The following is a 207500-nucleotide window of genomic DNA, read 5'->3' on the forward strand; positions in this document are numbered from 1 at the left end:
ATCTGGGCGCGGGCACGGTGGAGTTCCTGTTGGACACCTCGGGCAAGTTCTATTTCCGGAAATGAATACCCGCCTTCAGGTGGAACATCCGGTGACCGAGATGATCACCGGTCTCGATCTGGTGGCGCTGCAAATCAGCATCGCACAGGGCGAACCCCTGCCGTTGGTCCAGGATGATGTGCAGTTGAATGGCCATGCGATCGAGGCGCGTCTTTATGCCGAAGACCCGGCGCAGGACTTCCTGCCGATGACGGGTCATGTGGACCTTTGGCAACCCCATCGCGGCGAAGGCATCAGGATCGACAGCGGCATCCAGACCGGTAGCGTCGTCTCGCCCTATTATGACCCGATGATCGCCAAGGTCATCGCCTGGGGCCGGACCGTGAAACCGCCACCGCGAGGCTGAGCGCGGCACTGGCCAAAACACGACTATTCGGCATCAAGACCAACAAGGGCTTCCTGTCGGCAATTCTAGACAAGGAAACCTTCGCCAAGGGCCAAGCTACCACTGCCTTCATCGCCGAGGAGTTCGGCGCAGAAGAAATGACGCCACCGGTGTTGTCCGAAACCGAAGCAATGATTGCGGCCGTTCTGCAGTACGACGACTCGCGCCACCGGAGTATGGCGGCCACGCTGGGTATCAACCCGGAACTGGCCAACTTCAGCTCAACTGGGCATCTGGAAACCGACTATCGTTATGTCAACGAAGGCAAGACCCGCGACGTAACGGTGACCGCCACTGAAAGCCGCTATCACGTGACCTGTGGTAAAACCCACGCCGCTATCACCATCGAGCGTCAAGAAGGCACCGAAGCCCGCTTGCGGGTGAACGGACGCATTGTCCCGGTCGGTATGCTTGTCACCGAACGTGGCCATATTCATCTGGACCATCAGGGCCGTACGTTCGCCCTGCGCAACGAGCTCGAATTTCCGGCTTTGGCCGAGGAGGCACGCGGCGGAGGCCGTGTGGCGGCACCGATGCATGGTGCTCTGCTGGAAATCAATGTGGTCGTGGGCGACACCGTCGCCAAGGGCGATCGTTTGGCGGTTCTGGAAGCGATGAAAATGCAGCACGCGATCGAAGCGGAAATCGACGGTACCGTGACCGAAGTTCAGGCCAGTGCCGGAGGACAGATTGCCGCCGATGAGGTGATCCTGATCATTGAACCCGCCGAGGAGGGAGAAGATGTTTGATCAACCGCAGGCCGTTCAGGTCGAGAGTCAGTCGCTTTACGATCTTCTGAAGGACCGGAGCGAGGAAGATCTGGCCCGCGCCACCCTGTTCAAGGGTTGGACCGCCAACCGGATCCTGGGCCATCTGCATGTCTGGAACATCGGTGCAGACCTGTCGCTGAGCAAACCCGAGGCTTTCGCGCCTTTCAACACTGACGCCATCGCCCACTTCAGCAGCGGTGATCTTGCCGGGTTTGAGGCGAAATACCTCGAGGGCTTATCGGGGCACGCGTTGCTGGATGAATGGATGTTCTACACCACTGGTATGTGCGACCGCTTTGCGCAGGCCGATCCCAAGGCTCGGGTGCCGTGGGTCGGGCCGGATATGTCCGTGCGATCGTCCATTTCTGCCCGGCTGATGGAAACCTGGTCGCACGCGCAGGCGCTTTACGATCTGTTCGGTGTCGCGCGGCAGGATCACGACTACATCAAGAATATCGTCGTTCTGGGTGTGAACACTTTTGGCTGGACCTACAAGAACCGCAGCTTGGATTTGCCCGGTACGATGCCCTATCTAAACCTGACCGCCCCTTCCGGTGAAGTCTGGGAATGGGGGGAACCCAATGAGGCCGGGCGGATCGAGGGCCGCGCCACAGAGTTTTGCCAGGTCGTCACCCAAACCCGTAATATCGCCGACACCGCCCTGCAAGTGACCGGCCCGGTTGCCACGGAATGGATGGGCATGGCGCAGTGTTTTGCGGGCCCCCCCGAAGTGCCCCCGGCCCCCGGCCAGCGCCATATGGCCCGAGGTCGTAAGAACACGTCTGGGTAAACCCCCCAAAAGTCGCCAGGTATGGCCGCGAACGTTTGGTGCGATCAGGCGACGCGCGACAGCATCTGGTGTCGGCCACGACCCTGATCGCAGACGGTATCCAACCTGTTGGTGTTTAGGTTCGAAAAACTAGCGTCCGGCACTTATTTCATTGGCTGCGAGCGGCCAATCGCCGAGCCTAATAACGAACACTACTCTATTGAGGCCAGCTAAAATCTCGGGCCGCACGGCGCCTCAATTGGCCGCAGAACGGGTCTTTTCCTGCTGGGGGCTACCCTGCGTCGCATGCTCTTGCCGTTCATTTTCTAGATTACACCATCACAAAGTAAGTAAGTTTTTGCTTTTCGATTTCAAAAATATTATGAATTGAAGCTGAATAGGATCCGCCTGCAATGAGTTCATGCATTTCAACCAACGGCCATCAAATCCCGAGAATGTGTGCAGCGAGCCTGATCCGTCTTGGCAACAGGTGCACAATCTCAAGTCTGCGGAAACCTGAAATGGCGGCTCGGGAGTTGGTAAATGGGCGATAGCGGCTTGAAAACATACGGCCCTTTCATCTCGGGTTCATTCCTGAACTGGCATGGTGAGACATTGCCGAGTGTTGACCCTGCGACGGGTCAGGAATGGTGTCGGTTTGCGTGTTGCGGGTCTGACGAGGTTGATCAGGCTGTTCGTGATGCGGACAAGGCGTTTCGAACCGGGCCTGGGCCAATGCAACATCTTCGCAGCGCGCGGATATCCTAGATGGTCTAGCGGATGGGCTGCAGAGTCGCTGGGAAGAGCTTGTCGAGCCCGAAATCCGTGACAACGGCAAACGCATCGCCGAAGTCCGTGGACAGTTTTCCGGCTTGCACGGCTGGTACAGGTATTTTGCCGATCAGGCACGCCAGCTTTCGCCCGCGCCGCAATCGAACGGGGTGTCTGGTGTGGAAAGCACCGGCCATTGGATGCCTTACGGGGTGGTCGCCGCGATCACACCGTGGAATTCACCGCTGATGATCTTGGCGTGGAAACTGGCCCCGCACTAGCCGCAGGGAATACGGTGGTGGTGAAACCATCCGAGATGGCGTCGGCCTCGACGCTGGAATTTGCGCGACTGGCGTGTGAATGCGGCTTGCCTTCTGGTGTATTGAACGTCGTGACAGGTCACGGGCATGAGGCTGGTGAGGCGCTGGTGCGCCACCCGCTGACCCGCAAAGTGACCTTCACCGGCTCTGATATCGGCGGGCGCAAGGTTGCCGAGGCGGCAGCGGCCGGAGTTGTTCCAACGACCCTGGAACTGGGTGGCAAGTCCCCGCAGGTCGTGTTTGCCGATGTCGACCTGGAAAATGCGGTCAACGGCGTCATGTCGGGAATCTTTCTGTCGAATGGTCAGACCTGTGTCGCCGGGTCCCGTCTGATTCTGGAGGAAACGGTTACCGCCGCCTTTACCAATCGCCTTCTGGAACGCGCCCGCATCCTTCGGCCTGGTGACCCGATGAAAACAGAGACGCAGATCGGACCGTTGGCGAACGAACCGCATTGGACCAAGGTTGCGGCCATGATCCGGCAGGCGAAGGCCGATGGCGCGATTTGCCTTCTTGATGGTACCGAGACAGGGGCCGGGTATCCCGGTTTTTATATCGGACCAACGATTTTCGCCGAAGTGACACCGGACATGCAGCTCTGGCGTGAGGAGGTTTTGGTCCGGTCCTTGCGATCACCACCTTCGCAACTGAAGACGAGGCCATCGAATTGGCCAACGACACCGACTACGGCCTGGCGGGCGGAGTCTGGACCTCTGATCCGGACAAGGGCGCGCGCGTTGCCGGCGCCATTCATGCAGGCACGGTTTACATCAACCATTATCGAAGCGTCGATCCGGTAAGTCCCATCGGCGGGTTCAAACTGTCGGGATATGGCCGGGAATTGGGGCCGGATGCCGTCAAGGACTTCCTGCAAAGCAAATCGATCTGGACCGGATCTTCCCCGGTTCCCGACCCCTTCCCGGAACCGACGGAAACAACCCTTTGTGACCCGGAAAGTATGGAGCAATGACATGAGCAATCCAGCCGACGACACCTTGTTCGCAGTTCCCGAGGGTGATTTCCGAGGTCATGACCAGCAACAGGTATGGTCACTTGAGCATGATCCGGAACTGACCGAAGTCGGCCCCGGCACACCTTGCGGCGAGTATCTGCGGCGGTTCTGGATGCCGGTCGCGATGACGGATCAGATTGGCGATCTGCCCTATCGACTGCGCATACTGGGCGAAGTTCTTGTCCTGTTCCGGGAAAAGAAGGAAGGCAAGCTGGGCCTGACTCATCTGCACTGCTGCCACCGCAACATGAGCCTGGAATTCGGTATCGTCGAAGAGGGTGGAATCCGATGTTCCTATCATGGCTGGAAATACGGTCTGGATGGCACGGTTCTGGAAACGCCCTGCGAACCCCCTGCCAGCCAGGTCAGGAAAAAGGCCTGTCTGGGGGCTTATCCGGTGATCGAATACAAGGGGCTTGCCTTTGCTTATCTGGGTCCAAAGAACGAAATGCCGCCATTCCCAGTCATGGACACGTTCGATGATGAAGGAGACGAGCTTGTTCCCTATCTGATCAAATCTCCGTGCAACTGGCTCCAGGTGATGGAGAATGCTTGGGATCCGTTCCATGTCGTGTACCTGCACACGCTGGCCGCCCGCGTGCAGTTCACCGAAGCGTTCGCGCATATGCCGATGATTGAGTTTCACGACTGCGCCACCGGTGATTTCTATACCAACGTGCGCCGGGACGGGGACTATATCTGGGTGCGCGTGCACGACCACATGCTGCCCAGTTTCACTCAGAATGGCGGGCATTTTCCGGTGCCGGACCGGTCGCGCTATTTCGGTCGCGGCGGGCTGACGCGCTGGATCACACCGATTGACGACACCAATACGATGGTCATCGCCTGGCGGCACTTTCGCGCCCCCGAGTTCAATGATGACCCGCGAGGGCTGACCAATCGTGACGAGGTCGGGTTCGGCAAGACGGATTTCTACGGACAGGGTCCCGACCGCCCATATGAAACGCGCCAACGCGATCCAGGCGACTACGACGCCTGGGTCAGTCAGGGCCCGATCAATATCCATGCCCGCGAAAACCTGTCGTTTACCGACCGTGGGGTCGCCAAGGCGCGGCGGATGGTACGCAATGCGATCCGGGCGCTGCAAAAAGGCGAGCGCCCCGCACAGCCGACCGACCATTTCACCGGCAGGGTGATCCCAACCTACGCCGGTGACACGGTGTTGAAGATCCCGCAGCAGGAAGGCCGCGACGACGGTGCCCTGCAGAAAGAAGTCAGCTTCAAGGTCGCCGAAATCCTGAAATCGGGCGATCACCTGACCGGCAAACAGAGACGCGACTTTATCGTGAAGGAACTGAAGGTTTACGAATCTGGCTGGACTTGACGGTTAAGGGCAAGGCGACAGGAAAAGGGGATTGGACATGACGCGCATACCGCACAATCCGGGGCAGGTCGAGTGGTCGGGGGAAAACCCGGGCATCTACCTGAAGCGGGATCCGGGTAAGGAGAGCTTTGACACTCTGGCGCTTTTCTTCCGCGTGGTTGTATCGCCGTACGGACGGGGTCATGCGGCCATCGTGCTAGGTGCGCCGGATGACGCACTCGGCTGGCCTAGGGTGCCCAACCTGATCATGACAGATAATCAGCGTATGATGCGTTGGATCGTTGATGGCTGGGTGACGAAAATGCCGACATTCGTAGGCAAGGCCGGGCTGTCCGCGATGACATGGCTGGACTGTGACAGCGTTGAAAAACGTCCCGGAGACCTGAAATCCCGGTATTCGGAGACCCTGCGCGGGTCTGGCGTGACACTCGAGATGATCTGGCGGGATATGGGCCCGCCGCTGCCGGTCGAGGTGACCAAAGAGAACTCGGCGACCAAGGAACACGAGATGTATTCCGTTTTCCTTGAGGCGGGCAAGGCGGAGATCAAGATCAACGGCACAACCCTGCCCGGCCAAGTGGCGGAACGTCAGTTCTTTGGCCGCAGGATGAGCACCGCCTTTCTGGCCTTTTCAGAAACCGGGTCACGCCGCAGGAGGATGCCTGATGCCACTGAATGAACCGATCACACCGGGCGTGGTTGACTGGACCGGGGAAAATCCCGGAATCCTGTTGAAAGATGACGACGGGAAATTTAGCGCGATGGCCCTGTTTTTCCGTGTTGCCTGGTCGCCTGTGGGACAGGGGCAGGTTCTGCTGCTGTACGGCACCCCGTCTCAGGTCGAAGGCACTTCGGATGCGCCGAATGTCATCCTCAGCGACAATCCCGATCTGACCGCTTTTCTGAAAAAGAACTTCATCAGCAAACTTGCAGCCTTTGCCAACGCGCCAGCTTTTGAAACCCTTCCGGAAATCGGCGCGCAGGTGGTTCGCAGCTCGGGTGACCCGATGAGCCATCGTTACTCTGAAACCATCGTGGGCGGAACCCTGACGGTTGAACTGGTCTGGGAGAAGCTTGAACCACCCCGCGCATTGGAGTTGTCCCCGCATGAGGTGGCATCGGGTGAACAGAACATGTTCTCGCTTCTGATCCCGGCGAAATTCGCGCAGATCATTGTAAATGGGCGTGCATTGCCGGGAAAATTGGGGACACGGGTTCAGGCCGGGTTCGAGACTACGACCGCGTTCCTCTATTTTTCGGAAACCTGGATCATCCCGCCGGAGGTCTCATGACTCAGCACCCCGCCGACCAGCTGGCGTTTGACCGGGCGATGGTGACGCAACCGGTCTGGAACCGTTTCAACACGGCCTCCGAAGCAGTCGGGTTGGCCGAAAACGTGTTGTTGCATGCTGGTCCGGCGTTCTCTGCGCCGGAACAAATCACTGTACCGATCCTGAATTCCGCCTGTGTCGCGGCAGTCTGGGAAGGGTTGGCCCGGGATTTCGATCAGGCCGAAGCGATGATCATGGCACAGGAAATCCTGTTGCAACCAGCGCAAGACCATGACGTGGTCACACCACTGGCTGCCGTTGTCTCCGCAAATATGCCCCTTCACACGATTTACGATGCGTGGCGGGGACAGACGCGGGTATTCACCCCGATCAACGGTGGCGCGCGCCCGTCCATGCGGCTGGGTCTCCGATCCCAGGCAGTGCTGGATCATATCCGCTGGCTGAACACGCGATTTCTGGACATCCTGCAAAACGGCATCGCCGAGGGCATTGCACTTGTGCCTCTGGCGGTCATTGGTCTGGTGGGTGGTGATGATTGTCACGGGCGAACCCCCGTCAGCACGGCTGCCCTTGTCGAGGAGTTGAAAGACCGCGGTCCGAAGGGCATTGATGACGCGGATGCGCTGGAATTCATGGCGACCTCACCGTCCTTGTTTCTGAACCTTTGGATGGCCGCAACCAAGATCATGATGAAGCTGGCCGAAGGGGTCGAAGGGTCCAGTTTTGTGACCGCGGCCGGCGGAAACGGGCGCGACGTCGGCATACAGGTATCTGGCCTGCCCGGGCGTTGGTTCACCATTCCGGCCGCTCCGCCATCAGGTAAGTTCGATGTCGATCTACCGGCCGAGCGTGCCCGGCGCCATCGGTGACAGCGCTGTGGTCGACGCGTTTGGGCTGGGCGCCATGGCCATCGAACACAGCCCTGAGCAGTTAAAGGGTTTGGGTGCCTTTTTGCCTGGCGATGCCAGGACCCGTACATCCGGCTTGTCCGTGGGCGCGCACCCGTATTTCAATGCTTTTGATATCCGTCTGGGCTCGACCGCCAGAGGGGCGGTTGCGCAAGGGGCAGGTCCGGTGGTCAGCCTTGGCATTCTGGATCGGCTGGGACAGGCTGGGCGCTTAGGCGGTGGGATTTATGACATGCCGGTCGATCCTTTTGCGGCTGCCTTGCGGGCGCTGTCTTCATGACAGAACTGAATGAGCTTGGGGCGTTTGAGCTTGCCGCGCTGATCCGGGCGGGCCAAGCCAAACCGTCCGAAGTAATGGCCGCCCATTTGCATCGCATGGCACGCAGAGAGCCTGAAATTGGCGCCTTCGAATACCTCGATGCTGAGCATGCCATGGAGCGGGCGATCCGAGCCGACGCTCTGCCTGTCAACGGGCCGCTGTTTGGGGTGCCTTTCGCGATTAAAGACATCATTGATACCGAAGACATGCCAACAGGATGGGGCAGTGACTTGTTTGCCGGGCGGCAGCCAACGCGTAATGCGGCCTGCGTTCAGACATTGATAGATGCGGGCGCGATTGCAGTCGGCAAGACGGTGACGACTGAGTTCGCCTATTTTCGCCCGGGCAAGACGGCAAACCCCCACAACACCTTGCATACACCCGGCGGATCTTCGTCAGGCTCAGCCGCAGCGGTGGCCGACTTCATGGTGCCGCTGGCCTTTGGTTCGCAAACGGCGGCTTCCCTGATCCGGCCAGCGGCCTATTGCGGGGTATATGGGTTTCGGCCAACTATCGGTGGCTATCCGCTGGACGGAGTCATGGGTTTGTCGCAAAGCCTGGATACCCTGGGCGTGCTGGCCCGAAACCCCGTGATCTTTTGTTGGCGGATTCTGTCTTGCGGGGAACCCATGTGCCGCCGCCGCCAGACTTCCAAGACAACCTGCCGCGTATCGGGCTGATGCGTGGCCCACACTGGATGGATGGCACGGTCGAAATGCGCGATACATGTACTCGTGCGCTGGCTGCAATTGCGGCGGCCGGAGCCGACACAGCAGAGGTCGCCTGCCCGCAGGTGTTTTCCGGACTTTCCGACGCCCAAAACACCGTCATGAGTTATGAGGCCGCCCGGTTGCGCGCTGTCGAATACAGCGCGGGCGAGTCCGCGATCAGCCCGCAATTCCATTCGCTGATCGAGAACGGCCTTGGGGTGCGTGATACGGACTACCGGCAGGCGCTGACAATCCGCGACAGCGCGTCTGTCGTTCTGAACCAGTTGTTCCGGGATATTGATGCCTTGCTGGTGCCATCGGCTCCGGGACCTGCACCTAAGGGGTTGGAAGCCACCGGCGATCCACTGTTTTCCCGAATGTGGAACCTGTTGCAGGTCCCGTCCTGCGCCGTACCGTTCGGGGCTGATCCAAGCGGCCTGCCGTTGGGATTTCAGTTGATCGCACCATGCGGTGCCGACGCGCGGTTGTTGGGCATTGCGCAATGGGTTCATGATATTCTGCAGGCTGAGCCATAAAATAATGGGCACGAATCCCGGTCCAAGTGGCGTGTAGGTTGCTGGCTATTTGGTTTTCAGTAGTCCTTTGCTGGGGCCACGGGGTCCGCTTCAAAACAAAATTCTGTCGCACGACTATCGGCCGAGCGAGCAAGTGCATGTCGCTAACGAGAACTTCTGTCGCAAATCGGCTTGTCGAAGCATTGGCGCGACGGCAAGATCAATCGCATGAGAGCGAGTCACATCTTGAACCCTCTGGACCGTCGCGCGACCGGTTGCGATCTGGTCGCGTCAGCCTGAAGCGCGGGCATCTGCCCGGGCTCATCTGCGCTGTGACGATCATATCCGGAAAACTTCATGACATTTCAAAGACTGCGTCTGGCCATCGATATTGGCGGCACATTTACCGATACGGTTCTGGTATCCGGTGAAGAGACGATACTGGCTTCGACAAAAACGCTGACCACGCACCAGAACCCGGCAGATGGCGCGATGGAGGGCGCGGTGCGCGTAATGGCACAGTCCGGGCACGACCTGAATGAAGTAACAGGGTTCATTCACGGGACCACCCTTGCAACCAATGCACTGATTGAGCGGCGCGGCGCTGTTGTGGCGACGGTGACGACCGAAGGGTTCCGGGACATCCTTGAGATCGCGTACGAGCGGCGGTACTCGCAATATGACATCAATCTGGAAAAGCCCGATCTGCTGGTGCCGCGCGAACGGGCGCTGACCGTTCGTGAAAGGATGGCGGCGGATGGCAGTGTGCTGATCCCTCTGGAGGATGACGCGATTGATGCATTGTTGGCCGATCTAGACGCCAGCGGTGCCGAGGCGGTCGCGATCTGCCTGATGCATGCTTATGCCAATCCCGACCATGAGCGGCGCCTGCGCGATGCGCTAGCCGAGAAACGCCCCGGTCTGACGGTTTCGATCTCGTCCGATGTCAGCCCCGAGGCGCGTGAATTCGACCGTCTCTGCACCACGGTTGCCAATGCATATATCCAGCCGCTGATGGAAAGCTATCTAAGGCGGTTCGTCGCCCGGTTCGAGGCCGAAGGCGTGACCTGCCCGATCCTGATGATGACTGCAGGGGGGCATGTGCACGGTACGAACCGCCGCCCGGTTTCCGATCCGACTGGTGGAAAGCGGACCAGCGGGCGGTGCCATCCTTGCCGCGCGCATCGCGGCGCGGGCTGGGATTTGCGATGTTCTGTCCTTTGATGTGGGCGGCACAACCGCCAAGCTGTGCCTGATTGATAACGCCCGGCCCCAAACCTCACGCCAGTTCGAAATCGCGCGCGCAGCACGGTTCATCAAGGGATCGGGTATGCCCGTGCGCATTCCGGTGATCGAAATGATCGAGATTGGCGCGGGCGGTGGTTCTATCGCCGGTGTCGATCGTCTGGGTCGGTTAACCGTTGGCCCGAAATCAGCAGGGTCGGAACCCGGTCCCGTAGCGTTTGGTCGGGGCGGCACAGAACCAACCGTAACCGACAGTGATATCACGCTGGGTTACATCGTGCCGGACACCTTTGCAGAAGGATATATCCAGCTCGATCCCGAAGCCTCAAAAGAGGCCCTGACCCGTGTGATCGGATCACGCCTGGACACTGATGCGACGGGATCGGCCGATGGGGTCAGCCGGATCGTCGATGAAAGCATGGCCAGCGCTGGCCGGATGCATGCCGTGGAATCGGGCAAAGACCTCGGTTCTCGCACCATGATCGCCTTTGGTGGTAACGGGCCGCTGCACGCCAGCCGTGTGGCGCGTTCGGCCGGGGTCAGCCGGATCGTGATCCCGCCCAATCCGGGCGTCGGCTCGGCGGTGGGTTTCCTGTTCGCACCAGTCAGTTTCGAAATCGTGCGCTCGCGTTATTCGCTGCTGGAAACGCTGGATTTTGATGGGATCAACACCCTGTTCGCCTACATGATTGCCGAGGCCAGCGGCGTTGTTGCACAAGGTGCAGGCGATGCGCTTACCGAGACGCAACGCACTGCCTTTATGCGCTACAACGGTCAGGGTCACGAGATCGAGATTCCCCTGCCCGACCGTGCCTTAACGGCGGATGATATCAGCCCGCTGATAACGGCGTTCGAAACGGAATACCGCAAGCAGTTCTCGCGCCCGGTGCCGGGGATGCAGATCGAGATTCTGAACTGGGCCGTGCGCGTTGCCACGCCGGATGCCGAGTTGCCGGATATTCCGACAACACCTGATCTGACCACGATCACACCTTCCGAGACGCGCCCCATCACCTGTGATGTTGACGGACAGAAAAAGCAGGCAAGCTTTGTCCCCCGCGACAGCCTGAGACCCGGCGACCGGATACATGGCCCGGCACTGATCATCGAACCGCAGACCACAACATTGGTCTCGGCTGATTTCTCGGCGCATGTGGACGCCATTGGAAACCTTGTCCTGATCCAGGACCAAAAAGGAGGCGCATGATGACTGCCGATCATTCTCCCGCCCGCCTGCAAGTGATGTGGAACCGTCTGCTGGCAGTGGTCGAGGAACAGGGCCAGACCCTGATCCGTGCAGCGTTCTCACCTATAGTACGGGAATGCGGCGACATTTCTGCCGGGATATTCGACGTTCATGGCCGGATGTTGGCGCAGGCCGTCACCGGCACACCGGGCCATATCAACACCATGGCCGAAGCGGTGATGCATCTGCGCGAACGTTTCCCGGTGCAGAATATGAAGCCCGGCGACATCTATATGACCAATGATCCCTGGCTCGCCTCGGGGCATCTGAACGATTTTCTGCTGATGATGCCTGCGTTCAAGAACGGCAAGGTCCTGGGCTTTACCTCGTGCACCTCGCATCTGGTCGATCTGGGTGGCCTCGGCATGGGGCCAGAGGGTTCGGACATCTATGACGAAGGTCTGCTGATCCCGCCCTGCAAACTGGTCGAAGAAGGCGTGCCGAACGCGCTGCTGCTCGACATCGTCCGCGCCAACAGCCGCGAGCCAATTGCAAATGAGGGTGACATCTACGCGCTGATCGCCTGCTGCGAGGCGGGTGTGACCCGGTTGGTCGACATGATGGACGAGTTCGGCATCGACGATCTGGACAGGCTGGGAAGCTACATCATCGACACCTCGCGCCGCGGTACGCTTGAGGCGATCGCCGAAGTGCCGGAAGGCGTCTACAGGAACGCGTTGAAGATGGACGGCTATGAGAACGAACTGGAACTGCACGCGACACTGACCGTAAGCAAATCGGGCATGCATGTTGATTTCACCGGCACCTCGGGTTGTTCGCGCAAGGGTATCAACGTGCCGCTCAACTATGCCACCGCCTATACAGTGTTCGCACTGCGTTGCATCGTCGGCTCTGACATCCCCAACAATGCCGGGTCGTTGGAACCGTTCACCGTGGACGGACCAAAGGGCTGTATCCTGAATGCACAGCGCCCGGTGCCGGTCGCCATGCGGCATACGCTGGGACAGGTGACGCCTGATCTGGTGCTGGGGTGTCTGCATCAGGCGCTTCCCACTGCAGTGCCGGCCGAAGGTGCCTCGTGCATGTTCGACCTGCCAATGCGCCATGCCCCCGAAGTGGCCCGTGACGGTGGGCGCGAGTTTGCGGTTGAACCGGTACATAATGGCGGCACCGGCGCTCGGCCACACGCGGATGGCCTGTCGGCCACTGCTTACCCTTCGGGCGTATTCGGATCACAGGTCGAGATCACTGAAAGCGTGGCGCCCGTCACCATCTGGCGGCGCGAACTTCGCCCCGATTCCGGCGGCGCAGGCACGTATCGCGGCGGATTGGGTCAACGGATCGAGATGACCTCGGCCAACGGTGCACCCTTCATCGTATTCCTCTCGGTCGAACGGCTGAAGTTCCCCGCCCTGGGGCGTATGGGCGGACGGCCAGGCGCACCCGGGCGCATCCGTTTCCGCGACGGAGAAGGCGACATTCCCGGCAAGGGCGAGTTGCGGGTCGAAGGCGGCGACTATCTGATTTTCGAAACCCCCGGCGGAGGTGGTTTCGGAGATCCCTCCAAACGCGACGCACAGGCACTTGCGCTGGATCTGAAACGCGGCCTGATCAGCGAGGACGGCGCCAAATCCTACGGCGTTGTGTCATGATCCGCCCGGTTTCCCATGTCGGCGCGATGGCGGCGTATGCGCTGGCCGATCTCGGCGGCGCGGACACCATCTCGCTGGCCCAGAACGAAAGTGCCTTTCCTGCAAGCCCCGCTGCCATCGCGGCGGGACAGGCTGCAATGAGTGATTTGCCACTCTACCCCGATCCGGAGTGGCCGGAACTGCGCGCCGCTATTGCCGATGTGCATCGGCTGGATCCGGCGCGAGTGTTATGCGGTGCCGGCTCGATGGAACTGATTGGTTGCCTGATCCGGGCCTATGCCGGACCTGGCGATCGGGTTCTCGGTACGGACTATGGATATGCGTTCGTCTCGTCCGCTGCGGCGCAGGTGCAGGCTGATTATGTCAAGGCCCGCGAAATTGACCTGACTGTATCCGTTGACGACATTCTGGCTGCGATGTCGTCCAAGACGCGGATCGTTTTTGTCTGCAACCCCGGCAACCCGACGGGCACCTTGATTCCGAACTCCGAGATCCTGCGCCTGCGGGACGGGTTGCCCGCAGATGTTCTGCTGGTCGTGGATCAGGCCTATGCCGAGTTCTCTGACGAAACCAATGACCCCGCCGGGATTTTTGCCCTGACTGACAGGGGCGATACCGTGGTCATGCGGACGTTTTCCAAGGTTTATGGTCTTGCGGGTGCTCGGGTGGGCTGGGGGTATTTCCCGCCGGCGATTGCGACTGAGATACGAAAGCTTCTGAATCCCAACAATATCTCGATCGCCTCGCAAGCCGCCGCAACCGCCGCGATGCGCGATCAGGCGCATATGCGGGACGTGATTGCCCGAACCGCCGGCATTCGCGACCGCTTCGCCGATCAATGCCGCGCCATGGGCCTGCGCGTCCCCGAAAGCCACACCAACTTCGTCCTGCTGCGTTTTGCCTCGGCCGAAGAAGCACAGCGTGCTGATGCGGCGCTGCGTGCTGAAAATCTGTTGATGCGCGGAATGGGCGGCTATGGGCTGAGCGACTGCCTGCGCGCCACCATATGCGAGGCACCGGTCATGGATCGATGCCTGGCGGTGCTAAAAAAGGTGATATCATGATTTGCGAAACGCGAAGACGAGCCAAAATCGGCGTCCTTGTGCCCTTCACCAATACCAATCTGGAGCCGGATATGGAATTGATGCGCCCGCCGGACACCACCGTCCATTTCCAGCGCATGGGTGGGTACGACGTGGACGAGATTCCGGGATCGGACCAGATGGCAGGACTTGGCGCCTCCGATATCAGTCACGACCTGCGAATGATCGCGGGCGTTCGGCCGGACGTGGTATTATACGGTTGCACTTCTGCCACGCTGACTCATGGCCCGTCATTTGACGCGGATCTTGCGCGGCAGATCAAATCCGGTTCGGGCGCGCTTTCTCTGACCGCCGCAGGGTCACTGATTGCGGCGATTACAGCGCTGGGAGCTGCCAAAGTCGGGTTTTCCTCGCCCTACCTGGGGGAAATCAATGCACAGGCGATTGATTTCATGTCTCAAAACGGCATCGAAACCGTTCGTTGCGCTGACATAGGCAGCGAACTGGGAAATTTTGGTCAGGGTGAACTGACTCCGGATGAGGTTTTTGATCTGGCCTGTCAGGCCGATCATCCCGACGCGCAGGCAATTGTTCTCAGCTGCACGGACATGCGATCCGTGGAAGCAATTGACCGGATCGAAGAAAAGCTGGGCAAACCAGTGGTGACGTCCAATCAGGCGATGATGTTCTGCCTTATGCGGGCCCTGAATCTTCCGCGTCACGATGCGTTGCCAGGCCAGTTGTTCGAGTGGCTTTGATCTTCGCCCGTATTCAAGTGCTGTTGGCAGCGTCGTAGATCAGTGCGCCAAGGTCCGAGAACTTTGATCCGGCTTGGTTGAGCCCGAGAACCGCGTCCCGAATGGCGACGGCCCGTTCTGTACCCAGCGACGGGCTGGCGAATTCCATGAACTTTCCGACAACCTCGTCCTGATCCATCGGTGCTTCGGGGCCGCCGCGCGTGTACGTCACCCGAGTTCAGCACCTGTCCGTCGGTCAGAGTTATGCTGACATCGGCAGTGCGGCTTTGCGGGAAGCGGTCAGAGTGGCGTGCGGTTTCCGCAACCGTGATGCGCTCGACAATGCTGGCCACCAGCGGGTCGGACAGACCTGCGCCGGTGATGTGCTCGACACCGATCCGGCCATGTGCCGCCATTGTGGCGACCGCAAAAGGCAGCGAGTATTGCGCCTTGGACGTATCATCCGGCATGCCCCGGAACAGGCAGGCGCTTTCCTTGAAGGTGTTCACGTGGATGGCCGCGATATCCTGATGGCTCAGGTTGTTTTCGCGCATCAATGCGCGGGTTGCGTCAATGGCAGCGTGAGCCCAGCGGCAAATCGGATAGGGTTTCACATACTGATGTTCCATCTGCCAGAACTGGCCCAGGTCCTGCCAATGCGCGGCGGCCTCTTTCGCCTCAATGGTGATGGCAGGCGCACCGGTAAAGCCCTTTTCTGCCAGAACCGCCGAGGAAATACCCACCAAAGCCCCCCAGCCCGAGCCGTCGTGCAACATGGTCGGGTTAGCGATCTCTCGCATCATCTGACTGCGCGGACCGTGATATTCGGCGATGCCCATTGCCTGCCGCATCTGTTCAGCGCTCAGGCCGCGAAGACGGGCTGCAACCGCCACCACGCCTAGTGCGTTCCAGGCGCCCGACGTATGATAGTCGCTGACCGTATCATGCAGAGCAATCCCGGCCCGTCCGGCAACTTCATACCCAATCGTCACGGCGGCCAGCGCTTGAGGCCCCGAGAAATCGGGCACCGTTTCCGCCAGTGCCGCCAGGGCGGGAACCACGACGACCCCGATATGGCCCTTTGTCGGGTTATACCCGTCATGACCGTCCAGATTGTCTGTTTGGGTCGCGGCTGCGTAAGCGGCTCCGGCCACGCTGACCCTGCGGCCATCGAACAACATGCGTGCGCTCAGCCCCTGTTCACCGGCACCGTATAGGGCTGCCGCGCAGTCTCTTGCGATTTGCCCGGCCTTCATGGGGCCAGCGCCGATGGCGATGCCCAAAGTGTCGAGCAGCATCAGAGCCGCCGCATTGAGAGTGGAGTCCGGAATGTCCTGCGGTTGGCGCCCCAGTGTGAAATCGGCAACGGCTTGAAAGGTGTCTGTCACGGTGTCCTGCGGGCGTTTTCTTTTGACTTCCCGAAAATTCTAGCAGGGTTTACGATTGGCAGAACGAAAACTATCGGGGGCATTGGCCCTTGATTTTTTGCGACACTTTCCAATCTTTGCGGGACCAAAAAGGACCGTTCAGGCGTCGCTGACGGACAAGAAGGTGCACAGTATGCGCTTCACTTTGGTTCTGCGTCCCATCTGAGATACCGTTGCCATGATGAATCTGCCCCACCTCACCTTCCTGCGCTCGTTCGAGGCGGCAGCGCGCCATCTGAGCTTTACCAGCGCGGCGCAGGAACTGAACTGCACGCAGTCGGCGGTCAGCAACCACGTGCGCTCGCTTGAGGAATTTTTGCATCGTCCGCTTTTTGTTCGCCATGCCCGGTCATTGACCCTGACAGATGTGGGTGAGGCCTATCTGCCATCCGTGCGCCATGCCCTGAACGAAATCGACGTGGCCACGCAATCCGTCATTCTGAACACGCACAAGCGGCGGGTCGTGGTGTCCTGCCCTGTCAGCCTGGCGGAAAACTGGTTGCCGGATGTAATCCGGGGCTTCAACGCCGTGCATCCGGATATCGATCTGACGGTCCATGGCACCGTCTGGACAGATGTCGGCGCAAATGTTTCTGATATTTCTCTGACGATCAATCATGCTGAAGACGTGGCGGAAGGTGCCAGATGTCTTTGGGTTGAAAAGCTGGCCGTGGTCTGTGCTCCTGATTTTTTGGTCGATGGAAGACCCCTGACCGTCCCCGCCCAATTGCAGGATGCGTCACTGATCCACATTCTGGGTCGCCCCGCCTATTGGGAGCGTATTGCGCAGCATTTCGGATTATCGGATCTGAACCAAAAGGACGGCTTGCGCACCAATATTTCGAACCTGGCAATGGAGATGGCGGTCAAGTCTCTGGGGTGCATAGCACTACCCCGTTCGCTTGCGCGACCCTATGTCGACAGGGGATTTTTGGTTGAACCCTTTAGCTTTGAGCTGGAAAGCCCATGGGCTTATTTCATACAGCTCAAAGAAAAATCGGCCTCGCCTCCGGTCAGGCTATTTCAGGACTGGCTTTTGAAGGCTGCCGCTGAATTGAATACCTGACCGGAACAAGCTGCACTGTTTGTTATGCGCCGACTTCTTCCACAACCGGGGCCGTGTCGCGTAGGCGGTGCCCTGCGGGGTCAAAGGGCGGCTCAGCCAGGATTTTGGCCTTGTGCGGTTTCCCAAGAATGAAGACATCGACCGTATCGCCGGGCTTGGCGACAGCGGGGTTGGCATAGCCGATGGCAAGGGATTTGCCGACTGAATAGCCGTAAGCGCCCGAGGTCACGCGACCGACTGGCGTGCCGTCCGGGGTAAAGATCGGCTCGCCGCCTGTCGCATCGGCATCGGTTACGTCGACCTCGAAGATCGACAGAATTTCGCGGGCGGCGTTATCCTTGATGGCCAGATAGGCGTCCTTGTGCAGGAAATCCTTGTCCAGCTTGATCAGGCCCGCCAGCCCGACCTCCTGCGGCCAATATTCCTGTGAATACTCGCGACCCCACGAGCCATAGCCCTTCTCGATCCGCAACGACCCAAGCGCACGGCCGCCCACCGGGCCGCCATTGCAATCCTTCGCCGCCTCAAGCAGCGCAGAGTAGAGCCTGATCTGGTCCTCTTCGGCGCAGTGCAACTCCCACCCCAGGTCACCGGTAAAGCTGACACGGATCGCGAGGCAGGACACGCCTGCCACCTCGATCGTGGCCGATCGCATGAAACGGAAGGACTCGTTCGACAGGTCCGCATTGGTCAACCGCTGCAGAAGGTCACGCGATTTGGGCCCTGCGACGTTGAAACCCGCGATCCGGTCTGTCGCCACCTCGAACGTGGTGCTCTCGGGCAGGTCGATCATGTTGAAGAAGCGCTGATGATAGCGTTCAGCCATGCCCGAGCCGATCATCATGTAATCGTCGTCAGCCACCTTGGTGATGGTAAAGTCTCCGGCCACACCGCCACGCACCGAGATCAGTGGTGTCAGGCAGGACCGGCCAACCTGGGTCGGCACCCGGTTGGCGACCAGCTTGTCCAGCCACGCATGGGCGCCTGGTCCCTTGATCACGTAGTTTGCAAAGTTCGAGATGTCGATGACCCCAACGCTCTCGCGCAGCATCTTCACCTCGCGGCCCACCGGTTCCCACCAGTTCTGTCGTGTGAAACCGTTGGCTTCGACCGCCCCGGGCTGATCTGCAAACCAAAGCGGGTGTTCCCAGCCGCAGTTCAGGCCAAAGACACAACCCATGTCCTTTTGCATCTCATAGGCCGGGCGCACGCGGGCCGGTCGCCCGGCACTGCGTTCCTCGTTCGGGAAATGGATGGCGAAGCGGTGGGTATATTGGTCCTCGACCCGCGCCTTGGTGAATTTCTTGTCCGCCCAGTCGCCGAACCGGGCCAGATCCCAGGCAAACATGTCGTATTGCGGCTCTCCCTCGATCATCCACTGAGCCGCAAGCAAGCCCAGACCGCCCGATTGCGAGAAGCCGGGGATAATGCCGGTGCAGCAGAAATAGTTCCGCAGCTCCGGGACCGGCCCCCAGATCGCGTTGCTGTCCGGGGACCAGATCATCGGTCCATTGATCACCCGCTTGACCCCGGCCGTGGCGGCCACCGGCACACGCTCGGTGGCGCGGATCACATTCTCCATGATCCGGTCCAGGTCATCGGGGAACAGGTCATGGGCAAAGTCCAGCGGCGTACCGTTTTCTGCCCAGAACTTCATGTCTTTTTCATAAGCTCCGATCAGCAGGCCGTTGCCTTCCTGGCGGAAGTAGTATTCGCCATCCCGGTCGGCGATCGAGGGCAGACGTCGGCCCAGGCTCGCGACCTCGCTAATCGCCTCGGTCACGAAATACTGGTGTTCGGTCGGCTGCAATGGCAGCTCGATCCCCGCCAACGCCGCGACTTCGCGTCCCCAGAGGCCCCCGGCATTGACCACCCATTGAGTATGGATGTCGCCTTTTTCGGTGCGCACGATCCACGAACCGTCGGGCTGTTGTTCCGTCCCGATGACCGGGCAAAACCGCTCGATCGATGCGCCCATTGCGCGGGCCCCTGCGGCATAGGCGTGGGTCACACCCGAAGGGTCAACATTGCCGCCGTCGGGTTCGTACATGATGCAACGGATGTCATCGAACTGCGCCAGTGGGTGCAACTCCTTGGCCTGCTCGCGGCTGATTTCGTGAAAGTTCAGCCCGTAGAACCGCGCTTTGGCCTCCTGCAGACGCAACTGGTGTTCACGGTTCTCGGTCTGCGCCAGATACAGCGAGCCCGGTTGGAACACGCCGCAACCCTGTCCAGTTTCCTTTTCCAGCTCTTTATACAGGTTCATTGTATAATGCTGGATGCGGGTGACGTTGTTGTTATCGTGCAGCCCGTGAATATTTGCCGCCGCATGCCAGGTCGATCCGCTGGTCAGTTCGTCCCGTTCCAGCAGGACAACGTCCCTCCAGCCCAGCTTGGCCAGGTGATACAGGATAGAGCAACCAACAAGGCCGCCTCCGATCACTACAGCCTGCGCGTGCGTCTTCATCGGTGTTCCTTCTCGAAATCAAAGACGTCAGATATTCTGAGTCATCATGGTTTTGGTCATCCGACCATTTCTCGTTCGTCGGATAACGGCACGATTCGTGACAAAACTAAACGATCACCTGTTGCTCGACCTGCAAAATATTGTGGGGCAAAGCCCCGGAGATTTTCCATGCATACTGATTGAGAATGAACATGCGGGACCAAAGCTATTGGATCATCACAAATTCGATGGGTTGAGGTGTCAAAAAGAAAATGCCCGGCAGATTCAGCAATTGGTATCAATAGGTTCGACATGTCCTGCGTAGGCCGTCATAGTGGCTTTCAAGAGGCAGTCGCTTTGACTCGCCAGTCATCCAGGGGGTTGCAATGACTTTGGTCAGAGGTTTTTTGCCGATCTTCGACACGGCGCATTTTATGCCCCGCGACAACGTTCTAAGATGCCGGACGCTGCAGACGGGATCGTCTGCGTACCGCAATAAGCAAAGGCTTGAACTGTGAACCCGGATTTCAGGATGTCTGCGTCCCCCAGACACGAGTTGCGCAATACCCGCAATCAGGGAACGACGTTCCTGGCACTCGCGTTTCTGTTCAGTGTTTTTGTCAATCTGCTGATGCTGACCGGGCCATTGTTCATGTTGCAGGTCTATGACCGGGTTTTGGGATCGCGCGCGGTCGAGACGCTGACGGCTCTGTTCCTGCTGGTTGCACTGCTTTATGTCCTGATGGCCATGCTGGATTATGCACGCGGCAGGATTGTCGCCCGGTTTGGGGCCCGGTTCCAATCCGCTTTGGACGAACGGGTGTTCGACGCCACGTTGCGGCGATCGCTTGATCCGAAAACAAGATCCGCACCGGCGACAGCGTTGCGGGATCTCGAAATCATCCAGAAACTCTGCGCGTCCCCCATTCTTCTGGCGGTGATGGACATCCCCTGGACGCCGGTGTTTCTGGCCGCGATCTTCCTGTTTCACCCCTTGCTTGGATGGCTGGCCGTTGGTGGCGGTTCGCTGCTGATATTCATTGCTCTGCTCAACCAGGTTCTGACCCGGAACAAAGTAGCGGAAGCACAGCGGGCATCGGCGCAGGCGAACTCGTTTTCCGAACATGCCAGGCAAGCCGCGGAAGTAGTCCGATCGCAAGGAATGCAGAGGGCTGTGACCCAGCGGTGGTTGCGGCAACGGTCGAGTGCATTGTCACAGACCATTTCCGCCAGCGACTGGACTGGAAGCTTTACTTCGCTGACCAAATCGCTGCGGCTGTTTTTGCAATCCGCGATGCTGGCGCTTGGGGCCTGGCTGGTGCTGCGCAATGAATTGTCGCCCGGTGCGATGATTGCTGGCTCGATCCTTTTGGGCCGGGCATTGGCGCCCGTGGAACAGGCGGTGGGCCAATGGGGGATGATCCAGCAGGCGCGGACGGCCTGGGTTTCGTTGAACCGATTTCTGGATACCACCCCGCCTGAGATGCCGCGCACCAAGTTGCCGGTGCCAAAAGCGAAATTGGAGGCCAAGCGCCTGACCGTCATTCCGCCGGGTGCCGATACACCGACACTGCGCAATGTCACGCTGCGCCTGGAACCGGGCAAGGCGTTGGGAGTTATCGGCAAAAGCGGGTCGGGTAAAACGACACTTGCCAAGGCCCTGCTGGGGTTGTGGCAACCGGCCGGCGGCGAAATAAGGTTGGGCGGTGCGACGCTGGATCAGTATGATCCGGACGATCTGGGGCAGCATATCGGCTATCTGCCGCAACAGGTTACCCTGTTCAACGGAACAGTGGCCGAGAACATCGCCCGGATGTCCGAAAACCCCGATCCCGAGGCAGTCGTTGATGCTGCGAAGAAAGCCAATGCGCATGACCTGATCCTGACACTGGAAAAAGGGTACGACACCTTTCTGGAAGGCAATGACAGCCAGCTTTCAGGTGGCCAAAAACAACGCATTGCCTTGGCACGCGCCCTATATGGGGACCCGGTCCTGTTGATTCTGGACGAACCGAACTCGGCCTTGGACGCAGACGGAACCGAGGCTTTGAATGCCGCCGTTCGTGGCCTGAAGGCCGAAGGTAAGGGGGCGATCATCATGACACATCGTCCGCAGGCAATCTCGGAATGCGATGATCTGGCCGTGGTCGAACGCGGTCAAGTTGTGAAGTTCGGCAGTCGGGACGAGATTTTGAGCGCGGCTGTGCAAAACGCCGAAGCCATCAAACGAAAATTCAATCAGGTAGGCAGCTGATGGCGGCGAATCTTGAACAACATCCACGTCCGGCGTGGCGCATTACGGTTCCGGCGCTTGTCGGTTTCTCTGCCTTGACCATCCTGGTCGGCGGACTGGGGCTCTGGTCGGTGCAGACAGAACTGGCGGGGGCAATCGTCTCGCAAGGGGTGATCGAAGTTCAAAGCAACCGCCAGGTCGTCGAACACCCCGACGGTGGTGTGGTCGGCGAGATCTTTGTGCGGGATGGCGATGTCGTCGCCGAGGGCGATTTACTCCTGCGGCTGGATGATACGTTTTTGTCCTCGGAAAAAAGCATTGTCGAATCTCAGCTTTTCGAACTTCTGGCGCGGAAATCGCGGCTGGAGGCGGAACGCGACGGAAGCAACGCAGACGGTTTGGCATCCAGTCTAAGCGCCCTTCAGCAACAGGAAAAAATCGATTCAGATCTGATTGATGGCCAGCAGCGGCTTTTTGAGGCGCGGATCGATACGATGGCCCAGCAGAAAGAGCAACTGGGCAAACAAATCACCCAGATCGAAAGTGAGATCGAAGGCACACAGGCCCAGTTGGTGTCGCTGCGCACTCAGGTCGATCTGATCCAGAATGAGTTGGAAGATCAGGAAAACCTGCTCAAGCGCGGTTTGACGCAGGCCAGCCGGGTGTCGGCCCTTCAACGTGAAAATGCCAGCCTGACCGGTGAAATTGGTCGTCTTGAAGCATCGGTGGCCCGTCTGAAAGGCCAGATTGCAGCAACGGAAATTCAGATCGTCGAGCTCACCGCCACACGGCGGGAGGAGGCGATCACCGCGTTACGTGAAGTGCAGGCTCAGGTGTCTGAACTGTCGGAGCGCAGGCTGGCCTTGACCGAGCGTTTGTCGCGTCTGGACATCCGTTCGCCGGTCTCGGGGTCAGTCTATGACAGTCAGGTTTTTGCGCTGCAATCGGTGATTCAGCCCGGTGAGCCGATGATGTATGTCGTGCCGCAGAACACACCGCTGCTGGTTGCCGCGCGTGTGGATGCGCTACATGTTGATCAATTGTATGTCGGACAAGAGGTCGCCCTGCGCTTCCCGGCGTTCAATCAGCGTGAGACACCTGAGATCAATGGTCATGTGATAAATGTATCTGCCGACACCTTCATGGACGAGAGTACTGGATTTACATTCTACCGGACTGAAGTTGCCCCAGACGACGGCGAAGTTGAACGACTGAACGGGCAAGCTCTGCTTCCCGGTATGCCGGTTGAGGCGATGATCAAGACGGATGAACGTACACCGCTGTCCTATCTGATCAAGCCGATGGCCGATTATTTCAATCGCGCGTTCCGCGAGTAACCAGGCGCATCATCGCGCCGGGTTTCAGGCCGCTTCCAGATTTCCGAGCAGGATCGAGGTCATGTCGCCCGAAAACTGTCCATCCACGGCGACAGCGTTTGTGCCCGTTGCATAGTTTACGTTGGTCGGGGTAATCCCGGAAAGATCCGCAGCGGAGTCCAGAAACACCCATTCAGCAGGATGTGTGGTCGGTAGACCAACAGCGACCTTCAATACCGCCAGCGCATCCAGAGCGTTTACCGTTCCGTCCTGTGTTATGTCGGCCGCGATCAGGTTTTTAGGCGTGGCGGGCCCCCAGGTCGGATCAAGCCCCACGGATATCCGCAGGACCTGCAGTGCATCCAGTGCGGTTATCTGGTCGCTGGCGGTCGAATAGCTTTTTACAACATCGAATTGACCAGGGAACGTGCCGGACGGCAGGCCCAGATCAAATTGCCCGTTCTCATCGGCAAAAACACTGATCGTGCCACCGCCGTTTAGAGTAAACCTGATTTCTGCGTCCGCCAGCGCAGGATTGGCCGTCTGTGTGTCGACTGTGATGTCCCCCAGCACGCCACCCGAGCCTTCAGGCACGAGCCCGCCGAAATTGCCGAAATTGACCGGGATATGGTCAGGCCCGCCAAACCCCGCTCCAAAGATGTCGGCGCTGGTCAACGGGCCACCAGTTGCGGAGTGAACCAGAATGGTTTCATTGATGTAGTCAATCTGCACGCCTTGCGCTGTCGCGGTGAAAGTCAGTTGCGATGGGGTTCGCATCAGCGGGTAGTCGAACAGATCCAGCCGGTCCAGACCCGGCTGGAAGTCAGTAATCGTGGTCGTGTCGCTGCCGTAGTTCATGACAAAGATATCGGCGCCGGAACCTCCGGTCATCGTTGTGGCGCCTGTGCCAGCGATCAGAATGTCGTCTCCCGCCCCACCCAGAAGGGTCGAGTTCAGGATGCTGCCGGTCAGCATATCGCCCAGAGCTGTTCCGTTGACGGTGCCCAGCCCTTCGTCGACCACCCCCAGATCGGCGATCGAAACAGTCAATTGCGTCAGGCCGGATTCCTGTTGCGAGGCAGCAAGGATCTGTAACTCGTCCCCGACCGGGCAACGCTGATCGTTTCGACGTTCTGCAAACCGCTTGCCAGAGTATCTGCGAAACTATCCAGATAGATCAGCTGGCCGTCGGGTGTCAGGGTAAACAGGGTAAGCCCGTCATCGCCACCTCCGGCCACAACAAAGGCCCGCCCGTTTGCTTCGACGACTGCCAGATCCTGAACCGTTTCAAACCGCGTGTTCAAGGAATCAAGAACATAGTCCGTCGGTGTCAAACGTCCGTCACCGCCCAACTTCATGACGCTGAGAGAGTTGCTGCCCGAACCCGCCACCAACACCCAGGATAGTCCGTACGCCTGCACCACTTCGATAGCTGTCGGAGTGGCAATGCCCAGTGTCGACAGAGAGGCGCTGTTATCCACCGTGGTCAGGATTCCGGTCGTATCGTCTATTTCGTAGGTGGAGATCACATTGCTGGCCGCATCCGCAGTGATCACGAAATGTCCGGATCCGGATTTCAGGCTTTGCATCGAATCGGCCTGTCCGGGGGTGATGCCTGCCAATGACAGCGATCCGTCCGTGCTCACATGATAGGTCGCAATACTGCCGCTGTCCTCGTGGGCAATTGCCAGAAATTCAACTGGCCCGACAGGGTGCCTGTTTCCCGCAAGGTTCCGATGGAGCCGTCAGCCAGCAGATCGTATCCAACCAGACCCTTTGCGGAATCGACGTCCAGAATCAGCCGGTCCTGCCCCCCAAGTGTCACCGGCATCCCGCTGCGCCCGACCTGAAACGTTATCGAGCCGCTGAAATATTGCGTGTCCTGAAGTTGAGGAATCGCGCCGTTTGCCAATGTCCAGACAGCAATACCGCCGCCGGGTCCGGTCACGCTGTACAGATACGTGGTCCCGTTAAACGTTTTTAAAGCCGTATCGCCGATACCTGAATCGAGCGCCGTGCTCGCCGTTTCTACCACGCCTTGGAAATTGAACTTCATATCTGATCACCCCACGCCGATGCCGGCTTTGACAACAGGGTGCTCTGACGCAAAGACCAAAACCAAAGCGCAATTGTGGTGAAAACGAGGAGTTCGGATTCAGATTAACTCAAATTTTCGGGTCCGACCACGTGAGTCATCAAAAGGAAAGACAGATGAACGGAACCTGGCCCAGGCCAAACGTCTTCCCGACGTAAGCGGCAACTGCTTGTGAGGACAAGATGACGAAGAATTCTGAACTCAACACTCCTGACACGGATCGCAAGAAGCATATTCGCCAATGGATCGATGCGAGGTTGCGCAAATGGGCAGGCCGGGGCGCCGCAGGGGGGCTCGGATCCGTGCTTATGGCGTTACCGGCATTGGGACAGGCCACCGTGGAAGAGCTTTATGCCTTTCAATTTGCGGAGACCATTCCGGGAGTGAAGTCGGCAAAGCTGTTGAAAAACGGCGATGTTTTGCTGAAACTCAACGATGGTCGTACCCTGATCGTGGCTGCCGAAAACGTTCAGGTTCTGGACAGCGGCGCAATCATGATCGCCGAGGAAGCCGTTGCCGAAATCGCTCAGTTCAGCCTTACGGCAGAGGCCGGTGGCGCAGCCGCAGGTGGAATGGGCAGCGCTGGCGCAATATTGGGCGGGATAGGTCTGGCTGGCGCCGCTGCTGCGGGCGCAGGTGGCGGTGGTGGCGGCGGCGGAGATGACAGCCCCGCAGTCGTGCCCACCCCGACCCCCAGTCCGACACCCAGCTACCCGACCCTCAACCTTGCGGGAGCCCAATCGACGACACTCAGCAGCTTCGGCACCGGAGTTTTGGCCTCGGCAGACGCGGACACTATTGAAGTGACCATCGGTTCGATCACGAAAACCATTGCACCGAATGCAGACGGAAGCTGGGTTATCTCGCTGACCGAAGCCGAAGCGGCCAGTCTGCCGCAAGGGGTAAATTCAGTCACTATTCGAAGCCTCGATGCGTCTGGCGCCGAGTTGTCAACTGAATCGGTTCAGTTCGAAATTGACACCATACCACCGACCCTTGCCATAACCGGGGTATCTGACGGGGCCGTGATGAACGCCATTGAACAGGCGACCGATCTGATCCTGAGCGGAACCACAGACGCTGAAAACGGCCAGCTTGTAACTGTTTCGTTCAACGGGCAGTCGTATACCGGCATCGTCGCCAACGGGGCGTGGAGCGTAACGGTCCCCGCCTCTGATCTGGCCGCGCTGCAGGATGGTGCGACAATCATAATACAGGCGGACGTGACCGACCAGGCAGGCAATCCGGCTGTTCCGGCCGCGGACAGTATCGACACGGATTTCACTGCTCCGACCATCACACTTGACCCGGTTTCGGGCGGTTCGATCGAACTGGTCGATCTGAACAGCGATCTGGCTCTGACCGGCACGACAACGGCAGCCGATGGCCAGAGTGTTTTGGTGACGTTCAACGGCCAAGTTTACACGGGCACAACATCTGGCGGCAGTTGGAGCGTTACCGTCCCCAGCGCCGATCTTGGGGGGCTGACTACCGGCACCCCGGTTTCGGTCAGTGCCACGGTCAGCGACACCTCGGGTAATTTCGCCACTCCGGCAACGGCAACCCTGCCCGTGGATCTCAGCGGGCCTTCCATTTCAATCTCCCCACTGCCCACCGGTTCCGTTCTGAACGCGGTCGAGGCCGGGTCGGATCTGACTGTCAGCGGTACAACGGGAAATGTTCCGGATGGACAGCAGGTAACGGTTAACCTGGGCGGTCAAACCTATCTGGGCGCTGTATCAGGAGATACATGGACAATTACGGTTCCCACGGTAGATTTGCAGGCGCTTGCGGACGGTTCGGGATTTACCATCACCGCTGACGTTTCCGACAATCACGGATTGGACGCGCCACAGGCCAGCAGCTCGGTCTCGACGGATTTCACCGCCCCAACGCTCAGCATCGACAGTTTTTCTTCTGGTGCCGTTCTGAATGCCTCGGAGCAAGCTACGGATCTGACCATAACTGGTGCGACGGATGCCGAAGACCGGCAAATGGTGACCGTTTCGATGAACGGGCAGACGTAGTCCGGCCAGGTCCAGAGTGGCAGTTGGAGTGTGACTGTACCGTCCTCAGATCTTTCGTTGTTGTCCGACAATGGTACTGTGACGGTTACCGCTGACATCTCGGACGCCGCAGGTAACCCCTCCGTTCAAGCGACGAGCAGCTTTGACACGGACTTTACGGCACCTTCAATCACGATCTCCGCCCTGTCAGACGGCGCGATCATGAATGCCGCCGAACAGAGCACGGATCTAACCGTGTCGGGCACATCAGATGCGCCGGACGGAACAACGGTCACAGTTCAGATCGCACGTGCTGACGGAACCGTTGATGTGAGCGGAACAGCGACTGTAACAGGTGGAGGGTGGAACTATACCGCCGCAAGCTTGGATTTAGCCGGGTTGCAGGACAATGAAAGCTACAGTGTCACCGCTTCGGTTGCGGATGCGGCAGGAAACAGCAGCTCCGCTTCAGACGGCTTCACAACGGACTTTAGCGCACCGTCAATCACGCTTGATCCGGTTCCGACCGGTGCAGTTCTGGATGTGATTGAAAGAAACAGCGATCTAGCAGTGTCGGGAACTACCACAGCTGAGGATGGCCAGACGGTTTCGGTAACGCTCGGCGGGCAGACCTTTACGGCCGTTGTTTCCTCGGGAACTTGGTCCGCTACCGTTCTTTCGGGCGATCTGGCGGCATTGGCGGATGGGACCGCCTTTACGCTGACGGCTATGGTGGATGATGCGGCTGGCAACAGTGCGCCCGCTGCAACGACAACGCTCACGACCGATTTCCGCCCGGTGTTGACCCTGAATGACGTCGGGACAAACGGTGCCGTTTCTCTCAGTGACGCGCAAAACTCGCGCCTGACCATAAGCGGTTCCTCGCACGGTCTAGCTGTCGAAAGCAGTCCTCATCTGGCAAAAAGCGATGCCAGGTTTGCGGCCGCAAATGCCGGTCAGGATGCCGCGAAGGGCGCGTTTCTGCCCCAGGTCTTCTTGGGTCTGAACGCGCGCTCCGAACGAGTTGTTTCGGATGCCGCTGATTTTTCACCGTATCTGCGTGTTTCGCAACTGGTATATGATGGTGGTGCGGCGGCGGGGGATTTGGCTGCGGCACGCGCCCGGATTTTTGAAAGTCAGGGGGACCGTCTGCAAACGGCCTCGGCAACGGCGCTGGCCGCGATTGAAACATATGTGACAGTTTTGGACCGCCGGAAGATTCAAGACCTGACCGCCAGGAATGTCGAGGTACACCAACAGCTTGTCCAGCAGATTTCGCAACGGGCGGCCAGCGGCGCAGGATCGAAGGGGGATGTTCTGACCGCGCGTTCCCGCATGGCTGACGCACAAACACGCTTTGCGGATGCAAAAACGCGCACGGCGCGCGCCGAGGCGCGATTTGTTGAAATCTACGGAACAGCGCCCGGAGTGTTGGCCCGGGCCATCCCCGCTCCGCTGCTGTCACGGAGTGACGCACAGATCGTGGAGGCAAGCCCTCAGATCCGCCGCGCAGATGCTGCTGTTGTGGCCGCGAAGGCAGAACTTTCTGCCGCTCTGGCCTGTCGCCAACCGGATGAAAGACTGGCCGCTTTTGCCAACAGGGACGATAGCCGAGATGCGAATTACGGTGTCGATCTGGCAGTTAACTACGAAATCGACAGTACGGGGACGCGCCGGGCGGCGATTGCGGTTGCGGAAGCGCAGGTCCGAGATGTCGAGTTTTCCCGGGAAAGCCTGAGCCGCGAAAAATCCCGGGAATTGGGGTTCATTCGTTCGGATCATAAAGCTGGCGCCGAACGCCTGCAGGCAGCGCGCCAGGCCGCCCAGGCAAACGCCGACAGCATCAAGGCAGCACAAGCACAGTTTTTCATCGGGCGACGCACTCTGATCGAGATTCTGGATGCACAAAGGGATTATGTGAACGCGCAAGAACGACTGATCCTGGCAGAGCAGAACTACTTTCTGACAAATTATGCGGCGCTCAGCCTAACCGGGGATATTCTTGATCTTCTTGGTGTCACTCTGAACAACAGGATTGGGCAACCATGATGCAGGCGCAATCGGTTACACGCCCCCACTCTTTGACGGCAATGGAGGTCTGCCTCCTGCACGTCGCCGCGCATCTCGACCGCCCACTGACATTGGCAGCGGTCCAGGCGACACAATCCAGCGAAGGTGAACTGACAATCCGGGATGTCATTACAGCCCTGAACAGAGCGGACATGCAGGCCGCGTATGGCAAACGGAAACTGGCTGCTTTCAACAATCATCTGGTACCGGCGATCCTTCTCTTGGAAAATGAGCGTGCAGTGGTCTTGCACGGGCGAGCATCCAACGGCGATTTACTGATCTTTGATCCGGAACTGGGCCGCGAAATCGGAGAGATACCAGAAGCCAGCCTTTCTGAAACATACACCGGATATGCAATTCTGGTGCGCGGTATCCATCAGGAGGAAATTGGTTCGATCAGCAACGATTGGAAAGGTCATTGGGTCTGGTCCGCCCTTGCCGCCAACCGCTGGTCATATATTCAGGTGGCGCTGGCAGCCGCCCTTGCCAATCTGCTTGGGCTGTCGACATCCGTGTTCATCATGGTCGTTTACGACCGGGTTCTGCCCAACGAGGCGACGGAGTCCCTGATCGCCTTGACCGCAGGCGTTTGCCTAGCTCTGATTTTCGACTTTGTGCTCAAACTGCTACGAGCCGGGTTTATTGATGCAGCGGGAAAGCAGGCTGATCTGTTCATGGGGCGGCGTGTATTTGACCACTTGCTGAACATTCGTATGAAGTCCCGGACCGGGTCATCTGGCGCCATGGCCAGCACCGTCCGGGAATTCGAAACACTCCGCGAGTTCTTTACATCGGCAACGCTGGTCGCGGTGGTGGATCTGCCATTCATTGGGCTGTTTGTTTTCGTCATTTATTTGGTCGGTGGCCCGCTGGCCCTGATCCCCGCACTTGCTGTGCCTGTCGTTCTGGTGACCGGGTTGATCGTTCAGCCTGTTTTGTCCCGTCTTGCGGAAAACAGTTTTGCTGATGGGCAATCCAAACAATCGGTTCTGGTCGAAGTTCTTTCCGGCCTTGAAACCATAAAGACAACCGGAGCGGCGCGGCAAATGCGGTCCCGTTGGGAACAGGCGATGGATCGTCAATCCGCGCACGGCATGCGCAGTCGTGCCGTCACGCAATTTGCGCTGAATTTGACCGGGTTTACCCAACAAGCCGCTCAGGTGTTGATAGTCTTCTACGGCGTTTTTCTGATCGCGGACGGTGAAGCGAGCATGGGGGCACTGGTTGCTTCGGTAATGCTGACAGGACGTGCGCTGGCTCCTCTGGGGCAGTTGGCGCAAACCCTGACGCGGATCAATCAGGCGCGCAGCGCATATCGCAATCTCGATTCTCTGATGCAGGCGGAAAGTGAGCGACCGCAAGGACGAAGCTGGATCAGTCGCAAAGGTTTCGAAGGTCGCTTTTCCTTCAACAACGTGCATTTTGCCTATCCTGACCAGACAAACGACTCTTTGGACGGCATTTCTTTTTCGGTTGCTCCGGGCGAAAAAGTAGCAATCCTTGGCCCGATCGGTTCGGGCAAGAGTACAATTGCGCGTCTTTTGCTGGGGTTATACGAACCCAAGACTGGTTCGGTTTCGTTGGATGGAGCGGATATTCGACAAATTGACCCCGGTGATCTGCGCCGAAACATTGGGTCTGTTCTGCAGGATGTTTGGTTGTTTTCCGGCACCGTTCGCGAAAATATCGCCAGTGGGTCGATCCGCCCCAACGATGAAGATCTGCTGAAGGCCGGACGGGTTGCGGGTGTCGAAGATTTTGTGGCGCGTCATCCCGGCGGCTACGATTTGAAACTGGCTGAACGCGGCGAAGGTTTGTCCGGCGGGCAACGGCAGGCGATTGCGCTGGCAAGGGCCTTGGTCGGTCGCCCGCCGGTCCTGCTGTTGGGCGAGCCAACCAGCGCCATGGATATCCGGACGGAAGCAGAAGTCATCAAGCGACTGAAGCAGGCAACTTGTGACAGCACAGTCGTTGTCATTACACATCGCACAAGCTTGCTGGACCTGGTTGACAGGGTGATCGTCCTCGAAAGCGGCAAGATTGTGGCTGATGGCTCAAAAGATCTGCTGACTCAATATGCAAACCGCAAGGGGAGGCATCTGAATGTCGCGGCATCCTGATCTTGCGAAACTGGCCCGTGAGATGCAGGGGCGTTCCCCGCTGCGGGGGTCTGCCTTGTTGCTTCTAATTTTGTCCTTTTTTGTTGCGGCAGGTTTCTGGGCGCATATGACCGAGCTTGACGATGTAACCCGCGTGGACGGTCGCATTGTCCCATCGGGCGATTTACAGGTGATCGAAGCTACTGAACCGGGTGTTCTGCGGTCCCTGAATGTTCAGGAAGGTCAGCTGGTAGACAAGGGAACCCTTCTGATGGAGTTCGATACCACTCAAATAGCCAGCCAATTGGGTCAGGAACAGCAGCGTGCCTTTGGTTTGATGGCGCGGACGCAGCGGCTGCAGGCGGAAATCGACGGCACCGAATTAGAGTTCAAGCCTGTGTTGTTGAAAGACGCGCCAGCGGTCATTCAATCTGAAACGGCGCTGTTTCAGGGGCGACAGTCTGAGTTGCAGGCGGAGATCGCCATCCTTGAACGCCAACGCCAGCAACGCCGTCGCGAGTACGAAGAAGGACTGGTGGATCAGTTTACGGCCGAGGAAACGCTCAAGGTGCTGGCCGAGGAACGGTTGATTATGGAACCATTGGTCGAGCAACAGATGGAGCCGGCGACGACGCTGCTTTCCTTGCGTCGCAGTGAGGCGGAATGGAACGGGCGCAAGGTCAGGGCCGAAGCGGTGACCAACAGGTTGAAATCCGGTCTCGACGAAATTGATGATCGCATCCGGGCGACACGCAGTCGGTTTCGCAGCAGTGCCCTTACCGATCTGGCGCTTGCGACAGCAGAGCTTGCCGCGCTGCAACCTGCCTTGCCTGCGTTGCGTGACCGCGCGGCACGGGCGCAGATCCGAGCCCCAGTGCGTGGTATTGTCAACCGGATACACCGGTCAACGGTTGGCGGGTTGGCCCGAAGCGGCGAAGAGTTGATCGAAATTGTCCCGCTGGACGACTCCTTGCTGGTCGAGGCCTATGTCCGCCCTGAAGACATTGCTTTTTTGCACGCCGGACAAAAAGTGAAAGTCAAGATAACGGCCTATGACTTTGCCCGCTACGGCGGACTGGACGGCGAAATCTTCCGCATCGGTGCGGATACAATCAATCGATCCGACCGAAACGACGAAGAGGTATTTGTGGTCGAGATTCGAACCGGTGGCACAATGCTGGACGGCAACGGTGCAGAAATAGAGATCATCCCCGGCATGGTTGCCGAAGTGGATATTCTCGCCGGTCGAAAGTCAGTCCTCGACTATCTCGTCCAGCCTGTGGTCAAAATCAAGGACAGGGCATTGCGGGAATAGCACCTACCGGCGCTTCCCGTTATTAGCCGCGCCGGATAACGCATGCTATAACCCGAACCCTAACTCCAAATCCCGGAGGCTTGACCTAAGTGGATCAGGAGGCAGGCTGCTTGAACTGCTGGTCAAACAAACGCCGGAATGCCCCGTTACGCTGCATTAGGTTGTCGAGATTACCCTGTTCGATCACCTCTCCGTCCTGAACAACCATAATCTTGTCGGCCTCCAAAACAGTCGACAGACGATGGGCGATCACGATCGTGGTGACATTTTTGGTCAGTTTGTCGAGCGCTTCTTTCACATAAGTTTCTGATTCCGCATCCAATGCGCTGGTTGCCTCGTCAAGCAACAGAATTTCTGCCTGGCGCAGGATTGCACGCGCAATTGCCAGTCTTTGCTTCTGCCCACCGGACAGAAATGCGCCATTTTCGCCAACCTGCGTGTCATATCCGTTTGCCAATTCGGTAATAAAGTCGTGGGCATGTGCCGCTCGGGCGGCTTCCATGACTTCTTCAACCGTTGCGTCGGGACGCGCGTATCGAAGGTTGTCCATTACGCTGGCCGAAAACAGGAACGTGTCTTGCCCGACGTAAGAGATTTTGCGCCGCAACGAAGCGAAGCTCACGTCCATGACATCTTGTCCGTCGATTTCGATGCGCCCCTGATCCGGATCATAAAAACGCATGATCAGGCCAAAGATGGTGGACTTGCCACCGCCAGACTGCCCAACCAGCGCAGTGGTTTTTCCCGCTTCAAAAGTCAGGTCCATATTCTTGAGAATAGGCAAGGAGCCCTGATAGCCAAAAGTGACGTCATGCAACCGAACCTCGCCGGGCCCCGGACGCAGCTGCACGGGTTCGATGCTTTCGCGCATCGGATCTTCCTGGTCCAACAACTCGAACATCATGCCGATTGGCACCAATGTCGTCTCGATGACCACGCGCATCTTGGAAAGTCGTTTGGCCGGTTCATAAGCCATCAGCAAAGCGGTGATGAAAGACATCAGTTGCCCCGGTGTGGTCGGCTCACTTCCTGCGATACCAATCGTGCTGATGATCAGAATGGCCGCGATCGCTATACCTGCCAGAAATTCCATCAATGGGCTGGCGATTGATTGCAGCCGCGAAATGGAGTTGGCGCGGTTTTCGACGGCCCTGATCGCGCGGTTCATGCGATCGGCCATGTGGTCTTCCAGCGCAAAAACCTTGATGATCTTGATGCCCCCCGAGGTTTCCTGAAGGACTTTCATGATCTCTGCCAGAGATTTCATTTCAGAACGCATGATCGAACGCACGCTCTTGAGCAGAACTCTGACGCCCAGCAGGGCGATTGGTCCGACAACGAAGAACAGCACGGACAACACCGGTTGTTGATAGACCATCACAAATACCAGACCAACAAGGGTCAGCGCATCGCGAACAAAACTCGTGACCACGACATCAACCAGGCGCCTTGCAGCCAGAGCACCCTGTGTCACGATCATCAAAAGATCAGAGGATTCCGTGTCGGCAAAGAATCCAACACCTCGTTTCAGCAGTTTCGCATATAGCTGTTCCTGCTGAACGGCGATGATCCGGTTGCCCGCGCGGGCCAGAAAAACAGACTGAATGTAGGATGCAGCTGCTTTGGCGAAAAACAGCCCCAAAATCGCCAGCGCGACGAGATAGACCTTTGAGCGCGCTTCCGGCGTCGTCATGGCGTTGACGATGTTTTCCATCATCCAGGCGGTGCCCGCAGTTGTCCCCGCAACAACAACCATGGCGGCCATGGCGATGCCGTAAAGCCAACCCTGGCTGCGCAAACTGCTGCCAACCAATCGGCCTATGTGGCCGGATCGCCATTTTTCCCAGAAATCTCTGACCATTCTACTCTCCAGGCCCTCAATTGCCTTCGACACCTGCTGCCGACGCGATACTTCGATAGGTCGGAAACGATCTCGTCGCCTGTCTTTTCAGGAAAGACGGGTTGGTGTTAGTTAAGCGGGACGGTTGCAAGAATCCATAGCTGGCCCAAAGATAATATTGGACATCCTCCAACTATCTGAAAAAGAGATGAAATTCGAAAATCTCAAGCAGACGCGGTTGGGAAGATCGTGTGCCGAACAAATCATTGCCAATCAACTTCCCCCAAAAAAATGTACCCGGCACCGTAAATTGTTTTGATAAGGCGCGGATTTTTTGGGTCTTCGCCCAGTTTGGTGCGCAAACGCGAAATTCGCACATCCATCGCCCTGTCGAAACTCTCACCCGCGGCACCGCCTAAAGTTTCCTGCATCTGCCCACGACTGATCAACCGTTTCGGGCTTTCCAGAAACAGGCGCAGAACCTCGCCTTCGGCATGGCTGAACGGAGTTTCCGAGCCGGTTCCGTCCACAAGAACATAGCGATCGAAATATGCGGTCCAGCCATTGAAATATGCCACTTCCGACTGCGGGGACTGGGTTCTTGGTGCGCGCAATCTTGCGCGGATTCGGGCGACAACTTCGGCAGGATCGAAAGGTTTGGTGATATAGTCGTCAGCCCCAAGTTCCAGCCCGGTGACGCGATCCTGTACCTGCACCCTGCCCGAAATGATAATTACGGCGGCCCCCTGTTCCAACGCCAGTCGGTGTACCAACGCCAGCCCGTCTGTATCCGGAAGCGACAGATCAACAAGGCAAACATCCGGAGTCACCCGTTTCAGTGAGGCTTCGAATTCGCGGGCGCGTGAAAAGCTTTGTGTGCGGAACCCGGCCTCTTCCAACGCATCCGTCAATATGCGCCGTATCTCGGGCTCGTCATCAAGGATGGTCACCAATGGTTGGTTCATCAGGCGGCCTCGGTTCGGATCAGTGCAGACAATTGTGCCCGGGAGAACGGTTTACGCAACACCGGCGCCAAAGCAAGCGCTTGTCGATGCAGAGGGTCGGAATAGGGCAAGGATGTCATCAGAATACAGGGAAGGCCAGGTTTCAGCCGCTCAAGCAGATCAATCCCGGTGGCCGGTCCATCAAGCCGGATATCGGACAGAACCAGCGCAATATCGTCAATATCCAAGATCAAACCGAGCGCTTCATCAACTGACGTGGCCTCGATCACAGAATAGCCGAGGTCAACAAGCAGATCGCGGAACTGGCAACGTAATTCGTCGTTATCCTCGACAAGTAGAACAAGACCGCCGCGGCCTGATGGTGCGGGCCTGTAGGGCAATCGCATGACAACGGATGCACCTGATTGCGTGTTGCGCAAATTCAGGTCTCCGCCAGCCAGTTTGACGGTATCGTAAACCATGGGAAGGCCTAACCCCGACCCGTCGCTGCCTTTGGTCGTGAAAAACGGGTTAAGAGCCTTTTCCAAAGCTTCGGGTGAAAACCCGGGTCCGGTGTCGGATACGGTGATTTCGGCCCATATTCTTCCGATCGCATGGGCGCTGATGGTGATCTGACCGGAATTGCCGCATGCGTCACGCGCGTTCAGGACAAGATTGAGCATTGCATCCTGAACCATACCCGGGTCGAGCATCAGCGCCTCGTCCGGCAATGTATTGACCACCGACAGCCCCACTCCCCGCGGCAACGATGGCGACGCAAGAATGCGAAGGTCTTCCAGCAGCCCTCGCATGTCGGTCGCCTTGGGTTGAGGTGTCCGGTTTCCCGTCATATCCGCGATCCGGTTCAGCAATTGCCCTCCACGGCGGGCTGTTTGTTGAGTGGCCGAAACAAGTTCCTGCGCCTCTTCGGGCAGGCCCATTTTGTTCAGCCGCGCCTGCATCCCCAGAATGATCGTCAGCAGGTTTGAAAAATCATGTGCCATGCCGCTGGTCATCTGCGCCGCCATTGCGCGGCGGCTCGCCTGTTGCAAGGCGACCCTGGCTTGCGTTTCTTCGGTCACGTCGACGGACATTATGTAGACGCCCCCTGCCCCGTCCGGGGTGAAAGAAACCCGTATCCGGCGAGAATCCTGATCCTCGGTAAACTCAAAAACTGAAGTTTCGCCGCCATAGGCGCGTTCCAGATAGGGTTCGACCCGTTCAAACGCTGAAGGACCTAGCGCCTCGGAGATGTGCAGACCTGCAATCTCAGACGGTCGGCCCGGCATGACGGAACTCAGGCGGCGGTTTGAATAGTCGTAGATACCGTCCTGTCTCAGATGAGCGATATGGGCCGGCATCATCTCCGTCGTCAAACGGGTGCGGGCCTCAATCTCGGTCAGTTGGCGCTTTGCCTCTTCCAGTGCCGAGTTGGTTGCGGCCAGCTTTCGGTTCGCGGCTGACAATTCCTCGGCATGGCTCAGCAACTGTCCGGACAGTTCCTCGGACCGTGCGCGCAACAGGTTCTCAGCCCGTTTTGTGCTGGTGATATCTGTATACACTGCGACCCAGCCGCCTTGTGGCAACGGTGCCCCCTCGATCGAGATAACCTGTCCGTTTGGTCGCGCCCGTTCCATGTAATGCGGTTCGAAATTCAGCGCCTGCTCGACGCGGGCCTTCACCATTTCGTCCACATTTCCGTCGTCGCCATATTCCCCTCGGCTGGCGAGGAACTGAATGGTGTCGTGAAACAGGGCGCCGGGGCGGACCAAGGTGTCGGGCAGATCGAACATTTCCTGAAAGCGGCGGTTGCTGACAACCAGCCGCAATTGGCTGTCGTAAATCGAAAGGGCCTGGCCGATCAGATTCAGACCGGCCATAGTCATTGCTTTCATATGCTGTTCGGTGGTGTCCAAGACAGTTCTCCCCACGGAACAGGCGTAACATCAGAACCCCCGCAGGTGTAGGGGGCAGAGATGCGACAAAAACAGGCCGGGCCTGCCTTGGGCTCATGGTCACGCTGCACTGCCCTAGTCTGGATAGCGCTCTTTCGATTTGGCACCCTCTGGGGTCAGAGAATAAAGGGAAAGCGTGTGGTCCGCATTGCGCATGCGGTGCCGTAGCATCTGACGCCCAAGCCGGCCCAGATCCGACGCGAATTCCGGATCGTTCGCGACATTCTCAAGCTCACCCTTGCCGGCATGGTCAAAAAGGATCGGAGGTAGATCGGCGGCGAACTCAACCAGCGTGAACCGGTCCTCCCGAAGAATGCTCAGATTCGATTCGCTGTTGCCGGTTCCCAATTGCTGCTGCCACAGAGTTGGCTTTTCAGGTTCTGAAAAATCAAGCTCACTGAACGAATACCTGCGCCAGTCGTCGGGAACATCACCCTTCAGCAGCGGCACAAGCGAGCGTCCGTCCATCGAGTTCGGAACTGATTTGCCCACCCAGTCGAGAATGGTTGGGGTGACGTCCACAGATTCCGTCGGCACATCGACAACCGAACCCGCGCGGGCTGAATTCCCCGGCATCCTGATAATCAGGGGCGTATGATAGGCGGCATCAAACACCGTCATTTTGCCCCAGGTATGCCGATCGCCCAGCATCTCGCCATGGTCGGCGGTGATCACCAGCAAAGTGTTCTCATATTGCCCGCTTTCCTTCAGGTACTGGATTACACGGCCGACGTGATGATCGACCTCGGTCGCAAGACCCAGATAGACGGAACGCAGGGTTTGAACGTTTTCCTGTGTCGGTTCAATTTCCCCCATGCCCTTTACAAAGCCGGTGGCCGTTTGGGATTGCATCGAAGGGGCAAAAAACGGGTGCAGCGCCGCTTCGGCCTGCTGGTCCGGGAACCCGGCAGGAAAAGGCAACTCGGCAGGATCGTACATGTCATTATACGGCGCAGGTGCAACAAGCGGCGGGTGCGGCCGGATATAGGTCAGATGGGCGAACCAGCTCTGTTTGTGGTACGCGGCGATACCATTCAGAAAAGCGTCCGTCAGAAAGGCCGTGTCACTGTCTTCGGCCCGGTACAACGCGGGGTCGTTCAGTTTCGGCGTGCTGCCAGTTGGTGATACGGGCTTGTAGACATCCCAGTAATCGTCGAATGAATAGCCCTTTTGCATCAGATGAGATTGCCAGGGAAAAGATTCCTCGAGCCGCATTTCGACCACCTCGTGAAACCCCTGCATCGGGTACTCATAAGACTTGAGCGACGGGTCGTTGGGATCAAACACGCGCGGATCGGCTGATGTGTCGGTATAACCGAACAACATGGGCAGATATCCGGCCTTGCGCATCTCGGTCGCGACATTGGGAATGTCGTGGCGCAGTGGCGTTCCGTTGCGGACAGAGCGGTGGTTCATCGCGTACTGACCGGTCAGTATTGAAGCCCGAGACGGGCCGCACGGGTTGGTCACCGAGAAGTGGCGCGTAAAGGTGACCGCATCGCTCATGAACGCGCGCAAATTGGGCAGATCCACATGGTTCGCCAATGCGCCGGTTAGGCAATCTGCACGCAGTTGGTCGATGATTATGAATAAGACGTTTCCTGCCTGTGACATATCCGCAATCCTGTTTAGCCACGCTTCTGTCTGGCGCGGACTTTGTCTTGGTTCCGACGCTCGTGCAACACGTTGACAGATTTATTCAGAGCGAAGCCCGTCAAAAACGAAGCCGAGAGAAAAAGGCCGCTTTTCAAGGGGCAGAGCGGACGCTATGGCTCAGACATGACGGATTTGATTTCGCTTTACGAGGCCCGCATTGCCGATGGCAGCCTGATCAGGGATGACGCGCAGGAGGCCGTTCTGCCACAGTTCGAGCGTATTCGCGCCACCCTAGCCGAACCTGTCAAACGCGGTTTCTTCCGCAAAGCCCCCCCTGCCCCCAAAGGCCTTTACCTTTGGGGTGGCGTCGGGCGCGGCAAGTCCATGCTGATGGACATGTTTGTGGATGCGCTGGAGGACATTCCTGCACGGCGCGTACACTTCCATGCTTTTATGCAGGAAATTCACGCGGGTATGCACAAGGCCCGAAAGGAAGGGGTCGAAGACGCTCTGGCACCCGTTGCCGAGGCAGTTGTCAAATCCGTCCGGTTGCTGGCCTTTGACGAAATGCAGATCACGGACATAACGGACGCAATGATCGTGGGCCGCCTGTTCGACCTTTTGCATGCAGGCGGGGTGGTCGTAATCACAACGTCGAACAGGCACCCGGATGAGCTGTACAAAAACGGGCTGAACCGGCAGCTGTTTCTGCCATTCATCGCGCATATCAAGGAACAGCTTGAAGTCTGGGAGCTGATCTCGCCCACCGATTATCGTCAGAACCGTCTGGCGGGTGAGCCGGTGTATTTTACGCCGATCGGGCCCGAGGCCCGGCAGAATATCCGGGCGGTTTGGAATGACCTTTCGGGAGGCGCGGCGGAGCCACTGGTGTTGAAGGTGAACGGCCGGGCCGTTGAACTTCCGGCCTTTCGCAACGGCGTAGCAAGGGCCAGCTTCTATGATTTGTGCGGACGTATGCTGGGCCCGGCAGACTATCTGGCCATTGCGGAGGCGGTGAAAGTGTTGGTTCTGGAAGACGTGCCGCGCCTGTCCCGCAACAACTTCAACGAAGCCAAGCGGTTTGTCACTTTGATTGACGCCCTTTACGAGGCCCGGGTCCGGCTGATCTGCTCGGCGGCGGCCGAGCCCGAGATGTTGTATGTCGAAGGTGAAGGAACGTTTGAATTCGAGCGCACCGCCTCACGCCTGCGGGAAATGCAGGATCAGGACTGGGGGAAATAGGAGGCTCTGCCCCCTCGCCCCAGCGCGCTCCGAGGTTTTCCAAACAGAAAAACAACTAGCCGTTTTCGCGCAGGATGTTGCCCGCCAGATAGAGCGAGCCACAGATCAGAACACGCGCTTGTGGATCTTTGTCCGTGATTGCTGTCAGGGCTGCCGCGACGTTTTCCGCTGTTGAAGCTGGCAGGCCGACCCTAGCGGCTGCAGCCGCAGTGTCGTCAGCGCTGAGCGTGTTGGCCTCGCCGGGAATGGATACGGCGGTCAGGCTTTCGGCCTGATCGGCAAGCGGCGCCAGATAACCAGTGACGTCCTTGGTGTTCAGCATGCCGCAGATCATGTGTGTCGGGCGTTTGGGCAGTTTCGCCAGAACGTCGGCCAACGCCACGCCAGCAGCAGCGTTGTGGCCCCCGTCGAGCCACAGTTCAGCGAGCGGAGCCTGTTCTGTCAGTGGCCCTGTTTTCAGGCGCTGCATGCGTGCTGGCCATTCGGCTTTGGTCGCGGCGGCCTCATAGGCGTCATCGCCCATTTGCAGATGGCGCAGAACCGCCAGCGCTGCGCCCGCGTTTTGAATTTGGTGCGCGCCCAGCAGATTGGGAAGCGGCAGATCGCGCAATCCTGTTTCGTCCTGATAGATCAGGCGTCCGTTTTCTTCGTTTACGTGCCAGTGTTGGCCATTAACAAGCAGTGGCGCACCCAGTCGCGAGGCGGTGTATTCAATGACCTCGAGCGCCTCGTCTTCTTGCGGGCCCACGATACAGGTCACTCCGGGCTTGATGATGCCGGCCTTTTCGGCTGCAATTTTGCCCAATGTGTCGCCAAGGAACTGTTCGTGGTCAATCGAAACCGGCGTGATGACTGTAACCGCAGGCTGTTCCACGACGTTGGTTGCATCCAGGCGGCCACCCAGCCCGACTTCAAGGAGCGTATAGTCAGCTTGCGTGCGGGCGAAAGCCAGCAGGGCCGCACAGGTGGTGATTTCGAAATAGGTGATATTCTCACCATTGTTTGCGGCGTAACACTCGTCCAGAACCGCCGTAAGGTCAGGCTCCGAGATCAGCTCTCCCGCCAGTCGGATTCGCTCGTGAAAGCGGGCCAGGTGGGGGGATGTGTATGCGTGAGCTGTCAGCCCGGCCCCTTCGATCCCTGCGCGGATCATGGCTTGCGTCGAACCTTTGCCGTTGGTTCCGGCAATATGGATGACCGGCGGCAATCGGTTTTGCGGGTGGTCCAGAGCTGCCAGCAAGCGCCACACACGATCCAGAGTCAGATCGATGATCTTGGGATGCAGCGCCATCATCCGATCAAGGATGACGTCGGATGTCGGGGTCGTCATTTCTCGCCTGCGCCCTCGGTCGAAGCTTCGACCGGTGCTTCTTCCGGCTCTGGTGCGGGAAGGTCGCCTTTGACGGCTGGCGGCAGGCCCATCAGCATTCGGGTGATGGTGATCAGTTCATCGCGCATTTCGGTGCGTTTTGTCACACGGTCAAGCATCCCGTGATCCAGCAGATATTCAGCGCGCTGGAATCCTTCGGGCAGTTTCTCGCGGATGGTCTGTTCGATCACGCGCGGTCCGGCAAAGCAGATCAGCGCATTCGGCTCCGAGATATGCACATCGCCCAGCATCGCATAAGACGCGGTAACGCCGCCGGTGGTCGGGTGGGTCAGCACCACGATATAGGGCAGGTTCGCCTCTTTCAGCATTTCCACCGCGACCGTGGTACGGGGCATCTGCATGAGGCTCAGGATGCCTTCCTGCATTCGCGCGCCACCGGCGGCCGAAAACAGGATCAGCGGGCGTTTGAGTTTCACGGCCTCCTGCGCGGCTGCGATGATGGCGTTGCCGACATACATGCCCATCGATCCGCCCATGAACGAAAAATCCTGCGCCGCAGCTACAACCGGTGTCCGGCCAATTTCACCGCTCACGACAAGCATCGCCTCTTTCTCGCCGGTCTTCTTCTGGGCCGCTTTCATGCGGTCGGGATATTTCTTTTGATCCCGGAAATGCAGTGGATCGTCCTTCGGCGCGGGGACTTCGACCTCGGTGAAAATACCGCCATCAAACAGATGCTTAAACCGCTCTCGCGGCGTGATTGCCATGTGGTGATCACATTGCGTGCAGACATTCTGGTTGTCGGCCAGTTCGCGGTGAAACAGCATGGTTCCGCACTCATCGCACTTGTGCCACAGGTTTTCGGGCACTTCCCTGCGCGAGAAGATCGAGTTGATCCGGGGGCGGACGTAGTTTGTGATCCAGTTCATGTCGGAACCTTGCTGATGCGGTTTTGACGTCAAATAAGGCGCTACGTCAGGAAATGCAATCAGCGCCTCAGCGCAAGCCGTGCGGTTAGCCAGCAAACAACCATCATCACGAAATCCACATACAGCCAGTGTCGTATCGCGTCTGTTTGGGACATGTCATAGGGCAGAAGGAACAAGGCAAGACCGCTGAGGTTGTCAGGTATCGAGAAAAACAGCAACGCCACAACGTTGTTGAAAAAGTGCAGCGCAATAGCAGGACCAAGGGTACCCGACCGCGCGGTGAGATCGGCATTGATCAGGCCAAAAGCGCCGGCCCAGATTGCGATCAGAAGGGCGTTCTCTCCGGATGTGGCCGGTGCGTAGTGACCGGCCGCGAACAACAAGGCAGGCAGACCCATCCAAATCAGGCGTGACCGAAACCGCGCAGCCAGTGATTGCTGAATGTAGCCGCGAAACAGGATTTCCTCGGCGCTGGTTTGTATCAAAACCGCAGTCAGAGACAGCGGCAACAGCAGCAGCCACGTTTCGAAAGCCAAATTGGGTTTGAACGGTGCGCCCAGATTGTATGGCGGCAGGATGAAGATCAACGCGGCCAGCAGCCCCAATGCCAGAAGTACGCGCCAGAACTGGCGAACGCCCAGACGGCGGGGACCCAGGATGGCGTGCAACGGGCGGTTTTGCATCGCCCCGGCAGCCAGTTTGACGCCCAATGTGATGAACCCGAAACTCGACAACAGAATCAACAAAGCAGACGGTGTTGCCCCCGCCTGAAAGCCAGAAACCCACCGCGCTGAGCCGAGACTGAAAATCACGGAAGACAGGGTGAGGTTCAGGAAAATTGCAACACCACCAACAATCACCAGCCCAACCGTCAGCCGCCACAGTTCCGGTCTGTCACGTGCGTCGCGGACAAGCATCTCATGGGCTGCGTATGCCGTATGTGTCGTGATTTTAGGTTCCACTGGAACTGCCGGAATCGGTGAATATGTCCTCTGGGGTTTGCGCGGCGGCAACACGATCGGACACTGTCATCAGGTAACCGGCAACGGTTTCAAGAAGTTGTACGGCGACATTAACGTCGCTCTCCACGACGGCGCGCAGCTCTCCGGCGCCGATCCTGAGAAAGGTACAATCCTGTGTTGCAACCAGATCGAATTGTCTGGCGTCTTTGGTGATAATCGAAAGGTCTCCGATCAATCGTCCCGGCTCGATGACCGAGATTACCCGCTTGAGACCCTTGCTGTCGTTCCATTCCAAATTGGCCTGACCGGAAATACACAGGTAGGCCGCGTCAGGTGCCTCGCCGCGGGCAAAGATGGTCTGCCCGGCTGCGGCCTCGTACCATTGTGCGGAAAACGCCAGCAAACGTTGGTTTCTGCCATCCAGCTTGGAGAACAACTCGGTCGAGGAGATGATCTTGAGCTTCCGGCTCAGGTCCGCCGTAGCGCCTTCTTCCGCTTCTGTTTGTGTTCTTGAAACACCGTCAATACGACCGTCCTTGATTTCGACGAACAGGTCATACGCTTCGGGATGGGCAAAATGATCTTCCATGAAGATCATGATTGAATCAGGCAGCAGCTCACGCAGTTTCAGGCGGGTGCGCAGTCGGCTTTCCGAATCGTGGCTGGCCAGCACCTTGTCCAGCACCAGAATGTCGGGGCGTTTGATGCCCGCCCGCGAAAACGCGGCACGCTCCTGAAAAACGGTCGGCAGGTTGTTTCCCCCCAATCCGGACGGCAGATCGTAAATGATCGCGGCGGCGCGTCGGCGCAGCCCGGCTTCGTTCATAACTTCGGCAACTACATCTTCGATCTCGTCTTTTTTGGCCCCGGCCATGATCGAAATGCGTCCGTAAAGCGCATTCTCGATCACGGTCAGACGCGGAATGTAGAGATCCGGCGACACTGGCAGGAACATCCCCTGCATCGATTCCCGGATTCTTTCTGCCTGCGTCTTTCGAATCGTCAAAATTCTGTTCTTGTACTCGTCCGGAAAATTCGGACCAATCTGCTCGGCCGTAAGAAGGAAGGGCACGGTCATCAGCAGGGCTTTTTCTTTCTGACTGATCGCGGCATCACCCTTGGCTTTGCGACGGTCTTCGATGTCCAGCAGGCTGTGGAACATGTCGCGAGACAGGCCAAGGCGCAAAAACAGAGGGTGATCCGTGCCATCCCGACCAAATGCCTGAGTCAGCGTTTCCAGCACGGCACTGGAAATGCTCATGGCGTCATCGTCCAGGGCGTTCGCGCTGAGCATTGCCTGGAATCGATCATCTTCGGCAAGCGTTTCCGGAGAGATATCCTGCGACGGAGACGCAAACAGCAGGTTGCCGCCCAAGGGAACGGCGGGGTTGAACTGTTCCGGGTCGAATCTGAAGACATATCGGTCCAACCCGCGATCGCGCAGACGCTCGGCGACGATCCCGCGCAGATCAACAACGTCTTTTGCCAAAGCCGGATGCTGTTCCGGGTCGAACCGGGAGCGTAAAGTACGGCGGAACATGAACTCGTCGATCCCCATAGCTTCGACAAGCTGGAACCACCAGTCGCGGATGTCGTCAGCACTATCCAGCCCAGCCAGGCTGGGGTCGACCCATTCATCCGACAGGGAATCGGGGGGGTTTCCGGCCCGCACGGCCTCGATCTGCCGACGCGAAGGGGCCTTTATCGCGTCCGACTGATGTTGCGGGCGGATCCGCAGGGGCATCAGCAGATTGTCCCCCAGTGTTCCATCGAACAGGTAGGGGCGTGAATAGGCATACCCAATTCGGGCGGCAATCACTGTTTGATGCAGCGAATTGAGATTGTGACCCGCCATAATCACGTCGCCTTGTACCGGCAGCAGCTCTCTTGTCAGCAGTTGAGCCAGCGCACCACGCTCGGCCGCTTGTGGCGACTGTATCGCCACCCGGGCACCCTTTGGGATTGTCAGGTCGATATCTTCAAGAATGGTCTTGCCGTCATCATCGCGGACCGTCACGTTCCGCAACTCGATGTCACCGGTCAGGTGCGGGATGGTTTCGGGTTCTCCGGAAAACAGTTCCTCGGGGATCATGTTGGCTGGGGCAAAACGCTCTATCACGATTTCCCAACGCAGCGACATGTCCTGCACCTGATTGTAGTAGGTCAGCAGATCCTTCCAAGGGCCACTCAGATCCTTGTAGGCCCCAAGTGCGGCGACCAGTGCGCCCACTGTCACCTCTCCCGTGATCGCAAGATAACCGCCGACAGAGTAGAACAGAAACGGCGTCATCTGTGTGATCAGGTTGTTGATAAACTTCATGAAAAATTTCTTGTTGTAGATCTTGAAGCGGATCTCGAACAAGATACCCAGCCGATGGCTGAACTGCGCCAGCCGATAACGCCAGCCGCCATTGGTGCGCAGATCACTGATGCCCGCCGCACTCTCACCGATTTCCGAGCTTAGATGTCGAACCTGTTGAATTCTGTCCTTGTTCAGCAGGTTGATCTGGCGTTGCAGTTTCGGGATCAGCCAGGCCTGCAATGGGATCAGCGCGACACTGGCCAATCCGAACCAGACGCTTTGCATGAACAGAAATGTGACGATTGTCATCATCTGCCCGAATTGAAACACCGGTTGGGCAATCGCGTCGCCCATCAGCCCGCCCATCGGTTCGGCCTCGGAGGTGATCATCGAAACCAATTCGCCCTGGCTGGTGGTGGCGAAATAGGACTTCGGGAACCGCATCGTTCGCTGGATCAGAGAAAAGCGAAGGCGGCGCAGCATACGCTCGGCCAGCACGCCCTTCATCGTGTTGATGCGCATCTTCATCAACCCGCTGGCAATCACCGTTGCCAGAAATGCAAAGCACAGGATCCAAAGGTATTGGATCTGCGTCACGGTATGGCCCCAGATCGTCACCGTGTCGGTGGGCGCCCCAATTGCATCGTTTATGATCTGTTTGGGTAACTCGAGCGAGGCATAGAGAAAGGGAAACGACAATACGGTCAGCAGCAACAATACAAGCTGCTGTTTCTTTGAATATTTCCAGATAAACGAAAACAGAGTGGGTTCCATGACCGCCCTTGTCCTGAGAAATTCGGATGTGCGCTGTTTGACGGATGTTCCACTGCGATCCGGTATCAGACGGTAAGCACTGCCCCGGTCTATTGCAAGAACGGGCGCGGCTTTGGCAGAAAGGTGCGGTTCTGTCCAGCCCGCCGCAGATCACATTTCCGGAAAATTAAGCGCTGAAATGCTGTAATTCGGGTTTAACCGCCACTTGGTCTTTGACTAAACAGGTACAACTTTGGACGATAGGATCATGGGCAGTTTTCTGGATCGCTATATGCATCGCAAGTCTCTGGGGCATTGGCGCCAAGCCGCAAAGGCTGCGACCGAAACGCCTGAGCCATTGCTGCGCAGGCAACGGGATGAGGCGCGCAAATTGCGGACACATCTTGACCTGTTGATCCAACAGGCCGACGGGCGGCTGGCCCGGCCACTGATTGGTTCGGTGCAGTTTCCCAAACCGCTTGGCACGGACTGGTCCTGGCGTCCGGATTTGTGGCGCGAGCCGCTGTCCAGGCACGGCGTCGCCTCGGCCCCGCGAAAAGCGCCGATGGACCGGCAGGTAACCCTGTTTCATGATTGCGAGCAGTCCGAAATCGGAATGCGCCAAATACGCAATCGCCGTGACAAGGACCTCGCCCCATTCAGCCTTGCGATCGAGGTGTTCGGGTTCACCGGTTCTTTCCTGTCCCTGTCGGTCGAGCTCCCACCGGACGCAGCGCAAGACCTGACGCGCCAACACCTGATGCGTGTCGACACGCTGATCGAATGCGAGCGGAACGCAGGCATTTTCGCACGTCTCAACATTCAGCACGGCCCAAATACGGAACAGGTGTTGCGCAAACTTGACGAAAGCCGAACCTCGAACGCAATGGACTTTGACCTTGCGCATCTGTCTTTGAACGAGAAACGTGTTGAAAAGATCTGGCTGGATCTGATCTTTGACGATCCTGGGATGAATCGGATCGTTTTGCGCGATTTGACGTTTTGCCGCCATTTCCGAGCTGACTTGTAAGGTGCTTGCCGCATGACCCTTCCCTCCCTCACATGCACACGGTTCGAAGACGGGCTTTGGCAAGGCCATCTGCAGGCCGAAACGGAACCCAAGATCGAAGTGCGCTATCTCGGTGAACCGCTGGAAAAGTTCAGCGTTTCACGCGCGGATGGCGGTTGGGATCTGAGTATTCAGTTGCCCATCTCTGCCCTTTCCGAAGGGGTGCACTGTTTTGTGATCGTCGACACCGCAACGACGAACAAACTGGGCGACATCACGGTGATCGCGGGCACTCCCGCTGCGGATAACCTGAGGGCTGAGGTGGAGCTTTTGCGCGCCGAACTGGACATGCTGAAACGCGCATTCCGACGGATCTGCGGCAACGCGGAATAGGCCGGGCGTTCAGCCTGTCGTACCGGCTGGACCGTTAAACTGCTGTTTTCCTATCTTTTTTGACCGGCTTGATGCATTATCGGGACATCCGGAGCAACCTGGGTTTCTCAATGGACCGCAGTAGTATCATCAAGGTCATCGCCCTTATGGTGACCGCATTTGGGATCGGAATTGATTTTACCGGCGCTTTGATGCTGATCCCGGCCATCGAAAACAGCTTTGATGCCGACATTACAAGCACCCAGTGGGTGCTCAACATCTACGCCCTGTTTTTCGCCATGACCATGGTCGCCGGCGGGCGGCTCGGCGACATGTACGGGCACCGAAAGATCATGATCATCGGTCTTTCGATCTTCCTGTTTTCTTCCATCCTATGCTTTGTCGCCCCCGGTCTGGACTACCTGATCGGAGCACGGGCCCTGCAAGGCATCGGAGCCGGATGTATCTGGCCCTGCACACTGGCCTTCGGCGCCACCAAAGTGTCAAAGCCCGAGCATCGGGCTCTGGTTATGGGGCTGATCCTTGCGGGTGTAACCAGCGGCAATGTCTTCGGTCCGATGATCAGCGGCTTTGCCGTCAACCTTGGTGACTGGCGATTGTTCTTTCTGGCCAACGTCGTGTTTTCTTGCATTTCGATGGCGACAGCCCTGTTCTTGATGGAACGTGAGACCAAACACAAACAAGGCGAACACATCGATTTTGCCGGGATGGGCATCCTGTCGTTCGCGGTCTTGCTGCTGCTGTACGCCCTGGATGTCGGTGCGGATTGGGGCTGGACTTCGGTTCCGCTGCTTCTTCTGTTCTTTGTCAGCGCAGTCCTGTTCCTGTTGTTCCCACGTGTCGAAAAACGCGTAAAGGAACCTTTGCTGCTGCCTCAGTTGATGCAGAATCGAGAGTTTTTGATCACGCTGGGCCTGAATATGTTCAATGTGTCTGCGGCCTTTGTGGGTTTGCTGTATTTCCCGCAATACATGCAGAAAGTTCTGGGCTGGAGCGTGTTTCAATCGGCGCTCGGGCTGGCGCCTCTGACTGTGTTGCTTGCCGTCGGATCCATTGTTTCGGGAACGCTGTACAACGATTTCGGACCAAAACGGCTGATGTTCTGGGGCTACCTGATCGCGACAATTGGCACAGTAACTGTTGTCGTCTTGCCGCAGGGTCTTGGCTATTTCCAAATTCTGCCAGGCATGGCCTTCATCGGATTGGGGGCGACGCTGACTGTCGGGCCGTCGGGAACGGCGGCAGTCTGCGCGGTAAAGCCCGAACGGGCGGGTCTCGTCGGCGGGCTGAGCTTCATGACCCACCTGGTCTACGGGGCCATTGCCGTCGCCTGCGCCACGGCAATCATGTATGTCACAAGCCTTGCCAGCCTGCGCGACAAACTGACAGCGGCCGGTGTCACACTGTCTGATGCTGAACTTCAGGCAATCAATGGCGGAACGCTGACCACCAAATCCGCACAGGCAGTCATGCAGAAGCTCGGCGAAAGTGAAGTTGCGACGGTCAAAACCGCGATAGCCGGAGCATTCGATACCGGCATGAACATGGCATTTGTCTTTGCAGCGATTTCCGTGTCCGTCGGGATCGTACTTGCGCTGATGCTGGATGAAAGCAAGCTGCACAAAATAGAAAGCTGATCGCAGCCGATGAAAGATCTGTTCCGGTAACGAGGGCCGCCGAAACCGGCGGCCCAATTTATTTGTTACTGCGAAGGCCCGTTGTTGGGGTTGAAGGCCGACAGGCCTTTCAGGATATCGATGGCGTAGGCCAACTGATAGTCCTTTTCCCGCAACTCGGCAGTCGCTTCGGCACGGGCCCGGTCTTCTTCGATCTGGCGAATTTCATCCTCGCTCAGGCTGTCGTTGTTCAGGCTGCCACGCAAGTCGGCCTCGGACCGGGTGCGTGCATTGCCCTCTTCCTCTTCGGGTTCTGGGGCTGGGCGCGGTTGCTCTACGATGATGTCGGGGCTGACGCCAAGCGCCTGAATCGAGCGGCCCGAAGGCGTATAATAGCGTGAAGTGGTCAGACGCATTGCGCCGTCGCCGCGCAATGGCATGACTGTCTGGACCGAGCCTTTGCCAAAGCTCTTGGTGCCAACAACAATCGCACGGCGATGATCCTGAAGCGCCCCCGCCACAATTTCCGAAGCCGAGGCTGACCCGCCGTTGATCAGAACCACGATCGGCTTGCCTTCGGTCAGATCGCCAGCAGTTGCATTGAACCTTTCGCCTTCGCCTGGATCGCGGCCGCGGGTCGAAACGATTTCGCCTTCATTCAAAAAGGCGTCCGACACCTTGATCGCCTGTGTCAGCAAGCCGCCCGGATTGTTCCGCAAATCCAGCACTACGCCATTGACCTTTTCGATCCCGCCGGCTTCTTCGATCTGCTCTTTCAATCCGGCTTCCAGATTGGGGTAGGTCTGATCATTGAATGTGGTCACACGCAGAACGACGCTGGTGCCTTCGGTCCGTGCTCGTACGGCGGTCAACTTGATGGTGTCGCGGATAATGGTGACGTCAAACGGTTCCTGCTCGCCTTCGCGCACCACCGTGATCACGATCTCCGAACCGACCGGCCCGCGCATCAGATCCACCGCCTTGTCCAGCGTCAGGCCCAGAATGCTTTCACCATCAACGTGGGTGATGAAGTCGCCGGCTTCGATTCCCGCCTCGTCCGCGGGGGTATCATCGATGGGTGAGACGACTTTGACGAAGCCTTCTTCTTGTGTGACCTCAATCCCCAGCCCGCCGAATTCACCGCGTGTCTGCACGCGCATCTGTTCGGCGTCGTCAGGCGACAGGTAGCTGGAATGCGGATCCAGTGAGGTCAGCATTCCGTCAATGGCTGCCTCGATCAGCTCCTCCGGCTCGACTTCTTCGACATATTGGGCGCGGATACGTTCGAAAATGTCCCCGAACAGATCCAATTGCTCATACACGCTGGCCTTGCTTTCGGCCTCTTGCGCCAGCAAAGGTCCTGCAATCTGAGTGGTTGCGATAATGCCTGCCACAGTTCCGGCCAGACCGGCCATCACAAATCTCTTCATGTTTGTTTATCCATCCTTGTTGGTCCGAAACCACGATTCCGGGTCCACCGGACTATTATCCTGTCTTACCTCTATATAGAGCGTTTCTGACCGGTCAGTTCCAGTGCCATCACTTGTAGTTGACAAAATAGCGCCGATTTCCGGCGTTTCACCAGGCATTAGCCCCACCGGCGTTCCTTCGGTGATCACTTCTCCGGGTGTACCGAAGACTTCTTGCAACCCGGAAAAGACAAAAAGCAATCCGGGCTGGGGTTCCAGGATCATCAGGTTGCCAAGGTCCAGCAGCGGCCCACGATACCGGATCGTCGCCGCGGTGGGTGTCGTGACCAGCGCGCGCGGCCGGGTGCCCAGCACGATACCGGGGCGCTTCACCCCGGCGGCGTCCGTTTCCCCTGAACTGTGCAGCAGAACACCCTGAACGGGCAAAGCAAGGTTTCCTTTTCTGTTCGAAATATCGGCGTCGGTTTCGGCAATACCGCCTTCCGATATTTCGGCCAGACCGCTGGCAAATCCATCCAGAGTTTCCGTCGAGGAAATCAGGATCGCCGTGCTGATGGGGTCTTCGACAAACCGGCGCGGCAGGTCCGTTCGATCGGCAATGGCCTCGCTAAGCTTGGTGCGCGCATTCTGCACTCCGGTCAGACCCTTGGTCAGGGTTTCGGCGGCGTTTTGCTGCAGCTGGCGTAGTGTCCGGACCTCGTGCAAGTCCTGAGCAAGCGCCCGCGCACGTGCATTCAGGCCGGGCGTGACTTCGGCCAGCATCATGCCGGTACGCGCGGCCCCCAAAGGACCGGACGGATGCAGGATCAGAACGGGCGGCGTCGTCGTTTCGATGGTTTGCAACACGCCTAGCAACTGCGCGATTTCTTTTTCCCGCGCGCGCAGTTCTTCTGTCAGCTGCACCTCTCGGGTGGCGGCCTTTCGCAAGCCGTCGCGCATGGCGCTTAGCCCGGCTTCATAAGCCTGCACCGTTTCGGTCAGGGCGCGCACCCGATCCCGGGCGCTGTCGGCTTCGGCCAGCGCAATCGAGGCCTCTTCCAGCATCTGCGCTGCGTCCAGCGCGGCTGCCGACGGGTCCGTTTGGGCGCAAACAGGCGAGGCCAGCAAGACCGAAAGAAGCGCGGCCCGTAAAGTCATGACAGAAGGCTCTGGCCGGTCATTTCCGGGGGTTGATCCAGTCCCATCAGCGCTAGAAGCGTTGGTGCCAGGTCCGACAGCCGGCCATTGCGCATTTTGGCACCTGCGGGTCCACCGACCAGCGCTACAGGCACCCGGTTCAATGTATGAGCGGTATGCGGTCCACCGGTTTCAGGGTCGACCATGACTTCGCAATTCCCGTGATCGGCTGTCACGATCATGGCTCCGCCTGCTTTGTACAGCGCGGCAACCACCTGCGCCAGACCTTGATCAACGGCTTCGCAGGCCTTTATCGCGGCGTTCAGATCGCCTGTGTGCCCGACCATATCCGGGTTGGCGTAATTGGTGACGATCAGATCATACCCGGCTTCGATGGCCTCGACGAATTTGGCCGTGACCTCGGCTGACGACATCTCGGGCTGAAGATCATAGGTTGCCACCTTGGGCGATTTCGGCATGAAACGGTCTTCGCCAACCTCGGGCGTTTCCTTGCCGCCGTTCAGAAAGAACGTCACATGAGGATATTTTTCGGTTTCCGCCAAGCGGAACTGCCGCAACCCCTGTTTGGCAACCCATTCCCCAAGCGTGTTGACGATGGCGCGTTTCGGGAAAACGGTGGTCATGTAGGCGTTGTGCCCGTCGGAGTATTCAACCATTCCCAGCAAAGCTGACAGGGCCGGGCGCGGTCCGGTGTCGAAATCGTCGAATCCCGGCTCGCCAATGGCGCGCAGTATTTCCCGCGCACGGTCGGCGCGGAAATTTAGACAGAAAATACCATCGCCATCGTGGACACCTGTGTAGCCGCTCAGAACCGTGGGTGTGATGAATTCATCCGTTTCGGATTGGTTATACGCATGGTCCACAGCACCATGTACGGTGGCGGCGGTACGCCCCTGCCCCTTAATGATCGCCTCATAGGCTTCTGCAACGCGTTCCCAGCGATTGTCGCGGTCCATGGCATAATACCGCCCGCTGACAGTCACGATCCGTGCCCCAACCGGCAGGCGCTCTTCCAGTTCGGCCAAGAACCCAGATGCGGATTTTGGCGCAACGTCCCGTCCGTCTGTGATGGCGTGCAACGCGACAGGTACACCTGCGTCTGTCACGGCCTTGGCCGCAGCAATGATGTGATCAAGATGGCCATGTACCCCGCCATCCGAAGCGATACCCATCAAGTGCGCCGTCCCGCCCGAGGCCTTTACCTTACTGATGAAGGCCTGAAGGGCATTGTTTTCAAAGAAACTGCCATCCTCGATCGACAGATCAATCTGTCCCAGATCCATGGCAACCACTCGCCCGGCCCCAATGTTCGTGTGCCCGACCTCAGAATTTCCCATCTGCCCGCAGGGCAGACCCACATCCGGCCCATGTGTAATCAACGTCGCATGGGGGCCGCGTTCCATGATCGCGTCAAAGGTCGGCGTTTTCGCCAGATAAGGTGCGTTGGCCTGCGTGTCTTCGGACAATCCCCAGCCATCTAGGATGCACAGGACAACGGGTTTGGGGGCGGCCATGAAGTTTCTCCGGAAAACTGCTTTGACAGTCTTCTACCCGCTGCCCATCCGGGCGTGAACCGTCTTTGCGGTGTGTGAAGCAGAATTAATCGGTCCCTTCGTCACTTTGGCGCGAAACCCGCGTATTCAGTCCTTCAGATAATCCTTGTAAGGATGTGCCTTGCGGTTGCGGTATTTGACCGTCAGTTCCAGCGGAGTGTCGTTTTCGTCGTAAATACCGATCATGATCCCTGTGCCCCCGCTTCGGCTGCGCATTCCGATCAACTGCTCTTCAGACCGGGTTGTGCGCTGTGACGGGCGACGCGCCCAGGCAAACAGGTGATCATACATCTGGGCGATGACGTCCGTGTGGTCCGCACTGTCACCCAAGTCGTCCAGTTCGTCGGGATCGTTTTCAAGATCGAACAGGATCGGCCTGTGCCCGCCTTCGCAATGGACAAGTTTCCATTTCTCGTTGGCGACCATGAACATCACGGCATCGCGTACAGACGCATTCAGTTTTTGCGCAATGGGAGAAGCGGAGTAGTCGTATTCGCAGACTGCGACACTGCGGGGCGTTTTGTCGGCTTGCCCGCGAAGGATAGGCAGCAGGGAATGCCCTTCCAGGATATGCCCGGCCTTTTCGCCGCCCGCCACCTCAAGAAAGGTCGGGGCCAGATCAATCGCCTCGACCAGCGCGTCGCATGTGGTGCCTCGCGTGGCGTCCGCCTGAGAGGAAGGGTCGTAGATGATCAGGGGCATCTTTGTCGAGGCGTCATGGAAGAAGGTCTTTTCCCCCATCCAGTGATCGCCCAGAAAATCCCCATGGTCCGAGGTCAGCACGATCATCGTGTCGTCCATCCGCCCGGTTTCCTCCATCCAGTCGAACAACCGTCCCATCTGGTCATCCGCCTGTTTGATCAGCCCCATATAGGCCGGGATCACGGCATCGCGGACCTCCTGACGCGAGAAGGCCTGCCCGACTTTCGTGTCCATAAAGGCCCGGAGCACTGGATGCGCATTTTCGCGCTCGGCCTCGGACCGGACCACAGGCAGCACATGTTCGGGTCCATACATCGAGGCATAAGGCTCCGGCACTACGTAAGGCCAGTGCGGCTTGATGTAGCTGAGGTGACAGCACCACGGCCCGTCATGACTTTCCATGAACTCAATGCCACGGGTGGTCAGGTATGGCGTTTCACTGTCTTCTTCCGCGATATTTGCCGGCTCGGATGAGTTTTTAAGGAACCAACCTGACAATACGTTGCCGTCGGCATCCAGGCCGGAATTGGCAAAGTCATGCCAGGGATTGTCGCTGTCGTATCCTTTGTCCCGGAGATATTTATTGTATTTCTTTGCCCCGTCCGGATCATAGAACCCGTCCGGTCCTTCAGCGCGCAACCCGTCATCGCGTTCGAAGACGTCAAATCCGCATTCCGCGACGCGAGCGCCAATGACGCTGTCGGGTTCCAGTCCCAGGCGCGCCATCCCTTCGGCATCGGCAGCCATATGTGTCTTGCCGACCAGCCAGCACCCCATCCCCGCTTTGCGCAGGTGATCGCCCAATGTGATTTCACCAACTTTCAGGGGAATGTTGTTCCATGAGGCACCATGGGAATGCACATAGCGCCCGGTATAGGTCGACATGCGCGAACTTCCGCAGATCGGGGACTGAATATAGGCGCGATCAAACCGGACACCGCGTGCGGCCAGTTTGTCGATATTCGGGGTATGCAGGTGTGGATGTCCGTAACAGCTGAGGTAATCCCAGCGCAGCTGATCGAACATGATGAACAGGATATTTTTGGCTTCGGCCAATGCAATGCCCCCCTTTGATCCGGGACCTGCTTAGCTATTTCCTGCCCAAGAGCGAAGTCCAAACTTCAATCAGGCTTGCCGTTCCATCTGTTCGAGCATTTTTTTGGCGCGTTTGCACTGCAACTGGTCCCGCAGCGGGCTGTTGGGGTCGACGTCTTTTTTGCACACAACGCATTTGTCCGCGCCCGAGATTGCATTCAGGCCGCCGCAGCTGCCTTTGATCGTCTTGCCCATCAGCATGACGCCAAGCGACATCCCGACCATGATGATCAGCAGTAATACGAAGGCCAGAATAAATGTGCTCATCTCAGGTCCTGCCTGTCAGTTGGTGCCCAAAGCGTCTTTGAACGCGGTACTGTGAACAGTAATAAAGGCATCTTCGCCGCCTGTCACATCCCGAGAGATGAAGAACACGGCAAGTTTATGCTTTTCGGCCAGTTCCAGCCCCTTCTCCTGCCCCAGCGCCAGCATTGCCGTCGCCCACGCATCCGCCATCATCGCATTTTCGGCCAGTACGGTGACCGAGGTGGTGCGATGTGTGATCGGTCGTCCGGTCGTGGGATCGATGATATGGGAATATCGCACACCGTCCTGTTCGAAGAAGTTCTTGTAATCGCCCGAGGTCGCCATGCCCAGATCGTTCAGTGATACGATCAGTTGCAGGTTTTGCCCGCCCGCTTCGGGTTTTTCGACCCCGATGCGCCAGACCTCACCCTTGTCATTTTCGCCTTTGGTTACAAGATCGCCACCGATCTCGACCATGTAGTTCTCGATCCCCGCTTCGCTTAGGGTTTCGGCCACCGCGTCGATCCCATAGCCTTTGGCGATAGCCGACAGGTTGATGCCCACTGCCGGATCGGATTTGGCCAGCGTTCCGGCGTCACGGTCCAAGGTCAGCAGCCGGGATTGCCCGACACCTTCCAGAGCGGCTTGAATCTCAGCATCCGACGGCACCGGGTCCTCGGGCTTGCGCGGGCCAAACCCCCACAATTCGATCAGCGGGCCCAGAGTCACGTCAAATGTTCCGCCGGATCTTTCATGCACATCGTCAGCGGCGGTCAAAACCAGAGCGAACTCGTCCGAGACCGGAACGGGCGAAGTGTCGGTCGAAGCTGAAAATGTCGAAACCTCTGAGTTGGGATCCCAGTTGGACATCTTGGCGTTCACTGCGGCCAGTGTTTCCTGCACGGCTGCGGCCAGTGCTTCCTCATCCACATCTTCGCCAATGGCGGTGATGTTGAATGTTGTTCCCATGGTTTCGCCCGACAGACGGACCACTTCGGGTTCCTTGTCAAACAAACAGCCGGAAACAAACAGAACTAAAGCCAGAACAGGCAGATGGCGCATCGGGGAACTCCCTGGAAAACCTAGCCGGGCATATGCCAGCGCCCCATTACAGAGTCAAATCGACATCACAGTTTCATCGGCAGAAAACCCAGCACCAGCAATCCGACCCCGGCAGGTACACCAAACAGCCAGGCCCGTTTTTGCCATCCCGCCTGCTGCTGTTTCCACGCCATTCGGAAATTGTGACCACACACCACGACGGCGAAAAAGATCAGCGCAGCCAGCGGCGGTGTCAGATAAAGGTCTGTCAACGGGTCGGGATTCCTTGTTTGTCAGCAATTTTCCGGGATCAGGGCATTTGCACCCTATACAGGTCGGTTCGCTGCGGTAAGGTGAAAAGACAGCCATCTCAGATAAAAAGAGGAGATTGCCCATGGCCCCAAGCTCTTATCAGCCCCCCACACGCGGCGACAAATCTGGTTCTGCGACCTATAGCCAGTCAGCGGATTCGAACCTGTCGCATACGCAAACGACCGTGGCCAAGCTGCTTGAGGGTAAAGGTGATGCGGTGTTTGCGGTGCGTCCCGCCGATACGATTCATTCGGTAGTGGAACTGCTGAAGGAAAAAAGAATCGGCGCAGTGGTCGTGACCGATCAGAACGGAACCCTGCAAGGCATTCTGTCAGAACGCGATATCGTACGGCGCATGGCGGATACCCCCGGTCAGACTCTGCCGCAGTCGGTCGAAGATCTTATGACCAAGGACGTCAAGACCTGTTCGCCCGAAGACCTGCTGAACGATGTTCTGAAGACAATGACCGATGGACGTTTCCGCCACATGCCGGTTCTGAGTGATGGCCACCTGCGCGGTGTCATCACGATTGGCGACGTTGTTCACTTCCGTCTCAAGGAACTGGAATACGAAGCGCTGCGCATGAAGCAGATGATCGTCGGTTGACCAATTGACCTTCCGGGTTGCGGGCCGCATTTTCACTGGCCCGCGTCCCGAGTTGCGCAGATCAGGTCGAAACAAAGCGAACGCCGCCTCTGTAAATTTCAGCTGCTGTCAGGCGGTTCGTTGCAAATGCCCCGGTATCGACCGAGACAACGCCATTGTTGACCCTTGGGCGGTCTATGATTGTGTGTCCGTGCACAACCCATTGGCCATCTGCCCTGCGTCGTCTTGGAAACATCGGGTGCCCCCACAAACAGACCTGTCGCTGCTGGTCATCCACCGTTAGGTCGGGATCCAGCGCGGCATGGACGACAGTTACGTTTCCGCTGGACCAGATTAGTGGTCTGTCCCGTAGCCATGACAGCAGGCCCGCGCCCATGACCTGCTTCAACTTGCCAGCAACCGCTTCGGCAATTTCATTTGTTGGGTGAAGGTCAAATTCGGTAATCCCGAATGAAGCCAGTGTCTGGAATCCGCCATTCCGGAACCAATGATGTGCATAGCGTCCGGGCTCGTCCAGAAATCGCAGCAGCATGTCTTCATGATTGCCCATGAGGCACACGACTGGCCTGTTTGCTGCTGTGTCGAAGTGCTGCAGATGTCGCAGGACCTGTGCACTGTAGTCACCCCGGTCAATGTAGTCCCCGACAAAGATCAAAGGGCAGTCGTCCTCAACCCTCATCAGCAGGGCCTGAAGCAGGTCCAGCCGGCCATGAATGTCGCCAACTACGACAAACCGTTCATCGGGAGCGATTCCGGGAACGGATGTTTCCCGACCGGGCCGTGCCCGGCCAATAAACCCTTTGATCCAGCTCGTAACCATGTTCTACGTTCCCTAACCCGACCCGTTGGCAACGACAATCCCGGGCCGCCCACTCAGTACTTGACCGTCGGTGCCGGGCATTTGATATGACAAGCTAAAGTTAGATCTGAGCCTGGCAGGTTCAAAGACGATCTTATCGCAGGCGGCCATGTGGTTTGAAAGGTATTTGGGGATTTCATGAAACGAGTTTTGGTAACGGGAACTGCCGGGTTTATCGGATTTCATCTGTCAAAACTCCTCTTGGCCGAAGGGTTCCGGGTGCATGGCTATGACGGCATGACCGACTACTACGACGTGGCGCTTAAACAGCGTCGCCATCAGATGTTGCTGCAAACGCCGGGCTTTTCGGTCACCGAAGACATGCTGGAAAACCACGAGCGCCTGATGCAGGTCGCAGACGACTTCAAACCCGAGGTCATCATCCACCTGGCTGGCCAGGCCGGCGTGCGCTACAGCCTTGAAGCGCCACGCAGCTATGTTGAATCCAACATCGTCGGGACATTCAATGTGATGGAGGTTGCCCGGATCCATCAGGTAGAGCACCTTCTAATGGCTTCGACGTCTTCAGTCTACGGAGCGAATGAGGACATGCCGTTCCGGGAAACCGACAAGGCCGACGGACAACTGACCATCTATTCCGCGACCAAGAAGGCCAATGAATCGATGGGTCATTCCTATGCCCATCTGTGGGGCCTGCCGACCACGATGTTCCGGTTCTTTACAGTTTACGGCACGTGGGGCCGCCCTGATCTGGCTTACTTCAAGTTCACCGATGCCATTCTGAACGACCGTCCCATCGACATTTACAACAACGGCGACATGTATCGCGACTTCACCTATGTCGAGGATCTGGTACGGGGCATTCGCCTGCTGATAGATGCCGCCCCTGTGCGGCCTGACAGCAAAGATGAGATCGCCGAGGGAGACAGCCTGTCACCGGTTGCGCCCTTCCGTGTCGTCAACATCGGCAACTCGGACAAAGTCCGTCTGATGGATTTCATCGAAGCTATCGAGGACGCGTTGGGTAAGAAAGCGATCCGGAACTACATGCCGATGCAAATGGGAGATGTTCCGGCGACCTGGGCCGACACCAGTTTGTTGCAAAACCTGACCGGTTACAAACCCCAGACCGATATTCGTACCGGTCTGGCCAAATTCGTTGAATGGTATCGGCAGTACTATAAAATTCCCGCCGACTGAAAATGCGGGACAAAAAAACCGGCGCTAATTGCGCCGGTTTCTTCTTAACCGCCGAAGTCGTCCAGCATGATGTCTTCGCGGTCTACTCCGAGATCCAGCAGCATGTTGATGACGGACTGGTTCATGATTGGCGGACCGCACATGTAGAACTCGCAGTCTTCCGGTGCCGGGTGGTTCTTGAGGTATTCCTCGAACAGGACGTTGTGGATGAAGCCGGTATAGCCTTTCCAATCGTCTTCGGGCTGCGCATCCGAAAGGGCCACATGCCATTCGAAATTGTCGAACTCCTTGGCCAATTGGTCGAAATCCTCGACAAAGAACATCTCTTTCTTGGAACGCGCACCGTACCAGAAGGTGATCTTGCGGTTGCGATTCTCAAGGCGCTTGAGCTGATCGAAGATATGGCTGCGCATAGGCGCCATACCGGCGCCACCGCCGATGAAGACCATCTCTTTCTCGGTTTCGCGGGCGAAGAATTCACCAAACGGACCCGAGATCGTGACCTTGTCACCCGGCTTCAGGTTGAAGATGTAAGACGACATCTGACCCGGTGGGATACCGTCGGACCCCGGAGGCGGTGAAGCGACACGGACGTTCAGCATTATCATGCCTTTTTCGTCCGGATAGTTGGCCATAGAATAGGCGCGCTCGATCGGTTCGTTCACGACGGATTTGTACTGCCACAGATTGAACTTGTCCCAATCTTCGCGGTACTCGTCCTGCACGTCGAAATCGGTATAGGCCAGTTGGTGCGCGGGGGCCTCGATCTGGATGTAGCCGCCAGCGCGGAAATTGACGTCCTCGCCTTCCGGCAAATCCAGAGTCAGCGCTTTGATAAAGGTGGCGACGTTGTCATTCGAACGAACGGTGCATTCCCACTTCTTGACGCCAAAGACCTCTTCCGGAACTTCGATGTCCATGTCCTGCTTGACCGCGACCTGACAGGACAGCCGGTCACCACAAGCAGCTTCACGCTTGGTGATATGGCTTTCTTCAGTCGGCAGGATCGAACCACCACCCGAATGCACCCGCACACGGCATTGCGCGCAGGTTCCGCCACCACCACAGGCGGAAGGAACGAACAATTTCTCGGCCGCAAGCGTCTGCAGCAGTTTGCCGCCCGCCGGAACCGAGATGGTTTTCTCGCCATTGATGGTGATGTTGACGTTGCCGGTGGACACCAACCGCGAGCGTGCCGCCATAATGATGGCGACAAGCGCCAGAACGATCATCGTGAAAAGGATTACGCCTAGGCTAAAAGTTTCCATTGCGCCCTCCTTACAGTTTCACGCCAGAGAAGGACATGAAGGCCATCGCCATCAGTCCCGCGGTGATGAAGGTGATGCCCAACCCCTGCAGACCGTCCGGAATATCCGAATATTTGAGCTTTTCACGAACGCCTGCCATCGCTGTGATCGCCAGCGCCCAACCAAAGCCGGAAGACAGACCATAGGTGGCGGCCTCAGCAAAGTTATAGTCACGCTCGACCATGAACAGCGAGCCACCGAGGATGGCACAGTTCACCGTGATCAGCGGCAGGAAGATCCCCAGCGCGTTGTAAAGCGGCGGGAAGTACTTATCCAGAATCATCTCGAGGATCTGAACCATCGCCGCAATCACGCCGATGTACGAGATCAGCCCAAGGAAGGTTAGGTCCACATCCGGGAACCCGGCCCAGGCCAAGGCGCCCGGTTTCAACAGATAGCTGAGCAACAGATTGTTTGTCGGCACGGTGATCGCCTGGACGACCATCACCGAAATACCCAAACCCAGCGCGGTCGAGATCTTCTTGGAAACGGCGATGAAGGTACACATGCCGAGGAAGAAACTAAGCGCGAGGTTTTCAACAAAGATAGCCTTTACGGCCAGAGAGATAAGCCCTTCCATCAGTGCGCCTCTACCTGCTGGATTTTGTATTCACGTTCTTCGACCTGGTTCGGCTTCCACGTGCGGAAGGCCCAGATAATCAGACCGATGATAAAGAACGCGGACGGCGGCAGCAGCAACATGCCGTTGGGCACATACCAGCCGCCATTGTTGACGGTCTCCAGAATGGTGACGCCAAACAGCGACCCATTCCCGAACAGTTCGCGGATGAAACCAACCAGCAGCAGGATCAGACCATAGCCCATTCCGTTGCCCATGCCGTCGATGAAGGACGCGACAGGCGGGTTTTTCATAGCGAACGCCTCGGCGCGGCCCATCACGATACAGTTGGTGATGATCAGACCGACGAAGACCGAAAGCGTTTTCGAAATCTCGAAGGCATAGGCCTTGAGAACCTGATCCACCAGGATCACCAGCGAGGCGATGATCACCATCTGAACAATGATCCGGATCGAGCCCGGGATCTGGTTGCGCAGGCACGAGATAAAGAAGGACGAGAACGAGGTCACGAACGTCACCGCCAGCGCCATCACGAAGGATACCTGCAGCGAAGAGGTCACCGCCAGCGCCGAACAGATGCCCAGCACCTGCAGGGTAATCGGGTTGTTGTCGACAAGCGGGTCGACCAGCATCTCTTTCTTGGTCTGAGACATCAGAACTCTCCTGCTTGCAGTTTGGCCAGGAACGGAGCGTAGCCCGCATCGCCCATCCAGAATTTCACCAGGTTATCGACGCCAACAGAGGTCAGCGTGGCACCGGCCAGCGCGTCGACATAAAAGTCCGGCCCGGCGGCAGGCTGAGATTTGGCGACGGTGATTTGCAGATCGCCCGCGTCATCGCGAAGTTTCTTGCCATTCCACAGCGCTTTCCAACGCGGGTTGTCCACTTCCGCGCCAAGGCCCGGAGTTTCGCCGTGCTGATAGAACTGCAGGCCGAAAATATCGTTGCCGTTGTTTTCCAGCGCGATAAAGCCATAGAGCGTGGACCACAGGCCATAGCCGTGCAGCGGCAGGATGACCTTATCCAGTTCACCAGCATCATCCCGCAGCAGGTAGATCACTCGGAACTTGGACTTCCGCCCAATTCCAGCAGGATCGTCATCCAGAGCAACACTCAATTCGGGATCGCTGGCGGCGGCAAGGTCATCAAACGTTGCTGGGTCAAACTGGTCATCGACGAATTCGCCGGTGGCCAGTTCCAGAACGTGCGGCTCAAACGCAGCGAAGGCCTCGGTCACGTTGATGCCGGGTTCGTAAACACCTGCCACCTGAAGAACGTTGACCTGCTTGTCCTTCAGTTTGTTCGCTTCCTGTGCCGGACGCAGACTGACGGCTGCAGCGGAAACGACCATCGAAGCTACCAGACAAACGGCGACGGCAACAAAGATCGTCTTGCCAACCGAGTCCGGCGAGGCCGCCAGGAACCGGGCAATTGCCCCCTTGGGTTCTTGGGGTTGCGTATCAGACATGGCGACGCGCCCTCCGTTTGATGTTGGCCTGAACGACGAAGTGATCGATCAGCGGTGCAAAGACGTTACCGAACAGGATGGCCAGCATCATGCCTTCGGGGAAAGCGGGGTTCACTACGCGGATCAAAACAACCATGACACCGATCAGCGCACCGTAGATATAGCGGCCCAGATTGGTGTGGCTTGCCGAAACGGGTTCGGTCACCATGAACGCCAGGCCAAAGGCGTATCCGCCCAGCACAACGTGCCAGTACCATGGCATCGCGAACATCGGGTTGGTGTCAGAACCGATCAGGTTCAACAGCCATGTAAACGCGATCGTCCCGGCCAAACAGCCCACGATCAGGCGATAATTGGCTATTTTGGTCATCAGCAGGAAGGCAAGGCCGATGATACAGGCCAACGTCGATGTCTCGCCAAAGCTGCCCTGGATGGTTCCGAGAAACGCGCTGGACCAGGTGATGCCCTCAGCCGCAAGGGCCTGAACGCCCTCAGCCGCTGTTACCCCCAACGCTGTTGCGCCCGAAAAGCCGTCGACCGGCGTCCACACCGCATCGCCCGACATCTGCGCCGGATAGGCGAAGTACAGGAAAGCACGGCCTACAAGCGCAGGGTTGAGGAAGTTCTTGCCAGTGCCGCCAAACACCTCTTTGCCGATCACGACACCGAAGATGATGCCCAAAGCCACTTGCCACAGGGGCGTGGTTGCCGGCATGATCAACGTGTAAAGCATTGAAGTGACAAGGAAACCTTCGTTCACCTCGTGGCCGCGCACGGTGGCAAAGATGACCTCGAAGATACCGCCTGCGACAAGTGTGACGATGTAGATCGGCAGGAAGTAAAGCAATCCGTGCATCACGTTGGCAAACAGGCTGGACGGGTCCAGTGAAATGCCAAACATCTGCAACAAGGCGATCCGCCAGCCCGTGGCTGAGTCCGGCCCAAGGGCCGCAATCGCGGAATTGGCCTGATAGCCCGTATTCCACATGCCCCACAGGATACAGGGGATCGTCGCGATCACGACATAAGTCATGATCCGCTTCATATCCACATAAGACCGCGCGTGGGGGGCGACGGAGGTGACTGTTTTCGGAGTGTAGATGAAGCTTTCGACCATCTCGTAGATGGGGAAAAGCTTCTCGTACTTGCCGCCCTTGGTAAAGTTCGGCTCGATCCGGTCAAAGAAGTTGCGCAAACCCATTCGGATCAGCCCTCCTTTTCAATCTTGGTCAGGCAGTCGCGCAGCGCCAGCCCATATTCATATTTCGCCGGACAGGCAAAGCCCACAAGGCCCAGATCCTCTTCGTCCAGCTCCAGCGCACCCAGCGCCTGTGCGGTGTCCGTATCCATCACCAGCAGAGCACGCAACAATTGGGTCGGCAGGTAATCCTGCGGCATCAACTCTTCGAACGTGCCGGTAGGAACCATGGCACGGCGACCGCCGTTCAGGTTCGACGTCAGCGCGTACAGCTTTTTGGCAAAGGCCGAGCCCAACACAGGCTGAACCGCGAATTTCGAAGGCATCGGTCGGATCCAGCCCATCGGGATCTGGTCCGCGTCTTCGCGAATGATTGAAATCTGACGCGCAAAGCGGCCCAGATAGGCGGTCGGACCCTCGGCGTGCTGACCGGACAGGATCGACCCGGAAATGATCCGGGCGCTGCCGTCAACATTGACCTCGTCACGGGTCAGATCATCGGTCGATGCGCCCATGACCGTGCGGATCAGGCGCGGTTGACGCGCCCCGGGACCTGACAGCGCAATTACAATATTCGGGTCCAAATGGCCGGTCTGCATCAGACGGCCAATGGCGATCACATCCTGATAGCCGATCGTCCAGACACGCTTGTCCCCTGCCAGCGGCTCGAGGAAATGGATATGCGTTCCGGCCAGGCCTGCGGGGTGCGGTCCGGAAAAACCCGCCGCTTCAACCCCGGGCAATTCGGTGCCGGGCAAGGTGTCACCATCCTTGTGGCACAGATAGGTTTTGCCGTCCGTCAGGTGTGAAATCGCGCCGAGCCCGGCGGCAAAGGCATCACCGGCATCGGCGATGATCAGTGCTGCATCCGCTGCCAGCGGATCACTGTCCATTGCGGTTACGAAAATCGCTGCGGGTCTGGTGCCCGGTTCAGGCATCTTCGAATACGGGCGGGTTCGGAATGCGGTCCAAAGACCTGCGGCGCAAAGCTTTGCCGCAACACCTTCGGCGCTGTCCGTGTTACCCGTGCCCGAGAAATCGATGCCGGTGTCGTTGACATCCGAAACCTCAATCACGACGCTTTGGAGCACGCGCCGGGCGCCGCGATTGATGGCAATGACCTTACCGCTGAGCGGTGCGACCATCATCGCATCAGGCGCATCCTTATGGCAAAACAGCGGCGCGCCGCGCTGTACTACTTCACCTTCCTGAACCAGCATCTTGGGCTTCAGCCCCACAAAGTCCCTGCCCAGAACGGCAACCGTCGAAAACTCGGGCCCCGGCTGAATCTTCTGTTCGGGCGCTCCCTCTATCGGCAGATCCAACCCTTTTTTAAGTTTGAAAGTTTGCATGTTGCTACGTTCTTCCAAGCCTCTTATTTGCGCCCGCTATCACCGACCTTAATCAGGTTGGCACAGGATAGCGCGGATATTCATACGATTATTGTCGCAAAAGCGCCAGAAACCGGTTGAATTCCGTAAGCATAACTTCGGTCCCGGTCCCTTTACGCGGGGAATACCACAAACGCAAACCTGTTACCGCCTAAATTAAAGTTCTCAGGTCACAATACCGAAACAAACCTGTGTTTTTTCGGAACAAGTCCAAAAAATAGGATATCGCCCTGCCCGTTCTTCCGGTGTAAGCAGCCGATATGAACACTTCCGACGATCTGGACATCTTTCTGGTTGCCACTCCGGGCCTTGAAGCGCCGCTTTGCGCCGAGGCGCTGGAACAGGGATTCGCAGACGCGCGCAAAGTGCCGGGCGGCGTCAGCTGCCGGGGCAACTGGGCCGAGGTATGGCGCGCCAATCTTGTCCTTCGAGGCGCCAATAAAGTTCTGGTGCGGATCGGCAGCTTCCCGGCCATCCACCTGGCGCAGCTCGACAAACGGGCCCGCAAATTTCCCTGGGCTGACGTCCTGCTGCCCGATCTCCCCGTCCGGGTTGAAGCTACCAGCCGAAAGTCACGCATTTATCATGCCGGAGCGGCCCGACAGCGCATCGAAAGAGCGATCTCGGAAACTCTTGGGGCTCCGATCTCCTCGGACGCGGACATACGTGTGTTGCTGCGGATCGAAAGGGACATTTGCACAATCTCGATCGACAGTTCAGGCGATCCGCTGCACAAGCGCGGCCACAAACCAGCGATTGCAAAGGCCCCCATGCGGGAAACCATGGCGGCCATGTTCCTGCGGGAATGCGGATTTGACGGGACAGAGCCCGTTTTGGACCCGATGTGCGGCTCAGGCACTTTTGTCATCGAAGCAGCAGAAATGGCCTTGGGATTGGCACCGGGTCGGTCGCGGCACTTTGCCTTTGAAAAGCTTGCGACTTTCCGCGCCGACGAATGGGAAAAGCTGCGCCAGCCCGCTCCTCCGCACGATTCTGTTCCGACGTTCCACGGATCAGATCGAAACGCCGGGGCGGTCGAGGCCGCATCCACCAACGCATCACGCGCGGGCGTCGCGCTGATTACGCGGTTTCAGCACCGCGCAATCAGCGTCATCAAAGCACCTGAAGGACCGTCGGGACTGGTCATAGTCAATCCGCCCTATGGCGGCAGGATCGGCGATGAAAAGCGGTTGCGGTCCCTTTATGGCAGCATGGGAAAAGTGCTGATGTCACGATTTGCCGGCTGGAGAGTCGGCATTGCAACCAGCAGCCAGTCGCTGGCCCGCGCAACCCGGCTGCCGCTGTTGCCACCGGGACCCATAGTGGACCATGGCGGAACAAAGATTCGCCTGTATCGCACGGATCCACTGACCTGATGCTATCTGTCCGACAGGTGAATTGTTCAGACGAAGTTTTTTACCGGTTTTTTCGAGTATTTTTCCGAACGACCACCTTAGAATCCCTCTTGCGCATCCAGTTCACCGGGTATAGATCACCCGCCACGGTCGGAGTGTAGCTCAGCCTGGTAGAGCACTGTCTTCGGGAGGCAGGGGTCGGAGGTTCGAATCCTCTCACTCCGACCAATAAAACAAGGCGCCCAAGGGCGCCTTTGTTGTTTTCTGCGGATCGGCCGCAACGATATCCGCAACGTTTCATTCGCTAGATGTGCGCAGTTCGTTCGCAACCGGCATCCACCAATTACCGCAGTTTTTTTCAGATCTTCCAGTCCATAATCTCCGTTGCGTTCTTCAGCGCATCTGGGCTGTACGACCTATAGACGTTTTCCAGGGTCTCGCGCGAGGTCGCAAAATAGGCCGTGGCGTCCTCCAGCGTCATGCCGCGCATGAACGCCCAGGTAACCGCTGTGTGCTTCAGGGTGTGCGGTGTCACGTCCTTAAGACCGGCTCGCTGGACGGCAGCACGGAATGCCTTGTCGATCCGATCTATCGGCACGCCCTTGAACGACACCACGTGGCTCCCCTCCTGCGTCCAGGTCTTCATCTCTGCGTGGAGCGTGCCAGGCATCTTGATCATTCCCTTGCGCTTCTTGGTCTCGGCCTCGGCCTTGCCAAGGAAATGGATCACCCCACTGTCGAGCTCGACCCAGCCGCTATCAAGGGAGGGCACCCACTTCAGCCGTGTGATCGCGGTCTTCCGACGCCCGGTGTATAGCGCTATCTTGATGAATCGCTGGACGTGAGAAGCAGAGGCCTCCAGCAAGCGCTGGACCTCCTCCTCGGTCAGCCAGCGGTCATTGGCGACTCCCTTCTCAGGCAGGGTAACAATCGGTGCATGGCTGATCCTGCGCGACGCCAAGGCGTATTTGACGGCGGCGTTCAGGGTGTTCATCTCGCGCCGGACGGTCCATGCGGCGCACCGTCTCCAAGCCGTGTAGCCGCGACACCTGTCGATGTCGATCTGGGACACCTTGAGGTCGCTCCAGTAGGGCGAAAGTGCCTGTATCGTGTAGAGCAGACGTTCCCTGTCGCGGACCACCTTTACCTTGGCCTCGCCGTAATGCACCAAGATTTCGCCGACGGTGATCTCGTTCGGGTCGCGGACGCGATCATCTTGCCGCTTTTTGCTGGCGATGTAATTGCTCAGGACTTCTTCCGCTGCCTCATGAAATCCATCACCAAAGCCTGTCCGGATCTGCTGTCCTCCGTCGAGGATGACCCATGCGCCATCGTCTTTGCGTTGGAAGAGCCGGGCCGGTTTGCGTTTACGTGGCATGTCGTTGTGAACCTCTTCAATTCCTCGCGGGTCATGTAGTATCGCTTGCCGAGGCGAACCGCATTGATCTCGCCCTGGTGGATCATGGTCCGAACCGTTCTGGGGGTGATCGTGCGATGTAAGGCGGCCGCGAATTCCTCGATTGTGAGGAGCGCTTCGTCACTACTCATTACGTGACCACCCGGAGGGTTGTATCCATAACCCAAATGTCAGGGTGGTGTTCAGCCATCGAAGTTTCGGACTCGGGTGCCGAATTCCTGATCTGCGTGCGCATTGCCGGGAGGCTCCTTTTTCGTGTGATCAAGAAGTCTATAGCAAGCACAACGTCGGATGCGCGTTGTAGATCGGAGAAAAATCATAAGCTATTAATATATTTCGAAAGAAAATTTTGGATGGTGCCGCGCCCCACCATTTTCGATAGTGATTTCGATAACCCAGGGACTGACTACAAGTTCAGGCTGCCGCTCCCTAGCGTGCTTCCCGCGCCGACTTCTGCGCCCAACTAAAACAAGGCTGCGTAACTAAGATGATCCTTTGGCTGAAGTGCCCGTCCACACTGCCTTGACTACGCGGCTACTGATCATCATCAACGATAGCTGTCCTGTTTTCTGCACACTCTTAGAGAACAAGTTCGATCCAGCGGTTGCCGGTAGTCGAAGCTCTCCTTTTTTAACCAAGCGCGGAGTAGATATGTCCACGCGATGTTGGCCGTCACGATTAACAAATCGGCACGGAAGGTCGGGCCGACTGAGTTGAAGAGGTGAACAGTAGCGATCATTACCTCATTATTATCAATTCAAGTAGAAGCGTATTCTTAGAACGCGGCAGAGAACCGTTTTGTAAGACAGATCACCCGCCACCGGATGTTCACTTCGGCATGTCACAAAGTTCAAGGTAAAAAAAATTTCACAAAAAGACGTAAGTCGACAGCCGCAGCGCTATAAAAAAATTGCGCGCTAAAAAGATCGCCCGCAAAAACCCACTGTTGAAAGGAATCCTATATGGACGCCGCACCCAACCGCCTTGGCGGAACAATAGATGTTGGTAAACTGAATGTTCCCACCATCGATCTCAAGAAGAATATCTCTGGAGAAAATCACGATTTCATCGACAAGGGCACAGTGTTTTTCTTGCTGAAGACGATGGCCGATGAGCTTAATGGCGACAAGGATGCTCCGAAGCTTGTCAGCTGCCTTCTGGGTATGACCAATGAATTGCTCCAGATGCTTGAACACCAGGAGTTAACTCATATAACGCCCACCAACATCGACGGAACAGGATCGGTTACCGAAACCCCGTTGTTTCCGCCGCAGATTCCGCCTTTGCCCCCGCTTACCGCACTGCGCCAGCTTTCTCGTGAAGATCAGGCTCGCTTTCTCGATAAGCGTGCCAGTGATCTCATGCGCGAAATCGAAGGTCTGCGTTTAGGTTACTATGAGGCACCGGATTACCGGCAGAGCTATCGGATGATCGAGCAGGCTCGTCGCCGATTTCGCAAGTTGCGCGACACCGCCATGAAGCTGGGTCACTGGACTGATGGACGCTGGAACGCAGGTTCAGAAGAAACCTACCTCGTCTGATCTGGCGCTAGCCACCTCCCACCCAACTCAAGCACAAAGACAAGACCGGGATTTCGACCGCAAGGTCGGTCCCGGCCCGAAGGAGATGTGTTAAATGATCAAACCTGCACACGACATCCGGCTGACCAAACTCAACCGCGTTCTGAACCTGATCCCTACGAGGTATCGCGCGCGCGAAGCTGAGCTGATGCCGAATAAATGGCCGGAGTATCGTTTTCTGACCCCCATGGATGCCACGAAACAGTTCCATCGTGCCTATATCGAAGCATACAAAGATTACTATCGTGAGAATATCGATGTGATCGCTGCATCCGATATCAAGATCGGCTTCAAATTGAGCCTTCACAAACGGAACGCTCATCTGACCCAGCTCTACATCGCTCGCCAGAAAGCAGACCAGATCGGCCTGCCTTATCCCGCTTACTTGGAGTTCGTTTTCAAGTTCGCGGCCGCTCGCCGTTACCGACATCCGCCACAACCAAATCAGCTTTGGCCTGGCGAGAAGAAACGCGATGCCTGGCTGACCAAGATAGTGGCGTTCTGGAGTGACGACCGCCATGGCCTTGAATTGAACCGGATGAAGGCCATACCCCAGTACGCATTTTTTTCCGACCGGGGCCTTCCGGCGCAGCGTCAATTTCGTAAAGAGATGCTCGATTTGGTGAGTCGCGGCGTATATTCAGTAGACGGGTTTGTTGCCAAGCACGTGGTCGAGCGCCAGTATTTCCGTGCCGTTGATTGTCACTTCCTTGGGGAAAAGGCCGTCGAATGTGCTGAACGCAAAGCACGAGAAGACGTTGCCAACGGCTTCCTTAGAACCGTTGAGCTCAAGACGCCTACAAGCAAGGAGTTCTACCAGAGTTGTTTTGGTGTGCCCGGAGTAGTCACGTCTGACAATCCTATTTGCTCGACATGTACACAGCGTGGAGATTGTGAACTGGCGCGCCAGACGGTCATCTCGAAAACCCTTTCAGAAACGGGCTTTGCCGATCCGATTGCCGAGGCCGATAGGCGGGCAAACCGGAGGCGTGTGAATGCATGTCGTACTCGCCAGAGTGCCTCGAGATTAGAGACCAACGCTGCACCGAAGGTGGAGGTGGCCGTGTAATGGCCCCCTTGTGTCAAATATAGTGTAAGAGAAAAGAAGTTAAATATTAGGGGAGCGTTACACCCTCCGGAGATCAAGAAACCCCTCCGGGCATGTAATGCCCCCCTAGTTAAATACTTTCTCCGGAACATCCCTCCTGAAGAGTAACCTGTCACAAGGGGGGCATTACACCTTCATTTCCATGAACGCAGAGCCGACCATCAATCGTCTGGTTGGTTCGTTCCTAGGACGCCCAAGATATGCTCGGCCACCCTCGCCCGTTGGCCAGAATTCTCAACCCCAAACCTGCAGAAGGCCTAACCGCATGAATGCTATCAATTTCACTATGTCCGGCCAACAGCTCTCAGCGCTTGACTGCGTTAGCTCCTGGCTGAAGAACGATGCCAAGACAAATAAGATCTTCCGGCTCTTCGGATATGCTGGCACCGGCAAGACGACAATCGCGCGACATCTGGCCAGCGGTTTGAATGGAGGGGTTGTTTACGCGGCCTTCACTGGCAAAGCGGCTATGATGATGCAGCGAAACGGCTGTGAAGGCGCTTCCACCATCCACAGTTTGATCTACAAGGCTGTTCAGGGATCGAATGGTAAATTCAGTTTCCACCTCGATCCGGATAGTGCAGCAGCGGATGCGGACTTGATTGTGATCGATGAGTGCTCAATGGTTGACTTAGACTTAGCGCGTGACCTGATGTCATTCGGAACTCCTGTCCTCGCACTTGGTGATCCTGCCCAGCTGCCGCCGGTGGCCGGCGAGGGTTATTTCACCAACGCCAAGCCTGACGCCATGCTGACCGAAATCCACCGTCAGGCCAAGGACAGCCCGGTCTTACAACTGGCGACAGACATTCGTGAAGGGAAACCGTTGAAGTATGGTGCCTATGGGAACAGCCGTGTGGTGCCGGACGGGAGTCTTGAGATCGATGAGATATTGGATGCGGACCAGCTCCTTGCCGGTAGGAACGTCACTCGTTCCCACTACAACGAAGAAATCCGCAGGGCCTTGGGACGCACCAGCGACCTGCCTGAGATTGGCGACCGCCTTGTGTGTCAGCACAATGACCATGGCCTTGGTATCGTCAATGGAGGCATGTTCACTGTCGTCTCAGAACCGAAGAATTCCCGGTTTTCGGGGACTTTGTCGTTGGAACTGAAATCGTGCGACTTCCCGGATCATGAAAACTACCGCGTACGGGTGCATCCGGAGTATTTTACTGACGACGAAGGGAGATTGGCGGACAAGGAACGAAAAAATTCTCAGCAGTTTAAATATGGCTACGCGTTGACGGTTCATAAAGCCCAAGGCAGCCAGTGGGGCCACGTGATTATAGAGGACGAAAGTCACATCTTCGACAAATATGCGAGGAATTGGCTCTATACCGCTGTTACACGGGCTTCTGAATGCGTGACCTTGGTTACACGCCTCTAGAAGCATTTCCACATTGAAGGCATCATTGGGCAGGCACTTTCTGCCCAATGAAGATGTTCCCTGACGCTATATCAATGGGAGCATTGAACCTCAAAGTCTTGTGGCAGCCAGAATGCATCCTATTCGTGTCCAGAGGCGACTTCTAGGACTTCGCCTTGACCAGACAAGGCTTGCTCAGATGTTTCCTGAAATAACGTTTCAGAAATCTGACGGAAGATTGCCAGAAGCAGAATGACAGCTTACGATCAGGGCAGCATATGGGCCGTTCGATACACGTCAGAGTTTGACAGAAACCGGACTTTCGTTGCGGTGCGAGCGCGTTATCGGCAACACGCGAAAGCAGACATTCGCTGCGCTTAGTGCCAATGACCGCATTGCGGACATAGCTGCCGTAGGCTCAACGGTTGCTGAGGACCGGTCTCAGCCCCAAAGCGGTCATGCTTGATCGGCACGTCGGGCGAAAAGCAGACCTTCGCTACTCTCGCGAAATAGCCATTCGCATTCTTGGTTAGCGGCCATTCGACAGCGGTTGCATGAATTGGCGTATTGGTCCGCTGGAGCGCGCCAACAGAGGAAACACCAGACGTTGTCGGCCTGGCTACTTATCAGGATGTTTGATTGCCGATTTCGCGGCTTTGCAACCCGCTTCGCAATTACGGCACAACTCTGTCGCGGCCTATCCAAGAGATTTCAACGATTTCGATAAGTGGGCGGCAACCTATTATGGTTTTGTTAAATATGTAAAATCCTTTTGGACGCCGTGTTCTCAGCGGGGTTGTGAATAATTATGCTGTCTAAATATACAAATTCTCCCCTTACTTTGCAGCGTTATGTTAGCGTTATCGCTTTGGGATTGACGCTTGTTATCACCGGTTAGCCGGCACCCAGCACAATTTACGAAGCATTTCGCGTTGCCGACCCAATTGCCCGGCAGCCAAGGAACATACACTGGAGGAAATATGTCCCTGTTGCAGACCATTACCCGTAGAGCCGCCTTGCTTTCTGTCGCCGCTGTCGCACTAACTGCCGGGACAGCGTATGCAGGCGATGTCAAAATTGGCTTTCTGCTGAAAACCATGCAGGAAGAGCGCTACAAGCGTGACCGCGCCGCGTTTACTGCGAAAGCCGAGGAACTGGGCGCCGAAGTCATCTTTGATTCAGCGAACAATGACGAGCTGACCCAGCTGGCGAAATTTGAAAATATGCTCGCCAAGGGTGCGAACGTCATCGTTTTGCAGCCTGTGAACACCGGTACCGCCGGTAGCATGGTCAGCATGGCAAACAGCGAAGGTGTGCGCGTTGTCGGGTATGACTCGATGCTCGTGGACGGGCCGCTGGATGCGATGGTGATGCAAGACAGCTGGGCCGTGGGCCGCCTGCAAGGCGAAGCCATGGTCGAATGGCTGCAGGAGAAGAACGGAGAGGTGTCCGGCAAGATCGCCCTGATTCAAGGTCAACCCGGCGACTCCAACGCGATTGCGATGAGCAGCGGTGTGTTGGAGATTGTCGAAGCGAACCCGGGGTTGGAACTGGTAACAAATCAGGCGCATGAAGGTTGGTCATCTGAGAAGGCCATGGCGACTGCGGAAAACACGCTGACCTCTAACAGCAACAGCATCGACGCGTTTATCGCCAACAACAGCGGCATGGCTCGTGGTGTTATCGCGGCACTGGAAGCACAGGGGCTGGCGTCATCGGACAAAGTGTTTGTAGCCGGATCTGATGCCGATCTGGCTAATATCCAATATGTTGCGCAAGGCAAGCAGGCTGTCGAAATCTGGAAGCAGATCGATCCTCTGGCTGAAACTGCAGCAGCGGTGGCGGTTGCCTTGGCTGCAGATCCGGAAACTGCGCCTGCCGATCTTGTCGAAGTGGACAAGGTTATCAACAACGGCTTCGCCGACGTACCGACAATCGTGACCCCCATCACGCTTGTGACGCAGGACAACATCGATGACACGATCATCGCTGGCGGTTTCTACTCTAAAGAAGAAGTCTACGGGAACTGATCCTCCGGACTGTTTCCTGAAGGAGGGCGTTTCGCCATCTGGCTAACTATGCGTGTACTCCCCGCGCGCGGCTTCATGGTGCCCTCCTTCCTTAAACCCCTCGCGGCAGGATTGCCGGTCAGGGTGGGGAATGTTCGAAATACCTTTCTGAATGTGATGGGAAAAAGCATGTCTGAAGTCGTCCTGAAAATGCAGGGTATCATCAAGGATTTTCCCGGTGTTCGCGCCCTGAACAATGTCAATTTCGAAGCCCGCTCGGGCGAACTCTTGGCGTTGATGGGAGAAAACGGAGCGGGCAAATCCACGCTCATGAAAGTGCTTAGCGGGGTTTGGCCCTATCCAACTTACGAGGGCGATATCTTTTTGCGCGGTGAAAGAGTCCGGTTCGCGAATACGAAAGAGGCCGAGGCAGCAGGCATTGGCATCATCTATCAGGAACTCAACCTGATCCCCGGTTTGTCGGTTGCCGAAAACATCTTTCTGGATCGCCAGTTCACTGACGCCAAGGGCCGGATCAACTGGAACCAGACATTTGCTGAAACACAAAAGCTGTTGACCGAACTGGGCATCAACGACATTCGCCCGACCGATCTGGTGCAGAATATCACCGTGGGCAAACAGCAGATGGTCGAGATTGCCAAAGCTCTGTCACTCAAGGCCGAGATACTGGTGCTGGACGAGCCGACGTCGGCGCTGACGGACAAAGAGGTCAAGGATCTCTTCCGCATCATTCGCAAACTGAAAGCCGATGGCGTCTGCATGTGCTACATCTCGCACAAGATGGAAGAGATCGAGCAGATCGCCGACCGGATTGCGGTTCTGCGCGATGGCCAGACCATCGGTGAAGTCACGCCTATCGCGGATATCACGCTTGATCAGATCATCGCCCGAATGGTCGGGCGCGACATCAAAGATATGTTCCCCAAGGTCGATTTCACACCGGGTGAGGTGACTTTGGAGGTCAACGATCTGTCCGTCACAAACCCCGACCTGCCTGGCAGCTATCTGGTCAAGAACGCTAGCTTCGTTGCCCGCAAAGGCGAGATATTGGGCATCTCCGGGCTAATGGGCGCTGGCCGGACCGAACTGGTTGGCGGTGTATTCGGTGCCTATCCGGACCAGACTACCGGTGAAGTGAAGCTGAACGGGCAAAAGCTGGACATCAAATCGCCGAAGGACGCAATTGATGCCGGCATCGCGCTGCTGACCGAAGATCGTAAGGCTTTGGGGCTGTTTCTGGACAAATCCATTTCCTTCAACACGACGATTTCCTCGCTTGAGACGATCAGTTCAAAGGTTCTGGGCATTATCAACACTCAGCAGGAGCGCAAAGTCGTTAAGGAATATGTCGACCAGCTTGGTGTCAAAACACCTTCGATTGACACAGTAATCGGTACGCTTAGCGGCGGTAACCAGCAGAAGGTCATTCTGGGTAAGTGGCTGAACTCGCGCCCAGATGTGTTCATTCTGGATGAACCTACGCGCGGGATCGATATCGGCGCCAAGGTCGAGATTTACAAACTGCTGAACGAACTGGTCCAGCAGGGTGTCACCGTCATCATGATTTCTTCCGAACTGCCCGAGGTTTTGGGCATGTGCGACCGGATTCTGGTGATGTGCGAAGGCGAGATCGTGTCGAACTTTGAACGGGACGAAGCGAAGAAAGAAGCAATCATGGCGTATGCCACCGGCAGCGCATAAGGGAGGAAGCAAATGAGTGCTGACAGCAACGTTGCAGGTGTTGGCGTCAATGGCGCCAAGGAAAACCACCTGATAAACTTCATAAAGGACAACGCGACGCTAATTGCGTTGATCGTGCTTGTCGTCGGGCTCAGCTTTGCCGACGACGCGTTTTTCACCGCGAGGAACCTTAGCAACCTGTCCCGTCAGGTTACCATCATCGGGATCATTGCCGTAGGCATGACTATGGTCATTCTGATTGCGGGTATTGACCTATCCGTTGGCTCTGTCGTCGGGTTATCAGCGGTCGTCTGTACGCTCATGATGCAATGGGGCGTGCCGACAATATTGGCGGTGCCTGCAACCCTTTTGATCGTGGGTGTCGGAATAGGTCTGTGGAACGGGTTCTGGATAGCCAAGTTCAACATACCACCATTCATCATAACCCTTGGAATGCTGACCATTGCACGCGGTTTGGCTCTGACCCTGACCAACGGCAGTTCTGTACCGGTAACGAGTAATGTGTTTCCATTGATTGGTGGTGCTTATATCCCGCCGATGATGTCCAGTATCGTGCTGATCTTGTGTGCTGCGCTTGCTGTTTATTCGATCTTCCGGGATGTTCAGCAAAGCAAGGCGCATGGCGTCGAAGTGAATATGCAGGAACTGTTGGTCAACGGGGCCGTAATGATCGGCGGGTTTGCTTTGGCCTTCCACGTGTTCACCAGCTACAAAGGGATCCCCGTTCCTGTTGCGATCTTTGCAGTCATTGCGTTTGCGGGGATCTATACGCTGAACAGCACCCGCTTTGGTCGCCGCCTCTATGCGCTTGGCGGAAACGAGGATGCGGCTCGCCTTTCCGGCATCAACGTCGTCCGCACCAAGATGATTGTCTATACGGTCATTTCGGTTCTGTCGGCGCTGGCTGGTATCATCCTGGCCTCTCGCCTTAACGGTGCCTCACCCAACCTTGGAACCATGTTTGAGCTTGATGCGATTGCAGCCGTTGTTATCGGCGGTACCAGTCTGGCGGGTGGTTCTGGCAAGGTGAGTGGAACCATCATCGGTGCCCTGCTGATCGGGGTCCTGAACAACGGCATGAGCCTGCTTGGTGTGGTCACGTTCTATCAGTTGATCATCAAGGGCCTGATCATCATCCTCGCCGTCTGGTTCGATGTGATGCAGAAAAAATAATGTTGCTGGCCTGCCCCCGGTCACACGCACCGGGGGCAAAGCCAAAATCCCCGAAAACTTGAATGACAGTTGGGAGGTAAGCGATGGTCCAGTCCATTTTAGCAACCTTACGCACAGACGGCCTCAGAGCTTTGGGTTTGGCCGGCCTTCTATCCGCATCGCTGCCAATGATCGCGGCAGCGCAGGACAACGCTACAATCGGGTTCCTGCTCAAGACCATGCAGGAAGCCAGATACCAGACTGACAAATCCCTATTTATTGCGCGCGCGGAATCCCAAGGCGCAGATGTGATCTTTGATAGCAGCGGCAATGATCCATTGCGTCAGTTGCAGCAGGTTGAGGAAATGCTGGAATCGGGGGTGGACGTTCTGGTCCTGCAACCCGTCAACACCGCAACCGCTGGTGCCCTTGTTGATTTGGCCCACGATCAAGGCGTCAAAGTGGTCGGGTACGACTCGATGCTGCAGGACGGGCCGCTTGACGTCATGGTCATGCAGGACAGTTGGGCTGTCGGGCAGCTTCAGGCCGAAGCGATGGTTGACTGGCTGAATGATACCCGCGGTGAGGTCAAAGGCCGGGTCGCCCTGATTCGCGGTCAGCCTGGTGATGCCAATGCCGAAGCGCTCAGCAGCGGTGTGCTGAAAGTGATTGCCGATCATCCTGGGCTCGAGCTTGTTGCGGATCGAAGCCATGTAGACTGGTCTCCCGATATGGCCAGAGACACTGCCGAGAACCTACTGGTCGAATATGACAACGACATCGATGCGTTCATCGCCAACAACAGCGGGCTTGCCTTTGGAGTCCTGGCAGCATTGTCGGATGAGGATCTGGCATCAGCTGATCAGGTCTTTGTTGCCGGGTCAGATGCTGATCTGAAGAATGTCCAAATGGTCGCCAATGACATACAGGCGCTGGAAATCTGGAAGCAAATCAAGCCTCTGGCCTATGAGGCGGCGGATATTGCCGTGAAAATAGCGCAGTCTCCGGATGCCGAAATCAGCGAACTGATCGGTGAGCATACGCTGATCGACAATGGTTTCGCGGAAATCCGGACGGTTATCACCCCTGTCTTCGCAGTGTCAAAAGATACGATCGACAGCACGGTGATCGACGGCGGGTTCTATACCAGCGAACAGATCTATCAGAACTGAAGCTGCTATAATCACGCATACGCCCGTCGACAATACAGCGAATAAAAGCAAGGGACCGAAATGTCTGACAAGATCAATGTCGCAGTCCTTGGCCCGATCCCAAGGGACAATATCACCAGCTATCAGGGTGAGAAATTCAATAAATTTGGCTGCGCGGTCTATACAGCGGTCTGTATGTCTTCGCTGGCCGGTCCGGGTTCGCGGATCAACGTCGTCAGCCATGTGCGCAGGTCGGACGTCGACAATGTTCGCAACTTGCTGTCTGAGTTTCCGTATCTGGATGTCAGCCATGTTACAGGCGACGCCGATCAGGGCGCGGTGATCGATCTGGTCTACGTCGATCAGAACCATCGCAACGAAAAGCAAACGGGTTTCATGAACCCGATCCTGCCCGACGACATCGAAGACCTGATGGATTGCGAGGCTTTCGTTTTCGTTCCGATCACGGATTTCGAGGTTCCGTTGGAAACGATCCGTTACATCAAGGCCAACAGCGATGGTCTGGTTGTATTTGATGCACATGGTCCCACCAGCGGGTGTTCAGCACATGGTGAACGGTATCATAAATTTTGGATCGACCGAGATCGCTGGCTTCCGCATATCGACCTTCTAAAGATGAATTTGGAGGAGGCTCAATGCAGTTGGTTCAAGGGAGAATACGGTTCTGACGAGTTGCAGGAAGTAAGCGAACTCACGATGGACCAGTTGCCCAAGTTCGCCCAACACTGCCTGGATCTGGGCGTCAAGGCGCTCTACGTCACGCTGGATCAACACGGCTGCGCCGTCTACCACAAGGATGCAACCGGCCGGATGCGGGAACATCTGGTTAAGCGAGTGCTTGTCGAGGATGTGGTCGACACCACGGGCTGCGGTGACAGCTTTGCTGGTGGCTTGGCTTTTGGCTACCTCAAGACTGGCGATTTCGTCAAAGCCTGCCAGTTCGGAAACTGTGCGGGAGCGCAGCGCTGCTCGAGCAGCGAGCTGGATGTCTACGGATCACTGCAAGAAACCGAACGTCAGATTGCCGAAACCTACGGCGACTGAATTATCCGAAATATCACCCGAATGGAGCCCTGACATGCAGACAATGCTGAGCAGTCGCGACTGGCTGATCGAAGAAACCCAATTCAATCTGGATGAAGCGAACTTCAAGGAGACCATTTTTACGGTCGGCAACGGCTATCAGGGCACACGTGGGTCGCTGGAAGAGGGCCACAAAGGAGAGCTGTCTGGCACCTATCTGGCCGGTGTTTACGATCACCATGACTCGACGGTGATCGATCAGGTCAATGTGCCTACCTGGCTGCCGCTTCGGGTCCGTGTCGAAGGTGAAATTCTGGATGTCCAAACGTGCAAAGTGGTCGAACACAAGCGCGTGTTGGATCTGCAGACCGGATTTCTCCACCGAGATACGGTGTTTGAAGATAGCAAAGGCCGTCGCACTCGCATCACCAGCATCCGCTTTGCCAGTTTTTCCGATCAGCATATTTGCGGCATTCGCCTAACCGTCACACCAGAAAACCACTCGTCCGAAATCACTGTCGAAAGCGCCCTGGATGCCCAACGGTACAATCTGGACCGCCTGCCAGCTTATCAGGGAAATCCCGTCTTCCACCCCGAAGTCAAATGGGAGAAGTGGGCCAAAAGCCGGCACTTGAAGGTCACTCAGTCACATGCAAGCAGCGATGCGTCCTATATCGAAGCTCTGACACTGGACACTGGCATTTCGATTGGCATGGCGTCTGCCTTGGATTGTCCTGCCTTCAGCGAGTTCAAAGTAGCAAACCGTGGCTATGAGCAGGTTTCACAAATCGTTTCTGTCGAGACGCTCAACGGGCAAAGTCTGACTTTCGAAAAGCTGGTGTCGATTTATACATCGCGAGATCTGAACGGCGCGGAATTGGCGGCCAAGTGCGAAGCCTCCCTTGAGACCGCGCATGCCAAGGGGTTTTCCGCCTGTCTGAGCGAAAGCGCCGCAGCCTGGCGCGAAAAATGGGACGCCTGTGATTGTGTGGTGACGGGTGATCCAGAAGCAACGCGCGCAATGCGTTTCAACATCTATCATCTGCTGATTGCCGCAAACGAAAACGACCCGCGCGCGAACATCGGCGCCAAGTCCATGTCAGGCGAGGGGTATAAAGGGCACGTTTTCTGGGATACCGAGATCTTCCTGCTGCCATTCTACATTTTCACGCAGCCGGAGACGGCCAAAGCCCTTCTGAAATACCGCTACAACACGTTGAACGGCGCACTTGAGAACGCCCGAATGAATGGGCTTAAGGGCGCGCAGTTCGCATGGGAATCTGCTGATACCGGAGTGGAGACAACGCCAAAATGGACAGCGGACGGTGCGAACCGTATCTGGACTGGAGAAGAAGAGATTCACGTCACCGCATGCGTGGCATATGGCATCCTCAGTTATGTTGCGGCGACCGGAGACAAGGATTTCCTTCGCGATTTCGGTGCCGAGGTTTTGTATCAAACCAGTCGGTTTTGGATCAGTCGGCTGGAATGGAACAAAGACAAGGACCGGTATGAGCTGACAAACGTTATTGGGCCGGACGAGTTTCACGAGCATGTCGACAACAACACGTTCACCAACCGAATGGCGAAATGGCATCTGGAGCAATCCGCACGTGTTTTTGCTGAACTCAGCGAAACCCCAACTCTGACCCACGAAGACCTTCTGAACCGGTTGGGTCTGACAGCGAACGAAGTAGAGCAGTGGGTTGAAGCCGCCGAAAAAATCTACGTTCCCTTTGACCCGTCTCGTAATCTAATCGAGCAGTTTGGAGGGTACTTTCAGCTTCAGGACATTCCCATCACGGAATGGGACAAAAACCGTATGCCGGTCTATCCCGAAGGGCATGATCACTTTTCGCTGAATGGTTCAATGTTGCTCAAACAACCGGATGTGATCATGTTGAACTATCTCTTACCTGATGAGTTCTCGGATGAGGTCAAAGCGGCAAACTACGCGTTTTACGAGGAACGTACGATGCACAAGTCTTCACTTAGCCCCGCCATTCATTCGATCATGGGGATTGAAGTCGGCGACATTTCTTCGGCGCATCGCTATTTCGAACGCTCTGCATTTGTTGATCTGGTCAACAATCAGGGTAACACGCAGGACGGGATGCATATCGCTTCGGCCGGTGGTACCTGGCAGTCGCTTGTTTGTGGATTTGGCGGGTTCCGGGTCAAGCACGGCAAGATGACGTTCAAACCTTGGCTGCCCGAGGCATGGTCCGGAATCCGGTTCAACCTGAAATGGAAAGGAAATGACGTCGTGGTCGCGATTTCCCACGACGAGTGCCGGTTTGAGCTCATCGCTCCGTCCGGCACTAAAGAAATTATCGAGGTAATGGGGCATCCCGTTACTTTGATTGCAGGAGAGAAAGTGGTCGTCGCGCCGCAGCCAGCGTGACGCCCAGGCAATTTTCGCAGGTATCGGTCAAGGTTTGCCGAGGTGATGCAGTCAGTCTTCAAGAGCCTCGGCAACGCGCGTGTGCAGTTGTTCCGCCGCCGCATGATCGATGAGCAATTCGTTAACAAGCCCTCGGGTGATCAGTTCGAATACCGTATCACCTCGCTCCTTCTGAATTGCGACGACCACAACACCACTTTGATCAGGATCGTCAAATGCCCGATCTGCGATGGCCTTGATATGTTCTGTTTTGATCCCGGTCCACAGCCCGTTCAGTTCGTCAATCAGATCCATCTTGGCCTGTGAAATCTCGGTTCTCGGGATCAAAATGCCGCCAAGGTCCCCGACAACCAATTGCCGAAGATCATCAGCCCTTAACCCGCCTGCCTGAACCAGCTCTTCAAAACTGCCCAGAACTGGAGTGCTTGAAGACCCAACGCTGGAAATCAGCATATCCATTTTATCAATTAGCGCGTCAGGCCCCGAAAACACGCGGTGAAATCCCGGGGTGTCAGAGATGTACTGCCAGATGGAACGGCGCATGGTCTCATCATAGTGACGGGGTATGTATGCTGGAAAACCAGTGAGCTGAGGGCTATCCTCCGGCTGTTCGTTAAATAACTCATCAAACGTTCCGGCAAGCCGGCTGGCCGAGTATCCATGCTGAGCCAGTGACATCAATTCTGCGCAAACCGCTGCAAACTCTGTCTTTTGCGACTTATCAATGGGTTGCCTTGAGGCTGCAATCCCTTCTGCCAGGGACTTGATTGTTCGACCCCACGCAACGCCGATGACGTTCGATTTCTCAATCAGTTCTATCAATCGCCCGGATGCGGTTCGTCCAAATCTGGTACGGCGCTGTGACAGCGCAGCCTCGGTGTTCCCCGGGCCGCTTTCAAACACCCCAAGCCGAGGCGGTCTGAGGTTGTTCCTGTTGCAATATCGTTTCAGATCAGAATTAAGCCCTGAAGGTGCCAGCAATTCGTCCATCTGGGCAATCCACTCGTCTGAGAATTGTTCTTTGACGAAGCGTTGTTCGATGACCAAGTAGTTTTGGCGTTCAGCGTGTTTCAGTAACCGCGATACATGCGGTTGAGACAGGCCACCAAGAATTGCCCCTATCTCTACCTGTGACATGTTGTGAGTTGCGCGCATATAGGCAGCGCACTGGGCGCGTTCTTCAAATGGAAGTTTTTTAACGTCAATCATTTGTTTCAACATTGTCCGGTAACGTAAGCTTGGCAGTGTGAATAATTATGCCAGATAAACATTCACATGCCAGCCGATTGAAGAAAATTCCTTACATGCTACGTGTTTCTTGCACAGGCTCGAACCAGGAGATTCAGCATGCCGATCAAAGGACTGATCTTTGACCTCGATGGTGTTTTGGTCGACACCGTACCGGCGCATTTTGCTGCTTGGAAACGCATGTTCGAAGAATACGGGTATGAGTTTGGAAGGGCGGAATACCGGCGGCTTGTCGATGGGCGCCCTCGTTATGACGGGGCGCGAGCGGTCATGACCCGGCATTCGGAAAATGAAGTCAGAACCGCCGCAGACAAAAAAAATGACTATTATGTTGAAATGATCGAGCGAGGCGAATTTCGTGTCTTCGATGCTGCTGTGCACCTCGTAAGACAATGCCAGTCGGAGGGTTACGGTCTGGCGGCCGCTTCCAGCAGCGCCAATGTCCGAGCCGTTCTTGAAAAAGCTGGTTTGTTGGATGCCTTTCCGGTTGTTATCGGAGGCGACGATGTCGAAAAAGGGAAACCCAACCCTGATATATTCCTCACCGCCGCCAGCGGGCTGGGGCTTAATGTGGATGAATGTATCGTGATCGAGGATTCCTCTTCCGGTGTCGAAGCGGCAAAGAATGGTGGTTTCTATTGCGTAGGTCTTCTTCATGAAGATCACGAGAGTGAACTAACGGCTGCGGATTGCGTTATTTCTTCGCTGGCCGAGGTTGACATTGAGCAGATAGACGAATCCAAGTCGGAATTGCCTGTCTAAATACTTTTTTGCGACACAGAACTGGATTTTTAGGGACAGATAACAGACTTCACCTAAAATTTAGTATCGTGTGCTCAACCTCTCACAACTCCCTGTGCCCGAGTTTGACTATTGGCCGCTTCGGTCAAGCTCCGATGCGGCGCTTGACTCTGCTGGGAAGGCACGGTTGGGACCGTTTGCGCACGTGTGAGGCGTTGGGCTGAAGGTCCAGAAAATCCGCGAACTGTTCGCTCGACTGATACCCTATATTGTACTGGTAGCGAACGGCAGGTTTGACGGGCCGCACCGCAGCATCGAAGGTGTCCGCTGGACGGCAGCACTGGGCCGGTCCTCAAACTTTGTAAAGGTCCCTATCCGCGCTTTGCTGTCATTGGGGCATCGTGCAGCATTGGTCCAAATGGGCTCGGTGCAGACGTTCGCCTGAGTATCGCGAGCGACCGCTATGCGGACAAACCAGACATTTGTGATTGGACAAGGCACGTCTGCTTAGCGCCTGTTCCCGACCTTGGCTTCAGGATGTATGAAAGCGCACTTGACCTGTTTTGCGCTCATGTTTCCCAAGGTGGTTTTGCCCCAATCTCTGCGATCAGAAAATCCATGAACACCCGCACTTTAGGGGATAATACATTGGACTTGGGATAGATAAGCCAAAGAACATTATCTTCTTTGGCCACAAAGTTAGGCAGAACTTGGGTTAACCGGCCTGATTTCAGGTGTTCATGCACACTCCACAGAGCGTTCAGAGAAATACCGGCCCCGGCCAGCGTTGCGCAGACCTGGCTTTGGCCGTCATCGATTATCAATTGACCCTTGGCGGATGCGGGATCGAAAACCGCATCCTTGCCGGCAGGTCCTGTAAGCGGGCGTGGTTGGCGATTTTGGAAAGCAATTAAGTGGTGGTTTGTTAGATCGCTGGGAGTTTTGGGGATGCCGTGTTTGTCGAGATAATCCGGCGCGGCACATATAACGCGCTGGTCATCTGCCAGTTTTCGACCTTTCAGGCTGGTGTCCACTAGCGGCGCGTTCCTCAGTGCTAAGTCATAACTCCCTTCGATAAGATCGAACTGAACATCTGACAGACGTAAATCGAGTGTGAGGTCGGGGTGTTGCTGAAGAAATTTAGGCAAGATCGGTGCGATGTATCGCTGTGCAAAAGTGCTAGGCGCAGCGAAGCGCAATGTGCCTCGGATGGCGGCTGTTTGCTTGCCCAAGGCCGTAAGCGCCGCCTCCTCCTGTGCGATGATCTCTCGGGCAAAAGGCAGGAAATCGGCACCTTCGACGGACAGTGACACTTTGCGCGTTGTGCGATGCAAAAGCTCGGAAGCCAGGTTCTGCTCCAACTTGGCGAGCTTTGCGCTCGAAACCGCTGGAGCCATACCCAGTGCGCGCCCAGCAGCGCTTATGTTCAGCATTTCCGCTGCTGCTACAAACAATCGCAGTGCATCTGTATCAAGTCCCATTATATCGAAAACCCGTATTATCAATCCATGAATTGGCAGTTTATATGCAAATAGATTGGCGTTAAATCCCTTTCATTGATGCAACAAAGCGTAGGAAGGAGGCGCAAATGACGCGGATAGCCACAGTCAACTACCACGTTCACAAGCCTTACCGGCAAGCCTTTGAACTAGATGCAGGCGGGATTGCCGGTAATCTGGTTGCCCCCGAACTGGCCTCCACAGCCGTTACGTTAGAAGATACCCGCGCTACGACCAACACAGTTAAATTTGCGTCCGATGCTGTCGAATTCATGCCGCTGAAAACGCAAGTCCAAGACTTTGCCAGGGATGCTTGGAAACCAACATACGATGCAGAACTGACAGCAATGCTATTGGACAGGCTGAGTGTGTGCGAAGTTGTGGTTTTTGATCATACCGTCCGCACAGATGATCCTGGTGCGACACGCAAACCCGCGCGCAACGTCCACAGTGACTATAGCAAGGACGGAGCCGAACAGCGGCTTGTCGACCTGTTGGGCGCCGAAACCGCAGCGGAATGGGCGCAAGGTCACTATGCTTTTGTCAATGTGTGGCGCCCTGTGGGTCATCCTATCAATTCAGCACCGCTTGGCTTTGTTCGCCCAACATCGGTTGATCCGTCTGACTGGATCCTGCTGGACCTGATCTACCCTGAACGCAAAGGGCAAATCATGGGGCTAGTGGGAAACCCCGAACATGAGTGGGTCTATCTATCCAAGATGACACCAGATGAAGTCGCGATTTTTAACATCTACGACAATCGCGGCCTTCCATCGATTGCGCATAGCGCGCTGGATATGGTCGAGGATCCAAATGTCACTACCATTCGCAAGAGCATCGAGAGCCGCACTTTGGTGCGCTATTAAAAGGGGGTCCTAACATGTTGGATGAAACGCAGCCGACTGAGTTTGCACAAATCAACGTGGCCTACAACCGGATGTTTCGCCCGGGGCGTCTAAGCGTAGGCCTTGTGTTACCGCTTGAAGCATACGCAGTCGGCGCAGAACCGACGCTGCGGGAACATCTGGAAGCGGCTCAGAGGGCAGAGAAACTTGGGTTTGCAGCACTGTGGCTGCGGGACGTGCCGTTTAATGTTCCAAGCTTTGGTGATCCCGGACAGGTCTTCGATCCCTTTGTTTATCTGGGTGCTCTTGCAACGGTGACAGACCGGATTGCGCTTGGAACGTCGAGTGTAATTCTACCATTGCGCCACCCGGCACATGTGGCCAAGGCAGCGGCGACCGCAGATGTGCTGTCGGGTGGACGGTTGTTGTTGGGTGTAGCTTCGGGCGACCGCCCCGAGGAGTACCCGGCGATGAACCAGAGCTATGATGACAGGGATGAACGTTTCCGCGACAGCGTTGACTACATCCGCGCGGTTGGATCGGACTATCCCAAGCATGAAAGCGCTCAGGGCACGCTGTCTGGTGGGATTGACCTATTGCCAAAACCGTATGGAGCCCGCCTGCCGATGCTCATTACCGGTGGTAGCCAGCAAACGCCCGATTGGGTGGCACAGAACGGCGACGGCTGGATGACCTATCCGCGCAACGCCGCAGCTCAGGGGCAGGTCATCGCGGATTACCGGCGACGGGTGAAGGCCGCGGGCCAATCAGACAAGCCGGTCATGCAATCGCTTTACGTCGATGTCGTTGCTGATCCAGCTGCCCCTCCTCGCCCGATCCATCTTGGGTTTCAATCTGGCACTGACTTCCTTCGCAGCTATCTGCGCGAGATTGAAATGCTCGGGGTCAATCACGTCGCACTGAACCTTAGGTTCAATCAAGCGCCCATCGAGGCGACCCTCGAACACTTGGCGGATACTTTGCTGCCTGACTTTTCTTAAAGGATCAGACCAATGACCAAGACTATTCTCATTACAGGTTCAACTGACGGCATTGGCTTGCTCACGGCAAAGAAGCTAGCAGCCGCCGGGCACAAATTGCTCTTGCATGGTCGTAGCGTATCTAAATTGGAGAGTGCTGCTGCCACAGTCGGCGGTGATGTCGAAACCTATGTCGCCGATCTAAGCGATCTGTCCGCGGTGCGAGATCTGGCCGAAAGCGTACGGGCCAAGCATGACAAACTGGATGTGTTGATCAACAACGCAGGTGTTTTGAAAGCCTCGAAATCCGTCCTTGAGAATGGGCAGGACATCCGTTTTGTCGTGAACACGCTCGCACCTTATCTGCTGACCGAATTGCTGCTGCCGATCATTACCGCTGACGGTCGCGTTGTGAACCTGTCATCGGCAGCGCAAGCCCCGGTAAACATCAAAGCCATGCAAGGCAATGTGCCGCTGGCGGATATGGAAGCTTATGCCCAAAGCAAATTGGCTATCACCATCTGGACCCAGGATTGGGCCAAGTCGCGAGCCGAAACACCGGTAATCGTTGCTGTAAATCCCGGATCACTTTTGGCCTCAAAGATGGTGAAAGAAGGCTTTGGCGTTTCCGGCAACGACATGAGCATTGGCGCCGATATCCTGATTGAAGCGGCGCTAGGCGAGAGGTTCGCCGATGCGTCAGGTGCCTATTTTGACAATGATATTGGTGCTTTCACAAATCCGCATGCCGCAGCGCGGGACAAAGATCACATTGCCGACGTCATGACCACGATCAGGGACTTGATTAGCCGGACTGGCTAACCCTCGCGTCGCGAAAGCGCCACACACTTCCACCTTTAACTCTTCGACACCCCTCACGCATGTCGCGTGGAGGCCCAAGAAAGGACTGCCTGATGAAATACGAGAACTTTCAGACCTTTGACGTAGACGTTGAAAACGGCCTCGCCACCGTGACATTCAACTTTGGTTCCGTGAACGTGCAAGGCCAGGAAATGCTGGCCGATCTCAACAGCCTGGCAATGCGGCTGGAGCGTGACCGCGAAACCAAGGTCGTAATCTTCCAATCCGCCAATCCGGAAATCTGGGTCTGCCACTACGACACCGAGCTTCTCAAGGATATGTCGACCGAGGCGGTATCTCGTGACGATGCACAGCTTTTGGACCTGCAATCGGTTTGCGAACGGATCAGCAAGGTGCCGCAGGCCACCATCGCAAAACTGGAAGGGTTTGCACGCGGTGGGGGACACGAATTGGCGTTGGCGCTCGACATGCGCTTTGCCGCGCGAGGAAAGTACAAGTTCATGCAGATGGAGGTCGGCATGGGCATCTTACCCTGCGGCGGTGGCGCCTCTCGCATGGCGCGCCAGACCGGTCTTGGCAAAGCACTTGAGATCATCCTGAGCGCGCAGGACTATGACGCGGATGATGCAGAGCGTTTGGGCACCATCAACAAGGCGTTGGAGCCGGATGAAATTGGCCCATATGTAACCGCACTGGCCGAACGGATTGCAAAATTCCCAGCTGAGTCGATCAATGCCTGCAAGAAGATGGTCTACGAATCAATCGACAAACCCATTGATGAGGCGCTGAAAGCCGAGGCTTATTGGCTCTATCAGGCCACCAGCAAAACCCCGGCGGTCAAACGTTTCACCATCGCGGATGAACAAGGGTTAGAGCACGACATCGAGAACCAGCGCAAATGGGGCGATCTGGTGATGCAGGTGCAGGACATCAACTGACTTTCTCCCCAAGACATCGGTCTCGTCAGGCGTGCGTTGTTGCAACGTGCCCCTGACACTACGTCACAAAAAGGATCAAACCAATGAAAGCAATGGTTCTAAACTCATACGGGCCAGATGCGCCGTTCGAGATTGTAGATATGCCCGACCCGGTCGCGACTTCTGGACAGGTGATCGTCAAAGTATCCGCTGCCAGCGTCAACACCGTCGACACAATGATCAGAAGCATGGGCGCTGACCTACCCCTTTCCCCCGCACTACCCGCGGTGCTCGGCATGGACTTTGCTGGCACAGTCGTCGCAATTGGCGAAGGTGTGACGGGTTTTGCCATGGGCGATGAGGTGTATGGCTGTGCCGGAGGCTTAATGGACTTGCCGGGCTCTTTGGCAGAGTACATTAATGCGGACGCCCGCCTGATTGCCCACAAACCCAAGACGCTGAGCATGCGAGAAGCCGCAGCGCTGCCTCTCGTTGGCATCACCGCATACGAAGGATTGACGCGCGCCGATGTTGGCCAAGGGCAAACCGTACTCGTCCAAGGCGGCGCCGGTGGTGTTGGTCATGTCGCCGTTCAGATCGCCCGACACCTCGGCGCCACCGTTTCGGCGACAGGTCGTGGCGCAGATCAGATGGCCCTGATCGAGAGTATCGGTGCACGTCCCTTGGACTTCACAACGCAAAAGGTTGAGGACTACGTGGCTGAGCACACCGATGGTGTAGGCTTCGACGTGGTGTTTGACAGCGTGGGTGGACCGAATATGACGAACTCGTTCGAAGCGGCGAAACTCAATGGCCAAGTCGCTTCAACGGTTGCGATGGTCGAGATTGATTTGACGCCCGCGCATTTCAAAGGTCTGTCTCTGCATGTCGTTTTCATGTTGATCCCGATGATGCACGATGTCGAACGGCAAACCCATGGGGACATCTTGCGGACACTAGCGGAACTGGCAGACGCCGGCGGGCTCAAACCGATTGTTGACGAACAGACGTTTGGGTGGACGAATGTCGGTGCCGCTTATGCGCACCTGACAAATGGAGCTGCAGTCGGAAAAGTCGTTGTGGAGATGTAATCAGATTTAGCTGGGAATGGTGCGCGTGCAATGACCTTGCGCACTATCTCAGTTTAAACTGCAATTGATGTCGGCTGTCGGTGCTTAGCTGGCCTTAGTGCTTATTGCAGCATTGGTCACTCTGGGCTCGATGCCCGATTAAACGTCTGCTTTGTAGTGCTTTAGAAACATCGCGACACAATCGTCCAATACGTCTTTCGGCGTTGGGTTCTCACCAAGGAAGAACTCTGGCCAGAAGAAGAAGTTCTTGACGAGCGCCAGAAGCTGGTTGGTCGCAAAAACCGGATCAGCCTTTCGGATCACACCTGCGTCCATGGCTTCGCTGATCAGCCTCGTTATCGGGTAGTCATGTGTCGCGGTTTCACTGAAGAATTGCCGGGACCGGTCAAGGTCACGGATCAATTCTGAGATGACCATTCGATTTAATCCGATGGCTGTTTCATCAGTGATCACCCCAATATAACGCCACAAGGCTTCTTTCAATTGTTCGACGAAATCGCGATCCGGGTCATAGGACACTGGCTCCATGCTCCGGTTCTGCTCCACCATGATCTGTGAGATGGCCTCGAAAAGGGCCTCCTTGCTCTCGAAGTGGTTGTAGAGCGTGCGACTCGATACGTTGGCCTTTTTGGCGATTGAAGTGGTCTTTGCCCCCAGAAACCCCTGCTCACGGAACTCATCGATGGCTGCATCGATGATATCTTTTCGTTTTTTTTCAGTGCGTTTCACGATTTTTGCCTCAAAAAGTAAAAAGGTATGTTTACAAACGCCATCTCTCCACCATAAGTAAACACAACGATTTACTTTAGCAAGACGCAAAGCTGCCTGACCCTGAAAGGACCAAGACTATGACAACCCAAAATCTCACAGCTGGCAAAAACGAAGTCACCTTCAAATCCTTTGGCGTGGATTTGGCGGGCGATCTCTACCTGCCTGAAGGCTTTGATGAGACCAAGACATACAAAGCAATCGTCGGGGCCAGCCCATTCCCGCAGGTCAAAGATCAGATTCCGGCCACTTACGGGCCGGAAATGGCCGCACGGGGTTTCATCTACCTCGGTTTCGACTACCTCGGCATGGGCTCGTCCCCAGCGCTGCCCGGGGAGCATAAGCAGTCCCGCTACATGTTCCGGCTGATTGAAAACACCTGGGACGCCGTGTCCTACCTGGGCACACTTCCGTTTGTTGACGAGATTTACGGTCTGGGCGTTTGCCAAGGTGGCTCGATCATCGCATCGGCAGCAGTCACCGATCACCGGATCAAGAAAATCGCCATGGTGTCGGGCATGATGGCGGCTGATGGTTTCCAATGGACCGACCGCGATATGGTCAACCAGCAGATCGCAGCCTCGAACGCATCGATGCAGAAGATGTATGAAACAGGCGAACCGGATTATGTCGCTCCCTTTGGCCTTGACGATGAACAATCCCGAGAGGACTTTGTCGGATCGGGCGTTAATCCGATGGCTGGTGAATCCTACGACTACTACGGTCGCGACGGTGTAAAAGGGCCGGTTGCGGTTCCAACCTATACCAACTTGCATATCGGCGATCAGGGCATGCAGTCTCTGATTTCTATCGGAGAAGCCTACGCCGACAAGATCGTGCAGCCGTCCCTGACCATCTATAGCAGTTCGGCTTTCACGGCCCCTTGCTCAACCCAATTTGTCGAGAAGCTGACAAACGAACACCAAGAACTGGCGTTTGATGAGTTCTCCCATGTGGACTTCTACTACAAGCCAGAGGCCGTGAAGGCGTCAACCGATGCTGTCGCTGAGTTCTTCAATAGATGAAGTGATGAGGCAGAGGTCATTCAATGGTTTCTGCCTCCTTGCCGACAAGCGGAAGTTGGCCCGAGGTTCAGCAATGGCCGCTACGGGCTCGATGCAGACGTTCAACCAAGTCGTCAGAAGGTCGGCTCTGCGGGACTTTGCAGACATCCGCACTTTTTCTCCAAAGGACCGCAGTCAGCCCCAAAGTGGACCTTCAATACTGGACTTTGCAACTTCCGGCATGCGGACAAAACTGCCGACCACCAGATGTACTCCAGTGTCTGCTTAGATATGGTCGCTTTAATCTCACCGCGAAAGCCGGCAAAGGAACAAACGCAACGTGTGGTCTTAAATGCGGCCGACGTCTGCGAAATATCTCGTAGGCGAACCAGCAAATATCTGCGGGCGACGAAAGTGAACCCGTTGCCTTCCTTCAGCGCGGTCAGGTCAAATTAGTCTGCGCCAAGCGTATGCAAAATCTCTGTAGCCGCGAAATTATCAGGCGTTTCAAAACCGGATGTGAATTTGCCTTGAACGTCAGACAAAAGGTTCAAGGCTTCTTCTGGCGCACCACGCGCAGCCAACAGCTTGGCTAAAGGAATGGCTGCACGACGTTCCCAACTGAGCGCCGACTGATTTTGCGCAACAACAATTGCTTCGCGATAACGCCGCTCTGCATTGCCAGCGTCGCCCAGGGCAAGTGCAAGCTCTGCCTGTACGCATCTTGTGTCGGCTTCATCCCACCGCTGACCGGTTTTTTCCATCATGGGATCGATTTCGTTCAGGGCGCTTTCCGCCTTGGCAATCGCGCCTAGACCGATGTACGCACGAGCCTCGGCACGCAGGACACAACCGATGAATAACCATGTGTTCGCATTTATCAGAGCAGATTTGCAGTCAGCGACGTCAGCCAGAGCCGCATCGTATTCGCCCTTTTCGGCATACATGGCCGCGCGTGGGATAAGGCCAATTCTGCGCCAGATATCAATTTTTGCCAAATCGCTGACGGCCAGTGTTTTGTTTGACCAATCAAGAGCATCCGGATCGCGGTTCAGATATTTCAGGTAAGTGAGATGGCCAAATAAATATGCTTTGCTCAAGGCGGGGTGATCAGGTGCGTTGGCGATCTCAGCCGCCGCTTCCGCGTGTTCGTAGGCACCTGCAATATTGCCAAGAAACCATTGCGTCAAAGCCATATATGCATTCGCGGCTGCTTTGGCATCTGTTCCGAACCGGCTGGCCTGATCTGCATCGCGCGCAGGATCATATTGGCTGAGAGCTTTGTTGTAGTACGGTAAACTTTCGCGAAACCTGCCCATCATCGTTTGAGAAGTCGCGACCATACGATGCGCAATGCTTTTAAAGTTATAGGGGTCTTCCTCAGGCATGTCCCTGAGCACCGATAGTCCTAATAATTCGGCCTCTGGCAGACTGGCACTCACATATCGACCAACCCATTCTCCGTATCGTACAACGGGCCATTCCGGCGCGTCTTCTAGGCCGACCAACAATCTGCTTGCCCGTTTGAACGCTTCAACAGTCGGCTTTGCAGAGTAGCCGTCTGCGCCGATCAAAGCTACGCCCCGCTTTGTCGCCACTGACAACATCTCGCGTGGACTATTGCCCTTCTGCTCAAGCAGACGTAACGCAGCCGAGTAGTGAGCTGCGCCCTCGCGGTAAGCCGGACGGCGGACCGCTAGGTCACCAGCATTGCGGTAATTAGAGATGGCTGTCTCGGCCATTCCGGCAGCCTCAGCATGACGTGCGACGATTTCGGGCGGTGCTACGTTTTCCAGCGCTGAGACCAGCCGCTCGTGAACTTTGCGCCGACGGGACAGAAGCAGGCTCTCGTAAGCCGCATCGCGGACCAGCGCGTGTTTAAAGACATACCGCTCGTTCTCGCCCACGCCGCGCCGGAAAACCAGTTCGGCCTTCGCAAGTCCCTCCAAACCCTGCTTCAGTTCGACTTCATCGCGTTCTGTGGCCATCATCAGAAGATCAAGGTCAAACTCACGACCAATACATGCCGCGGATTGCGCTATTTCCTTTATTTCCGGCGTGCGATCCAACCGGGCCATGAGTGAATCGTGCAGCGATGCCGGGATCGCTGTTTTTCCACCTTCAACAACCGCTTTGGTCAGCTCTTCGACAAACAATGGAACACCGTCCGAGCGTTGGATAATTGCCTCGACGGTTTCGGCCGTCAATTCTGCGCCACCCAGTCGCTCGACGATTGCGTCCACGCTGGCCCGACCCAGCCGGTTGAGCGCCAGCCGCGTCACATGCGGATGGGCTGCAAGGTCCGGCTGACTGTCCGGCCGTGACGTCAGAACCATCAACACTGGTGCGTCTGCCACCGCATCTATCGTCAACTCGAGCAACTCCAGCGTCGTCGGATCGATCCAATGTGCGTCTTCCAGAAAAAACGCGACGGGCTTGGCCTTTGCAAGAAATTGCACCTGTCGGGACAATACCTCTAGCGTTTGCGAACGCAGCAGTCCGGGCGCGAGACCATGCGCGCCATACCGGGCGCGTGCATCAAGACCCATTAGGTCCGCAATAATCGGCATGTCGGCACGGTCAAATACCGCCTCAAGCTTGGTCAAACGGATTTCATCGGTATCGTCGCGCGAAAACCCTGCTGCGCGCCGCAACTGTTGCGTCACCGGCCAGAAAGCACTGTCTCCATGGAATGGAGAGCACTGATAGAGAAGACGGGTATGTGGCTCTTCTGCGATTTTGCCTTCTAGAGCGCGCATGATGCGCGACTTTCCGATACCCGCTTCTCCCACCAGAAGCACCGCCTGTCCTTCTCCGCTGCATGCGTTTCGCCAGCGCTCCAACAGGAGGGCCAGTTCCTGATCTCTGCCCACAAGCGGGTGAGCCATGCCATCCGCGCGCAGCGCAAAGCGGCTTTCACGGGTGCGCTCACCCAGCACCTTAAATGCAGATACTGGCTCCTCAATGCCCTTGATGTTTAAAAGGCCTGTCGACTCTGTTCGGAAGGAAGGGGCAGCAAGTCTGTGTGTTGCCTCCGCAACGAAAATTTCTCCTGCACCCGCCGCTGCTTCCAGTCGCGCGGCTAGGTTGGGCGCATCGCCAACCACCGTTTGTTCAAGCGCAGTTCCATGGCCGACCAACTCACCGACTACCACGAGGCCTGTGGCAATACCGATCCGGCAGGCAAGGCTTTGCCCACCTGCCTCTAAATGCGCCACAGCCTGGACCACGGCAAGCCCCGCCCGCACCGCGCGTTCTGCTTCGTCCTCATGCGCCTGCGGCCAACCAAAATACGCAATGACGCCGTCACCCATAAATTTGGCCACATGTCCGTTCATACGCGTGATTTCGCCGGCGACAGCGTTCTGGTATGCTTTGATGCAAGCGGCCATTTCTTCCGCATCCAACCGGGCGGAAAGAGCTGTTGATCCGACGAGGTCGATAAACATTATGGTAAGTTGACGCCGCTCGCCTTCGGCGGATGAGCTGGACGCTATTTGCGCTTTCGAATTTTTCTCAGTGTCTTCAGTTGTTCTGGGTGGGTTGATCTCAATCCGCTGAATCGCAGCCCAGATTTTGCGCCGTGGGCCTAGCGGCAAACCTAGTTCAACGAGGTCCTCTTCTCGCAGGTTCGATATGGTATCGAAATCAATCTCCGCCTTCTGAAAATCTTGAGCATATTTATCCAGCCCGAGACCAGCTAGCCAGCTTGCAACCGTTGTCATTCATATCCTCCACCCTGAAGAAGTATCGAGTTTATGCTGATTGGCAAAGTGCTTTGGCCATTCTTCAGAATTTCAAAACACGAACAGCCTTGTGCAGAAGCTGACATTCAAGAGCATCCTCGTATTTGTCAAAAAGGGCTCGTCATCGACCTTCGCTGCCTCCCGTGTCTAGGACTGTTGACAGCCCTAAGCGGGCATTCGTAATAAGACTTTGCAATTCCCGCGATGCGGACTTTGCAGCCGTCCGCATTTTTAGTCCAAAGGACCGCAGTCAGCCCAAAGCGGACATTCAAAATCGAGCTTTGCATCAACTATGCCTTGAGACAAAGCAGGCGAACGCTTGGGGAAACCGCGCATACAGCCAGTATTCGGGGTTTTGAAAACCTTGTTATTCGGGCAATCCACCAGCAACCATCGCACCAAAATACCGGTCCTGGTCCTCAGTATGCATAAAGGGTGTGTTTCTGTGTGTAGAAACACGGAAGTCCGGCCGGATTTCGAGTAATTTCTTTGCTTCAACCTGAGCATCTTCCAGACGTCCCATTTCAGCAAGGGTTGCAACCAAGATTCGGCGCGGAGGAAGCGACTTTGGATAAGTTGAGACACCGGTTTTTGCCAGCAGAATTGCCTGTTCGTAATCTCTGACTAGGAATTGAGAAAGGGCCGCGTTAAAATTGTACCAGCCGGGATAACGTGGGTTGACCTTTTTTGCCTTGTTGTTCCACTCAATCGCTTCGGCTGGCTCACCCATAAGCGACCTTAAAAAGCCCATACCATATAGGACCTCAGGATCATTGGGGTTCTCCCTTATTGCCCGCTGAAATGCCTGGTACGCGAGTTGATGATCGTGGTCTGCAAACAAATGTAGCTGGCCCAAGCGGTGTTGAACGCGATAGTCCGATTGATCCAGTTCTAACGCACGCTGTGCGTGCCTGCGGGCTTTGTTCAGCGCGGTTTCTGGATCGTCCGACCCACCAAAGCGCCAAAGGCTAAGATAGCGACCGCTCAGTTCAATATGGGCAGAAAGGTAGTCTGGATCGAGCACTATTGCTCGTTCCAGAAGTTCTATTGCCTCTTTCCGACTCGCAGTATTCAGCAGCTTGCTTTTGGCGACAGCCCTCAGAAAAAGTTCATACGCTTCTAGATCATCGGTTGGCCGTTTCCTAAGCGACGCGATTTCTTCTTCCTCAACTACTATTTTCAGGGTGGATGCGATTTCCCGAATAAGGTCGGCCTGAGCGGAAAACAATTCTTCGACGCCAACGTCATATTGTTCCGACCATAGAGCGTGCCCCGACTCTGTCTCTATCAGTGTTGAGTTAATCGAAATATTCTCGCCAACGCTCTGAACGCTACCTGACAAAACATATCGCACACCGAGCTCTCGACCAATTTCTCGCGGTTTGACCAAGCTGTCCGCAAAGGTAATCGAAGTAGAACCAGCAATCACAAATAGCTGTGGAAACTTCGAAAGCTGCGTCGTGATTGCTGTTCCAAAACCTTCTGCCAGATAGCCGACCTCTTCAACTGTTGAGCGGTTCTCAAAGGGCAAAACGACGATGGACGGTTCGTCTGGGATGGCAAGCGCCAACTCCTCTTGTTCGGTCAGGGGTGCCACATCTCTGGATCGCCACCATATGACCGCAACCAGCACCAAACAGATGCATGCTGCACCGATTAGAGTTGGCGCCGACTTGGACATGTGTGGTTTCGTATGCACAACTGGCTCTGAAATAGCCAAAGCCTTGGCCTTGTCATCCAGAACGACTTCGAAGGCTCGGACTGGTCTCTCTATGTTCTTGACTTCGGTCTCACCCAGATCCTCGAAATTCAGATCCAGCTTGTCCTGCACCTGGTCCCTTACGCTGCGGTGAATGCAAATACCTCCGGGCTCAGCCAAGCCTTCAAGTCGAGCGGCGACATTGACGCCATCACCATAAATGTCTCCATCCTCGGCAATCACATCTCCGATATTGATGCCGATCCGAAACACAATTCGTTCGCTTTCTGGAACGTCCGAAATTCGAGAAAGCATTTCGTTTTGAACAGAAACGGCAAATTTCATTGCCTGTACGGTGCTTTCGAACTCCAGCAGCGCACCATCACCCATTAGCTTGATTGTCTTGCCGCCAAAACTCGCCGCAAAGGGGTCAATGAGTTCCAGCCGATGCGACTTTAGTGCAGCCAGCGTCGCTGCCTCATCGCGTTCCATCAGCCGCGAGTAACCCACGACGTCAATACTCAAGATAGTGGTAAGGCGGCGTTCCACTTCCGTTCTCCCCTACGCCGAAGATTATCCATCCTGATCTATTGAATCCATAGTTCTGCTATTCGCCCTATACCAAATCGCATATTTGTGGCGCCGGTCAGGCTTCGACAAAGTCAGATTTTTCATGACGGAGACCAAGCATGGTAACCAATAGACGCTGACACTGTGTGGGCGATGAGGTGGTGCGTGGCGGTGTGGAGTATTCGTCATGCAAGCTTTAAATCTACCCGTCATTCGAGTTGGCCGATCTGCGTGGAACAAAGGTCGGGTTATTGGCCAGAAGCGCCCGCTTTTGCCAAGGCATGTCTGGGCAATACGCGTTCGCTTAGAAATTTCAGAAGATTATAGGAACTTAGCACTCTTCAATTTAGCAATAGATAGTAAGCTCCGTGGTTGCGATCTTGTTCGCCTGAAAGTTGCAGACGTATTTGCCGCTGGACAAGTAAAGGAACGCGCGTCTGTCAACCAAAGCAAGACAAAGATACCCGTTCGTTTTGAAATTAGTAGTGGTACGAGAAACTCGCTTTTGAATTGGCTGAAACAACCTGCAATGAAAAGATCCGAGTACTTGTGGCCAGGGCGTTTTCAGCATCGGCTGCATATTTCTACTCGTCAGTACGCGAGGTTGGTTCAGTCATGGGTCGCTTCGGTTGGGCTTGATCCCAGTCAGTATGGGACCCATTCAATGCGACGCACAAAAGTGGCGCAGATTTATCGTAGAACAGGTAACTTGCGAGCCGTGCAGCTATTGCTTGGTCACACCAAGATGGACAGTACAGTGCGTTACCTGGGTGTAGACATCGAAGACGCACTCGCCATCGCGGAAGCCACCGAGGTTTAATCTATCAGGCCGCTTTCGAGCGGCCTTTTTTTGCGCGAACCCCGAGAGTAGAATTTTCAGCCCCAAAGCGGACATGGCGCAACTCAAGGCGAGGACAACTCGGCTGTTTGTCCTCCAAGCCTTTCGCGCAGACAAATGGCATAGTTCCCCAACGCTGAAACCGACTTCAAGCAAGGTCAGAAACCGACCCTGTTCATTTTCGCATGGTCTAAACACTTAGCGACCAGTATTAAACAGAAAGGAGGACAACACGTGGAGCGAAAGCTAGCGGCCATCCTGATTGCTGACCTTGTCGGCTTTACCGCTCGGATGGAGCGGGACGAGAAAGGCACGCTCGAAGTCCTTTCAGCGCACATTGACGATATTGCTGCTCCGCTTGTCGGTCGGTATTACGGTCGCATCGTCAAACAGATGGGTGACGGTCTGCTCGCCAGCTTCGACAGCGCAGTCGACGCCGTTTCCTGCGCGGTTGAATGGCAAAACGCATCAGCGGCAGGTAAGGACCCTCTCCAATTTCGTATTGGCGTTACTCTTGGGGATATAATCATGCGCGACGGAGATGTTTTTGGTTCCGGTGTGAACCTGGCGTCGAGACTGGAGCAGCTTGCCCCACCGGGCGGTGTGTTGGTGTCGGACGCCGTATATCGTGTGGTCGGAAATCGTATACCGGTTGCTTGGGAGGATGCTGGTCAGCACACAGTAAAGAACGTTGCCGAACCGGTACATGCTTGGCGCATTGGCGGGTCAAGCGCTGTATGCGCTAAACCGGATCGGCCTGAATCGTCAGGAACAGCCACTATTGCGGTCTTGCCACTGCACAACATGAGCGATGACCCCGAGCAGGCCTTCTTCAGCGACGGGATTGCGGAAGACATTATTGTGGGTTTATCGCGTTTTCGGACGCTTAAGGTTGTTTCCAGAAATGCGTCTTTCAGGTTCCGGACACAGGACACAGATCCGGCCAAAATCGCGGAGGCTCTCGGCGCTGATTACCTGGTTGAAGGCAGCGTGCGAAAGGTCGGCAGTCGCGTGAGAATCTCGGTACAGCTCGCTGACGCGGGTACGGGCACTCAACTCTGGTCGGATCGATATGACCACGAACTGGAAGACGTTCTGGCGGTTCAAGACGAAGTGGCTCGAAATATCGTCGCAGTGTTGCCGGGCAGGGTCCAGCACGATGTCGTCGACCGTTCGACACAGAAACCAACGGATCAGATGAAGGCCTATGAACTGATGCTCAAGGGCAAGGCGCTACGCGATGGTCTGAACGCACGAGATACGGCCAAGGCGAGAGCGTTGTTGGAACGAGCGGTCGCACTCGATCCGACCATCGCGCGATCTTATATGTATCTTTCAGATACATATGTCATAGATTTGTGGCTTGGGCTGGCGGACGCTGACGCACCGGCCCACACTTTGAAAATTGCCCGAAAGGGCGTGGCACTGGATAACCGGGACGTCTACATTCAGGACCAACTTGGTTTTTCCTATCTCTGTGCTGGCCTTTGGGATGAGGCAGAGGCACAATTCAACAAGACACTTTCCATGATAGAAAACGAGGCGGAGTCGATGGCATGGTGCGGCTACGCTTTCCTATTGCTCGGCTTGCACGAAAAGGCGCGCGAAGTAGTTTCGGAAGCGATGGCGCTGGACCCGCTACATCCGCCTGCCATCGACTGGATTATGGGGCAGGTCGAATTTTTCAACGGCAACTTTGAAGCAGCGCTTAGTTTTCTAATGGGAGCAGCGCGGCTTAACTCGTTGGCCACAGCATTTGTCGCCGCCTCCTACGCGCAGCTCAAACGGGAGCGAGACGCCTCTGACGCATTGCAAGAATTTGTTTCTGAACGTCACGATGAGTTCACAAGTCGAGGTATTGTGGTTGAGGATGATACGTTAGATAGCCTTACTCGCGGGTTTCGGTCTATGTGGCGGCGACCGGATGATTTTAAACTTCTCACCAATGGGCTACGGGCGGCAGGTATGACCGGCTGACGCCGACCTTTACTCTTTTGTCCTACCGCCGCGGCCTCAATTACGCGTTTCTCTGCGCCCTGTTTTTTCGGCCGATGGCAGCCCAAACCGGACATTCGCAACAAGACTTTGCAATTTCCGAGATCAGGACAAAGCGGTCGATGACGAGAAGCCTAGAGTTTTTAAATTCCAGTATCGAAAATCGAAGGGCGCACGGCATCCTCTTACCTTCGAACAATAAAGTTTTGGCGATGAACAACGTACACTGCTCAAATTGAATTCAAAAAACGCTCTATTTCCACTAGGGCTTTAGGCCAGGCAGGATCATACTCTGGCATCGTATTGTTTGCTGTCTCAAGGCCAATAAAGCGCGCCTTCTGGATGCCGGAGGCGAAAATCCTACCTTGTTCAACACTGTGCATCCTGTCTCGATTAGCGTGCATAACCAGAGCCGGACAGGTGATCCGCAGAAGTAGATCGGTTACGTCGACCCCTGCGACCAGTGGTCCAATCTTGAGCCAATCCTGATGGTCCATTGCCACTTTCATAAATTCTGCATAAGTGCGCTGGTCATGCGGACTTGCGGTTGGAGCAAATGATTGCGCCATCAAGTCTCTTGCAGAAGGGTATTCATCGTTCCAGCCTTCAAGACTCATATCCATCATTGCTTGCCCAAGCGCGGCAATTCCGGGCTGTGAACGCACCGCGAGTCCTTGTGCAAATCCACCGAGTAGAACCAACCCCGAAACACGGTCAGGATTATTTGCGGCAAAAGCCGCGGCAATGGTTGCCCCAAAAGAAATGCCAAACAGTGGAACTTTTTCGATCCCGGCTGCGTCCAGTACGGCCTCAACATCTTCGACGATCCGATTCAAAGACACATCCTGCACGCCCCTCTGGGACAAGCCATTGTTTCTACCATCAAACCGATAAAGGCAGTGATTTTCAGAAAGCAGCGGCAACCACCCGGCGATGGTGTTCATCGTCCAATCGTATTCCAGATGCCTAAGCCAGTTTGGTGTGACCAGTAACTTTCTACCACTTCCAGTGGATGTCCAGGCAAGCGTTGTACCGTCTTTTGATTTTGCAAAGCGGACGTCTTGAGAGCTAGCCAGCAGCTTGTTCTTTGCGCGTCTTTTGTCACCATCTAAATCAATAGAGTAGGCTTCAACTGGATTTGGAATTCCCTTCAACCGTATCGAGCTTTCTGGTCGCAAAGCAACCGCCAGCGAAGTTCCCGCAACTTCAGCAGCTGTCTTGCTGACGAGACAACTTCCAATATGCGCGCTGGACTGAAGGCGCGACGCAACATTCACGGCCTCTCCGAACAAGTCTGTGCCATTTGGCATTACGTCGCCAACGTGGAGACCTCCTCGAAGTGTTACGTCTTCATCTCTCATCTGATTGAAAATCTGGCTGGCAGCATTAATTGCGTCTGTGGCTGCAACAAACTCAACCAAAGCACCATCTCCCATCAGCTTGAATATTCGTCCTTTGTTTTCATGGACCAACGGTCTGATCACATCGTCCAAAATGCGTTGTAGAGTGTTCAGCGTGGTCTCAGCATCCTCTGACATGCGCTTGGTATAATCGACGACATCGAGGCTTAGGATCGCAGCAATTTTCCGCTTCATCAGTCGATGTGATCCTTTTAGCTAAACCAATTCCTCTGAACCAAAATTAACAGACGAATAGATTTTTGTGACCAAAACTTGTGCCTGGGTATTTTGCTAAGCCTGCAAGTTCCCAAAGTTGCGTTGAAACACACAGCCGAGCAAAATGTCTTATTGGCTGGCGAAACCTAGAATTAAGGTGAATGATTAACGCATTTCGCGTTGTTAACTAAGGTTCACTTCGAAATATCAATTCTAAAAGTGTCAGTCCGTAGCTCTTCTCATCTGTGACCGATGGCAGCCCGAAGCGGAACTTCGACTCTGAGCTTTGCAAAATCTAAAAAGCGGACGGCAGCTACCATTGGTGCGAAAGGCTTGAAGGTATCGAGCGCTTCGCCACGGCGACAATTTAAGAAAAAAGTCACTGCGAGAAACAAGGTGGCTGAAACTGCTCTCTGACAGGAAACAGGCGTCCCCGCACACTTTCGCGCAATTCGAGCTTAGCCCAAGGTGTTGCCGGTGATGAAGGTGTACGAGCTTTCTACCAGATCGATGACGACATCCAACTCTTCTGGTGTGGTCGGTGTATATATCATGACAAAGCCGCTCCACCCAGGACGTTGCTTGGCCCAAGGGTGAGCTACGGCCCAGCCAGCCTCAATTGCCCGTCGCGCCGTTGCCGGATGCAGCGACGCGTGCAAGCTGCCATCAGGATGCATATGCGCAAACTCAAACCCACCCACGATAGAGTTCGGTTGAGACAGCAGCATGTCGGGATCAAGCTGAAAACCAATCGCGCCAGGAAGCGATATGCGTGTCGGGCCAAGTGTGACCCCTGGGAGTTGCGCAACACGCTCCAGCAATAGCTTGGCCAAGTCGGTATCAATTTCGACACCAATCTGAGTATGCGGTACGCCGCTTGTCGTTTCAGGACGGGGTGAGGTGCGCTCCGGCAAGGAACGCTCTTGTGCGGATGCCAAGGGGCACGTCAATGCCACCGCCGTTGCAGCAACCGCCAATGCTCTCAGGATTTCATTCATCGTGTTGACCATCCGCCAAAATCAAGGAATGAGCGTTCAGCGCAGTATCGGCGCCCTTGCACACATCATTCAGCCTTTAACGCTTCGATATTGATCAAGAGCTCTATCTCGTCGCTCACCGCTGGCGCAAATGCCCCAAGTCCGAATTCAGACCGCACGATGGTCGCCGTGGCTGCCAGGCCCAGGGTCGGCGTGCCCTCTTTTGGGCCAAACGGGTATGGAGCTGACTTGTTAAGCGTTGTTTCCAAAACAACAGGTTTGGTGATGCCATTCATGGTCAGGTCGCCAGAAATATTCGCGGTATTGTCTCCGGTCACTTCAATGCTGGTCGAGGCGAATGTGACCACGTCACTGTCACTCGCGCTAAAAAAGTCATCGGACATGAAGTGTTGCAGACGGGCGTCCCAGCCCGTGATCATGGATTTTACAGGCATAGACACTAAGACAGATGATGATGACGGATCATCTTCGTTGAACTCTATCTCACCGCTAAAACCTGAGAACATTCCAAATGTTTCTGAAAAACCGATGTGGTCGTAGCTGAACAATACCTGGCTATGTCCAGGATCCAGCTCGTAGGTGCCACTCTCGGACAATGCGTTTGTCGCGCCCATCGATAAGAGTACCGCCAGCGGGGTTGCTGCCACTTTGAACATTGATACGCTCCCATTTTGACAAGACGTGTTCGCGGAATCGAGTATTGAGCTTTAGTTTTTAGCTGGCCATACTTATAGAACATAATGTTCTACAGCGCAACAAGATGTTCTATAGGAGGGGCGATTGAAAGAAGATCCTAGGCTGATCGCCACACGGCAGGCCGCGCTTGATGCTGCGCAAAAGATACTGATGGATGAAGGCGTGCTGCACGTAACTCATGGCGCAGTTTCAAAGGCAACAGGCATTTCGCGCAGTACACTTTACAGGCACTGGCCAGATGCGCGTAGTCTGCGTGATGCAGCATTCCGGCGCATCGCAACACCGCCGAACATACCGCCCAAAACCGATGGCCCGCTACGATCTGACCTGCGCTGGTTACTCGGTGTATTGATGGGGGCCTTGAATGACACACCATGGGGCCAAATCGCGCCTCAGGTGGTCGCCGCTGCGTCCACAGATGAAGAAGCACGGCTGGTGATCACGGAATTCATGAAAGACAGGTTCGCAAGTGTTGAAGCAGTATTTGCAGCCGCAATAGACCGCGGTGAGATTGCCGCGGATGTTCCGGTTGAACAGCTTATAGAACTAGCAGTCGCGGCACCTTATTTCCGCAAGCTCATACGTCACGAGGCCTTGGACGAAGAATGGTTAGATCGACATGTCGATCTGCTTTACAATATCGCGAAAACCAATTCCGGGCAGTGACCATCGCCTTTCTTCCCAATCAAAGCGACCAGCAACGGACGCGAGATTACATCAGAGCATCAAATCATGATCAATAGCATATCCAGCCAGTTCCTAATAGCGGCTGCTCCAAATGGTCTTAGCAAACGTTTGCTATGATCGTCCGCCGAGGTTTGCAAAGTCTGCTTTCTGCGCACAGCTGCCGTTGGTTGAGAGAGCGACGAATGGCAGCAGTCCGCCCATTCTGTTAAAAAACAACCTATTGCTGGCGCAGAATGCGATAATCTGAACACGGCGCAAACGCCTTTCTAATCAGGCTTTTCGTGTTTGCTGCGGTGCGGGAAGGCTTTGGCCGAGATATTGTTACCGGGCAGCGACCGTTCAAAAGTGCACTTCATCCGGACATGGGCAGTTGCACCCGCGCTTCAATGGGGACGACAAGAGGAAACCACCGAAGCGGTCGCATCTGTACTCCGGCAGCATTTCTGATTTCGCTGACAATGTGACACTCAGAGAGAGGTATCTTGATTTTTGTGATGTGAGCGAGGGAACCCAGACAACCAAAAAAAATTTGACGTAGCGTGTTTATGGGAGGATCCAACCACCGCGACGCGGCGGCGCCAGAACCCTTCCCCTTATTCATGCGTCGAGAAACCTAGGACTTCGACATTCTAGGGGTCTGACGAACGGTTTTGAGCGAGGCGCTGAGCCATTCCTCGCCCACTTGCGTGATTGGGCCCATTGTTTGCGACTCAAAGCCATCAAACAGATCCAGTTGTTGCTGGTCTCCATTTTTTCACACCCGAATTGTCCCTTCGACTCACGCTCTGGCCGACCACAACAGAGCCGATAACTATGGCTGCTCCGATAGACTGAGTGAGGCTAAGCGTTTGTCCCAAGTATACCCAGCCGAGCACGACAGCTGTTACAGGACTCATCATCCCAAGCATCGAGACTGCACTGGGCTCCAGACACGCTACACCCCGGAACCAAAGAGCATAAGTAGCTGCCGCACCAATCAACCCAAGCCAAATCAGCCCGGTGACACTTGTTGCGCTGAGCGCAGGTAGAGGCGGCTCAAGTAACAGTGCGACTGGCAGCAGTATCAAACCACCGGCTGTTAATTGCCACGCTGTGTAACTCAGCGCCGAGACCGGAGGTTGCCATTTCCGGCTGAGAACAGTGCCAGCAGCCATTGACGCGGCTCCTCCCAAACCCGCTGCTATACCGATCCAATCAAGTTGTGCTTCTGGTCCGATCAGCAGCAGAGACACACCCATCACGCCAGTCGCGGCGGCACCGAGTGCACCAATTCGTATTGGGGTTCCCAGCCATCCCCACGCCATCAAAATCACGATCATTGCTTGCAACGATCCTAGGGTGGCGGCCACACCACCAGGTAAACGATACGCAGCAACGAAGAGGAGCACCCAGAACAGAGCGAAATTGAGGCTGCCTAAGACGAAAGTTCGACCGAGCCATTCGCGTGGTGGAACGCAGCGCGTCACTGCAAGCAACAACAAGCCAGCTGGCAGAGCTCGTAACGCGGCCAGGGTAATCGGATAGCCAGCCGGGAGCGCTTCCGTAGTTACCAGATAAGTGCTTCCCCATATCGCTGGGGCGAGTGAAGTGAGAAGAATATCGGTTGAGCGTGACATTGTATGTCCCCCGGCTGAGGCGTTTGAGAATTTGAGTGAGACGTCAGAGACGCGCGGGTTACGCTGCTTCCGCTTGCAGGTTTGATCCAGCGAGGCACGCTGTAATCATTGCAACATGAGCGCCCTGGAACCGCGCTCCTGCCAGGTCAGTTTCGGTAGGCGTGCGGGAGCCATCAGCACCGGCGATCGTTCCGGCACCATATGGTGCGCCGCCAATGATTTCTTCTGATGTAGTCTGGCCAGCAAATGTGTAGGGCATTCCGGCAATCAGCATCCCAAAGTGTTGAAGCGGGACTTGCGTTGTCAGAAGGGTCGCCTCGTGCCCGCCATGTTGCGAACCCGTAGATGCAAAGACCGCCCCGACTTTACCAACCAGAGCATTCCTGGCCCAAAGCCCGCCAGCCTGATCGAGGAACGACTTCATTTGGCCGGCCATCATGCCAAATCGGGTCGGTGTTCCAATGATGACTGCATCATAGTTTTCCAGATCCGTCGGCAAGGCAGTAGGCGTATCATCGACGACATAGCCGGCCTGCTGACGGACTTCTTCAGGGACAGTTTCGGGCACACGTCGAACGTCAACTTCGGAGCCGGGAACACTTCTGGCGCCTTCAGCTTCGGCATCGGCCAATGCGCGGACGTGGCCATAGCTTGAATAGTAGAGAACGAGAATACGTGACATAGGATACCTCTCAGGGCTGCGACTTGTTCCCTGAGAGAATGGAATTTGTTGCGCCGCCAATTAAGTCGCGCTCTTTGACATCACTCTTTACCTGTATTGAATAATGTCACGACCTGAGAGCCAAGCGTAGATGATCAAGAAAGGCTGTGACCTTGGCGTCCATTCCCAAGCGAGATGCTGTAACGGCGAATACTTCTGGCGCGGGCAGTTCGTGGTCAGGAAGAACTCTCACCAAGGCCCCGCCGGCTTCAGGAGCATCAGAAACGAACTCGGGAAGAGTTCCAATACCCTGCCCCGCTATCAGCAGATCGCGCAAAACGAGGCTGTTGCCAACCCTTACACGCGGATCAAGTTCCAATGATGTGACGCCGTCGGCGGCCGAGAGCTTCCAACTCGTCAAATGATCAGCAAGCAAAAAGCCGATGATTGCGTGGTTTTTCAGATCCGCCGGCTGGGTCGGCGTCCCACATCGCTCCAAATAGTCAGGAGACGCAAATATTCTTTGCCGCATCACGCCGATCCGTCGGGCAACAAGTGCCGAATCCGGCATGGCAGCACGGATACGTATCGATAGATCGAACCCGCCCTCGACCATATCGATCACCTTGTCGTCCATCGAAAGAGTAAATCGCAGATCTGGATAAGTTTCCAAGAACTCTGGAAGCATCGGTGCGATAACGGTCTGGCCGAAGGAACTTGACGCATTCACCCGAAGGTGCCCACGCATCGCTTTGGAACCTTCCCTGATGGTCTGTTCCGTTTTTTCGACCGCGTCGAGAATTCCAATTGCATCTTGGTAATAGAGACTGCCGGTGTCGGTCAGTGACATGGATCGGGTCGTTCTGGTGAGGAGGACGGTTCCCAGACTTTCTTCTAGAAGCTTGATTTCTCTGCTGAGAAGCGCGGGAGAAACACCAAGGTCTTCCGCCGCACGGGCAAAGCTACCGCGTTCAACGATACGGCGAAAAGCTTGCATGACTGACAGTTTGTCCAACTCCAGGCCCCGATCAGTTTTTTTTGAGCCGCCCAGTTGGGCGTAACGAACTGCAAGATATACGACTGCGTCACTGGTGCGAAAGGGCGACGCGCCTGTGTTGCTGGCGTTGATCTCCGGTCGGTTGCTAGAAAACACTCATGGCTCTATTTTCGATGAGGCTAGGAGTTAGGGGCAATGGCAAAATCTAAGAATCCGCTTACACCGAAAAACGTTCCAAGCCGGTCGAACAATGAAGAGTCGGATCGCCCTGTCGAGAGCAGGCCCATACCGGTTAGCGACGCTGTTAATGAGCCAACTCGGCAGGAAAGACTTAAGGCGATTGCAGAAGATGCGGAACGACGCCTCAAGGGTTCAATGAAGCTACTCTCTTGAAGTCGTCATACGAACTTATAAAGGAAAAACAGCACATACAATCAAAGTGCAGCCTTCAATACGCTTCACCGCAAGTTACCAGCTTCCCAATGAGCACTTAGAAGCAACGGAGCATACAGAAGGTCTCCTAAACACAATCGCAAATTGGGTGCCGCCCCTGAGCACTCCTCCCTACGATTAGCCCTCTACACACTCTCACCTGTTCTCTCTAGGCACATGCGCTCTCAATAGAGGCATTCTCTCTCTAGAGTGCTCTTATGTGTGTCCGTTCTCTTAGGGTGTGTTCTCTCTAGGTGTAGCTATTTCCGTAGTATGAGCAATCGTCGGTTTCTTCTCTCCGGAGACGCTCGAAATACCGCCTGGCCTGCTTTAGTGTGTTTGCTCTCTACAAAGTTCTCTCTCAGGAGCTCTCTACGCTGGCCTGAGTAGCGTCCGTGTTTGTTTGTGTATCAGGTGTTAGATGCCTGTGTTTCGTCGCTGTGCGCGCTTTTCTGACCTGTCTTCGGATATGTGTTTCCCGAGAACCGTTGTTTTTATGGGTTTGTCTGGTTCAAAGGTTTACATTTTGGTCTGAAAAAGTGGATTTCGGGTGAAATCTGTCAACTTAATGTAAACTTAGTGTAAACCTTTGGCCTGATTTTGGGGTGTTTTTGAGGTCGAAAGGTTTACATTCCGTCGATCCCGGGAAGGCGAATGTAAACCTTTGTCAACCTTGTGTAACCTCGGTTCAATCTGCGAGGGACCCGGCGAGGCAGGGTTCACCAGCCATTCCTCGCCGAAATCTCGAAAACCCATTCCATTTTTCTTTGTGAGGTCGACAAAGGCGCCTCAATAGCTGCACTCGCCGTAAGGTAGGCTCAGGATCACTTCCGTTGCTAACGTCACGGAGGAACCGCAACCAGGCACGCTCATTTAATGTCAGGTCGTCTTTCCGGTCATACATTGCAGCTACCTCCCGAATATGGTCTTGATCGCCGTCTCTGACCGACTGGTCAGCCGAGGATCGGTGTTGTTCGAGGCCTTGCGTATTGCTTTCAGCCAGCCAAGTTCATTCGACGTGACAGGTTCTCCGAACACCTCGACAACTGCCTCGGCTGCAGTCAGGCCAATCGACTGCTCAATTGCGAGGCGCATAAGGTAGGCGGCGTCGCATTCCAAAGCTTTCGCCAAAGCCGGGACGCGATCCAATGCCACCTTGGAACTACCTTGCTTGATCATCGTGATCATGTTCGGGCTGACGTATCCCACCTGCGCCGCGATCTCGGCTTGGCTCTTGGTCGGTTTCAGTTCGAGCACCCTCCGTTCGACATACTTCGCCATCCGGGAATCTTCATATGGTTTTTTGGTCATCGCTATCCTCTCAGAAGTGATGCAGCACGCGCTACATGTCTTCGATATAGCGACGGTGAGAATGGGAATGTGTCGCAGGATTTGCTCGCAATGAAACCGCAACGTTATTGCAGCGCTATCTGCCACTTAAGTGCAATGACTGGCTTCCAATGCCTTTGTTTTGTTGACTTTCACCCAGGCAACTCGCCTTCGGGAGGCAGGGATCGGAGGTTCGAATCCTCTCACTCCGACAAATAAAATCAAACACTTGCGTTGATTTTGCGCCTCTCGAAAATCCAGAGTTTCTGTTACAAGTAACGAAAACCCCCGGATTCAGACAGCACACCCAAGAAGTTGCGAAATGAGAAAACCCGGCTAGGCTAATTGCATTATTAGGGGGGAAATTTCATGAAAATGATATTTGCGGCTGCCGCCGTGTGCCTTGCAAACGTGGCTAGTGCTTTAACCGTCACATTCGACCATAACCCGCCTTATCCAAGTGCGGGCGGAAGCAAAGCAACTTCAAACGGGTTCATCTATGATTACAGCACCGTTTACCTGACCGGAAATCATCTCGCCTTGCACGATGACAGCGGGATTCTATCGTCATCGATCAGCGCTCTTAACGGCGCGTCCTTTACGCCCAATCAGATTGACGTTCGCGGCTGGTCGCTGCTGAACAAGTCCGGCTCTGGACCTGCCCCTGTAGATGACTACCGAGCCCACACAGCCTGGGCTTATGCTGGCACAGCCCCACTTCCGTACCTAACATTTGACGGGATCAGAAACGGCGCGGTAGTGGCTACTCAGTCGGTCGGACCTACCCTGTGGAGCGTGTTGAATTTCACAAGCTCATTTGCGAACATTGACAGCCTGAAGCTGTCGCTGAACATTCCGAGCGCCCTTCGATTTACCGACTATGACCAAGTTGGGCCTGATACGGTCTGGTGTGAGGAATGGTGTTCTGAGTTCTGGGTAGACAATCTGAATGTCAGCTTATCCGCCGTACCCCTGCCCGCCAGCGGGTTGTTGCTGATCGGCGGGCTTATGGGGTTGTTGGGTTTTCGGCGCTTTAAGGCACAGTAACGGCTGCGGCAACCTATCCTACTGGAAGCGTGGGGGTTGAGACCGCACCTGTTTTGCCGCCCAGGTAGCTCGGGCGGGGGCGTCAAACAGGCTGCGCCCCAACCGTCTTCGCGCTGGCCGACGCGAGATCCGTGCATGGCGGTGCGACCTGCGGTGCCCGCCTTGATTTCGAAGTCATGATACTGATCGGTGAAAACCTGGTTGCCGAGGATCAGGCTATCGGTCGCCGCTGTTGCAGCCTGAACGTTGAAGTTGCGGGGTGTCTAAACTCAGGCGTCACTGTTGTACTTGTAAATTGGCTCGAGGCTTTCGATTGCTCCAGGGCTAACCTTCAAGTCTTTGATAAGCCCATCACCAACCGAATAAACCCATCCATGCAGCCGGGGGTACTCACCACCTTCCCGCGCCTTTTGAATGAATGACAGCTTTGCCAGATTCGAAACCTGTTCTTTGACGTTGAGTTCGGTGAAACGGTCCAAGCGTTCTTCTTCCGATTCAATCCCATCCAGAATAGGTCGATTGCGCGAATAGACATCCTTTAGATGCAAAAGCCAATTGTCCAAGTAACCATACGATTCATTGCTCATTGCTGCTTTGATTCCGCCGCATCCGTAGTGCCCGCAGACAATAATGTGTTTCACTTTCAGATAGTGAACCGCAAAATAGGCAACGCTCAGCAGGTTGGAGTCGGTGTGAACCACAAGATTTGCAATGTTGCGCTGAACAAAAATTGATCCGGGAAGAGAATTTGTAATCTCTGTAGCGGGCACTCTGCTGTCGGAACATCCGATCCACAAATATTCCGGTGACTGGCCTTCGGCCAATCGCTCAAAAAAGCCAGGGTCTTCATCTTTGATGCGATTCACCCAGTCTTTGTTGCCTTCAAGAAGTAGTTTGATTGACTCTGTCATGCTGGGTGTTCCCTTTTTGATCGCGCGTATGTGAAAGCCTAGTGAGTGGCGCTCGTCGAGTGTTGGTTTGGCCAAATAATGGATATTGCGTATCTGAACAAGTTAGTTTGCACCCATCATCCCGGCTCACATCTTATGCACCGGCCGAACTGTACGCAGGCAAACCCCGCAATTTCCGTTCAGCTTCCGAGCTTCACGGAAGGCACCTTCTTGGCAGGACAATTTGGCCCTACTCGACTGTAGTGTGATTGGCGGTCAACACTACGGCAAGCAGTACAGAAGCCCAAAGCCGCATACCTATTAAGGCGGTGTCTTAATCCGGGCCAACCGAACGCCGTGATCCGGCATGGCTGGCGCTGGGAAATCGGTCTTTTCCAAGCCTGCCAAAATCAGCCTTGGGGTGCATTTTTGGAGAAATCGACTTTGATGAAAGCATTATGAGCGGCAACGATATCTTCCAGTCGATCGGAAGTCTCGGCCCTGAAGGGTTCCAAGAATTGTCGACCGGCTGGAAATTCGCGGACGCGACCCGGTCTTTGTCAGAATGCGCGAAGCATATCTACAACACATCGACCTCGGGTTCTGTAAGACGTTGCTTGATCTTGGCTGCGGCACCGGGGTAGCCGCCCGCGCGTTGGCAGCACGTAAAGGGCTCGTCACTGAGATCACTGGAATAGATTACAGCCCGGAATTGGTCGAGGCTGCGACTTGCCTTGCCGCCGAAGAAGGCCTTGCAGGGCGGGTCAATTTCCGGAACGGCGGTTCCCATGCCGTGCCCGATCCTGATAACAGCTATGACGTGGTGCTCGCCCACACACTTGTCAGCCATGTCAGCGATCCGGATGCGGTGATCGCAGAAGCTGCCCGGGTTGTGCGCCCTGGCGGCGCGGTCGCTGTCTTCGACGGCGACTACGCCTACCTGACCTTCGGAGCCGGAAATGCGGCGCAATATTGAAGTCGTCAACATGATACTTAATGCCGTGGTTGCCAATCCTCTGGTCCTGCGCAGGATGCCCGCAGTCATTGCGCGGCATGGCTTGAAACTGACGCATTTCCTGTCCGAGGTTCTCGCTAAAGCCCGAAATGGTTCATTCTTTCTGAACCTGGCCGATAGCTATATTCCGCTGGTCGTGCGCAATGGAGATATGTGCGAAGGTGAGGCCGCCGACTGGTTGTCCGCGCAGCACCGGGCCAGTAACGAGGAGACATTCTTCGGAGCGTGCAACAACTATACCTATGTCGCCCAGAAAACCTGAGCTCTGACTGCACGGGTTGAACACCACAACTCCACGTCATGAGTTTGCCGAGGCATGTGATTTTGTGTTTGACCTTTCGGGCCAGAACCCAGGTGAACCGGGCTTGTGAACCGACGGAGTTCATCTTGGCGGGTTTGATCACGGTTTATGCGATGGTTTTGTTTTGGCCGCCGGCCTCGGATCCTGAAAACTTCCAGTTTTTGCGACCCAAGTTCTGAGCATTTGCGCGAGCGAATTTACCTCGGTAGCCAAATGCGTGTTGAGGCGGAGCAAATCAGCCGGATCGTCGAAGGCGCTCCCCCGGTCCTTCGGCAATGCCGCCTTTTATGCCCGCAACAATTTTGAGGGTAAATCCTGAAATCGCCGAGTTCCCAGACTGTGTTTTCTATCCGTGGCGAAGCGGATGCTAGGTCTTTTGCGCCATTCGCTATGTACAGCGAAAAAAAACGCGGTGACACAGAGCCCCACCAGAGCCAAAGGTGCCCGCATTCAAATCGGTAAATCTGGTTTTGGGCCTATCACAAGAAAACCGTTGCCGATAATCGATTCTAAGGGCGTGAACGACGCGGCCGGGCTAGCAATGCTGCGGCACCGACAATGGCACCTAATATCCCATGCTCAAAGATATTGCGCCAACAACCTGTAATTTAGTTCACTTTGGTAAACCAGCCACCATACGCCATTCAAAAACCGGCAGCGAGCTCCGCACGGCGCATATTCCCTATAAGAAGTTAGCACATAATATTTGCCAGCAGATATTATGCCTGCGTGCTGACATGTCACCCATGATACGAAAGAAAGACGATATTGTCGGGTCCATGTTTTCCAACATCGCTCATCTCATCCAACTCCGGATTGATGAGACACTGAAACCATATGACTTGACCCGCCTGAAATGGTTCGCGATCAGGATACTGTCTCAGAATGAAGGACTGACCCAGACGGGATTGGAAAAAAGGCTCGAACTATAGACAGCCGCAACTGGAAAGCTTGTTGATAGGCTGATCGAACGTCGCCCCGACCCCGGCGACCGGAGAGCGCACCGCCTCCTTGCGACCGACAAATTCTTTGCGCTTTTGCCTGAATTGAAATCGTCGGGCGAAAGCATTCGCGATTGTTTTCTGTCGGGGCTGGACGAGCAGGAAATAGGGGTGCTTGGAAATTTCCTAAAAAGGATCAAATCGAACCTGACACTGACACTCGCAGGAGGTGCGACTTATTTTGCCCCATCTCCAGCCATTCGCTTGAAAGCAAACCTGTGCAATCCCGATTAACAAAGGAAACGAGATACGCCGGTATGGGAGGAAAAAAGTTGGGGACTTCACAACAGACAAGGGACTGCCAAGCGCATGGAAGCTGCCATGTTTGCTCAACATAACCGTATTCGTGGTTGCGAAGCGCGTCTGCGTCGCGTTCCCCGACATCTGGTTGTCTCAAATCCGAAGCAATACCGTACGAAAGCCTGTCGAAAGCGGGCCGTAATTCTCAAGAGCACTCTGGGCAAGGCGGCAGACTGTGTCGGTCGTGGGATTTCGATCGCCCCTTGAAAAAACACTCAACACGAAAGCCCAGTACCGCATTCCACAAGGTAAAGGATCAAGCAGAAAGGAAGCCAAGTCGGTGATCAGTAGCAAGGAACTGCCGACTCGCGTTCACGAAAACGAAGACCGGAACTAGGCGTTTTGCGCGATCTTGCCCGCATTGGTCAGGCTACATTGGTCTAGGGAGGTTTCCAGAACCTTCCTGCAAATCCAAGGGTGTTGCTTGCCTCAATCAAGTACTCCGGTTTGATCGCCTTCCCAAAACTGATGACTGACAAATTCAGATGCACAGACTCACGTTATGAGCGGGGGACTGGTAAGGAGTCGTTCATCATTCTATCGACCAGCGACGGCAGAAACTGTATCGCGAATGTGCCTATTTGGCATGCCCTGCTCACTCAAGCCAGTAACGCCAGGTCATGGCCGGTGGTTTTTTTGCGCGTGGCCATGGACTTGGCGTCCTTGCCACCAATGGTCAGGGTGAGGTCTTTGAAAAACCCCTTACTGTCGAACCACCAGCGATGGGAATAGACTTTGGTTCGTTTTGGCTTCGGAACGTCGCGCTTGTATTGTTCATTGCAGTAAATGTCCCAATGGCCTTTGGTAGTGAGCGTTGGCATCCCAACATGGCCTGCGCGGTCGCGTCCGCCGTGGACTGGCCCGCCGGCCAGTGCCAACACCTTGTCCCGACCGCTGTAGTAATTCGTGAAGCGTTTACTGCGATTGCCAAGAACCAGCCCCCCCCACGCGCCTTTCTCCAGCCAGGCGGAATCCACATCGGCCGATGCAAACATGACCTGATCGACGCCCCAGTTGCCGCTTCCAGAACCCGCCGAGTCACCAAAATCAGAGAAGGCGCGCAAAACAACAAATGCCCCCATGGAATGCGCGATAAGATGAACTTTTGGGCGCGGCGACATGGCCAGCAACGGCAGTATTCCGTCGCCCACAAGATGAGGGGCCACTGCCTTGGCGTCGGAACGATCCTTGTCATAGCTGAGAACAGAACCGTCGCTTGGCCAGTCGAACGCAACGACCGCACCCTTGTATCCTTGTGATCTCACACCCTTTTCGATCTTGGCCAGCCGGTCCAGCATTTCCTTCTGGGACGTGTTGAAACCGTGAACGTAAATCAGGACGTCTTTGTCACCTCCTGCCTTCTGCACCATCTCAAGCCACTTCTTTTGCTTGATGATGCCTCCTTTCCGGATACGCCCGTCGGAACTTGTATGTGAGATCGAGACGTACCGGGTTTTCGCGGCAGGTTTTATCGTGAACTTCTTTTTTGAAGCGTTGTAAGTGCGCCGGGAGAAAAACAAAGCCATCCTGTGAACTCCTTTTAACCAATCCATAAAATCTGCCACAGAAAAGCGTTTCTGGCAAAATATTGGAGAACTTCTGATACTATGTAACCGTGCAACTGACCCGAAGCCTGCGAATTTCGGACAGCTGGCCGCAGAGTTGACACCAGGACCCGACTGCCCGGGAATAAGAGTATTCGAGAGGGATCTGTTCCAAAGAAATTTCTATCTAAATACCTTGGAGGGAATAATGACCGCGCGAGATATTTCATTTGCCAGTTTCAATTTGTTGAACCTTCACCTGCCTGGTCAGGCCATCTATGGCGACTCAGATGGATGGGATCAGGCCACCTATGAAAAGAAGATAGCGTTCACCGCGAAGGCGCTGAGCAGAATTGATGCGGACGTGGTCGGCGTGCAGGAGCTTTGGGCCGAGGACGCGCTGCAAGCGGCGCTGGACAACTCGTCCTTGACGGGAACCCATACACTGTTGGTGCCCGAGGATCACAATGACAAGAAGATCGTATGCGCCGCCGCTGTGCGTTCGGACATTCTGGTGGATCAACCAGAATGGATCGAAGATTTTCCCGAGGAATGCGTTTTGCAGTCGACAGGCGATGATCCGCAGCAACCTGATATTTCCGTGGCGCTGGATGGCTTTTCCCGCCCTGTCATGCATTTTCAGGTCCGCCCCGATCCTCGGACACCGGTTATTCATGTGTTCGTCTGTCATTTCAAATCCCGCCGCCCGGCCCAGATCTGGCGCGAGCGGGGTTGGTATGACAAGGACGTTCACGGCCCGCATATCACGTCACTGGGCTATGCTATCTCGACCGTGCGCAGAACCGCCGAAGCGGCCGCTTTGCGCGTGATCATAACCAACCTGACAAAGAAAACGGATACCCCTGTGGTTCTGATCGGCGACATGAATGACGGCAAGGAAAGCAACACGCTCAATATTCTGTCAGAACAGCCAACCTACCTGTCGCCTCTGTCTTCGGGAGGAGCCGACAACGCGCTTTATACCGCGCAAACCATGCAGGAATACCGTTCGACGCGCGACGTATATTACACGCATGTGTTCAAAGGACAGCGCGAAAGCTTGGACCACATCATGTTCAGTCAGGAGTTCTACGATAATTCGAAGAAACGCCTTTGGGCCTTTGACGAGATGCTTGTGCAGAATGACCACCTGAACCATGACGATCATAAAGAAAGCGGAACCACGGATCATGGGATTATTCGCGTGGGTTTTCAGTGGAAGCCTGCGCCCGGCCAAGGCAGTTGATATTGTTTGGTTTCCGGGTACTTCCTGACCATTTTTATGGCCATATGGGATCACGCCGGATTCGCCACCCGGCTACCTGGATGGCTTTTTTGGCACTTCCACAACCTGTGCCATTGAACGCGGACAACCATAGCGGCTTGAGACGGCATCGGTGTAATCGGGCGGAACGCTCCCCCTCAGGTTGCGTAATTGCAAGTTTTATGTTATGTTTTTAGATATTTAGTATGAACATTTGATCGGCGCAGCCGTTTTTTAGTTTTTTGTGGAGTAACTGATGCGGTATCTTGTTGTTATCATTTTGATATTGGTTGCCGCGAACGCGGTGATCAAAGAGTCTGCGGCCTACGCCAATACTTCCTGCAATCCCAAATATGAAAAATGCGGCTGGTAGTGCGGTTACGCGAAACTCTTTGATTGACGCAACAGAGTCGGGGAACCGAAAACATGGGCAACTATGCTGTTTGGGCCATCGGTCTGGGTGGGCTGATACTGCTGTTCGAGGCGTACAAGGAATACACAACCTCTGACGCCGTGGACAATCTGAAATCCAACAACCAGGCATCTCGTAAAGAGCTTGAAAACGTCCGAATGTCCGCACTGACCACCAAGGCCGAAAACCGCCGAGGTCTGGCGATATATATGGTGTTCTTTGTCGGCATCTACTTCGTGATGCTGATGTCGCCGGAACTGATCGCGACCTTTGTGATGGGCAGCAAGGAAGCGACGGCTGCGACAGGCGGGTCCAACGTTGTGGCCCGATCCATCGTTAACCCCGAGGCTGGTACGGGGCCTGCCGTTGATCCGCGTACTCTGCCGTTTTGGCTGGCCATCGCCATCACCTTTGGGGCCGCTTCGCCCACCTTTCAGGTTATCGAGCGCAAAATCCGCGCCATCGCCTATTTCTTTGCCGGTGTACCCAGAAACATTTTTCGGGTGCTGCAATCTCTCGAAGATCTGAATTACGGCAGCTATGGGGATGGCGAGACCCTGCCGCTGTGGAAAGCTTTTCGTGAGAAGATCGCGGCAAGCAAAGTTGACCCGATCATGGATGGAATGGTGCAAAGCATCGAAAGCTCGTTGCGCTGTATCGATTTGCTGCAACCGCCAATCATCGGGCCGCAAAGCTCGGCCTTCCGGCAATTGTTCAACGAAGATACCCCTCTGGCGCGGATCGACGACCTGCGATCACGGTACGCCAGCATTCTGGGCCGCATTGCTAACTTCAAGCTGGAAAAAGACACCTTGCAGAGCCTGCAGGATGAAACCGCAAAACTGGCGGACTCGATGCAGTGTCTGTTTGCGCTTTATTCGATCAGGTCGCGCAAAGTGCCCGAAGCGCTGATGAACACGCCAACGGCACAGATCATCGAAAAAGTGACTGGTGAAGACACCGCGCAATCCCTGCACGACATCACGCTTGCAAGTATTTTCGGGGCGGTTTTCAGCTATGTCCTGGTTGAACAGGTGGCCATGTTCAGCAGCAACGTAAGCGATGCGACCGAATTGCGCGAAATCTGCGCCGCCATGCTGATCCCCCTGATCCCGTCACTTATCCTGCTGGCGTTTCTTACCATACTGCTGCGGCATCTCAGGATGGATCAGGGCAGCTGGCCCCGCAGTGACGATATACAGATTCCGTTCTGGGACTATGCCAAGCTTGCTTTCTGGCCCGCCTTCCTGGCCACGGTTCTCTATGGTGCGATAACCTGCATCGGCGCGGATGGTGTCGTTCGACACGCGCTGGACGGTGACGGCAGCGCGATGATCACAACAGGCCTGAATTTCCTGAAGGATGAAATCGAACAGTTGCCGCGCATCTTTTTGCTGTCTTACGTGACGGCCTGCGCCCTGTTGTTCGTTGCGGATCAGCATGACCGGATGCGCTGGTTCGTGACAGTTGGTATCGCCCTGGTGGTATCGGCATTCCTTCTGATGGTGGCAAATCTGGCCGCAAGCCTGTTCAATATAGTCCCCCCGGCGACTGGCCTTGGCCTGCTGGACATCGCAATCATGGTAACGCTTCCCTATTCCATTTTCCTGGTCTTTTACGCAATTGCCGCCGAACTGGCTGAAACCGGGTCGATGAAGAAAATCCTGTCAGTTGTCGGCACCCGCATCCGCGAGCCCCAGAGATCGGATGGTCGCTCATGACACGCCCTGCTGTTTTGGCGTTCGCCTTGGCGGTTTTGGCCTGGCAAGGCACTGCCTCTTCTGTCACGGCCGAAGCGGACCTGATCGTTGGCGTGCGAACGGACGCCCCGCCTTTTTCGTATCTCGCGGTGCGTGATCGCGAAGGACGTTTGACCAGCGATACGCCGCCTCTTGCGTCGGGTGAGGTGTTCACCGGCTACATGGTCAATATCTGCGCCACGGTCCTTGAAGAACTGCAGAAGTCCCGCGATTTCACCGTTGAATGGAAGGCTGTCGAGGCGCGGGACCGGTTCACCGACCTACAAAGCGGCAAAATCAACATTCTCTGCGATCCGGCCACCATTACCCAAGAGCGTTTGTCCTATCCCGGCGTGCTTGTTTCCCCGCCGGTCTATCTGTCTGGTGTCGGAAGGGCGGAGACGACGCGTGACCAGTGGGCTGGTCACTGGCCCTGTATCGGCCCGGTCGCAGGGATCGTGGAAGGCACCACGGCACCGCGCTCTATTAGGCTGATTGCAGAAAAATACGGTTTCGGCGAGACATTCTCGGAAATCGTTAGAATGCATCCGGATGTAGACAAGGTTGTTCTCAGCGACGATGAGAAAAAACGCCTGACCGATTGCCCGGATGCCGTGGCTGGGTTGACGTGGGATGTGGGTTCGCTTGCTAAATATGTCGGCGCCGATGCGGCCGATACAGATCCTGACGCTGCCTATGTTGTCCGCAGTTACCCAAACCATGAAAAACTGGCGCAAGCGCTGTGCGACGGGCAAATCTATTACTCGGTTGGCGATCTTGAGATCGTGACGCTGGCATTGAAATCCTACATTGAAAGAAACCCGGATTGTCAGGCCCGTGCGGACGCTCAGGTCTATTCTGAAGAGCGCTATGGCATTTTCGTCCACTTGTCAGATCAGATGAACAGTTCGGACCAACTCACCTTGGCGTTTCTACAGCAGCTCACGATCGAGATCCACAAGGGTCACGATTCAATCCTTGTGCGAAGTTTTTCGGATAATTTTGACCGCAACAAGATTTCACGCTCCTTGGATCTGTTCCTGTGGAATCTGGTCGCCGGGGCCAACTGACGGCGGACGTGTCACCCAAGATAGTCTCGCAGCGCAGGCGGCGGGTTATCAAAAAGTGTGGATGTCTCGGTGACCGGGTGCGCCAGCCCATCCGCCACCAGAACCGAATGACTTGCGATTCGTCTTGCATCCTGTGGATCATGGCTGACCATCATCATTGTCGTTCCGGCCTCGGTCGTCAGGGCGGAGACAAGATCCAGCATTTCCGCCTTGAGCGCCGGCCCCAGAGCGGCAAACGGCTCGTCCAGCAAAAGCAAAGGCCGCTGTTGTACCAGCACGCGGGCAAGGGCAACACGGCTTTGTTGACCGCCCGACAATTGTGCCGGTCGCCGGTCCGCCATATCGGGCAAGCCAACACGATCCAACGCGGAATGCACCTGTGCCTGCTCATCGGCTGACAACCGGCCGTTCGGATGCAAACCCAGGGCGATGTTCTGGCCAGCGGTCAGATGAGGAAACAAGTTCCCATCCTGAAACAGCATCGCCAGCGGGCGCTGCCCCGGCGGTAATCCGGTAATATCGCCGCCGCGCCAGTAAATTTGCCCCGCGGCCAGATCGCGAAACCCAGCGATCGCTTCTAAAAGGGTCGACTTTCCCGCACCGGAAGGACCAATGATCGCAACCCGTGATCCGGTTTCGATTTGCAGGTTCGCGCATAATACGAAATCGCCATTTGAAATCGCACAGCCATCAAGCTTCAGCATGCCAGCGCCCTCCTCGATCCAAAAGCCAGAATGCCCCCATCGAAAGCGCCAGCAGCAACAGGGCGCCACCGGCCGCTGCCTCCATCTGATAGGCTCCCATCAGCCGGTAAATCTGAAGCGGAAGCGTAGCAATTTGTGCATCGGCAAATAGCGCGATGACCCCCAGATCCCCCGTGGACAGCGCCGCCGCCAGACCCGCGGCAAATCCTATTTGCGGTCGCAGGCGGGGCAGCAGAATGCGTGTCACAAAACTCCATCTGCTCATATCCAGTGACAGTGCCAGACGACCGTATTGCGCAACAACCTCGCGCGTCGATGGAACAAGTATCCTCAGGGCAAAGGGCAACGCCATGACGGCATTCACCAGAGCCGTTACAGGCAGGGCCAGAACAGTAGGGTTGGCAAGTGGGCGGATCAGGATGAACAGCCCGGTGCCGATGACCAGAGGTGACGCTGCCAATCCAAGAATACCGCAGAGTTCGACGATCCCGTATCGCCCGGTTGCAACCGTCATCGCCATCGGCAAGGCCAGAAGCAGCAGAACGACGGTGCTGGCTGCCGCGACCAAAACGGATATCAAGGCCGCCCGGTACACCAGCACCGATATCTCGAACACTCCCGAAAGTCCGGAGATCACGACCGAGGTCAACGGCAGCAGGAGAAAGACCGCCGCTGCGCTGATCCAGAAGGCATCAAACGCCCGCGTCCCTTCATCCCAGCGTCGGATGGAACGATCCAGCCCGGCACCAAACCCGTCACCCCTGGAGAACCTGAGCGCTGCCAGGGCCGCAGTCGCGGTCAGAACCAGCTGCACCCCGGACAGAAGCGCGGCGCGACCCAAGTTGAAATCATAGGTAAAGGCCTGGTAAATCGCGAGTTCTATCGTGGTCGCGCGTGGTCCACCACCCAAAGTCAGGGCAACTGCAAAACTAGTCAGGCAAATGGCAAAAACAACGGCCAGAACACCGGGCAGGATACGCGCCAGCATAGGCATTTCGATCAGCCGGAACATGGCCCATCCGTTGCAACCCAACTGGGCGGCCAATCGAAACCTTTCGGACGGAATCTCCTGCCACCCCTGCAAGATCAGACGCGTGGCCAAGGGGAGATTGAAAAAGACATGCGCCAGAACCACGCCATGCAGCCCGTAGATACGGATCGGCGGTAGCCCAAAAACCGCTAGAACGTCTGAAATCCAGCCCGCTCGGCCGAAAACTTGCAGCAAGCCGATGATGGCGACAATGACCGGCAAAATGAACGGCGCCCCCAGCAGCGCGATCAGAACCGCCCGCCCGCGAAAACGCCGCCGGGCCAGCGCGCGGGCGACAGGAACGGCAAGCCCTGCACTGAAAATGGCGGACAACACCGCCTGAACCAGCGTGAACCGAAGGGCTGACCAATCGGCCGGTCCGAACCCACTTGCGGAGTCGGCGCGCAGGGCAACTGCGGCGAGCGTACCAAGAATAAGCACGGCAATCAGTGTCGCCGCGCCAATACCCGGCGTCGGATTTACTGGCTGAGCGCGCCCAGCCATTCCGCCAACGCCTCGTCCCGCACGGCTGCCGCCTGATCAGAATCCAGCAGCAAAGATTTTTCCGGTACGGTCAGTGTATCAAACCCTTCGGGCAGGCCCGCCGCAGGCGTTACCGCCGGATACATCCAGTTGGTTGTCGGAATGATCTGCTGAAAAGCGTCCGAAACCATGAACTGCAAAAACTGGTCCGCCAGTTCAGGCTGATTGGTTCCGGCCAGTTTCCCGGCTACTTCGACCTGCATATAGTGACCTTCGTCAAATGCCGCCGCCGCCTTGCTTGCATCTTCTTCAGCGATCAGGTGATAGGCAGGTGATGTGGTGTAACTGAGAACCATGTCAGCCTCACCCTCAAGAAACAGTCCATACGCCTCGGACCAGCCCTTGGTTACGGTCACGATATTATCAGCCAGTCCTGCCCAGATTTCGGGGGCTTCGTCACCATAGGCGGCTTTGACCCACAGCAACAGGCCAAGCCCTGGTGTGGATGAACGCGGATCCTGAATGATGATTTTGGTATCACCGTCGGCCAGCTCACGGAAATTGGCCGGTGCTGCTGCGTCGGCATTATGGACAAACGCGAAATACCCCCAGTCGTAAGGCGCGAATACGTCATCGTTCCATTCTACGGGCAAAGTGTATTCGGCGCTGACCGAACTGGGCGCAAACAGGCCGGTTTCCTTTGCTGCCGCAATCAGGTTTGTGTCCAGACCCAAGACGACGTCTGCATCCGAGTTTTCACCTTCCAGACGGATGCGCGACAACAGGGCGGCACCGTCTTCCACTCCAACAAGGTTCAGTTCGCAGTCGCAGACCGCTTCGAATGCTTCCTTGACCTGCGGACCCGGACCCCAATCCGAGACGAAGCTGTCATAAGTAAAAACGGTCAGCTGAGGTTTGTCGGCGGCGATAGCCGAAGTCGCGCTCAGAATTCCCGCAGCAATCAGCAGATGTTTCATGTCATCCTCCATTGCGGCGAGAGGGCAAGGGTGGATGAAACCGTCACCTTTCCCTCCGCCGGTTCTAGCCGGTTCAGGTTCAACGGGTTCGCTATGGGCGTCTCAGCGCGGCATTCCGCGCACCCCGAGGTGAGGCCGTGATTAGGGTGATGTCGAAACAATTTCAACCAAATTCGCCCTTCACGCTTCACTGGCATGAAGGATGCTTCTCAACTGGCGGGATCAGGGCAGATCAGCCTGCGAGCCCAGGCTTTGAACCTGCAGCCATTCAATCGCGGCCCGGGTCTCGCGTCGCGATCGGCCAAGTCCTGTGCTCTCGACGAAGTAACCATGAGTGGGTGTTATTTTTTCATCAAACAGACGCACGACGCGACCTTCGGCCAGATCCTGATCGATCAAGGGCAGCCAGCCGACAATCGCGCCCTGCCCTTCTGCGGCACCCCGCAGCAGAACATTGGCATCTTCAAAGATCGGACCACGCAAAGGGCCATCAACCGGGACATTCATCGCCCGGAACCAGTCGAGCCAACCCCAGTGGTTCCTTTGATGCAACAGCGGACAGTGCAACAGGTCTTGGGGCTCATTCACCGGGCCGTGCTTCAGGACAAATGCCTCCGACGCTATGGCAACGGGGGCAAGCTCGATCAGCTTGATCGCATTTTCGGGCATCTCGGCCATTCGTTCCCAGCGGATCACGATGTCGATGTTTGCTCTGTTCAGCGTGCCGGGTTGATAAGAAGGAACCACCTCCAGCTCGATCTCGGGGTGGTCGTCCCAAAAATCACCGATCCGGGGCATCAGCCAGCGGGCGGTGAAAATCGGCCCCGCAGCAAGTCGGACCACTTTGCGGGAGCTGCGGCGAACCGAGCGCACCGCGTCATCCAGAATTTCAAATGCCTGAGCCGTTGCTGCCGCCAGACGCCTGCCATCTTCGGTCAACGCGACCTCGCGCCCGGCCCGTTCAAACAGCTTGACGCCCAGCTGCTCTTCCAGCCCTCGAATGTGATGGCTGATCGCCGTGGGTGTGACCGACAATTTCTCGGCCGCAATTCGAAAACTGCCCTGGCGGGCGGCTGCATCGAAGGCGCGAAGGGCGGGAAGAGAGGCGGTCACGAATTTCCCTAATGTAAGTTTTACTCATCAATTGCTGAGAAAACGGCTTTTGTAAACAAGCCCTATGGCTGTGTAGGCTGACTTTGAATGAAGCTGAGCTCATGATATTAGGCCCATGTCTACGCGCCGGCGCGGTCGCAAGGACCGTCTGACACAAGATAACAGCGACGAGGCCAGCCCTGCGGTATGGCCGGGTGTGGTTGGCGGGTGCCTGAAACCGCTGTCCCCGAATGAAGTCGCTCAGACCGAGGAAGCCGCATTGCTGCTGCTTGAGACCCTCGGACTAAGTCAGCCGACCCCATCCATGGTCGACAAGGTGACGGCAGCGGGCGGGACGCTGGGCGATGACGGACGATTGTTGTTTCCGCGCGCCCTTGTGCGCAAGTCGATCAAGCAGGCAAGGCGGAATTTCGTCCTTTGCGGGCAAGTTCCTGAAAACGATCTGCGGATCGAAGGCACGCGGGTCCATATGTCAACCGGCGGCGCCGCGCCGGGTGTCTTCGACATCGATACGGGCCACTACCGCCCTTCAACCCTGGCCGACCTGTATGATGCCGCCCGACTGGTCGACAGGATGGAGAACATCCATCATTTCAGCCGTCCGGTCGTTGCGCGCGACGTTGACCCTGCTGCGGCAATGGACCTCAACACTGCCTATGCCTGCCTGATGGGCACGTCCAAGCATGTTTCCGTCTCGATTACCGAACCCGAAAACGTCCCGGCCATTGCCCGCCTTTGTTACAGGATCGCAGGTGACGAAGCCGCCTTTCGCGCGCGACCGTTCCTGACTGTCATGGTCTGTCATGTTGTGCCGCCCATGCGCTTCGCAGAAGAGGCTTGTGAAGTGCTCGAGGCCGCTATTCTTGCGGGTTTTCCGGTACAATTGATCAGCGCGGGACAGGCCGGGGCCACAAGCCCGGCCACTTTGGCCGGGTCACTTGTACAGGCCGTGGCTGAAACGCTCGCCGGATTGGTTTTTGCCCGCCTGGTCGATCCGCAGGTTCGCGCGGTTTTTGCACCCAAACCTTTGGTCGCCGACCTGCGCACCGGGTCGATGTCTGGTGGCGGAGGGGAACAGGCGATCCTGATGGCCGGTGCGGCGCAGATGGGGCGGCATTTCAACTTGCCGACTTCGTCCATAGCCGGGATTACCGACGCCAAGACACTGGATTCCCAATACGGGGCTGAGAAATGCCTGGCAGTCGCCATGGCGGCACATGCGGGATCGAACATTGTCACGCAGGCCGCTGGCAGTCATGCCAGTCTTCTGGGCGTTTCATTGGAAGGCTATGTCAGCGACAACGACCTTTTGGGCAATGTGCTTCGAACAATCCGTGGGATCGAAGTTACGACCGACAACATTGCAGCGCAGGTGATCGCCGATGTGTGTCGGGGTCCGGGTCACTACCTGGGTGAGGTTCATACCTACGACCGAATGAAATCGGACTATTTCTATCCTCATGTTGGCGACAGGCGCACACCGGTTGACTGGCAGGAAGACGGCGCGCGTCCAGTCGGTGAAGTTGCGAAAGCCAAGGCGCGTGAGTTGCTTGCAAATCACTTCCCCTCACATGTTCCGGATGCGGTCGATCGCGATGTGCGACAGCAATTCGACATTCGACTGAGCCGCCGCCGGATCGGGAGAGAGCCATGACCGATCGCACTGACGGCGCTTTCAGCGCGCTCGAAACAAGAACAATCCATGGGGCTACTGCATGACTCTGCCCCACCATGCCCGCACCATCGTGATAGGCGGCGGCGTGATCGGGTGCTCGGTCGCCTACCATCTGGCCCGTGAGGGTCGCAAAGACATAATCGTGCTCGAACGTTCCAAACTGACCTCGGGCACCACATGGCATGCGGCGGGTCTGGTGCGTCGCTTGCGCCCGTCGGCCACTCTGACAAAGCTGATCAACTATTCGATTGACCTATATGGGGCGCTCGAACGTGAAACCGGGCAAGCGACGGGCTGGGTTCAAACCGGGTCGCTGACGCTGGCCACAAATGATGATCGCCTGATCAACATCAAACGTCAGGTTTCACTGGGCCGTGCGTTCGGGCTTGAGGCCGAAGTGGTCGATACGGCCCGCGCGCAGGACCTATGGCCTCTGATCAAAGTGGACGACGTCCTGGGGGCAGTCTGGTCACCCGCCGACGGCAGGGTCAATCCAACCGATGTAGCGCTGGCGTTGTCGAAAGGGGCCCGGGCGCGTGGTGTGCAAATATTCGAGGACACCAAGGTAACGGGTCTGCAAAAAAAAGCCGGTCGGATTGCAGCCGTCGAAGTCGGTGACCACCTGATCGAAGCTGAGGAGGTGGTGATCGCATGTGGACTGTGGTCCCGCGAAGTGGCGGCCATGGCCGGCGCGCATATGCCCCTTTACGCCTGCGAGCATTTCTACATGCTGACCAAGCCGCTGCCCGAAGTGCAGGCGCTTGGGCCGGGCGCACATCTGCCGACACTCAACGATCAGGATGCGTTCCTGTACGCCCGCGACGATGTCGAAGGGCTTCTGGTGGGTTCATTCGAACCCCATGCCAAGGGCCTGCCGCTGGATCGCCTGCCTGCTGATTTCAGCTTCGACCTGCTGGACGAAGACTGGGATCATTTCATGCCAATGATGGAAAACGCGCTGCGACGCATTCCCGCGCTGGAGCGTGCCGAAGTGCGGATGCTGCTGAACGGTCCTGAGAGTTTCACCCTCGACGGCCAGTTCATGTTGGGAGAAAGCTCGGATGTTCCTGGCCTGTTTCTGATCGGCGGGATGAACTCCACCGGTATCGCGCTGGCCGGGGGCGCGGGCATGGCAATGGCCGAATGGATCATTGCCGGCGAGCCGACGATGGAACTAAGCGAAGCCGATATCCGGCGGTTCAGCCCGGAGATGAACGTACTGGGCGCGCTGGAGGCACGCATTCCCGAAGTTCTGGGACGCCACTACGACAATCCGTACCCCGGGCGCTCGATGGAGACTGCGCGGGGGCAGCGTCGCTCGCCTGTTCACGAGGGGCTGGTGGCCGCAGGGGCACGATTTGAATCCCGCGGCGGATGGGAACGTGCAGTGCATTTCGGCGGTGAAGCCGCCCACTTGCCGCTGACCTTCGGAGTGCCCGCATGGCGCGAGCAGGTCGGCCGCGAAGTGGCCGCCTGCCGCCAGGGTGCCGCCATTCTGGACCAGAGTGCGTTCGGCAAGATCATGATCCAAGGCCCCGATGCCTGCGCCTTTCTGAACCGGCTGTGTGCGGCGCAGATAGATGTTGCCGAGGGTCGGATTGTGTACTCGCAAATCCTGAACAAACGTGGCGGAATCGAGAGCGACGTGACGGTTCAGCGGCACGGCCCGCAAACCTTCCTGATGATCACGGGTGCAAGTGAAGTTGTGCGTAACCTGAAAAGGATGCGTGAAACGCGGGGCGTATTTCGTGTTGAGTTTACTGATGTAACAAGCGGATATGCCATCCTGGGTCTCGCCGGACAAAGGGCCTGCGATGTTCTTCAAGCGACCACAAACACTCCCCTGCCCGATCTTAAGAGATTTCAATTCAGGCCCGCTGAAATCGGCCTCGCCGGTAGCTGGGTCGGCCGCCTGAGCTTTACCGGCGAAGAAGGGTTCGAACTCTATATCCCTGCCGAAATGGCGATGGCCGCGCATGAGGCGCTGGTGAGGGCCGGCGCGACCCATGCTGGTCTCTTTGCTAGTGGTTCTTTGCGGATTGAAAGCGGCTTTCGGGTCTTTGGCCACGAACTGACCCCCGGCACCACACCCGTCGAAGCCGGGCTTGCGGCCTTTTGCGCCTTTGGCTCTGGTTTTGTGGGTGAAAATGCGCTGCTCGAGCTGGAGCCGAAAAAACGGATCGTTTCGCTGCTGTTTGATGATCCGGCCGCGATACCGATCCACGATGAGCCGATCTATCTGAACGGGCGCGCCATCGGGCAGATAACGTCGTCGGCCTGGAGTTATCGGTTCAACCGATCTGTGGCCTTGGCAGTTGTGCACGATATCCAGCGGTCTTTCGAAGAGAAATCCTGGACTGCGGATGGCACGCTGCCTGTTGAAGTTGAAATCGCCTGTGTGCTGTTTTCGGCGCAGGCCACTTTGAAACCCGCGAAGGAAGCATTTTCGTGACGGACGTGACGCGCACCACCCGTGTCGCCATCATTGGCGGCGGTATCATGGGGGTCGCTGCGCAATTTCAGTTGGCCGAAAACGGCTGGACAGATACGATTCTGTTCGAGAAAGCGGAATTGACAAGTGGCTCGACCTGGCACGCCGCGGGGCAGATCGCTCACGCCTTGAGCAGCCGTATCGCGGGATGGATCAACAAGACCTCGATCGCAACCTACAAGCAGGTTGAAAAAGAGACGGGCCAAAGCATCGGCTGGCATGAAGTCGGCGGTTTTCGCATTGCCACAACCGATGATGAGGTTGACTGGATGAAATCCATCATGGGTGTGGGCAAGATGCTCGATCTGCCGATGGAACTGGTCGGGCCGGATGAGGTTGCAAAAGGCAATCCGTTTTATAAGGTCGACAACGTCAAGGCGGCAGTCCGGACGTTCGAAGACGGACATATCGACCCGTCCGGCGTGACCCAGGCGCTGGCAGCGGCTTCCCGCGCGCGTGGGGCCAAAATTGACCGCCGCAATCAGGTTCTGGGCGCAAGCCGACGAGGGGACATTTGGCTGCTGCGCACGGAAAATGGTGAAGTACTGGCCGAACACGTGGTGATCGCCGCAGGCAGCTATGCCAATCAGGTTGGCGAGTGGTTTGGTTTGAAAATCCCCTCGGTCTCGTGCCTGCATCACTATCTGGTCACTGATGCCGTGCCTGAATTCGAAAACCGCCCGGAACTGCCGGTTATGCGCGACAACGCCTTTGGCGGGTATATCAGACAGGAACAGAAGTCCGGCCTGATCGGAATATACGAAGGCCATGTTTGCCCGACCGTCTGGACAATGCCGCAGGGTGCGACCTGGAAGGCCGAAAATGAACTGTTCGAGGCCGATTACGACTCGATTGGCGACTTCTTGATGATCGCCTTTGAAAAAATGCCTGTCCTTGCTGATCTGGGCATCAAGCGAGTGGTTCGGGGTGCAATCACACACACACCCGACGGGGAGATGCTGGTTGGGCCCTCGGGTGCGCCGAATGTCTGGCTGTCCTGTGGGTCGTCTATCGGCCTCGCGTGGGGCGGCGGTGCGGGCAAGGTGCTGGCCGACTGGATGGTTCACGGCGAAACGCAGATCAACACAAGGACGATGGACCCGCGCCGTTACGGCGATTTTGCCAGTGACACCTTTATCGTCGAACGCACCAAAGATGAATTCATGCGTCGCCATGACACGCCCTGCCCTGGCAAGCAGTTCACGTCCCTTCGCCCGATCAAGCGACATCCGCTGTATGATCGGTTGGCCGCCAAAGGCGCGGTTTTCGGCGAGATCGCAGGGTGGGAACGCCCACGGTATTTTGGCATGCCGGGTGAAGTCGAGCAGGTAGGCTGGGGGCACCAGCCATGGCACACCAACGCGATGACCGAGGCGCAAGCAACCCGTGCGTCTGCTGGCGTAATTGATCTATGCGCATTTGCTCAGTTCGAAATTTCAGGCCCGGATGCCTGCAATCTGCTGGACAGGTTGTCTGCAAACACAATCCCCTCCCGCGACGGAGGCATAAGCCTGAACCACCTGTTAACGCCCAATGGACGGTTCGAAACCGAGATGACGATCTGGCGCATTGCCCGGGATCGGTATTTCACAGGCTCCGCAATAGCCCGCGCCAAACCGGACTTTGATTGGATCCGATCGCACATTCGGCCAGGCGAGGACGTGCGGATGATCAACCGAACTTCGGACTGGGGGATGCTGGCCCTGTCCGGTCCGAACTCGCGCAAAATCCTGCGTGAACTTACCGACGCGGATCTGTCGAATGCCGCCTTCCCCTGGTTGTCGGGGCAGGAAATCACCGTGGCGGATGTGCCAGTCTATGCCCTGCGAGTATCTTTTGTTGGAGAGTTGGGTTGGGAGATTCACGCGCCGCTGCACCGGATCGCGGAGATGTATGATGCGCTCCACGCGGCAGGTGCCGGGCACGGCCTGATTGATCTTGGCAGTTACGCCTTCAACGGCATGCGAATGGAGAAGGCCTATCGCGCGTCGGGCGAACTGACCACCGATGTCGGTCCGCTGGATGTCGGTTTGGACCGTTTCGTTCGTGCAGAAGGGCGCGATTTCATTGGGCGGAATGCCTTGTTGGCCCACGTACCGGAATGGGAACTGCTTTATTGCGAACTGCACTCAGATCGTTTCGACATTCATGGCGGAGAACCCGTCTTGCATAATGGCGTTGTTGTCGGCCTGACAACGTCGGGTGGATATGGTTACACGATCGGAAAATCTCTGGGCTGGCTGTTCGTGCGCAGGGGTACGGCGCGAAGTGGGCTTTCGGTGCAGATTCTGAATCAGGACATACCCGTTACAGTCCATGACGAAGCGCTTTTCGACCCAAAGAACCTGCGCTCCCGATCCGAGGAGTAAATGATGACCACGATCAATGGCGGTGAGGCCGTCTATCGCGTTTTGAAGGCCAACCGGATCGACACGGTATTCGGATTACTCGGCGGCTCGATGCTGGAACTTTACGACGCAATGTATCGCGGCGGCGATATCGCCTATGTCGGCGCCCGGGATGAACGCGCGGCTGGGCACATGGCAGATGCCTGGGCGCGCATGACGGGCAAACCCGGGGTCGTCCTCGGCGCGCAGGCCGGCCCCGGCGTGGTCAATATTGTAACTGCCGTAGCCGAAGCTCATCTGGCCTATTCACCGCTTGTCGTCATAGCGGGGGCGATCAGCCGGTCCGATCAGGCCAAGGATACGTTTCAGGAAGTCGACCAGGTCGCGTTGTTTGCTCCGATCTGCAAGCGTTCGGTGATGGTGACCGATCCCAGCCGACTGGCGCCAATGCTCGAAGATGCGATCCGACTTGCAAGTTCGGGTAGACGCGGGCCGGTGGTCTTGCATGTCCCACGCGATCTTTTCGCGGCCCAGGTTCCGCCCATTGCGCCGGAGCCCGTCAAAATAGCCCGTCCCGGCCCGCCTGCACCCGAGGATGTGACCGCGATAACCAGACTGCTGTCCGGCGCAAAGCGCCCAGTGATTTTCGCAGGTGCCGGGTTTAAGTGCACTGCCGAGGATGACACGCTGACAAGGCTTGCCGAAACGCTCGAGGTTCCGGTGGTCGCTTCAACCGGGCATGCGGATGTCATGCGGCATGGTCATCCCTGGTTCGCCGGACAGGCGGGGCCACGTGGCAATCGCGTCGCCTCGCGCCTGACCAAAGAGGCAGACGTTATGGTCGTTTTGGGCGCGCGGCTTGGGTTCAACTCGACCTTTCACAGCAATGACTATGTCGGGGCCGATACCCGAATTGCCCATGTCGATATCGAAGGGTCCGCCGTCGGTCGCTATTTTCCGGCTGAGATCGCAGTTCAGGCAGACGCCTGCCAAACGGCCGTCGCATTGACCGAAAAATGTTCAAAGCCCGCCGCTGATCCATGGCGTATTTCTTTTCAGGACGACATGAAAACCTTGCGTGCTGAACGCGATGAAGAGGCCAGGATCGCCACGCGGCCAATGCACCCCAGACGCGCCTTGGCGGAAATTCGGAAAGTACTGCCCGAGAATGCAATTGTAACGCTGGATACCGGCAACACGTGTCTTCAGGCAGCGGACCGGCTGGCCCACTATGCACCCAGGTCCCTGATCACACCGCTGGACTTCGGATTGGTCGGTTTTGGTCTTCCGGCGGCAATTGGCGCCAAGGCCGCCGCCCCGGATCGACCGGTCGTGGCAATCATGGGCGACGGCGCGATCGGATACACGATGATCGAAATTCAGACAGCAATCTCATATGGATTGCCGATAGTGATCGTGGTCCTGGATAACGAGGCATGGGGAGCGGAAAAAGCTTATCAACAGGAGTTTTTCGAAGGCCGTCTGCTTGGTGCCGAAATCGCCTCGCCCGGGTTCGACCGGTTCGCTGAGTTGTGTGGCGGCAAAGGAATCTGGATAGAGTCGCCGGAGGATCTGGGGCCAGCCCTGACCAGCGCATTTTCCAGCGGGGCAACAACTGTTATTCACGCCAAGATCGACGCCGAAGCCCTTACGACGTTGCGCAAGGATTTGTTTCAAAAGTGATTTGCAGAGGGTCGTTTGAAGCCAACCAATTTCCAGGGCTTAGCGAATTAATGGCACCAGTTTGGACCCATCTTGGTCTCGTGGCACTCCCATGACGGCGGGATCCAGACGCAAGGCTCTCGCGAGCCATTTGTTTGATCGTGTTGACTACGGTCGGGTTTGAACCTGCCTAAATTAAGGCATCGAGGCGGAGGATTCGTGCGCTTTGCGCGAACTCAATGCCCGGGTAGAAACCAACTCTATTTTACCATCAGTCACCCCTTGGGGCTACAACTTTCGAAGAGAGAAGTTCTTCTTGCGAACCAGGCCGTCGTTGAAATCATACCCGAAATTCTCAATGTCGCGGATGTAAACCTCACCAACCGCTTTACTGCTTTCATCGGAATAGTATTCCCGGTAATCTCGCCTTTTCGATTTCTTTCGATGCTTGAAGAACATACGCCTGCTGCCAATTTCCCGAAGCACGACTTTTAAGTCTTTATCGAGGGTTTCGAAGCGGCCCAGGAAATCCAACGGCATTTCACCGTCGTCATTTACGAGAAAACTGGATTGGGGTTTGAAGTAGGGTATGTCGAGGTACTTTGAAGGTTCTTCCGTGAATGAAGACAGGAAGCTCTCGAAATTGGGGTGACTGGCCACCAGTTCCAGTTCCTGACGCCGCGCGATGATATAGTGATAGGCCGAGACCAACCTGTCCCAAGGATTCCGAACAAAACTGAACTTGAAATAGTCTGCCGCCTCCGGCCCCAACTGCTCGAGATGCACAAATAAAGACGAGTGCTTGTCGATCGCAGGAGAAGGATCATGTTTCGTAAAATTCAGGAGGTTCGGGCGGCGCAAAATTGTTGAAACCGTCGATCCCGCAGTTTTTGGAATATGAATGAATACGGTCTTTAGCGTGGGATAGATTGGCACCGAATTGCTACGCCTCCTTGCAGACAACGCGTGGGGCGCAAGTGCTCCGAAGGACTCGCGCAACATGCGCAAGACCAATGGTACACTCCGACGGGTGGCAAGAAAAGCATATCGGTATCATGCAGATACCATGTGCCGCGCCTAACTAATGGGAAATCCACGCGACGCCCTTGCCGCGCTGCCCGGGCCGCATAATTGAATACGGGTCAGTGGCCTGTTCCGATTCAGAACCTGTAGTTCAAGGAAAACGAGAGTGTGGTTACACCCAAGTCTTTAAAGTCACGTTCAAAATCCGAGTACTCAGAATAGACCAACTCGGCGCCGAGCGTGACCTCCTCGCGGATGAAACGTTCATAACCAAGAGACACGAAATAACCATCGCCTTCGCCTGGATTGATATTGCCACTGGCGTGCGTGTCGAGCTCAGCATAACCGGCGCTGGCGTAGTACATGTTTAAGCCGCTGTCGATGCCGCCGCGCGCGCCAAAACGCTTGTACGAACCCAGTTCGAAACCAGGGTCAATGTCCAGATTCGTCCGGGTGTATTGCAGAAAATACCCGATTATGACCTTGCCGAAATCGTAGTCCCAGCCGAATTTCGCGCCGTAGATCGGACCGCTGGAGCCTTCCACGTCGGGGGCATAACCAAGTTCCAAACCAACGGAAAAACCTGTCCAGTCGACGCCTGATGCAGGGAGTACAGCTGGCTTTTGGAACGGCGCCATGACACGGGAAACTTCTGAATCACTCGCCATTGAAGCTGCCGGGTACATCGCAGCAAGGACAAGGGCGACGGCTTGGGTGCGAATAGTCATTTTGATCATATCCATAGCAACTGAATTAACACCTTACCTTAGCGCAGATGCCACGTAATGTTCCATGTGGGACCCTGAAATCCAGAAAATTTGCCATGGCTGTTGTGTCAATACGGCAATGGTCGCGAAACACAAAAGCCCCTGATGCGCTCTGCGTCCAAACGCTTACTCGAATGCCGTGTTGCCGCTGGGTCAGCAACCGTCATTCTTCAAAGAGTTGACCATTGTTCGGTTCTTTGCAGCCGCCTGGAAGTGAGCGGTTGTTTTCTTTGGCAGATCTTTAACGGACAAGACTTGGCAAGAAAACTGAAGCAGGCAAAACACTTACCTAGCCTAAAGTCGAGTTTAGGCTGAAAAGCGTCAAAGCGATTCAAACCCCTTCGAACCGCCGGAATGCCAGAGCAATCAGGCCCGCAATCGCCATATAAACCAGCGCCAGCAGCAGCAGTGGTTCGTAGACGATAAAGGTGTCCGCCCGGACCCGGGAAGAAACTGCATAGATTTCGACCACTGTTATGGTCGCCACCAGTGGGGTTGCCTTAAGTTGCAAAATTGTTTCGCCACCCAAAGTCGGCAACACGTTGCGGACTGCCTGCGGCAACCAGATTCGACGAAACATGGTGAAACGTGGCATGCCAAATGACTTTGCGGCTTCAAGCTGCCCTTTCGCCACCCCGGAAAATGCGCCGCGCATTACTTCGCCCTCATAGCCCGCGAATGACAAGGTCAGCGCGAGCACTGCATAGGGCCACGCCTGGCGCAGGTACGGCCATAGTTCCGATGCGCGGATCCAGGGAAACTGGGGAAACAGAGAGCCCAGCCCATAATACAGCAACCAAATCTGCAGCAGCAGCGGCGTGCCGCGAATTATGGTGCAGAATACCCGAGCTGGAGTGGCCAGATACCAAGGCCCGACCGCCTGCGCCAATCCAAGCGGCACAGCCAAAAGAAAGCCCAGAACAGTTGTAACAACCAGAAGCCAAACCGTGGTCCAAAGACCTTGCAGTGCCAAGGGCGCATATTTTGGGATCCAGTCCCAGCGCAGCGATAACGCGCACCAGATCACCAATGCCGCAAACAGAAGCATCATAACGATGCGGTGCGGTTGCATCAGGGCTTTGAATGTTGTCATGCGGCGTCCCCTTTCAGCGAAGGTTGACCGCGCCGTGCCCATTTCTCAATTCGGGCAAAAACCACACCCGAAAACAGGGTCACCATAAGATAGAGGAAGCCCGCCGCCAGAAAGAAAGTGAAATAGGCCCGGGTGCTGCTTGCCGCCTGCCTTGTTTCCAGGGTCAATTCACTAAATCCGACAACGGCCAGCAACGCCGTGTCCTTGGTCGCGATGAGCCACAAATTGGCAAGCCCCGGCACCGCAAACCCCATCATCGCGGGTATCGTTACCCGACGCATGATCATGAAAGCTGGCATTCCGTAAGACTTTGCCGCTTCGATCTGTCCCACCGGAACAGCCTTGATGGCACCGCGCAGAACTTCGGTGGCATAGGCCCCCTGCACCACGCCCAACACCCAGATGCCTGCCGCGATACCGTTGATTTCAACCCGGCCTCCGCCGACCGCCTCAGAAATCTTGTTGATGATATCACTGCCGACGTAATAGAGGATCAGGATCAGCACCAGCTCAGGTACCGCCCGGATCACAGTCGTGTAGATAGCGAGAAGGTCGCGTGTGACCTTCCCGCCGTATAGCTTTCCATAGGCTCCGAACAGCCCGATTACCAGCCCCATCCCAAATGCGCCGAAGGCGATCTGCAGCGAATTGGCAAGCCCGCGCAGCAGGTTGCCTCCCCAGCTTGACAGCGACAGCAACTCGGCGCTGGCGCCGAGGCCCAGTGTCTCGAACAGTCCGGTCACAACAGCGCCTTAGTAGATGCTGGTCGTGAAATAGCCCGCGGTGATTTTCTCGTGGGTTCCATCTGCCAGGATCGCCGCGATCCCTTTGTTGAGCGCCTCCAATAGCTCGGTATCGCCTTTGCGCACACCGGCACCAACACCACGGCCCAGGATCGCCGGGTCATCCGCAACGGCCCCCTTGATCTCGCAACAGCTGCCATTGTCCGAGTTCACGAAGTCGGCCATGGCAATGCTGTCCGCCTGGGTCGCGTCGATGCGGCCCGCGAACAGGTCCTGATTGGCCTCGTCCTGCGTTTGGTAGACCTTCAGCTCTGCGTCCTTGAAGTATTCCTGCGCGTAAGCCTGATGAATGGTCGAGGCCTGGATGCCGACAATCTTGCCCGCCAGCGACTCCGGGGTCGGTTCAATGTCCATCGACTTGTCCGCCACGATCACCGCCGGGGTGTTGTAGTAGGGGTCGCTGAAATCGATGGTTTTAAGGCGCTCTTCGGTGATCGACATCGAAGCCATGATGGCGTCGATCTGCTGGCCGGTCAGCGACGGGATGATGCCATCCCACGCAACAGGCGTGATCACGCAGTCCAGTTCCGCCGCAGCGCAGACGGCACCGATCACCTCAATTTCCCAGCCGACCCAATTGCCCGAACTGTCGGGTGAGGCAAACGGAGGATAAGGCTCGGCTGCGATGCCGATCTTGACCTGTTCAGCGGCAGCGGCGCCTGAAGTCAGAACGGCCACGGCAGAGGCCGCGGTCAGAAGTGCTTTGAGTTTCATAGGTTTCTCCCTGTTGATATTATTCGGTTTTTTGTGTGCTACCCGACAGAACTGAGGAACTGTTTCAGTCGTTCGGATTGCGGGTTTCCAAAGATCTCGGCAGGCTTCCCCTGCTCTTCAATACGGCCCTGATAAAGGTAGACGACATGGTTCGCGACTTCGCGCGCGAACTTCATTTCGTGAGTGACCAGCAGCATGGTGCGCCCTTCGGCGGCAAGGTCGCGGATCACTGTCAGAACTTCGCCCACAAGTTCAGGGTCCAGCGCTGATGTCGGTTCATCAAACAGCATGGCGGAAGGGTCCACCGCCAATGCCCGGGCAATTGCAGCCCTCTGCTGCTGCCCGCCAGAAAGGTAGGCGGGAAACGTGTCTTCCTTGCCGCCCAGCCCTACCCGACGCAACAATTCGTGTGCGCGTTCGATCGCCTCGGATTTCGGAACCTTCAGGACATGCACCGGCACCTCGATCACGTTTTCCAGAAGGGTTCGATGTGTCCACAGGTTGAACTGTTGAAACACCATCGCCAGCTTGGTTCGGATCCGTTCAATTTGCTTCTGGCTGGCCGGGCTGCCATCAGCCCGCATCGCCACTTCCTCACCGCCAATCACGATCTTGCCTGAGCTTGGCGTCTCAAGAAAATTGATACAGCGCAGCATGGTCGACTTGCCCGACCCCGAGCCGCCGATGATCGCCACGACGTCACCTTGATGCGCGGTCAGATCCACGCCTTTCAGCACCTCCAGATTTCCAAAGGACTTGTGCAAATCCTCGACCCGGACCGCCTCGCGGCGCGTGTCCGTCAGCTGAACTGATGCAGTGGCAGTGTCCATTTTCCGTGACCCCAAAATTCTGATTGCAGTAAGCCGTGAACCTAGTAATTATGCAAGTGTATAATTACAACCGCCAGAAAAAAGGAACTGTCGTGAGCGAAGAGCGCAAAAAATTCAGGCGGGAATCGGCTGAATCCCGGCAGGAGGCGCTGATTCTGGCCACGCTTGAGCTGGTGGCCGAACAAGGCGTGCGCGGGGCGACGGTGCGGGGAATCGCCGAGCGCGCAGATGTCACCCAGGGACTGATCCGGCATTACTTCAGTTCCAAAGAGGAACTGATCGTCGCCGCTTACGAGCACCACATGAACACAATGACGGATCAAACCTTTGCCCCGGCAAACGGCGCGGCGGCCAGCGCACGCGCCCGGTTGATTGCTTTTGTGACGGCGTCTTTGACAGCCCCGGTTGTCGACTCAAGGGCAATCGCGCTGTGGGCCAGCTTTCTGAACAAGGTGCAGCGCGACCCACAGATGAAGGCGACGCACGAACGCACATACGCCTATTTTCGCGACCAACTGGAGGGGCTGATCGCCGCTTCGATGAAAGAAGCGGGCCGCGCCCCCTCTCCCGCCCGCCTGCGTCAACTGGCCATCGCCTGCAACGCGGTTATTGACGGCCTCTGGCTTGAGGGCGGCGCGCTTCCCGATGCTTTTGCGCCGGGCGAACTGGTCGAAATCGGGCTGCAATCCGTTTCCGCCATCATTGATTTGGATCTAACGCAGGAGATTGAGCGCCAATGAGGCTGACAGCAATTACCGAACGGCTGGCCGGTTTGGGCGGCGGGAAATGGGAAGTGCATCTGAAAGCACGCGCTATGGTCGAGGCCGGGGCCGATATCGTGGAAATGACCATTGGCGAACCAGATGTTCCAACCCCAACTGAACTGTGCGACGCGGCAGCGGCCGCGCTGCAATCGGGTCGCACAGGGTATTCCAACGGACGCGGCGAAGCCGGACTTTGCGCAGCCCTGGCCGAGGCCTACACCGCAAGCCGCGGACGCCGGTTTCTGCCAGAGAACGTCCTTTGCTTTCCCGGCACCCAGACCGCCCTTTTCACTGTCATGCAGGGCGTCGCAGAAGTTGGCACCGAGGTTCTGGTGGGCGATCCAATGTATGCCACCTATGAGGGCGTGATCCGAGCGTCAGGTGCCGAGCCGGTGCCGGTGCCGCTACGCCCCGAAAACGGATTTCGGTTGCAGGCAGAAGACCTTGCCGCGCACATTACGCCCCACAGCAGCGCCATTCTTCTCACGACTCCGCACAACCCGACAGGCGCCATCCTGACGCCCGAGGACGTTCGGAAGATTGGTGAACTCGCAATAGAACACGATCTCTGGATAATCTCAGACGAAGTCTATGAGCATCTGATCTTTGAGGGTGCAGAGTTTGCATCTCCCCTCTCTGATACAGCGCTGGCGGACCGGGTCATTGCAGTCTCTTCGATCTCCAAATCACACGCCGCCCCCGGTTTTCGCAGCGGCTGGTGTGTGGGCCCGGCCGAGTTTTGCACCGCGCTGCTGCCAGTCTCGGAAACTATGCTATTTGGCAACCAGCCCTTCATTGCTGACATGACCGAAAAGGCCGTGCGCGAGGGGTCATCGGTGGCTGCCGGTATGGCTTCGCGCTTCGCGGCGCGTGCTGCACTGCTGGAAAGCCGTCTGCACACCGAAACCGGGCTGACCGTCCACCGGCCCGATGCCGGCATGTTTGCCTTGGTCAACGTCTCGGCCAGCGGATTGGACGGCGACGCCTATGCCTGGGACCTGCTGGAGCATGGTGTTTCGGTCATGCCCGGCTCTGCCTTTGGCGAAAGCCTCAGGGACTGGGTTCGGGTTGCTCTCACCATTGACGACGACAGTTTTGTCACCGCACTGGACCGCATCGTCGCCCACGCAAACCGCAAGAAACGGAGCGTTGCATGACCAACCAAACAGTCGGCGAAGCGCTGGTCGCCGAGTTGAAGCAAAGGGGTGTCTCCTGTGTTTTTGGCATTCCCGGCGTGCATACGGTCGAGCTTTATCGCGGTCTTGCAGCCTCTGGCATCCGTCACGTGACACCACGACACGAACAGGGCGCTGGCTTCATGGCTGACGGCTATGCGCGTGTCTCGGGGAAACCGGGCGTTGCCTTTGTGATCACGGGTCCTGGCCTGACAAACACGCTGACGCCAATGGCCCAGGCCCGGGCGGACTCAGTCCCAATGCTGGTGGTTTCAGGCGTTAACGAACGCAGCACCTTGAATCGGGGACTTGGCCATCTTCACGAACTGCCCGATCAGCACGCGCTGGCCAAAACTGTTGCGCTGGTTTCCGAGCATGTCGAGCAGGCTCACGACCTGGGCACCGCTCTGGACCGCACTTTTGCCCCCTACTCCACGGGTCGACCCGGCCCAACTCACATCCAGATCCCGCTGGATGTCGCAGGCCTCGCTGCGCAGAGCGCCGTGGCCCCGAGTGCCAAGGCCTGCCCGGCATTGGACCCAACTCGGATTCAAGACGCGGCAGACCAATTATCGGCGGCGAAGAAAGTGGTCATCCTTGCTGGCGGCGGAGCAAAATCGGCCGGATCGCAGTTGCAGGCTCTGGCAGAACGCCTCGATGCGCCGGTCGTGCAAACCGTGAATGCCCGCGGGTTGATGCATGGCCATCCTCTAACCGTACCGGCCAGCCCCAGCCTGAAGTCCGTCCAAGCACTGATCGAAGATGCCGATTGCGTCCTCGCTCTGGGGACCGAACTGGGCCCCACCGATTATGATATGTATGCAACTGGGAAAACGGCGGCCATGTCCCGGCTTATACGCGTTGACATTTGTCCGCACCAGTTGGCTCGCCACGATGTCGCGATTGCTATAGAAGGCCGAGCTGACGAAGCTATGACCGCGTTGTTGAAAGCCCTGCCTGGCAAATCAAACCAAAATGCAGGGGTGGCCAGCGCCGAAAAGACCCGCGCCGCCGCGTATGAAGAGATAGGTCCGAACTATCGTGCTCAGGTCCAAATTCTGAACGAAATGCGCAATGCAGTGCCGGGCGCGCTGATGATTGGAGATTCCACTCAGCCGATCTATGCGGGCAACCTCTACTACGACCACGACCGCCCCGGCGGCTGGTTTAATGCGGCCACCGGATATGGCGCGCTGGGTTATGGTATACCTGCTGCCATCGGCGCTGCGATCGCCGCCCCGGACGCCCATGTCCTTTGTATCGCTGGCGATGGCGGTGCTCAGTTTTCGCTGCCCGAGATCATGGCGGCAGTGGACGAAAACCTGCGCATCACCTTTGTTCTGTGGAACAATCATGGTTACAGCGAAATCGAGACCTCGATGGAAGCCGTGGATGTAAAGGTGATCGGGTGCGACCCGACCCCGCCTGAATTTTCCGCCGCGGCTGCCTCATTCGGCATACCCTACACACGCGTACCACCAGACCCGAGTGCCATTGCGACCGCTCTGACAGCGGCCAGCGCACAGAATTGCCCCTCCATTTTGGAAATTGACATTGCCGGACGCAATCCGGATCAGGAGTGACCAATGCGAAATCCGACCTTTGAGTTTACCCGGGCCATCACCCGTCGGCCCGCCTCGACCATTGCCGACGGTCTGCGCGCCGAGGACATCGGCAATCCCAGCCTTGACGGTATGCTGGCTGCCCATTCATCTTATGTCGAAGCCCTGCGCAGCACCGGGGCCGAGTTGATTGAGCTTGAGCCGCTCGACGCATTCCCGGATGCCCAGTTTGTCGAAGACACTGCGCTGTGCCTGCCGCAAGGTGCCATCCTGATGCGACCCGGCGCGCCGTCGCGGCTGGGTGAGGTGGCTGAAATGGCATCAACGATCCGTACCTGCTATGACGATGTCCGCGAAATCAAAGGCCCCGGTCACGTCGAAGGTGGCGATATTCTGGTGACCGGACAGGAAATCCTTGTCGGCCGCTCCGACCGCACAGATGCTGCAGGCGTGGCAGAACTGGCCGAGATCGCCAGTGAATGGGGCCACGTCCTGCGCGAAGTCTTCACGCCGGCCGGCGTCTTGCATTTCAAAACGGATTGTTCGTTGATGGATGCCGAGACGATCCTGTCGACCAGGCGCCTTGATGCGTCAGGCTGTTTCGAAGGCTACAGAGTCCTGCATGTGGCCGATGGTGAAGAAGCCGCCGCTAATGCTATCCGTTTCAACAACCTTGTTCTTATGGCCTCCGGTTTTCCTCGCACGGCAGAGATGTTGGACAAGGCGGGATATGAGGTTATCCAGATCGACAACACCGATTGTGCCAAGCTGGACGGCGGCATGTCGTGCCTGTCCCTGCGGTTTTGATCAGTCGGGCAACGCGTCAAGAATAGAGTCTCGGTCCAAGGCACCGTGCTGGCAATAGCACTGGCGGAACTTTCCGCCTGTGTCGGAGCCCTATCGAAACGGAGACTATACAGTCGGCGATGATAGCTTCACCATAGGCGACCTCGCGCTGAACCGTGTTTCAATTACCCTCACGAGTAATTAACGGGCGGGTTGTAACAGTCGTAAGGGAACTCAGTTTCTCGAAAAAACCGTCTACGCACAACAAAATTGCGAGCGAAAAGGACTACCTCAGGTTCTTTGTTTACAACCTGACAACAACATTAACTGAAAGTGAACAATGTATTCTCTATGTGTTCAACCGTTTTCGACCATAGTGGGTTCACTAAGTCGGGCGGAAAGAAATGCGTCCGGTTTTATGGAAGGGAACATGCATGGAAAAAACTACCACAGCGATTGCGATGCACACCCCCCCCGCGGCAAAGCAATCATCCAGCGCTGTCGTCTGCAGCGGCGTGTCGAAAAACAAAGATTCGAGCAGCGGTCGCTTCCCTCCTATTGAAAACGCACTCATCAATATTGTGAATAACAAGCGACTGATTGAGGCGATGAGGGACGTCTGAGTTACCGCAGACGATCTCTCGGTTCCCTTGGGTGTCGTCTTCCCCGGGAACAATACGAAGCTAAAGCCCGCTCTGCGCCAGAGCGGGCTTTTTCTTTGCATATTCAGATGTGATCCGAGTTATGTCTTGGCGTTCAGTAGGTGATGGGCCAGCCAAGGGGTTGGAAATGATTTGGCTGGCCCGACCTCTCGCGCCTCCGAATTCGGAAAAGCGCGAAACTCCTGATTTACAACCCCAGCAACGCCTTGACCGCCGCTTCGACTTCATCTGTGACCGGCTTGTTGGCCGCATTCTCCAACGCCTCACGTTCCCTAAGCGTCTGATCCTCCAGCTGGTCCTGTAGGTCCTCAACTTCAGAAACAGCGTCGTCGTAATTGCTGGCAGCTTCCTGTTCGGCTGCTAGCTCGGCAGCGGTGTCCCTGGACTCCTGCAGTTCGGCATTCGCCTCGTCCAACTGCGCTTCGATATGGGGGTCTGTACCCCCGGCGTCGGCAAGTTCCTGTTCCAATTCCGCCACGCGCTCTTCATCCGCGCGCACATCAGCTTCGGCCGCTTCGAGATCATCTTCGATTTCACCTATGGGACGTGAAGGCGGTTCCAGCCCGTCCAGAAGATCTTGGGCATCTTGCAGGTCGTCGCGCAGTTCGTCTCCTTCCAGAACCGTATCGCGGTATGTTGCAATACGACCGACACGCGAGTTGGGCGCGGCGTTTTTCAGAGCGGTCTCACTGGCGTGAGCAGCATTCAACGCACCCAGTTCAGAGGGGTGTGCGCCCAGAATTTCAGCCCATGATTCGTCTTTTTTGCGGGACAGAGGCCGAACGGATTTTGCAACCTGCACGGTAGACTCGGTGCTCCGCGCCACGCGCTGCGATTTCCGCTTGGTTTTTTCTGTTCGGTCGCTGGATTTCTTGCCCGTGAACAAATCTTTCAGAGAGAAATTGCTGCTCTTTGACGTGTTCGATTTCCCGCTTCCGGAAGCGGACTTTCTGCCACCTGTCTTCCCGGCGGACTTCTTGGTGCCGCCTTTGGAAGTCACTTTGCCTTTGGCGTCTTGACCCTTTCCGGCACCTTTGTTCCCCTTTCCGGCGCTGTCGTTGCCCTTGCCGCCACCTTTGCCGCCGTCGTTTCCGCCGCCTTTTCCTCCTCCTTTGCCGCCGCCATTTCCACCACCTTTTCCTTCTTTCGCATAAGCAATGTCGGGAAACGTGAACGTCGCGACGATCGCGGTTGACCCAATCAGGGAGATCGCGACTGCGGAGGCTTTCAGCAGACCGGAAAATTTGGTTTTCATAACGGACCTCACGGGCTCAGTGTTGCTTCAGGCGTCAACATTCTATGTTGGACGCAAATGTATTTGACCCCATTTGACCATATTATGGTTGAACTCACGCCTAACTGCTGGTTCATCACCAGTTCACATTGAAGCCGGTAGAGTTTGAGTATGTTTGTGCGGCTAAGACTTTCAGGATTGGGGAACCTGCTTGCAACTGCGGGATTGATTACCTGGTTTTTGACAGGTGATGGCAACGCTGCTGTGCGCGAGCTTAAACAATCCGAATTGCGGCACGCCACAACATCAGGTGGTGCCATTCGCCTGAAGAGGGTTATCAGAGGCGTTGAAAAGGTTTTCGGCGGAACCCCCGTCGACGCCCGCGCCTTTGAATCCGACAAGGTTTACTATCGTATCCTGGTCAAGAAACCTGACGGGAAGATCATCAGCGTCATCGTGGACGCCCAGACGGGTGTCGTCGTGTCCAACCGGTCTCGCGTCAGCCGCGAGATTACAAATGCAGCGCGGGCGAAACCCGGCAATTCGGCCAATTCCGGTAGCGGAAGCGTGCAGAATACCAATAGCAAAAGTGCCAACAGCGACAGCAGAGGTAATTCCGGCAACAATCGCGGCGGCAATGGAAACGCTGGTGGCAACGGGAATGGAAACGCCGGTGGCAACAGTGGCGGTAATGGCGGCGGCAACGGTGGCGGCAATGGCGGCGGTAATGGCGGCGGCAACGGCGGCGGCAACGGCGGCGGTAATGGCGGCGGTAATGGCGGCGGCAACGGCGGCGGTAATGGCGGCGGCAACGGCAATGGCGGTGGCAAGAAATAACTGATGATCCCTCATCAATTCGCCTGTAGTTTCAAATCATGAGAATCCTACTTGCAGAAGATGAACCGCGCCTGTGCGAGCAGATCAAAAAACTACTGAGCGCCGAAGGTCGGATCGTCGATGTAGTCCATGGCGGGGTTGATGCTCTGCATATGGGGTCGACTGAACCCTACGACATGATCATTTTGGACATCGGCCTTCCGGAACGTGACGGGATTTCCGTTTTGCGAGATTGGCGCAGTGCCGGAATAAGGACGCCTGTTCTGATCCTGACCGCCCGAGACGGCTGGAGCGAGCGGGTGGACGGTCTGGATGCAGGTGCGGATGACTATATGACCAAGCCTTTTCACATGCCCGAACTGGCGGCTCGCGTCCGTGCGATTTTACGGCGACAGAGCGGACAGCTGAACCCGGTCATCGAAATGGGAAGCGTCCTTTTGGACACAAGAAACGGGCGTGTCTCCGTGGACGGAATTCCGGTTGATCTGACCGCACAGGAAATCGCCGTCCTCACCTATCTGGCCCATAACCCCGGGCGCCTGATCTCGCGCACTGAATTGTCGGAACATATCTATGAGTATGACAAGGATCGGGATTCCAACACAATTGCCGTATTTATTACGCGCCTGCGCAAGAAGCTGGGACCGGACCTGATCACAACGGTTCGGGGTCGCGGATACATGATCGATTCTGCCTGATGCTTTCGCTGCGACAACGGGCATTGCTGGGCGGAATATTGTCCGGAGCGATGTCTGTGGGTGTGGGCACGCTGGCGGTTTTTTCCTACATCGATTCCCGGGTTTCCCAGCAGTTCGATACAACGCTTCGGGACCGGCACACACAACTGATCGTTGGACTGAGTGTCACCACCGACAATCCCGAAGCACTGCGTGATCTGATTTTCGATCCGGCATACAGTACGCCATATTCCGGGCGATACTGGCAGGTGACAAGCGAGGCAGGCGAAGTTTACTCCTCGGCTTCCCTTTTCGATGAAACCCTCGCCGAGCCGCAAGATGCACCCGACACAGTTATGCTGTGGAACACCGATGGGCCTGAGAATGAAGCGGTCCGCGGCATATATCAGAAGATCGCCTATGAAGATGGCACGATCTGGGGCATCAGCGTCGCTGAAAACCGCGACAAGCTCATCGCGGAACGCCGGGCCGCACAACGCAGCCTAATCCCGGTTTTTGGGCTGGTTGGCCTGATAGGCATCGCCGGTTCGCTGTTGCTGATGTCGGCCATTCTTGGGCCGCTTCGCAAACTGCGGTCAGATGTGGCCCAGCGTTGGGACATGGACGAAGACCTCAGACCGGAAGACTACCCCGAGGAAGTGTCGCCGCTTGTCCAGGACCTCAACCAGCTATTGCAACGCAACCGCGACATCGTCTCCGGGTCCCGCAGGCAGGCGGCTGATCTTGCACATGCGCTGAAGACACCGGCCGCGATTTTGCAGAATGAACTGGATAGTTTGTCCGAGGCCGGGGTGGACATCAAAACCGCACAGGAATCTCTGGATCGGATCGATGCGCAACTTGGCCGCTCTCTGGCGCGAATGCGCGCGATGAACACTGCGGAACTGACCCATTCCCGTACAGACCTGTCAAATTCCATCGACCGGCTTGCAAAGCTGTTTTCCCTGATGGCCGAGCGTGAACAGAAGACATTAAAGGTGGCGACCATTCCCGGCCTGTGGGTTCGAATGGACAAGCAGGACATCGAAGAGGTTCTAGGAAACCTTCTGGACAATTCAATGAAATGGTGCCGGCAGATTGTGCAGGTGACAACGACGCGGCAGGACAAGTTTATCGAAATTCGGATCGAAGACGACGGACCGGGAATTCCCGAAAATGACCGACGCGAAGCGCTTCGTTCCGGGGGGAGGCTCGACACCTCCGTCACCGGCAGCGGCTTGGGGCTGGCAATCGCAGTGGATCTGCTCACGGCATATGGTGCCAGTCTTGATCTGGGCAGGTCGGAAGAACTCGGTGGTCTGAGGTGCAGCATCGTGATCCCATTGGGTTCTCATGCTAGCGCCAGTTGAAGCATGGCGGTCCAGCTTACGGGAACGGGTAAAATTCGAATTTGCTTAGTTAGCCCTTGGTGCTTAGACCAGTTGCTTCAAGCTCGATTGGATGCAACTGCCGATCCGGTGGTGATGGAGTGATCCCTAAGAGCAGCATAGATTTCATGGGCATCTCGCAGTCGCGAAAGTTCCAAGTTATCGGTCCTGACCAGGTCGGGTTTTGAATGAAAATACTGTTCAAAGCTTTGGGCGGCGGGTGACAGCCCAAGCAAGTCATACAAGGTTTCCATGGTTGCCTGTGGGGCGCTGCGCAGGTCGTCCTGAAACAACAAAATGCACTGATCCTTATGCTTCAGAAGCGCCTTGAAGGCGCAGATCCAGTAGTCCAGCCAATAGTCCAGACTATGTGTGTCTTTGCCGACCGGATCGAAGTCCTTGAACAAGAAGGGTTTATGCAGATCCCCGAACTCGAAATGTCCGATATCGGCCATGTATCGGGTTACGAAACTGTCCCGAGCCTGAAGCTTGCTGAAATTGTTGTGCTGGCGAAGCAGAGACTCGGCATGGCATTCCGGTCGCCGAACCGGAACCACGATCCGGCAATCCGGGAAGGATTTGAGCAGATAGGGAATTCGGGCAATGTTCGCGTTATTCTTGGAGCAATAGCGCGTTTTCGGCACGTCATTTGGACCCGCCTGACAGTTCCGCGCTCTGATGATGCAGCTCATGTGCTGTCGCAAAAACTGGTCTGCCCGAGGGTCTGTGTCATCAACGTCCCAAAGTGGAATCGAAGTCCCCCGGTAGCGCTCTGGCCAGAACGCTTTCCAAAGCACTTCCTCGAACGCTTCCGGGCTATCAAGGTCGATCTCCATCCCGTCGCCGTGGGCGCGCTGCTGCCGCCGGACGCCGCGCTGCTGACCGCCGGCTATTTTGTTCCACATAACAGGAGCCGTAATAAATGGCATATCCCGGTACATGTGCGTAGCTACTTCGGGCGCATCGTGCAGTGCGTTAAGGACTGCCGTTGTGCCGCCACGAGCGAGAGAGGTTACGAATACCGGTCGCTGCCCATCAGAAGTGGAAGACCGCCTTACCAGACGATCTTCTAGCCGCGCGCCCAGTTTCAGCACCGCCGGGCCTGAAAATGCAAGATTATGCACAAACTGGTCGATCGACGAGTACTGACCCCCTTCAGTATCTTCCGAAGCATCGGCACGACGTAGCCAGCTGACAATCTTGACGCCCGCAAAGGCAACAACCGATACCACAACGATGTAATCCAGGCGAAGCATGAGCCCAAGTACCGCTTCACCTGCCACAACGCCCGCCCAATCCGCCGATGCAATCGGCAGACCCGCCGCAGCCAGGGCCAGCGCGATGCGCCATGTCAGATTCAGACCACCCGCCAACAGCTTCAACCCCGCCTGCCTTGCAGCTTTTTCCTTGGCGTCGTCCGAAAGCTGATTGTCAAACAGTGCAGTGACACCCGCCATGCAGGTGCTCACAACGTTTTGGGCCGTGCCTGCAATGTTTGTTAGCCACAGGGCCAGAATGAACCCTGCAACCGCCAAAAGAGAAACAGCTAACGCTGACGTCATGGTGCGGAGGCGTTTTCGGAACCGGCCCTTTTCTTCCGCCCCCCGACCCACCGCTTGAGCGGGAACCAGACCAGACCGACGATCAGAAAAATCACACCCAGAATGACAGCAACCGTAACGGCTATCGCGCCCAACCCTGCTCCGGGGCCGATATAGGCTTGTGCCGGGTTCGGCAGCAGTAATAAGACGGTGCAGATAATCAACATAGGCTGGGCGATGCGGCCTACGAGCGTGTGTTTGCTAAGCCGGTTCATTATGTGCATTCCTTCCAATCGACTTCAAAATAGTCCGGTGGATAGAGTTTCGAATTGGTGATCTCACCAACAAATTCGTCATCATATTCATTTACATATTCCCAGATCACCTTGCCTGTTCTGTCCACTTCCAGAACGCGCCCGGCGTCAAACTCGGTGATCAGTATACCGCCGTTTTCCAGAATTTCATGCTGCCCGCGTACGACCGACAACATCTCCTGCCCCGGTTTGCTTCCGAATACGACTTCCGTTTCGCGGCTTACCGGATCAATCGCCATGATATTGGTCTCGCGGGGCGCATCCAGCCGGGTTTTCTCGGTTGGCGTGTAGGACGTTAGGTAAGCGTTGTTGTTGAAGATCGAAATTTTCCCGTCCGAGCGGAACTCGGGATCGTGCTGCCGGACCCAGGGACCCGTCTGGTGCCACTTTACTTTCCGGGTGGTCGCATCAACCACCATCACAAGATTGAGACCCCGCATAGAGATCACCCAATCTCCTGCGCTGAACGATGGAAACTTGTCCGCCAATTCCAAAGGCAGCTCGTCAATTTTGTTGGCATGAACCAACTCATTACGCGCCACATGCGATGGCTTAATCTCCCGTCCGTTGGCAGTCAGCAACGCGGACAGCCCGCTGTCGATAATGATGCCTGGTATCGAAATGCGCTCAAGGACCTGACCCTGTTGATCGAGTCTCAGGATGGTGTCTTCCAGTATCGTCTCGTTTGTTGCGGGGGTCGAAAAGGGTGGAAAGCGATCAACGACTTCAGATGCCATCCATTCGTCCCGGCCAAGCGTCAGGTATCCTCCGTTTTCCGATGTAACTATCGAGTGGTGGGTTTTTTCGTTGAGTGTCCAGAGAACCCCGGAACATCGGTCCAGCTTGACAGCTCCGCAATACTCATAACTGAAGACAAGCTCGCCTTTCTCGGTCAGCAATGCGCCATGAACGTCCGTCATCAATGGGTTGTTGAGATGACCGCAAGGGCGTGTGTCGGCATCGGGAAAATGCTCAGTGTAATTCAACGACCACTTGCGGATGACGCTGCCGTCACGGTTCACAAGCCTGGCCTGGTTCTCACCGTCAAAGAAACCCATCAGCAGAATGGTGTCCTGACGGCCCGGCTGACGATTGATTACAACACCGCTGCCTTGTTTGCGCGTCGGCTGAAGATGTTTATGGTATGCCCGCGCCTCTCGTGTCAGCGATTTGTCCACGAACAGGACTTTGTAAACTGAGCGGAGCTGTGGAACAGGCGGCCAGCTCTTTCTTTGCGCGACTATCCCGAAAAGCACCGAAGAAAAAACAACGGTGATGAACAGACAAGCCCAGAACATCCGTTCGGGCAGCTTTTCGAACTTAGGTTTCTTATTGCCCACTTTACTCATTATCAACAAACTCAATACTCAAACATAGCACCGGACACGCGGCTCAGCCTCATAGCCCAACGTTCTGTTAGCCAGTTGAACTCGCTTCCATTGAGGCCCGGAGAAACTTCTGACGTTCAAACCTGTAGTTAGCCCCCTGGAAGTTCGAGACAGAGGTCGAAGACCGTATCTTACCAACAATCCAGCCTTCTTTGAACGTTTTGTTTCTCCCCTCAAAACACGTGCATTTCACTTAGCTTCACAGCCTCAAGGTGACTATGCTTGACCAGCTTTGAACGCACTGAAAACGCCCCGTTCATCTTCAGTTAATTTTACTGTTTGAAAGCAAACGGATACGCCTTTCTAGGAAGCTCATCCAAAACTAGCACTACTGAAGTCACATGGTGCTATCTTGTGGAGCTTTCCAGAGCTGCATCATTTTGGTTCGACAGGGCCCTCGTGCAACAAGTTCATCACACCAAAATATTCGATTTCGAACATGAGTGTAGATTTCTTGCGTCTCTGTGTGCTCTTTTTAACCGTTAAAGAGGGAGGGGACAGATAAATGAGACGACCACTCGGAGCCGGGCTTATTTGGCTATTCCTTTGGTTCGCAGCGATTTCAACTACGTTTCCTGCCAGCGCGCAAGAAACGACGGCCAAGCCGGAAACCGTTGAAGTTGAAGATAGTAATCTTCTGGATGAGGTCGTCGATCAGTCAATATCGGCGGATGACTTGGAAGTCCTGCTTGTCCCCTTGACCGCTGAGGAGCTTAGCGAGGTCGCAAACACTTGGCAGGGATATGTGCGCTCTCAACTCGAGGACATCGCTCAGGTTAATCTGAAACTCCGATCAGCAAGCGAAACTCAGGAGGATGGCTTGAGATCGCAGTTGTCATCCTTGAATGACACCGGATCCGAAATTTTGGACAACTATCGCGTGGTGCTCGAGGCATGGGCATTGAAAGGTGCGAAGGCCGAAGATCTGACGCCGCACAGCGACTATATTCTCGCTCTGAAAGCCGGCGCGCTAAAAACAACTGATCTTCAAACGCTTTTCCAGAACGCCTGGGCCTGGCTGATTTCCTGGGACGGGGGCATCGGTCTGCTGATGGCTGGTCTGGGCGTCTTGCTGGCCGTCTGGGCCATGATGTTCATCGCCCGAATGGTGCGACGCGTCACCGAGCGTGGGCTAAACAAAATTCCGACGATTTCGAGGATGCTGAAAAGGTTCGTGGCCACAACCGTTTATTGGGCTGTTTTTGTCCTTGGCATATTGGTCGTTTTGGCGCTGTTTGGCGTTAACGTTACACCCCTGTTTGCAATACTGGGCGGTTTGTCCTTCATCCTGGGCTTTGCGTTGCAAGAAACGTTGGGCAACCTGGCAAGCGGCCTGATGATCATGGTCCTCAAACCGTTCGACACTGGCGACTATATACAGGTCGGCGGTTCATCGGGCTTTGTGGACGAGATGTCCGTGGTTTCAACGAAAATCAGAACATTCGACAACCAGATTATCGTGGTTCCGAACAGCAAGATTTGGGGCGACGTGATAACCAACGTAAGCGCGTCGGAAGAACGTCGCGTCGATCTGGTTTTCGGCATCGCGTATTCGGACAACGCGGCCCGGGCAATTGAGGTTCTCAAAGATCTGGTGGCGCAGCACAAGCTATGTCTGAAGACGCCAGAACCCGAGGTTTTTGTAGGAGAGCTGGGAGACAGTTCGGTCAATATCTTCTGTCGCCCATGGTCCAAGTCCGAAGACTATTGGACAGTCTATTGGGACCTCACTGGGCAAGCGAAAGAGAAGTTCGACCAAGAGGGCATTTCGATCCCCTTCCCACAACGGGATGTACATCTGATACCCGCAGAGGGAGCAAAGTCATGAGAGCTGTATCGCTTTGGTTCGCGTCCCTTCTACTTGTGTGTGGTGTCGCATTTGCCCAGTCAGAAGAAGCACTTACCCCACAGGAAGAAAGAGAAGATCCTGAATTCGTAGCTCCGGTCGTTGTCGACGGTGAGGAGTTGTTCGTGGTTCGAGGCTCAAGCGCTTTGCCTGCCACGGAACGAGCCAGAAAAATCGAAGAACGGATAGCCCAGGTCGCCGATGCTTCCAACAAATCAACTGTCCAATTGCTGATTTCGGACGCTGAATTCGGGAAGCTGATCCGCGCCGACGGGCAGATGGTTACGATAACCACCCAAGCCGATGCCGAGCATGAACAGATGGCGATTGAAGTCCTGGCCGGGCTGCAAGCAGAGGCGATCGAGGCTGCGATCCTGCAATATCGGGATGCCAGGTCCAATGAGGGCAGAGTCGACAGCGCGATGGCTGCATTTGCCTGGACGGTGATCTTTGCCCTTGCGTCTTATGGGTTTTTTGCAAAGCGGCGAAAGCTGTTGAGATATATCAGAAATAACCTGAAGAAGAGAGCAGAAGGCGTCGAGGAAGCCACCAAGTCGATCTTGAGAAGCAGGGCAATTGCCTCGATCATCGTTTACTCGATCCACATATTGATGTGGGTCCTGTTTTTGTTCTTCTTTTACTATTACCTTTCATTGGTGCTGCTGTCTTTTGCGGAAACACAGGGCATCGCCCAGATCCTTTTGAAATACATCAGCGAGCCGCTCATCAGTGTCGTGTTGGCTATCGTGGGGTACATCCCAAACCTGATCATGCTTGTGATCATTGCCGCTGTGACGCGGATGGCAATTCGCGGCATCGACCTGTTTTTTGAAAACCTTGAGAGCGGCGTGTTCGAGCTCAAGGACTTTGAAGATCACTGGATTGCACCCACGAACATGTTGGTCAGGGCATTGATCATCGTGATCGCACTTGTGTTTGCGTACCCCTATATACCGGGATCTGACTCCCGTGCCTTTCAGGGTCTGACAATTCTGGCCGGCATCATGGTTTCGCTTGGCTCGAACACCGTTGTTTCAAACATGATGGCTGGTCTGTTCGTTATCTACAGGCGCAGTACAAACGTAGGTGATCGCATTAAGGTCGGCGACAAGATCGGGGACGTCACCGAAATAAAGCTGATGGAAACTCTCATCAAATCCATCAAAAACGAAATGATAAGTATTCCAAACGCGCAGCTTCTCAATTCCGAAGTCATAAATTACTCGCGAAAAGTGGATGGTCGCGGGATATTGGTGCATACGACGGTGGGAATTGGATACGAAGAGCCGCCAAAGAAGATCAAGGCGATGCTTGTGGAAGCAGCCCATCGCACGCAAGGATTGAAAAAGAACCCTGAACCATTTGTGCTTTGGACCCAGTTGGCCGACTACGCAATCAACTATGAAATCAATGCGTACACGTCTCGTGGATCGAGCCTGCCCAAGATACTGTCCGATCTTCATGAGAACATTGTCGACGTGTTCAATGAAAACGGAACGCAGATAATGACGCCGTCCTACATTGCCGACCCGCCAGAACCGAAAGTTCCGACAGAGGAATGGGACGGAAAGCTCGCGAGTACAGCCGAACAAACCAAGTGACCTTGCCCACTATTGGAGCAGTTGGATCGGGGCCGCGCAACAGGTAGAGTTACAGATGTAGTCTTCAGAACGATTTGAGGTTTCAGATGATCAAGTGGGCACTGTCCGCAGCTTTCGTGCTTAGTGGGAGCTTTGCTTTCGCTGCCGGTATGGAACAATGGGGTGAGTCCGGAGACTGGAAAATCCTGATTGATCCTGAGAAAGGCAACGGGTGTCTCGCCTGGAAACCCTTTGAAAACGATATGACGGTCGAAATAGGGGCCGCCCCCAAGCAGGGTGGTGGCTTTTTCGCAGCCTACAATCCGGCCTGGGTTCAGATCGAGGATGGGGCGACGGGGATTGTTAAGTTCGATTTCGGTGACGCGAAGTTCGAAGGCGAAGCGGTCGGTGTTTTCAAGAATGGCGTCCCCGGAGGTTACGCCTATTTCGATAACCCTGCATTTGTAGGTGAATTCGGAAAGCGCCAAAGCGTCACGATCATTGGTGAAAGCGGAGCCGAGGTAGAACTCGATTTGAGTGGGTCCGCAAAAGCCATCGAGGCCGTTCTGGCGTGTCAGGCCGAACAGCCGCAACGGCTAAACGAATAAGACCACGCCAAGCTATTCCAATTGGGAAATATCCGGAACGCAAGGTTGCCTGTCCGCCGGCATTTCGTCTGCACCATCAGGTGCTTCACTTCTTGATCCACCCACATCCAGTTTGAATTTTGGCGACGAAAGCTGACCGGTCACGTCGAACGGCCATGCGCTTCGGGACAAAGGTTTGCCAACCCGGCGCGGCTCCGCCCTGATCGCGATTGTATCGTTCAACCAGTCCACCTGCCCCCTGGCCACCAATTGGACCGAGCCCGTCTCAACCACTATGGAGTTCGAGCTTACCTGCCCGGCTTCAATGCGTACCGGTGCCACCACGCAGGTGATGTCGGTGTACCCTTGACGAAACTCCTCGGAGAACAGCCACGGGAAAATACCAAGCCCTGCCAGTTCCAGCAGGCTGGTGCTGACATAGCCTTGCGACATCGACAAAAAGGCGTCGCCGCGCATGGAATTGATGAAGGCTTTGCCAGACGCCGTACTGCCCGAAACGTTGAACTCGCCGCTCAAACGCCCATAGGCATCGATTCCGATACCCAGTTCATCAAGGATCTCACCGAATTCCCATCCTGACGTGGAACCGGACAGGGAAAGCCAATCAGGTGAGTCAATCAGGTCCATCACCGCCCGCAGGCTGAAGTTTCCACCACCATAGGCCATCTGGAGCGGGCCAAAATCGACCGTCCCTTCCTTTGCGGACAATTGGCTTGAAACAGATGTTACCCCTTGTTGGCCTACAATCTCTTTGAATTCGATCTGTACCTCAAGATCAGCCTCTTGCAGCACACTCTGCACATCCAGAAGATCAGCAGGCTTGCCTTTCTCCTTGGGCAAGACCAACGGCTGGACATCCGTTTCCTTCGGCAGAACCAGGGGCTGTACGTCGGTTTCAACTTCTTTCGCGGCCTCGCCTACCAGGCTCTTAAGTTGGTTCAGCGTCGCAGTCAGGTTCTTCAGGTCGCCAAGATCGAGCCTTTCGCTTGTAACGTTGCCACGAACGACAGAAGCGCCCTCGGGGAACTTTGCGCCCAATGCGGCCAGAAGGTGTGACGACCCGGCTTCAAACTCGATCGAGGCATCGAAATCGTCGCCCTGTTTCGATGTTTCTGCATCAATGGCGAGCGCTCCAACTGGGACAGGTTCCAGATTGAGCGCGGTCAGAAACTCGGCCCCGTCACCCACATCCAGTTCAACGTCGAAATCGAGACCTGCCAACCCTTTGATCTCGTTCACAGACAGCGCTAGATCGAGCGCCCAGAGATCTGTGCCGTAGGTGGTTGCGTTGAACCTGTCGAGAGAAACCGGCCCACCCTTGTTGGACAGGCTGAAGTCGGCGTTGATACCACCAAACTGGTCTACGAAATCTTCATCCAGATTTGGCAGAATCAATCTGGCAGGTCCGTTCAGGGTTCCCTCAAACGTCACATCCTGAAGCTGAAGCAGGTCGAGGATTTCACCTTCCGCCTTGAGAACCGGATCCTCGACTGGCCCGGCTTGCAAGGTAATGCCCAACATCGCAAGCCGACCATCTGGCATACGGCGAATGCGTTCGATGGAGGCTGGCCCGATAACGTCCAGTCCTTGGTCAAATGCGTTGGTTTGAAACAGAAGCTCTTCAAACTCGAATGACGCCAGCGATCCAACCATGTGCATTTCAAAGGCCGTGAACTTCAGTTCCCGGATACTTTTGGCTGCTTGCGGGGGCTGTCCTTCGGGATGAAGCCGCGCATCAAAAAGCAGATCGACGCCTTGGGCTGCGTAGAGATCTTCAATGGACCCCTCAGCCGAAAGCTGCTGTCCCTCCGCAAGGCTTATCGTGGTTGCGAAGCTCTCGATTTTCAGAGTGTCCTGCGACACAAGCTCGGCTTCAAGTTGGCCATTCCCCTCTAGAACGCGCTCCAGCCCGATGACTTCAAGAAAATCACCGAATTCACCAGTGTCCATCTGCAGAACAGCGCGATAGCCTCCGCCTGCGCTCTCCGACAATGGCTCGCCATCGTAGTTGACCGTCATCTCCCCGAAATTGGCGCGCGTTGTAAACGGCGCACCGTGCGGATAATCGCCCTCTATCTTGAAACTTTGGCCATTGACGGCACCTGCCCCTGAGACCTTTGTTCTTTGTCCGTCATCCACCTGCTCGAGGCCGAGCGACTGAAGGTCAAACACAAACGAAAAGCCCGAGACTTGGTCATCAATGGTCAGCCCTATCGAACTGAAACTCACGTTCTTGTCGCTGAGAAATGCGAGGATTCCGCTGCCTTCCGCGTCACTCTCGGCGGGCTCCTCGACTTCGGCCAAAGCGTCTTGATTGTCCTCTGACTGAGCGCTTGCGGGTTTTGGCTTTGGTGGCGTTCGACCCTTTTGCCAGCTTGTCGTGCCGTCAGACGATGTAAGAAAATTTGCCTGAAGGCCGTCCACCACGAGATTATCAAACTGAATTCGTCCGTTGGCCAAAGCCGCAATATCCAGTTCCAGTTCCAGGCGACTTAGCTCGGCAAGCGATGTATCCGCCATTGTCAGGCTGGGGATAACCACGCCGCCGACATAGATGTGCGTGATACGTCCAAGCGCGACGCTCACATCGTCGTTGACCAAAAGTGGTCGCCCGATCTGTTCCGAAAGAACTTGTTCGACAAGGCCGCGCCGCATGTCTGAAAACAACGGCGCAGCCAGCAACAACCAGACAAAGGCGATTGCTGCGAAAACGAGGAACACGACAATGCCGAATATTCTAAATAGCCAAGTCCTCATGCGTTCCCTTGTCGCCGCTCACACAGGCCAGTTTACCTCGAAAACGGAAATCTCCAACCATTCTGGCAGTTTGGCCCGAAAACAAGGTTTCCTTGTGCCGCGCTTTGCGCACTCAGCGGTCCAAAGCCGCAAGGATGCGCGCATCCCGTTCGTATGGGTCTTCGCGGAAGTGAACGACCCCGTCCTCAACCCACGCTGTCCAATAAGTCAGGAGAACCGGCATCGGCTCGGGCAGGTTGATGCGGGTTGTCTTTCCGCTATCCAGAATGGACTGCATTTTTTGTCGGCTCCAGTCCGGCTCCCCTTCCATCAGAAGGCTTGCGAATTCGAATGGATACTCAAGGCGAACGCATCCGGAACTGAGGTTTCTTTCGTTTCGGTCAAAAAGACTGGCGTCGTTGGTGTCATGCAAGTACACCGCGTACTTGTTGGGAAACATGAACTTGACCAAACCCAACGCATTGTCCGGGCCCGGTTGCTGAACCAGCGTGACGCCGGGGTTCTTTGCCCCCCAATTCACAGTATTGGCAGGAATTGTCTGCCCGTCTTTGTTCCGCACCACATAATTGTTACGCGACAGATAGGTCGGATCCTGGCGGATGCGAGACAACTTGTCTTTGCGAAAAATCGAAGCGGGAACGGTCCAGGTCGGGTTGAACTCCATGTATTCGATTTCATCCCGGAACACCGGGGTCTTTCTATAGGCTGACCCCGTAATCGACCTGGTGGTCCAAAGCGTACCATCCGATTTGACCATGTATGTGCGGGCGCCGGCAATGTTCACCAGCACGAACTCGTCGTCGATTTCCCGCATCAGCCAACGGCCTCGTTCCAGACTGAGACGCAGCTTGTTTACACGGTCTTCTACGGGTTTATTGAGTGAATTGAACGTCTTGCCGCCAATAACCCCGTCTGCTTCCAACCCGTGGCGACTTTGAAAGTTCTTGACCAACTCGACCAGGTTATCATCGTAAACCCAAGCCGGATCTTCACCATCTTGACTGGTTTTCGACGATGCGCCAGCTCCTGCATAACCCTCTGCCACAAGCCTTTCGCGTAGTTTTGCAACGGCCGGATCCACCATTTCCGGCTTCAAAACAGTGTCTTCGGGAACTTTGGTCCAGCCCCCTTGCGATGCGATGGATCTGTATTTGCTCAGCGCTTCAACAAGCATCGCATATTGGGCGTTGTCGATGTCGATGCGTTCAACTAATGCGCTAAAGCCTTCCCCTTGAAGAAACTGGTTCAACACCTTGGCTGGATCTTGTTGAATAACCGGCTTTGAGAAGTTCCAATCGTCGTCCAGTGCGTTTGGGTCAACTTTCCCAAACACCAGATGGTGCACAAGCTTCACGGCGGCATCGGTCGCCAGAATGTCGAAGTAAGCTTGATCCGAGGCATCCCTACTCTGTGAGGCTTTCAAAGCGGCTAGAAGTTCCTCTAGTTTGAAGTCATCGGGTCTGAACCCCTGATCAATGGCCCCATCCAACTCTTCAAAAAGTTCGTCAACCAGTTCATTGCGTGTCCATACCGGTGCAAAGCCCCGTTCTTCGTAAAAACGCGGCACTAGGATTTTCGCATTCAGGCTTTTGCTGTTGGGAAGTGCGCTACCAGCGTTGTCGCTTGACACCAGCAACGCTTCAATCCGTTTCGAGACTTGATTTGCAACACTCAGGTTAGGACACACCAACAGCATTGCAGTTAGCGTCGTTGCGAGCATCGACTTAAAATACTTCACCATCCCCTCCCGTGGCGCCCATCAATATTTGCCCATTGAGGAGAAGGATACTACAATATAATGTATATTCAAATTCCAATTCTTGGTTTTTCAACTCTGCTGCCCTCACGGAAGTGGCCCCCTGGACCAAGCCCTTGAGGTCTACGCAGTCCGTCGAATTATTGGATGGACTATGAAGCGCAGTCCTCAACCACCGCTTCGGTGAGGCTAACGAGCGACACGTAAAACGGTGCCGACAAATGATGCCCTTGGACCCTTGTCGAGAAGCCATTGTACCAGGGCAGTATGTCTTCAGCAGCAAATCGCGCGGCGTCTATTGCGCCGGGGCGTCCTTCCAAACACATCGCCAGATATTCGAGCATTATGGCCAGGTGATCGGCCGGTTCAGAGAAGCCATTGGCCACTTCTGTTCCGGCTTGCTTTAGCAATGATTGCATTCTGCAATGTGGGGCAGACATGAGGTTCCCCGACCCTTGCCAAGCAGAGGCATATAGTGGGGCGGCTTCCCTGCCACAGGCCAGAAATACGCTTCCGTAACTGATTGCGAGTTCTTTTTGGGTGGTCTGCGGGTCAAACCACTTTTTCATTTCCCGGATCAGTTGATCTGATCCAGCGACATCACTCAAAAGCTCGTCAGCGACCCCGCCATGGCATGCTTTGATGGTTGCCACGTCAAGTTCGCGCGCGAATCCCGTCGACAGAAAGCGCATCAGATCCGGAGAAACTTCCTTCATACGGTGATGGGTCCGCCAAAAGCTGTTACCGGTGGAACTTCTCCTTCAAACTTCTCCATCTCTACGATGCAGGTATTTGCAGATGTCGCTTGTGACAGTTTCGAGGCGCCCACATCCAAAGTGACCGTGTTTGGGTCGCCATACGTGTCGAGAGCGTTGGGTGTGGCATCGACCGGTCCATACCAGGCACCTTCATGAATGCGGATTACGCCTCTTGGATAGTCATCGCTCAGAACAGCGCCGGCCAACAATTGACCGCGATCATTGAAAACCCGCACGATATCGCCGTCTTCAATTCCTCGGTCGGCCGCGTCTTCGGGGTTTACATACACAGGCTCTCGATCCTTTACCGCATATGTTGCGCGGTACGGGTCGCTCTCGCACATTTGCGAATGGAGGCGCTGATCCGGGTGACAGGATTGCAGCCACAGCGGAAACTTGTCGGACCCCGGCCCACCATGAGACCGTTCGACTTTTTCCATCCACTTGGGGTGTTCTCCGCAATCGTCATAGCCATAGTTGCCGATTGTCCGGCTGGAGATTTCGATAAATCCTGAAGGCGTACCAAGCGCATTTATTTCAGGGTCTTCGCGGAAATCGGCGTGTCTGACCCAAGGTTCGCCCCGTTCAAATCGAACCATGCCCTTTTCCCAGAACTCTTCGAAAGGTGGCATCTCATAGCTACCTTCGTTTGCGCTTCGGGTCGTCTCATAAAGGCTCTCAACCCACTCCATTTCGTCCCAGCCGCGGGTGTATTCTTGCTCGCGACCGAAGCGTTGGCAGAACAGCGAAAAAATCTCAAAGTCGGTTTTGGAATGGAACAGCGGATCGACCAGCTTCTTCATGGCGATTACGCCGGAACGAGAATATGAGCCGTAGCTGTCTATGTCGTTCCGCTCAAATTGGGTGCAGGCAGGCAGGACCAAGTCGGCGTGTCTGCACGTAGCGGTCCACGCATAGTCAATCGCAACAATGGTCTCCAGCTTTTGGATAGCCACGCGCATCTTGTTGTGGTCCTGATGATGATGGAACGGATTGCATCCGGTGAAAATTGCCATTCGGATGTCCGGATACGTAACTGTGTGCCCGTTGTGTTCGACTGTTCCACTAGGGTTCATCAGGCAGTCGATCCATCTGGCGACAGGAATTGTACTGCTGGCACCCAGGAAATTGTCGTCGGACCGCACAGGATCAACGCCAATATCCAAATTCAGAGGAAAAGCCCCGGGCATGCTGGCGCCCGATGGCGCCACGCCAATACCGCTATAGTGATGAGAGTAGCTGATGCCGCCCCCGGGCAGTCCGATTTGGCCCAACATGGCCGCGATGATCGCACCCATCCAATACGGCTGTTCGCCATGCTGTTGCCGCTGCACGGACCAACCGAAGACGAGCTGCGTTCGGTCCGATGCAAGCAATCGGGCAAATTCTTTGATCGTATCAACCGGGACACCGCAAATCGGCGCTGCCCAATCGGGCGTCTTTTCGACACCATCTTCAGCCTCGCCCATGACGTAGGCCATGAATGGCTCGAACCCGAGCGTGTAGACATTCAGAAACTCTTCGTCGTGCAAACCTTCGGTATAGAGCGTGTGCGCCAATGCCAGCATGAAAGCCACATCTGTCATCGGGTTGATGTAGAGTTGCTCGGCCCCAATGTGCTTTTGGGTTTTGGTTCGCACCGGGTCCACGCTGATGGCCCGGATGTCGCCTGCCGCGATTTTGTCCCGCAACTGGTCAAAATACTCAAATGGTTCGTGTGTTTCGCAGGTCCAGCCGACTTGCAGGTTTTTCAGCGGGTCATTCGCCCAGAAAACGATGGTCTTGGCGTTATCCAGGATCAGTGGCCAACTGGTTCCCTGCGAATAAACTTCGGTGGACCCAAGCACGTAAGGAAGGATGGTTTGGCCTGCGCCAGTTGAATAGTCGCCCGCCTTTTTCACATAGCCGCCGTACATCGAAACGGCACGGTTCATGTGATTGATGCAGGAATGGAACTGGCCGGTCTGCCGCCAGCCCGTCGCCCCAGCGTAAAGCCCCGAAGGTCCGTGCGTAGTCTGAACACGCTCCATTTCCTCGAAGAACAGGTCCAAAGCCTCATCCCAGGTCAGACGAACAAAGCGGTTGTCGCCCCGTGTGGTCCGGTCCGCGTCCTTTCGGTTATCCAGCCATTCTGCACGGGCCATCGGGTAGCGGACGCGCGACGGCGAATAAATCAGGCCCTGGATGCCGTTCACCATATCGGTCGGGTGCGGATCGTCGGCAAGCGGGCGAACCTCGGTCACCTGACCACCTTTGACAAGGGCCTCGATCGCACCCCAGTGTGAGCCTGATGTTTTCCAGATACCGGCAGATGTCAGTTGCTCTGCACGAGCGGTCGCTGGTTGAAGCAGGCTGGGCCCCAATAGTGCGGACAACCCTGTTGCTCCTGTGCCTTTCAGAAAATCACGACGCGTTGACATGGTTTTCTCCTCAGTGAGAGCCGCCATAGTCAGCGGAATGTTTTTGCAGGTAGGTCAGCACCAAATTGGCCTGGGCTTCGTCCATGTTGGTAAACCCGACCATACCGTTAAACTGCGCAGGCCAGGAGTTGGTCCCGAAGTGATCCGGGTCCGGCTGTGCGTGGCAAGTGGAGCAGTTGGCGGTGTAGCTTTCCTCAGCCACCGTCCAAAGTTCGTCAATCTCATCCACATATCCCTGTTTGTCCGACCAAAGCGTTACCGTGACAGGCGCCCAGTCGAGCCCCGTCGCATCATCCGTCTGAGGTGCGGAAGCTTCGACCAGTTCGGCGTTCTGAGCCGTGTCCTTAGACAAAACGGCAACCCGAATATTGTGCCCGAATTCATCAAATATGACGCGCCCAAACCCCTTATCCTTGCGCCACGCCTTAAGTGCGACTTGAACACGGTCCCCGCTTTCATCCAAAACTTCGACGGCAGCACCGAGTGTCAAGTTACCCACCGGCTCCGAACCCTCGGCGCTGTCATAAACAGGGATGTCACGAATGGCGAAGTAGTCTTCGCCGACCGAGACGCTGCCTGAGTTGGCTTTGTTTTCAAGCTTGGCCATGGCCGGGCTGCCCACGGCCACATTGTCAGGCAGGTGATGAGCTATGCCCTTGTGACACTCGATACAGCCTGTATTCAGTGCGGCTGCCGGTTTCATATAGAACCGCGCTTCGGCCGACATCGCGTCCCAATCCATGCTGTCGTAATCATGACAGTTCCGACATTCGAGCGAGTTGTTTGCCTCCAGCCGGGCCCATTCGTGTCTTGCCAATTCCGCGCGGCGTGCCTCGAACTTTTCGCGGGTGTTTATGGTGCCGAATACAGCCGCCCAGACTTCCTTCGACGCTTGCATTTTTCTGGCAACCTTGTTGGTCCACTCATGCGGTACATGACAATCCGGACATGTGGCCCGGACCCCGGTTCGGTTTTCCCAATGGACCGTGGACTGAAGCTCTACATAGACATTGTCACGCATCTCGTGGCAGGAAACGCAGAACTTTTCCGTGTTGGTAAACTCCATCGCGGTATTGAAGCCGCCCCAGAAAATTATCCCGGTAATAAAGCCACCCAGACTGATTACGCCCAGACTGATCGTTGTGGCGGGTCGGGATACCGTATTCCAGAAGGATGACAATGTAGACTTCAGAGACATAAGAACGTGCTCCTCGGTTCATTTTCTGGGTTTAGAGAGATCCAGTTGGCGGGCCGTAAATGATTTGAAGTATCCATACGGTGAACCCGTAAGCCCCGACCCCCAGGACTGTAATTCCGGGCAGAAACACCAACGTAATAAACAAGAAGGACAGCCATTCACGCTTGGCTGCGTCTTTCGAGCTGCTGATGGATTGATCTGTCATATCTATCTCGCTCGCCTAAGATGAAAATGCTCACGGCAGTGTTACTACCATAGATATACCTGCTTGAATCAAAGGGCGCGGCGGAATGTCGCATTCAGAGACTGATCTAGAGCGCTGTATTCACGTCTTTTTCTTGCAAAATTTTCCGCTTTGGGTCCAACTTAATCATCTGAAAATGCAGAAAAGATGCCCCTTTTCCACCCAATGATGGGCAAGCCCAGGGTATGATCTAGCGCTCCGTAGCACGAGACGCGATGAAGGGGGCTTCGAGGCCTTCACTAAAAAGTTGCACGGTCAAAGCTGAGGCTCGTTTCGTTTGCCCAGCCTATATGGGTTTCGCCCCTAAGGCGATTTAAACTGGTGATCTAACCAATCCATTCAAATTGTGTTTCTCTGAAATCTAAGAATTGCCAGGTGTCTATGACGTTTGTGTCAGGTCAAGTTGTGCCGGTGTATCGACATGCCATCTCATGCCTAAATCCGAGAGATGCCTTTGAACCCGGCCCGGATAATCAGACACAATTGCGTCCACGCGCAGATCGATCATTCTGCTTATTTCTTCAGGGTCATTGACTGTCCACACAGCAACACAAAGGCCCAGTTCTTTCGCAAGTGACACATTTTCTGCGGTCACATCCGCAAAATAGGGGCACCAAAGCGCACCCCCGGCCTGTTTGACCAGTTTTGGAATTTCATCCCGACGGCCCCGAAAATCCGGGCAAACAGCTTTCGAGGAATCCTCACCGACATCGTCGGCATTTTCCGGGAGCTGAGTCAGGTAGGAAGACGGCAGATCAGGGGCCTGACGCTGACATTCTTCCAACAAGTTCCAATCGAAACTGTGCAAAACAGCCCGCGATGCCAAGCCTATGGTACGAAGCTCCTGCAGCACACGTTTTACGAATTTCCGCCGGTAAGATGAATCGTGGGCCAAATCCGGGTCAGATTTCAGTTCCAGCATAAGATTGGCATCACCGTATCTCGGTTCACCAACAAGTTTCAGCAAGTCCGAAAGCGTGGGAACGCGAATGCCGTCCAGTTGGGCCTGATCAGGGAACCGACGACCATAAGCCGATTGCCCGTTCAACCGTCCGACGTCGAATTGCTGGATCTGCTCGACAGTCAGCGAAGAAACCTTTGGCTCTTCTCCTACCAAGAAACGGCCACTGGCGTCCCTAAAAGTCGGCGCGTGAAGCCGGTGGTTATGTGTGATGACGGGGACATCGTCAGCCGTAAGAACGACATCAAACTCAAGAAGCGGGACGCCAATGGAAAGTGTGAAGTCAAAACCGATCATGCTGTTTTCAGGCAAAACGCCCCGCGCACCCCGATGACCTACGACCCGGATCAAATCCTTGCCGCCGCGAAATGCTTCGACCTGAGGGAACACCATTAGTTTTCCAGTCTTTTGCCCGTTGCGTGGTCAAACAAATGCATATTCTCTGGTGCAACCGAGAACCGCATATTCGGATGACGACCCTCGATCGGGTGAACACCCGGAAGGCTGATCGTGATCGTGTCGCCAGAACCCGTAAGGTGGCCGTGCAACAGCGTATTTGCCCCAAGCGGTTCCGCCATCTGAATCGCAGCTTCCAGCGGACTGCTTTCATCCAGCAGCAGGTGCTCTGGCCTTATGCCCAGCTTTACGGCGGCATCTGGACCTGTAGACGGGCCAACCGCGATGTCGCCGATCCGGATTGTCCCGTTTTCGCGCCGCGCTTCAAAAACATTCATCGCCGGGCTGCCGATGAATTGCGCCGCGAACAGCGTCTTAGGGGTCTCGTAGACCTCCAGCGGCGTTCCTATTTGCTCGGCGATGCCTCCATTCATTACGATCATTCTGTCCGCCATTGTCATGGCTTCGACCTGGTCATGTGTAACGTAAAGTGAGGTAATACCGAGTTTTTCCTGAAGTTCGCGGATTTCAAGACGCATCTGAACTCGAAGCTTGGCGTCAAGGTTCGAGAGCGGCTCATCAAACAGGAAAACCGCCGGCTCGCGGACGATGGCCCGCCCCATCGCCACCCTCTGACGCTGTCCGCCTGACAACTGTCTGGGCTTACGGTCCAGCAAGGGTTCCAACTGCAGCAGCTTTGCGGCGTCAGTCACTTTTTGATCGATCTGATCTTTGGGCAACCCGGCAATTTTCAGGCCATAACCCATGTTCTGACGCACCGACATATGCGGATAGAGCGCATAGTTCTGGAACACCATGGCAATGTCCCGATCCATAGGCTCTTTTTCGTTGGCCCGTTCATCACCGATCCGGATTTCTCCTGACGTGACAGTTTCCAGCCCCGCCACCATCCGCAACAGCGTGGATTTACCACAGCCAGAGGGGCCGACGATCACGATGAACTCACCATCGGCGATATCGACATCAATACCGTGGATCACATCCGTCGGGCCAAAGCTCTTTTTGACATTCTCTAGGGATACTGTTGCCATTTCTTACTTCTCGCTATCGACAAGGCCGCGGACAAAGAGCTTTTGCATCGACACCACCACGATAACAGGCGGTATCATCGCCAGAATGGACGTCGCCATGATGACCGGCCATTCGGCCACATCATCGCCGGACGGGAACATCTGCTTGATGCCCATCACGATGGTATTCATCTCTGGATCAGTCGTGATCAGCAGCGGCCACAGGTATTGGTTCCAGCCATAGATAAACAGGATCACGAACAGCGCCGCGATGTTGGTGCGGCTCATGGGCACCACGATATCGATGAAGAACCGCATCGGTCGTGCCCCATCTACGCGGGCGGCTTCAGCCAGTTCATCCGGGATTGTCAGAAAGAACTGGCGGAACAGGAAAGTTGCCGTCGCCGACGCGATCAGGGGGAAGATCAACCCATAGTAGCTGTTGAGCATTCCGAACCCTGCGACGACCTCAAAGGTCGGCACGATACGAACCTCGACCGGAAGCATAAGCGTCAGGAAGATCAGCCAAAAGAAAGTCGTCCGTCCGGGAAAGCGGAAATATACAATCGCAAATGCAGAGAGCAGTGAAATCACGATTTTGCCCACTGCGATCCCAATGGCCATCACGAGGCTGTTGAACAGCATCGTCGCAACCGGGACATTCACGCCGGAAAACAGCGCGGCCTTGTAGTTCTCCCAGAACTGATCACCCGGCACCAACGGCATGGGCGGTGACACGATCTCAGGCTGGGTGACAGTAGAGGCGACAAATGCCAGCCAGATCGGGAAGAAGATGATCAAGACGCCAAGGATCATCATGGCATGAGTCAACCAGTTCCCCATGCCGCGTTTTTCGACCATTCCGTGTTGTTGGGCTGCCATCAGTAGTGCACCCTTTTTTCCACGTATTTGAACTGGATGACGGTCAGCAGGCCCACGACGATCAGCAGAATGACAGATTGTGCCGAAGACGAACCAAGATCCTGTCCGACGAACCCATCCGAAAAGACTTTGTAGACCAGAATAGTCGTCGACTGCTGTGGCCCGCCGCCGGTGATTGTGTGAATGACGCCGAATGTTTCAAAGAAGGCATAGACGACATTCACCACCAGCAGGAAGAACGCGGTTGGTGACAAAAGCGGCAGCACGATCGTGAAGAATCGGCGCCAGAAGCGTGCGCCATCGATGGCGGCAGCCTCGATCACCGACCTTGGGACCGACTGCAACGCTGCGAAAAAGAACAGGAAGTTATAGCTGATGCGCCCCCAGGCAGAGGCGACGACCACAAGCCCCATGGCCTCGGTGCCGTTCAGAACGTGGTTCCAGTCATAACCAAGCTGGCCGAGGTACCACGATACGACACCCACGCGCGTGTTGAACATAAACAGCCACAGTACACCTGCCACCGCAGGCGCGACCGCATAGGGCCAGATCAGCAGCGTCCGATAGACACCCGATCCCTTGATCAGGCGGTCTGCGATGACCGCCAGAAACAAGGCCGGGATCATCGAACACAGCGTGACGAGCGTCGAAAACACGGCTGTTGTCACGAAAGAGGCGCGGTAGAACTTATCGCTCAACAGGAACTCAAAATTGCCGAGCCCCACAAACTGGGACGACAGCCCAAACGGATCAGGTATGAACAGAGATTGCCAAACGGCCTGACCGGCAGGGTAGAAAAAGAATACAGCGGAAATGATGACCTGAGGGGCGATCAGCGCCAATGGCAACAGCCAGCCGCGAAAGGTGACGCGTTTTTCCATCCTGATGGTCCACCGAAGAAAGAGAATGCGGGCTCTGTAGAGCCCGCATCGGATTGTGGTTTATTGATTGGCGGATTCGAACCGGCGCAGCAGCGCGTCACCGCGTTCTTTTGCGCTGTCCATCGCTTCCTGAGCGGTCTTTTCACCGGACCAGACAGCCTCAAGCTCTTCGTCGATGATCCCGCGAATCTGGTCGAACGACCCCAGACGCAGACCTTTCGAATTTGCGGTCGGCTCCTTCGCAGTCATCTGGATCACCGCGATGTCGGTTCCCGGGTTTTCGTCATAGAAACCCGCAGCGCGGGTGGCTTCGCCAGCTTCAGCCGTGATCGGAAGATAGCCGGTGTCCTGGTGCCAGGCGGCCTGCACGTCGGACGACGACAAGAAGCTCAGGAATTCGCCGACGCCCTTGTATTCTTCAGGGTCATGACCTTCCATCACCCAAAGCGATGCGCCACCGATAATGGTGTTCTGCGGCTCGCTCGTGACAGCTTCCCAATAGGGCAGCGGGCGCACATCGAAATCGAACTCAGCCTCGGAACTGATGCCAGCGTAACCGGCCGAGCTTTCCGTAAACAACGCGCATTCGCCAGCCCGGAAGTTTGCCCCACCTTCGTTCCTGCGCCCGGTGTAGATGAACTTGCCATCCTTGGCCCAGTCGCCCATTGCCGTCAGGTGCGCGACCTGCGCCGGGCCGTTCAGCATCAGCTCGGTATCCAGACCGGCAAAACCGTTGTCCTTCGAGGCGAACGGAACGTCGTGATAGGCTGACAGGTTCTCAAGATGGATCCAGCTTTGCCATGCAGTCACCAGCGGGCAGTCTTCACCACCAGCCTTGAGCTGCTCGAGAACGTCGCCAACTTTTTCCCAGGTGGACAGATCCGTATCCGGGTCGACACCGGCCGCTTCCATGGCGTCGCGATTGACCCACAGAACCGGCGTGGAAGAGTTGAACGGCAACGACAGCATGTCACCGTCAGTTGTCGTGTAGTATCCTTTGACCGCGCCAATATATGCGTCGGGATCGAAGGAAGCGCCGCTTTCAGCCATAACTTCATAGACCGGTTTGATTGCACCTTCGGCCGACATCATCGTTGCCGTGCCCACTTCGAACACCATCAGGATATGCGGCTGTTCGCCGGCACGGAATGCGGCGATCCCCGCATTCAAGGTTTCCGAGTAGTTGCCCTTGTGGCTTTCGACCACGACAAACTCATCCTGGCTGGCGTTGAACTCCTCGACCTGCGCTTTCACAAGTTCACCCAGTCGACCGGTGAAGGCATGCCAGAACTGAACTTCGGTTTGCGACATTGCCGCCACCGGGGACAAGGCAGTTGTTAAGGCAAGAGCGCCTAGCAGATTCTTATTCATGATTCCTCCCATGCATCAGGTTCGATGCTTCGTTGAATACCGACCGCTACGCGTAAACGGCACACATGACGATTTCACGACGTTAGCGTTACAGAAATATAATTCAAGCTTTATCTGCTGGATAAAAAAATAACACAATGTTATGCACAAAGGCAGCAGACTAGGATCGGAAATGAGTCAAATTCTGAGAGTCCGGCAAATGGAAGCCCTCATGGCAGTGACCACCAATGGCTCTGTCACAGCGGCCGCAAACGATTTAGGGGTAAGCCAGCCTGCTGTCAGCAGATTGCTGTCGGATCTTGAAAAGTCACTTGGGTTCCAACTTTTTGATCGCCGGGAAGGCAGATTGGTGCCAACACAGGAGGTTCGTTACCTCTTGCCCAGCGTCGAACGTGTTCTCGAGCTTATGAGGCAAATCTCGGATGTCAGTCAGGACATCACAAAACGCAAAGCAGGGCACATCCGAGTCGCTTGCCTGCCCGGATTTGCCACCAGCCACCTACCCGATGTCGTCTCCAGATTTCTGGAAAATCGGCCTGGTGTCACCCTGACGATCGAACCAGACAGACCAGAACGCATTCTCGAATGGATGATCGGCGAGCAGTATGATTTCGGAATCACAGACAGCTTTAATGGTCACCCGGCGGTCGAAAGCACAAATATCGACGTCCGGACAGTTTGCGTATTCCCGACCGGACATGACCTGGAAAACCTCTCCGAAGTTACGCCTGCGGACCTTGAAGATAGCAAAATCATCCACACGCGACGCGACAGCGACTTTTTCGGTCGGCTTTCGAAAGCGTTTCAAAATGCCAATGTCGAATTGAGTTCCCATATTGAAGTCAGGCAGTTCACGGCGGCCTGCGAGTTGGCCGTCAAAGGCGTTGGCGTATCTGTCGTGAGTGAACTTGACGCCGTCCAATACACATCTCGGGGCTTAAGCTATCGGCCATTCAAACCACTGTTGCCGCACACCCTTTCGCTGGTGCGCCCGATTTTAAAGCAACCGTCACTGGTGACTTTGGAATTCATCGAACAGTTTAGGGAAAGCCTAGACCCGTATAAGGCAGAGAAGGTCAGTCGATGAGTAGAGAGGTATGAAAACGAAGTTGGACTGACAGCAAACTCTGCGCTCACCAATTGCCTAAGGTCCGCACTCTATCCCCATGACCTGATCCTGAACCCCGCGGCTTCCTCCTTACGAAGTTTGTCAACGCAGGCCGCCATCGGCGCCCAACGGCAAACTTGTACCTCTGCAGGCAGCGAAAAACCTTCAGAAAAAGGTCATTTTCTGCATTTGCGAAAAAGCCAAAGCGCAATTATAGAAGCATACCGTCAATTTGTATTAAGCCGTCTTAGCGCCGCCTCAAGGCCAGCGCGAACTTAACATGCCTGAAGCTGTGTTGCCCTCGTCTGACTTACTTTCACCGAACCGAGGTTTGAATGCCGGCGCCTCAAGACTGCGCCCCGTCGTATTGGCCGCAGCAACCACGGTTCTGGGTGTCATACCGCTGCTGCCGGACGTGTTTTGGGTGGGTCTTGCTGTCACGATCATGGGCGGATTGACGGTGGGCACGATGCTCACAATGATCCTCGTCCCGGTTTTGTTCGCCACGCTGAATGGTATCCGACAATCACCACAGGCCGTTTAACATGGCCTTTCGAACCACAGTCGGATCAGTTTCTTCCGAGCGAGATAGATGTTTGCGCGATTGATTTAGCGTTTGGGGGGATAAGGTGGACAATACAATATTGTATTTCTTGGTTGGAATATTCGTAGTTGGCCTGCTTTCGATGGGATATTTTGCCAAGGGCAGCGGAGCACTTTGGGTCATCGCAATACTGGTCGGCGTATTGCTGGCAATGGTCGCATTCTTTGGAGGCTACTTTGGTGAAGTACCAAAGTGAACCTTGAAGGCCTGAGTTTTGCCGAAACCATCATGCTTACTGTCGTTTGGATACTGAAGGCGTCTATTTTCAATCGGTTGGTGCAATCTTGGTTTGAATGACGAACCGCGTCAGTGGATCAGGTTCTTCATTTTCCAATACTGCCTTAAGTTGGTGATCCAAACGGTTTTCCTGCCAGTCGCGCGCCGCAATCGCGATGTTCAATGCCAACGCGCTGTCGTCGGTCAGGGCTCTGGAAAAAACGTCGATGATCGAATCTCTGAGGTTCGGAGAAGCTGTGCCAGCGTCAGTCAACGCGCGTATCAGGCTCTGCCTGTCTTGCAATTTCCGTCCTGACTTTTGAAGCGCATTGTCGATGGTTTGCACCGCAACCGATCCGTCCACCTCCAAACCGGCAAGAGCCCAATCGTAAAGGTAACCGCTGCGGCTGCTTACGGCGCGCGGGTAACGTGCCCGTACGATCCCGACCGCCTCCGCATCGTCCTTTTGCAAACCCAAGAGACGAATTGCAATCGGAACAAAGCTTATGCGGTTGATGTTGCGAAGCTCCTCCATCAGCCGGTTGGTTGGAACCTTTGGGCGCAGGGCTTGAACCGCTGGATACGGGGCGCGATCCAGTTCGATCAACGCCGTGTCACGCAGGACGGGATCCGCGGAGTTTAGATACCCGGCGAAGAACTCAACACGCTCCGCAACGTTTTTGCTGCCGAAAGACCAGTATTTTGCCGCGTCCTCGAGATTTGCCAGAAACTGTTCCCGGTCCGGGTTCAGAGTGAATATCCTTTTCCAACTGCGCGAGAATCCGCGCCCGGCCGCGTCCCTGTCCACCGCTCCATAGGTAAAGAGAATGCTCTTGTCCGGGTAATTGCGAAATGTTGCCCGGGTCGCACTGTCGACGAGAAACGGAATCTCAGGCGATCCTGCAAGATCCTCAGATGTGCCTTTGATCAGCTTTTTCGGATCAAATCTGAATGGGTTGTCCTGTGCAGGTCCGGCCAAAACAATGATTTCGGCCGAAATCAGATGATCAGCAAGTGATGCGTCCGGCAGTGTTATGCACACCGTGCATGCGCTTGTAAGGCGGGGTTGAGATGCAGTGGCAATCAATACGGCAACGACCAATAGGGGGATGCCAAGGGAACGCGCAAAGCGGTCCTGAAAGGCGCGAGGCCGACCAAAGCTGAACATTCAACACACCCTTTCAAATTCGAACGGTAACGCGACAGCCCCTCCTTTGACTGTCTGTTCATTGATCACTTCCAGCCTTCAGTTCGCACCGAACAATATGCTGACTGACTTTTGCTCAGAAGGCTTGCGCCGGTATAGTCTGCCACACGCGCAATGAGACAACTCATTGCTGGACTTCTTCCTGCTCGGCGGGACTGACCCAGCCCTGCTTTCGCAGTTCATGCAACACGGCTTCGGCGTTTTTGTCGTCTCTATGAATACTTTTCAGCATCGCACCAATTGGTGCGCCTGGCCAAGCGCGCTCAAGCTCTGCCAACTTTGCCTGGGCAGCTTGATCGCGTCCCATCGCAGACAAGGCAGCCGTGACATAAGCCAGAGAAGGTGCACTCAGCGGATCCCCAAGTTGCTTGGCCTCTTCAAAGCGCTGAACCGTTTTTTCATACTCACCCAGATGAAAGTAGGTCGCGCCTGAAATGTTGCGATTGGCAAACCTTTGGTTGCTGGAATTCATAAGGGAAAGCCGGTCAGCTGTTTCGATTGCTTCCTCGAACTCGCCGGAAAACAAAGCGACAGCCCCAGAAAAGTCGAGGACTGCGCCATCATTCGGGTCAAGTTGTGAGGCGCGCCTGCCGAGTTGTAACGCAGCATCGTAATCGCGATTGGCGAAATAGGCCCAGCTTTTGGCGGACTGGCTCCAGGCTTGGTCTGGCGCAAGGCTAACGGCCTGGTTTGCCAATTTCATGGCAGCATCGGCATATTCCGCTTTGGCGTCTGATGGTGGAGAAATCACTGAGAGCGACGCCAATGCCTGTGCTGCACCCGCGTAGCCACCAAAGTAATCAGGGTCCATCTCAATCACACCTTCAAACACAGAAAGAACCAGTAACTGGCGCTGCCGGTCGAAGATCGGAAAAATCATTGTCCGTGCTTGTTGCGCCAGATTGAAGGCTTGCAAAGCGGCAGGGGACTTTTCGTAAATTGCGGCGCGCTGTAAAAATGCGTTCGTGTTCGTCTCAGGTGGATTGCTTAGTTCTGCCGAAGTGGGGTCTTTTCTGTCCGGAACAAGACTGACTGCGATCAGTGCGCCAACAACAGCCCCAAAACCGAACGCGCCGATAGGAAGGCCAAAACGTTTGGTGTCAGTCGAAAGCGATGCCGAACCCACTCTGGTGGCCGCTTCGAACCGTGGCCTGTACCCGCCGCTGTCGATATGCAGGCGTACCGGGTCTTCTTTTCCAATGCCCTCGTAATGCAGTTCCAAAAATTGACGAAGCCGTCTGGCGTCCACGCGAACAACGTTTTCCGGATCGGTCCCTTCTGAGGTGTCGCGGCCATAGACGTCTTGCGCTATTGTTTTCCCACGAATTTTTTCGCCTCGCCCGGCGAGTTCTTCGTCAACAATGTAGGTCAAAAAGGCCTGAAGTCTTTCGGACCCATCCATGTGCGCGTCCGCAAGCAATCTGCTTAGGGCGGCACGCTTGTCATTATCCGGGATGTCTTCGGAACGCCTTACCATATTCTTATTCTTGCAATTATCGGAACGTGAGTCACGCCAATAGTCACCGTGAGTCACTTACATTCGTGGTCACTAAGTGTCAGTTTGATAAGCATAACAGCGGGATGATGTGCGCCTTTGCGCTACGCCCGCCTACCTCGCTGCTAAGCGATTGGAGGACGGTATATGGCCTATCATTCGAACTACAGAAGATTGAGTAAGCATTTCGCAATTGGTGTGCTTTTCGGCGCCTGGGCCGTTTCTCCGCAAGCGTTTACGGAAGCACTAATTGGTGTTGTTACACCTTCGGCGGCATATGCGCAGGAAACGGAAGACGTTTCTCCGACGATGGTGCGTGATCGTCCGCGGGATGTGTACTATCCAAACACCGAAGACCTGGCCGAAGATGAGATGCGGGTCATCGCGTGCGGGACCGGAATGCCCACAACACGGGCAGCGCAGGCTGCCGCGTGTTTCCTTGTGGAATTGGGCAACGGGGACAAGTTCCTGTTCGATATTGGCTCGGGGTCGGCCGAGCGGATTTCGTCGCTGCAAATCCCCTACAACTACCTCAACAAAGTGTTTATCGGACATCTGCACACCGACCACTTTGGTGCGCTGCATGACCTGTTCATCGGCGGCGCATTGATGGGGCGAAACGTGCCGTTGCGCGTCTGGGGCCCGAGCGGGCCAGCCGAGGAACTTGGCACGGCCTATGCTTTGGATCATATGCAGAAGATGCTGACCTGGGATCTGGCCGGTCGCGCTGGTAACATTGATTTTCGTGGGTATTCGATGGAAGTTAACGAATTCGACTACCAACTGGAAAACGAGGTTATCTACGACGAGAATGGAGTCCAGATACGCACTTTCCCGGCCATTCACTCGATCGACGGTGCAGTCAGTTACGCGCTCGAATGGAACGGCCTGAAATTCGTATTCAGCTCGGACACCTATCCAAACACATGGTTCAAGGAATACGCAAAGAATGCCGATCTAGCGATCCACGAGTGTTTCATTGCGGTGCCAGAACTCGTCGCCAAGATGAAGTTTACGCCCGAGTCGGCTTTGTTAGTCGGGACACAAGTTCACACTGCGCCCGAAGCGTTCGGCAAAGTGATGAGCGATATCCAGCCTCGCATGGCTGTCGCGTACCATTTCTTTAACGACTTCGACACGGCTAATGGCGTGTATGAGAGAATTCGATCCACGTACGACGGCCCCCTGAGCATGGCGGATGATTTCATGGTCTGGAATGTGACTAAAGACGATATCACCGTTCGAATGGCGGCCACTGAAGAACGAACATGGTCGCCGCCGCTTGCCGCTCCAGCGATCGCGCCGGACCCGGCAGACAAAACAGCTTATGCCGAGCAGGTGGGCTTGGCCCCGGAGGTTATGGAATTTTCCGATTTTACAAAGGGTGGTTTTGATGATGTCGACGATGTCTTGAGACCCATCTACGAAGAAGCTTCGGAAGCCTTGGGGCAGGAGTTCCCGTATCCCGGCGACAACTAAAATCAAATTTGACCGGTACGTGCTGAGCAGCACGTGCCGGTTTTTTTGAATAATGCAAGGGGCGTTGCGATGCGAAATATCACGAATAAACTGATCTTGACTGTCGCGCTGATCGTAGGTTTTGCGGAAACCGCAAGCGCTCAGTCCCTTGCCAGATCAGAGAATGATGAAGGTGGTTGGCGGCACTCGATCACGCCTTATCTGTTCCTCCCGCTCAGCACCACGGGCACCTCGACCATTGATGGTACAAGCGTCGATCTGGACTTGAGCCTGAGTGAGGTTCTGGATGTGCTGCAAGGGGCCGCTTCGGTGCGCTATGAAGGCTGGAACGGAGATTTCGGGATCATCTCCGAGGTCTACTATGTGAGGCTTGGCGGCGACGGCACCCTGCCCGGCGGAAGGGTGGGTGTCGATGTTGATGTCCGGCAAACCTTCGCCAATGTTCAGGGTGCTTACCGATTTGCGAACGGGGTCAATGCCTCTGGCAGGCGCTACGCGGCAGACGCCGCAATCGGTGTTCAGTGGAACCGGTTAAAGCAAGAGATCGACATTTCCGGCCTTGGCCCGGGCATGACGCTGGGCGGAACCGAAGACTGGTTCGAGCCAATGATCGCGCTGCGCTATGCGGTGGAAATCAACGACAAATGGAGCTTTGCCAGCCGCGCCGAACTAAGCGGATTTGGTGTGAATGGTGATGACCTGCAATACCTGCTTCTTGCAGGCTTCGACTGGAAAGGTTGGGAGAACACGTCCCTGCGGTTTGGCTATCAATTCTACGGAATTGACTATTCCATAAACCGTTCGGGTGGGGAGTTTGCCTATGACGTGGATCAGAATGGCATTTATGCTGCCGTCGCGTTTCATTTCTAAGTCTGGCGCTGCTTGCAACATTGGGGTCTTTTTGAGCTCGATGCTCGCGGGCCTTATGTTCAGCGCAAACCAGTCGGTTGCTGATCTTGTTTCACCCTACGGCGGCGAAACCGCGCCAAACTTCGTCGAGCTTTCGGTAGAGCCCGACCATGTGCGGGTCATCCTCGAGATAGATCTGAGTGACTATCCGGTCTTTGTCGTCCCAGATGACGGCTCGGGTTTGTCTTTGGCCGAGCGGACGGGGCAAAACCTTCAGGTTTGGGCGGACGGAGAAGAACTGACCAGCTCAACAAATACGATCGATGTGCGACCCAGGACACCCCGGCAAACAGCCGCCAGCGCGCAATATCGACCGCGACCGCGCAGTGACAACGTTATCTACGTGGATATGGAGTATCCGTTTAATGGTAAGCCCGAACGGATCAGGTTTGTCCCTCCGCTGAGTGCTGACGGTATTCCTTTGGCTTCTATTGGCGTGGTGGCCGAACATATGGGCGTTCCGGTTACAGACTATCGCTATCTTTCGCAGCCCGAGACGATGATCCCGGATTGGAGTGACCCGTGGTTCACCACATTTGAAAACCCCAATCTGACCCGTCACCACAAATCCCCGATGATGTCGTTTCTGGCCATGGAACCGCGGGTCGTCCGGCACGAGATCATCTTGCGTTTGAAAGACTTCGAAGGTTGGGCAGATCTGAACCTTGGAAACACAGAACGACTGACGGCGGATCAGGTCGCGGGCATTAAGTCTGAGGTTTCGCAGTTTTTTGCGAACAGAAACCCGATCGCCATCGATGGCAAGCAAGTGAACCCTGATACTGTGCAGGTCTCACGTATCCAGATTGGGGCCGAAGGTTTGCGCGTCCTTCCGGATGAGGCGGAAGCCAACCGAAATACGATGCTGCTGGGCGTTGTGCTGTCCTACCCGGTCATGACATTACCCAATCGTGTTGATGTGGCGTGGGAATTGTTCCCGGACAATCTGGACGTCATACCAATCACCCTCACCGATCCGGCCGGGGCGGTACCATCACAGATTTACGCGTCCGATCCTGTTGTTAGTTGGAATAACCACCTGACGACCTGGGCAGACCCGAAAACGAGCGCTGTAGTTGTCAAAACTGCGAGCCTGACACAGGTGCCGTTGTTTGCCATTGGCCTGGGTCTGCTGGGTATCATTTGTGCTTGGGTTTCGTCTAAACGTACCGGGGGCCAGCGCTTAATTTTGATCAGCCTGACCGGTGCATTCGGGGCCGCCGCAATTGTCGCCTACCCCGTAAAAAGCCCGATGCCCTTCGCGATGACGACGGAACCGGATGAGATCGCCACGCATCAGGTTGTGGAAGGACTGCTGAGCAACATTGGCACTGCGATGCTTGAGACGCAAAGTGACAAGACTGCGGCAGCGCTTGAGCCATTCGTTGAGGCGGGCAATCGCGATGACGTACAAGCCGAGATGAAGCGAGGTTTGTCGGTTACGTTAACATCCGGCGCACTGGCGCGCGTAGAGGAAATTGTTGATTTGAACGTCGAAAGCTTTGCGGTCGGTGATGCAAGGAACCGACACCAGGCGCTCGCCAATTGGACAGCCCGTGTCAGCGGCGGCCATTGGGGGCATTTTCACAGGCAGGCGGTCCTTTATCGCGGAGTGCTCGACGTCTCGCGGCATGGCAACCAATGGATGCTTGATGGGTTGACAATAATCAGTGCAAAGGCAGGGGGTTAACATAGTGAAACCTGTGCGGCTGTTCATTTTTGCGTTGCTGTCAGCCTTGATCTCATTGTGTGCAGAAAGCGCCAAGGCGCATTTCAATCTGAACCAGAATGTCCGTATTCATCATGTTGCCCACTCGGAAGATGGTCTTGATGTCTACGTGCGCTTGCCGATGCCATATCTGGTCGCGGAACTCGTCGGACCGACAGGCGCCGATGGGCTGCCCGCTCCGGCACCTTATACATACAATCAGATCGAAGACGGCGTGCTGATGCATTACGTGGATCAGGCCGCCTTGCGTCGTGACTCAAGCGGTTTGGCCCGTATCGCTGCCGACAGCCTGTTGTTGTCAATCGAAGGTCAGCAACAAAAGGCAAATGTCGTTTCTATCAGGTTGCACCCGCTGGGGCAGGAGCCCGGATTTGCTACGCTGGATGAAGCCCGGGCTGCACTTGCACCCGGCGATGTTTTCCCCACGACCGACGAGACGTATGTGGGTGCCGTGATGGTGGACGTGCATCTGCGCTTCAATACAGGACAAGTGGGAACCTACAGTCTGTCCTATGCCTCTGATCCGGGACTTGAGGGACAGAAAGACACCGCGAACCTGATCCTCGACTACAACAGGCAGGAGGTTCGGACTTACCGTGCCAGGGGCCTGATGCATAACCCGGTCGAGGTATCGGGATCAGCGACCTCAGCGGCTTCGACTTTCTTTGTCGAAGGTATTTGGCACATTCTGGAAGGGCCCGATCACGTGCTATTCGTGCTTTGCATGATCATCGGGGCTCTGAATCTTCATAGCCTGCTGGCGCGCGTCACGGGGTTTACCCTCGGCCATACAGTAACGCTGATCCTTGGCTTTTTTGGTTTCGCACCCAGTGGCGCATGGTTCATCCCAACTGTTGAATTGGCGATTGCGCTTTCCATAATTTACGCTGCCATGATGGCGGTCTGGCCACCGGAAAAGGGACACGGTGACCTGAAGGCCTTTGCAATCACGACAGGGATCGGTTTGTTGCACGGATTTGGGTTTTCCTTCATGCTGCACCAGATCCTGCGCGTCGACGCACCGAACGTTTGGCACAGCTTGCTGGCCTTCAATGTTGGTGTGGAGGCCGGGCAAGTTATGATCGTTCTATTGGTCTGGCCGCTGGTGCTGTTTCTGCGCAAACAGCCGGGGCGGATCTGGGTTGGCTCCCGCGCCGCCGTCGCGGCATGTGCAAGTCTGGTCGCGATGGTTTGGGTGGTCGAACGGGCAGAGGCGTTACTCTGACTCCGGCTCTGTTTGGGCGACTTAAAATATCGAAACGTGGAAAAAAAAGCGGCTTTGTAACTTTAGTTCCATTTAGCGAGTTTCGACTAAGTAACAACTTTGTCCGTAACGCGGAGTTTAGCAACTCGTAGGTGCAGTGTAATCCCTGCGCACAAAGCGGTCTTTCGCCGCGCGTCGACAGCTTTAGAGATCCGAAAACTCTGTTCACGTTGACGGCTCGCAATTGATTGCGAGCACGGATCGTGCCAGCTTCGCAGTTGAGATCTCTTACTGCTCGCCAGGAGCCGACGTGGAAAGCACTTCCCCTACAAAAAGCCAGTTGAACGCCGCAGTTTTTGCAGGATGCATGGTTGCCTTTCTTGGCTTCGGGTTCTCCGCTACATTTGGTGTGTTCTTGGCACCTATGTCTTCCGAACTTGGTTGGGGTCGCGAAGTTTTTTCGTTGTCTGTTGCTGTTCAGGCTTTGATGTGGGGGATCGCTCAACCTGTCGCAGGCGCTTTTGCAGATCGCTATGGAACAGCGCGCGTGATTGGTTTCGGAGCTGTTTGCGCTGGGATCGGTTTCCTTTTCAGGGGCCTCGTTACTGATCCGATTCCGTTTATCCTTACGGGTGTCCTTGTCGGGATTGGAACGGGCGCGGCATCCTTTCCGATTGTCATCGGAGCACTGGGAAAAGTTGTAACACCGGAGCGGCGGAGCTTCATTCTTGGTCTGGGCACCGCCGCTGCCTCTCTGGGGATGTTCGTGGCCGCGCCATCAGCCACCGCCATGATTGGCGGGGTCGGATGGCAAACCGCGCTGATTTTGATCGCTTTCAGCTTTGCACTGATCCTGCCATTTCTCGTTTTCATTTCTCGCGTCTCCGTTCCCAGCGCCGCTGGCAGCAGTGCAGGCGATTTTGGAACCGCCATATCAATGGCCTTTTCCGACCGAAGTTATGTTTGTCTTTTCTTCGGGTTCTTTGTTTGCGGATTTCACGTGGCTTTTATTCAAACGCACTTGCCAGCCTATGTCGTGGATCTCGGCCTTGCGTCTTGGGTTGGTGCGTGGTCGCTGGCACTTATTGGATTGTTCAATATCGCCGGGTCGTTTCTCTCGGGTTGGTCCGGCCAGGTGTATTCAAAGAAGAAGGTCCTCAGCGGTATTTATTTTACGCGATCCCTGGTCATCACCCTTTTCGTTCTGTTTCCAATTAGCGAGACAAGCGTTCTGGTCTTTTCCGCGTTGATGGGCCTGCTCTGGTTGTCGACAGTTCCGCTGACCATGGGGCTGGTCGCACAAACACAAGGGTTGAAATTTTTGTCAACGTTGGCTGGTCTTGTTTTCCTGAGCCACCAGACCGGCAGTTTCGTGGGGGCGTGGCTCGGTGGCCGCATATACGACCTCAACCAGGACTACACGCCAATGTGGTGGTCGGCAGTCGCGCTTGGCTTGCTAGCAGGGTTCATTCATCTTCCAATACGGGAAGAACCCGGACCGCTGGCGAGAGTTGAAGCGTCATAGAACACTATCAAACCGTAAGTTGATGACCGTTATTGGGTCAAAGCGGGCGGTAAAAGCCAAAATATGAAACGAATGCTGGCTAAGCGGAGTCAGCCGTCTTCCGCTGCATCGCCGTGATAGTTTCAGGACAATCAATTGGTGCTAGCCGCAAACCCGCGAGACACGATCTCAGGGAAGCAGGCTGACAATTTATCTGCTTCATTGAACGCGAAACTGAGTACGCAATTCGCACGAACCGAAGTACTGGTTGTGGTTTCTGAGATCGGTCGTCGTGTTTTAGGGGCTGCGTCAGATGAGTAATCTTTTGAGATTCTGCCATTTTGGTACAACTCAATCACCTATTCGATACCGTTCTCGGACTTTGGCTTTTGTTCGACCAATTGGATCTGGGCGAGCGACATGAAGACCCAACTCACTTTATCCCAACGATGACTTAGGAGCGTCTAAATGAAGAAGTTTTTACTGAGCATATCAATGTCATTTCTCGCAGGCGAACTTGCGGCACAATCGCAATTGACGACCGCGTCGCCCATTCCTGATGGCGCGGAAAAACGGTTCTGCTACTATCAGGGTCTCGTGTACTCTGAGAACGCCTTCATACTATTGGTCGGCACCAACACCGTAACTTCTACAGCTCCTCAAAAAGAAGAACGGTTGCTGCGTTGCTTTCGTGGAGACGATGGAAATTTGTCCTGGCGACCGCAGAGCACACTTCAGCTTGGCAAGTAGAGACCCTTACCGCCTGTCTTAGCCCCGTAAAACTGTGCCACTATTTTGGTGTCACGGAAGGGATGATGGATGGCTCGGAAGCGGTATTCGGATGAAGATGCGTTGAAGCTTTTGCGCGAGATCGACGTGCATTTGCATGATGGTTTGGATGTTGTGAGCGCTTGTCGGAAGGCGGGGATTTCAGACAAGACGTATTACTACTGGCGCAAGAAGTTTGGCGGCATGGGGCGGCCGCAGTTGTCAGAGATGCGAGCGCTTCAGAAAGAGAATGAGCGGCTTAAGAAGATCGTGGCTGATCTTCAGCTCGACAAGCTGATCCTGAAGGAGAGCCTGGATCATTTAAAGCCCAAGGCCTGACGGTTGATGGGTTGCGTCAGGCCGTGATCCACACCCGCCAAAAGCTGGATACATCGGAACGTCGAACCTGCGCAGTGTTGGGTGTGGCGCGGTCCAGTCATCGCTATCGGTCCAAGGCTACTAGTGATGATGCGCTGCGCCTGGCGATGATCCGGCTGGCCAAGCAATACGGACGATATGGTTATCGGAAAGTGACAGCGCTTTTGCGGATAGAGGGCTGGCAGGTCAATCACAAGAAGATCGAACGATTATGGGGCGAAGAAGGCTTGCAGCTGCCACATCGGCATAAGAAACGAAGGCGGCTCTATCACAAGGGCAGCTCTGTCATCCGGCTCAGGCCCACGCATCCCAACCATGTCTGGGCGATTGATTTTGTCCATGACAAGCTGAGCAGTGGGCGGAGCTACAAGATGCTGACTGTGCTTGATGAGTACACCCGTGAGGCGCTCTGCGTGGCAGTGCGACCCAGAATGAATGCAGCTGACGTTCTGGACGTTCTGCACCGGCTGCTGATGAAACACGGTAAGCCCGAGTTTATTCGTTCAGACAACGGCCCGGAGTTCATCGCTGCACCGCTTCAGGAGTGGCTCCGACGGGTCGGTATCCAACCGATCCAGATCTACCCAGGGTCACCGTGGGAAAATGGCTACAACGAACGCTTCAACGGAACACTCCGTCGCGAAGTCCTCAACGCCGAATGGTTCCACACAACCAAACAAGCTCAGGTCGCCATCAATGTCTGGCTCAGACAATACAACCAGATCCGGCCACATCATGCTCTGAACATGCGCCCACCTGTGCCTGAAACCTTATTAGAGAAACCTCAATTTAGTGGTGCCGAACGAGGGGGCTAGACAATCGGCTTGTCAATCGCCACACCGGCAGTGTGCCGGGCAATAAGCCTGGGTTCCGTGATCTTTACAGGCATCCTATTCTGAACAGTTTTTTGCTTTCAGGTTGGCATGCCACGCTGTTACCTAGTCTATGAAGTCGCTCTGATCGCCTTTGCTTTTCAGACCCAAGTATTTGCTAAAGCTTCGAAATTCCTCGACTGCGTATAGGATTTACACTATTTTTCTAATATCAGATTTTCGCATACACTATCGGACGTCTTCGATTGTTATATTTGCTCATGTTTGCCAGAGTGAAGCGCTCCCTTCGGATAGTTTTGTCCATATCTCTGCTGTTTGGCATTCTTGCCGCATGCGAGCGCGACCGACCAAAACCAACAAGTGAATTGACCCCTCAAGCACTGCTTGCAGCCGCCGAAAATCGTAAAGGAATTGATCCCACCAAATACAAAGGCGACATCGAACTCCTTCTATCTAGCAAGGTGCCCATAGGCGAGGAATCGTTTGATATTGTGTTTTTCGCAGGTTTGAGCCCGGCGACAGAAACCCGTTTGCGGGCGAACGTCGTGGCGGACTTGAGGGCAATCCAAGCACGATTCCCAGAGCTAGCATCGGGGGTCTACGATGATAGTTGCTCACGAAAAGTATCAGTTAATATTTTAGAAACAGAGGCGATTGAAGATCACGTCGAATTGCGTGGAACTTTGTTTGTACGATTCTTTTCCTGCGATCAGAACTCCCCGGGCCAAGAGCGGGGCAATCCTTGGTTGACACAAGAAATTGATGCAAAGGCAAAAGTGGAAGCCTTCGTCGAAGACCAATGTGTAAGGTTTTCCGTGGTTGAGCTTGAACTCGACCCGCGTGGGTTTACTGGGGTTGTCGCAAGATTATTCGGTGTCATTGAGACTGCGCGCGCCGAAATCATCAAACAGGCAGAGATCTATTTTGACGGCAACCCAATCTGCCTAACAGTCCCGAAGGAATTGGAGCCGGTATCACCGAAGGCCACACTCGTCAAAGCGCTCGAAATTGGCGAAGGCGGCATCGGCGCCGAAATTCAGGGATTGATCGATACAGACGCGACGACACTTGTCAAACTGCTCAACGTGATGGAATTGAGCGACATTATCGAGGGGCAACAATGAGGCACGTGTGTTTTACGATGTTTCTGATCGGCGGCTTCGGTCTCGCATCCCCTTCAACAGCACAAGTTGCCGAATTCGACATTAAGGACACTCTGGTCGTCGGCACAACGGAAATTGATTACGGTCTCAATGTCATTATGACTGCGGTTTCGCCAACACGAGTTGGCATTGAAGCCGTGCTTGACTTTAGTGATTTGCAAGCTCGTTTACCGGACCTGTTTGCTGACGAACCAATTTCAGACACATGTGGAACCCGTACCGATCTCAGTGAGTTTGTTGTTGAGGCACAAGGTGAAATTATCTCTCTAAGAGGAAAACTGGATACTCAGTTCTTTGAATGCACCAAGACAAACGAAAACGTCTTTGTACGCGGCAAACCGATGGACAGATGGATTTTCGACTTTTCATCTTCAGCTACGGCCCGGTTTAGCGAAAAGTGCGTAACCTACGAAATAGTAGACGCAACCGTTCAACCCCTTGAGCATTTGCGGGACATTGAGGGGTTCGTTGAAGATGTCGAAGCGCTGCGTTCCATCCTGCTGGAAGTCGCTGGACGCTTTTTGAGCGAACGCCCGTTTTGCCCTGCATTTCCTGAAGAATTTGAACCTTTGGACCCAGTATATGAAACCGGCGGACCACGTGAAATAGGAGAGGGTGGACTGGGCGCTTTCCTAAGAGGATCAATCGACACCAGCACCACAACGATCATCGGAATACTACGCGTATTACAAGAGGAAGAAGTAATACCGGGCCCTCCATGAGTTTTTTCAAGCCAAGTAGACGCCTTCAAACTGCCTAAACAAAAATTGAGTAAGTCCGCTCTATCATCCAGTATGTTGCGATTGTTCCAATGCCATAGACGAGGATCAATTGAGCGCTTGTCTCCCATTGTTGTGCAGCGGGTATTTGCAAGAACCCCCATCCTACGACCAATGCTGCAGCAACAAAGATTAACTGACCAAGCTCGACGCCAACGTTGAAGAAAAGAAGCGCAATCGGAATCTCAGATGGCGGCAGTCCGATTTCGGCCAAGGCTCCAGCAAATCCGAGCCCATGCAATAGTCCAAACGCAAATGCCACAACCCAAGGCGCTCTTGCCGCCATAGAAAAACGACCGCGGGACTTCCAGACGATCTCAGACGCCAGGAAAACGATCGAAAGTGCAATTGCCGCCTCTACAGGCGCAGACGGTAGCGAAACAAATCCCAGCGTGGCCAAACCCAGTGTTATCGAATGAGCTACTGTAAACGCAGTTATTGTTTTGATCAGCATCCACCAGCCTTCTACAAGAAACAGCAAAGCCAGCACGAACAGCAAGTGATCCAAACCCTCCAATATGTGTTCAATTCCCAGAACGGTGTAGCGCTTAGCCGCGCGTGATGCAGATCCCGAACCAGCCAGCCATTCGTCCAGGTTGACTTCGATAGTCGTCCCCTCTCGTTTAACCAAACGCGTGACAGGTTCCTGACCAAACCAACGAACCGTCAACAGAGCCCCTTCGCGGTTCCACGGAAGCACCAGGTGATCTTCGGATGTCATGGGGGTGGCACAGGTGAAGGTAAATGTGACCGAATAAGATCCCCTTTCACCATTCGGGCTCCCCCCAAACTCACACTGCTCAGGCAAATCCGGTGACAATATCGCAGCTGACAATCTACTAGGTACTTTTGAGACTAGTCTGTATTCGCCGGGAGCCGTTTCAATCAGTTCCGCGCGATCCAAGCCGAGTGTATGCGCATGAGAACCGATCCCTTGTAGCGCTATTAGCGTCGCAGTCCACGCAGAGATGAGGAATAACCTAATCAACGTCTTTGGCCTTTTGCAGCGGAGCTATCTCGATCTTGTAGTCGCCTTCTACAGATTCCAGTTCTTTCTCCATCAACTCACGGGATTTGTCCGTCATCCACCGGGTGGCAACCCAATCTTGAGCCTGCTCAAACTCAGGCAACTGAGCGGGGTTTTCCTTGAGAACCCTGAGGAAGTGAATCGTCCCAGTCTGGGATGGGAACGGTCCTTGCCAATCGTCGTTCTTGTCAATGGCCGCCAAAACCTCTTTTGCCGTTTCGCCGCCGAACGCCTGCACAAGGCGTTTCTGGTCCATGTATCTCAGTGTATTTCCAAAGGTGATGTCGACGTCACCGAGGGATGTGGGATCTGCGCCTTCGTTCAACTCTTCCAGAAGGTTAGGTGGAACTTCGCTGATCGAATTAAACATCACATGTTCAAGGTCATAACTGGGAGGGCTCAGAAACTTCTCTTGGTTGCTGTCAAAGTATTCTTTGAGTTCCGCTTCTGTCGGCTCTGCCAAGTCTCCGGCAATGAAAAACCGCATGTTTTGAAGAAGTAATGCACGAATACGGGATCCGTCAGAAAAACCTCGCTTCACTGCCTCTCGGACCAGGATCTCTTCCTCAACGAAGTTTCTGACTAGGTCCTGTTTTTCTGCTTCACTTAGCGGGCGCAAAAGCAATTCCGACTCTTGGTCGAAAAGGTATTCCTGCGTCACTGCATCCACCACGATCAGATCTCGATCGTCCTTTGCAAAAAGCGCCTGCGCGATGAACAAAAGTGCTGCGAGGACGAGAAACTGAAACAACGGCTCTCTGACGAGATGAAAGAGAAATGAGTGCGGCGTACCACTGTCGTTACCGGCAGGTCTTCCCGAGGGATGGTCTGAAGTACTGATGGACATTTCTGAACCTGTGTTACCGCACCGAAAAAAGACGCCTCAATTCAAGGCGCCTTTTCCGAAAAAGGCAACTCTTTGGAATGCAACACATCATTCGCCCAGTTCATTACCTTACTTGCTGTTATCCTCGAGCATTGCAGGATGAACATAGTTTGGATCAGTGATACCCTCTTTGCGAGCGGCCATCGCGGCCAGGGTATGTCGCTGCAAACGGCTTATAACGTTGCCTGTGGAGCGACGGCGGTCGTCCAAAAGCGGAGAATACTCAACCCAATCGATCAACAGTATCTCGTTTTGAAGAGCCAGCTTTCGAAGAATCTGCATGAATTGTAGCGTGGTAAAGCCACCTATTTCAGGGTTTGATACACCCGGCGCCAACGATCCGTCCAGAACATCCATATCGATTGAGATATACAGCCGGCGTCCTTCGAGTTCTGAGATCAGTTCGTCGACAGTTGCATCAAATCCATTTTTTTCAAACTTCGGCATGAAGTAGTAGTTGGTCTGATTGTTGAACATCCAGTCCATTCTCTCGACGCTCTCGTATGCACCGCGAAGGCCGATGTGGAAAATCTGATCTCCGGTGGTCCACCCTTGCTCGTGCGCGAAACGGAGGGCTGCACCCCCATGGGTGAACATTCCAAGTCGCCCATCAGGCGGTGCAAGGTCGGTATGGGCGTCAAAATGGACTGTTGTAAAACTCTGCGGACCGTAGTGATCAATCAGCGCCATTAGTGACGCGACCTGGGTGCCATGGTCTCCACCTATTACGAAGGGTATCGCACCGCCATCGAGGATTTCCTTAAACACACCAGCCTGATCCGCAAAGTTCTGCATCATTAAAGATGGGTGGGCGTTGGCGTTTCCATAGTCCACAACGTTCAGGATATCGAAGTACTGGTTGTTGAACCACATATCATGCCCCGACTGGGCAAAATCATAGTTGTGGTTTACGCGCATATAATTCGCTGCCCAGCCGTTGCCGTCAGCTGGATTAAACTGGCTCGGCGCCCCAACAATAGCCACGTCAACCTCTCCGGCAATCAGATCTTCGGTTGTCAAAGCGATCGGCAAACCGAAATACGTGGGGAATGCGTGCTTGGTCGGCACGACGTAGTAGCGCTGTAAATCAATTGGACCGGGTTCCCGCGGAGGGTTATCACCTACCATATCCTTGCGCAGATAGTATTTGTTCCAGCCAGGATCGAGGATTTGAACATTTGGATTGCTTGGATCTCTCCACGGCTGCATCGAAGATGGGAACCCATCAACTAAAGGATCAGCGGAAAAATCTGGTGCCGGATTGTCTTGTGCGTATCCCACTCCAGCTAGTGTTGCTGCGAGCAGAGCGGACCATTTGAACAATACTGGTATGCGACGCGCCACTTTCTAATCCTCTCATTTTAAGACCAAATTTAACTTGACTACGGAGAGGATATTTTCTCAGGCTATTGATGACTGTGCAAAAAGTGCAAGTAGCACACATCTTTGCAATCGCCCGGCATGAGTTACGTGATCGGGTATTGGCATTCGACCTGTATACCCATCCCCGAGACTTTGGGTTTGTTGATAGAGGGGTAACTGCTTTGGCATTCGATCGTTTTTCAATTGATCTCGCAGATGAGGATGCACTGGAAAACTTCTATCTTGAGCAAACCAATACAGACACCCGCTTTATGCAATTCACTTCTGGCCCCGCGATCCTGAGCGCCCGTAGCATCGATTTTGGCGACATCAGGCTCCTGCAAGTATCAGGGGAAGGCAAACATCTCTGGACCGACACTATGTTGGCGCGTGAGTGGCGATTTGCGATCATGGTTTCAGCAAATGGCAGCCCTCGGATAGGCCAGTCTGGCATTTCTAACACCACCGCCCATCTACTGAGGCCAGGTGAAACGGCGGAGTTGTTCACAAACGGCAGATACAAAACTCTGGAGATTACGTTCACGGAAGAACTTCCCAAAAAGCTCGGGTGGAATTGCCGTGGTGGTCAAATTACTGATGTGCCTGAAGACGTCGCAAGAAGCCTGGCGTCGATTGCGCAGGAAGGCTTTTCTGCGGCTCTCAATGACGACTCTGGAGATTGGTGTTTTAGCTCTCTCGCGGACACTCGGTCTAAACTCATCGATGCTTTAGAAGTTGCCCTTCAACCTTGGGCGTCGCCCAAACACCATGACAGTGATGTTCTGTCGCGTGGAGCACGGGCTGATTTGCTCCGCGATGCCCGTAGACTACTGCAGGACAAAGACAACAACCTATGTGTCAGTGTTGACGCTTTGGCTGAAGAAATTGGCGTGTCCAAGCGCAGTATTTTTCAAGCTTTCCAAAACGCTTATGGGATTGGACCGAGGAGATTCCGAGAAGTCGTACGTTTGAACGGTCTTCGCGCAAGCTTGTATCGTAGCGAGCCGGACAACTCGTCTGTGACCCACCTGGCGAACGATCATGGCTTTTCAGAATTGGGGCGTATGGCAGGCAAATACCGGTCATTGTTCGGAGAACTTCCAAGCGAAACGCTTAAGCGACCTAGGCAGAGCTGGTTAAACTAGGAGCGCAACGTCTGGCTCGGGCTCTCTCCAAACTGTCGACGATACTTTCCGGCCATGCGCCCAAGATCCCCAAACCCAAGTTCGGTTGCCAGTTCAGTAACTGTATTTTCTTCAGGGCCGGTATTTTTCAACCGGGTTCGCAATTCTGCGAGGCGTCGTATTTCTATGTACCGCCTTGGCGTAATACCTAACGACTGACGTAGCGAATAGAACAACGTGCGCCTCCCAACGCCCAATTCCCTTGAAATGGAGTTTAAGCCTGGCAACCCATCGCCTAACTCTAAAAGAAGGCGATCAAAGTTCTTCAATACCGAATATCGCTTCGTGCATTCATTAAGTTCCGAACTCGAATTGGTACCTTTAGGTAACCAAGGGCACAACGCCCGCTCCAGAGCATCTAAAACCATCCCACGCACTTCTGCCATTAGTTCAGGCCTCAAATATTCACCGTTGGACACAGTGATCTTTTTTGCTTGGCGACAAACAGTCTCGAGTTGTTGCAATCGCGTTCCACGGATGCGTGCCAAAGGTGCTCCTGAAAAAGTCCAGCCAAGACTGTCTGCAATTTCTTTGGATACACCTATTTCCAGTGTTTCAACCGGCCCCAGAAACACATAGTCCATTTCCTGGCCGGGGCGAAACAGCATCGCGTCTTTAGGACCAATTTCGTGACCAAGCGATCTGACGCCGCCTTTTGCGTTCAGCACTATCCCAAAATGCACTCGACCATCGTCAGACATCTGGTCTTGCCACCTGCAATGAGCAATCCCCGAAGCCCAAAGCAGAGTGACGCCGTCTAGATCCACAACCTTGTATTCAAGTTTTGCGGGGCCTGCTGAGAATTGAGTATAGCCAGGCATCATCCCAGTTGCTTGGAACAGAAACTCCGAAATATCTTCGGCTTCATGCAGAAGAATACGCTGTATACCCATGCAGTTAATCTGTACGCGCGGCACTGTGTTCGGCAAGGGTTAATTCCGCAAAGATAGATTCCAAATGCACTAATTACGTAGCACCCTTGCTACCTGTCCGCCAAAATCACACGCAATCCAATGACAGAACCGGACTGCTTTGAATTTGAAAGGAAAGACGATGCATTACTGCAAGTTGTTGTCCACAGCTGTGTTCACCGCGGTACTTGGAGCCATTCCTTTTGAAACTTCAGCGCAAATGCTCAAGGACATTGCTGCAGCTTCGCCAAATGAAAACATCGGTCCGATGCCTCACCAGGTCCCAGACGACCCGACAAAGATGAATATCAAACAGGACAAGTCTACGGACATCTGGCGAGCAGAACGTGAACCATCCGGACGTACTGCAGGACCAATGGACGTACAACGATACCAGCTGCAAATGGAACCTGTGGGTATCCAAACGTTCTTTAAGCTGCCCGTCGCTCTTACACCCGAAGACTTACAGGCCGGCGAAATCGATGTTGCGATATTCGGCGCACCAACTGGAGCGCTTCCGCACTCCGCAGGCAATATGTGGGCGCCGGCCGAGGTGCGAACTACACGCGACTATGGCGGCTACGGTGACCCCAAATTCCCTTTAAGCTGGGTTGAATACGAGACCCTTCTCGCTCCATTCACAATCTTAAATGCGGTTGACTACGGCGATGCCGGACTAAATGCGTACAATCAATCTGCGACTTTAGAGGAAATACGTCGTATGACACGGGAGATTGCTTCTGTCGGCGCAATTCCCTTCATCGTTGGTGGGGACCACTCGGTTCCCAACGGCACTTTCCGCGGTATCGTTGATGTCTACGGAAAGAACAACGTTGCTTTCGTGCATTTTGATGTCCATCTCGACCGAGACGCTGGCATGGGCAAGTTTGGTGCCTATTACCATTCAGGCAGTTTTATGAATCGCGCTGTTCAGGAAGGTATGGTCGAAGGGCGCCATGTCATTCAGTATGGCATGTCTACACCGGTCTTTGGTCCAGAGGAGTGGGATCAGGTGGCCTCTGAAGGCGGGAAGGTTTATCACATCCACGAGATCAGGAGAGACGGCGTCGAAGAGACTTTTGAAAAAATATACAAAGACTTAGAAGACATAGATCTTGTTTACGTGTCCTTCGACATTGACACCTTTGACATGAGCTATGCACCCGGAACAGGCTCCTCATCGCCCATCGGTTCGCATCCCGAAGACCTTTTCCCCATGTTGCGCCAATTTGCGGCAACAAAAACCATCGTCGGCGTTGATTTCGTTGAGTTCAACCCCTTCTACGATAACCGCGGCCAACAAACCGCGCGGCTTGTTCGGCGAACCATGTTTCAGTTTCTAACCGGCATTGCGATGAAAAAAGACGGGATCGAACCGGACTATATTCACCCGCGCATCTCCGGAGAACCGTAAGAACAGTCTGGTTCTGGCGATCAGCGGTGCGCATTGCCCGAAAAGGCCTAGGGATTCCTTCAAAAAGAATGGTGGCGCGGCAATGCGCCAGAGCCAAGTGGCGACTGATAGTTAATGCCCGTTTTTTGCAAAACGACTCATCGCTTTTCTCTTGCTAAATTGAGCTCGCTGCGGAGGATTTTCTGCGTTTCGTGCATCAGGACCAATGTATGACAAGTTTACCAAAACTCACATCGGCGGATTCAGACGCCCCTGCTAAAGCCCACCCTAGTGCAATTTCTGAGTTACATCAGAATGTAGTTTTGAGTCCATCGGCTGAATCGGACAAGTTACCTATCGGAACAGATCTTCTAAACTTCGCTGGAACTGGCAACAAAAAAGCACCTGTCTATCCGCCAAAATTCTCAACCTGTATCACAGGACTACGTGCTGCTGAGGGGTATCGCGCCAGACCTTCAGAAACTGGACATAAAGGCTTGGCTCCTTCAAATATGGAAAAAGCAAGTCAAGCCAGTGGAAGCAACTAGAATGTCGGCTACGGCAATGAGTTTCGAAAGCTCCGCCCTGCGAGTTGGCATGGTGGGCAACCTTGCAATGGGTTTCGCTGGTGTCGTAGCTTCAGTTCTGTCGAACTCACAAGCGCTTCTTGTCGATGGGCTTTTCTCTCTTGTTGGCTTTTTTGCTGCTATTATAGCTGTTCGCGTAGGTAAACAGTCATTTGCGCAACCCGATGATGCAAGACCGCTTGGCTATGCTGCCGATGAAGCAGTTTTTACCACGTTCAGGTCCTTGTCCCTTCTGGGCCTCGTCGCATTCGCTCTCATTAATGCTGTTGCGAAAATTGCGGCATATATCGGTGGTACTGTACCTGCGCCCGTGAAGTACGAGGTCGTTGGTGTTTACACGGTTGCCATTTGTCTGATCTGCGTCGGGCTTTGGCTAAATCACCTACGCTGTTGGAAAAAAACAGGAAAAAATAGCGACATACTGAAGCTCGAAGCCCGGGCAGCGGCCTTTGACGGTGTTATCACCGGGACTGCTGGCTTGGGCTTCGGGCTTGTTTATCTTTTTCAATCTGGCCCATTGGCGTTCATTGCACCGGTCGGGGACTCAATCATTGTTATCGGTTTGTGCCTCATCGCATCGGGCACATACTGGTCCGACTTCAAAAGCAGTTTGGGTGAACTTGTGGGTGCCTCGGCCGGAGCAGAGATCGTCGAAAATGCACGTGCAATTGCTGAAGAACACTTCGCCTCAGAAGATATCGCGTTGGTTGACGTTGTTGTTTTGAAAGCGGGCCGCACCTACTCGGTCATTGTGTTTGTGAACCCGCGAGACACGATCTCAGGGAAGCAGGCTGACAATTTATCTGCTTCATTGAACGCGAAACTGAGTACGCAATTCGCACGAACCGAAGTACTGGTTGTGGTTTCTGAGATCGGTCGTCGTGTTTTAGGGGCTGCGTCAGATGAGTAATCTTTTGAGATTCTGCCATTTTGGTACAACTCAATCACCTATTCGATACCGTTCTCGGACTTTGGCTTTTGTTCGACCAATTGGATCTGGGCGAGCGACATGAAGACCCAACTCACTTTATCCCAACGATGACTTAGGAGCGTCTAAATGAAGAAGTTTTTACTGAGCATATCAATGTCATTTCTCGCAGGCGAACTTGCGGCACAATCGCAATTGACGACCGCGTCGCCCATTCCTGATGGCGCGGAAAAACGGTTCTGCTACTATCAGGGTCTCGTGTACTCTGAGAACGCCTTCATACTATTGGTCGGCACCAACACCGTAACTTCTACAGCTCCTCAAAAAGAAGAACGGTTGCTGCGTTGCTTTCGTGGAGACGATGGAAATTTGTCCTGGCGACCGCAGAGCACACTTCAGCTTGGCAAGTAGAGACCCTGAACCCATTTTCTGTGCTTCAGTAAATGGGTCGGAACGCCTCTAACCAAAAGGAGGCGCACCACGATGCCTCAGATCAATGCCAAACTGTCCGAACTCTATTGTTCCAGGGTTGCTCATCTGGCGCATGCGCTATCGCTTCCCCCGTGACGTCGGCCTCTCGTCTTTAGGACGGGAGGGCCCGCTGTCGCGAACTTGTGCATCGCCGATCTAATGCGCCGTCTTGGCCAAAGCGCTGAATATCTAAGCAGGGAAACTTACTCACCAATCGGACCGCGCAGTTCCCTATGGAAACCGCTTTGGAGATCCTCCTCGATTGAATTGGTCTGCCGTTATGGCTAAGAAATCCGGGGAACCACAAGCGTTGCATCTGGCCTCTCAGCCAGGATAGCTCTATCTGTCGATCCGCGTTCTGGGCATCATGCCTGGAACTCAGCGTTGAACACACTTCAAACTGTTCTCTGCTTACCGATTGCCAGAACCAGGTCCGCCTGCCAGCATTGCGGCTTGGCGCATTCGCTGGAACTCGTCAGGTGTGACGGTTCCATCGCTGACATCAATGCCCTTGGGAATCCGCGCTCGTTTGTGTCCGACTACTCGAACACTGCTTCTTGTGATTTCCAAGCAGGCAGAGTTGTAGCAAGTCAGCCCATTTGTGTTGATTTGAATAGCGGTTTGACCAATTGCATTGGTGACCAAAGGAGCCTGGGTAGTAGTGGCGCAAGCCGAAGCCAACACCGCAAACCCGAAACACGCCCATTTTTTCATACGCAACTCCTTTGTTCCTCAAAGATAGGTCAGCAACTGTTCAGTCAAATTTTTCGAGCGTCTACTTCGAGCCCAAAATGCGCAAGTCCACGTTTTGTGCGAAATCCTTTTTTTCTGTCAGGCAACGCGCAACGAAGTCGGACGTCCATCCAACAACAGTTGCACTACTGTAGGACACCTCCAAAGAACGGTGAACTCTTCACATTTTCGTTTTGCACAAACTGGAAAGGTGGAGAGAAAAGATGTCACAATTTGATTTGCTAACGACGCTGCGAAACCAATACCCGGCGACTACGGCTGCGGCACACAATTTGGTCTTACGTACGTCTGAGCTTTCAGTTGCCAGAAAGCACAAAGTTCAGATTTACGTTGACAAGACTCCTCGGGCGCTGATCGCCTTCGAAAACGGCCTTTGGGAAACCTTACTTTGGGCTGCCCGAGAATCCAATGCGACAAGCGCAGAGCGGCTGTTCAAATTCACAGCAAACTTCTTCGCTCAGTTCGCATTGGCATGTCCAACGTGGAATAACGTCCTGCCCGAAGTCACAGATTACTTGATTGCAGCAAGCAGCGCAGAAAAGTCCCTGCTTACTGACGCTGTCGACCAGGTCAAAAGAGAACAATCCATAATGATTGGCATCGGGCGCGAGAACCCATCGAACCGGGCGAGCAAACAACAGTGAGCCGCTTTCGACTTTAACTGGGTCGCCGCAAGAAGAGGCACCCGGTGTTTTAGGGTAGCGACAGTAAACACATTGAATGGAGAAGAAAATGAAAGACCTTGATTCACAAGCTTGGGACATAGTTCTTTCGATAACGCCCAAAGACATATTGAAGTTCTACCAAAAGACTGACGACCTAAGTGATCTACACCAAAAAATTTATGAAGAGTTTCTGGTCAACGGTCGGTTTGCTTGCGTGCACCATGAGTTTTTCTTTTACTCAGATGCAGCTGAGCAGCAAGCCTACGTACTGCGTGTTCAAAGACTCACTGGGACCCAACCGGACTCTTTTCGGCGGTGATTCAAAGGATTGCGAAGGTTCTGCCGGGCAATACGAGACTCGTCTTCAACCGGACGCAAGAGACGCCAAAAATATCACGATTGGCTGCAGATTGTTGGACGATTCAGGAAGAAAAAAACGGTTGAACCTTCGAAAATCGTGCTGTGTACGAGTAAGAACAACGAATTTTTCATTTGCCTGCGACTTTGCGAAAATCAAAACAGCAGTTTTGTCTCCTTCCGTCACTTGCCAGAATCTACCGATTCAAAGGCGCTCCAACCCTGCACGGATCATTTCAACCAGGCCGCGTGCGAAGGGTAGATCGTTTATGTATTCGTCAATTGTGAAGTCTCCGTTTATTTGAGGCAATTGTGCTCTGGCCAGCCCTGTTTCACCGGCGAGGCTATGCACCGCGGAAATAATCAAACGATCGATGAAATAGTCTCGCACATCTATTTGGCGTACTTTTTCGACAGCGGCCTTGAAGTCTCCTTTCTCAACGTCTTCCAAGCAAAGTGTAATCTGGGTCCAAGTTGGCAACATGGGATTCGCATCCGTCGCTTGTCGTACCAATTCCGCGCCTTTATTGGGGTCGCCGACTAATGCAATCCATCCTCCAGCCACAGCGAGCAGAAGATTGCCATTCGGATTGGCGCGAATTGCGGCATCAATTAATTGCAGAAAACTAGGTTTATCTCCATCCAATTGGGCATAGACGGCTGCTGCGATCAGAGCCTCCTGGCAATTTGGCTCAAAAGCCAGTGCTTTATCTGCGTGAGTTCGGCCATCTTCGACAACGGACTTCAGTCGTTTTTGTCCGACACCTACCTGTTCAACATATCCAAACGCCAAAAGTGCATGCGCCAAGCCACTGGTTGGGTTCTCCCTGACAGCGGCTTGCGACAGTTCCAACATTCGCGCCAAGCTGCTGACTTTATTTGCGCGAAGGTGGGTGTGGAACGCCAACAGAGCTTCATACACGTTTGAGTCCGAAGCTGGTCGCGTTTGAGCGTTTCTCGCAGCGTCGGTTGCAACAAACCCATATGCATCCGCAATACAGACGGCGCAGCGCTTTGCGACGTCTTCTTGAGCTTCGAAAATATTGGCGTTGCTCAAAAAGATGTCTTTGCGCTCCGACCAAACTAGGTCACCGGTGTCTCTACGTTTCAATTGAACAACTATGCGCAAACACTCGCCATCTTCGCGAACCGTTCCGCCCAGAACATAGTCGCAGCGCTCAAGTGAATTATGTTCTTCCTGGGTTTCTAATTTCGAGTTTTCGGCCCTAAAACCTGTAAGTACCCGGACATAACCGAAACGGGCGAGTTCCAATGCAATCTCTTCTGGCAAACCATCGCGGAAAAAAATTGCACGCGCAGTCTCTGACCCTGAGAACGATCTAATGCCTAGCGTGGGCAACCTTGGCGTTTGCTCATCAGTCAAACTCGCGTCGCTTGCCTGAAATTCTCGAATGCGAAAGGTGGGTCGATACCGACCTTTTGGAACCGATATTTCTACCCTGTTTTGTCGACCTGAGGTCAAATAGTAATAATTTAATGCCTTTCTCAGTTTTACCGCTTCAGTTCGCACAACGGGATCAGTGTTGGGATCAAAGTCTGCGCCTCGTCCAAACACATCCATTGCCAACGCAGTGCCATGAAGTTCTTTACCCCTGCCGTCGATTTCACTTCTGACGAGGTGTTCAAAAAAAATTCTGTTGCGTTCGCTGACCGCGAAATCACTCGAACCAACAATACGTTCCAGCTCTTCCAAGACCTCTTCTCTACTCACTTCTAAGGGCAAGAGTCACACCTTGGGGTCAGCCGCGCCAAACAACCTAAGTAGCACACTCTGGTAGCACGACCAAGGAGACAAAACCTTTTGGAAGTGATCGCCATCTCTAAGTTCGGCGTTTCGTGTTCCAACTTATTTTGACTGCGATAGCAACTGTTGCAAACGACCTGACGGGTGCGTTGTGCACAATGCGCTCTTCTACTGCATTTATGTGGGCAAAGCTGTCGTTCGAAGAATCTTTAAAGACGAAAATGCAAATGCGTGGTAGCTCCAGATTATGGCAACGACATCTGCGCGAAATCGACCATCCATCCCTTACGCATTTGCCGTTTTTGGTGTTCTTTTTGCTTCAATCTGTTTCGGCCTGGTTCCCTACTTCAGCCGCAGCCTAACCGAACAGGGAGTTGCACCGTATGTGGTCGCATTCTACCGCTACATTGTTGCGGCAGTTCTTTTGCTTCCAGTTCTCATCTTGCACCGAAAAGAATGGCGAGAGATCACTTGGGGCCTTTCAGCCGGAGCAGTAATGGGGATTGGTTGGATCGGATATGTAACGGCGCTGGAGAAGTTGCCCGCATCGACAGTGGGTGTGCTCTACATGACCTATCCGGTGTTCACCCTAGCTACTGCCTGGGCTGTTTTTGGCGATGCACCCACGCGACGCGCCATATTGGCCGCTGGTCTGATTGTGGTGGCGGCTGTCATTGCTGGTTCGCCCGCGTCAGTGCCTGCGGAGCATCTGCCAACGCTGCTGCTATCCCTTGCCGCCCCATTTGGGTTTGGCTTCGGAATTTGCGTCCTGGTACACAGGTTGTCACGGATTGCGCCGTTGGCACGTATCGCGTCAGTTTCTCTGGGGTCTGTACTGGGCCTCGCACCGCTTATCCTTTGTGCTGAGGTTGGAGAGCTTCTTCCTGAAGAACAATCCGATTGGCTTCTCATTGCTGGTATTGGACTGGTCACCGCGTTCGTGCCCCAGCTTATCTACACGATTTGCTCGCCTGTCATTGGAGCCACCCAAACTGCGGTGGTCGGAAGTATCGAGTTACCCACGATGTTTGCCGTGGGACTTCTTGCTTTTGGCGAAGCCATCTCTTTTCCTCAAGCTTTTGCATGTGCCTTAGTGCTGGGCGCAATTGCGATCACAAGAAGTAAAAAGACGCGCACCGTATCTACCGTGCTCGCAAAATCACCGAGGCGGTACTAATGGGCTTATTATGGTCGTTCACTACATTTTGTCGGAACGATTAGTTGGTTACCAAAAGCAGCTATAGACTTGAGGTTATGTGCTAGAGAACCCGCCAGAGCTGCGCTTCTGCAGATCTCATTTTTTGGCAAACTTTCACCCTGCCTTTGCGCCAGACAATATCCGGCCCCCGCTCCTTCCCCCCGTCATGCAGGAGAAGGCCCTTCACTTTCAGGTTCGTATCCGCGCGATGCCTATTGTCGGTGGCCAGCCGCTTCCCCGCAGGCTTCTCACCTGCCCCGCTTTGACCGCGCACGGTCTCGGCGGTCCCCGGTCCGACGAGTGTCTGGAGACATCTGTCGACCGGTGGGTTCCGTTGTCGCGTTTCTGCACCGGGCCAGAAGGAGCCGCGTCGGTGCGGGATGGGGTAGTCCCCGAACCATAGTTCACAATTGGAGGCCGGTTGTGAACGTACCGTGGTCACCGCTTTTTTTGATCGTTTGCGAGGGAAAGCAGCAAGCATAAACCGGGCGCAACGGAGACGAGGAGACCCGTCCCGACTCGGAACGTCCGATTTTGCGTTCTTGCTGACCAAGTGTATTGATCTGCTTTTTTTGTTCCTTGTATTTCGCACGGCCGCCAACATTAGAGGCCGCAGCTGTCTGGAAGCGCTGTAGGCCATCGAAAGCGCGGGCGTCTTGGATCAGCGATTAAAGACAGAACCTGTTTGCAAGCTGTTCTCTTCCTGTTCTTTTGTTTATGTGCAACCTTTGAAGGGGCCGCTTCGTCTCAACCAGCGCTTTCTGAGCAATCAGTACTGCCTTGATGAACGTAAGCTTTTGGACGAGCGGCCTGACCCTGAAGTGTGCCAAACGGAGAATAAGATGAACGCTAACTTGGACGGTGGCCTGAACGATCATGGCAACGTTGAAGATGGTGATGGTGACTTTTCCGTCTATCCGCACATGGATGGGATAAAGTGTTCCATGTCATGGAAGCTCGGCAGTTATGGCGAACGCGGTGCTCTCTCTGATGACATGATCGAGAGCTTGGCTGAACGGTTTGACCTGCCAACTAAGCTCGTACGCGAGCTCTCGGTGCTTCTTGGGAATTGCCTCAACAACGATGAAGACATCGCAATCAACCTGACCGAGGTCCGGCGCTCGCAAGCGATTGAACGAGGTCAAAAGCACCTCAAGACACTCCTGCGGGAAGCCAAACGGGGCACAATTACTGCACAAGAACTCCGGAACGCATTGGGCTCGCTTTCGACTTATTTCGCATCGACGCCAGAAGATGCAGTCCTTCTTCCCCAAGTGCTCGATAAGCTTGAGACCGCAACGACACTTACTCAGGACGTCATAGATGACATTCGGCGCATCTGTGCGACGCCCGGCGCGGTTGCGGAGATGTCGCCCCGAGACAAGCGGTTCTCGCGCGACAAACGCCGTCAGTACATCGTCGAGAGTTGCTGCTATATCTGGAAAGATGCCGGTCGCCCCCTGACCTATACGACATATTCAGACGGTCGCCCCGGAGGACAACGGCAAGGCCCGCTCGTAAACTTTATCCAGGCTGCCGTGAGGATCATAACCGAACCGGAGCAAATCCTGAGCGGTGAGACGATCCGCGTGGATATTGACGATTTTCGCGACAGGCTTGAGCGCGAAGAGAAAGAGCGTTGGGCCCCGCCGGAATCGGGCAATCAATACACTTAGAATGAGCAAGCCTGCGTTGTCATGGTCAAGGCATGACACGCGTTCCTGCCAAACCCCTTTCTGACGACCAAGCGCACCAGCAGGTTGAGACAGCGATAGGCCAGTTGGTCCGATTGCTGGCTGCCCAGGCAGTACGGGAACTGGGCCGGGATGCGTCTGACCAAAAGGAGGCGCATCAGGATGCCACAGATCAATGCCAAGAAGAACCGACCCCGCAAGCTTCTGACGGTGAAAGACGTCGCTGAACTGGACAATTGCTCGGAGAAGACGGTGCGCCGTGCGATTGCGGCTGGCCTGCTTGAGGTTATTCGGGTGGGCCCTGGCGGACGCCTCATCCGCATTGATCCGGCAGCTCATGCCGCCTACCGGCAGGCACAGTGCTGGTAGGAGCTCACGACAATTAATGTTCATTAATGTCAATGTGTTACGGTCATTTCGGGAAGAGGGCATCCCCGTAAGTTGCGAACTTTCTGTGCTACGCTTTTCCCGAATCGGACCTCCTGTCCACACCCGTCCACCCGAGACCTGACATGTCCAAAGGAACGCAAACCCGATGACTAGCCAAACTCCTGTTCCATTGACATTGGCCTTCGTCAAAGCCGACACACCGATGTTTGCCGACCTTATCGAACAGCTGCACTCCGACACCTCTCTGTCGGACGGACGCCGCCGCGACTTGATCTTCGGCCTGCGCCGTGTGGCCAAAGCCCTTGGGCTGCCGCCAGAGGATGTGCCCTGCGATAGCCGCTGGTTGCAACCTCGTTTGGCCAAAATCGCCCCAGCCACACTCGGTCTCACACCAAAGAGTTGGCAAAACGCGGTCAGTGATGCGCGGGCTGCGCTCTCGCACTTCGGGCTGGTGGAGCGGCGCTTCAACCGGATCGAAGATCTGCGTCCTGCCTGGAAAGCGCTCTGGGCGAATGTACTGGCGTCCGGTGACAAGACATTGCAACCCGCGCTCTGCCGCTTCGTGCACTTTCTAAACCGGCAGGGCGTTGAGCCTGCCAACGTATGTTCAGACCATGCCGCGGCCTATCGAGAAGCCCTTGCGCATAATGAGATCAGCAAATCACCGGATGTCGCATATCGGGCTGCGGTCAACGGCTGGAACCTGGCGGTCCGACGTATTTCTGCATGGCCCAAGGCCATCCTGCCTCTGGAAACGCGTCGGAAGGTCATCACCTTTCCAGCGACTGATTTTCCGGCGCCATTCCAAACTGCTCTTGCAAAGCTGATGCATCGTCTGTCCAATCCAGACCCCTTGGCAGATGACGGTCAGAACAGAGCACTCCGATCCGCGACCCTGTCCCAATACCAAAGACAGTTGGTTCGGTTTGCCTCCGAACTCGTTCACTCTGGTATCCCGATCGCGGAGATTGGCGGATTGGACGTCCTGATTGATCCGGTGGTGGCTGAACGCGGTTTGCGCCAGATGCTGACGCGTACCAACAACCAGACTACAAAGATGATCAGCGAGATAGCCGCGTTGCTCCGCAATCTGGCCCGGATACTCAATGCACCCGATGACGCCCGCGATGCATTGGCCGGGCTTGCCGCGCGCCTGGCCGTCAAGCCTCAGAATGGCATGACCCAAAAAAACCGAAGCCGGCTGCGGGTGTTGCAGGAGGACCGGCATCAGCAGCGCCTGCTGCTCCTGCCTGAACGGATTTTCGCGCGACCACGCGGCACGTCCAAGCCGTATGGCTGGGCTCTGGCACGCGAAGATGCGCTCGCCATCGCCATCTTGCTGGTCTGCCCGGTTCGCGTGAAGAACCTGGCTGACATCCACCTGGAACGCCACCTGCACCGTCCCGGTGATGGCCGAGCCTACCTGGTTCTGGAAGACGGCGAGACAAAAAATGAGCGACCTGTCGAGTTCGAGATCCCGCGTGATGTATTGCGCATGATCGCCGTTCATCTCAAATCTCGCTGTCCGGAACTCTGCCCCGCTGGAACGCCTTGGCTGTTTCCCCGCAGAGATGGTCAGCATTCGGTTGATCCTGGCGTTCTGTCTGCGCGCGTCTCCAAACGGATCCGGAAGGAAACGGGGTTGGAGATGAACGCCCACCTGTTTCGACATTTCGCGGTGATGAACTGGCTCGACGCTAATCCCGGCGGCTACGAGGTTGCGCGCCGGTTGCTCGGGCATTCTGAGGTCAGCCACACCATCAACATGTATTCCGGTCTTGAGGCACGGTCGGCAACACGTGCCTTTGCCGACCTGATAGAATCTAAGAAAGGGCGTCGATGATGAGCCTTGTTCTGCCGCTCGACGAATGGCCCGCGCAAGACCGGGAGATGTGGCTCAACCTTCAGGCGGGAGGTGGACCGCTTGACGAGTGCGGCGCGCTCTCACATCTGCGCGCGACCTCGCTGAAGACTTTGGAGTTGCGCTATGCCCGATGGCTTCAATGGCTGATTACAAGCGATGCGAAGGCGATCACACTGCCTCCGGCTCGACGCGCGACTCTGCCGCGCATGTCCGCTTGGCTTCGGGACCTCTCACACACCCGGCCAATGACCCGGTTGATGTTCATTGACGGCGTTTTGCGTATCCTCTCCGCGGCTGACCCGACACAGAACTGGTCCGCTCAGCGGAGATTGAAAGCGGGATTGAAGCGCACCGCAGGACGGGGTGATCGGGATCGCAAACTTGGGCGTGTGTTGTCCAGCGAGGTTCTATTCAAGTCGGGAATGTCTCTAGCGACGGGTCATGCAGAAGCGGCCCCAACACAGCTACGCCGTATGATGTACCTGCGGGATGGCACCATGATTGCCATGCTGGCCTTGATGCCGATGCGGCGACGCGCCTTTGCCGGCCTTCGGATAGGCACATCCCTGTATGTCACAGCAGACACCATGACCGTCGCGCTCCCGGGGGATCTGACCAAATCAGGGCAGCCATGGGAGGCTGATGTTCCTAGATGCGTTGACCCGCTCTTGCGTCGTTATGTCAATGAAGCCCGTCCCTTTTTTATGGAGCGTGGCCAACAACAACACGATGTCTTGTGGGTCGGCAGGACAGGCGCACCATTAAAGCAAGATGCGCTGAGCCCCCGGATCGCGGAGCAGACCCTGAAGCTGACTGGTCGCCGTATTCCACCGCACTTCTTTCGGGATGCCGCCGCAACGACATTGGCGCGTTCCTCTCCGGAACACGCAAAGCTGATCCGACCAATACTGGCTCATACGAGCTTCGGAACGGCGGAGCATCACTACATTCACGCCCAAACCATTGAAGCAGGCCGCGACTACGCGGATCTGATCAACCAGAAGAAAAAGGTCTGTCGATGACCCGAGTCGCAATCTATGCCCGTTTCTCCAGCCAGATGCAGCGAGACGCATCGATCGAAGACCAGATGCGACTGTGCCGGGAGCGGGCAGAACGCGAGGGCTGGACCATTGTTGACGCCTATTCGGATCGAGCGGTCTCTGGTGCGTCCATGTTGCGTCCCGGGCTGCAAGCGCTCTTCAATGCAACCCAGGAAGGACGAGTTGATCTGATCTTGGCAGAGGCGCTGGATCGGTTGAGCCGGGACCAGGCAGACATCGCTGCGATTTTCAAACGCCTGAGCTTTGCAGGGGTCGGCATCATGACTCTGACCGAAGGCGAGATCAGTGAGTTGCATGTGGGTCTCAAGGGGACCATGAACCAACTGTTCCTCAAAGATCTGGCCGACAAAACTCGACGTGGTCTGCGCGGGCGGGTCGAGCTTGGCCGTTCCGGCGGCGGCAACAGCTACGGTTACGACGTCGTCCGGCGTCTTGGGCCCGACGGCCAACCCGTCACGGGAGAACGAATGATCAATGCACCGGAAGCTGAGATTGTCCGACGGGTGCTTCAAGAGTTCTCCGAGGGGCATTCTCCCAAAGCCATCGCGCGCCGCCTGAAAGCCGAAGGTATTCCCGGTCCCCGTGGCAAGTTATGGCGTGACACAGCCATTCGAGGGCACCGAGTGCGTGGGACGGGCCTTCTCAACAATGAGCTCTACATCGGCCGCCTTGTTTGGAACCGGCTGCGCTACATCAAGGACCCGGAGACCGGCAGACGTGTTTCCCGTCTCAACGATCCGTCCAAATGGATCATCACGGAGGTCCCCGAGCTGCGGATCGTCGGGGATGAGCTTTGGGAGGCGGTCAAAAAGCGGCAAGGCGAGATCGAGGCTGATCCCCGCGTCAAAGCCATCAAGGAAACCAAGTTTTGGGAGAAGCGTCGCAAAAAGCACCTTCTGACAGGTCTTGTATTCTGCAGCACCTGCGGAGGGCCGCTCGCGACAGTCGGGCGCGACTACCTCGCCTGTTCTGCCGCCCGCAAACTCGGCACCTGCACGCACAGGCAATCCATTCGCCGCCATATACTGGAAGACGCCGTGTTGGATTTGCTGCGCCGACGTTTGATGCAGCCCGACGCAGTGGCCGCTTTTATCAAGTCCTTCAGCGAAGCCGCCAACGCAGAAGCCAGCACAGCGGAGGCAGCCCGGACCCGTCTGCAATCCGAGCGGGACAAAGCGGCGCGCAAACTGAATGGGTTCTATGATGCAATCGCAGAGGGCATTCGTACCCCCGGCCTTCAAACGCGGCTCGAAGAGCTTGAAGCGCAGATCGCCGGTCTTGACGCAAAGCTCTCCGAGCCTGTGCCCTCACCGGTGCGCCTACACCCGAACCTGTCGGAACTCTATCGCTCAAAGGTCGCCGATCTGGCACAGGCACTATCAGACCCGGCGATCCGCACGGGGGCCTTGGAGATTATCCGGGGCTTGATCGAACGTGTTACGATCCAACATGAACGGGATGGCGTGCAGATTGATTTGGAGGGTGCCCGGCAGCGATGATTGGGTTGGTCCAGAACGACAAAAGCCGCCTTGCGGCGGCTGGTTCGGTAAAAGTGGTTGCGGGAGCAGGATTTGAACCTGCGACCTTCAGGTTATGAGCCTGACGAGCTACCGGGCTGCTCCATCCCGCGACACTTTTGATGACCTAGCGCTTACGCTACTTGAGGTCTTGTGTTGGCCTACCGCCTATTCGGCTACTTGAGACCGGGTAGTGTTTTTTCATCGTCAGAGAGAAGGGGGATTTTGCTAGGTTTGGCGGTGACCTACTCTCCCGGGGCTTAAGCCCAAGTACCATTGGCGCGGCAGTGCTTAACTTCCGGGTTCGGGATGGGACCGGGTGTTTCACTTGCGCTATGACCACCAAACCGAGGAAAATCCCCGTCGCTCTTTTTGCCAAGCAAAAAGGCGACGCGCAGGAGGCAGCGTATTCGCGAAGCGGATGCGCGTTCCTGCACAGTTGTTATGTCAATCAACACCGTGCAATCCGCTTTGCGGATTGTCACGTCATTGTCCAACTCAAGGTCGGTGTATGCTTCTGGTTTGATTTTGTCTTTCCATTACTGGATCAAATCAAGCCTATCGGGCGATTAGTACCGGTCAACTGAACGCATTACTGCGCTTACATCTCCGGCCTATTGACGTGGTGGTCTTCCACGGCCCTCAGGGAGACCTTGTTTTGAGGGGGGCTTCCCGCTTAGATGCCTTCAGCGGTTATCCTGTCCGATCATAGCTACCCAGCACTGCCGTTGGCACGACAACTGGTCCACCAGTGGATCGTTCACCCCGGTCCTCTCGTACTAGGGGCAACTCCTCTCAAGTCTCCTACACCCACGGCAGATAGGGACCGAACTGTCTCACGACGTTCTAAACCCAGCTCACGTACCTCTTTAAACGGCGAACAGCCGTACCCTTGGGACCTGCTCCAGCCCCAGGATGAGATGAGCCGACATCGAGGTGCCAAACACTGCCGTCGATATGGACTCTTGGGCAGTATCAGCCTGTTATCCCCGGCGTACCTTTTATCCGTTGAGCGATGGCCCTTCCACTCGGGACCACCGGATCACTATGGCCGTCTTTCGACTCTGCTCGACTTGTCAGTCTTGCAGTCAGGCTGGCTTCTGCCATTGCACTCAACGAGCGATTTCCGACCGCTCTGAGCCAACCTTCGCGCGCCTCCGTTACGCTTTAGGAGGCGACCGCCCCAGTCAAACTACCCGCCACGCAGGGTCCCGGATCCGGATAACGGACCGCGGTTAGACATCAAGAGTGCGAAGGGTGGTATCTCAAGGGAGGCTCCACAGGTACTTGCGTTCCTGCTTCAAAGCCTACCACCTATCCTGCACATCACAATCCTGATGCCAGTGCGAAGCTGTAGTAAAGGTGCACGGGGTCTTTCCGTCTAACCGCGGGAAGCCTGCATCTTGACAGGCAATTCAATTTCGCTGAGTCGATGTTGGAGACAGCGGGGAAGTCGTTACGCCATTCGTGCAGGTCGGAACTTACCCGACAAGGAATTTCGCTACCTTAGGACCGTTATAGTTACGGCCGCCGTTTACCTGGGCTTCAATTCAAGGCTCTCACCTCTCCTTTTAACCTTCAGGCACCGGGCAGGCGTCAGACCCTATACGTCGTCTTGCGACTTCGCAGAGCCCTGTGTTTTTAATAAACAGTCGCCACCCCCTGGTTTGTGCCCCCAGCCCCTAGTTGCCTAGGAACCGGGCCTCCTTCTCGCGAACTTACGGAGGTATTTTGCCGAGTTCCTTCAACATCGTTCTCTCAAGCGCCTTGGTATGCTCTACCAGTCCACCTGTGTCGGTTTAGGGTACGGTCTGATGGAGGGCTATTTCCAGGAACCACTCAGCAGCCCAATCAATCCGATAAGATTGAACTACACCTGTGATCCGTCACATCCTCCTGGCCTAGGAATATTAACCTAGTTCCCATCGCCTACGCCTTTCGGCCTCGGCTTAGGGGCCGGCTTACCCTGCTCAGATTAGCTTTAAGCAGGAACCCTTGGACTTTCGGCGAGAGTGTCTCTCACACTCTTTGTCGCTACTCATGTCATCATTCTCACTAGTGATCTCTCCACCGGATCCCTCACAGGCCGGCTTCATCGAAAGAACTCGATCCGTCATTACACCCGCTGATATTTCACAGGTGGATGCAAATACGGATGAGTTCTATGTCACACTACGCTCTGCTACCATGCCTTACGGCATCCTAAGCTTCGGCTCATGGCTTGAGCCCCGTTACATCTTCGCCGCAGGACAACTTATTTAGACCAGTGAGCTGTTACGCTATCTTTAAAGGATGGCTGCTTCTAAGCCAACCTCCTGGTTGTTTTGGTCGTCCCACCTGCTTTCCCACTTAGCCATGAATTGGGGGCCTTAGCTGTAGGTCAGGGTTGTTTCCCTCTCCACTACGGACGTTAGCATCCGCAGTGTGTCTGCCATCTAGTACTCCCGGGTATTCGGAGTTTGGTTAGGATCAGTAAGCCTGTGGGGCCCCATTACCCATCCAGTGCTCTACCCCCCGGGGTATTCGGATGACGCTCTACCTAAATAGATTTCGCAGAGAACCAGCTATCTCCGAGTTTGATTGGCCTTTCACCCCTAGGCA

At 55.6% G+C, this 207500-nt stretch carries 169 protein-coding genes, 2 tRNA genes, 2 rRNA genes, 4 pseudogenes and 1 riboswitch (1 of these 178 running past the window's edge); of the genes and pseudogenes, 97 read left to right on the top strand and 80 right to left on the bottom strand.

All coding sequences use genetic code 11. The features are described 5' to 3' along the window. Positions 1 to 100 precede the first annotated feature (100 nt). The 17 genes and pseudogenes from ACR3EQ_RS20005 to ACR3EQ_RS20085 form a co-directional block, all read left to right on the top strand. Positions 101 to 462: pseudogene (locus ACR3EQ_RS20005) on the top strand (3-methylcrotonyl-CoA carboxylase); the annotation flags it as partial. Positions 463 to 543: 81 nt separating this feature from the next. After that, complete coding sequence (locus ACR3EQ_RS20010) at positions 544 to 1194, top strand: acyl-CoA carboxylase biotin carboxyl carrier protein subunit (protein ID WP_480492402.1); 651 nt, start codon at positions 544 to 546, stop codon at positions 1192 to 1194. Beyond that, entirely contained in the window at positions 1187 to 2005 is an 819-nt protein-coding gene (locus ACR3EQ_RS20015; RefSeq protein ID WP_170614053.1) for a TIGR03084 family metal-binding protein, read from the top strand. The genes ACR3EQ_RS20010 and ACR3EQ_RS20015 overlap by 8 nt, the downstream gene beginning before the upstream one ends. Positions 2006 to 2527: 522 nt before the next feature. Further along, positions 2528 to 2752, top strand: a complete 225-nt coding sequence (locus tag ACR3EQ_RS20020) for an aldehyde dehydrogenase family protein (protein WP_480491828.1) — start codon at positions 2528 to 2530, stop codon at positions 2750 to 2752. Beyond that, positions 2746 to 4045: pseudogene (locus ACR3EQ_RS20025) on the top strand (aldehyde dehydrogenase family protein). Before ACR3EQ_RS20020 ends, ACR3EQ_RS20025 begins: the two are co-directional and overlap by 7 nt. 1 nt (position 4046) lies before the next feature. Then, positions 4047 to 5432, top strand: coding sequence for a Rieske 2Fe-2S domain-containing protein (locus ACR3EQ_RS20030; protein WP_480491830.1), 1386 nt, complete (start codon positions 4047 to 4049; stop codon positions 5430 to 5432). A gap of 37 nt (positions 5433 to 5469) precedes the next feature. Next, positions 5470 to 6111 (top strand): hypothetical protein, encoded by a 642-nt coding sequence (locus ACR3EQ_RS20035; protein WP_480491832.1) that lies wholly within the window; start codon positions 5470 to 5472, stop codon positions 6109 to 6111. After that, on the top strand, positions 6098 to 6724 hold the full coding sequence (locus tag ACR3EQ_RS20040) for a hypothetical protein (protein WP_480491834.1): 627 nt from the start codon (positions 6098 to 6100) through the stop codon (positions 6722 to 6724). The genes ACR3EQ_RS20035 and ACR3EQ_RS20040 overlap by 14 nt, the downstream gene beginning before the upstream one ends. Beyond that, positions 6721 to 7593 carry a YlbE family protein gene (locus tag ACR3EQ_RS20045; protein ID WP_480491835.1) on the top strand — a complete coding sequence of 291 codons (873 nt, stop codon included), beginning with the start codon at positions 6721 to 6723 and terminating at the stop codon, positions 7591 to 7593. The genes ACR3EQ_RS20040 and ACR3EQ_RS20045 overlap by 4 nt, the downstream gene beginning before the upstream one ends. Further along, positions 7553 to 7912 (top strand): hypothetical protein, encoded by a 360-nt coding sequence (locus ACR3EQ_RS20050; RefSeq protein ID WP_480491837.1) that lies wholly within the window; start codon positions 7553 to 7555, stop codon positions 7910 to 7912. The genes ACR3EQ_RS20045 and ACR3EQ_RS20050 overlap by 41 nt, the downstream gene beginning before the upstream one ends. Beyond that, positions 7909 to 8631 carry an amidase gene (locus tag ACR3EQ_RS20055; RefSeq protein WP_480491839.1) on the top strand — a complete coding sequence of 241 codons (723 nt, stop codon included), beginning with the start codon at positions 7909 to 7911 and terminating at the stop codon, positions 8629 to 8631. Before ACR3EQ_RS20050 ends, ACR3EQ_RS20055 begins: the two co-directional genes overlap by 4 nt. Further along, positions 8583 to 9197 carry an amidase family protein gene (locus ACR3EQ_RS20060; protein ID WP_480491841.1) on the top strand — a complete coding sequence of 205 codons (615 nt, stop codon included), beginning with the start codon at positions 8583 to 8585 and terminating at the stop codon, positions 9195 to 9197. The genes ACR3EQ_RS20055 and ACR3EQ_RS20060 overlap by 49 nt, the downstream gene beginning before the upstream one ends. Positions 9198 to 9533: 336 nt before the next feature. Further along, positions 9534 to 10400 (top strand): hydantoinase/oxoprolinase N-terminal domain-containing protein, encoded by an 867-nt coding sequence (locus ACR3EQ_RS20065; RefSeq protein WP_480491843.1) that lies wholly within the window; start codon positions 9534 to 9536, stop codon positions 10398 to 10400. After that, positions 10318 to 11628, top strand: coding sequence for a hydantoinase/oxoprolinase family protein (locus ACR3EQ_RS20070; protein WP_480492404.1), 1311 nt, complete (start codon positions 10318 to 10320; stop codon positions 11626 to 11628). The genes ACR3EQ_RS20065 and ACR3EQ_RS20070 overlap by 83 nt, the downstream gene beginning before the upstream one ends. After that, positions 11625 to 13280, top strand: coding sequence for a hydantoinase B/oxoprolinase family protein (locus ACR3EQ_RS20075; protein ID WP_480491845.1), 1656 nt, complete (start codon positions 11625 to 11627; stop codon positions 13278 to 13280). The genes ACR3EQ_RS20070 and ACR3EQ_RS20075 overlap by 4 nt, the downstream gene beginning before the upstream one ends. Continuing rightward, positions 13277 to 14344 (top strand): pyridoxal phosphate-dependent aminotransferase, encoded by a 1068-nt coding sequence (locus ACR3EQ_RS20080; protein WP_480491847.1) that lies wholly within the window; start codon positions 13277 to 13279, stop codon positions 14342 to 14344. The genes ACR3EQ_RS20075 and ACR3EQ_RS20080 overlap by 4 nt, the downstream gene beginning before the upstream one ends. Next, positions 14341 to 15081, top strand: a complete 741-nt coding sequence (locus tag ACR3EQ_RS20085; RefSeq protein WP_480491849.1) for a maleate cis-trans isomerase family protein — start codon at positions 14341 to 14343, stop codon at positions 15079 to 15081. Before ACR3EQ_RS20080 ends, ACR3EQ_RS20085 begins: the two co-directional genes overlap by 4 nt. Here ACR3EQ_RS20085 and ACR3EQ_RS20090 read toward each other — a convergent pair. Further along, a complete protein-coding gene (locus ACR3EQ_RS20090) occupies positions 15042 to 16448 on the bottom strand; it encodes an MmgE/PrpD family protein (RefSeq protein WP_480491850.1) in 1407 nt (468 codons plus the stop codon). The genes ACR3EQ_RS20085 and ACR3EQ_RS20090 overlap by 40 nt on opposite strands. A 217-nt stretch (positions 16449 to 16665) precedes the next feature. Here ACR3EQ_RS20090 and ACR3EQ_RS20095 point away from each other — a divergent pair, with 217 nt between their 5' ends. Beyond that, positions 16666 to 17553, top strand: coding sequence for a LysR substrate-binding domain-containing protein (locus ACR3EQ_RS20095; protein ID WP_170614063.1), 888 nt, complete (start codon positions 16666 to 16668; stop codon positions 17551 to 17553). 22 nt (positions 17554 to 17575) lie between these two features. Here the strand turns inward: ACR3EQ_RS20095 and ACR3EQ_RS20100 are convergent, their stop codons facing one another. After that, positions 17576 to 20020: a GcvT family protein gene (locus tag ACR3EQ_RS20100; protein ID WP_480491852.1), complete on the bottom strand. Its 2445-nt coding sequence runs from the start codon at positions 20018 to 20020 to the stop codon at positions 17576 to 17578. Positions 20021 to 20531: 511 nt separating this feature from the next. On the opposite strand from ACR3EQ_RS20100, the gene ACR3EQ_RS20105 reads away from it, so the two are divergent. Continuing rightward, complete coding sequence (locus ACR3EQ_RS20105; RefSeq protein ID WP_170614065.1) at positions 20532 to 22253, top strand: type I secretion system permease/ATPase; 1722 nt, start codon at positions 20532 to 20534, stop codon at positions 22251 to 22253. Further along, complete coding sequence (locus ACR3EQ_RS20110) at positions 22253 to 23569, top strand: HlyD family type I secretion periplasmic adaptor subunit (protein WP_170614066.1); 1317 nt, start codon at positions 22253 to 22255, stop codon at positions 23567 to 23569. Before ACR3EQ_RS20105 ends, ACR3EQ_RS20110 begins: the two co-directional genes overlap by 1 nt. Before the next feature lie 24 nt (positions 23570 to 23593). Here ACR3EQ_RS20110 and ACR3EQ_RS20115 read toward each other — a convergent pair whose 3' ends face one another. Genes ACR3EQ_RS20115 through ACR3EQ_RS20125 form a run of 3 tightly spaced genes read right to left on the bottom strand, consistent with a single transcriptional unit; the run spans position 23594 to position 25604 of the window. Beyond that, complete coding sequence (locus tag ACR3EQ_RS20115) at positions 23594 to 24598, bottom strand: dockerin type I domain-containing protein (RefSeq protein ID WP_480491854.1); 1005 nt, start codon at positions 24596 to 24598, stop codon at positions 23594 to 23596. Positions 24599 to 24603: 5 nt separating this feature from the next. Further along, complete coding sequence (locus tag ACR3EQ_RS20120) at positions 24604 to 25194, bottom strand: lactonase family protein (protein WP_480491856.1); 591 nt, start codon at positions 25192 to 25194, stop codon at positions 24604 to 24606. Beyond that, a complete protein-coding gene (locus tag ACR3EQ_RS20125) occupies positions 25191 to 25604 on the bottom strand; it encodes a hypothetical protein (RefSeq protein ID WP_480491858.1) in 414 nt (137 codons plus the stop codon). The genes ACR3EQ_RS20120 and ACR3EQ_RS20125 overlap by 4 nt, the downstream gene beginning before the upstream one ends. 611 nt (positions 25605 to 26215) lie before the next feature. On the opposite strand from ACR3EQ_RS20125, the pseudogene ACR3EQ_RS20130 reads away from it, so the two are divergent. The 3 genes and pseudogenes from ACR3EQ_RS20130 to ACR3EQ_RS20140 all read left to right on the top strand — a co-directional run bounded on the left by ACR3EQ_RS20130 (position 26216) and on the right by ACR3EQ_RS20140 (position 33133). After that, positions 26216 to 29698 (top strand): annotated as a pseudogene (locus tag ACR3EQ_RS20130) (TolC family protein). After that, positions 29695 to 31839, top strand: a complete 2145-nt coding sequence (locus ACR3EQ_RS20135) for a type I secretion system permease/ATPase (protein ID WP_480491860.1) — start codon at positions 29695 to 29697, stop codon at positions 31837 to 31839. The pseudogene ACR3EQ_RS20130 and the gene ACR3EQ_RS20135 overlap by 4 nt, the downstream one beginning before the upstream one ends. Continuing rightward, complete coding sequence (locus tag ACR3EQ_RS20140) at positions 31823 to 33133, top strand: HlyD family type I secretion periplasmic adaptor subunit (protein WP_170614070.1); 1311 nt, start codon at positions 31823 to 31825, stop codon at positions 33131 to 33133. The genes ACR3EQ_RS20135 and ACR3EQ_RS20140 overlap by 17 nt, the downstream gene beginning before the upstream one ends. Positions 33134 to 33227: 94 nt before the next feature. On the opposite strand, the gene ACR3EQ_RS20145 is transcribed toward ACR3EQ_RS20140, so the two are convergent. The 4 genes from ACR3EQ_RS20145 to ACR3EQ_RS20160 form a co-directional block, all read right to left on the bottom strand. Continuing rightward, positions 33228 to 34994, bottom strand: coding sequence for an ABC transporter ATP-binding protein (locus ACR3EQ_RS20145; RefSeq protein ID WP_170614071.1), 1767 nt, complete (start codon positions 34992 to 34994; stop codon positions 33228 to 33230). 242 nt (positions 34995 to 35236) lie between these two features. Continuing rightward, on the bottom strand, positions 35237 to 35938 hold the full coding sequence (locus ACR3EQ_RS20150; RefSeq protein ID WP_170614072.1) for a response regulator transcription factor: 702 nt from the start codon (positions 35936 to 35938) through the stop codon (positions 35237 to 35239). After that, positions 35938 to 37803, bottom strand: a complete 1866-nt coding sequence (locus tag ACR3EQ_RS20155; RefSeq protein WP_480441201.1) for a PAS-domain containing protein — start codon at positions 37801 to 37803, stop codon at positions 35938 to 35940. Before ACR3EQ_RS20155 ends, ACR3EQ_RS20150 begins: the two co-directional genes overlap by 1 nt. A gap of 144 nt (positions 37804 to 37947) precedes the next feature. Next, on the bottom strand, positions 37948 to 39486 hold the full coding sequence (locus ACR3EQ_RS20160) for an alkaline phosphatase family protein (protein WP_170619331.1): 1539 nt from the start codon (positions 39484 to 39486) through the stop codon (positions 37948 to 37950). Positions 39487 to 39651: 165 nt separating this feature from the next. On the opposite strand from ACR3EQ_RS20160, the gene zapE reads away from it, so the two are divergent. Beyond that, a complete protein-coding gene (gene zapE / locus ACR3EQ_RS20165; RefSeq protein WP_170614075.1) occupies positions 39652 to 40710 on the top strand; it encodes a cell division protein ZapE in 1059 nt (352 codons plus the stop codon). A gap of 55 nt (positions 40711 to 40765) precedes the next feature. Here zapE and ACR3EQ_RS20170 read toward each other — a convergent pair whose 3' ends face one another. From ACR3EQ_RS20170 to ACR3EQ_RS20185, 4 genes are read right to left on the bottom strand one after another with little or no spacing between them, the layout of a single operon-like run. Further along, entirely contained in the window at positions 40766 to 42040 is a 1275-nt protein-coding gene (locus ACR3EQ_RS20170) for a bifunctional folylpolyglutamate synthase/dihydrofolate synthase (protein ID WP_170614076.1), read from the bottom strand. After that, positions 42037 to 42969 (bottom strand): acetyl-CoA carboxylase, carboxyltransferase subunit beta, encoded by a 933-nt coding sequence (accD, locus tag ACR3EQ_RS20175; RefSeq protein WP_170614077.1) that lies wholly within the window; start codon positions 42967 to 42969, stop codon positions 42037 to 42039. Before accD ends, ACR3EQ_RS20170 begins: the two co-directional genes overlap by 4 nt. A gap of 59 nt (positions 42970 to 43028) precedes the next feature. Further along, the gene (locus ACR3EQ_RS20180) at positions 43029 to 43931 is read right to left on the bottom strand and encodes a CPBP family intramembrane glutamic endopeptidase (RefSeq protein ID WP_480441121.1); all 903 of its coding nucleotides are present in this window, start codon (positions 43929 to 43931) and stop codon (positions 43029 to 43031) included. After that, positions 43921 to 47007: an ABC transporter transmembrane domain-containing protein gene (locus ACR3EQ_RS20185; protein ID WP_480491863.1), complete on the bottom strand. Its 3087-nt coding sequence runs from the start codon at positions 47005 to 47007 to the stop codon at positions 43921 to 43923. The genes ACR3EQ_RS20180 and ACR3EQ_RS20185 overlap by 11 nt, the downstream gene beginning before the upstream one ends. Positions 47008 to 47254: 247 nt before the next feature. Here ACR3EQ_RS20185 and ACR3EQ_RS20190 point away from each other — a divergent pair, with 247 nt between their 5' ends. The 3 genes from ACR3EQ_RS20190 (at position 47255) to ACR3EQ_RS20200 (ending at position 50025) form a co-directional block, all read left to right on the top strand. After that, the gene (locus ACR3EQ_RS20190) at positions 47255 to 48016 is read left to right on the top strand and encodes a DUF6478 family protein (RefSeq protein WP_480491865.1); all 762 of its coding nucleotides are present in this window, start codon (positions 47255 to 47257) and stop codon (positions 48014 to 48016) included. A gap of 12 nt (positions 48017 to 48028) precedes the next feature. Beyond that, positions 48029 to 48388: a hypothetical protein gene (locus ACR3EQ_RS20195; protein WP_480491866.1), complete on the top strand. Its 360-nt coding sequence runs from the start codon at positions 48029 to 48031 to the stop codon at positions 48386 to 48388. Positions 48389 to 48498: 110 nt separating this feature from the next. Then, complete coding sequence (locus ACR3EQ_RS20200) at positions 48499 to 50025, top strand: MFS transporter (protein ID WP_480491868.1); 1527 nt, start codon at positions 48499 to 48501, stop codon at positions 50023 to 50025. Positions 50026 to 50090: 65 nt separating this feature from the next. Here the strand turns inward: ACR3EQ_RS20200 and ACR3EQ_RS20205 are convergent, their stop codons facing one another. The 7 genes from ACR3EQ_RS20205 to ACR3EQ_RS20235 form a co-directional block, all read right to left on the bottom strand. After that, positions 50091 to 51434: a S41 family peptidase gene (locus ACR3EQ_RS20205; RefSeq protein WP_480491870.1), complete on the bottom strand. Its 1344-nt coding sequence runs from the start codon at positions 51432 to 51434 to the stop codon at positions 50091 to 50093. A 6-nt stretch (positions 51435 to 51440) separates the two neighbouring features. After that, positions 51441 to 52571, bottom strand: coding sequence for a murein hydrolase activator EnvC family protein (locus ACR3EQ_RS20210; protein ID WP_480491872.1), 1131 nt, complete (start codon positions 52569 to 52571; stop codon positions 51441 to 51443). Next, on the bottom strand, positions 52568 to 54085 hold the full coding sequence (gpmI, locus tag ACR3EQ_RS20215) for a 2,3-bisphosphoglycerate-independent phosphoglycerate mutase (protein ID WP_170614084.1): 1518 nt from the start codon (positions 54083 to 54085) through the stop codon (positions 52568 to 52570). Before gpmI ends, ACR3EQ_RS20210 begins: the two co-directional genes overlap by 4 nt. Positions 54086 to 54211: 126 nt before the next feature. Then, positions 54212 to 55882 carry a sulfatase-like hydrolase/transferase gene (locus ACR3EQ_RS20220; RefSeq protein ID WP_480491874.1) on the bottom strand — a complete coding sequence of 557 codons (1671 nt, stop codon included), beginning with the start codon at positions 55880 to 55882 and terminating at the stop codon, positions 54212 to 54214. 69 nt (positions 55883 to 55951) lie between these two features. Beyond that, complete coding sequence (nqrM, locus tag ACR3EQ_RS20225; RefSeq protein WP_170614086.1) at positions 55952 to 56188, bottom strand: (Na+)-NQR maturation NqrM; 237 nt, start codon at positions 56186 to 56188, stop codon at positions 55952 to 55954. A gap of 15 nt (positions 56189 to 56203) precedes the next feature. Further along, a complete protein-coding gene (locus ACR3EQ_RS20230; protein WP_480491876.1) occupies positions 56204 to 57229 on the bottom strand; it encodes an FAD:protein FMN transferase in 1026 nt (341 codons plus the stop codon). A gap of 65 nt (positions 57230 to 57294) precedes the next feature. After that, the gene (locus ACR3EQ_RS20235; protein ID WP_170614088.1) at positions 57295 to 57480 is read right to left on the bottom strand and encodes a hypothetical protein; all 186 of its coding nucleotides are present in this window, start codon (positions 57478 to 57480) and stop codon (positions 57295 to 57297) included. A 122-nt stretch (positions 57481 to 57602) separates the two neighbouring features. Between ACR3EQ_RS20235 and ACR3EQ_RS20240 the strand changes: the two genes are divergently transcribed. Continuing rightward, entirely contained in the window at positions 57603 to 58127 is a 525-nt protein-coding gene (locus ACR3EQ_RS20240; protein ID WP_170614089.1) for a CBS domain-containing protein, read from the top strand. A 61-nt stretch (positions 58128 to 58188) separates the two neighbouring features. Here ACR3EQ_RS20240 and ACR3EQ_RS20245 read toward each other — a convergent pair whose 3' ends face one another. Next, entirely contained in the window at positions 58189 to 58947 is a 759-nt protein-coding gene (locus ACR3EQ_RS20245; protein ID WP_170614090.1) for a metallophosphoesterase family protein, read from the bottom strand. A gap of 177 nt (positions 58948 to 59124) precedes the next feature. Here ACR3EQ_RS20245 and ACR3EQ_RS20250 point away from each other — a divergent pair, with 177 nt between their 5' ends. Further along, positions 59125 to 60147, top strand: a complete 1023-nt coding sequence (locus tag ACR3EQ_RS20250) for a GDP-mannose 4,6-dehydratase (RefSeq protein WP_170614091.1) — start codon at positions 59125 to 59127, stop codon at positions 60145 to 60147. 44 nt (positions 60148 to 60191) lie between these two features. On the opposite strand, the gene nqrF is transcribed toward ACR3EQ_RS20250, so the two are convergent. Genes nqrF through ACR3EQ_RS20280 form a run of 6 tightly spaced genes read right to left on the bottom strand, consistent with a single transcriptional unit; the run spans position 60192 to position 66052 of the window. Then, positions 60192 to 61415, bottom strand: coding sequence for an NADH:ubiquinone reductase (Na(+)-transporting) subunit F (gene nqrF / locus ACR3EQ_RS20255; RefSeq protein WP_170614092.1), 1224 nt, complete (start codon positions 61413 to 61415; stop codon positions 60192 to 60194). 10 nt (positions 61416 to 61425) lie between these two features. After that, a complete protein-coding gene (gene nqrE / locus ACR3EQ_RS20260) occupies positions 61426 to 62034 on the bottom strand; it encodes an NADH:ubiquinone reductase (Na(+)-transporting) subunit E (RefSeq protein ID WP_170614093.1) in 609 nt (202 codons plus the stop codon). Continuing rightward, entirely contained in the window at positions 62034 to 62687 is a 654-nt protein-coding gene (locus ACR3EQ_RS20265; protein ID WP_170614094.1) for an NADH:ubiquinone reductase (Na(+)-transporting) subunit D, read from the bottom strand. Before ACR3EQ_RS20265 ends, nqrE begins: the two co-directional genes overlap by 1 nt. Then, positions 62687 to 63502 carry a Na(+)-translocating NADH-quinone reductase subunit C gene (locus tag ACR3EQ_RS20270; protein ID WP_480491879.1) on the bottom strand — a complete coding sequence of 272 codons (816 nt, stop codon included), beginning with the start codon at positions 63500 to 63502 and terminating at the stop codon, positions 62687 to 62689. Before ACR3EQ_RS20270 ends, ACR3EQ_RS20265 begins: the two co-directional genes overlap by 1 nt. Then, positions 63495 to 64703 (bottom strand): NADH:ubiquinone reductase (Na(+)-transporting) subunit B, encoded by a 1209-nt coding sequence (locus tag ACR3EQ_RS20275; RefSeq protein WP_480491881.1) that lies wholly within the window; start codon positions 64701 to 64703, stop codon positions 63495 to 63497. The genes ACR3EQ_RS20270 and ACR3EQ_RS20275 overlap by 8 nt, the downstream gene beginning before the upstream one ends. A gap of 5 nt (positions 64704 to 64708) precedes the next feature. Further along, a complete protein-coding gene (locus ACR3EQ_RS20280; RefSeq protein ID WP_480491883.1) occupies positions 64709 to 66052 on the bottom strand; it encodes a Na(+)-translocating NADH-quinone reductase subunit A in 1344 nt (447 codons plus the stop codon). A gap of 299 nt (positions 66053 to 66351) precedes the next feature. Between ACR3EQ_RS20280 and ACR3EQ_RS20285 the strand changes: the two genes are divergently transcribed. After that, complete coding sequence (locus ACR3EQ_RS20285; protein WP_480491884.1) at positions 66352 to 67467, top strand: THUMP domain-containing class I SAM-dependent RNA methyltransferase; 1116 nt, start codon at positions 66352 to 66354, stop codon at positions 67465 to 67467. Positions 67468 to 67597: 130 nt separating this feature from the next. Next, positions 67598 to 67674, top strand: a tRNA-Pro gene (locus ACR3EQ_RS20290). Positions 67675 to 67804: 130 nt separating this feature from the next. On the opposite strand, the gene ACR3EQ_RS20295 is transcribed toward ACR3EQ_RS20290, so the two are convergent. The 3 genes and pseudogenes from ACR3EQ_RS20295 to ACR3EQ_RS20305 all read right to left on the bottom strand — a co-directional run bounded on the left by ACR3EQ_RS20295 (position 67805) and on the right by ACR3EQ_RS20305 (position 69602). Beyond that, positions 67805 to 68824: a tyrosine-type recombinase/integrase gene (locus tag ACR3EQ_RS20295; RefSeq protein WP_171711839.1), complete on the bottom strand. Its 1020-nt coding sequence runs from the start codon at positions 68822 to 68824 to the stop codon at positions 67805 to 67807. 14 nt (positions 68825 to 68838) lie between these two features. Continuing rightward, positions 68839 to 68994, bottom strand: a pseudogene (locus ACR3EQ_RS20300) (helix-turn-helix domain-containing protein); the annotation flags it as partial. A gap of 416 nt (positions 68995 to 69410) precedes the next feature. Next, a complete protein-coding gene (locus ACR3EQ_RS20305; RefSeq protein WP_371811584.1) occupies positions 69411 to 69602 on the bottom strand; it encodes a DUF3644 domain-containing protein in 192 nt (63 codons plus the stop codon). Positions 69603 to 69825: 223 nt separating this feature from the next. On the opposite strand from ACR3EQ_RS20305, the gene ACR3EQ_RS20310 reads away from it, so the two are divergent. From ACR3EQ_RS20310 to ACR3EQ_RS20350, 9 genes are all read left to right on the top strand, one after another. After that, entirely contained in the window at positions 69826 to 70404 is a 579-nt protein-coding gene (locus ACR3EQ_RS20310) for a hypothetical protein (RefSeq protein WP_171711837.1), read from the top strand. A gap of 94 nt (positions 70405 to 70498) precedes the next feature. Continuing rightward, positions 70499 to 71512: a hypothetical protein gene (locus ACR3EQ_RS20315; protein WP_171711835.1), complete on the top strand. Its 1014-nt coding sequence runs from the start codon at positions 70499 to 70501 to the stop codon at positions 71510 to 71512. A 304-nt stretch (positions 71513 to 71816) separates the two neighbouring features. After that, positions 71817 to 72941: an ATP-dependent DNA helicase gene (locus tag ACR3EQ_RS20320; protein WP_253740627.1), complete on the top strand. Its 1125-nt coding sequence runs from the start codon at positions 71817 to 71819 to the stop codon at positions 72939 to 72941. Positions 72942 to 73900: 959 nt separating this feature from the next. After that, positions 73901 to 74950 (top strand): substrate-binding domain-containing protein, encoded by a 1050-nt coding sequence (locus ACR3EQ_RS20325; RefSeq protein ID WP_480491887.1) that lies wholly within the window; start codon positions 73901 to 73903, stop codon positions 74948 to 74950. Positions 74951 to 75118: 168 nt separating this feature from the next. Then, complete coding sequence (locus ACR3EQ_RS20330) at positions 75119 to 76651, top strand: sugar ABC transporter ATP-binding protein (RefSeq protein ID WP_480491889.1); 1533 nt, start codon at positions 75119 to 75121, stop codon at positions 76649 to 76651. Between the two features lie 12 nt (positions 76652 to 76663). Continuing rightward, complete coding sequence (locus tag ACR3EQ_RS20335; RefSeq protein ID WP_480491891.1) at positions 76664 to 77824, top strand: sugar ABC transporter permease; 1161 nt, start codon at positions 76664 to 76666, stop codon at positions 77822 to 77824. 83 nt (positions 77825 to 77907) lie between these two features. Continuing rightward, on the top strand, positions 77908 to 78975 hold the full coding sequence (locus ACR3EQ_RS20340) for a substrate-binding domain-containing protein (protein ID WP_480491893.1): 1068 nt from the start codon (positions 77908 to 77910) through the stop codon (positions 78973 to 78975). A 60-nt stretch (positions 78976 to 79035) separates the two neighbouring features. Next, positions 79036 to 80019, top strand: a complete 984-nt coding sequence (locus ACR3EQ_RS20345; protein ID WP_480491894.1) for a carbohydrate kinase family protein — start codon at positions 79036 to 79038, stop codon at positions 80017 to 80019. A gap of 34 nt (positions 80020 to 80053) precedes the next feature. Continuing rightward, positions 80054 to 82402, top strand: coding sequence for a glycoside hydrolase family 65 protein (locus ACR3EQ_RS20350; protein WP_480491896.1), 2349 nt, complete (start codon positions 80054 to 80056; stop codon positions 82400 to 82402). Positions 82403 to 82453: 51 nt separating this feature from the next. On the opposite strand, the gene ACR3EQ_RS20355 is transcribed toward ACR3EQ_RS20350, so the two are convergent. Next, positions 82454 to 83611 carry a sugar-binding transcriptional regulator gene (locus ACR3EQ_RS20355; RefSeq protein WP_480491898.1) on the bottom strand — a complete coding sequence of 386 codons (1158 nt, stop codon included), beginning with the start codon at positions 83609 to 83611 and terminating at the stop codon, positions 82454 to 82456. A 138-nt stretch (positions 83612 to 83749) separates the two neighbouring features. Between ACR3EQ_RS20355 and ACR3EQ_RS20360 the strand changes: the two genes are divergently transcribed. Continuing rightward, entirely contained in the window at positions 83750 to 84412 is a 663-nt protein-coding gene (locus tag ACR3EQ_RS20360) for a beta-phosphoglucomutase family hydrolase (RefSeq protein WP_170451108.1), read from the top strand. 548 nt (positions 84413 to 84960) lie between these two features. On the opposite strand, the gene ACR3EQ_RS20365 is transcribed toward ACR3EQ_RS20360, so the two are convergent. Beyond that, on the bottom strand, positions 84961 to 85872 hold the full coding sequence (locus ACR3EQ_RS20365) for a LysR family transcriptional regulator (protein WP_480491900.1): 912 nt from the start codon (positions 85870 to 85872) through the stop codon (positions 84961 to 84963). A 107-nt stretch (positions 85873 to 85979) separates the two neighbouring features. Between ACR3EQ_RS20365 and ACR3EQ_RS20370 the strand changes: the two genes are divergently transcribed. From ACR3EQ_RS20370 to ACR3EQ_RS20390, 5 genes are all read left to right on the top strand, one after another. Beyond that, entirely contained in the window at positions 85980 to 86756 is a 777-nt protein-coding gene (locus ACR3EQ_RS20370; RefSeq protein WP_480491901.1) for a CmcJ/NvfI family oxidoreductase, read from the top strand. A 14-nt stretch (positions 86757 to 86770) separates the two neighbouring features. Beyond that, on the top strand, positions 86771 to 87736 hold the full coding sequence (locus tag ACR3EQ_RS20375; protein WP_480491903.1) for an LLM class oxidoreductase: 966 nt from the start codon (positions 86771 to 86773) through the stop codon (positions 87734 to 87736). Between the two features lie 12 nt (positions 87737 to 87748). Continuing rightward, positions 87749 to 88537 carry an SDR family NAD(P)-dependent oxidoreductase gene (locus tag ACR3EQ_RS20380; protein ID WP_480491905.1) on the top strand — a complete coding sequence of 263 codons (789 nt, stop codon included), beginning with the start codon at positions 87749 to 87751 and terminating at the stop codon, positions 88535 to 88537. Positions 88538 to 88629: 92 nt separating this feature from the next. Beyond that, complete coding sequence (locus ACR3EQ_RS20385; protein ID WP_480491907.1) at positions 88630 to 89475, top strand: enoyl-CoA hydratase/isomerase family protein; 846 nt, start codon at positions 88630 to 88632, stop codon at positions 89473 to 89475. Positions 89476 to 89558: 83 nt separating this feature from the next. Beyond that, on the top strand, positions 89559 to 90545 hold the full coding sequence (locus tag ACR3EQ_RS20390; RefSeq protein WP_480491909.1) for a zinc-dependent alcohol dehydrogenase family protein: 987 nt from the start codon (positions 89559 to 89561) through the stop codon (positions 90543 to 90545). Positions 90546 to 90683: 138 nt separating this feature from the next. Here the strand turns inward: ACR3EQ_RS20390 and ACR3EQ_RS20395 are convergent, their stop codons facing one another. Further along, positions 90684 to 91274, bottom strand: coding sequence for a TetR/AcrR family transcriptional regulator (locus ACR3EQ_RS20395; RefSeq protein ID WP_480491911.1), 591 nt, complete (start codon positions 91272 to 91274; stop codon positions 90684 to 90686). A 119-nt stretch (positions 91275 to 91393) separates the two neighbouring features. On the opposite strand from ACR3EQ_RS20395, the gene ACR3EQ_RS20400 reads away from it, so the two are divergent. Beyond that, on the top strand, positions 91394 to 92338 hold the full coding sequence (locus tag ACR3EQ_RS20400; RefSeq protein ID WP_480491912.1) for an alpha/beta hydrolase: 945 nt from the start codon (positions 91394 to 91396) through the stop codon (positions 92336 to 92338). 431 nt (positions 92339 to 92769) lie between these two features. Here ACR3EQ_RS20400 and ACR3EQ_RS20405 read toward each other — a convergent pair whose 3' ends face one another. Together ACR3EQ_RS20405 and ACR3EQ_RS20410 are read right to left on the bottom strand one after the other, a co-directional pair. After that, entirely contained in the window at positions 92770 to 96042 is a 3273-nt protein-coding gene (locus tag ACR3EQ_RS20405) for an AAA family ATPase (protein WP_480491913.1), read from the bottom strand. Between the two features lie 388 nt (positions 96043 to 96430). After that, positions 96431 to 98311 (bottom strand): tetratricopeptide repeat protein, encoded by a 1881-nt coding sequence (locus ACR3EQ_RS20410; RefSeq protein ID WP_480491914.1) that lies wholly within the window; start codon positions 98309 to 98311, stop codon positions 96431 to 96433. 208 nt (positions 98312 to 98519) lie between these two features. Here ACR3EQ_RS20410 and ACR3EQ_RS20415 point away from each other — a divergent pair, with 208 nt between their 5' ends. Together ACR3EQ_RS20415 and ACR3EQ_RS20420 are read left to right on the top strand one after the other, a co-directional pair. Further along, positions 98520 to 99152 (top strand): tyrosine-type recombinase/integrase, encoded by a 633-nt coding sequence (locus tag ACR3EQ_RS20415; protein ID WP_170517499.1) that lies wholly within the window; start codon positions 98520 to 98522, stop codon positions 99150 to 99152. Positions 99153 to 99404: 252 nt separating this feature from the next. After that, positions 99405 to 101147 (top strand): adenylate/guanylate cyclase domain-containing protein, encoded by a 1743-nt coding sequence (locus ACR3EQ_RS20420; RefSeq protein WP_170555188.1) that lies wholly within the window; start codon positions 99405 to 99407, stop codon positions 101145 to 101147. 248 nt (positions 101148 to 101395) lie between these two features. Here the strand turns inward: ACR3EQ_RS20420 and ACR3EQ_RS20425 are convergent, their stop codons facing one another. The 3 genes from ACR3EQ_RS20425 to ACR3EQ_RS20435 all read right to left on the bottom strand — a co-directional run bounded on the left by ACR3EQ_RS20425 (position 101396) and on the right by ACR3EQ_RS20435 (position 104435). Continuing rightward, positions 101396 to 102760, bottom strand: a complete 1365-nt coding sequence (locus tag ACR3EQ_RS20425) for an alpha/beta fold hydrolase (protein ID WP_170806685.1) — start codon at positions 102758 to 102760, stop codon at positions 101396 to 101398. 479 nt (positions 102761 to 103239) lie between these two features. After that, positions 103240 to 103779 (bottom strand): luciferase domain-containing protein, encoded by a 540-nt coding sequence (locus tag ACR3EQ_RS20430; RefSeq protein ID WP_254451568.1) that lies wholly within the window; start codon positions 103777 to 103779, stop codon positions 103240 to 103242. 65 nt (positions 103780 to 103844) lie between these two features. After that, the gene (locus ACR3EQ_RS20435; RefSeq protein WP_170806683.1) at positions 103845 to 104435 is read right to left on the bottom strand and encodes a YceI family protein; all 591 of its coding nucleotides are present in this window, start codon (positions 104433 to 104435) and stop codon (positions 103845 to 103847) included. Positions 104436 to 104559: 124 nt separating this feature from the next. Here ACR3EQ_RS20435 and ACR3EQ_RS20440 point away from each other — a divergent pair, with 124 nt between their 5' ends. Then, on the top strand, positions 104560 to 105141 hold the full coding sequence (locus ACR3EQ_RS20440) for a TetR/AcrR family transcriptional regulator (protein WP_170517484.1): 582 nt from the start codon (positions 104560 to 104562) through the stop codon (positions 105139 to 105141). A 740-nt stretch (positions 105142 to 105881) separates the two neighbouring features. Here ACR3EQ_RS20440 and ACR3EQ_RS20445 read toward each other — a convergent pair. From ACR3EQ_RS20445 to ACR3EQ_RS20460, 4 genes are all read right to left on the bottom strand, one after another. After that, entirely contained in the window at positions 105882 to 106778 is an 897-nt protein-coding gene (locus ACR3EQ_RS20445; RefSeq protein ID WP_480491916.1) for an EamA family transporter, read from the bottom strand. Positions 106779 to 106836: 58 nt separating this feature from the next. Beyond that, on the bottom strand, positions 106837 to 107460 hold the full coding sequence (gene wrbA / locus ACR3EQ_RS20450) for an NAD(P)H:quinone oxidoreductase (protein ID WP_170808281.1): 624 nt from the start codon (positions 107458 to 107460) through the stop codon (positions 106837 to 106839). A 106-nt stretch (positions 107461 to 107566) separates the two neighbouring features. Then, entirely contained in the window at positions 107567 to 108592 is a 1026-nt protein-coding gene (locus tag ACR3EQ_RS20455) for a LysR family transcriptional regulator (protein ID WP_480491918.1), read from the bottom strand. Positions 108593 to 109777: 1185 nt separating this feature from the next. After that, positions 109778 to 110179: a helix-turn-helix domain-containing protein gene (locus tag ACR3EQ_RS20460; protein WP_170617109.1), complete on the bottom strand. Its 402-nt coding sequence runs from the start codon at positions 110177 to 110179 to the stop codon at positions 109778 to 109780. A gap of 387 nt (positions 110180 to 110566) precedes the next feature. On the opposite strand from ACR3EQ_RS20460, the gene ACR3EQ_RS20465 reads away from it, so the two are divergent. Then, entirely contained in the window at positions 110567 to 111244 is a 678-nt protein-coding gene (locus tag ACR3EQ_RS20465) for a hypothetical protein (protein WP_170617111.1), read from the top strand. Between the two features lie 269 nt (positions 111245 to 111513). On the opposite strand, the gene ACR3EQ_RS20470 is transcribed toward ACR3EQ_RS20465, so the two are convergent. After that, positions 111514 to 112155, bottom strand: coding sequence for a carbonic anhydrase (locus ACR3EQ_RS20470; protein ID WP_170617113.1), 642 nt, complete (start codon positions 112153 to 112155; stop codon positions 111514 to 111516). Positions 112156 to 112699: 544 nt separating this feature from the next. Between ACR3EQ_RS20470 and ACR3EQ_RS20475 the strand changes: the two genes are divergently transcribed. Together ACR3EQ_RS20475 and ACR3EQ_RS20480 are read left to right on the top strand one after the other, a co-directional pair. After that, entirely contained in the window at positions 112700 to 113110 is a 411-nt protein-coding gene (locus ACR3EQ_RS20475) for a class I SAM-dependent methyltransferase (RefSeq protein ID WP_480491920.1), read from the top strand. Next, the gene (locus ACR3EQ_RS20480; protein ID WP_170617116.1) at positions 113094 to 113411 is read left to right on the top strand and encodes a methyltransferase domain-containing protein; all 318 of its coding nucleotides are present in this window, start codon (positions 113094 to 113096) and stop codon (positions 113409 to 113411) included. Before ACR3EQ_RS20475 ends, ACR3EQ_RS20480 begins: the two co-directional genes overlap by 17 nt. A 1939-nt stretch (positions 113412 to 115350) precedes the next feature. Here ACR3EQ_RS20480 and ACR3EQ_RS20485 read toward each other — a convergent pair. Beyond that, complete coding sequence (locus ACR3EQ_RS20485) at positions 115351 to 116277, bottom strand: alpha/beta hydrolase (RefSeq protein ID WP_480491922.1); 927 nt, start codon at positions 116275 to 116277, stop codon at positions 115351 to 115353. 226 nt (positions 116278 to 116503) lie between these two features. On the opposite strand from ACR3EQ_RS20485, the gene ACR3EQ_RS20490 reads away from it, so the two are divergent. From ACR3EQ_RS20490 to ACR3EQ_RS20500, 3 genes are all read left to right on the top strand, one after another. After that, positions 116504 to 117541 (top strand): endonuclease/exonuclease/phosphatase family protein, encoded by a 1038-nt coding sequence (locus ACR3EQ_RS20490; protein WP_170617121.1) that lies wholly within the window; start codon positions 116504 to 116506, stop codon positions 117539 to 117541. A 444-nt stretch (positions 117542 to 117985) separates the two neighbouring features. After that, entirely contained in the window at positions 117986 to 119692 is a 1707-nt protein-coding gene (locus ACR3EQ_RS20495; RefSeq protein ID WP_170617123.1) for a hypothetical protein, read from the top strand. Next, a complete protein-coding gene (locus ACR3EQ_RS20500) occupies positions 119689 to 120780 on the top strand; it encodes a transporter substrate-binding domain-containing protein (protein WP_170617125.1) in 1092 nt (363 codons plus the stop codon). The genes ACR3EQ_RS20495 and ACR3EQ_RS20500 overlap by 4 nt, the downstream gene beginning before the upstream one ends. A gap of 11 nt (positions 120781 to 120791) precedes the next feature. Here the strand turns inward: ACR3EQ_RS20500 and ACR3EQ_RS20505 are convergent, their stop codons facing one another. The 4 genes from ACR3EQ_RS20505 to ACR3EQ_RS20520 form a co-directional block, all read right to left on the bottom strand. Continuing rightward, positions 120792 to 121484, bottom strand: a complete 693-nt coding sequence (locus tag ACR3EQ_RS20505; RefSeq protein ID WP_170617127.1) for an ATP-binding cassette domain-containing protein — start codon at positions 121482 to 121484, stop codon at positions 120792 to 120794. Continuing rightward, entirely contained in the window at positions 121471 to 123018 is a 1548-nt protein-coding gene (locus ACR3EQ_RS20510; RefSeq protein ID WP_170617129.1) for a thiamine/thiamine pyrophosphate ABC transporter permease ThiP, read from the bottom strand. The genes ACR3EQ_RS20505 and ACR3EQ_RS20510 overlap by 14 nt, the downstream gene beginning before the upstream one ends. Next, entirely contained in the window at positions 122994 to 123974 is a 981-nt protein-coding gene (thiB, locus tag ACR3EQ_RS20515) for a thiamine ABC transporter substrate binding subunit (RefSeq protein ID WP_170619319.1), read from the bottom strand. Before thiB ends, ACR3EQ_RS20510 begins: the two co-directional genes overlap by 25 nt. 32 nt (positions 123975 to 124006) lie before the next feature. Continuing rightward, positions 124007 to 124111: riboswitch (TPP riboswitch) on the bottom strand. Between the two features lie 85 nt (positions 124112 to 124196). After that, complete coding sequence (locus tag ACR3EQ_RS20520; RefSeq protein ID WP_170617134.1) at positions 124197 to 125087, bottom strand: LysR family transcriptional regulator; 891 nt, start codon at positions 125085 to 125087, stop codon at positions 124197 to 124199. Positions 125088 to 125202: 115 nt separating this feature from the next. Here ACR3EQ_RS20520 and ACR3EQ_RS20525 point away from each other — a divergent pair, with 115 nt between their 5' ends. The 4 genes from ACR3EQ_RS20525 (at position 125203) to ACR3EQ_RS20540 (ending at position 133284) form a co-directional block, all read left to right on the top strand. Beyond that, entirely contained in the window at positions 125203 to 126741 is a 1539-nt protein-coding gene (locus tag ACR3EQ_RS20525; protein ID WP_170617136.1) for a trimethylamine methyltransferase family protein, read from the top strand. A gap of 61 nt (positions 126742 to 126802) precedes the next feature. Further along, positions 126803 to 129214, top strand: coding sequence for a GcvT family protein (locus ACR3EQ_RS20530; protein WP_480491925.1), 2412 nt, complete (start codon positions 126803 to 126805; stop codon positions 129212 to 129214). After that, positions 129211 to 131622 (top strand): FAD-dependent oxidoreductase, encoded by a 2412-nt coding sequence (locus ACR3EQ_RS20535; RefSeq protein WP_480491927.1) that lies wholly within the window; start codon positions 129211 to 129213, stop codon positions 131620 to 131622. Before ACR3EQ_RS20530 ends, ACR3EQ_RS20535 begins: the two co-directional genes overlap by 4 nt. A gap of 3 nt (positions 131623 to 131625) precedes the next feature. Next, positions 131626 to 133284, top strand: coding sequence for a thiamine pyrophosphate-binding protein (locus ACR3EQ_RS20540; protein WP_170617142.1), 1659 nt, complete (start codon positions 131626 to 131628; stop codon positions 133282 to 133284). Between the two features lie 267 nt (positions 133285 to 133551). Here ACR3EQ_RS20540 and ACR3EQ_RS20545 read toward each other — a convergent pair whose 3' ends face one another. From ACR3EQ_RS20545 to ACR3EQ_RS20570, 6 genes are all read right to left on the bottom strand, one after another. Continuing rightward, positions 133552 to 134199 (bottom strand): sulfotransferase family 2 domain-containing protein, encoded by a 648-nt coding sequence (locus ACR3EQ_RS20545; protein WP_480491929.1) that lies wholly within the window; start codon positions 134197 to 134199, stop codon positions 133552 to 133554. A 224-nt stretch (positions 134200 to 134423) separates the two neighbouring features. Continuing rightward, on the bottom strand, positions 134424 to 135014 hold the full coding sequence (locus tag ACR3EQ_RS20550) for a porin family protein (RefSeq protein WP_170617146.1): 591 nt from the start codon (positions 135012 to 135014) through the stop codon (positions 134424 to 134426). Between the two features lie 370 nt (positions 135015 to 135384). Further along, a complete protein-coding gene (locus ACR3EQ_RS20555) occupies positions 135385 to 136146 on the bottom strand; it encodes an ABC transporter permease (RefSeq protein WP_170617148.1) in 762 nt (253 codons plus the stop codon). Beyond that, a complete protein-coding gene (locus ACR3EQ_RS20560; protein WP_170617150.1) occupies positions 136143 to 136889 on the bottom strand; it encodes an ABC transporter permease subunit in 747 nt (248 codons plus the stop codon). The genes ACR3EQ_RS20555 and ACR3EQ_RS20560 overlap by 4 nt, the downstream gene beginning before the upstream one ends. A 9-nt stretch (positions 136890 to 136898) precedes the next feature. Next, entirely contained in the window at positions 136899 to 137663 is a 765-nt protein-coding gene (locus tag ACR3EQ_RS20565; protein WP_170617152.1) for a transporter substrate-binding domain-containing protein, read from the bottom strand. A gap of 38 nt (positions 137664 to 137701) precedes the next feature. Continuing rightward, positions 137702 to 138493, bottom strand: a complete 792-nt coding sequence (locus ACR3EQ_RS20570) for an ABC transporter ATP-binding protein (protein ID WP_480491932.1) — start codon at positions 138491 to 138493, stop codon at positions 137702 to 137704. Positions 138494 to 138585: 92 nt separating this feature from the next. Here ACR3EQ_RS20570 and ACR3EQ_RS20575 point away from each other — a divergent pair, with 92 nt between their 5' ends. The 5 genes from ACR3EQ_RS20575 (at position 138586) to ACR3EQ_RS20595 (ending at position 143403) form a co-directional block, all read left to right on the top strand. Beyond that, complete coding sequence (locus tag ACR3EQ_RS20575) at positions 138586 to 139233, top strand: TetR/AcrR family transcriptional regulator (RefSeq protein ID WP_480441181.1); 648 nt, start codon at positions 138586 to 138588, stop codon at positions 139231 to 139233. After that, on the top strand, positions 139230 to 140414 hold the full coding sequence (locus tag ACR3EQ_RS20580; RefSeq protein WP_170815850.1) for a pyridoxal phosphate-dependent aminotransferase: 1185 nt from the start codon (positions 139230 to 139232) through the stop codon (positions 140412 to 140414). The genes ACR3EQ_RS20575 and ACR3EQ_RS20580 overlap by 4 nt, the downstream gene beginning before the upstream one ends. Continuing rightward, on the top strand, positions 140411 to 142015 hold the full coding sequence (locus ACR3EQ_RS20585) for a 5-guanidino-2-oxopentanoate decarboxylase (RefSeq protein ID WP_170617158.1): 1605 nt from the start codon (positions 140411 to 140413) through the stop codon (positions 142013 to 142015). The genes ACR3EQ_RS20580 and ACR3EQ_RS20585 overlap by 4 nt, the downstream gene beginning before the upstream one ends. 3 nt (positions 142016 to 142018) lie before the next feature. Further along, a complete protein-coding gene (locus ACR3EQ_RS20590) occupies positions 142019 to 142801 on the top strand; it encodes an arginine deiminase family protein (RefSeq protein WP_480491934.1) in 783 nt (260 codons plus the stop codon). Between the two features lie 413 nt (positions 142802 to 143214). Next, entirely contained in the window at positions 143215 to 143403 is a 189-nt protein-coding gene (locus tag ACR3EQ_RS20595; RefSeq protein WP_170617162.1) for a hypothetical protein, read from the top strand. 226 nt (positions 143404 to 143629) lie between these two features. Here ACR3EQ_RS20595 and ACR3EQ_RS20600 read toward each other — a convergent pair whose 3' ends face one another. After that, positions 143630 to 144697, bottom strand: a complete 1068-nt coding sequence (locus tag ACR3EQ_RS20600) for a hypothetical protein (RefSeq protein ID WP_480491936.1) — start codon at positions 144695 to 144697, stop codon at positions 143630 to 143632. A gap of 177 nt (positions 144698 to 144874) precedes the next feature. On the opposite strand from ACR3EQ_RS20600, the gene ACR3EQ_RS20605 reads away from it, so the two are divergent. Genes ACR3EQ_RS20605 through ACR3EQ_RS20615 form a run of 3 tightly spaced genes read left to right on the top strand, consistent with a single transcriptional unit; the run spans position 144875 to position 147560 of the window. Further along, the gene (locus ACR3EQ_RS20605) at positions 144875 to 145513 is read left to right on the top strand and encodes a hypothetical protein (protein ID WP_170619313.1); all 639 of its coding nucleotides are present in this window, start codon (positions 144875 to 144877) and stop codon (positions 145511 to 145513) included. A gap of 38 nt (positions 145514 to 145551) precedes the next feature. Beyond that, positions 145552 to 146211, top strand: a complete 660-nt coding sequence (locus tag ACR3EQ_RS20610; RefSeq protein ID WP_170617166.1) for a response regulator transcription factor — start codon at positions 145552 to 145554, stop codon at positions 146209 to 146211. Next, positions 146211 to 147560: a sensor histidine kinase gene (locus ACR3EQ_RS20615; protein ID WP_170617168.1), complete on the top strand. Its 1350-nt coding sequence runs from the start codon at positions 146211 to 146213 to the stop codon at positions 147558 to 147560. The genes ACR3EQ_RS20610 and ACR3EQ_RS20615 overlap by 1 nt, the downstream gene beginning before the upstream one ends. Positions 147561 to 147637: 77 nt before the next feature. On the opposite strand, the gene ACR3EQ_RS20620 is transcribed toward ACR3EQ_RS20615, so the two are convergent. Genes ACR3EQ_RS20620 through ACR3EQ_RS20630 form a run of 3 tightly spaced genes read right to left on the bottom strand, consistent with a single transcriptional unit; the run spans position 147638 to position 150782 of the window. Next, positions 147638 to 149140, bottom strand: a complete 1503-nt coding sequence (locus ACR3EQ_RS20620) for a sulfotransferase family protein (RefSeq protein ID WP_170617170.1) — start codon at positions 149138 to 149140, stop codon at positions 147638 to 147640. Next, positions 149137 to 149394 carry a hypothetical protein gene (locus ACR3EQ_RS20625; protein WP_480491939.1) on the bottom strand — a complete coding sequence of 86 codons (258 nt, stop codon included), beginning with the start codon at positions 149392 to 149394 and terminating at the stop codon, positions 149137 to 149139. Before ACR3EQ_RS20625 ends, ACR3EQ_RS20620 begins: the two co-directional genes overlap by 4 nt. Then, positions 149394 to 150782: an arylsulfotransferase family protein gene (locus ACR3EQ_RS20630; protein ID WP_170617172.1), complete on the bottom strand. Its 1389-nt coding sequence runs from the start codon at positions 150780 to 150782 to the stop codon at positions 149394 to 149396. Before ACR3EQ_RS20630 ends, ACR3EQ_RS20625 begins: the two co-directional genes overlap by 1 nt. A 544-nt stretch (positions 150783 to 151326) precedes the next feature. Between ACR3EQ_RS20630 and ACR3EQ_RS20635 the strand changes: the two genes are divergently transcribed. From ACR3EQ_RS20635 to ACR3EQ_RS20645, 3 genes are all read left to right on the top strand, one after another. After that, positions 151327 to 152649, top strand: coding sequence for a mechanosensitive ion channel family protein (locus tag ACR3EQ_RS20635; protein WP_170617174.1), 1323 nt, complete (start codon positions 151327 to 151329; stop codon positions 152647 to 152649). Then, positions 152646 to 154268: a mechanosensitive ion channel domain-containing protein gene (locus tag ACR3EQ_RS20640; protein ID WP_170617176.1), complete on the top strand. Its 1623-nt coding sequence runs from the start codon at positions 152646 to 152648 to the stop codon at positions 154266 to 154268. The genes ACR3EQ_RS20635 and ACR3EQ_RS20640 overlap by 4 nt, the downstream gene beginning before the upstream one ends. An 86-nt stretch (positions 154269 to 154354) precedes the next feature. Then, positions 154355 to 154855: a hypothetical protein gene (locus tag ACR3EQ_RS20645; protein ID WP_170617178.1), complete on the top strand. Its 501-nt coding sequence runs from the start codon at positions 154355 to 154357 to the stop codon at positions 154853 to 154855. A gap of 12 nt (positions 154856 to 154867) precedes the next feature. On the opposite strand, the gene ACR3EQ_RS20650 is transcribed toward ACR3EQ_RS20645, so the two are convergent. The 11 genes from ACR3EQ_RS20650 to ugpB form a co-directional block, all read right to left on the bottom strand. Further along, positions 154868 to 157612 (bottom strand): AsmA family protein, encoded by a 2745-nt coding sequence (locus ACR3EQ_RS20650; RefSeq protein ID WP_170619311.1) that lies wholly within the window; start codon positions 157610 to 157612, stop codon positions 154868 to 154870. Positions 157613 to 157724: 112 nt separating this feature from the next. Next, positions 157725 to 159353, bottom strand: coding sequence for a L,D-transpeptidase family protein (locus tag ACR3EQ_RS20655; protein ID WP_480491941.1), 1629 nt, complete (start codon positions 159351 to 159353; stop codon positions 157725 to 157727). 167 nt (positions 159354 to 159520) lie between these two features. Next, the gene (locus tag ACR3EQ_RS20660) at positions 159521 to 160084 is read right to left on the bottom strand and encodes a molecular chaperone TorD family protein (protein WP_170617182.1); all 564 of its coding nucleotides are present in this window, start codon (positions 160082 to 160084) and stop codon (positions 159521 to 159523) included. Next, positions 160081 to 162546 (bottom strand): trimethylamine-N-oxide reductase TorA, encoded by a 2466-nt coding sequence (gene torA, locus ACR3EQ_RS20665; RefSeq protein WP_480491943.1) that lies wholly within the window; start codon positions 162544 to 162546, stop codon positions 160081 to 160083. The genes ACR3EQ_RS20660 and torA overlap by 4 nt, the downstream gene beginning before the upstream one ends. A 10-nt stretch (positions 162547 to 162556) precedes the next feature. Then, a complete protein-coding gene (gene torC / locus ACR3EQ_RS20670; protein ID WP_480441195.1) occupies positions 162557 to 163744 on the bottom strand; it encodes a pentaheme c-type cytochrome TorC in 1188 nt (395 codons plus the stop codon). Between the two features lie 31 nt (positions 163745 to 163775). Beyond that, positions 163776 to 163949: a periplasmic nitrate reductase, NapE protein gene (locus ACR3EQ_RS20675; protein WP_170617186.1), complete on the bottom strand. Its 174-nt coding sequence runs from the start codon at positions 163947 to 163949 to the stop codon at positions 163776 to 163778. Positions 163950 to 164367: 418 nt separating this feature from the next. Beyond that, entirely contained in the window at positions 164368 to 165342 is a 975-nt protein-coding gene (locus ACR3EQ_RS20680) for a glycerophosphodiester phosphodiesterase family protein (protein ID WP_480491945.1), read from the bottom strand. Next, positions 165342 to 166397 carry a sn-glycerol-3-phosphate import ATP-binding protein UgpC gene (locus ACR3EQ_RS20685; RefSeq protein WP_480491947.1) on the bottom strand — a complete coding sequence of 352 codons (1056 nt, stop codon included), beginning with the start codon at positions 166395 to 166397 and terminating at the stop codon, positions 165342 to 165344. The genes ACR3EQ_RS20680 and ACR3EQ_RS20685 overlap by 1 nt, the downstream gene beginning before the upstream one ends. Before the next feature lie 3 nt (positions 166398 to 166400). After that, positions 166401 to 167237: a sn-glycerol-3-phosphate ABC transporter permease UgpE gene (ugpE, locus tag ACR3EQ_RS20690; RefSeq protein ID WP_480492405.1), complete on the bottom strand. Its 837-nt coding sequence runs from the start codon at positions 167235 to 167237 to the stop codon at positions 166401 to 166403. A 20-nt stretch (positions 167238 to 167257) separates the two neighbouring features. Further along, a complete protein-coding gene (gene ugpA / locus ACR3EQ_RS20695) occupies positions 167258 to 168139 on the bottom strand; it encodes a sn-glycerol-3-phosphate ABC transporter permease UgpA (RefSeq protein WP_170617192.1) in 882 nt (293 codons plus the stop codon). Positions 168140 to 168199: 60 nt separating this feature from the next. Further along, positions 168200 to 169510 carry a sn-glycerol-3-phosphate ABC transporter substrate-binding protein UgpB gene (ugpB, locus tag ACR3EQ_RS20700; RefSeq protein WP_480491949.1) on the bottom strand — a complete coding sequence of 437 codons (1311 nt, stop codon included), beginning with the start codon at positions 169508 to 169510 and terminating at the stop codon, positions 168200 to 168202. A 172-nt stretch (positions 169511 to 169682) separates the two neighbouring features. Here ugpB and ACR3EQ_RS20705 point away from each other — a divergent pair, with 172 nt between their 5' ends. The 3 genes from ACR3EQ_RS20705 (at position 169683) to ACR3EQ_RS20715 (ending at position 171418) form a co-directional block, all read left to right on the top strand. Beyond that, complete coding sequence (locus ACR3EQ_RS20705) at positions 169683 to 170597, top strand: LysR substrate-binding domain-containing protein (protein ID WP_170617196.1); 915 nt, start codon at positions 169683 to 169685, stop codon at positions 170595 to 170597. A 301-nt stretch (positions 170598 to 170898) separates the two neighbouring features. Then, positions 170899 to 171162, top strand: coding sequence for a hypothetical protein (locus ACR3EQ_RS20710; protein WP_480491951.1), 264 nt, complete (start codon positions 170899 to 170901; stop codon positions 171160 to 171162). 85 nt (positions 171163 to 171247) lie between these two features. Then, positions 171248 to 171418, top strand: coding sequence for a hypothetical protein (locus ACR3EQ_RS20715; protein ID WP_480491952.1), 171 nt, complete (start codon positions 171248 to 171250; stop codon positions 171416 to 171418). A gap of 69 nt (positions 171419 to 171487) precedes the next feature. On the opposite strand, the gene ACR3EQ_RS20720 is transcribed toward ACR3EQ_RS20715, so the two are convergent. Together ACR3EQ_RS20720 and ACR3EQ_RS20725 are read right to left on the bottom strand one after the other, a co-directional pair. Next, a complete protein-coding gene (locus tag ACR3EQ_RS20720) occupies positions 171488 to 172606 on the bottom strand; it encodes a hypothetical protein (RefSeq protein WP_480491954.1) in 1119 nt (372 codons plus the stop codon). 163 nt (positions 172607 to 172769) lie between these two features. Next, entirely contained in the window at positions 172770 to 174047 is a 1278-nt protein-coding gene (locus ACR3EQ_RS20725) for a tetratricopeptide repeat protein (RefSeq protein WP_170617586.1), read from the bottom strand. Positions 174048 to 174287: 240 nt separating this feature from the next. Between ACR3EQ_RS20725 and gntH the strand changes: the two genes are divergently transcribed. The 10 genes from gntH (at position 174288) to ACR3EQ_RS20775 (ending at position 184829) form a co-directional block, all read left to right on the top strand. Beyond that, on the top strand, positions 174288 to 175619 hold the full coding sequence (gene gntH / locus ACR3EQ_RS20730; protein ID WP_170617588.1) for a guanitoxin biosynthesis MBL fold metallo-hydrolase GntH: 1332 nt from the start codon (positions 174288 to 174290) through the stop codon (positions 175617 to 175619). A 69-nt stretch (positions 175620 to 175688) separates the two neighbouring features. After that, positions 175689 to 176489, top strand: a complete 801-nt coding sequence (locus ACR3EQ_RS20735) for a hypothetical protein (RefSeq protein ID WP_480491956.1) — start codon at positions 175689 to 175691, stop codon at positions 176487 to 176489. 55 nt (positions 176490 to 176544) lie between these two features. Beyond that, complete coding sequence (locus ACR3EQ_RS20740) at positions 176545 to 178218, top strand: hypothetical protein (protein ID WP_480491958.1); 1674 nt, start codon at positions 176545 to 176547, stop codon at positions 178216 to 178218. 4 nt (positions 178219 to 178222) lie between these two features. Next, positions 178223 to 179482 (top strand): HupE/UreJ family protein, encoded by a 1260-nt coding sequence (locus ACR3EQ_RS20745; protein WP_480491960.1) that lies wholly within the window; start codon positions 178223 to 178225, stop codon positions 179480 to 179482. A 346-nt stretch (positions 179483 to 179828) separates the two neighbouring features. Beyond that, on the top strand, positions 179829 to 180986 hold the full coding sequence (locus ACR3EQ_RS20750) for an MFS transporter (RefSeq protein ID WP_170617594.1): 1158 nt from the start codon (positions 179829 to 179831) through the stop codon (positions 180984 to 180986). Positions 180987 to 181433: 447 nt separating this feature from the next. Beyond that, positions 181434 to 181715, top strand: coding sequence for a hypothetical protein (locus ACR3EQ_RS20755; RefSeq protein WP_170617596.1), 282 nt, complete (start codon positions 181434 to 181436; stop codon positions 181713 to 181715). 69 nt (positions 181716 to 181784) lie between these two features. Next, positions 181785 to 182072, top strand: coding sequence for a transposase (locus tag ACR3EQ_RS20760; RefSeq protein ID WP_170548140.1), 288 nt, complete (start codon positions 181785 to 181787; stop codon positions 182070 to 182072). 23 nt (positions 182073 to 182095) lie between these two features. Beyond that, positions 182096 to 182926 (top strand): IS3 family transposase, encoded by an 831-nt coding sequence (locus ACR3EQ_RS20765; protein ID WP_170612379.1) that lies wholly within the window; start codon positions 182096 to 182098, stop codon positions 182924 to 182926. Positions 182927 to 183240: 314 nt separating this feature from the next. Further along, on the top strand, positions 183241 to 184068 hold the full coding sequence (locus ACR3EQ_RS20770) for a hypothetical protein (RefSeq protein ID WP_170682225.1): 828 nt from the start codon (positions 183241 to 183243) through the stop codon (positions 184066 to 184068). 17 nt (positions 184069 to 184085) lie between these two features. Continuing rightward, positions 184086 to 184829: a hypothetical protein gene (locus ACR3EQ_RS20775; RefSeq protein WP_170824690.1), complete on the top strand. Its 744-nt coding sequence runs from the start codon at positions 184086 to 184088 to the stop codon at positions 184827 to 184829. Positions 184830 to 184863: 34 nt separating this feature from the next. Here ACR3EQ_RS20775 and ACR3EQ_RS20780 read toward each other — a convergent pair whose 3' ends face one another. From ACR3EQ_RS20780 to ACR3EQ_RS20790, 3 genes are all read right to left on the bottom strand, one after another. Then, a complete protein-coding gene (locus ACR3EQ_RS20780) occupies positions 184864 to 185607 on the bottom strand; it encodes a HupE/UreJ family protein (protein ID WP_480491961.1) in 744 nt (247 codons plus the stop codon). A gap of 259 nt (positions 185608 to 185866) precedes the next feature. Then, positions 185867 to 186760: a peptidyl-prolyl cis-trans isomerase gene (locus ACR3EQ_RS20785; RefSeq protein WP_170682227.1), complete on the bottom strand. Its 894-nt coding sequence runs from the start codon at positions 186758 to 186760 to the stop codon at positions 185867 to 185869. A 108-nt stretch (positions 186761 to 186868) separates the two neighbouring features. Next, positions 186869 to 188143: an arginase family protein gene (locus ACR3EQ_RS20790; protein ID WP_170682228.1), complete on the bottom strand. Its 1275-nt coding sequence runs from the start codon at positions 188141 to 188143 to the stop codon at positions 186869 to 186871. 68 nt (positions 188144 to 188211) lie between these two features. Here ACR3EQ_RS20790 and ACR3EQ_RS20795 point away from each other — a divergent pair, with 68 nt between their 5' ends. After that, positions 188212 to 189306 carry a helix-turn-helix domain-containing protein gene (locus tag ACR3EQ_RS20795; protein WP_170682229.1) on the top strand — a complete coding sequence of 365 codons (1095 nt, stop codon included), beginning with the start codon at positions 188212 to 188214 and terminating at the stop codon, positions 189304 to 189306. Here the strand turns inward: ACR3EQ_RS20795 and ACR3EQ_RS20800 are convergent. Continuing rightward, positions 189303 to 190238: a helix-turn-helix domain-containing protein gene (locus tag ACR3EQ_RS20800; protein WP_170682230.1), complete on the bottom strand. Its 936-nt coding sequence runs from the start codon at positions 190236 to 190238 to the stop codon at positions 189303 to 189305. The two genes, ACR3EQ_RS20795 and ACR3EQ_RS20800, sit on opposite strands and share 4 nt — an antisense overlap. Positions 190239 to 190383: 145 nt before the next feature. Here ACR3EQ_RS20800 and ACR3EQ_RS20805 point away from each other — a divergent pair, with 145 nt between their 5' ends. The 4 genes from ACR3EQ_RS20805 (at position 190384) to ACR3EQ_RS20820 (ending at position 193575) form a co-directional block, all read left to right on the top strand. Then, the gene (locus ACR3EQ_RS20805; protein WP_480491964.1) at positions 190384 to 191670 is read left to right on the top strand and encodes an arginase family protein; all 1287 of its coding nucleotides are present in this window, start codon (positions 190384 to 190386) and stop codon (positions 191668 to 191670) included. 209 nt (positions 191671 to 191879) lie between these two features. Beyond that, positions 191880 to 192197: a hypothetical protein gene (locus tag ACR3EQ_RS20810; RefSeq protein WP_480491965.1), complete on the top strand. Its 318-nt coding sequence runs from the start codon at positions 191880 to 191882 to the stop codon at positions 192195 to 192197. A 1-nt stretch (position 192198) separates the two neighbouring features. Further along, on the top strand, positions 192199 to 193146 hold the full coding sequence (locus ACR3EQ_RS20815) for a cation efflux transmembrane domain-containing protein (protein WP_170824686.1): 948 nt from the start codon (positions 192199 to 192201) through the stop codon (positions 193144 to 193146). Positions 193147 to 193293: 147 nt separating this feature from the next. After that, entirely contained in the window at positions 193294 to 193575 is a 282-nt protein-coding gene (locus tag ACR3EQ_RS20820; RefSeq protein ID WP_170617596.1) for a hypothetical protein, read from the top strand. Between the two features lie 471 nt (positions 193576 to 194046). Here the strand turns inward: ACR3EQ_RS20820 and ACR3EQ_RS20825 are convergent, their stop codons facing one another. Further along, positions 194047 to 194349 (bottom strand): hypothetical protein, encoded by a 303-nt coding sequence (locus tag ACR3EQ_RS20825; RefSeq protein ID WP_170617598.1) that lies wholly within the window; start codon positions 194347 to 194349, stop codon positions 194047 to 194049. A 242-nt stretch (positions 194350 to 194591) separates the two neighbouring features. Here ACR3EQ_RS20825 and ACR3EQ_RS20830 point away from each other — a divergent pair, with 242 nt between their 5' ends. Both ACR3EQ_RS20830 and ACR3EQ_RS20835 read left to right on the top strand, forming a co-directional pair. Next, the gene (locus tag ACR3EQ_RS20830) at positions 194592 to 195032 is read left to right on the top strand and encodes a hypothetical protein (protein ID WP_170617600.1); all 441 of its coding nucleotides are present in this window, start codon (positions 194592 to 194594) and stop codon (positions 195030 to 195032) included. Between the two features lie 88 nt (positions 195033 to 195120). Continuing rightward, positions 195121 to 195372 (top strand): hypothetical protein, encoded by a 252-nt coding sequence (locus ACR3EQ_RS20835; protein ID WP_170617602.1) that lies wholly within the window; start codon positions 195121 to 195123, stop codon positions 195370 to 195372. A 243-nt stretch (positions 195373 to 195615) separates the two neighbouring features. On the opposite strand, the gene ACR3EQ_RS20840 is transcribed toward ACR3EQ_RS20835, so the two are convergent. Then, positions 195616 to 197124: a hypothetical protein gene (locus tag ACR3EQ_RS20840; RefSeq protein ID WP_480491968.1), complete on the bottom strand. Its 1509-nt coding sequence runs from the start codon at positions 197122 to 197124 to the stop codon at positions 195616 to 195618. Between the two features lie 298 nt (positions 197125 to 197422). Here ACR3EQ_RS20840 and ACR3EQ_RS20845 point away from each other — a divergent pair, with 298 nt between their 5' ends. From ACR3EQ_RS20845 to ACR3EQ_RS20870, 6 genes are all read left to right on the top strand, one after another. Then, entirely contained in the window at positions 197423 to 198352 is a 930-nt protein-coding gene (locus ACR3EQ_RS20845) for a DMT family transporter (RefSeq protein ID WP_480491970.1), read from the top strand. A 677-nt stretch (positions 198353 to 199029) separates the two neighbouring features. Next, the gene (locus ACR3EQ_RS20850; protein WP_480491972.1) at positions 199030 to 200049 is read left to right on the top strand and encodes a hypothetical protein; all 1020 of its coding nucleotides are present in this window, start codon (positions 199030 to 199032) and stop codon (positions 200047 to 200049) included. 180 nt (positions 200050 to 200229) lie between these two features. Further along, entirely contained in the window at positions 200230 to 200436 is a 207-nt protein-coding gene (locus ACR3EQ_RS20855) for a helix-turn-helix domain-containing protein (protein WP_170619977.1), read from the top strand. A gap of 166 nt (positions 200437 to 200602) precedes the next feature. Then, positions 200603 to 202300 carry a tyrosine-type recombinase/integrase gene (locus ACR3EQ_RS20860; protein WP_480491973.1) on the top strand — a complete coding sequence of 566 codons (1698 nt, stop codon included), beginning with the start codon at positions 200603 to 200605 and terminating at the stop codon, positions 202298 to 202300. Further along, a complete protein-coding gene (locus ACR3EQ_RS20865) occupies positions 202297 to 203343 on the top strand; it encodes a tyrosine-type recombinase/integrase (protein ID WP_480491975.1) in 1047 nt (348 codons plus the stop codon). The genes ACR3EQ_RS20860 and ACR3EQ_RS20865 overlap by 4 nt, the downstream gene beginning before the upstream one ends. Next, a complete protein-coding gene (locus ACR3EQ_RS20870) occupies positions 203340 to 204881 on the top strand; it encodes a recombinase family protein (RefSeq protein ID WP_480491976.1) in 1542 nt (513 codons plus the stop codon). Before ACR3EQ_RS20865 ends, ACR3EQ_RS20870 begins: the two co-directional genes overlap by 4 nt. Positions 204882 to 204935: 54 nt before the next feature. Here ACR3EQ_RS20870 and ACR3EQ_RS20875 read toward each other — a convergent pair. The 3 genes from ACR3EQ_RS20875 to ACR3EQ_RS20885 all read right to left on the bottom strand — a co-directional run. Beyond that, positions 204936 to 205012 (bottom strand) — tRNA-Met (locus ACR3EQ_RS20875). Between the two features lie 119 nt (positions 205013 to 205131). Further along, a 5S ribosomal RNA gene (gene rrf, locus ACR3EQ_RS20880) occupies positions 205132 to 205246 on the bottom strand. Positions 205247 to 205447: 201 nt separating this feature from the next. After that, positions 205448 to 207500: ribosomal RNA gene (locus ACR3EQ_RS20885) — 23S ribosomal RNA — on the bottom strand; it runs 790 nt beyond the window's last position.

The organism is Ruegeria sp. AN11, from assembly GCF_056536005.1.

Coding starts and splice junctions, on each gene's coding strand:
- ACR3EQ_RS20010 (WP_480492402.1), top strand. CDS start 544: ATGACGCCACCGGTGTTGTCCGAAACCGAAGCAATGATTGCGGCCGTT.
- ACR3EQ_RS20015 (WP_170614053.1), top strand. CDS start 1,187: ATGTTTGATCAACCGCAGGCCGTTCAGGTCGAGAGTCAGTCGCTTTAC.
- ACR3EQ_RS20020 (WP_480491828.1), top strand. CDS start 2,528: ATGGGCGATAGCGGCTTGAAAACATACGGCCCTTTCATCTCGGGTTCA.
- ACR3EQ_RS20030 (WP_480491830.1), top strand. CDS start 4,047: ATGAGCAATCCAGCCGACGACACCTTGTTCGCAGTTCCCGAGGGTGAT.
- ACR3EQ_RS20035 (WP_480491832.1), top strand. CDS start 5,470: ATGACGCGCATACCGCACAATCCGGGGCAGGTCGAGTGGTCGGGGGAA.
- ACR3EQ_RS20040 (WP_480491834.1), top strand. CDS start 6,098: ATGCCACTGAATGAACCGATCACACCGGGCGTGGTTGACTGGACCGGG.
- ACR3EQ_RS20045 (WP_480491835.1), top strand. CDS start 6,721: ATGACTCAGCACCCCGCCGACCAGCTGGCGTTTGACCGGGCGATGGTG.
- ACR3EQ_RS20050 (WP_480491837.1), top strand. CDS start 7,553: ATGTCGATCTACCGGCCGAGCGTGCCCGGCGCCATCGGTGACAGCGCT.
- ACR3EQ_RS20055 (WP_480491839.1), top strand. CDS start 7,909: ATGACAGAACTGAATGAGCTTGGGGCGTTTGAGCTTGCCGCGCTGATC.
- ACR3EQ_RS20065 (WP_480491843.1), top strand. CDS start 9,534: ATGACATTTCAAAGACTGCGTCTGGCCATCGATATTGGCGGCACATTT.
- ACR3EQ_RS20075 (WP_480491845.1), top strand. CDS start 11,625: ATGATGACTGCCGATCATTCTCCCGCCCGCCTGCAAGTGATGTGGAAC.
- ACR3EQ_RS20080 (WP_480491847.1), top strand. CDS start 13,277: ATGATCCGCCCGGTTTCCCATGTCGGCGCGATGGCGGCGTATGCGCTG.
- ACR3EQ_RS20085 (WP_480491849.1), top strand. CDS start 14,341: ATGATTTGCGAAACGCGAAGACGAGCCAAAATCGGCGTCCTTGTGCCC.
- ACR3EQ_RS20095 (WP_170614063.1), top strand. CDS start 16,666: ATGATGAATCTGCCCCACCTCACCTTCCTGCGCTCGTTCGAGGCGGCA.
- ACR3EQ_RS20100 (WP_480491852.1), bottom strand. CDS start 20,020: ATGAAGACGCACGCGCAGGCTGTAGTGATCGGAGGCGGCCTTGTTGGT.
- ACR3EQ_RS20105 (WP_170614065.1), top strand. CDS start 20,532: ATGTCTGCGTCCCCCAGACACGAGTTGCGCAATACCCGCAATCAGGGA.
- ACR3EQ_RS20110 (WP_170614066.1), top strand. CDS start 22,253: ATGGCGGCGAATCTTGAACAACATCCACGTCCGGCGTGGCGCATTACG.
- ACR3EQ_RS20125 (WP_480491858.1), bottom strand. CDS start 25,604: ATGAAGTTCAATTTCCAAGGCGTGGTAGAAACGGCGAGCACGGCGCTC.
- ACR3EQ_RS20135 (WP_480491860.1), top strand. CDS start 29,695: ATGATGCAGGCGCAATCGGTTACACGCCCCCACTCTTTGACGGCAATG.
- ACR3EQ_RS20140 (WP_170614070.1), top strand. CDS start 31,823: ATGTCGCGGCATCCTGATCTTGCGAAACTGGCCCGTGAGATGCAGGGG.
- ACR3EQ_RS20145 (WP_170614071.1), bottom strand. CDS start 34,994: ATGGTCAGAGATTTCTGGGAAAAATGGCGATCCGGCCACATAGGCCGA.
- ACR3EQ_RS20150 (WP_170614072.1), bottom strand. CDS start 35,938: ATGAACCAACCATTGGTGACCATCCTTGATGACGAGCCCGAGATACGG.
- ACR3EQ_RS20155 (WP_480441201.1), bottom strand. CDS start 37,803: ATGACTATGGCCGGTCTGAATCTGATCGGCCAGGCCCTTTCGATTTAC.
- ACR3EQ_RS20160 (WP_170619331.1), bottom strand. CDS start 39,486: ATGTCACAGGCAGGAAACGTCTTATTCATAATCATCGACCAACTGCGT.
- zapE (WP_170614075.1), top strand. CDS start 39,652: ATGACGGATTTGATTTCGCTTTACGAGGCCCGCATTGCCGATGGCAGC.
- ACR3EQ_RS20170 (WP_170614076.1), bottom strand. CDS start 42,040: ATGACGACCCCGACATCCGACGTCATCCTTGATCGGATGATGGCGCTG.
- accD (WP_170614077.1), bottom strand. CDS start 42,969: ATGAACTGGATCACAAACTACGTCCGCCCCCGGATCAACTCGATCTTC.
- ACR3EQ_RS20185 (WP_480491863.1), bottom strand. CDS start 47,007: ATGGAACCCACTCTGTTTTCGTTTATCTGGAAATATTCAAAGAAACAG.
- ACR3EQ_RS20190 (WP_480491865.1), top strand. CDS start 47,255: ATGGGCAGTTTTCTGGATCGCTATATGCATCGCAAGTCTCTGGGGCAT.
- ACR3EQ_RS20195 (WP_480491866.1), top strand. CDS start 48,029: ATGACCCTTCCCTCCCTCACATGCACACGGTTCGAAGACGGGCTTTGG.
- ACR3EQ_RS20200 (WP_480491868.1), top strand. CDS start 48,499: ATGGACCGCAGTAGTATCATCAAGGTCATCGCCCTTATGGTGACCGCA.
- ACR3EQ_RS20205 (WP_480491870.1), bottom strand. CDS start 51,434: ATGAAGAGATTTGTGATGGCCGGTCTGGCCGGAACTGTGGCAGGCATT.
- ACR3EQ_RS20210 (WP_480491872.1), bottom strand. CDS start 52,571: ATGACTTTACGGGCCGCGCTTCTTTCGGTCTTGCTGGCCTCGCCTGTT.
- gpmI (WP_170614084.1), bottom strand. CDS start 54,085: ATGGCCGCCCCCAAACCCGTTGTCCTGTGCATCCTAGATGGCTGGGGA.
- nqrM (WP_170614086.1), bottom strand. CDS start 56,188: ATGAGCACATTTATTCTGGCCTTCGTATTACTGCTGATCATCATGGTC.
- ACR3EQ_RS20230 (WP_480491876.1), bottom strand. CDS start 57,229: ATGCGCCATCTGCCTGTTCTGGCTTTAGTTCTGTTTGTTTCCGGCTGT.
- ACR3EQ_RS20240 (WP_170614089.1), top strand. CDS start 57,603: ATGGCCCCAAGCTCTTATCAGCCCCCCACACGCGGCGACAAATCTGGT.
- ACR3EQ_RS20245 (WP_170614090.1), bottom strand. CDS start 58,947: ATGGTTACGAGCTGGATCAAAGGGTTTATTGGCCGGGCACGGCCCGGT.
- ACR3EQ_RS20250 (WP_170614091.1), top strand. CDS start 59,125: ATGAAACGAGTTTTGGTAACGGGAACTGCCGGGTTTATCGGATTTCAT.
- nqrF (WP_170614092.1), bottom strand. CDS start 61,415: ATGGAAACTTTTAGCCTAGGCGTAATCCTTTTCACGATGATCGTTCTG.
- nqrE (WP_170614093.1), bottom strand. CDS start 62,034: ATGGAAGGGCTTATCTCTCTGGCCGTAAAGGCTATCTTTGTTGAAAAC.
- ACR3EQ_RS20265 (WP_170614094.1), bottom strand. CDS start 62,687: ATGTCTCAGACCAAGAAAGAGATGCTGGTCGACCCGCTTGTCGACAAC.
- ACR3EQ_RS20270 (WP_480491879.1), bottom strand. CDS start 63,502: ATGTCTGATACGCAACCCCAAGAACCCAAGGGGGCAATTGCCCGGTTC.
- ACR3EQ_RS20275 (WP_480491881.1), bottom strand. CDS start 64,703: ATGGGTTTGCGCAACTTCTTTGACCGGATCGAGCCGAACTTTACCAAG.
- ACR3EQ_RS20280 (WP_480491883.1), bottom strand. CDS start 66,052: ATGCAAACTTTCAAACTTAAAAAAGGGTTGGATCTGCCGATAGAGGGA.
- ACR3EQ_RS20285 (WP_480491884.1), top strand. CDS start 66,352: ATGAACACTTCCGACGATCTGGACATCTTTCTGGTTGCCACTCCGGGC.
- ACR3EQ_RS20295 (WP_171711839.1), bottom strand. CDS start 68,824: ATGCCACGTAAACGCAAACCGGCCCGGCTCTTCCAACGCAAAGACGAT.
- ACR3EQ_RS20305 (WP_371811584.1), bottom strand. CDS start 69,602: ATGATCGCTACTGTTCACCTCTTCAACTCAGTCGGCCCGACCTTCCGT.
- ACR3EQ_RS20310 (WP_171711837.1), top strand. CDS start 69,826: ATGGACGCCGCACCCAACCGCCTTGGCGGAACAATAGATGTTGGTAAA.
- ACR3EQ_RS20315 (WP_171711835.1), top strand. CDS start 70,499: ATGATCAAACCTGCACACGACATCCGGCTGACCAAACTCAACCGCGTT.
- ACR3EQ_RS20320 (WP_253740627.1), top strand. CDS start 71,817: ATGAATGCTATCAATTTCACTATGTCCGGCCAACAGCTCTCAGCGCTT.
- ACR3EQ_RS20325 (WP_480491887.1), top strand. CDS start 73,901: ATGTCCCTGTTGCAGACCATTACCCGTAGAGCCGCCTTGCTTTCTGTC.
- ACR3EQ_RS20330 (WP_480491889.1), top strand. CDS start 75,119: ATGTCTGAAGTCGTCCTGAAAATGCAGGGTATCATCAAGGATTTTCCC.
- ACR3EQ_RS20335 (WP_480491891.1), top strand. CDS start 76,664: ATGAGTGCTGACAGCAACGTTGCAGGTGTTGGCGTCAATGGCGCCAAG.
- ACR3EQ_RS20340 (WP_480491893.1), top strand. CDS start 77,908: ATGGTCCAGTCCATTTTAGCAACCTTACGCACAGACGGCCTCAGAGCT.
- ACR3EQ_RS20345 (WP_480491894.1), top strand. CDS start 79,036: ATGTCTGACAAGATCAATGTCGCAGTCCTTGGCCCGATCCCAAGGGAC.
- ACR3EQ_RS20350 (WP_480491896.1), top strand. CDS start 80,054: ATGCAGACAATGCTGAGCAGTCGCGACTGGCTGATCGAAGAAACCCAA.
- ACR3EQ_RS20355 (WP_480491898.1), bottom strand. CDS start 83,611: ATGATTGACGTTAAAAAACTTCCATTTGAAGAACGCGCCCAGTGCGCT.
- ACR3EQ_RS20360 (WP_170451108.1), top strand. CDS start 83,750: ATGCCGATCAAAGGACTGATCTTTGACCTCGATGGTGTTTTGGTCGAC.
- ACR3EQ_RS20365 (WP_480491900.1), bottom strand. CDS start 85,872: ATGGGACTTGATACAGATGCACTGCGATTGTTTGTAGCAGCAGCGGAA.
- ACR3EQ_RS20370 (WP_480491901.1), top strand. CDS start 85,980: ATGACGCGGATAGCCACAGTCAACTACCACGTTCACAAGCCTTACCGG.
- ACR3EQ_RS20375 (WP_480491903.1), top strand. CDS start 86,771: ATGTTGGATGAAACGCAGCCGACTGAGTTTGCACAAATCAACGTGGCC.
- ACR3EQ_RS20380 (WP_480491905.1), top strand. CDS start 87,749: ATGACCAAGACTATTCTCATTACAGGTTCAACTGACGGCATTGGCTTG.
- ACR3EQ_RS20385 (WP_480491907.1), top strand. CDS start 88,630: ATGAAATACGAGAACTTTCAGACCTTTGACGTAGACGTTGAAAACGGC.
- ACR3EQ_RS20390 (WP_480491909.1), top strand. CDS start 89,559: ATGAAAGCAATGGTTCTAAACTCATACGGGCCAGATGCGCCGTTCGAG.
- ACR3EQ_RS20400 (WP_480491912.1), top strand. CDS start 91,394: ATGACAACCCAAAATCTCACAGCTGGCAAAAACGAAGTCACCTTCAAA.
- ACR3EQ_RS20405 (WP_480491913.1), bottom strand. CDS start 96,042: ATGACAACGGTTGCAAGCTGGCTAGCTGGTCTCGGGCTGGATAAATAT.
- ACR3EQ_RS20415 (WP_170517499.1), top strand. CDS start 98,520: ATGCAAGCTTTAAATCTACCCGTCATTCGAGTTGGCCGATCTGCGTGG.
- ACR3EQ_RS20425 (WP_170806685.1), bottom strand. CDS start 102,760: ATGAAGCGGAAAATTGCTGCGATCCTAAGCCTCGATGTCGTCGATTAT.
- ACR3EQ_RS20430 (WP_254451568.1), bottom strand. CDS start 103,779: ATGAATGAAATCCTGAGAGCATTGGCGGTTGCTGCAACGGCGGTGGCA.
- ACR3EQ_RS20435 (WP_170806683.1), bottom strand. CDS start 104,435: ATGTTCAAAGTGGCAGCAACCCCGCTGGCGGTACTCTTATCGATGGGC.
- ACR3EQ_RS20445 (WP_480491916.1), bottom strand. CDS start 106,778: ATGTCACGCTCAACCGATATTCTTCTCACTTCACTCGCCCCAGCGATA.
- wrbA (WP_170808281.1), bottom strand. CDS start 107,460: ATGTCACGTATTCTCGTTCTCTACTATTCAAGCTATGGCCACGTCCGC.
- ACR3EQ_RS20460 (WP_170617109.1), bottom strand. CDS start 110,179: ATGACCAAAAAACCATATGAAGATTCCCGGATGGCGAAGTATGTCGAA.
- ACR3EQ_RS20465 (WP_170617111.1), top strand. CDS start 110,567: ATGAAAATGATATTTGCGGCTGCCGCCGTGTGCCTTGCAAACGTGGCT.
- ACR3EQ_RS20470 (WP_170617113.1), bottom strand. CDS start 112,155: ATGACAGAGTCAATCAAACTACTTCTTGAAGGCAACAAAGACTGGGTG.
- ACR3EQ_RS20475 (WP_480491920.1), top strand. CDS start 112,700: ATGCGCGAAGCATATCTACAACACATCGACCTCGGGTTCTGTAAGACG.
- ACR3EQ_RS20480 (WP_170617116.1), top strand. CDS start 113,094: ATGCGGCGCAATATTGAAGTCGTCAACATGATACTTAATGCCGTGGTT.
- ACR3EQ_RS20485 (WP_480491922.1), bottom strand. CDS start 116,277: ATGGCTTTGTTTTTCTCCCGGCGCACTTACAACGCTTCAAAAAAGAAG.
- ACR3EQ_RS20490 (WP_170617121.1), top strand. CDS start 116,504: ATGACCGCGCGAGATATTTCATTTGCCAGTTTCAATTTGTTGAACCTT.
- ACR3EQ_RS20495 (WP_170617123.1), top strand. CDS start 117,986: ATGGGCAACTATGCTGTTTGGGCCATCGGTCTGGGTGGGCTGATACTG.
- ACR3EQ_RS20500 (WP_170617125.1), top strand. CDS start 119,689: ATGACACGCCCTGCTGTTTTGGCGTTCGCCTTGGCGGTTTTGGCCTGG.
- ACR3EQ_RS20505 (WP_170617127.1), bottom strand. CDS start 121,484: ATGCTGAAGCTTGATGGCTGTGCGATTTCAAATGGCGATTTCGTATTA.
- ACR3EQ_RS20510 (WP_170617129.1), bottom strand. CDS start 123,018: ATGGCTGGGCGCGCTCAGCCAGTAAATCCGACGCCGGGTATTGGCGCG.
- thiB (WP_170619319.1), bottom strand. CDS start 123,974: ATGAAACATCTGCTGATTGCTGCGGGAATTCTGAGCGCGACTTCGGCT.
- ACR3EQ_RS20525 (WP_170617136.1), top strand. CDS start 125,203: ATGTCTACGCGCCGGCGCGGTCGCAAGGACCGTCTGACACAAGATAAC.
- ACR3EQ_RS20530 (WP_480491925.1), top strand. CDS start 126,803: ATGACTCTGCCCCACCATGCCCGCACCATCGTGATAGGCGGCGGCGTG.
- ACR3EQ_RS20540 (WP_170617142.1), top strand. CDS start 131,626: ATGACCACGATCAATGGCGGTGAGGCCGTCTATCGCGTTTTGAAGGCC.
- ACR3EQ_RS20550 (WP_170617146.1), bottom strand. CDS start 135,014: ATGACTATTCGCACCCAAGCCGTCGCCCTTGTCCTTGCTGCGATGTAC.
- ACR3EQ_RS20555 (WP_170617148.1), bottom strand. CDS start 136,146: ATGACAACATTCAAAGCCCTGATGCAACCGCACCGCATCGTTATGATG.
- ACR3EQ_RS20565 (WP_170617152.1), bottom strand. CDS start 137,663: ATGAAACTCAAAGCACTTCTGACCGCGGCCTCTGCCGTGGCCGTTCTG.
- ACR3EQ_RS20570 (WP_480491932.1), bottom strand. CDS start 138,493: ATGGACACTGCCACTGCATCAGTTCAGCTGACGGACACGCGCCGCGAG.
- ACR3EQ_RS20580 (WP_170815850.1), top strand. CDS start 139,230: ATGAGGCTGACAGCAATTACCGAACGGCTGGCCGGTTTGGGCGGCGGG.
- ACR3EQ_RS20585 (WP_170617158.1), top strand. CDS start 140,411: ATGACCAACCAAACAGTCGGCGAAGCGCTGGTCGCCGAGTTGAAGCAA.
- ACR3EQ_RS20590 (WP_480491934.1), top strand. CDS start 142,019: ATGCGAAATCCGACCTTTGAGTTTACCCGGGCCATCACCCGTCGGCCC.
- ACR3EQ_RS20595 (WP_170617162.1), top strand. CDS start 143,215: ATGGAAAAAACTACCACAGCGATTGCGATGCACACCCCCCCCGCGGCA.
- ACR3EQ_RS20600 (WP_480491936.1), bottom strand. CDS start 144,697: ATGAAAACCAAATTTTCCGGTCTGCTGAAAGCCTCCGCAGTCGCGATC.
- ACR3EQ_RS20610 (WP_170617166.1), top strand. CDS start 145,552: ATGAGAATCCTACTTGCAGAAGATGAACCGCGCCTGTGCGAGCAGATC.
- ACR3EQ_RS20615 (WP_170617168.1), top strand. CDS start 146,211: ATGCTTTCGCTGCGACAACGGGCATTGCTGGGCGGAATATTGTCCGGA.
- ACR3EQ_RS20620 (WP_170617170.1), bottom strand. CDS start 149,140: ATGACGTCAGCGTTAGCTGTTTCTCTTTTGGCGGTTGCAGGGTTCATT.
- ACR3EQ_RS20625 (WP_480491939.1), bottom strand. CDS start 149,394: ATGAACCGGCTTAGCAAACACACGCTCGTAGGCCGCATCGCCCAGCCT.
- ACR3EQ_RS20630 (WP_170617172.1), bottom strand. CDS start 150,782: ATGAGTAAAGTGGGCAATAAGAAACCTAAGTTCGAAAAGCTGCCCGAA.
- ACR3EQ_RS20635 (WP_170617174.1), top strand. CDS start 151,327: ATGAGACGACCACTCGGAGCCGGGCTTATTTGGCTATTCCTTTGGTTC.
- ACR3EQ_RS20640 (WP_170617176.1), top strand. CDS start 152,646: ATGAGAGCTGTATCGCTTTGGTTCGCGTCCCTTCTACTTGTGTGTGGT.
- ACR3EQ_RS20645 (WP_170617178.1), top strand. CDS start 154,355: ATGATCAAGTGGGCACTGTCCGCAGCTTTCGTGCTTAGTGGGAGCTTT.
- ACR3EQ_RS20650 (WP_170619311.1), bottom strand. CDS start 157,612: ATGAGGACTTGGCTATTTAGAATATTCGGCATTGTCGTGTTCCTCGTT.
- ACR3EQ_RS20655 (WP_480491941.1), bottom strand. CDS start 159,353: ATGGTGAAGTATTTTAAGTCGATGCTCGCAACGACGCTAACTGCAATG.
- ACR3EQ_RS20660 (WP_170617182.1), bottom strand. CDS start 160,084: ATGAAGGAAGTTTCTCCGGATCTGATGCGCTTTCTGTCGACGGGATTC.
- torA (WP_480491943.1), bottom strand. CDS start 162,546: ATGTCAACGCGTCGTGATTTTCTGAAAGGCACAGGAGCAACAGGGTTG.
- torC (WP_480441195.1), bottom strand. CDS start 163,744: ATGTCTCTGAAGTCTACATTGTCATCCTTCTGGAATACGGTATCCCGA.
- ACR3EQ_RS20675 (WP_170617186.1), bottom strand. CDS start 163,949: ATGACAGATCAATCCATCAGCAGCTCGAAAGACGCAGCCAAGCGTGAA.
- ACR3EQ_RS20680 (WP_480491945.1), bottom strand. CDS start 165,342: ATGGTGTTCCCTCAGGTCGAAGCATTTCGCGGCGGCAAGGATTTGATC.
- ACR3EQ_RS20685 (WP_480491947.1), bottom strand. CDS start 166,397: ATGGCAACAGTATCCCTAGAGAATGTCAAAAAGAGCTTTGGCCCGACG.
- ugpE (WP_480492405.1), bottom strand. CDS start 167,237: ATGGTCGAAAAACGCGGCATGGGGAACTGGTTGACTCATGCCATGATG.
- ugpA (WP_170617192.1), bottom strand. CDS start 168,139: ATGGAAAAACGCGTCACCTTTCGCGGCTGGCTGTTGCCATTGGCGCTG.
- ugpB (WP_480491949.1), bottom strand. CDS start 169,510: ATGAATAAGAATCTGCTAGGCGCTCTTGCCTTAACAACTGCCTTGTCC.
- ACR3EQ_RS20705 (WP_170617196.1), top strand. CDS start 169,683: ATGAGTCAAATTCTGAGAGTCCGGCAAATGGAAGCCCTCATGGCAGTG.
- ACR3EQ_RS20710 (WP_480491951.1), top strand. CDS start 170,899: ATGCCTGAAGCTGTGTTGCCCTCGTCTGACTTACTTTCACCGAACCGA.
- ACR3EQ_RS20720 (WP_480491954.1), bottom strand. CDS start 172,606: ATGTTCAGCTTTGGTCGGCCTCGCGCCTTTCAGGACCGCTTTGCGCGT.
- ACR3EQ_RS20725 (WP_170617586.1), bottom strand. CDS start 174,047: ATGGATGGGTCCGAAAGACTTCAGGCCTTTTTGACCTACATTGTTGAC.
- gntH (WP_170617588.1), top strand. CDS start 174,288: ATGGCCTATCATTCGAACTACAGAAGATTGAGTAAGCATTTCGCAATT.
- ACR3EQ_RS20735 (WP_480491956.1), top strand. CDS start 175,689: ATGCGAAATATCACGAATAAACTGATCTTGACTGTCGCGCTGATCGTA.
- ACR3EQ_RS20740 (WP_480491958.1), top strand. CDS start 176,545: ATGTTCAGCGCAAACCAGTCGGTTGCTGATCTTGTTTCACCCTACGGC.
- ACR3EQ_RS20750 (WP_170617594.1), top strand. CDS start 179,829: ATGGTTGCCTTTCTTGGCTTCGGGTTCTCCGCTACATTTGGTGTGTTC.
- ACR3EQ_RS20755 (WP_170617596.1), top strand. CDS start 181,434: ATGAAGAAGTTTTTACTGAGCATATCAATGTCATTTCTCGCAGGCGAA.
- ACR3EQ_RS20760 (WP_170548140.1), top strand. CDS start 181,785: ATGGCTCGGAAGCGGTATTCGGATGAAGATGCGTTGAAGCTTTTGCGC.
- ACR3EQ_RS20775 (WP_170824690.1), top strand. CDS start 184,086: ATGTTTCTGATCGGCGGCTTCGGTCTCGCATCCCCTTCAACAGCACAA.
- ACR3EQ_RS20780 (WP_480491961.1), bottom strand. CDS start 185,607: ATGACATCCGAAGATCACCTGGTGCTTCCGTGGAACCGCGAAGGGGCT.
- ACR3EQ_RS20785 (WP_170682227.1), bottom strand. CDS start 186,760: ATGTCCATCAGTACTTCAGACCATCCCTCGGGAAGACCTGCCGGTAAC.
- ACR3EQ_RS20795 (WP_170682229.1), top strand. CDS start 188,212: ATGACTGTGCAAAAAGTGCAAGTAGCACACATCTTTGCAATCGCCCGG.
- ACR3EQ_RS20800 (WP_170682230.1), bottom strand. CDS start 190,238: ATGGGTATACAGCGTATTCTTCTGCATGAAGCCGAAGATATTTCGGAG.
- ACR3EQ_RS20810 (WP_480491965.1), top strand. CDS start 191,880: ATGACAAGTTTACCAAAACTCACATCGGCGGATTCAGACGCCCCTGCT.
- ACR3EQ_RS20815 (WP_170824686.1), top strand. CDS start 192,199: ATGTCGGCTACGGCAATGAGTTTCGAAAGCTCCGCCCTGCGAGTTGGC.
- ACR3EQ_RS20820 (WP_170617596.1), top strand. CDS start 193,294: ATGAAGAAGTTTTTACTGAGCATATCAATGTCATTTCTCGCAGGCGAA.
- ACR3EQ_RS20825 (WP_170617598.1), bottom strand. CDS start 194,349: ATGAAAAAATGGGCGTGTTTCGGGTTTGCGGTGTTGGCTTCGGCTTGC.
- ACR3EQ_RS20830 (WP_170617600.1), top strand. CDS start 194,592: ATGTCACAATTTGATTTGCTAACGACGCTGCGAAACCAATACCCGGCG.
- ACR3EQ_RS20835 (WP_170617602.1), top strand. CDS start 195,121: ATGAAAGACCTTGATTCACAAGCTTGGGACATAGTTCTTTCGATAACG.
- ACR3EQ_RS20845 (WP_480491970.1), top strand. CDS start 197,423: ATGGCAACGACATCTGCGCGAAATCGACCATCCATCCCTTACGCATTT.
- ACR3EQ_RS20855 (WP_170619977.1), top strand. CDS start 200,230: ATGCCACAGATCAATGCCAAGAAGAACCGACCCCGCAAGCTTCTGACG.
- ACR3EQ_RS20860 (WP_480491973.1), top strand. CDS start 200,603: ATGACTAGCCAAACTCCTGTTCCATTGACATTGGCCTTCGTCAAAGCC.
- ACR3EQ_RS20865 (WP_480491975.1), top strand. CDS start 202,297: ATGATGAGCCTTGTTCTGCCGCTCGACGAATGGCCCGCGCAAGACCGG.
- ACR3EQ_RS20870 (WP_480491976.1), top strand. CDS start 203,340: ATGACCCGAGTCGCAATCTATGCCCGTTTCTCCAGCCAGATGCAGCGA.